Source organism: Neoroseomonas marina (assembly GCF_012927745.1).
Lineage (GTDB): Bacteria > Pseudomonadota > Alphaproteobacteria > Acetobacterales > Acetobacteraceae > Neoroseomonas > Neoroseomonas marina.
The window spans coordinates 54,716-276,830 of sequence record NZ_JABBKX010000003.1 but is presented as its reverse complement, the minus strand read 5'-3'; the positions used below and the strand labels follow the sequence as shown (position 1 = coordinate 276,830).

The 222,115-nt window shown below is 71.2% G+C and carries 225 protein-coding genes, 2 tRNA genes and 2 pseudogenes (2 of these 229 cut by a window edge); 114 read left to right on the top strand and 115 right to left on the bottom strand.

Annotated features, from left to right (window positions below; all coding sequences use genetic code 11):
- Positions 1-493 carry the end of an MFS transporter gene (locus tag GWK16_RS11405; RefSeq protein ID WP_170054085.1) on the top strand. 740 nt of this gene lie to the left of the window's left edge, so 493 of the gene's 1,233 nt are visible here — the last part of the coding sequence; the start codon falls outside the window, past its left edge; its stop codon occupies positions 491-493.
- A 247-nt stretch (positions 494-740) separates the two neighbouring features.
- Here the strand turns inward: GWK16_RS11405 and GWK16_RS11400 are convergent, their stop codons facing one another.
- Entirely contained in the window at positions 741-1,862 is a 1,122-nt protein-coding gene (locus tag GWK16_RS11400; protein WP_170054084.1) for a branched-chain amino acid ABC transporter substrate-binding protein, read from the bottom strand.
- 194 nt (positions 1,863-2,056) lie between these two features.
- Here GWK16_RS11400 and GWK16_RS11395 point away from each other — a divergent pair, with 194 nt between their 5' ends.
- Positions 2,057-3,058 carry an SH3 domain-containing protein gene (locus GWK16_RS11395; protein ID WP_170054083.1) on the top strand — a complete coding sequence of 334 codons (1,002 nt, stop codon included), beginning with the start codon at positions 2,057-2,059 and terminating at the stop codon, positions 3,056-3,058.
- 4 nt (positions 3,059-3,062) lie between these two features.
- Complete coding sequence (locus tag GWK16_RS11390) at positions 3,063-6,167, top strand: caspase family protein (protein WP_170054082.1); 3,105 nt, start codon at positions 3,063-3,065, stop codon at positions 6,165-6,167.
- 8 nt (positions 6,168-6,175) lie between these two features.
- Here the strand turns inward: GWK16_RS11390 and GWK16_RS11385 are convergent, their stop codons facing one another.
- From GWK16_RS11385 to GWK16_RS11350, 8 genes are all read right to left on the bottom strand, one after another.
- Positions 6,176-6,583 (bottom strand): hypothetical protein, encoded by a 408-nt coding sequence (locus tag GWK16_RS11385; RefSeq protein ID WP_170054081.1) that lies wholly within the window; start codon positions 6,581-6,583, stop codon positions 6,176-6,178.
- A gap of 62 nt (positions 6,584-6,645) precedes the next feature.
- On the bottom strand, positions 6,646-7,044 hold the full coding sequence (locus GWK16_RS11380; RefSeq protein ID WP_170054080.1) for a hypothetical protein: 399 nt from the start codon (positions 7,042-7,044) through the stop codon (positions 6,646-6,648).
- Positions 7,045-7,076: 32 nt separating this feature from the next.
- The gene (locus GWK16_RS11375) at positions 7,077-8,252 is read right to left on the bottom strand and encodes an aminoacetone oxidase family FAD-binding enzyme (protein WP_170054079.1); all 1,176 of its coding nucleotides are present in this window, start codon (positions 8,250-8,252) and stop codon (positions 7,077-7,079) included.
- Positions 8,249-9,892 carry an NAD(P)/FAD-dependent oxidoreductase gene (locus GWK16_RS11370; protein WP_170054078.1) on the bottom strand — a complete coding sequence of 548 codons (1,644 nt, stop codon included), beginning with the start codon at positions 9,890-9,892 and terminating at the stop codon, positions 8,249-8,251. The genes GWK16_RS11375 and GWK16_RS11370 overlap by 4 nt, the downstream gene beginning before the upstream one ends.
- A gap of 27 nt (positions 9,893-9,919) precedes the next feature.
- Positions 9,920-10,639, bottom strand: coding sequence for an ABC transporter ATP-binding protein (locus tag GWK16_RS11365; protein WP_248291314.1), 720 nt, complete (start codon positions 10,637-10,639; stop codon positions 9,920-9,922).
- Entirely contained in the window at positions 10,636-11,430 is a 795-nt protein-coding gene (locus GWK16_RS11360; RefSeq protein WP_170054077.1) for an ABC transporter ATP-binding protein, read from the bottom strand. Before GWK16_RS11360 ends, GWK16_RS11365 begins: the two co-directional genes overlap by 4 nt.
- Positions 11,430-12,743, bottom strand: a complete 1,314-nt coding sequence (gene livM / locus GWK16_RS11355) for a high-affinity branched-chain amino acid ABC transporter permease LivM (RefSeq protein ID WP_170054076.1) — start codon at positions 12,741-12,743, stop codon at positions 11,430-11,432. The genes GWK16_RS11360 and livM overlap by 1 nt, the downstream gene beginning before the upstream one ends.
- Entirely contained in the window at positions 12,740-13,654 is a 915-nt protein-coding gene (locus GWK16_RS11350) for an ABC transporter permease subunit (protein WP_170054075.1), read from the bottom strand. Before GWK16_RS11350 ends, livM begins: the two co-directional genes overlap by 4 nt.
- Before the next feature lie 174 nt (positions 13,655-13,828).
- On the opposite strand from GWK16_RS11350, the gene GWK16_RS11345 reads away from it, so the two are divergent.
- Positions 13,829-14,221: a hypothetical protein gene (locus GWK16_RS11345; RefSeq protein ID WP_170054074.1), complete on the top strand. Its 393-nt coding sequence runs from the start codon at positions 13,829-13,831 to the stop codon at positions 14,219-14,221.
- Positions 14,222-14,227: 6 nt separating this feature from the next.
- Here GWK16_RS11345 and GWK16_RS11340 read toward each other — a convergent pair whose 3' ends face one another.
- The 3 genes from GWK16_RS11340 to GWK16_RS11330 all read right to left on the bottom strand — a co-directional run bounded on the left by GWK16_RS11340 (position 14,228) and on the right by GWK16_RS11330 (position 16,763).
- Positions 14,228-15,226, bottom strand: coding sequence for a transglutaminase family protein (locus tag GWK16_RS11340; protein WP_170054073.1), 999 nt, complete (start codon positions 15,224-15,226; stop codon positions 14,228-14,230).
- A gap of 46 nt (positions 15,227-15,272) precedes the next feature.
- Complete coding sequence (locus GWK16_RS11335; protein ID WP_170054072.1) at positions 15,273-15,503, bottom strand: hypothetical protein; 231 nt, start codon at positions 15,501-15,503, stop codon at positions 15,273-15,275.
- 159 nt (positions 15,504-15,662) lie between these two features.
- Complete coding sequence (locus GWK16_RS11330) at positions 15,663-16,763, bottom strand: 2OG-Fe(II) oxygenase (protein ID WP_170054071.1); 1,101 nt, start codon at positions 16,761-16,763, stop codon at positions 15,663-15,665.
- A gap of 533 nt (positions 16,764-17,296) precedes the next feature.
- Here GWK16_RS11330 and GWK16_RS11325 point away from each other — a divergent pair.
- The 5 genes and pseudogenes from GWK16_RS11325 to GWK16_RS25860 form a co-directional block, all read left to right on the top strand.
- Positions 17,297-17,584 (top strand): hypothetical protein, encoded by a 288-nt coding sequence (locus GWK16_RS11325; RefSeq protein WP_170054070.1) that lies wholly within the window; start codon positions 17,297-17,299, stop codon positions 17,582-17,584.
- 95 nt (positions 17,585-17,679) lie between these two features.
- A complete protein-coding gene (locus GWK16_RS11320) occupies positions 17,680-17,841 on the top strand; it encodes a hypothetical protein (RefSeq protein ID WP_170054069.1) in 162 nt (53 codons plus the stop codon).
- Positions 17,842-17,863: 22 nt separating this feature from the next.
- Positions 17,864-18,421 (top strand): HNH endonuclease, encoded by a 558-nt coding sequence (locus GWK16_RS25865; RefSeq protein WP_408903916.1) that lies wholly within the window; start codon positions 17,864-17,866, stop codon positions 18,419-18,421.
- Positions 18,421-19,542 carry a terminase large subunit domain-containing protein gene (locus GWK16_RS11310; protein ID WP_170054067.1) on the top strand — a complete coding sequence of 374 codons (1,122 nt, stop codon included), beginning with the start codon at positions 18,421-18,423 and terminating at the stop codon, positions 19,540-19,542. Before GWK16_RS25865 ends, GWK16_RS11310 begins: the two co-directional genes overlap by 1 nt.
- A pseudogene (locus GWK16_RS25860) lies at positions 19,535-20,266 on the top strand (tyrosine-type recombinase/integrase); the annotation flags it as partial. The gene GWK16_RS11310 and the pseudogene GWK16_RS25860, both read left to right, overlap by 8 nt.
- Before the next feature lie 139 nt (positions 20,267-20,405).
- Here GWK16_RS25860 and GWK16_RS11305 read toward each other — a convergent pair.
- The 15 genes and pseudogenes from GWK16_RS11305 to GWK16_RS11235 form a co-directional block, all read right to left on the bottom strand.
- Positions 20,406-20,481, bottom strand: a tRNA-Phe gene (locus tag GWK16_RS11305).
- Positions 20,482-20,552: 71 nt separating this feature from the next.
- Positions 20,553-20,735: a DNA gyrase inhibitor YacG gene (locus GWK16_RS11300; protein ID WP_170054066.1), complete on the bottom strand. Its 183-nt coding sequence runs from the start codon at positions 20,733-20,735 to the stop codon at positions 20,553-20,555.
- Complete coding sequence (locus tag GWK16_RS11295) at positions 20,725-21,909, bottom strand: ribonuclease E/G (protein ID WP_170054065.1); 1,185 nt, start codon at positions 21,907-21,909, stop codon at positions 20,725-20,727. Before GWK16_RS11295 ends, GWK16_RS11300 begins: the two co-directional genes overlap by 11 nt.
- The gene (locus GWK16_RS11290; protein ID WP_170054064.1) at positions 21,894-22,481 is read right to left on the bottom strand and encodes a Maf family nucleotide pyrophosphatase; all 588 of its coding nucleotides are present in this window, start codon (positions 22,479-22,481) and stop codon (positions 21,894-21,896) included. The genes GWK16_RS11295 and GWK16_RS11290 overlap by 16 nt, the downstream gene beginning before the upstream one ends.
- Before the next feature lie 8 nt (positions 22,482-22,489).
- The gene (infA, locus tag GWK16_RS11285; protein WP_137128126.1) at positions 22,490-22,708 is read right to left on the bottom strand and encodes a translation initiation factor IF-1; all 219 of its coding nucleotides are present in this window, start codon (positions 22,706-22,708) and stop codon (positions 22,490-22,492) included.
- Positions 22,709-22,821: 113 nt separating this feature from the next.
- Positions 22,822-24,114: a histidinol dehydrogenase gene (hisD, locus tag GWK16_RS11280; RefSeq protein ID WP_170054063.1), complete on the bottom strand. Its 1,293-nt coding sequence runs from the start codon at positions 24,112-24,114 to the stop codon at positions 22,822-22,824.
- A gap of 80 nt (positions 24,115-24,194) precedes the next feature.
- Positions 24,195-25,130 carry a branched-chain amino acid ABC transporter permease gene (locus GWK16_RS11275; protein ID WP_170054062.1) on the bottom strand — a complete coding sequence of 312 codons (936 nt, stop codon included), beginning with the start codon at positions 25,128-25,130 and terminating at the stop codon, positions 24,195-24,197.
- Complete coding sequence (locus GWK16_RS11270) at positions 25,127-25,981, bottom strand: branched-chain amino acid ABC transporter permease (RefSeq protein ID WP_170054061.1); 855 nt, start codon at positions 25,979-25,981, stop codon at positions 25,127-25,129. The genes GWK16_RS11275 and GWK16_RS11270 overlap by 4 nt, the downstream gene beginning before the upstream one ends.
- A 1-nt stretch (position 25,982) precedes the next feature.
- Positions 25,983-26,627: pseudogene (locus tag GWK16_RS11265) on the bottom strand (ABC transporter ATP-binding protein); the annotation flags it as partial.
- 106 nt (positions 26,628-26,733) lie between these two features.
- A complete protein-coding gene (locus GWK16_RS11260) occupies positions 26,734-27,468 on the bottom strand; it encodes an ABC transporter ATP-binding protein (protein WP_170054420.1) in 735 nt (244 codons plus the stop codon).
- 57 nt (positions 27,469-27,525) lie between these two features.
- Positions 27,526-28,815, bottom strand: a complete 1,290-nt coding sequence (locus GWK16_RS11255) for an ABC transporter substrate-binding protein (RefSeq protein ID WP_248291313.1) — start codon at positions 28,813-28,815, stop codon at positions 27,526-27,528.
- 231 nt (positions 28,816-29,046) lie between these two features.
- Positions 29,047-29,754: an ATP phosphoribosyltransferase gene (gene hisG, locus GWK16_RS11250; protein ID WP_170054059.1), complete on the bottom strand. Its 708-nt coding sequence runs from the start codon at positions 29,752-29,754 to the stop codon at positions 29,047-29,049.
- Positions 29,755-29,804: 50 nt separating this feature from the next.
- Positions 29,805-31,064 (bottom strand): UDP-N-acetylglucosamine 1-carboxyvinyltransferase, encoded by a 1,260-nt coding sequence (gene murA, locus GWK16_RS11245; RefSeq protein WP_170054058.1) that lies wholly within the window; start codon positions 31,062-31,064, stop codon positions 29,805-29,807.
- Between the two features lie 4 nt (positions 31,065-31,068).
- A complete protein-coding gene (gene dcd, locus GWK16_RS11240; protein ID WP_170054057.1) occupies positions 31,069-31,623 on the bottom strand; it encodes a dCTP deaminase in 555 nt (184 codons plus the stop codon).
- Positions 31,624-31,706: 83 nt separating this feature from the next.
- Complete coding sequence (locus GWK16_RS11235) at positions 31,707-31,877, bottom strand: hypothetical protein (protein ID WP_170054056.1); 171 nt, start codon at positions 31,875-31,877, stop codon at positions 31,707-31,709.
- 115 nt (positions 31,878-31,992) lie between these two features.
- On the opposite strand from GWK16_RS11235, the gene GWK16_RS11230 reads away from it, so the two are divergent.
- The 5 genes from GWK16_RS11230 (at position 31,993) to GWK16_RS11210 (ending at position 36,610) form a co-directional block, all read left to right on the top strand.
- Positions 31,993-32,067, top strand: a tRNA-Thr gene (locus tag GWK16_RS11230).
- A gap of 92 nt (positions 32,068-32,159) precedes the next feature.
- Positions 32,160-33,716, top strand: coding sequence for a DUF6538 domain-containing protein (locus GWK16_RS11225; RefSeq protein ID WP_170054055.1), 1,557 nt, complete (start codon positions 32,160-32,162; stop codon positions 33,714-33,716).
- Between the two features lie 416 nt (positions 33,717-34,132).
- Positions 34,133-34,570: a hypothetical protein gene (locus GWK16_RS11220; RefSeq protein ID WP_170054054.1), complete on the top strand. Its 438-nt coding sequence runs from the start codon at positions 34,133-34,135 to the stop codon at positions 34,568-34,570.
- A 134-nt stretch (positions 34,571-34,704) separates the two neighbouring features.
- Positions 34,705-35,331 (top strand): hypothetical protein, encoded by a 627-nt coding sequence (locus GWK16_RS11215; protein WP_456306756.1) that lies wholly within the window; start codon positions 34,705-34,707, stop codon positions 35,329-35,331.
- Positions 35,332-35,875: 544 nt separating this feature from the next.
- Entirely contained in the window at positions 35,876-36,610 is a 735-nt protein-coding gene (locus tag GWK16_RS11210; protein WP_170054052.1) for a recombinase family protein, read from the top strand.
- 1,353 nt (positions 36,611-37,963) lie between these two features.
- On the opposite strand, the gene GWK16_RS11205 is transcribed toward GWK16_RS11210, so the two are convergent.
- The 3 genes from GWK16_RS11205 to GWK16_RS11195 form a co-directional block, all read right to left on the bottom strand.
- Entirely contained in the window at positions 37,964-38,743 is a 780-nt protein-coding gene (locus GWK16_RS11205; protein WP_170054051.1) for an enoyl-CoA hydratase/isomerase family protein, read from the bottom strand.
- A gap of 159 nt (positions 38,744-38,902) precedes the next feature.
- Positions 38,903-39,154 (bottom strand): hypothetical protein, encoded by a 252-nt coding sequence (locus tag GWK16_RS11200; protein ID WP_170054050.1) that lies wholly within the window; start codon positions 39,152-39,154, stop codon positions 38,903-38,905.
- The gene (locus GWK16_RS11195) at positions 39,151-39,822 is read right to left on the bottom strand and encodes a structural protein (RefSeq protein WP_170054049.1); all 672 of its coding nucleotides are present in this window, start codon (positions 39,820-39,822) and stop codon (positions 39,151-39,153) included. Before GWK16_RS11195 ends, GWK16_RS11200 begins: the two co-directional genes overlap by 4 nt.
- Positions 39,823-39,916: 94 nt before the next feature.
- Between GWK16_RS11195 and GWK16_RS11190 the strand changes: the two genes are divergently transcribed.
- Positions 39,917-40,300 carry a hypothetical protein gene (locus tag GWK16_RS11190; protein WP_168039086.1) on the top strand — a complete coding sequence of 128 codons (384 nt, stop codon included), beginning with the start codon at positions 39,917-39,919 and terminating at the stop codon, positions 40,298-40,300.
- A 5-nt stretch (positions 40,301-40,305) separates the two neighbouring features.
- Here the strand turns inward: GWK16_RS11190 and GWK16_RS11185 are convergent, their stop codons facing one another.
- The 3 genes from GWK16_RS11185 to GWK16_RS11175 are packed head-to-tail and all read right to left on the bottom strand — an operon-like array spanning position 40,306 to position 43,520.
- Positions 40,306-40,683, bottom strand: a complete 378-nt coding sequence (locus GWK16_RS11185) for a phage tail fiber protein (protein ID WP_170054048.1) — start codon at positions 40,681-40,683, stop codon at positions 40,306-40,308.
- A 31-nt stretch (positions 40,684-40,714) separates the two neighbouring features.
- Positions 40,715-42,820 carry a hypothetical protein gene (locus GWK16_RS11180; RefSeq protein WP_170054047.1) on the bottom strand — a complete coding sequence of 702 codons (2,106 nt, stop codon included), beginning with the start codon at positions 42,818-42,820 and terminating at the stop codon, positions 40,715-40,717.
- A gap of 49 nt (positions 42,821-42,869) precedes the next feature.
- Positions 42,870-43,520 (bottom strand): hypothetical protein, encoded by a 651-nt coding sequence (locus GWK16_RS11175; protein WP_170054046.1) that lies wholly within the window; start codon positions 43,518-43,520, stop codon positions 42,870-42,872.
- A gap of 237 nt (positions 43,521-43,757) precedes the next feature.
- On the opposite strand from GWK16_RS11175, the gene GWK16_RS11170 reads away from it, so the two are divergent.
- The 4 genes from GWK16_RS11170 to GWK16_RS11155 are packed head-to-tail and all read left to right on the top strand — an operon-like array spanning position 43,758 to position 47,507.
- Positions 43,758-44,849, top strand: a complete 1,092-nt coding sequence (locus GWK16_RS11170) for a polyamine ABC transporter substrate-binding protein (RefSeq protein WP_170054045.1) — start codon at positions 43,758-43,760, stop codon at positions 44,847-44,849.
- Positions 44,846-45,889: an ABC transporter ATP-binding protein gene (locus tag GWK16_RS11165; RefSeq protein ID WP_170054044.1), complete on the top strand. Its 1,044-nt coding sequence runs from the start codon at positions 44,846-44,848 to the stop codon at positions 45,887-45,889. The genes GWK16_RS11170 and GWK16_RS11165 overlap by 4 nt, the downstream gene beginning before the upstream one ends.
- A complete protein-coding gene (locus GWK16_RS11160; protein ID WP_170054043.1) occupies positions 45,886-46,716 on the top strand; it encodes an ABC transporter permease subunit in 831 nt (276 codons plus the stop codon). The genes GWK16_RS11165 and GWK16_RS11160 overlap by 4 nt, the downstream gene beginning before the upstream one ends.
- Entirely contained in the window at positions 46,713-47,507 is a 795-nt protein-coding gene (locus GWK16_RS11155) for an ABC transporter permease subunit (RefSeq protein WP_338144459.1), read from the top strand. The genes GWK16_RS11160 and GWK16_RS11155 overlap by 4 nt, the downstream gene beginning before the upstream one ends.
- On the opposite strand, the gene iolE is transcribed toward GWK16_RS11155, so the two are convergent.
- Complete coding sequence (gene iolE, locus GWK16_RS11150; RefSeq protein ID WP_170054042.1) at positions 47,488-48,396, bottom strand: myo-inosose-2 dehydratase; 909 nt, start codon at positions 48,394-48,396, stop codon at positions 47,488-47,490. The genes GWK16_RS11155 and iolE overlap by 20 nt on opposite strands.
- Position 48,397: 1 nt before the next feature.
- The gene (iolD, locus tag GWK16_RS11145; protein WP_170054041.1) at positions 48,398-50,230 is read right to left on the bottom strand and encodes a 3D-(3,5/4)-trihydroxycyclohexane-1,2-dione acylhydrolase (decyclizing); all 1,833 of its coding nucleotides are present in this window, start codon (positions 50,228-50,230) and stop codon (positions 48,398-48,400) included.
- An 83-nt stretch (positions 50,231-50,313) separates the two neighbouring features.
- Here iolD and iolG point away from each other — a divergent pair, with 83 nt between their 5' ends.
- The 6 genes from iolG (at position 50,314) to GWK16_RS11115 (ending at position 57,200) form a co-directional block, all read left to right on the top strand.
- Complete coding sequence (gene iolG / locus GWK16_RS11140) at positions 50,314-51,312, top strand: inositol 2-dehydrogenase (protein WP_170054040.1); 999 nt, start codon at positions 50,314-50,316, stop codon at positions 51,310-51,312.
- Positions 51,309-52,091 carry an SDR family oxidoreductase gene (locus GWK16_RS11135; RefSeq protein WP_170054039.1) on the top strand — a complete coding sequence of 261 codons (783 nt, stop codon included), beginning with the start codon at positions 51,309-51,311 and terminating at the stop codon, positions 52,089-52,091. The genes iolG and GWK16_RS11135 overlap by 4 nt, the downstream gene beginning before the upstream one ends.
- A complete protein-coding gene (locus tag GWK16_RS11130) occupies positions 52,088-52,864 on the top strand; it encodes an inositol monophosphatase family protein (RefSeq protein ID WP_170054038.1) in 777 nt (258 codons plus the stop codon). Before GWK16_RS11135 ends, GWK16_RS11130 begins: the two co-directional genes overlap by 4 nt.
- Before the next feature lie 80 nt (positions 52,865-52,944).
- Positions 52,945-53,979 (top strand): ABC transporter substrate-binding protein, encoded by a 1,035-nt coding sequence (locus tag GWK16_RS11125; protein ID WP_170054037.1) that lies wholly within the window; start codon positions 52,945-52,947, stop codon positions 53,977-53,979.
- A gap of 6 nt (positions 53,980-53,985) precedes the next feature.
- Positions 53,986-56,157, top strand: coding sequence for an ABC transporter permease subunit (locus tag GWK16_RS11120; protein WP_170054036.1), 2,172 nt, complete (start codon positions 53,986-53,988; stop codon positions 56,155-56,157).
- Positions 56,154-57,200, top strand: coding sequence for an ABC transporter ATP-binding protein (locus GWK16_RS11115; RefSeq protein ID WP_170054035.1), 1,047 nt, complete (start codon positions 56,154-56,156; stop codon positions 57,198-57,200). The genes GWK16_RS11120 and GWK16_RS11115 overlap by 4 nt, the downstream gene beginning before the upstream one ends.
- Before the next feature lie 3 nt (positions 57,201-57,203).
- On the opposite strand, the gene GWK16_RS11110 is transcribed toward GWK16_RS11115, so the two are convergent.
- Both GWK16_RS11110 and GWK16_RS11105 read right to left on the bottom strand, forming a co-directional pair.
- The gene (locus GWK16_RS11110; RefSeq protein WP_170054034.1) at positions 57,204-57,854 is read right to left on the bottom strand and encodes a hypothetical protein; all 651 of its coding nucleotides are present in this window, start codon (positions 57,852-57,854) and stop codon (positions 57,204-57,206) included.
- A 248-nt stretch (positions 57,855-58,102) separates the two neighbouring features.
- The gene (locus GWK16_RS11105) at positions 58,103-58,615 is read right to left on the bottom strand and encodes a YqhA family protein (protein WP_170054033.1); all 513 of its coding nucleotides are present in this window, start codon (positions 58,613-58,615) and stop codon (positions 58,103-58,105) included.
- A 56-nt stretch (positions 58,616-58,671) separates the two neighbouring features.
- On the opposite strand from GWK16_RS11105, the gene GWK16_RS11100 reads away from it, so the two are divergent.
- The 4 genes from GWK16_RS11100 to GWK16_RS11085 all read left to right on the top strand — a co-directional run bounded on the left by GWK16_RS11100 (position 58,672) and on the right by GWK16_RS11085 (position 62,307).
- On the top strand, positions 58,672-59,028 hold the full coding sequence (locus GWK16_RS11100; RefSeq protein WP_170054032.1) for a RidA family protein: 357 nt from the start codon (positions 58,672-58,674) through the stop codon (positions 59,026-59,028).
- Positions 59,025-59,981: an ion channel gene (locus tag GWK16_RS25705; RefSeq protein ID WP_211187323.1), complete on the top strand. Its 957-nt coding sequence runs from the start codon at positions 59,025-59,027 to the stop codon at positions 59,979-59,981. The genes GWK16_RS11100 and GWK16_RS25705 overlap by 4 nt, the downstream gene beginning before the upstream one ends.
- Before the next feature lie 183 nt (positions 59,982-60,164).
- Positions 60,165-61,157: an NAD-dependent epimerase/dehydratase family protein gene (locus GWK16_RS11090; protein WP_170054031.1), complete on the top strand. Its 993-nt coding sequence runs from the start codon at positions 60,165-60,167 to the stop codon at positions 61,155-61,157.
- A 13-nt stretch (positions 61,158-61,170) separates the two neighbouring features.
- Positions 61,171-62,307, top strand: a complete 1,137-nt coding sequence (locus tag GWK16_RS11085; protein ID WP_170054030.1) for a DegT/DnrJ/EryC1/StrS family aminotransferase — start codon at positions 61,171-61,173, stop codon at positions 62,305-62,307.
- A gap of 9 nt (positions 62,308-62,316) precedes the next feature.
- On the opposite strand, the gene GWK16_RS11080 is transcribed toward GWK16_RS11085, so the two are convergent.
- Both GWK16_RS11080 and GWK16_RS11075 read right to left on the bottom strand, forming a co-directional pair.
- Positions 62,317-63,426: a glycosyltransferase family 2 protein gene (locus tag GWK16_RS11080; protein ID WP_170054029.1), complete on the bottom strand. Its 1,110-nt coding sequence runs from the start codon at positions 63,424-63,426 to the stop codon at positions 62,317-62,319.
- Between the two features lie 48 nt (positions 63,427-63,474).
- On the bottom strand, positions 63,475-64,473 hold the full coding sequence (locus GWK16_RS11075; protein ID WP_170054028.1) for an NAD(P)H-dependent flavin oxidoreductase: 999 nt from the start codon (positions 64,471-64,473) through the stop codon (positions 63,475-63,477).
- A 124-nt stretch (positions 64,474-64,597) separates the two neighbouring features.
- On the opposite strand from GWK16_RS11075, the gene GWK16_RS11070 reads away from it, so the two are divergent.
- Both GWK16_RS11070 and GWK16_RS11065 read left to right on the top strand, forming a co-directional pair.
- Positions 64,598-67,378, top strand: a complete 2,781-nt coding sequence (locus tag GWK16_RS11070) for a phosphoenolpyruvate carboxylase (protein WP_170054027.1) — start codon at positions 64,598-64,600, stop codon at positions 67,376-67,378.
- A gap of 44 nt (positions 67,379-67,422) precedes the next feature.
- Positions 67,423-68,103 carry a hypothetical protein gene (locus GWK16_RS11065; protein WP_170054026.1) on the top strand — a complete coding sequence of 227 codons (681 nt, stop codon included), beginning with the start codon at positions 67,423-67,425 and terminating at the stop codon, positions 68,101-68,103.
- Here GWK16_RS11065 and GWK16_RS11060 read toward each other — a convergent pair whose 3' ends face one another.
- The 4 genes from GWK16_RS11060 to GWK16_RS11045 are packed head-to-tail and all read right to left on the bottom strand — an operon-like array spanning position 68,104 to position 70,563.
- A complete protein-coding gene (locus GWK16_RS11060) occupies positions 68,104-68,508 on the bottom strand; it encodes a DUF3574 domain-containing protein (protein WP_170054025.1) in 405 nt (134 codons plus the stop codon).
- Positions 68,505-68,852 (bottom strand): DMT family transporter, encoded by a 348-nt coding sequence (locus tag GWK16_RS11055; RefSeq protein WP_170054024.1) that lies wholly within the window; start codon positions 68,850-68,852, stop codon positions 68,505-68,507. The genes GWK16_RS11060 and GWK16_RS11055 overlap by 4 nt, the downstream gene beginning before the upstream one ends.
- Positions 68,852-69,817: a glycosyltransferase family 2 protein gene (locus tag GWK16_RS11050; RefSeq protein WP_170054023.1), complete on the bottom strand. Its 966-nt coding sequence runs from the start codon at positions 69,815-69,817 to the stop codon at positions 68,852-68,854. Before GWK16_RS11050 ends, GWK16_RS11055 begins: the two co-directional genes overlap by 1 nt.
- A 17-nt stretch (positions 69,818-69,834) precedes the next feature.
- Positions 69,835-70,563, bottom strand: a complete 729-nt coding sequence (locus GWK16_RS11045; protein WP_170054022.1) for a methyltransferase domain-containing protein — start codon at positions 70,561-70,563, stop codon at positions 69,835-69,837.
- Between the two features lie 113 nt (positions 70,564-70,676).
- On the opposite strand from GWK16_RS11045, the gene GWK16_RS11040 reads away from it, so the two are divergent.
- The 3 genes from GWK16_RS11040 (at position 70,677) to GWK16_RS11030 (ending at position 74,141) form a co-directional block, all read left to right on the top strand.
- Positions 70,677-72,284 carry a hypothetical protein gene (locus GWK16_RS11040; protein WP_170054021.1) on the top strand — a complete coding sequence of 536 codons (1,608 nt, stop codon included), beginning with the start codon at positions 70,677-70,679 and terminating at the stop codon, positions 72,282-72,284.
- A gap of 76 nt (positions 72,285-72,360) precedes the next feature.
- Positions 72,361-73,233 (top strand): DMT family transporter, encoded by an 873-nt coding sequence (locus GWK16_RS11035; RefSeq protein WP_170054020.1) that lies wholly within the window; start codon positions 72,361-72,363, stop codon positions 73,231-73,233.
- Complete coding sequence (locus GWK16_RS11030) at positions 73,233-74,141, top strand: EamA family transporter (RefSeq protein ID WP_170054019.1); 909 nt, start codon at positions 73,233-73,235, stop codon at positions 74,139-74,141. Before GWK16_RS11035 ends, GWK16_RS11030 begins: the two co-directional genes overlap by 1 nt.
- Here the strand turns inward: GWK16_RS11030 and GWK16_RS11025 are convergent.
- Complete coding sequence (locus GWK16_RS11025; RefSeq protein WP_170054018.1) at positions 74,071-75,309, bottom strand: glycosyltransferase family 87 protein; 1,239 nt, start codon at positions 75,307-75,309, stop codon at positions 74,071-74,073. The genes GWK16_RS11030 and GWK16_RS11025 overlap by 71 nt on opposite strands.
- A gap of 140 nt (positions 75,310-75,449) precedes the next feature.
- On the opposite strand from GWK16_RS11025, the gene GWK16_RS11020 reads away from it, so the two are divergent.
- The gene (locus tag GWK16_RS11020; RefSeq protein WP_170054017.1) at positions 75,450-76,331 is read left to right on the top strand and encodes an MBL fold metallo-hydrolase; all 882 of its coding nucleotides are present in this window, start codon (positions 75,450-75,452) and stop codon (positions 76,329-76,331) included.
- Positions 76,332-76,337: 6 nt separating this feature from the next.
- On the opposite strand, the gene GWK16_RS11015 is transcribed toward GWK16_RS11020, so the two are convergent.
- The 5 genes from GWK16_RS11015 to GWK16_RS10995 all read right to left on the bottom strand — a co-directional run bounded on the left by GWK16_RS11015 (position 76,338) and on the right by GWK16_RS10995 (position 81,194).
- On the bottom strand, positions 76,338-76,805 hold the full coding sequence (locus tag GWK16_RS11015; RefSeq protein WP_170054016.1) for a GNAT family N-acetyltransferase: 468 nt from the start codon (positions 76,803-76,805) through the stop codon (positions 76,338-76,340).
- Positions 76,806-76,880: 75 nt separating this feature from the next.
- The gene (locus GWK16_RS11010) at positions 76,881-77,414 is read right to left on the bottom strand and encodes a histone H1-like repetitive region-containing protein (protein WP_211187322.1); all 534 of its coding nucleotides are present in this window, start codon (positions 77,412-77,414) and stop codon (positions 76,881-76,883) included.
- A 612-nt stretch (positions 77,415-78,026) separates the two neighbouring features.
- Positions 78,027-79,160: a bifunctional 2-methylcitrate synthase/citrate synthase gene (locus GWK16_RS11005; protein ID WP_170054015.1), complete on the bottom strand. Its 1,134-nt coding sequence runs from the start codon at positions 79,158-79,160 to the stop codon at positions 78,027-78,029.
- Positions 79,144-79,662 carry a GNAT family N-acetyltransferase gene (locus tag GWK16_RS11000; RefSeq protein WP_211187321.1) on the bottom strand — a complete coding sequence of 173 codons (519 nt, stop codon included), beginning with the start codon at positions 79,660-79,662 and terminating at the stop codon, positions 79,144-79,146. Before GWK16_RS11000 ends, GWK16_RS11005 begins: the two co-directional genes overlap by 17 nt.
- A gap of 8 nt (positions 79,663-79,670) precedes the next feature.
- Positions 79,671-81,194 carry an MmgE/PrpD family protein gene (locus GWK16_RS10995; protein WP_170054014.1) on the bottom strand — a complete coding sequence of 508 codons (1,524 nt, stop codon included), beginning with the start codon at positions 81,192-81,194 and terminating at the stop codon, positions 79,671-79,673.
- Positions 81,195-81,482: 288 nt separating this feature from the next.
- Between GWK16_RS10995 and GWK16_RS10990 the strand changes: the two genes are divergently transcribed.
- Complete coding sequence (locus GWK16_RS10990) at positions 81,483-82,604, top strand: glycosyltransferase family 87 protein (RefSeq protein ID WP_170054013.1); 1,122 nt, start codon at positions 81,483-81,485, stop codon at positions 82,602-82,604.
- Between the two features lie 36 nt (positions 82,605-82,640).
- Here GWK16_RS10990 and GWK16_RS10985 read toward each other — a convergent pair whose 3' ends face one another.
- Positions 82,641-83,507, bottom strand: coding sequence for a phosphonopyruvate hydrolase (locus GWK16_RS10985; RefSeq protein ID WP_170054012.1), 867 nt, complete (start codon positions 83,505-83,507; stop codon positions 82,641-82,643).
- A gap of 109 nt (positions 83,508-83,616) precedes the next feature.
- On the opposite strand from GWK16_RS10985, the gene GWK16_RS10980 reads away from it, so the two are divergent.
- The 10 genes from GWK16_RS10980 (at position 83,617) to GWK16_RS10935 (ending at position 91,519) form a co-directional block, all read left to right on the top strand.
- A complete protein-coding gene (locus GWK16_RS10980) occupies positions 83,617-85,008 on the top strand; it encodes a dihydroorotase (RefSeq protein WP_170054011.1) in 1,392 nt (463 codons plus the stop codon).
- Complete coding sequence (locus GWK16_RS10975) at positions 84,992-85,282, top strand: hypothetical protein (RefSeq protein ID WP_170054010.1); 291 nt, start codon at positions 84,992-84,994, stop codon at positions 85,280-85,282. The genes GWK16_RS10980 and GWK16_RS10975 overlap by 17 nt, the downstream gene beginning before the upstream one ends.
- A gap of 52 nt (positions 85,283-85,334) precedes the next feature.
- Positions 85,335-85,625 carry a hypothetical protein gene (locus GWK16_RS10970; RefSeq protein WP_170054009.1) on the top strand — a complete coding sequence of 97 codons (291 nt, stop codon included), beginning with the start codon at positions 85,335-85,337 and terminating at the stop codon, positions 85,623-85,625.
- Positions 85,622-86,119 carry a GlcG/HbpS family heme-binding protein gene (locus GWK16_RS10965; protein WP_170054008.1) on the top strand — a complete coding sequence of 166 codons (498 nt, stop codon included), beginning with the start codon at positions 85,622-85,624 and terminating at the stop codon, positions 86,117-86,119. The genes GWK16_RS10970 and GWK16_RS10965 overlap by 4 nt, the downstream gene beginning before the upstream one ends.
- The gene (locus GWK16_RS10960) at positions 86,106-87,098 is read left to right on the top strand and encodes a Bug family tripartite tricarboxylate transporter substrate binding protein (RefSeq protein ID WP_170054007.1); all 993 of its coding nucleotides are present in this window, start codon (positions 86,106-86,108) and stop codon (positions 87,096-87,098) included. The genes GWK16_RS10965 and GWK16_RS10960 overlap by 14 nt, the downstream gene beginning before the upstream one ends.
- Positions 87,095-88,039 (top strand): N-carbamoyl-D-amino-acid hydrolase, encoded by a 945-nt coding sequence (locus GWK16_RS10955; protein WP_170054006.1) that lies wholly within the window; start codon positions 87,095-87,097, stop codon positions 88,037-88,039. Before GWK16_RS10960 ends, GWK16_RS10955 begins: the two co-directional genes overlap by 4 nt.
- 102 nt (positions 88,040-88,141) lie before the next feature.
- Positions 88,142-89,899 carry a flavin-containing monooxygenase gene (locus tag GWK16_RS10950; protein ID WP_170054005.1) on the top strand — a complete coding sequence of 586 codons (1,758 nt, stop codon included), beginning with the start codon at positions 88,142-88,144 and terminating at the stop codon, positions 89,897-89,899.
- A complete protein-coding gene (locus GWK16_RS10945) occupies positions 89,896-90,096 on the top strand; it encodes a hypothetical protein (protein ID WP_170054004.1) in 201 nt (66 codons plus the stop codon). Before GWK16_RS10950 ends, GWK16_RS10945 begins: the two co-directional genes overlap by 4 nt.
- Before the next feature lie 56 nt (positions 90,097-90,152).
- Positions 90,153-91,118 (top strand): N-carbamoyl-D-amino-acid hydrolase, encoded by a 966-nt coding sequence (locus GWK16_RS10940; RefSeq protein WP_170054003.1) that lies wholly within the window; start codon positions 90,153-90,155, stop codon positions 91,116-91,118.
- A gap of 77 nt (positions 91,119-91,195) precedes the next feature.
- Positions 91,196-91,519, top strand: a complete 324-nt coding sequence (locus tag GWK16_RS10935) for a hypothetical protein (RefSeq protein ID WP_170054002.1) — start codon at positions 91,196-91,198, stop codon at positions 91,517-91,519.
- Positions 91,520-91,691: 172 nt separating this feature from the next.
- Here GWK16_RS10935 and GWK16_RS10930 read toward each other — a convergent pair whose 3' ends face one another.
- Positions 91,692-93,479, bottom strand: coding sequence for an ABC transporter ATP-binding protein (locus tag GWK16_RS10930; RefSeq protein WP_170054001.1), 1,788 nt, complete (start codon positions 93,477-93,479; stop codon positions 91,692-91,694).
- 237 nt (positions 93,480-93,716) lie between these two features.
- Entirely contained in the window at positions 93,717-94,394 is a 678-nt protein-coding gene (locus tag GWK16_RS10925; protein ID WP_170054000.1) for an aspartate/glutamate racemase family protein, read from the bottom strand.
- 134 nt (positions 94,395-94,528) lie between these two features.
- Here GWK16_RS10925 and GWK16_RS10920 point away from each other — a divergent pair, with 134 nt between their 5' ends.
- From GWK16_RS10920 to GWK16_RS10900, 5 genes are read left to right on the top strand one after another with little or no spacing between them, the layout of a single operon-like run.
- Positions 94,529-94,975, top strand: a complete 447-nt coding sequence (locus tag GWK16_RS10920) for a DUF983 domain-containing protein (RefSeq protein ID WP_170053999.1) — start codon at positions 94,529-94,531, stop codon at positions 94,973-94,975.
- Positions 94,968-95,438 carry a UPF0262 family protein gene (locus tag GWK16_RS10915; RefSeq protein WP_170053998.1) on the top strand — a complete coding sequence of 157 codons (471 nt, stop codon included), beginning with the start codon at positions 94,968-94,970 and terminating at the stop codon, positions 95,436-95,438. Before GWK16_RS10920 ends, GWK16_RS10915 begins: the two co-directional genes overlap by 8 nt.
- Positions 95,439-95,451: 13 nt before the next feature.
- Positions 95,452-96,540 (top strand): S-methyl-5-thioribose-1-phosphate isomerase, encoded by a 1,089-nt coding sequence (mtnA, locus tag GWK16_RS10910; RefSeq protein ID WP_170053997.1) that lies wholly within the window; start codon positions 95,452-95,454, stop codon positions 96,538-96,540.
- Positions 96,540-97,238 carry a cysteine hydrolase family protein gene (locus tag GWK16_RS10905; RefSeq protein WP_170053996.1) on the top strand — a complete coding sequence of 233 codons (699 nt, stop codon included), beginning with the start codon at positions 96,540-96,542 and terminating at the stop codon, positions 97,236-97,238. Before mtnA ends, GWK16_RS10905 begins: the two co-directional genes overlap by 1 nt.
- Before the next feature lie 31 nt (positions 97,239-97,269).
- Positions 97,270-98,676 (top strand): FAD-binding oxidoreductase, encoded by a 1,407-nt coding sequence (locus tag GWK16_RS10900; protein ID WP_248291311.1) that lies wholly within the window; start codon positions 97,270-97,272, stop codon positions 98,674-98,676.
- Here the strand turns inward: GWK16_RS10900 and GWK16_RS10895 are convergent.
- Complete coding sequence (locus tag GWK16_RS10895; protein WP_170053994.1) at positions 98,673-99,494, bottom strand: hypothetical protein; 822 nt, start codon at positions 99,492-99,494, stop codon at positions 98,673-98,675. The genes GWK16_RS10900 and GWK16_RS10895 overlap by 4 nt on opposite strands.
- Positions 99,495-99,523: 29 nt before the next feature.
- Between GWK16_RS10895 and GWK16_RS10890 the strand changes: the two genes are divergently transcribed.
- A complete protein-coding gene (locus GWK16_RS10890; protein WP_170053993.1) occupies positions 99,524-100,204 on the top strand; it encodes a Fe2+-dependent dioxygenase in 681 nt (226 codons plus the stop codon).
- A gap of 87 nt (positions 100,205-100,291) precedes the next feature.
- The gene (locus GWK16_RS10885) at positions 100,292-101,002 is read left to right on the top strand and encodes an MgtC/SapB family protein (protein ID WP_170053992.1); all 711 of its coding nucleotides are present in this window, start codon (positions 100,292-100,294) and stop codon (positions 101,000-101,002) included.
- On the opposite strand, the gene GWK16_RS10880 is transcribed toward GWK16_RS10885, so the two are convergent.
- The 12 genes from GWK16_RS10880 to GWK16_RS10825 form a co-directional block, all read right to left on the bottom strand.
- Positions 100,959-101,327 (bottom strand): DUF1937 family protein, encoded by a 369-nt coding sequence (locus GWK16_RS10880; RefSeq protein WP_211187320.1) that lies wholly within the window; start codon positions 101,325-101,327, stop codon positions 100,959-100,961. The genes GWK16_RS10885 and GWK16_RS10880 overlap by 44 nt on opposite strands.
- 8 nt (positions 101,328-101,335) lie before the next feature.
- A complete protein-coding gene (gene otnC / locus GWK16_RS10875) occupies positions 101,336-101,968 on the bottom strand; it encodes a 3-oxo-tetronate 4-phosphate decarboxylase (protein WP_170053990.1) in 633 nt (210 codons plus the stop codon).
- Positions 101,961-103,220 (bottom strand): 3-oxo-tetronate kinase, encoded by a 1,260-nt coding sequence (otnK, locus tag GWK16_RS10870; protein ID WP_170053989.1) that lies wholly within the window; start codon positions 103,218-103,220, stop codon positions 101,961-101,963. The genes otnC and otnK overlap by 8 nt, the downstream gene beginning before the upstream one ends.
- 13 nt (positions 103,221-103,233) lie before the next feature.
- Positions 103,234-103,719, bottom strand: coding sequence for a cupin domain-containing protein (locus tag GWK16_RS10865; protein WP_170053988.1), 486 nt, complete (start codon positions 103,717-103,719; stop codon positions 103,234-103,236).
- 10 nt (positions 103,720-103,729) lie between these two features.
- Positions 103,730-104,605, bottom strand: coding sequence for a class I SAM-dependent methyltransferase (locus GWK16_RS10860; protein ID WP_170053987.1), 876 nt, complete (start codon positions 104,603-104,605; stop codon positions 103,730-103,732).
- On the bottom strand, positions 104,605-105,651 hold the full coding sequence (locus tag GWK16_RS10855) for a glycosyltransferase family 4 protein (RefSeq protein ID WP_170053986.1): 1,047 nt from the start codon (positions 105,649-105,651) through the stop codon (positions 104,605-104,607). Before GWK16_RS10855 ends, GWK16_RS10860 begins: the two co-directional genes overlap by 1 nt.
- Positions 105,648-106,052: a 6-pyruvoyl trahydropterin synthase family protein gene (locus tag GWK16_RS10850; RefSeq protein WP_170053985.1), complete on the bottom strand. Its 405-nt coding sequence runs from the start codon at positions 106,050-106,052 to the stop codon at positions 105,648-105,650. The genes GWK16_RS10855 and GWK16_RS10850 overlap by 4 nt, the downstream gene beginning before the upstream one ends.
- 61 nt (positions 106,053-106,113) lie before the next feature.
- On the bottom strand, positions 106,114-106,257 hold the full coding sequence (locus GWK16_RS10845) for a hypothetical protein (protein ID WP_170053984.1): 144 nt from the start codon (positions 106,255-106,257) through the stop codon (positions 106,114-106,116).
- Between the two features lie 118 nt (positions 106,258-106,375).
- A complete protein-coding gene (locus GWK16_RS10840) occupies positions 106,376-107,356 on the bottom strand; it encodes a zinc-dependent alcohol dehydrogenase (RefSeq protein ID WP_170053983.1) in 981 nt (326 codons plus the stop codon).
- Positions 107,353-108,132 carry a RibD family protein gene (locus GWK16_RS10835; protein ID WP_170053982.1) on the bottom strand — a complete coding sequence of 260 codons (780 nt, stop codon included), beginning with the start codon at positions 108,130-108,132 and terminating at the stop codon, positions 107,353-107,355. The genes GWK16_RS10840 and GWK16_RS10835 overlap by 4 nt, the downstream gene beginning before the upstream one ends.
- A 69-nt stretch (positions 108,133-108,201) precedes the next feature.
- Positions 108,202-108,717: a hypothetical protein gene (locus GWK16_RS10830; RefSeq protein WP_170053981.1), complete on the bottom strand. Its 516-nt coding sequence runs from the start codon at positions 108,715-108,717 to the stop codon at positions 108,202-108,204.
- Positions 108,714-109,241, bottom strand: coding sequence for a hypothetical protein (locus GWK16_RS10825; RefSeq protein ID WP_168038939.1), 528 nt, complete (start codon positions 109,239-109,241; stop codon positions 108,714-108,716). Before GWK16_RS10825 ends, GWK16_RS10830 begins: the two co-directional genes overlap by 4 nt.
- A 79-nt stretch (positions 109,242-109,320) precedes the next feature.
- On the opposite strand from GWK16_RS10825, the gene GWK16_RS10820 reads away from it, so the two are divergent.
- Positions 109,321-110,622, top strand: coding sequence for a hypothetical protein (locus GWK16_RS10820; protein WP_170053980.1), 1,302 nt, complete (start codon positions 109,321-109,323; stop codon positions 110,620-110,622).
- Positions 110,623-110,625: 3 nt separating this feature from the next.
- On the opposite strand, the gene GWK16_RS10815 is transcribed toward GWK16_RS10820, so the two are convergent.
- From GWK16_RS10815 to GWK16_RS10805, 3 genes are read right to left on the bottom strand one after another with little or no spacing between them, the layout of a single operon-like run.
- A complete protein-coding gene (locus GWK16_RS10815) occupies positions 110,626-111,024 on the bottom strand; it encodes a hypothetical protein (protein ID WP_168038935.1) in 399 nt (132 codons plus the stop codon).
- Complete coding sequence (locus GWK16_RS10810) at positions 111,021-111,353, bottom strand: rod-binding protein (RefSeq protein ID WP_170053979.1); 333 nt, start codon at positions 111,351-111,353, stop codon at positions 111,021-111,023. Before GWK16_RS10810 ends, GWK16_RS10815 begins: the two co-directional genes overlap by 4 nt.
- A complete protein-coding gene (locus GWK16_RS10805) occupies positions 111,353-112,441 on the bottom strand; it encodes a flagellar basal body P-ring protein FlgI (protein WP_170054414.1) in 1,089 nt (362 codons plus the stop codon). The genes GWK16_RS10810 and GWK16_RS10805 overlap by 1 nt, the downstream gene beginning before the upstream one ends.
- Positions 112,442-112,654: 213 nt before the next feature.
- On the opposite strand from GWK16_RS10805, the gene GWK16_RS10800 reads away from it, so the two are divergent.
- Positions 112,655-113,074 (top strand): flagellar assembly protein FliX, encoded by a 420-nt coding sequence (locus GWK16_RS10800; protein WP_170053978.1) that lies wholly within the window; start codon positions 112,655-112,657, stop codon positions 113,072-113,074.
- 147 nt (positions 113,075-113,221) lie between these two features.
- Positions 113,222-113,638, top strand: coding sequence for an RNA polymerase-binding protein DksA (gene dksA / locus GWK16_RS10795; protein WP_168038929.1), 417 nt, complete (start codon positions 113,222-113,224; stop codon positions 113,636-113,638).
- A gap of 2 nt (positions 113,639-113,640) precedes the next feature.
- On the opposite strand, the gene GWK16_RS10790 is transcribed toward dksA, so the two are convergent.
- From GWK16_RS10790 to flgF, 5 genes are all read right to left on the bottom strand, one after another.
- Positions 113,641-114,366, bottom strand: a complete 726-nt coding sequence (locus GWK16_RS10790; protein WP_170053977.1) for an SOS response-associated peptidase — start codon at positions 114,364-114,366, stop codon at positions 113,641-113,643.
- A gap of 73 nt (positions 114,367-114,439) precedes the next feature.
- Positions 114,440-115,174 carry a flagellar basal body L-ring protein FlgH gene (flgH, locus tag GWK16_RS10785; protein ID WP_168038925.1) on the bottom strand — a complete coding sequence of 245 codons (735 nt, stop codon included), beginning with the start codon at positions 115,172-115,174 and terminating at the stop codon, positions 114,440-114,442.
- 1 nt (position 115,175) lies between these two features.
- Complete coding sequence (flgA, locus tag GWK16_RS10780) at positions 115,176-116,129, bottom strand: flagellar basal body P-ring formation chaperone FlgA (RefSeq protein ID WP_170053976.1); 954 nt, start codon at positions 116,127-116,129, stop codon at positions 115,176-115,178.
- A complete protein-coding gene (flgG, locus tag GWK16_RS10775; RefSeq protein WP_170053975.1) occupies positions 116,129-116,914 on the bottom strand; it encodes a flagellar basal-body rod protein FlgG in 786 nt (261 codons plus the stop codon). The genes flgA and flgG overlap by 1 nt, the downstream gene beginning before the upstream one ends.
- A 13-nt stretch (positions 116,915-116,927) precedes the next feature.
- Positions 116,928-117,671: a flagellar basal-body rod protein FlgF gene (gene flgF, locus GWK16_RS10770; protein WP_170053974.1), complete on the bottom strand. Its 744-nt coding sequence runs from the start codon at positions 117,669-117,671 to the stop codon at positions 116,928-116,930.
- A gap of 179 nt (positions 117,672-117,850) precedes the next feature.
- Here flgF and GWK16_RS25230 point away from each other — a divergent pair, with 179 nt between their 5' ends.
- The 9 genes from GWK16_RS25230 (at position 117,851) to speE (ending at position 125,837) form a co-directional block, all read left to right on the top strand.
- Positions 117,851-118,387 (top strand): flagellar basal body-associated FliL family protein, encoded by a 537-nt coding sequence (locus GWK16_RS25230; protein ID WP_248291310.1) that lies wholly within the window; start codon positions 117,851-117,853, stop codon positions 118,385-118,387.
- The gene (gene fliM, locus GWK16_RS25225) at positions 118,384-119,439 is read left to right on the top strand and encodes a flagellar motor switch protein FliM (RefSeq protein WP_338144458.1); all 1,056 of its coding nucleotides are present in this window, start codon (positions 118,384-118,386) and stop codon (positions 119,437-119,439) included. The genes GWK16_RS25230 and fliM overlap by 4 nt, the downstream gene beginning before the upstream one ends.
- A 3-nt stretch (positions 119,440-119,442) precedes the next feature.
- On the top strand, positions 119,443-119,874 hold the full coding sequence (locus GWK16_RS10760) for a DUF6468 domain-containing protein (RefSeq protein ID WP_170053972.1): 432 nt from the start codon (positions 119,443-119,445) through the stop codon (positions 119,872-119,874).
- Positions 119,871-120,497: a MotE family protein gene (locus GWK16_RS10755; protein WP_170053971.1), complete on the top strand. Its 627-nt coding sequence runs from the start codon at positions 119,871-119,873 to the stop codon at positions 120,495-120,497. The genes GWK16_RS10760 and GWK16_RS10755 overlap by 4 nt, the downstream gene beginning before the upstream one ends.
- An 18-nt stretch (positions 120,498-120,515) precedes the next feature.
- Positions 120,516-120,896, top strand: coding sequence for a chemotaxis response regulator CheY (locus GWK16_RS10750; protein WP_170053970.1), 381 nt, complete (start codon positions 120,516-120,518; stop codon positions 120,894-120,896).
- On the top strand, positions 120,889-121,479 hold the full coding sequence (locus GWK16_RS10745; RefSeq protein ID WP_170053969.1) for a protein phosphatase CheZ: 591 nt from the start codon (positions 120,889-120,891) through the stop codon (positions 121,477-121,479). Before GWK16_RS10750 ends, GWK16_RS10745 begins: the two co-directional genes overlap by 8 nt.
- Positions 121,479-124,268, top strand: coding sequence for a hypothetical protein (locus GWK16_RS10740; protein ID WP_170053968.1), 2,790 nt, complete (start codon positions 121,479-121,481; stop codon positions 124,266-124,268). Before GWK16_RS10745 ends, GWK16_RS10740 begins: the two co-directional genes overlap by 1 nt.
- Before the next feature lie 162 nt (positions 124,269-124,430).
- Positions 124,431-124,889, top strand: coding sequence for an adenosylmethionine decarboxylase (gene speD / locus GWK16_RS10735; RefSeq protein WP_170053967.1), 459 nt, complete (start codon positions 124,431-124,433; stop codon positions 124,887-124,889).
- 78 nt (positions 124,890-124,967) lie between these two features.
- Positions 124,968-125,837, top strand: a complete 870-nt coding sequence (speE, locus tag GWK16_RS10730) for a polyamine aminopropyltransferase (protein ID WP_170053966.1) — start codon at positions 124,968-124,970, stop codon at positions 125,835-125,837.
- A gap of 139 nt (positions 125,838-125,976) precedes the next feature.
- Here the strand turns inward: speE and fliP are convergent, their stop codons facing one another.
- From fliP to GWK16_RS10715, 3 genes are read right to left on the bottom strand one after another with little or no spacing between them, the layout of a single operon-like run.
- Entirely contained in the window at positions 125,977-126,708 is a 732-nt protein-coding gene (gene fliP / locus GWK16_RS10725; RefSeq protein ID WP_170054413.1) for a flagellar type III secretion system pore protein FliP, read from the bottom strand.
- Positions 126,708-126,968, bottom strand: a complete 261-nt coding sequence (locus GWK16_RS10720) for a flagellar biosynthetic protein FliO (RefSeq protein ID WP_170053965.1) — start codon at positions 126,966-126,968, stop codon at positions 126,708-126,710. The genes fliP and GWK16_RS10720 overlap by 1 nt, the downstream gene beginning before the upstream one ends.
- Before the next feature lie 31 nt (positions 126,969-126,999).
- Positions 127,000-127,266 (bottom strand): hypothetical protein, encoded by a 267-nt coding sequence (locus tag GWK16_RS10715; protein WP_170053964.1) that lies wholly within the window; start codon positions 127,264-127,266, stop codon positions 127,000-127,002.
- A gap of 87 nt (positions 127,267-127,353) precedes the next feature.
- Here GWK16_RS10715 and GWK16_RS10710 point away from each other — a divergent pair, with 87 nt between their 5' ends.
- From GWK16_RS10710 to recA, 8 genes are all read left to right on the top strand, one after another.
- On the top strand, positions 127,354-127,746 hold the full coding sequence (locus GWK16_RS10710) for a flagellar basal body rod protein FlgB (RefSeq protein ID WP_170053963.1): 393 nt from the start codon (positions 127,354-127,356) through the stop codon (positions 127,744-127,746).
- 12 nt (positions 127,747-127,758) lie between these two features.
- Positions 127,759-128,169, top strand: coding sequence for a flagellar basal body rod protein FlgC (flgC, locus tag GWK16_RS10705; RefSeq protein ID WP_170053962.1), 411 nt, complete (start codon positions 127,759-127,761; stop codon positions 128,167-128,169).
- A complete protein-coding gene (locus GWK16_RS10700; protein ID WP_170053961.1) occupies positions 128,166-128,465 on the top strand; it encodes a flagellar hook-basal body complex protein FliE in 300 nt (99 codons plus the stop codon). Before flgC ends, GWK16_RS10700 begins: the two co-directional genes overlap by 4 nt.
- Positions 128,466-128,472: 7 nt before the next feature.
- Positions 128,473-128,742, top strand: a complete 270-nt coding sequence (locus GWK16_RS10695) for a flagellar biosynthetic protein FliQ (RefSeq protein ID WP_170053960.1) — start codon at positions 128,473-128,475, stop codon at positions 128,740-128,742.
- Positions 128,739-129,515, top strand: a complete 777-nt coding sequence (locus tag GWK16_RS10690; RefSeq protein ID WP_170053959.1) for a flagellar biosynthetic protein FliR — start codon at positions 128,739-128,741, stop codon at positions 129,513-129,515. The genes GWK16_RS10695 and GWK16_RS10690 overlap by 4 nt, the downstream gene beginning before the upstream one ends.
- Positions 129,516-129,518: 3 nt before the next feature.
- Entirely contained in the window at positions 129,519-130,583 is a 1,065-nt protein-coding gene (locus tag GWK16_RS10685; RefSeq protein ID WP_170053958.1) for an EscU/YscU/HrcU family type III secretion system export apparatus switch protein, read from the top strand.
- Entirely contained in the window at positions 130,580-132,100 is a 1,521-nt protein-coding gene (locus GWK16_RS10680) for an ATP-binding protein (protein ID WP_170053957.1), read from the top strand. Before GWK16_RS10685 ends, GWK16_RS10680 begins: the two co-directional genes overlap by 4 nt.
- A 192-nt stretch (positions 132,101-132,292) precedes the next feature.
- Entirely contained in the window at positions 132,293-133,339 is a 1,047-nt protein-coding gene (gene recA, locus GWK16_RS10675) for a recombinase RecA (protein WP_211187318.1), read from the top strand.
- Between the two features lie 79 nt (positions 133,340-133,418).
- Here the strand turns inward: recA and GWK16_RS10670 are convergent, their stop codons facing one another.
- From GWK16_RS10670 to GWK16_RS10655, 4 genes are all read right to left on the bottom strand, one after another.
- A complete protein-coding gene (locus GWK16_RS10670; protein ID WP_170053956.1) occupies positions 133,419-134,192 on the bottom strand; it encodes an enoyl-CoA hydratase in 774 nt (257 codons plus the stop codon).
- A gap of 66 nt (positions 134,193-134,258) precedes the next feature.
- Positions 134,259-134,468, bottom strand: a complete 210-nt coding sequence (locus tag GWK16_RS10665; RefSeq protein WP_170053955.1) for a DUF1127 domain-containing protein — start codon at positions 134,466-134,468, stop codon at positions 134,259-134,261.
- A 75-nt stretch (positions 134,469-134,543) separates the two neighbouring features.
- Entirely contained in the window at positions 134,544-135,755 is a 1,212-nt protein-coding gene (locus tag GWK16_RS10660; protein WP_170053954.1) for a flavin-dependent oxidoreductase, read from the bottom strand.
- Positions 135,755-135,934 carry a hypothetical protein gene (locus GWK16_RS10655; protein WP_170053953.1) on the bottom strand — a complete coding sequence of 60 codons (180 nt, stop codon included), beginning with the start codon at positions 135,932-135,934 and terminating at the stop codon, positions 135,755-135,757. The genes GWK16_RS10660 and GWK16_RS10655 overlap by 1 nt, the downstream gene beginning before the upstream one ends.
- Positions 135,935-136,069: 135 nt before the next feature.
- Here GWK16_RS10655 and GWK16_RS10650 point away from each other — a divergent pair, with 135 nt between their 5' ends.
- The gene (locus GWK16_RS10650) at positions 136,070-137,056 is read left to right on the top strand and encodes an MBL fold metallo-hydrolase (RefSeq protein WP_170053952.1); all 987 of its coding nucleotides are present in this window, start codon (positions 136,070-136,072) and stop codon (positions 137,054-137,056) included.
- 7 nt (positions 137,057-137,063) lie between these two features.
- Here GWK16_RS10650 and GWK16_RS10645 read toward each other — a convergent pair whose 3' ends face one another.
- Positions 137,064-137,261 carry a hypothetical protein gene (locus GWK16_RS10645; protein WP_170053951.1) on the bottom strand — a complete coding sequence of 66 codons (198 nt, stop codon included), beginning with the start codon at positions 137,259-137,261 and terminating at the stop codon, positions 137,064-137,066.
- Positions 137,262-137,398: 137 nt separating this feature from the next.
- Here GWK16_RS10645 and GWK16_RS10640 point away from each other — a divergent pair, with 137 nt between their 5' ends.
- The 4 genes from GWK16_RS10640 to GWK16_RS10625 all read left to right on the top strand — a co-directional run bounded on the left by GWK16_RS10640 (position 137,399) and on the right by GWK16_RS10625 (position 141,051).
- The gene (locus GWK16_RS10640; RefSeq protein WP_170053950.1) at positions 137,399-138,616 is read left to right on the top strand and encodes an NADP-dependent isocitrate dehydrogenase; all 1,218 of its coding nucleotides are present in this window, start codon (positions 137,399-137,401) and stop codon (positions 138,614-138,616) included.
- Positions 138,617-138,651: 35 nt separating this feature from the next.
- Positions 138,652-139,857: a glycosyltransferase 87 family protein gene (locus GWK16_RS10635; protein WP_170053949.1), complete on the top strand. Its 1,206-nt coding sequence runs from the start codon at positions 138,652-138,654 to the stop codon at positions 139,855-139,857.
- Positions 139,858-139,954: 97 nt separating this feature from the next.
- Complete coding sequence (locus tag GWK16_RS10630) at positions 139,955-140,371, top strand: hypothetical protein (RefSeq protein WP_170053948.1); 417 nt, start codon at positions 139,955-139,957, stop codon at positions 140,369-140,371.
- Positions 140,368-141,051: a DUF599 domain-containing protein gene (locus tag GWK16_RS10625; protein WP_170053947.1), complete on the top strand. Its 684-nt coding sequence runs from the start codon at positions 140,368-140,370 to the stop codon at positions 141,049-141,051. The genes GWK16_RS10630 and GWK16_RS10625 overlap by 4 nt, the downstream gene beginning before the upstream one ends.
- 3 nt (positions 141,052-141,054) lie before the next feature.
- On the opposite strand, the gene GWK16_RS10620 is transcribed toward GWK16_RS10625, so the two are convergent.
- The 10 genes from GWK16_RS10620 to GWK16_RS10575 form a co-directional block, all read right to left on the bottom strand.
- Positions 141,055-141,672, bottom strand: coding sequence for a hypothetical protein (locus GWK16_RS10620; RefSeq protein WP_170053946.1), 618 nt, complete (start codon positions 141,670-141,672; stop codon positions 141,055-141,057).
- The gene (locus GWK16_RS10615) at positions 141,669-142,760 is read right to left on the bottom strand and encodes a P1 family peptidase (RefSeq protein ID WP_170053945.1); all 1,092 of its coding nucleotides are present in this window, start codon (positions 142,758-142,760) and stop codon (positions 141,669-141,671) included. Before GWK16_RS10615 ends, GWK16_RS10620 begins: the two co-directional genes overlap by 4 nt.
- On the bottom strand, positions 142,757-145,417 hold the full coding sequence (alaS, locus tag GWK16_RS10610) for an alanine--tRNA ligase (RefSeq protein WP_170053944.1): 2,661 nt from the start codon (positions 145,415-145,417) through the stop codon (positions 142,757-142,759). Before alaS ends, GWK16_RS10615 begins: the two co-directional genes overlap by 4 nt.
- 144 nt (positions 145,418-145,561) lie before the next feature.
- Complete coding sequence (locus tag GWK16_RS10605; protein ID WP_170053943.1) at positions 145,562-146,005, bottom strand: cupin domain-containing protein; 444 nt, start codon at positions 146,003-146,005, stop codon at positions 145,562-145,564.
- A gap of 16 nt (positions 146,006-146,021) precedes the next feature.
- Positions 146,022-146,723 (bottom strand): ABC transporter ATP-binding protein, encoded by a 702-nt coding sequence (locus GWK16_RS10600; protein ID WP_170053942.1) that lies wholly within the window; start codon positions 146,721-146,723, stop codon positions 146,022-146,024.
- Entirely contained in the window at positions 146,723-147,475 is a 753-nt protein-coding gene (locus GWK16_RS10595) for an ABC transporter ATP-binding protein (protein ID WP_170053941.1), read from the bottom strand. The genes GWK16_RS10600 and GWK16_RS10595 overlap by 1 nt, the downstream gene beginning before the upstream one ends.
- Positions 147,468-148,391, bottom strand: coding sequence for a branched-chain amino acid ABC transporter permease (locus GWK16_RS10590; protein ID WP_170053940.1), 924 nt, complete (start codon positions 148,389-148,391; stop codon positions 147,468-147,470). The genes GWK16_RS10595 and GWK16_RS10590 overlap by 8 nt, the downstream gene beginning before the upstream one ends.
- Positions 148,392-148,394: 3 nt before the next feature.
- Positions 148,395-149,318, bottom strand: coding sequence for an ABC transporter permease subunit (locus GWK16_RS10585; protein WP_170053939.1), 924 nt, complete (start codon positions 149,316-149,318; stop codon positions 148,395-148,397).
- Positions 149,319-149,403: 85 nt separating this feature from the next.
- On the bottom strand, positions 149,404-150,585 hold the full coding sequence (locus GWK16_RS10580; protein ID WP_170053938.1) for an ABC transporter substrate-binding protein: 1,182 nt from the start codon (positions 150,583-150,585) through the stop codon (positions 149,404-149,406).
- Between the two features lie 48 nt (positions 150,586-150,633).
- A complete protein-coding gene (locus tag GWK16_RS10575; protein WP_170053937.1) occupies positions 150,634-151,443 on the bottom strand; it encodes an alpha/beta hydrolase in 810 nt (269 codons plus the stop codon).
- Between the two features lie 52 nt (positions 151,444-151,495).
- Between GWK16_RS10575 and GWK16_RS10570 the strand changes: the two genes are divergently transcribed.
- Entirely contained in the window at positions 151,496-152,068 is a 573-nt protein-coding gene (locus GWK16_RS10570) for a nucleoside 2-deoxyribosyltransferase (RefSeq protein WP_170053936.1), read from the top strand.
- Here the strand turns inward: GWK16_RS10570 and phoB are convergent.
- The 7 genes from phoB to GWK16_RS10535 all read right to left on the bottom strand — a co-directional run bounded on the left by phoB (position 152,041) and on the right by GWK16_RS10535 (position 158,265).
- Positions 152,041-152,757 (bottom strand): phosphate regulon transcriptional regulator PhoB, encoded by a 717-nt coding sequence (gene phoB / locus GWK16_RS10565; protein ID WP_170053935.1) that lies wholly within the window; start codon positions 152,755-152,757, stop codon positions 152,041-152,043. The genes GWK16_RS10570 and phoB overlap by 28 nt on opposite strands.
- 5 nt (positions 152,758-152,762) lie before the next feature.
- Positions 152,763-153,479 carry a phosphate signaling complex protein PhoU gene (gene phoU / locus GWK16_RS10560; RefSeq protein ID WP_170053934.1) on the bottom strand — a complete coding sequence of 239 codons (717 nt, stop codon included), beginning with the start codon at positions 153,477-153,479 and terminating at the stop codon, positions 152,763-152,765.
- 19 nt (positions 153,480-153,498) lie between these two features.
- Positions 153,499-154,332: a phosphate ABC transporter ATP-binding protein PstB gene (gene pstB / locus GWK16_RS10555; protein ID WP_170053933.1), complete on the bottom strand. Its 834-nt coding sequence runs from the start codon at positions 154,330-154,332 to the stop codon at positions 153,499-153,501.
- Between the two features lie 17 nt (positions 154,333-154,349).
- Complete coding sequence (pstA, locus tag GWK16_RS10550) at positions 154,350-155,243, bottom strand: phosphate ABC transporter permease PstA (RefSeq protein WP_170053932.1); 894 nt, start codon at positions 155,241-155,243, stop codon at positions 154,350-154,352.
- Between the two features lie 4 nt (positions 155,244-155,247).
- Positions 155,248-156,219: a phosphate ABC transporter permease subunit PstC gene (gene pstC / locus GWK16_RS10545; protein ID WP_170053931.1), complete on the bottom strand. Its 972-nt coding sequence runs from the start codon at positions 156,217-156,219 to the stop codon at positions 155,248-155,250.
- A 61-nt stretch (positions 156,220-156,280) separates the two neighbouring features.
- Positions 156,281-157,300: a phosphate ABC transporter substrate-binding protein PstS gene (pstS, locus tag GWK16_RS10540; RefSeq protein ID WP_338144457.1), complete on the bottom strand. Its 1,020-nt coding sequence runs from the start codon at positions 157,298-157,300 to the stop codon at positions 156,281-156,283.
- Between the two features lie 179 nt (positions 157,301-157,479).
- Positions 157,480-158,265, bottom strand: a complete 786-nt coding sequence (locus GWK16_RS10535; RefSeq protein WP_170053930.1) for an enoyl-CoA hydratase-related protein — start codon at positions 158,263-158,265, stop codon at positions 157,480-157,482.
- 118 nt (positions 158,266-158,383) lie between these two features.
- Here GWK16_RS10535 and GWK16_RS10530 point away from each other — a divergent pair, with 118 nt between their 5' ends.
- From GWK16_RS10530 to GWK16_RS10515, 4 genes are read left to right on the top strand one after another with little or no spacing between them, the layout of a single operon-like run.
- On the top strand, positions 158,384-160,087 hold the full coding sequence (locus GWK16_RS10530) for a gamma-glutamyltransferase family protein (RefSeq protein ID WP_170053929.1): 1,704 nt from the start codon (positions 158,384-158,386) through the stop codon (positions 160,085-160,087).
- A 38-nt stretch (positions 160,088-160,125) separates the two neighbouring features.
- Positions 160,126-160,827: a DUF1194 domain-containing protein gene (locus tag GWK16_RS10525; protein WP_248291308.1), complete on the top strand. Its 702-nt coding sequence runs from the start codon at positions 160,126-160,128 to the stop codon at positions 160,825-160,827.
- A 1-nt stretch (position 160,828) separates the two neighbouring features.
- Positions 160,829-161,419, top strand: coding sequence for a histidine phosphatase family protein (locus tag GWK16_RS10520; protein WP_170053928.1), 591 nt, complete (start codon positions 160,829-160,831; stop codon positions 161,417-161,419).
- A gap of 51 nt (positions 161,420-161,470) precedes the next feature.
- Complete coding sequence (locus tag GWK16_RS10515; protein ID WP_170053927.1) at positions 161,471-161,878, top strand: carboxymuconolactone decarboxylase family protein; 408 nt, start codon at positions 161,471-161,473, stop codon at positions 161,876-161,878.
- Here the strand turns inward: GWK16_RS10515 and GWK16_RS10510 are convergent.
- The 3 genes from GWK16_RS10510 to GWK16_RS10500 all read right to left on the bottom strand — a co-directional run bounded on the left by GWK16_RS10510 (position 161,869) and on the right by GWK16_RS10500 (position 165,447).
- Positions 161,869-163,005: a mandelate racemase/muconate lactonizing enzyme family protein gene (locus GWK16_RS10510; protein ID WP_170053926.1), complete on the bottom strand. Its 1,137-nt coding sequence runs from the start codon at positions 163,003-163,005 to the stop codon at positions 161,869-161,871. The genes GWK16_RS10515 and GWK16_RS10510 overlap by 10 nt on opposite strands.
- A 133-nt stretch (positions 163,006-163,138) precedes the next feature.
- Positions 163,139-163,828 (bottom strand): hypothetical protein, encoded by a 690-nt coding sequence (locus GWK16_RS10505; protein WP_170053925.1) that lies wholly within the window; start codon positions 163,826-163,828, stop codon positions 163,139-163,141.
- On the bottom strand, positions 163,825-165,447 hold the full coding sequence (locus GWK16_RS10500; RefSeq protein ID WP_170053924.1) for a thiamine pyrophosphate-dependent enzyme: 1,623 nt from the start codon (positions 165,445-165,447) through the stop codon (positions 163,825-163,827). Before GWK16_RS10500 ends, GWK16_RS10505 begins: the two co-directional genes overlap by 4 nt.
- Positions 165,448-165,622: 175 nt before the next feature.
- Here GWK16_RS10500 and GWK16_RS10495 point away from each other — a divergent pair, with 175 nt between their 5' ends.
- From GWK16_RS10495 to GWK16_RS10455, 9 genes are all read left to right on the top strand, one after another.
- Positions 165,623-167,083 carry a circularly permuted type 2 ATP-grasp protein gene (locus GWK16_RS10495; protein WP_456306755.1) on the top strand — a complete coding sequence of 487 codons (1,461 nt, stop codon included), beginning with the start codon at positions 165,623-165,625 and terminating at the stop codon, positions 167,081-167,083.
- The gene (locus GWK16_RS10490) at positions 167,083-168,024 is read left to right on the top strand and encodes an alpha-E domain-containing protein (RefSeq protein ID WP_170053923.1); all 942 of its coding nucleotides are present in this window, start codon (positions 167,083-167,085) and stop codon (positions 168,022-168,024) included. Before GWK16_RS10495 ends, GWK16_RS10490 begins: the two co-directional genes overlap by 1 nt.
- Before the next feature lie 38 nt (positions 168,025-168,062).
- A complete protein-coding gene (locus tag GWK16_RS10485) occupies positions 168,063-168,377 on the top strand; it encodes a hypothetical protein (protein ID WP_170053922.1) in 315 nt (104 codons plus the stop codon).
- Positions 168,378-168,477: 100 nt separating this feature from the next.
- Positions 168,478-169,215, top strand: a complete 738-nt coding sequence (locus tag GWK16_RS10480) for a proteasome-type protease (RefSeq protein ID WP_170053921.1) — start codon at positions 168,478-168,480, stop codon at positions 169,213-169,215.
- 58 nt (positions 169,216-169,273) lie between these two features.
- The gene (locus tag GWK16_RS10475; protein WP_170053920.1) at positions 169,274-170,242 is read left to right on the top strand and encodes a tripartite tricarboxylate transporter substrate binding protein; all 969 of its coding nucleotides are present in this window, start codon (positions 169,274-169,276) and stop codon (positions 170,240-170,242) included.
- A gap of 7 nt (positions 170,243-170,249) precedes the next feature.
- Complete coding sequence (locus GWK16_RS10470; RefSeq protein ID WP_170053919.1) at positions 170,250-170,711, top strand: (2Fe-2S)-binding protein; 462 nt, start codon at positions 170,250-170,252, stop codon at positions 170,709-170,711.
- Positions 170,708-172,831, top strand: a complete 2,124-nt coding sequence (locus GWK16_RS10465) for a molybdopterin cofactor-binding domain-containing protein (protein WP_170053918.1) — start codon at positions 170,708-170,710, stop codon at positions 172,829-172,831. Before GWK16_RS10470 ends, GWK16_RS10465 begins: the two co-directional genes overlap by 4 nt.
- Positions 172,828-173,790: an ABC transporter substrate-binding protein gene (locus tag GWK16_RS10460; RefSeq protein WP_170053917.1), complete on the top strand. Its 963-nt coding sequence runs from the start codon at positions 172,828-172,830 to the stop codon at positions 173,788-173,790. The genes GWK16_RS10465 and GWK16_RS10460 overlap by 4 nt, the downstream gene beginning before the upstream one ends.
- A 63-nt stretch (positions 173,791-173,853) precedes the next feature.
- On the top strand, positions 173,854-174,819 hold the full coding sequence (locus GWK16_RS10455; protein ID WP_211187317.1) for a tripartite tricarboxylate transporter substrate binding protein: 966 nt from the start codon (positions 173,854-173,856) through the stop codon (positions 174,817-174,819).
- A gap of 49 nt (positions 174,820-174,868) precedes the next feature.
- Here GWK16_RS10455 and GWK16_RS10450 read toward each other — a convergent pair whose 3' ends face one another.
- From GWK16_RS10450 to queG, 7 genes are all read right to left on the bottom strand, one after another.
- Positions 174,869-177,124, bottom strand: a complete 2,256-nt coding sequence (locus tag GWK16_RS10450) for a xanthine dehydrogenase family protein molybdopterin-binding subunit (RefSeq protein ID WP_170053916.1) — start codon at positions 177,122-177,124, stop codon at positions 174,869-174,871.
- On the bottom strand, positions 177,121-177,603 hold the full coding sequence (locus GWK16_RS10445; protein ID WP_170053915.1) for a (2Fe-2S)-binding protein: 483 nt from the start codon (positions 177,601-177,603) through the stop codon (positions 177,121-177,123). The genes GWK16_RS10450 and GWK16_RS10445 overlap by 4 nt, the downstream gene beginning before the upstream one ends.
- Before the next feature lie 4 nt (positions 177,604-177,607).
- Positions 177,608-178,477: an FAD binding domain-containing protein gene (locus tag GWK16_RS10440; protein ID WP_211187316.1), complete on the bottom strand. Its 870-nt coding sequence runs from the start codon at positions 178,475-178,477 to the stop codon at positions 177,608-177,610.
- Positions 178,478-178,638: 161 nt separating this feature from the next.
- Positions 178,639-179,148 carry a hypothetical protein gene (locus tag GWK16_RS10435; protein ID WP_170053914.1) on the bottom strand — a complete coding sequence of 170 codons (510 nt, stop codon included), beginning with the start codon at positions 179,146-179,148 and terminating at the stop codon, positions 178,639-178,641.
- Between the two features lie 58 nt (positions 179,149-179,206).
- Positions 179,207-179,764: a VUT family protein gene (locus GWK16_RS10430; RefSeq protein ID WP_168038797.1), complete on the bottom strand. Its 558-nt coding sequence runs from the start codon at positions 179,762-179,764 to the stop codon at positions 179,207-179,209.
- Positions 179,761-180,465 (bottom strand): 7-cyano-7-deazaguanine synthase QueC, encoded by a 705-nt coding sequence (gene queC / locus GWK16_RS10425; protein ID WP_170053913.1) that lies wholly within the window; start codon positions 180,463-180,465, stop codon positions 179,761-179,763. The genes GWK16_RS10430 and queC overlap by 4 nt, the downstream gene beginning before the upstream one ends.
- Positions 180,462-181,499 (bottom strand): tRNA epoxyqueuosine(34) reductase QueG, encoded by a 1,038-nt coding sequence (gene queG, locus GWK16_RS10420; RefSeq protein WP_211187315.1) that lies wholly within the window; start codon positions 181,497-181,499, stop codon positions 180,462-180,464. The genes queC and queG overlap by 4 nt, the downstream gene beginning before the upstream one ends.
- Before the next feature lie 103 nt (positions 181,500-181,602).
- Here queG and GWK16_RS10415 point away from each other — a divergent pair, with 103 nt between their 5' ends.
- Both GWK16_RS10415 and GWK16_RS10410 read left to right on the top strand, forming a co-directional pair.
- A complete protein-coding gene (locus GWK16_RS10415; RefSeq protein WP_170053911.1) occupies positions 181,603-182,235 on the top strand; it encodes a MarR family winged helix-turn-helix transcriptional regulator in 633 nt (210 codons plus the stop codon).
- Positions 182,127-183,104 (top strand): Bug family tripartite tricarboxylate transporter substrate binding protein, encoded by a 978-nt coding sequence (locus GWK16_RS10410; protein ID WP_170053910.1) that lies wholly within the window; start codon positions 182,127-182,129, stop codon positions 183,102-183,104. Before GWK16_RS10415 ends, GWK16_RS10410 begins: the two co-directional genes overlap by 109 nt.
- On the opposite strand, the gene GWK16_RS10405 is transcribed toward GWK16_RS10410, so the two are convergent.
- From GWK16_RS10405 to GWK16_RS10390, 4 genes are read right to left on the bottom strand one after another with little or no spacing between them, the layout of a single operon-like run.
- The gene (locus tag GWK16_RS10405; RefSeq protein ID WP_170053909.1) at positions 183,101-184,324 is read right to left on the bottom strand and encodes a M20/M25/M40 family metallo-hydrolase; all 1,224 of its coding nucleotides are present in this window, start codon (positions 184,322-184,324) and stop codon (positions 183,101-183,103) included. The genes GWK16_RS10410 and GWK16_RS10405 overlap by 4 nt on opposite strands.
- Positions 184,321-185,370, bottom strand: a complete 1,050-nt coding sequence (gene add, locus GWK16_RS10400) for an adenosine deaminase (protein ID WP_170053908.1) — start codon at positions 185,368-185,370, stop codon at positions 184,321-184,323. Before add ends, GWK16_RS10405 begins: the two co-directional genes overlap by 4 nt.
- Complete coding sequence (locus GWK16_RS10395) at positions 185,370-187,004, bottom strand: gamma-glutamyltransferase family protein (RefSeq protein WP_170053907.1); 1,635 nt, start codon at positions 187,002-187,004, stop codon at positions 185,370-185,372. The genes add and GWK16_RS10395 overlap by 1 nt, the downstream gene beginning before the upstream one ends.
- Before the next feature lie 2 nt (positions 187,005-187,006).
- The gene (locus GWK16_RS10390; protein WP_170053906.1) at positions 187,007-188,014 is read right to left on the bottom strand and encodes an MBL fold metallo-hydrolase; all 1,008 of its coding nucleotides are present in this window, start codon (positions 188,012-188,014) and stop codon (positions 187,007-187,009) included.
- A 272-nt stretch (positions 188,015-188,286) separates the two neighbouring features.
- Here GWK16_RS10390 and GWK16_RS10385 point away from each other — a divergent pair, with 272 nt between their 5' ends.
- From GWK16_RS10385 to GWK16_RS10360, 6 genes are all read left to right on the top strand, one after another.
- On the top strand, positions 188,287-189,462 hold the full coding sequence (locus tag GWK16_RS10385; protein ID WP_170053905.1) for an efflux RND transporter periplasmic adaptor subunit: 1,176 nt from the start codon (positions 188,287-188,289) through the stop codon (positions 189,460-189,462).
- Between the two features lie 12 nt (positions 189,463-189,474).
- The gene (locus GWK16_RS10380) at positions 189,475-192,558 is read left to right on the top strand and encodes an efflux RND transporter permease subunit (RefSeq protein WP_170053904.1); all 3,084 of its coding nucleotides are present in this window, start codon (positions 189,475-189,477) and stop codon (positions 192,556-192,558) included.
- Between the two features lie 85 nt (positions 192,559-192,643).
- Positions 192,644-193,705 carry an amidohydrolase family protein gene (locus GWK16_RS10375; protein WP_211187314.1) on the top strand — a complete coding sequence of 354 codons (1,062 nt, stop codon included), beginning with the start codon at positions 192,644-192,646 and terminating at the stop codon, positions 193,703-193,705.
- Positions 193,702-194,808 (top strand): amidohydrolase family protein, encoded by a 1,107-nt coding sequence (locus tag GWK16_RS10370; RefSeq protein WP_170053902.1) that lies wholly within the window; start codon positions 193,702-193,704, stop codon positions 194,806-194,808. Before GWK16_RS10375 ends, GWK16_RS10370 begins: the two co-directional genes overlap by 4 nt.
- Positions 194,808-195,221: a Rieske (2Fe-2S) protein gene (locus tag GWK16_RS10365; RefSeq protein ID WP_170053901.1), complete on the top strand. Its 414-nt coding sequence runs from the start codon at positions 194,808-194,810 to the stop codon at positions 195,219-195,221. The genes GWK16_RS10370 and GWK16_RS10365 overlap by 1 nt, the downstream gene beginning before the upstream one ends.
- 67 nt (positions 195,222-195,288) lie before the next feature.
- Entirely contained in the window at positions 195,289-196,710 is a 1,422-nt protein-coding gene (locus GWK16_RS10360; RefSeq protein WP_170053900.1) for an amidase, read from the top strand.
- Positions 196,711-196,718: 8 nt separating this feature from the next.
- Here GWK16_RS10360 and GWK16_RS10355 read toward each other — a convergent pair whose 3' ends face one another.
- Positions 196,719-197,033 carry a hypothetical protein gene (locus tag GWK16_RS10355; RefSeq protein WP_170053899.1) on the bottom strand — a complete coding sequence of 105 codons (315 nt, stop codon included), beginning with the start codon at positions 197,031-197,033 and terminating at the stop codon, positions 196,719-196,721.
- A gap of 240 nt (positions 197,034-197,273) precedes the next feature.
- On the opposite strand from GWK16_RS10355, the gene GWK16_RS10350 reads away from it, so the two are divergent.
- The 10 genes from GWK16_RS10350 (at position 197,274) to GWK16_RS10305 (ending at position 214,282) form a co-directional block, all read left to right on the top strand.
- Complete coding sequence (locus GWK16_RS10350; RefSeq protein ID WP_170053898.1) at positions 197,274-199,070, top strand: trypsin-like peptidase domain-containing protein; 1,797 nt, start codon at positions 197,274-197,276, stop codon at positions 199,068-199,070.
- A 22-nt stretch (positions 199,071-199,092) separates the two neighbouring features.
- Positions 199,093-200,385, top strand: coding sequence for a hypothetical protein (locus GWK16_RS10345; protein ID WP_170053836.1), 1,293 nt, complete (start codon positions 199,093-199,095; stop codon positions 200,383-200,385).
- 150 nt (positions 200,386-200,535) lie between these two features.
- On the top strand, positions 200,536-201,702 hold the full coding sequence (locus GWK16_RS10340; RefSeq protein WP_170053835.1) for a hypothetical protein: 1,167 nt from the start codon (positions 200,536-200,538) through the stop codon (positions 201,700-201,702).
- 109 nt (positions 201,703-201,811) lie between these two features.
- Entirely contained in the window at positions 201,812-204,775 is a 2,964-nt protein-coding gene (locus GWK16_RS10335) for a virulence factor SrfB (protein WP_170053897.1), read from the top strand.
- On the top strand, positions 204,772-207,369 hold the full coding sequence (locus GWK16_RS10330; RefSeq protein WP_170053896.1) for a virulence factor SrfC family protein: 2,598 nt from the start codon (positions 204,772-204,774) through the stop codon (positions 207,367-207,369). The genes GWK16_RS10335 and GWK16_RS10330 overlap by 4 nt, the downstream gene beginning before the upstream one ends.
- Entirely contained in the window at positions 207,366-208,451 is a 1,086-nt protein-coding gene (locus tag GWK16_RS25550) for a hypothetical protein (protein WP_170053895.1), read from the top strand. Before GWK16_RS10330 ends, GWK16_RS25550 begins: the two co-directional genes overlap by 4 nt.
- Positions 208,448-210,346 (top strand): vWA domain-containing protein, encoded by a 1,899-nt coding sequence (locus GWK16_RS10320; protein ID WP_170053894.1) that lies wholly within the window; start codon positions 208,448-208,450, stop codon positions 210,344-210,346. The genes GWK16_RS25550 and GWK16_RS10320 overlap by 4 nt, the downstream gene beginning before the upstream one ends.
- Before the next feature lie 139 nt (positions 210,347-210,485).
- Complete coding sequence (locus GWK16_RS10315; protein WP_338144456.1) at positions 210,486-211,220, top strand: ABC transporter ATP-binding protein; 735 nt, start codon at positions 210,486-210,488, stop codon at positions 211,218-211,220.
- Complete coding sequence (locus GWK16_RS10310; RefSeq protein ID WP_170053893.1) at positions 211,220-212,404, top strand: lipoprotein ABC transporter permease; 1,185 nt, start codon at positions 211,220-211,222, stop codon at positions 212,402-212,404. The genes GWK16_RS10315 and GWK16_RS10310 overlap by 1 nt, the downstream gene beginning before the upstream one ends.
- A gap of 3 nt (positions 212,405-212,407) precedes the next feature.
- Positions 212,408-214,282 (top strand): SUMF1/EgtB/PvdO family nonheme iron enzyme, encoded by a 1,875-nt coding sequence (locus GWK16_RS10305; protein WP_170053892.1) that lies wholly within the window; start codon positions 212,408-212,410, stop codon positions 214,280-214,282.
- Here GWK16_RS10305 and GWK16_RS10300 read toward each other — a convergent pair whose 3' ends face one another.
- Entirely contained in the window at positions 214,283-215,068 is a 786-nt protein-coding gene (locus tag GWK16_RS10300) for an SDR family NAD(P)-dependent oxidoreductase (protein ID WP_170053891.1), read from the bottom strand.
- Between the two features lie 160 nt (positions 215,069-215,228).
- Here GWK16_RS10300 and GWK16_RS25700 point away from each other — a divergent pair, with 160 nt between their 5' ends.
- From GWK16_RS25700 to GWK16_RS10280, 4 genes are read left to right on the top strand one after another with little or no spacing between them, the layout of a single operon-like run.
- A complete protein-coding gene (locus tag GWK16_RS25700) occupies positions 215,229-217,298 on the top strand; it encodes a 3-hydroxyacyl-CoA dehydrogenase NAD-binding domain-containing protein (RefSeq protein ID WP_170053890.1) in 2,070 nt (689 codons plus the stop codon).
- 25 nt (positions 217,299-217,323) lie between these two features.
- Positions 217,324-218,532, top strand: a complete 1,209-nt coding sequence (locus GWK16_RS10290; protein WP_170053889.1) for an acyl-CoA dehydrogenase family protein — start codon at positions 217,324-217,326, stop codon at positions 218,530-218,532.
- A gap of 5 nt (positions 218,533-218,537) precedes the next feature.
- Positions 218,538-219,680, top strand: coding sequence for an acyl-CoA dehydrogenase family protein (locus GWK16_RS10285; protein ID WP_170053888.1), 1,143 nt, complete (start codon positions 218,538-218,540; stop codon positions 219,678-219,680).
- A 54-nt stretch (positions 219,681-219,734) separates the two neighbouring features.
- A complete protein-coding gene (locus GWK16_RS10280; RefSeq protein ID WP_170053887.1) occupies positions 219,735-220,631 on the top strand; it encodes a ketopantoate reductase family protein in 897 nt (298 codons plus the stop codon).
- A gap of 39 nt (positions 220,632-220,670) precedes the next feature.
- On the opposite strand, the gene GWK16_RS10275 is transcribed toward GWK16_RS10280, so the two are convergent.
- A protein-coding gene (locus tag GWK16_RS10275) for a xanthine dehydrogenase family protein molybdopterin-binding subunit (protein WP_170053886.1) crosses the window boundary here: on the bottom strand, positions 220,671-222,115 show its 3' portion. Its footprint extends 892 nt past the window's final position; only the last 1,445 of its 2,337 coding nucleotides appear in the window; the start codon falls outside the window, past its right edge; it ends in the stop codon at positions 220,671-220,673.

Below are 222,115 nucleotides of genomic sequence, written 5' to 3'. Positions count from 1 at the left end.
CCTGGGCAGCATCGCCGGACGGTTCGTGATCGCGGCGGTGTCGGACAGCATCGGGCGCCGCCGCACCTTCCTGGGTTGCTGCGCGGGGATGGCCGGCAGCCTCGGGCTCTGGGCCGCGGCCGAAGGTGCCGCCACGCTGCAGGCCTTCGCGCTCATCTTCGGCGCGCTGCAGGGTGGTTTCGTCGCCCTCCTGCCGGCCTTCGGCGCGGACAGTTTCGGCGTGCGCGCCGCGGGGCGGGTGCTGGGCCTGCTCTACACGAGCCGCGGCGTCGCGCTGCTCCTGGCGCCGCCGGCGCTGGCGGCTGCGGCGGGGGTCGCCGGACATGCGGCGCCCGTGCTGGCAGCGGCGATCCTGGGTGGCCTCGGGACGCTGCTGGTGGCGCGGGCCGGGCGCCCGTCCGTCCCCGAGGCCGAAAACGCAGAAGGCCCTGGCGGTTGCCCGCCGGGGCCTTCCCATCGCGTGGCCGGAGCCCGGCCCGCGGAACCCTGGTGACCCGCAGCCTAGGCGGCTGCGGTGATCCGGGCCGCGGCCGCGGCTGACCGAGTTGAGCGATGAGACACCGGATCACCTCCTTTCGTTCGTTGACGACACCAGCATGCTGCGCCGCGGCAGCCATCCGATGCAATCACTTCGCATCGAGTCGGCGCCGGCGACCGAAGGCTGCGGCGCGGGGGTCACGCCCGGATACGCGAAGGGCCCCGGCGGTCGCCCGCCGAGGCCCCTGCGCGACGCGCCGCGACTACGACAGTTCGGCGTAGGTGCCGTTGCGCCAGACGTAGAAGACGTAGTCCGGCACCGTGACGTCGCCCTTGGCGTCGAAGGAGATCGGCCCGAGCACGGTCTGCCAGGGACCGTCGGCCTTGATCACCTGCGCGAGCCGGCGCGGATCCGTGGTGTTCGCCTTCTTCGCCGCCTCGGCGAAGATCTGGATGGCGGCGTAGGTGTAGAGGACGTAGCCCTCGGGATCGACGTTGCGGGCACGGAAGCGAGCCACGACCTCGGCCGCCGTGGGGCGGCGCCGCGGGTCGGAGGAGAAGGTCATCAGCGTGCCTTCGCCGGCATTGCCCGCGATCTGCCAGAACTCGTTCGTCACGAGCGAATCGCCGCCGATCAGGGTGACGTTCATCCCCTGCTCCTTGGCCTGGCGGATGATGAGGCCGCCCTCGGTGTGGTAGCCGCCGAGGTAGATGACCTCGATGCCCGCCGCCTTCATGCGGCTGACCAGGGCGTTGTAGTCACGCTCGCCCGGCGTGTAGGCGGCGTACATCGTCTCCTGCATGCCGCCGGCGTTCATCGCCTTCTTGGTCTCGTCCGCGAGGCCTTTGCCGTAGGCGGAGTTGTCGTGAAGGATCGCGACCTTCTTGCCGCGGAAGTTCTGCACGATGTAGCGGCCCGCCACGAGTCCCTGCTGGTCGTCGCGGCCGCAGGTGCGGAAGGTGTTCCACTTGCCTTCGTCGGTGAAGCGCGGGTTGGTCGAGGCCGGCGACATCTGCAGCACGCCTTCCTCGGCGTAGACGTCGCGCGCCGGGATCGAGGAGCCGGAGCAGAAATGCCCGGCAACGAACTGCACGCGGCGTGCCGCGAGCTGGTTCGCGACGGAGACGGCCTGGCGCGGGTCGCAGGCGTCGTCGCCGATCTCGAGCGCGAGCTGGCGGCCGAGCACGCCGCCCGCTGCGTTGATGTCCGTGACCGCCTGGGTCGCGCCCTCGCGCATCTGTGTTCCGAAGGCGGCGTATTGGCCGGTCATCGGGCCGGCGGTCGCGATGCGGATGGGGCCCGAGGCGCCCTGGGCGAATGCCTCCCGGCCGATGGTGAGCGCGCCAAGACCGGCGCCGAGCACGAGCCTGCGTGTCGTCTGCATTCGTGAACCCCTGTCGTTCCTGGCCGCCCGGGGCGCCGGGATGGCGCGGGCGCGGCCCCGGCGGCAGAGCGTAAGGGAGGCGCGGGCGCCTTGCCCAGCGTGACCTTGCGCACGGGCCACCCCGCCCCCTCTCTGGCACCGGGGGCTGTAGGCTGGTAGCGTAACGTGCGCCTGTCACACTGGGAGTTGTCTGGATGCGCTCCGCCTTTCGCCGCCCCATCGCCGCCGTCACCGCCGCCGCCATGCTGGCCGGCTGCGTTTCCACCCAGGCGAGCCGCATCGGCACCGATGACGGCCGCGACGTGTGCCGCACCTACGTCGTGCAGCTCGACAGCACCGGCGACTTCTACGGCGAGGACATCCTGCGCGGCGCGGCGATCGGCGCCGGCACCGGCGCGCTCGCGGGCGGCCTGATCGCCGCGGCGACAGGCCGGCGCGGCAGCGACATCCTGGCCGGTGCGGCGATCGGCGCGCTCGCCGGCGGCGTGATCGGCGGCACCGCCGGCTACATCCAGGCGCGGCAGCGCCAGGCCCAGGACCAGCAGCAGCTGCTGATGGCGGTCGGCGGCGACCTGCGCAACGAGAACGCGCAGCTCGACCGTACCCAGGTCGCCTTCGACCAGCTGGTGAACTGCCGCATGAACGCGGCGAACCAGATCCGCCGCGACGTGCGCGCCGGCCGTATGACCCGCGACCAGGGCATGGCGCTGATGTCCTACCAGCGGCAGCTGATGCAGCGCGACGTGGCGCTCGCGCAGCAGATCAACCAGAAGATCGGGACCCGCGGCAGCGAGTTCGACACCGCCATCGAGACCATCGCGCCGGGCACCAAGCAGGCCGCGACCGCGCGCCGCACCGCGACGCCGACGACCGCGCGCGTCTCGGCGCCGATCCGCATCCGCCCCGATGCCGGCGCCGCCGAGATCGGGCAGCTGAGCGCGCGCGACCGCGTCACGGTCACGCCCGCGCAGGGCAATTTCGCGATGGTCGAGACCTCCTCGGGCCTGCGCGGCTACGTGCCGGCGAGCGCCGTCGGCGTGCGCGGCCTCGGCACCGAGCCGTCGGCCGGGCGCGGGCAGGATGGCGAGTTCCGCCAGCTCGCTGCCTCGAACATCGCGCGGCGCGACAACTTCTCGGAGAGCGTGCAGAACGCCGATCGCCTGGCGCAGGGCCAGGGCTTCGAGCTGGCCGGCTGAACCGATGATCGGCCGCCGCCTGCTCGCGCGCTTCTGGCTCGCGGCGGCCCTTCTCGTCTCCGCCGGCGCCGCGCCGGCGCAGCAGGCGCAGCAGGACCCGCCGCAGCAACCCTTCCTGCGCGTCGAGGCGGAGGCGCACATCGCGCCCATCGCGCGCCTCGCGACCGATGCACAGGGGTCGGTGCTCGCGACGGTGTCGGACGACAAGACGCTGCGCCTGTGGAACCTGCCCGAAGGCTCACAGCGCCTCGTCATCCGGCCGCCCATGGGGCCGGACGCCGAGGGCGAACTCTATGCCGTGGCGATGACGCCCGACGGGGCGCGCGTCGCGGCGGCGGGCTTCACGGCGCGGTCCTGGGATCCGGGCTTCGCGCTCTACATCTTCGACGCCCGCACGGGTCGGCTCGCGGCGCGGCTGCCGGGACTGGCCGCCCCGATCCAGCACCTTGCCTTCTCGGCGGACGGAACGCGGCTGGCCGCAGCGCTCGGCGGGCGCGCGGGCCTCAAGGTGTGGGACGCCCGCAACGGCCGGTTGCTGTTCGAGGACACGGCCTTCACGGGCCCGACCCGCATGGTGGCCTTCGATGCGGCCGGACGGCTCGCGGCGAGTTCGGCCGATGGCGGCGTCCGCCTCTACGACGCGCAGGGGCAGCGCATTGCGCAGCGCGTGCCGGTGCAGGGCGCGCGGCCCTATGGCATCGCGTTCTCGCCGGATGGATCGCTCCTCGCCGTGGGCTTCGAGGACCGGCTGCGCGTGGAGGTCCTCGCCGCCTCCGACCTCCGCAGCGTCTTCGCGCCGGATGTTTCGGGGCTGGCCGGGGAGGGGCTGCCCGCGGTCGGTTGGGCGCATGACGGCAAGGGTGGCGTTCAGTTCCACGCCGCCGGCTATGCGCGGCTGAACCGCGCCCCCGGCGCGGCGCAGGCGCCCGCGGTGCGGCAGGCCGACCCCCCGCCCGCGGCGCCGGCCGGGGGCGGACGGCCCTCGGCGGGATCCTCGTCGCAGGGCTCGCGCGGCCTTGCGGTCCGCGAACAGCAACCGCCGCCGCCGGGCGCCACACCGCCGCCGCCGCCGCCGGCGCCGGCCGCCGCGGCCCCGGACGTGCGGCGCGAGTTCGTGATCCGGCGCTGGGCCGATTTCGGCCTGGGCCCCTACACCGATATTCCGGCGTCGCGCGACGCCATCTCCCACCTGCTGCCGCTGCCGCAGGGGGGGCTCGCCTATGCGGCGGCCGACCCCGGCTGGGGCTTGCTCGCGCCGGACGGGTCCGTGGCGATCGCGCCGCGGCCGCCGGGTGGCGATTACCGCAATACGGGCGTGACACTGGCGCTGTCGGCGGACGGAACCCAGGTGTTGTTCACCCTGCGCGCGGGTGGTCAGCCGCTGGTCTTCGACCCGCTGACGGGAACGCTGTCGGCCTGGCAGGGCGAGGCGGGCTTCGCCGCGGCGCGCGTCGAGACGCCGCGCCTGCGCGTGCTGGACTGGCGCAATTCGAACCGTCCGCGCCTGGGCAACACGCCGCTGCGGCTGGGGGAGGGCGAGTTCGCCCGCAGCCTGGCGATCCTGGTGCGGGACGACGGGTTTCTGCTCGGCACCGACAACCACCTGCGGCTGTTCGATGCGCAGGGGCGTCTGGTCGATTCCATCTCCACGCCCGGCGCGGTCTGGGGCGTGACGGTGGCGGGCGACATGGGTGTCGCCGCCCTCGGCGACGGCACCATCCGCTGGTACCGCTTCGAGGCCGGGGCGCTGCGGGAGATCGCCGCGTTGTTCGTGCAGGCGGAGACGCTGCGCTGGGTGCTCTGGACGCCCGAGGGCCTGTTCGACCACGCCGCCAATGGCGGGCAGGAACTGGTGGGCGTGCACCTCAATGGCGGGAGGAACCAGACGCCGGAATGGGCGTCCTTCCAGCAGGCCTATCGCGCGCTGTATGCGCCGCGCGCGGTGCGCGGACGCATCGCCGGCGACTTCGCGCCCGCGCAGGAACGCCTGGCGCAGCTTGGCGAGGTGCGCAGCCGCATCGGCCGGCTGCCGACCTTCACCCCCGGGACGCTCTGCGCCGTGGTGGGGGATGACTGCCAGCCACTCGCCTGGGATGCGCGTGTGCTGCCCGAGGGCGCGCGGTCGCTGCGGATGAGCTTCACCGCGACGGACCGAGGCATGGGCTTCGGGCCCTTCGACGTGCTGGTGAACGACCGCATCGCGGCGCGCGCCGAGCCCGCCGCGGGCGAGACCGGCGTCGAGGTGCTGCTCGATCCCGGCAACAACCGCATCGCCACGCGGCTCTATGCCGCCGATGGGGAGTTGTTCGCCGAAGGACCGGTCCTGACGCTGCGCCGCCCCGGCGAACCCGAGGCGCCGCCGGGCGCAGGCCGCCTGATCGTTCTCGCGATCGGCGTGAACCAGTACGCGCAGGCGGATCTGAACCTGCGCTTCGCCTCACCCGACGCGCGGTCGGTCGCCGAGACGCTGCGGACGAGCGGCAATGGCTTGTTCACCGATGTCGATCTGCGCGTGGTGCCCGATTCACGCGCGACGCGGCGGGGGGTGCTCGACGCGCTGGCGGCGGCGGCACGGGATGTGCGGCCGGAGGATACCTTCATCCTCTATCTCGCCGGGCACGGCATCGTCTCGCAGCCGGGCAACCGCTTCCTTTTCCTGCCGTCGGACGTGCACGACACCTCCTCCATGGGGGCGCTGAGGCCGCAGACGATCGACGACACGACGCTGGTGGCGGCGCTCGCGCGCATCCGGTCGCGCGATGCCTTCATCCTGATCGACACCTGCTATGCGGGGCAGATCGACATCGACCAGCTGGCGGCGATCGGCAACGACACGGGGCGGTTCCTACTCGCGGCGTCGTCGAGCGTGCAGGAAGCGCTCGATTCCTACGACGACCGCAACGGCGTCTTCGCCTACGCCCTGATGGAAGGGTTGCGGGGACGCGCGGCGGTCGATGCTGACGGGCGCGTGACGGCGCTCGCCCTCGGCGAATGGGTGACGCGGCGCGTGCCGCAATTGGCGCGCGAGAAGGGCCACCAGCAGAATGCGGTGTTCCGCGCGGCCCAGCGCGAATTGCGGTCCTTCCCGATCGGCGTGGTCCAGCGCTGACGCCAGGGTCAGCGCGGCGGGACCGCGTCGCAGCCCGCGCCTTCGGTCAGGAAGCCGACGGCGCGGTCGTCCATGATCTCGAACCGCACCGCGCAGGACGACATCGGCCGGCTGCCGGTCCGGTTCGGCATCAACGGGCCCGAGGCGATGCCCTGGCCGCTCAGCGGAGCACCGCCGAGGCCGAAGCCCGCACCGGGCCCGATCGTCGCCGGCGCCGGGGTGCCGAGATCGGTCCAGAGCAGGTAGCGACGGCCATCGGCCACGAAATCGGCGGTGGGTGGCCCGAGCCGTTCGGCCAGCACCGAGGTCGGCTGGCCGACCAGCGCCTGCATGCGGGCATCGAAGCCGGCTTGCGTCGCGCAGCCCGCTGCGCCGAGCGCAAGCAGCAACGCCATGCCGAAGATCCGCCTGGCCATGATCCTTCCCCTCCGGTCCTGGATGCCGGCACCGGAATGTTACCGGGTGGAGGGCCGCGCGCTCAATCGCCGGGTGGCTGCGCAATGCACCCATTGCCGGCGCGGGTGAAGGCGATGACGCGGTCGGCGCGGATCTCGAAGGTGACGCGGCAGGGTGGCGGCGGGGCGTAGGCGGTGTAGCCGGTGCCGAGCCCGAGGCCCCCGCCGTAGCCGCCGCGCCAGCCGAAGCCGCCGAAGCCGATGCCGAAGGCCGGCACGGCCGTGGGCGCCGAGGTGCCGAGCCGTTCGTATTGCAGGAAGCGCCGCCCATCCGGCGTGGTGTAGTCGCTGTCCGGCACGCCGACGGACTGCACCAGATCGCCGACCGGCAGGCCCACCAGCGCCTGCATGCGCTGGTCGAACCCCGCCTGGGTGGCGCAGCCCGCGAGGGCGAGGAGAAGGATGAGGATCCGGGCTCGCATCCCAGGAGGATGGGGAAGCAGGGCGGCGGATTCTAGGCAGCCTCGCCCGCGGCCCAGCCGCTCGACCACGCCCACTGGAAATTGTACCCGCCGAGCCAGCCGGTGACGTCCACCGCCTCCCCGATCACGAAAAGACCAGGGATGTCCTTCGCTTCCATGGTCTTGGAGGAGAGCGCGGCGGTATCGACGCCGCCGAGCGTGACCTCGGCCTTGGCATAGCCCTCGGTTCCGGCGGGCGTCAGGCGCCAGGCGTTCAGCAGCGCGCCGAACGCCTTGAGCGGCGCGTCGCCCATCTCTCCCATCACGCGCGGCGGCAGGTGCAGCGCGGCGAGCGCCTGTGCGAGGCGCTGCGGCAGCAGGTCCGACAGGATGGTGCGCGCCTCCGCCTTCGGCCGCGCGCGCTTGGCGGCGAGCAACTCGGCCGCCGCGTCGCGGCCGGGCAGGGCGTCGATGGTGATCGACGTGCCCTCGATCCAATAGGAGGAGGCCTGCAGGATCGCCGGGCCGGACAGGCCGCGATGCGTGAACAGCATCGCTTCCGGGAAGGCGGCCTTGCCGCAGCGCGCGACGACCGGCAGCGCGACGCCCGCGAGCGGGCGCATCAGCTCGAGGTCGGCGCTCGCGAAGGTCAGCGGCACCAGGCCCGGGCGCGGCGCGACGATGGGCAGGGCGAAGCGGCGCGCCACGTCATGCGCGAAGCCGGTCGCGCCCATCTTCGGGATCGACAGGCCGCCCGTCGCCAGCACCAGGCTGTCCGAGGTGAAGGCGCCGCGGTCGGTCGCGACGGCGAAGCGGTCGCTGCGCGTGACATCGGTGATGCGATGGCCGACCCGCAGGTCGACGCCAGCGGCCCGGCATTCATCCAGCAGCATCTGCACGATCTGGCGGGCCGATCCGTCGCAGAACAATTGCCCGAGGGTCTTCTCGTGGAAGGCGATGCGGTGCTTGCCCACCAGCGCGATGAAGTCGTGCTGCGTGTAGCGGGCGAGCGCCGAGCGCGCGAAGTGCCGATTGGCCGAGAGGAAGCGTTCCGGCACGCAGCCGAGATTGGTGAAGTTGCAGCGCCCGCCGCCGCTGATCAGGATCTTCTTGCCCGGTTCGTCCGCGTGGTCGAGCAGCAGCACGCGCCGGCCGCGCTGGCCCGCGCGCATGGCGGCGAACAGTCCCGCCGCGCCGGCGCCGAGGACGACGACATCGAAGTGGGTCACGCCGCGGCCGCCAGCCCCGCCATGGCGCGGCCCACCGCCTCGGCGACGCGGATGCCGTCCACGCCGGCCGAGAAGATGCCGCCGGCATAGCCCGCGCCCTCGCCGGCGGGGAACAGGCCGTGGGTGTTGATGGACTGGCAATCGGCACCCCGGCGGATGCGGATGGGGGAGGAGGTGCGCGTCTCCACCCCCGTCATCACCGCGTCGTTCATGTCGTAGCCGCGGATCTGGCGGCCGAAGGCGGGCAGCGCCTCGCGGATCGCGGCGACGACGAAGTCGGGCAGGCAGAGCGACAGGTCCGTCGGCGTCACGCCCGGCTTGTAGGATGGGACGACCGAACCCAGCGCCGTCGAAGGCCGCCCGGCGAGGAAGTCGCCGACCAGTTGCGCGGGCGCGCGGTAGTCGCCGCCGCCGGCGACGAAGGCGCGTTCCTCCCAATGCCGCTGGAAGGCGATGCCCGCGAGGGGATGGCCCGGATAGTCGTGCTCCGGCGTGATGCCGACGACGATGCCGGAATTGGCGTTCCGCTCGGCGCGCGAATACTGGCTCATCCCGTTGGTCACGACGCGGCCGGGTTCGGAGGTCGCGGCGACGACCGTACCGCCGGGGCACATGCAGAAGGAATAGACCGACCGCCCATTCCCGCAATGGTGCACCAGCTTGTAGTCCGCCGCGCCGAGGATCCTGTTGCCGGCGAAATCCCCGAAGCGCGCGCGGTCGATGATCGACTGCGGGTGCTCGATGCGCACACCGATGGAAAAGGGCTTCGCCTCGACGAAGACGCCGCGGTCGAACAGGGTCTGGAAGGTGTCGCGGGAGGAATGGCCGATGGCGAGCACGACGTGGTCGGTCTCGATCGTCTCGCCGGCCTCGGTGACGACGCCGCGCATGCGGCGCTGCCCGTCGCGCTCGGTCTCGATGATGAAGTCGGTCACCTTGGTCTGGAAGCGGTATTCGCCGCCGAGGGCGGTGATCTTCTCCCGCATGCTCTCGACCATCGTCACCAGGCGGAAGGTGCCGATATGGGGCTTCGCCACATACAGGATTTCCTCCGGCGCCCCGGCCGCGACGAATTCCGTCAGCACCTTGCGGGAGACGGATTCCGGCGCCTTGATCCCAGAATAGAGCTTGCCGTCGGAGAAGGTGCCGGCGCCGCCTTCGCCGAACTGGACGTTGCTTTCCGGCGTCAGGACCGATTTGCGCCACAGCGCCCAGGTGTCCTTGGTGCGTTCGCGCACCACCTTGCCGCGGTCGAGGATGATCGGCCGGAAGCCCATCTCGGCCAGGATCAGCCCGGCGAACAGGCCACAGGGGCCGGAGCCGATGACGACCGGGCGCCTCCACCCGCTCGCCGGGGCATGGGCGACGTGGCGGTAACTCGTGTCCGGTGTCGGGCCGAGGGTCCGCGCCAGCGCCTTGTCCCGCGCGACGCGGCGCAGCAGGGCGGCCTCGTCGGCGACCTCGATGTCGACCGAATAGACCAGGTGGATGTCCGACTTCTTCCGCGCGTCCCAGGCGCGGCGGGCGACCTGGACCGCGCGCAGTTCGTCGGCGCCCAGGGCCAGGCGCGCGCGCACCGCCGCCTCGATCGCCCCTTCGGGATGGTCGAGGGGCAGTTTCAGTTCCGTCAGTCGCAGCATGGGGCGCCTATAGCACGGCCCCGCCGGTCAGTGGCCCCCGCCGAGATAGGCGTCCCGGACCTCGGGCATGGCCAGCAGTTCCTGGCCCGATCCGCGCAGGGTGATCCGCCCGTTCACCAGGACATAGCCCCGGTGGGCGAGGCGCAGCGCCTGGTTCGCGTTCTGCTCGACCAGCAGGACGGTGAGGCCCTCCTTCTCGTTCAGGTCGCGGATCGCCGCGAAGATCTGCCGCACGATCAGCGGCGCGAGGCCGAGGGAAGGTTCGTCCAGCAGCAGCAACCGGGGCTTCGACATCATCGCCCGGCCGATGGCGAGCATCTGCTGCTCGCCGCCCGACAGGGTGCCCCCGCGCTGGGCCTGCCGTTCCTCGAGCCGGGGGAACAGCGCGAAGACCTGGTCGAGCAGCGGCTTCGGGTCGTGCCCGGCCACCTGCGCGCCCATCAGCAGGTTCTCCATCACCGACATGCGCGGGAAGACGCGCCGTCCTTCCGGCACCTGGGCAAGACCGAGGCGCATGATCTCGTGCGTCGGCATCCGGGTGATGTCGCGGCCCTCGAACAGGACACGGCCCTTCTGCGCCTGCGGGGCGCCGCAGATCGTCATCAGCAGGGTCGACTTGCCGGCGCCGTTGGCACCGACCAGCGTCACGATCTCCCGTTGGCCGACCTCGATGGAGACGTCGCGCAGGGCCTCGACGGCGCCGTAGCGGGTCCAGACGCCTTCGATGGCGAGCATGGGCGCGCTCATGCCTCGTCGCCCTCCCCGAGATAGGCGGCGATGACCTTGGGATCGGCGCGCACCTCGGCCGGGGTGCCGTCGGCGATCTTCTGGCCGTGGTCCAGCACCACCACGCGGTCGGAGATGCCCATCACCACGCCCATGTCGTGCTCGATCAGCAGCAGGGAACAGCCGCCGTCGCGGATGGCGCGCAGCAGCACGGCGAGTTCCTCGGATTCCTTCGGGTTGAGGCCCGCGGCGGGCTCGTCGAGGCAGAGCAGCACCGGGTCGGTGCACATGGCCCGCGCGATCTCGAGCCGGCGTTGCTGACCGTAGGGCAGGGCGGCGGCGGGGTCGTCGGCGCGGTCCATCAGGCCGGTCTTCCCGAGCCATTCGACCGCCTTGGCGATCGCCGCCTTCTCGGCCCGGCGATAGCCCGGCGCGCCGAGCAGCCCGCCGATGCCGAAGCCGCTCGCGGCCATCAGCGTGTTGTGCTGGGCGACGAGGAGGTTCTCGAGCGCCGTCATGCCGGGAAACAGCCGGATGTTCTGGAAGGTGCGGGCGACGCCGGCGCGCGCGATCCGAAAGCCCGCCAGGCGCTGCAGTTCCACCGGCGCCCCGTCCCGGTGCAGGCGCAGCGTGCCTTCCGTGGGGCGGTAGAAGCCGGTGATGCAGTTGAACATCGTCGTCTTGCCGGCGCCGTTCGGGCCGATGATGGCGGTGATGTCGCCCCGCATGGCGGTGAAGGAGACTGTGTCGACGGCGGTCAGGCCGCCGAACCGCATGGACAGGTTCTCGGCCTCGAGGATCGGGGCGGGCATCAGCCGTGCCCCTCGGCGACGTGCTCGGCCCCGATGCTGCGTCGTTCACGCAGCGCGACCGTCGGCGTGCGGTGGCCGACCAGGCCGCGCGGGCGGACCACCATGATCAGCACCATGGCACCGCCGAAGACCAGCATCCGCCATTCGTCGAGGTCGCGGAACACCTCGAAGCCGCCGATCATCACCAGGGCGGCGAGCGCGATGCCGATCTGGCTGCCCATGCCGCCCAGCACGACGATGGCGAGGATGATCGCGCTTTCGATGAAGGTGAAGGATTCCGGGCTGATGAAGCCCTGCCGCGTGGCGAAGAAGGATCCCGCGAAGCCGGCGAACATCGCGCCCAGCGCGAAGGCGGTCAGCTTCGTCGTGGTCACGTTGATGCCGAGCGCGCGGCAGGCGATCTCATCCTCCCGCAGCGCTTCCCAGGCACGCCCCAGGGGCTGGCGGCGCAGCCGGATGCTGATCCAGTTCGTCAGCAGGGCGAGGGCGAGGATCAGGTAGTAGAGGAAGACGACGCGATGCGTCGGCGATGGCTCGATGCCGAAGAAATCGGCGAAGGAGCCCGGCCCCCCGCCGGCCGAGAAGGTCAGGCCGAAGAAGGAGGGGCGGGGGATGCCGGTGATGCCGTTCGGTCCGCCGGTCAGGCTCGCCCAGTTGATCAGAACGACGCGGATGATCTCGCCGAAGGCGAGCGTCACGATGGCGAGGTAGTCGCCGCGCAGCCGCAGCACCGGAAAGCCCAGCAGGATGCCCCAGAAGGCCGCGAGGATGCCCGCGAGCGGCAGGCAGACCCAGAAGGACAGGCCGAAGGTCGTCGCCAGCAGGGCGTAGGAATAGGCCCCGACCGCATAGAAGGCGACGTAGCCGAGGTCGAGCAGCCCCGCGAGCCCGACCACGATGTTCAGCCCCCAGCCGAGCATCACGTAGGTCAGCACGAGGATGCCGAGGTCGAGCTCATAGCGCCCGGTGCCGGGGATGAAGGGCAGCACGATGGCGAGGCCGAGCAGGATCGGTGCGACGGTCCGCCCGGCCTTGCGCATGGTCTCGGCATGCGCCGCGGAGGCCGGCTTCGCGTCCCCGCGGAAGGCCCTCCAGGCGAGCAGGGCGAGGCGGCCGGCGAAGGCGATGGCCACGAGGATCGCGACATCGCCCCAGCGCTGGCGCAGCATCAGCGTTCCGCTCGGCGAGACGTCCGTGCGCAGCCCGACGATCGGGACAAAGAGGCCGAGGGCGACGAGGGCGGTGATCGCTGCATCCTTCAGCGCCGCGGCCATGGCACTGGGCCGCGCCCCGGCCTCCGTGGTGGCGCTCATACCTTCTCGACCTCGGCGCGGCCGAGCAGGCCGGTCGGCATGAAGATCAGCACGATGGCGAGGATCGAGAAGGCGGCGACGTCCTTGTACTGGACCGAGAAGTAGGCGGACCAGAAGGTCTCGATCAGCCCGATGAGCAGACCGCCCAGCACCGCGCCGGGCAACGATCCGATGCCCCCCAGCACGGCCGCGGTGAAGGCTTTCACGCCGGCGAGGAAGCCGATGTAGAAGTCGATCACGCCATAGCGCAGCAGGTACATCGTGCCCGCGACCGCGGCGAGCGCGGCGCCGATCACGAAGGTCAGGCTGATGGTGCGGTCGGTGTCGATGCCGAGGAGCGAGGCCATCCTGCGGTCCTGCTCACAGGCCCGCATGGCGCGCCCGAGTGGCGTTCGCGTCACCAGCCAGGTGAAGACCGCGAGCACGCCGAGCGTCACCGCGATGATCAGCATCTGCATGTAGGAGAACTGCACGACGAAGCTGTCGATATGCAGCACCGTCACGCCGCCGGGCAGCAGGGGTTCGATCGGCTTCACCCGCGCCCCTTGCGCCACCTGCACGTAGTTCTGCAGCACGATCGACATGCCGATGGCGGAGATCAGCGGCGCCAGGCGGAAAGATCCGCGCAGCGGCCGGTAGGCGACGCGTTCCACCGTCCAGCCGTACAACGCGGTGACCGCCATCGAGGCCAGGAGCACGATCAGGATGGCGGCCGGCCCATCCATGATGCCGCCCGAGACGAGCATCACCACCGAGATCAGGGCCACGAAAGCCCCGATCATGAAGATGTCGCCGTGGGCGAAGTTGATCATGCCGATGATGCCGTAGACCATGGTGTAACCCACGGCGATCAGGCCATAGATCATCCCGAGGCTGATGCCGTTGATCAGCTGCTGCAGCGCGTAGGCCACGTGCTCCCCCGACTTTGTCTCCCACCGGCAGGCTAGAGCAATATCGGGGCCGGCGGTATCGCCCGGGCGATTCTCCGGCCCGTGGAACCCGGGTCACATGTCGGGCTGCCCCATCCTTGCGCCGGAGGACGACCGAGGGCAGGAGAGCGCCCCTTCCTCCGGGAGTCGTTGCCCATGTTCCGCCGCCTGACCGTCGACGTGCCCCGCATCCTGCTCGGGCTGTTGTTCCTGTTCGCCGCCGTGGACGGCTTCGCCTGGATCCTGACCGGGCATCGGCTGGTCCACCCGCCGACCTCCGCGGCCGGCCTGCGCTTCGAGGATGCGCTGAAGGACAGCGGGTTCCTGTGGCCCCTGATGAAGTCGATCGACCTGATCGCGGCGCTGCTGCTGCTGACCAACCGGGCCCCGGCGCTCGGCCTGCTTCTGCTGCTGCCGATCATCACGGTGATCGTGCTGTTCCATCTCGTCCTGAATCCGGGGGGGACCCCGATTGCCGTCGCGCTCGCGGTGCTGACGGCGATGCTCGTCTTCGCCTATCGCGACCGGTACCAGGCGCTGCTACGCTGAACGGCGTCAGGCGCCGGCAGGCTCGTCCTTCGGCGCGTCCTCCACGGTCGCGGCGACCGCTGTTTCCGCCGCGGGGAGCGGGGGGAGGGGCGCCGGCGGCTCGAAGGGCGGCAGGGGTTCGTCGTTCGCGCCGACCATCACCGAGACGTCGACATGCAGCCGGGCGAAGTCCTCGGCCTTGCCGAAGAAGCCGCCGCCGACCGGCACCGCCTGTTCGGGCGTGCGCGTCGCACCGACGCGGACGAGATTCTCGCCCGCCACGAGACCGTTGGTGGGGTCGTATTCGACCCATCCCGCGCCCGGCACGTAGATCGCGCACCAGGCATGGGTCGCGCCGCCGCCGACCACGCCGACCCCCTTCGAATCATAGAGGTAGCCGCTGACGAACCGCGCCGCGAGGCCGAGGCTGCGCGCCGCCTCCATCATCAGCAGGGTGAAGTCGCGGCATGCGCCCCTGCCGGATTCCAGCGTCGCGACGGGACTGTTGGTGCCCTCCGAGTCGCGCGCCTCGTAGGTGAACTCGTCGCGGATGGCGCGCGTCATCGCCTCGAGCATCGGCAGGGTGCGCGTCGCGCCGCCCTGGGCCATGAAGCGCCGCGCCCAGGCATCGACGCGCCGCTGCGGGTCCGGCAGGTGACGCTCGCGCAGCCGGGCCAGGTCCGGCGCTTCTTCGGCGGCATAGGAGAAGGGGAAGAACTCCACCGTCGGATCCACCGTCGCGCGCGGCAGCTCGGCACCGGCGGGGTAATGGGTCAGGTCGAGCTCGGAGACGATCTCGAGATGATCGGTCCGCGATTCCGGCTCCCAATCCAGCAGGCAGACGGAATTGCCGAAGACGTCGTGCGCCCAGCGGATGACGCGCGGAGTGGGGGAGACGGCCAGCGTCGCTTCGTGCAGGCGCAGGTCATGGCTGTCGCGCGGGCGCACCATCAGGCGATGCTGCGTCAGCCCGACCGGCGCGCGGTAGTCGTAACGCGTCAGGTGGCGGATGCGGATGCGGGCCATGGGCGATCTCCTCGGGGCCGCGCAGATATAGCGACGCGACCCTGGATCAATGCAGGGCCTGGCTGCCCTGTGTCGTGCGGACGGCGAGGAAGGCGCGCACCGCAGCGTTGAAGCGCCGCGTCGCGGCGGCATACTCGGCCATCAGCCGCTTGGCGGCCTCGAGGGCCAGGGCGGCCTCGTCGCTTTCCGGACCCGCGGCCACGGCCTGCATCAGCAGGTTCACCTCGCGGATCAGGGCCATGTCGGCCTCGCGCTCTGGCCAGTCGATCTCGGTCACGTGACGTCCGTGGTGGGCGTGGAACGGGGTCTATCGCGATCTGGGCGACCTTATCGCGAAGGCAAGCAGGTGACGCCTTCGTGAGCGATTCGTCACCAGGAAAAGAACGCATGGGAATCGCGGGTGGCTGTCGCGGAACGCGACGCCCCAACGCCGTCGTCACGTCGCGTCGGTTGCGATGAACGCCTCGTTCTCGCGGCGGATGCGGGCGGCGTCGTCGTCATAGAGGAACGGCAACGTGGCGTAGCGAAGACCGCGCGTGACGCGTGTGGCCTCGTGCAGGAGGGAGCAGGAAAAGACCACCGCCCCGCCGACCGGCGGTCGATATCGCCGCGCACCGAATTCGGGGAACCAGAGATCGCCCCCGTCGAAATCGTCGTTGAGGTTGATCGAGACGGCGAAGCGGCGATGCGCGGTGCCTTTGGTCGTGTTGTCGCGATGGGCGCGGAAGTGCCCCCCATCCGCTGCGTCGTAGCGGGCGACGATGTAGCGTTCGATCCGCGTCGCGTGGAACTGAAAGGCCTTGCGGATCTCGGGCACGAGGCGGCGGCCGAGGCGGACGCGCAAGGCTGCGCGAACCGCTTCGTCCTCGATCTCGTGGTCCTTGCGACGCTTCCGGGCGGGATCCAGCGCGCCGACGGTGAGGCCGCCGACTTCGCGCATGAAGCCGCTCTCGCTGCCGCCATGCGTCTCGTACAGGGCGATCAGCTGGCGACAGAACTCCGCTTCGAGAATGCGCGGCAGGACCAGGACCGGGGCCGGGATCTCGGCGCCTGCATGCATCCCGGGGTCGGGCAGCGTGCCGAGCCGCGCGAGGAGGCCGTCGATGCCACCAATCGGCGTCACGGCCAGGACCCGCAACATCGGATCGAGCAACAGCGCGAAGGGCTGATAGGTCTGCGGCGCGGCTTCGGTCGTTGCGCCATAGAGCCGGCTCACGACGGCATCATGGTCGCGGAAGACCCGCAGGCCCGGAATGGTGTCGGCGAGGTGCGCATCGCCGCGCGAGACGGTCACCGCGAAGGCGCAGGCGCGTTCGTCGTCGAGCAGGCCGGTGGACTGGGCGCGTCGCAGGCTGTCCCAGGCGGCGGAGCAGGCCTGGTGTTGCGCCGACCCGAGAAAGGCGATCAGGACATATCGGCCGGCGACCGTGTCGAACGCGAAGCGCGGGTTGCTGTCCGTCGCCGCGTGGAAGACCGGCGCCGGATCGCCGGGCAGGAGGCGGCGCGGCGGGGTTGGCGCGCCTGGCGCATCGGACATCGGGCAGGGATCCTCGATTTGGCGGACATGGCGCCGCCTTCTTCCACCGCGGGGTTAGCATGCGGAATGGAACCGACCCAGCCAGGCGGCCGATGTCACGCGAGGATGACGGCCGCTCCGATGCGGGCCCGTGCGCCAGTGCAGCGATGTCGCTTAGAGGGGAATGGTGCCCAGGGGCGGGCGGAAGCCAACCCGCTGATTCAGCACAATAGTGCAGGTGGGACGATCGGGGAAGCCCAGGGATTCCCTCGGCCTCAGAATCCGAGTGTCCCACCGACCATCGGTTCGGGGGGCGCCGGCCATGGCTGACGGACGGTTCCCCATGCGGCCCGCACCGGCGACCAGGCAGGCGCGATTTGCCGAGCGCCAGCATCGGTGGCGCACGCTCGTGCAGGGCAAGTATCCCCGTCACGCCGAGCTCAACCCCCACCTGGATCTCATCGTCCCGGAGATGTTCGAGCGGGCGGTGCGGCTACTCGGGCCGATGCAGGAGTATGCCCTCGGCAATGCCGGTGAGCCGGCAGTCCGCATCAATGTGGAGCCTGACCGAAACGCAGCGGGGATGGCTGCGGGACATCAACGACCTGTTCGCGGCCCCTGGCTTGGCCGTCGAGCGGGTGCCGGTCGAGGGCATGAAGCCGTGGGTGACGCTGACCCGGGACCAGGTCCGCGACGGTCTCCGCTCCAAGGGCAGGTTTGGTGACGCGACGGGTGACGCGAAGCTAACGGGCGCCGAGCGCAATGCGCTCTACAAGATGCTCAACACCTTGAAAGACAAGGGGAAGATCGGCCTCACCGACCAGCTTGTGTGGCTGCTGTGAGCGCGCGTCACCCACGTCACCTTTCCGCGTCACCCATCGATGCCGCTTGCCGTCTGCGTCACCCACGTCACCCCCCTCCTTACAGGAGGGGTGACATGGGTGACGCGGCGCGGGTGACGGAGCCATTGGAGGCACTGGCCGCCCGCGTCGCCGGCCTGTTCTTCTCCTTCCGCGACCCCGAGGCCTTCCACGTCGAGAAGCACAGCATCGCCCGGGAGATGCAGCGCCTGGCCGAGGCCATGCGGGGGCAGGGATGAGCCTCTTCAAACTGACGGGCCAATGGAGCCGGACCAGCGTCTCGGTCGGGGCCGGATCCTGGCTCGACGCATGGCGCCGGACGTTCTGCTGGATCTGCAAGCGCACGGATCGGCCGCTTGCCGAGGACCCGCACCGAAAGGCCGAACGCCGGCGCACGGTCATGGTGTGCGAGGCGTGCTGGAAGAAGGCGAACGCGCCTCGCCCGGTTGGGAGCAAGATCAATTGACCCGCTTCTACGGCACCGCGGAATGGAAGGCCCTGCGCGCGGCATGCCTGCGCGCTCACCCCATCTGCGCCACGTCCGGGTGCGGTGCCCGCAGCGTCGTGGCCGACCACGTCATCCCGCGCCGGCAGGGCGGGACAGACAGCCTCGACAACCTGGTGGGCAGGTGCCTCGCCTGCCACAACGCGCGCCGCGGTACCGCCGAGCCTCGATTGAAGGGCTGCGGCGCCGACGGCACGCCGCGCGATCGCGCGCACTGGTGGAACGCAGGAAATCTCTCAGGGCCGGGGGCAGCGACCGTTTGGGGGGAGCCGAAACCAGTTAGTTCTCCGCCCGGCCGGCGGGGGCGCCGCTGATGGGCAGGCGCGGGCCCGGCGCGAAGCCGGCGCGAGCGGCCCCTATCCCCGCGGCAAAGCCTGTCAGGCGGCGCGCAGGCGGCGCCACGCGGGCGGAAAGGGTGATCCGCTGGTGCGAGGGCCTCACCATCACCAGCGGCGCCTACGCGGGCCGGAAGCTGCGCCTGAAGTCGTGGCAGAAGGACATCCTTCGGCGCATCTACGCGGAGGGCCCGGGCGGGCGCCGGCCGGTGCGCACTGCGCTGATCAGCATGGGCAGGAAGTCGGGTAAGACGACGCTTTGCGCGGCGCTGGCGCTCTGCCACCTGGTCGGCCCCGAGGCGGTGCCGCGCGGGCAGGTGGTGAGCGCCGCCGCGGACCGAGGGCAGGCCGGCATCCTGTATGCCGAGCTCCGCGCCTTCGCCCTGACCGATCCGGCGATTGCTGACCGCCTGGTGTTCCGCGACTTCAACAAGACGGTCGAGGACGTGGTGACGGGCTCGACCTTCGCCGCGCTGTCCGCGGATCACCGCAAGGCGCACGGCCTGTCGCCCACCGTCGCGATCTGCGACGAGGTGGCGCAGTGGCGGGGGCGCGAGCTCCTCGACGCGTTGCAGACGGGGCAGGGGGCGCATGCCGAACCCCTCTTGCTCGCGATCAGCACGCGGTCACCCGATCCGGACAATCCGCTCGAGGAGATGATCCGCTACGCCGCGCAGGTGGACGACGGGACGATCGAGGATCCGACCTTCACGGCGGCGATCTACTCCGCGCCGCTCGAGGCCGACCCGTGGGCCGAGGACACCTGGCGGGCGGCGAACCCGGACGCGGACGAAGTGCGGATCGCGGACATCCGCGTGCAGGCGATGCAGGCGCGGCGGCTACCGAGCCGGGAGCCTGCATTCCGCGCCTACTCCCTCAACCAGCCGGTCACCGCGGAGGAGCGTTTCATCGGTCCGGCGGATTGGGATGAAGGAGGAGCCGGGCACGGATGCCTTCGAGGCCGAGTACCGTGCCGCGCTGGCCGCCGAGCGGACGCCCAAGGCCCCGAGGCCGCAGCCGAAGGGGATCGTGCTACCGGGCAGCATCGACGCCCTCTGCGTCGCCTACTACGGCTCAGCCAAGTTCAAGGGCATGGATGAGCGGTCCCAGCGCGTGCGCCGGCTCATCCTCGACCGATTCCGCGTGGAGCACGGCACGAAGCGCGCGAGCCGGATGGATGCCGCGTTTCTCGAGCGCCGGCGCAATGCGATGGCCGAAACGCCCGAGGCCTTCAACTCGCTCCTGAAGGGGCTGCGCGCGGCATACGAGGCCGGCTTGAAATTGCGTCTGGTCAGCAGCAATCCAGCCTCCTCCGTCGCCTACCTTGCCTCACAGAACCCGGACGGGATCCACGCGTGGACGACGGAGGAGGTGGAGCAGTTCGAGGCGAAGTACCCGGTCGGCACGAAGCCCCGTCTGGCAATGGCTCTGCTGCTCTACACCGGCCAGCGGCGCAGCGACGTTGTGCGCCTCGGCCGGCAGCACGTCCGCGGCGACGTTCTGACCTTCACCCAGCAGAAAGGCCGCAAGCGGAAGCCGGTGCAGCTCACCCTACCGATCGTGCCGGAACTCGCGCGCATCATCGCGGCGACGCCTTCGGGCGGCCTGACGTTCCTCACGACGGAGCGCGGCACGCCCTACACGGTCGATTCGTTCGGCAATCGCTTCCGCGCCTGGTGCCGAGCCGCCGGCCTGCCGCATTGCTCGCCGCACGGGCTCCGTAAGGCCGCCGCGAGCCGGCTGGCCGAGCTCGGCGCGACCGCGCACCAGATCATGGCCGTGACCGGCCATCGCACGCTGAAGGAGGTGGACCGCTACACCCGCGCGGCCACGCAGAAGACCATGGCGGAAAGCGCGATGGCGCTCGTGAGCGCACAAGAAAAGTCCCACCAGGGCGCGGCAACGCCCGAGTGGGACGAAAACAACGCACAAGCTACTGAAAACATAGGGGAAAAAAGATGGATGGTGCCCAGGGGCGGAATCGAACCACCGACACTGCGATTTTCAGTCGCATGCTCTACCAACTGAGCTACCTGGGCCCATGAGGTTCCCGTGGGAACCCGGCGAGGCGGCGGGAAATAGCGGAGGGCGCGACGCCTGTCCAGACGGGTCAGGCATCATCCTCGTCGATGCGTTGCGCGTCCTCCGCCTCGCCCGGAATTGCGTAGCCGCCGGTCAGCCAGCGGCCGAGATCGACCTGCGCGCAGCGCGGGGAACAGAAGGGGCGGTTCTCCTCGGATGCGCGGCGGCGGCAGACGGGGCAGCGCGGCGGGGGCCTCGAATCAGCGGCCATGATGATCCTCCTCGATCTGGGGCAGCGGCGCCGCGGGATCGGGCAGCAGCCGCAACGGCCCGCCGCACGATTCTGCGGCCTCCTCCAACGCGCCGGGCAGGCCCTGCAGCGCCCCCAGGACGGCGGGCGTGGCGCGCAGGGCGAGGCGCTGCCCAGGGCGCGCCGCGGCCTCCCGCACGGCCGTTCGCAGGGCAGCGAGGCCACGGGTCAGCGACGATGGCGGCACGCCGATGACCTCGTGCAGCGGCGGATGAATGCGGTCGCGCACGATCTCCGCGAGGCCAAGATGCGTGAAGCCCAGCAGCCGCGCATGGCGGTCCGGCCGCAGCGCCTCGCGCAGGGGATCGGCGAGGGCCGCGCGGCGCTTCGGCGACAGACCGGCGAAGTCGATCAGGATCGCCCCCGCCAGGTTCCGCAGCCGGATCTGACGGGCAAGCTCGGGCAGCGCGGCGCGGTTCAGCGCGGCGACGGCATTCGGCCCGCGCTCCCCGGCGGCCGCGCCGGCATCCATGTCGATGGCGACGAGCGCGGGGGTGGGATGGATCAGCAGCCGCCCGCCGCCGGACAGAGGCGCTTCGGGACCGGCGAGGAGATCGAACGCCGCTTCGAGCGAATCGTCGAAGGCGGGCGCGGCAAGCCGCACCACGCGCTCGCCCAGCGTGCCGCGCAGCCGGGCGGCGAGGGCGGCGCCGTCCACCCGCAGGTCGGCCTGCGGTAAGCGTGCGGCCAGCCGCTCGGCGGCCGACGGGCCACGCGCGACGAGCACCGGCGCGCCCGGCGGTGCGGCAGCGATGCGGGCGGCGTCCACCGCGGCGAGGCGTGCCGTCATGCGGGGGCCCTTGCCGCCCTGGGCGGCGCGAGTGACGCGCAGCGGCAGGATCATGCCCTCGTTCACCGCCGCGGAGATCGGGCGCCGGTCGTCGCTCGCTTCCGATTCGGGCAGGAAGCCGGTCTCGCCGCCGGCAAGCGCAACGAAGGCGCCGGCCATGGCGGGCGCAACGGCCGAAATGCGGCCGCGATGCAGGTCGCCCACGCCATCGGGGCGGGCAGGGCGCTCGATCCAGGCCTCGGTGAGGACGCCATCCTCGATCAAGGCGGTGCGGACCTCCCCCGGGGAGGCGCTGACCAGGATCGTCGCGCCGCGGGACGCGCGGGGGTCTAGGGCCGCAGCCATCCGATGCCGCGCAGCAATTGCGCCGTCTCGAAGAGGGGCAGGCCCACCACGTTGGAATGACTGCCGGAGAGGAAGCGGATGTACTGCTCCGCCCGGCCCTGGATGGCATAGCCGCCGGCCTTGCCCTGCCATTCACCGGAGGCGAGGTAGTCCTCGACCTGCTGGCCGGTCAGGCGCTGGAAGGTCACGTCGCTCGCGACCACGCGCTTCAGCCGTCGCCCGTCGGGCAGCGCGAGGACCACGGCGGTGATGACGCGGTGCTTCCGGCCCGACATCAGCGCCAGGCAGTCGCGCGCCTGCGCCTCGGTCTCGGCCTTGGGCAGGATGCGGCGACCGACGCCGACCACCGTGTCCGCCGCGAGCACGATGCCGGCGGGCGCCAGGGCCGCCGCCGCCTCGGCCTTGGCGAGCGCGAGCCGCGCCGCATGGGGGCGCGGGATCTCGCCCTTGTAGGGCGTCTCGTCGATGTCGGTGGCGATCACCCGCTCTGGCACGATGCCGAGCCGGGCGAGGAGGTCGAGGCGCCGCGGGCTGGCGCTCGCCAGCACCAGCGGCGGGCGCGTGTCAGCCACGGGGCAGTTTACTTGAAGCGGAACGTGATGCGGCCCTTGGTCAGGTCGTAGGGCGTCATCTCGACGTTCACACGGTCGCCGGCGAGCACGCGGATGCGGTTCTTGCGCATCTTGCCGCTCGTGTGGGCGAGCACGATGTGGTCGTTGTCCAGCTTCACGCGGAACATGGCGTTGGGGAGAAGTTCAACGACCTGGCCGCTGAACTCGATCATGTCTTCCTTGGACATCGGGCCTCGTATCTGGGGCGCTGCGCGCGCGAAAAGGTTCGCGGCACGGCGCGCCGCGCGGAATCGGGCGGAAAATGGTCCTCAGGGCCGCGCGGGTCAAGCGCGGCGTCGCGTCAGCCGCCGAGGCGCAGGGCCACGCTGCGCGCATGGGCGGTCAGGCCCTCGGCCTCGCCCAGTGCCACGGCGGCCGGGCCGACCACGGCCAGCGCCGCGGCATCGGCCTCGACCCAGGTGGTACGCTTGAGGAAGTCGAAGACCGACAACCCCGAGGCGAAGCGCGCCGTCCGGCCGGTCGGCAGCACATGGTTCGGCCCGGCAACGTAATCGCCGACCGCCTCGGGGCAGTAACGGCCGAGGAAGGCGGCGCCGGCATGGCGGATCGACCCCAGCAGCGCGCGCGGATCGTCGACCATGAGCTGGAGGTGCTCGGGGGCGAGGCGGTTGGTCAGCTCGGCGGCCTCGGCCAGGTCCCGCACCAGGATGACGGCGCCGTGCCGCCGCCAGGATTCGCCGGCGATGGCGGCGCGGGGGAGGTGCCGCAGCTCCTCCTCGACCGCGCGCGCGACCGCCTCGGCCAGGGTCGCGTCGGGGGTGATGAGGATCGACTGCGCGCTCTCGTCGTGCTCGGCCTGGGCGAGGAGGTCCACCGCGACATGGCGCGGGTCGTTCGCGGCGTCGGCGATGACGACGACCTCGGACGGGCCGGCGATGGAATCGATGCCGACGCGGCCGAAGACCTGGCGCTTCGCCTCGGCGACATAGGCGTTGCCGGGGCCGCAGATGCGATCGACCGGGGCGATGGAGGCGGTGCCCCAGGCCATGGCCGCGACGGCCTGGGCGCCGCCGATGCGGAAGATCTCGGTCACGCCGGCGCGCTTGGCGGCGGCGAGGACCAGGGGGTTCATCTCGCCCTCGGGAGTGGGGACGCACATGGCGATGCGCCCGACGCCGGCTGCGCGGGCGGGGATGGCGTTCATCAGGACGGAGGACGGATAGGCCGCCTTGCCACCCGGGACGTAGATGCCGACGGCGTCGATCGCGCCCCAGCGCATCCCCAGCGTCAGGCCGGCCGTATCCTTCATCTCGAGGTCGCGCGGCAGTTGCGCGCGGTGGAAGGCCTCGATGCGCTCGGCGGCGAGGTTGAGGGCGGCGCGGCGCTCGGCGTCGATCCGGGCGTCGGCGGCCTCGATCTCCCCGGGCGTCACGCGCAGCGCGGCGGCGCCGGCCGGCGCCCAGCCGTCGAAGCGGGTGGTGAGGTCGATCAGCGCAGCATCCCCACGGGCCCGGACATCGGCGATGATGCCGGCGACCACGCCGTCGACGCGCGCGGTGGTGTCGCGCGCTTCGTCCAGCAGGGCGGCGAAGGCGGCGGGGAAGTCGGGCGAGGCGGTGCTGAGGCGTTTCATGGGCGGGCCGGTCTGCGCAGGATGCCGCCCCGCCTATACTCCTTCCGCCGACCCGTCGAGCCGTCCCGTGCGGGCGGCGGTCATCGCCTGCGTTCGAACCAGCCGACGATGCCGCGCGGCAGGAACAGGATGAACAGCACCAGCAGCACGCCATAGACCAGCGGCGCCGCCCCGATGAAGGCGGTGCCGAAGGATACGCGCAGCGTTTCCTCGAGCGCGATGGTGAAGGCCGCCCCCACGGTCGGGCCGAGCATGGAGTACATCCCGCCCGCCAGCGCCCCGAAGACGATCTGCAGCGAGATGCCGATGCCCGCGAGCGATTCCGGGTTCAGGTAGAGCCGGTACTGCGCCCCGAGCGCGCCGCCGAGTGCGGCGAAGCCGGCGGAGATGAGGGTGATCATCATCTTCTCGCGCGTGACGCGGATGCCGATCGAGGCGGCGGCGTCCTCGTCCTCGCTGATCGCCGTCAGGGCCCGGGCGGACATGCTGCGGTCGATCCACCACCAGGTGAGCAGCGCGAAGGCCCAGACCAGGACCGCGAGCCACCAGAAGCCATGCTTGCCGAGCTGCATCGCCGCCAGCGCGTTGTCCGGTGACAGCCTTGGCGTCATTCCGAGCGAGCCGCCGGTGATGTTGCGCAGCGCGACGATCAGGATGCGGACGATCTCGCCGGCCGCGAGGGTGACGAGCGCGAAGTAGTGCCCGACCACGCGCAACCGGAAGCAGGGATAGGCGAGCAGCGCGGCCGCCGCCATGCCGAGCGCGACGCCCGCCGGCAGGCCGATCCAGGGCGTCAGCCCGGCGTAGTTCCACAGCAGCGCCATGGTGTAGGCGGCGATGCCGATGAAGGCGCCATGGCCGAAGGAGACCAGGCCGAAGCGCCCCATCATCGCCCAGCCGGTGCAGGCCACGGCCGAGAGCATCGTCGCGATGCCGAGATGGAGGAAGTATTCGGGCAGGCCGAACAGCGGCAACGCCGCGAGGACGGCCAGGAGCGCGATGGCGGCGCGGATCATCGGGCGAAGAGCCCCCGCGGCCGGGCGAACATCACCACGATGAAGAAGACGAAGGCGACGACGTAGCTCATCTCGGTGTTCCACCAGAAGCCGCCGGTCGAGATGATGACGCCCATGAGGAAGGCCGCGAGGAAGCCGCCCAGCATGTTCCCCAGCCCGCCCATGACGCAGATCATGAAGGTGATCGGCCCGAAGGACAGGCCGATGAAGGGATGCACGTCGAGCTGCACGACCAGCAGGCAGGCCGCGAGCCCCGCCAGCCCGCCGCCGACCGCCGAGGCCACCAGGTAGATCCGCTGCGGGTCGACGCCCATCAGGGGCATCACCTCCCGGTCGCGGGCGATGGCGCGGATCGCGGTGCCGACATAGGTGAACTTCAGGAAGGCCCAGAGACCGGCCGCGCTGACCAGTGCCGCCACGAAGGCGACGAGCTTGGTGCCTGAGACGAAGATCTCGCCCACCTCCATCGGCGGCATCTCGACGCCGAGGGACCGGAAATCCGTCCCGAAGGTCAGCATCGCCCCGCCCTGGAGGATGAACAGCACGCCGCCCGTGGCCAGCACCTGGGTGATCGGCGGGCTGCCGAGCAGCGGCTTCACGACCAGCAGGTGCAGCAGCAGCCCGAGCATCGCGACGACCGGCAGGCAGGCGGCGAAGGCCAGGCTCAACGGCCATCCGGCCTGGGTGTGGAGGAACCACACGCAGTACATGCCGACCATCACCAGCTCGGCGTAGCAGAGCCAGACCACGTCGACGACGCCGAAGACCAGGTTCAGCCCGAGGACCGGCAGCGCGAAGACGCCGCCGAGCAGGATGCCGTTGACGATGGCTTCGAGCAGGAACGGATCCATCTCAGTGCCCCCCGAGGAAAGCGCTGCGGATCTTGGGGTCCGAGGCGAGCGCGGCCGAGGAGCCCTCGGCCACCACATGCCCGGCATCGAGGACATAGGCGCGGTCGACCACGCGCAGCACCTGCGCCACGTTCTGCTCCACGATCAGGACGGTGAGGCCCTCGGCGCGGATGCGCTGGACCAGGGCGAAGACCTGCGCGACGACGAGCGGCGCGAGGCCGGCGGAGGGCTCGTCGAGCAGCAGGATGCGCGGGCTCGACATCAGGGCGCGGCCGATCGCGCACATCTGCTGCTCGCCGCCGCTCATGGTCCCGGCGAGCTGGTGCCGGCGTTCCTTGAGACGCGGGAACATGTCGAACACATAGGCTTCCCGTTCGGCGTAGCGGCGCCGCGCTGCCGGGATGTAGGCGCCGACCTTGAGGTTCTCCTCCACCGTCAGGTGGGGAAACAGGCGGCGGTTCTCCGGCACATGCGCGATGCCGATGCCGGGCAGCATGTGGGCCGGCGTCGCGGCGATGTCCGTGGACCCGAAGCGGGCGGTGCCCGCCTTGGGCCGCAGCATGCCCGAGATCACGCGCAGCAGCGTCGTCTTGCCCGCGCCGTTCGGGCCGACGACGCCGACCGCCTCGCCTGGCGAGACCTTGAGGCCGACGTCGAACAGCGCCTGGAAGTCGCCATACCCCGCGCGGATCCCCTCGAGGCTGAGAGTCGCCCCCTCCATCAGACCTGCTTCCCTTCCCATGGAGCGACGTTCATGCGGCGCGGGTCTCGGGCGGGCCGAGATAGACCTCGGCGACCTTCTCGTCCTCCTGCGCCTCGCGCGGGGTGCCCTCGAAGATCACCGCGCCGTGGTCGAGGACCACCACGCGGTCCACCACGGACAGCAGCACGCCCATGATGTGCTCGACCCAGACGATGGTGATCCCGCGCTCGTCGCGGATGCGCTTCAGCATGTCGGCGGCCTGGCGCATCTCCGCCGCATCGAGCCCGCCCAGCGATTCATCGGCGAGCAGCAGCTTCGGCCGCGTCGCCAGCGCGCGGGCGAGTTCGAGCTTCTTGAGCCCCGCTGCGCCGAGGCCGCGGACCTGGGCGCCCGGATCGGTCGGCAATTGCGCGAGTTCCAGCGCGTCGCGCGCGACGGCCTCGGCCTCGTCGTGCCGGAGGTGGCCGTCGCTGCCGAAATGCGCCGCGAGCGTCGCGTTCTCGAGCAGCGAGAGCTCGCGGAAGGGGCGGGGGATCTGGAAGGTGCGGCCGATGCCGCGCCGGCAGGTCGCATCCGCGGTCAGGCCGGCGATCTCGTCGCCGTCCAGCTTCACGCTGCCCGCGGTCGGCTTCAGCATGCCGGCGATGCAGTTGAAGGTCGTGCTCTTGCCCGACCCGTTGGGGCCGAGAAGGCCGAGGATCTCGCCCTTCCCGACGCTGAAGCTGACGTTGTTCACGGCGATGAAGCCGCCGAAGGCCTTGGTCAGCCCCGAGACGGTCAGCATGCTCACGGCGCCCCGCCTGCGGCGGGGCGGCGATGTGTCACCAGCACGGACGGACCCCTAGCGCAGCGCGAAGGGGCTGCTGGCCGGCAGCGGCATGACGGGCGGGCCGGCGGCGATCGGCGTCGGCCAGCGCACGATGGACTTGGCGTTCTCGAACTGCATGACGACGGCGATGCTGCGTTCGTTCTGGCCGGCCATCTCGTCGCCCGGCGGACGGAACTTCACGCCGTAGCCCTGGATGGTCCCGCCGACCGGGATGTCGACGGCGAGGGCCGCGGTGCGCATCGCCTCGACCGAGCCGCCGCCCTGGCGCACCGCGGGCTTGAGCACGTGCTCGAGGAACACCCAGGTGTTGTTGAATCCCATCGAGGCATGGGTGGGCGGATCGTTGGACCGGGTGCGCGCGCGGAAGCGGTCGAGCAGGATCTGCTGCAGCTCGCGCGCCTGCGGCGTCAGGCGCTCGGGCGAGAGCATCTGCGTCGCGGCGGGGTCCACGTTGCAGAAATGGTCGATCTCGCGGCCGAAGGTCTCGGTCAGGCGGTCGATCTGCGAATAGCCGGCGCCGTGGCCGATCACCATGCGCGTGCGCAGGCCGCCGGACTTGGCCTGGCGGAGGAACAGCGTGATGTCCGGGTTGTAGCCGACCTGCAGGATGGCGTCGGGCCGTTCCCGCCGCAGCTTGGTCACCAGGGTCGAGAGGTCCGGCGCGGTCGCCGAATAGCCTTCCTTGAGCGCGATCGGCATGCCGACGCGGTTCGCGTTGGCCTCGAGCGCGGTGGCCACGCCGACGCCGTAGGGGCCGTCCTCATAGATGATGCCGAGCTTGAAGTTGCCCGGGGCGATGCGCGTGGTCCGCTCGCAATGCTCCGAGAGGAACATCACGCTGCCTTCGCCGTACTGGTCCGAATGGACGGTCGGGCGGAAGATGGTGGTGAAGTTCTTGCCCTTCAGCACGGCGGTGGCGATGGCGCTGTTGATCCAGAGGATCTTGCCCGCCGCCTGCATGCGCTGGGCGAGCGGCACCGCATGGGCCGAGCTGTAGACGCCGATGACGACGTCCACCCGTTCCTGGCCGATCAGCCGCTCGGCCTCGTTGATCGCGACCTCGGCGCGGCTCTGGCTGTCGGCGGAAACCGCCTGCACCAGGCGACCGTCCACGCCACCGCGTTCGTTGAACAGCTCGATGGCGATCTCGGCGCCCTGGAACAGCGGCACAGACCCGGCGCCGGCGAAGGGACCTGACAGGTCGTGCAGCAGGCCGATGCGGATCGGCGCCCCGGATCCCTGCGCGCTGGCCCGGCCGGCGGCCAGCGCGGCCGCCCCTGCCATGACCGTTCGACGATTCATCAACATGGCGCTCTCCCTCGGTTTCCAGCCCTGCCGACCGGCCAGGAATCGAGGAACGAGCCCTCTGACGGGGCTGCGCGGCCTCCCTGCCCATATTCAGCGACGACGGAAACCGGACCCGGCTCCGAGCCGCCCCTGTTGGTCGTGTGTTGGACACAACCTCAAAGGCGGGACGCCCGGGCGTCAAGAGCAAGTTTTTTCACGCACCCTGAGGCGCGGAGAGTCGGCGCGTCAGCGCGCGTCCCGTTCGGCCAGCGCGGCGCGGAAGCGCGCGATCCAGGTGCCGATCGCCTCGGGCCGCGTCTTCAGCGCCGTCCGGTTGACGATGAGGCGCGAGGTGACGTTCGCGATCACCTCGGTCTCGCGCAACCCGTTCGCCTTCAGCGTCGAGCCGGTCTGCACCAGGTCGACGATCAGCTTCGCGAGGCCCATCGACGGGGCCAGTTCCATCGCGCCGTTCAGGTGGACGATCTCCGCCTGCACGCCGCGGGCGGCGTAATGGCGCTGGGCGATGTTCGGGTACTTTGTCGCGACCGTGATGCGCGACCACCGGCTGGGATCCTCGCCCGTCGCCGCGACGGGTTCGGCCACCGACACACGGCACCGCCCGATGCCGAGGTCCAGCGGCGCATAGATCTCGGGGTAGTCGAATTCCATCAGCACGTCCGCGCCGCAGACCCCGATCTGCGCCGCGCCGTGCGCGACGAAGGTCGCGACGTCGAAGGACCGGACGCGGATGACGTCGAGTGCGGGGTCTTCGGTCGGGAAGCGCAGGCGCCGGCTGCTCTCGTCGGCGTAGTCGGCCGCGGGATGGATGCCCGCGCGGGCGAGGACAGGACCGAGTTCCGACAGGATCCGGCCCTTGGGCAGGGCCAGCACGATCGGGCCGGCATCCTCGGGCGTCGCGGGGGAGAGCGGGGTGGGAATCGGGTGGTCCATGGAAGAACTTACACCAGAAGCGCCGGAGTCGGTGTCATCGCAATTGCGTTTCAGCCCGGTAGCCGTTCGACGTCGGCGCCGACGGCCGCAAGCTTCGCCTCGACGCGCTCATAGCCGCGGTCGAGGTGGTAGACGCGGTTGACGATGGTCTCGCCCTCGGCGGCGAGGCCGGCGAGGATCAGCGACACCGAGGCGCGCAGGTCGGTCGCCATGACCGGCGCGCCGGCCAGGCGCGGCACGCCGCGCACGATCGCCGAATGGCCGTGGTAGTTGATGCGCGCGCCCATGCGCAGCAGCTCCGGCACATGCATGAAGCGGTTCTCGAAGATCGTCTCGGTGATCATCGAGGCGCCCTCGGCCACGCACATCAGCGCCATGAACTGCGCCTGCATGTCGGTGGCGAAGCCGGGGAAGGGCTCGGTCACGACGTCGGTGCCGCGAAGCCCGTTCAGGCGCGAGACCTTGAGCCCGCCATCCGCCTCGGCCACGTCCACGCCGGCGTCGCGCAGGATGCGCACCACGGCGCCGAGATGATCGAGCCGCGCGCCGCCGAGCAGGACCTGCCCGCCGGTGATGGCGGCCGCGCAGGCGAAGGTGCCGGCCTCGATGCGGTCGGGGATGATGGGATGGACGGCGGGGCCGAGCGTGGCGACGCCCTCGACGATCAGGCGGTCGGTGCCGATGCCCTCGATCCGCGCGCCCATGCGCATCAGGCAGGCGGCGAGGTCAGTGATCTCGGGTTCGCGCGCGGCGTTGACGATCTCGGAGGTACCGCGGGCCAGCGTCGCGGCCATCAGGATGTTCTCGGTGGCACCGACCGAGACCTGCGGGAAGATGATCCGCGCGGCCTTCAGGCCGCCGGGCGCCTTCGCCTCGATGTAGCCCGAGGTGATCTCGATCTCGGCGCCCATCTGCTCGAGCGCCTTGAGGTGGAGGTCCACCGGCCGCGTCCCGATGGCGCAGCCGCCGGGCAGGGACACCCGCGCCTGGCCGAAGCGCGCGACGAGCGGCCCGAGCACGAGCACCGAGGCGCGCATCTTGCGCACCAGGTCGTAGGGCGCCTCGAGATTGGTCGCCGCGCCGGAGATGGTGATGGTCCGCGCCGGCTTGTCCCACGCAACCGTGAGGCCATGCTGCGTCAGCAGCCCGGCCATGGTCGTGACGTCGGCGAGGTCCGGCGCATTGGTCAGCGTCAGCGGCCCGTCGCCGAGCAGTGCCGTCGCCATCAGCGGCAGGGCGGCGTTCTTGGCGCCCGAGATCGGGATGGTGCCCGACAGCGCGCGGCCGCCGCGGATGCGGATGCGGTCCATGCCCTTACAGCCTCGGCAGCGCGACGCCGCGCTGGCCCATGTACTTGCCCTTGCGGTCGGCGTAGCTCACTTCGGGTGCGCCTTCGCCCTTGAGGAAGAGGAACTGGCAGACGCCCTCATTCGCATAGACCTTGGCGGGCAGGGGCGTGGTGTTGCTGATCTCGATCGTCACCTGGCCTTCCCATTCCGGTTCGAGTGGCGTGACGTTCACGATCAGGCCGCAACGGGCATAGGTCGACTTGCCGAGGCAGATCACCAGTACGTCGCGCGGGATGCGGAAGTATTCGACGGTGTGGGTCAGCACGAAGGAATTGGGGGGGATGATGCAGACCGGGCCCTGGCGCGTGACGAAGCCGTCCTCACTGAAGGCCTTGGGGTCGACCACGGCGTTGTCGACATTGGTGAAGATCTTGAACTCGTCGGCCGCGCGCGCGTCGTAGCCGTAGGAGGACAGGCCGTAGGAGATCACGCCTTCGCGGCGCTGGGCCTCCACGAAGGGCTCGATCATGCCCTGTTCGGCCGCCATCCGGCGGATCCAGTGGTCGGGCATGATGGGCATGGTGGTGGCCGGCCTCGGCTTCTTGCGGGCGGGCGGGCGGGGCCAGGCGCGATGGCGGCCCCGGGCGCCCCGGGGCGGCCGGATTAGCCCATGGGCTTGGGCGGGGCAACCTTCGCGGGTGCAGCGGGGGCGGCCTCGGCGGAGTCGCGGGCGCGGGCCTGGGCCTTGCGGCGCTTGAGGTTCTCCCGCAGCGCGGCGGCCAGGCGGGCGGTGCGGTCCTCGGCGGCGGGCGGTTTCGCGGGCGGGCGGGTCATCGGCGGGGAAGGTGGCGGGGGCCGGGTCGGGCGGCAAGGGGGTGGAACCCCCGCGCGATGGGGTTGCGCGGCGCAAGCCATCCGCTTAGAGAGTGCGCCGCCCAGCGGCACCGGCGCTGTTGTAGCTCAGTGGTAGAGCACTCCCTTGGTAAGGGAGAGGTCGAGAGTTCAATCCTCTCCAACAGCACCATCTTAGGCCCTTGAAGGGCCTCGAAAATCAGGCGAAACAAGGGTTTGCGTGTCTCCGGTGATACATCCGGGTGATACATCTTGGCCCTTTCGATGACCCGACCGACGAAGCATCCGACGACCGGCGTGTATCGCATCCGCAAGGTGGTTCCGAAGGAGCTTCGGCCCATCATCGGGAGCGCCGAGCGCATCATCAGCCTGCGGACTAAGGACCCCACCGAGGCAGCGAAGCGGGCCCCTGCGGCGCTGCGGAAGATCGAGCATGAGTTCGCGGCTGCGCGTGCCGCTCTTGGCCCTGCGCGGCGCCTGACACACCGCGAGGTGGTTGCCCTCTGCGGTGCGCTCTATCGGGAGACCGTCGCGCACTGGGAGGATGATCCGGGAGCGCCGGAGGGATGGGAGCTATTCGCGGAGCAGCTTTACGCGGAGCTTGAACGGGACGCCGCGACGGACCAGCCCATAGGCCCCAGCGCGGCCGACCTCACCGATGCACAGCGGCTTGCGCGGCAGCACGGCATCGCGGCCGACGCGGACAGCATCAGGCGCATCGCAAGGGCCCTCTACGGGACCAAGCTTAAGGCCGCTGAAACGCTGCGACGCAGGGCGGAAGGCGACTACTCGCCGGATGCACACGTCGCGACGTTCCCGCCCATCGTCGTGCCTGAGGCCAGCGTGGCGCCAATACCCCCCATCACCCCATCAGCCGAACGCAAGGCCGTGCCATTGACTAGTGAGACCCTCCTTGAGGCGTGGGCAGCGGAGGCGACGCCATCGGCTGCGACGGCCAAGAAGTATCGCGGCACGTTTCGCAGCCTCGCCCGCATCCTCGGCTTCGATGACGTGCAGCGCATCACCGCCGATGACGTGGTGAGGTTCAAGGAAGCCCGCCTTGCGGAAGGCAAGGACGTGGGCACGGTCGCGGATGACGTGATTGCGGCCGGCACCGTGTTCAAATGGGCGACGAAGAACCGGAAGGTCGCGGGCAACCCGTTCGCTGGGATGGCACCCAAGGTGAAGCGCCGGGGCCCGGCATCACGCGATCCGTATTCCGATGATGACGCGAAGCGCATCCTCACCGCCGCACGGCTGGAGACGGGGGCGCTGCGTTGGCTGCCCTGGCTGCTGTGCTTCACCGGGGCCCGTCTGGGGGAGCTTGCGGAGCTTCGGCGTGGTGACGTGCGGCAGGAAGCGGGCGTGATGATCCTCGACATCCGACCGACCGAAGCGCGGGCCGGGAAGAACGAGACCATGCAACGGATGATCCCGCTGCATCCGGAGCTGATCGCTGAGGGCTTCCTTCGCTACGTCACGGAGCTTCCGGCCGATCCACTTGGCCCGCTGTTCCCGAGCATCGTCGCATCGAAGGACGGGACGCGCACGACCAACGCGCAAGCCGAGCATGGGCGATGGATGCGCGATGTGGTCGGCATCAAGGACCCGAAGAAGGCCCCGGCGCACTCGTGGCGGCACCGCATGGAGGACGAGCTTCGCAAGGCGCGGGTCTCGCACGAAGCGCAGGACGCCATCACCGGCCGGTTCAACCCGAGGAACGCAGGCGCAGGATACGGGAAGGGCTTTCGAGGGATGCCGGACGAGGTGTTGAAGGACCTTGCGCGGGTGCCCTCTCCGGTGCCGCCATCGGAGGGTTAGGGCTCACCTCCCAGGGCCCCAGGATTTGCGGTCCAGTCTGAGTGGACCGGAAGCGGCCCCGGGGGCCAATACGGCTCACCTCCCCATGGCCCAAGAATTTGCGGTCCAGTCAGTGGACCGGAAACGGAGCAGCCAGTCCCGGGCGCTGGGCAATAGGGTGCATCTCCCCACGCACCCAGCGGAACCCGCCGCGCGTGGACCAGTTTCGCCCCGGCAATGGCGATGGCGGGGGCGGATTGCGATGGCAGGCCGCTAGCCGGTCTCTCGCGGTCCGCCCCCAACGCCGGGGCGCCCGGCCTGACCAAGGCCGCCATCGCCAAACCCCTTCAACCCGATGCTGACCACCGTCTGCGCCCGCCACGCATCCGTGCGGGAGGACGGTCGGCGCATCACGCCATCCTCATTGCCGAGACCCCATGAACCACACCCAAGCCCCCAGCGCGGAGCAAGTCCGTGCTGCCGCCTACGCACGTCACCGCCATGGCACGCCGCCGCCTGACGTGACCACCATCCGCACGCGCTGCGGCCGGACCATCACGATGGACCGCAGCCGCTTTGAGCGAGTGAAGGCGGCGGTCGAGAAGCTGACCGACAAGCCCTTTCCGCCCCCGTATTTCAACGATGACGGGCACGGTCGCCGCTACCCCTGCATCAACCTCGATGTCCCCGGCGGGCGTCCCGGCGGGAGCAACGTCTACCTCCACCGTCTCCTCTTCGCGGAGGAGGCGCAGCGGGCGACCATGCGCTTCGCGAGCAAGGACCGCCTCAACCTCACCGAGGGCAACTTCCTCATCACTGAGGGGTGCGGTGGACGCCGCGAGGCGCGGCTTCTCGTTGCGGCCGAGGCGTTCTGAGCCGTGCATCGCACGACCCTCGCCGCCAAATGATCGAGAAGCATGACCGCCAGGTGGTGCCCATCTGGTTCCCCATCGCGGACCTTCACCGGGACCCACGGTTTCAGATCAGGACCCGGATGGAGCCCGGTGCGGTGGACCGCTACGCCAACGCGCTGCGGGCCGAGGTGGAGCTTCCGCCCGTGCGGGTCGCAATGGTGGCCGGGGTGCCGGTGCTGGTCGATGGCTGGCACCGCGTCGCGGCCCACCAGATCACCGGAGCGACCCACGTCCCGGCCCTCGTCACCGAGGCGACGGCGCAGGAAGCCCGATGGCTGGCCGCCGAAGCCAACCTCACCCACGGGCTACCGCTCAAGAAGGGCGAGCTTCGCAGCGCCTTCCGGGCCTTCATCACCGCCCGGCGCCACCGCGTCCCCGCAAGGGCAGGGCAGGGGCCGGGGAGGCTGTCCTACCGGGACATCGCCAAGGCCCTTGGCGGGCACGTCACCCACCAGACCGTGAGCAACTGGATGCACAAGGACTTCCCCGACATCGCCAAGGAATACGGCAGCGAGGCAACGCCGATGGCCGAGGCGCCAGCGCCGGAGGACCCCGAAGAGGGCTTCGCCAGGACGGCGCAGGAGGCCATCGCACAGGCCCTCTCAGCGGCCCGTGGCGTGCGCGATCCGGGGCGACGCGGGGCACTGGTAGCCGCAACTGAGGCAGCCCTTCGGGAGCTTCGGGAGGGCCGCGCCTGGGTCCCGCCAAGCCACGAGTTCTAGGCACGGCTGGGGCCTCTCGACGTTCCACCTTCCCGGGGGAGCCGGGAGGCCCCGGCCACATCCGAGGGCATCGGAAGGGGCACCCTCGGGGGCCTGTCAAAAATGGACACCTCTAGGCGACAGACCGGGGTTTTCAGCGGGGCACGACCAGCCGGAAGCCCAGGGAAAACCTAGCGTTGCCGGATCGGGACCAGAATGTGGCCGAGGGACCCCATTTCTCGGGGCCGTCCAGGGTCCGGGCATTTTGGGTCGTGACCCTGAGCGGCCATCCGCAAGCCCGGCCGTCGCGCTTTCCCCCCGGTGGGGGGCGTGGAAGCCCCCGGGCCCCGGCCAGCCCTCCCGGCCCCCTCGGCGCCACGCTATGCCCGCCCGTCGCTGCTTCGCGGTATGAAACCGCAAGGCGCCCGTAGTGGGCACCGCACCAGCCCCGAGGCGGGCCGCCATCGTGACATGAACAGGGCAACGCTCGTTGATCAGTTGTTGACACAGTGGGCACACCTCTCCATCTTCCGGCCCGTCGCCGCACGGGACCGGGAGCTAGCCCATGTCAGCCGCTACCAGCGCCACCGCACATGCCGCCGAGGGCCGGACCTTCGTCGCCTACCTCCGCGTCAGCACGGACCAGCAGGGGCGGTCGGGCCTGGGGCTTGAGGCGCAGCAGGCAGCCATCGGGGCGTTCCTGCGGCCGACCGACCGCCTTCTGGCCCCGCCATTCGTGGAGGTGGAGAGCGGCCGGAAGAGTGAGAGGCCGCAGCTAGCCGCAGCCATCGCCCGGTGCCGACAGACCGGTGCAACGCTCTTGGTCGCCAAGCTCGACCGGCTGGCCCGTGACGCTCACTTCCTTCTCGGCTTGCAGAAGGCGGGGGTGGAGTTCGTCGCCACCGACATGCCGACCGCGAACCGCCTCACGGTGGGCATCATGGCCCTGGTCGCGGAGGAGGAGGCCCGGATGATTTCCGCCCGGACCAAGGCCGCCCTGGCAGCCGCCAAGGCCCGTGGCGTGAAGCTCGGCGGGGACCGTGGCTATCGCCCGTCAGCGCCCCCGAACGCGACCGCAGGGGGCAAGGCATCGGGCGCCGCGCGAGCCCAGGCTGCTGACCATGCGGCGTTCCGCGTGATGGATGCCATCCGGGAGGCGCGGGAGGCGGGGGCAGGGTCCTTGCACCAGATCGCCGCAGCTTTGAGCGTCCGGGGTGTGCCGACCCCATCGGGCAACGGTCCGTGGACCGCCACGGCAGTTCGGCGGGTCATCGCACGGGCCGAGAGGATAGCGGTGTGAGGCCGGGGGTAGGCCACGGGGCTTCCGGTCAACCCACTACACTTGAAGGCAGCCTGATTTAGGACAATAATCTTTAATGCTTCTGGTATGGGATATGTTTTTTCGGCGTGCTCCGGGTCGGTAGGCGGTGCGTCCTTCGCATCCAGTATTCCCGGGATCGCTCCCGCTTCCGGGTCCATCGGGCCAAAGCGCGGCGTCGTCCCGGCCCTGCGTCACTCCCGATTAAGGGACTGATATTCCTGCGGATTATATTGCTTCCCCGGTTCCGCTATGGGCCCGCTACTGGCACCATTGGGCTGCCCTCGGGATGACCGAGGATAGGAACGGAGGCCAAGCCGCATGAGCACGACCACTGAGACCCACCGATGGCTAGCCGGGCACCGCGAAGCAGCCACGGACCGCATCGCCGCAGCACTCGGCGGGGACGTTGGGGCCGCCCGCCGTCTGGTCTCCCGTCTGTCTCCCCTTCAGCGGTGGGTGGCAGGGGACGGGGATTTGGAGGCACGGGCGGTGCTCGGGAGCTACGTCGCCCGCCATGGGAAGCCTCGGGTCCGCTTGAAGGCACAGCCCCGCTAGGCGCGACGGAGCCGCCGCTATGGGCCTGGAAGGGAGCGGCTGGGTTTGGGGGTGCGGGCGAGAACAGGGCCCGTCACTGCCCCGCCGCAGCGGCCGACAGCGGGAACCTCAGGAGACTATAGCCGCCAGCCGTAGCGCCGCCGACCGCCCCCTATGAGGAAGCATAGCGAAGCGACGCAGACCGCCAATGCCATGACGCCAAATGCGGCGGCGAACCCAGGCAGGCCAAGGCCGCCGACAGTGACCACGCGAGAGCTGTCGTCGGGGTCTACCATGACTTCCATGCGGTCACCCGGTTGGGGAACCCGCTTGGGAACGGTCCAAGACACACGCAATGGGTGCGGGCGGATCGTATTCCCGACGACAGCGCCGCCGTCTGGCAGCGACACTCGGAGCCGAAGATCAAAGCTCCTCCTGCCGCCACTACCCCTCGCCCCGGTCACTGCAACTACCTCTGCCTGTCCGCGCAGCCACAGATGCTCAATGACTTTTGTGTCGACCACCCAACGCAGAAGGAGGGCCGCAAACACCCCGAACGCGAGTGTGTTTCCGGCATAGAGGGCGAGCCACCAGGCGGAGGGGGCAGGGTCCCGTCGATCCATGCCTTACGCGGCTAGGTGCGTTGGACGCATCCTGTCAATGGTCTGCCGAGCGGCGTGGTTGCCCGCCGATCCATCCGAGTGATACATCTACCGCAGCGCAACCTTCCGGAAACCCGCAGAAAACCTAGCGTTCGCCCGTGCTGGGCCGAGTTCAATCCTCTCCAACAGCACCACCTCACATCCCCTTGAACACCGGTGCCCGCTTTTCCCGGAATGCCTTCAGGCCTTCCTGAATATCCGCGCTCTCCTTGCACGCCTTCGCCCGCGCCTCGCAGGCCGGGACGTCGAGGCGCCCGTGCCCGATCTCGTTGAGCGCCTGCTTCATCCCCTGCACCGCCATCGGCGCCATCGCCGCGAGCGTCGCCGCCAACCCGTCCACCGCCGCATCGAGCGCATCCGGCGCCACCAGATGCGTCAGGTAGCCGATCCGCAGCAGCTCCTCCCCGCCGAGCTTCTCCGCCGTCAGGAACAGGCGCTTCGCCGTATTCAGCCCCAGGCGCGAGACATATCGACGCAGCCCGCCCGGGTAGTAGTGCACGCCGAGCCGCGCGGCCGGCATGAACATCTCCATCCCCGTCACGCCCACGCGGAAATCCGCCGTCAGCGCGAAGTCGGTCGACCCGCCATAGACCCCGCCCTGCAGCCGGCAGATGGTCGGCACGCGGATCGCCTCAAAGCGGTCGACCATGGCGTCGAAGCCCGGGGCGCGGGCGGCGGCCGCCCGGTCCTCGGCGAAGCCGCCGAGGTGGAAGCCGGCGCTGAAGGCCGGCCCGCTCGCCGCGACGACCAGGACCCGCAGCGACGGGTTCGCATCCACCGTGTCGAAATGCTCCATCAGGCGGATGATGTCGCCGGGCTCCACGCGGTTGCGGTGGCGGGACCGGTGCAGGCGGATCGTCGCGCGCGCGCCCTCGATCTCGAGGCTCGGGGGATCCAGGCGGGTGTCTTCGGTCATGGCGTTCCTCTCTCGGCCCCCATGCTTCCCGAAACCCGCCCGCTTCACCAGCCGCAGAGGCGCCGCCCGGTCATGTTGTGGGCGAGGATCGCCCGCGCCGTGGCGTCCTCCAGCCGATCCGCGACCGAGACCAGGATCGGCCGCCAAGGCCCGCAGGCCTCAGCGCCGCTGCCAGTCCCGCCGCAGCCGGCCAGCAGCATCGCCAGACCGATCCAGATCGCGCTCGACCGCATCGCGTACCTCCCGCGCGCGCGCCGCGCGCCTCAGCGTTTCGGACTCCGCCGCGCCGCGCCCGTCGCGCCGCCCGGCGGCATAGGCGGCCAGCAACACGACGAGCGCCGCGCCCAACGCCGCGGCCCACCCCGCGACCCGTCCCCAGGCCGCGGACAGCAGGGCGACGATCGCGCTCATGCCGGCCGCCGCATGCGCTGGGCGACGAACCAGCCCGCGACGCCGAGGATCATCGCCCCCGCCAGCCAAGGCCCAAGGGCCCGCGCGAGTTCCGCTGCCGCGCCGAGATGCGGCGCCACTTGGCCGATCACCTCGACGGCCGCGACCGAGCCGACGCCCGCCGCGGCCGTGCCCGCCGCCGCCCGCGCCGTGCCGCTGCGCGCGACAGCGGTGCGTCCTTCCGGCACGACGCCCGCCAACCGCAGGCCCGCATCGATGGTCGCGCGGTCATACGGCATGCCGCCGAGCTCATGCTGGATCACCGCTTCCACGAGCGGCCGCAGATCGGCGTAGCTGTGCAGGTCCAGTCCCGCCCGCGGGTGGCGGTCCATTCGCCGCGCGACGGCGGCGATATAGGCCTCGGTGTCGTTCTCCCGCCCCGGGGCCCAGCGGGTGACGATGCCGCGAATGGTCCGGAGGCCGTGGCGGTCCTGGTAGGTCGTCAGCAGCATCGCGAGTGCGCGGATGCCGTATTCATGGCTGATGAAGCGCGCGAAGCGGGGCGCGCCGCCGCCGGCGGGTGGGGGCTCGATCGGTGGATCGGCAAGGCCCTGCCAGCGGTTCGCCGGCTGGTGCTCGATGTTGCCCGGGTTGCGGTTGCGGTAGCCGCGGGTCTGGCGGGGGTCCATGCGGGTCCTCGGGGCTGCGGGGGAATGGGTGGCGCTGGCCGCGCGGGCGCCTTCCGGGGCATCCTTCGGCCCTGGAGTACGGAGGGAGGCGGCGGTGAGGCGAGCCATCGCGGCGGCGCTGGCGATGACGATGGCGGCGGGCGCGGCGCAGGCGTCCTGCGTGCACGTCGTCCGCCACCAGGATGCGCGGGACGACGCCAATGCCTTCGCCGCCGGGCTGCAGCGCACGGTGCGGATGCCGATCGACCGCGGCGGATCCTGCACGCCGGAGCTGCTGGTCTCCTTCATGGTCGTCGAGCTCGCCGTGATCGCCGGCCGGTCCGGGCAGGGCTTCCTCGTGACCTATGCCGTGGTCGACGAACGCGAGGGCGATTTCCGCCCCCGCATGGGCGCCACCTGGGGCCGTGACCGGACCCAGGCGCTGATCGATGCCGGGCGCTCGGCGGGGGGCGTCATCCTCGCCGGCGCCCAGCAGTAGCTCCGTCAGTCCGCCACGACGGCCAGGCTGGCCGCCGGGATGGTTATGGTCCCGGCCGAGGTCAACGTCGCCGGCGAACCGAGCGTCGCCCAGGCAAGCGGGTTCCCGCCCGACACAGCGTCATACAGCCCGACATGGGTCAGCGTGCCGGTGGCCTGGCTGAAGCTGAAGCGCACCTGCGCCGCGTTGGTCTGCGTGCCGGTGCCGGTGAAGGACGCCGGCTGGCGGGCATAGCCCGTCGCCGCGGCCGGTTCCCCGGTCAGCCCGGCGGCATCCGTGCCCCCGGTGCCGAGGCCGACCCAGACGGCGACCGGCAGGCTCGGCTGCCGCCCGACCAGGGCGCGGGCGAGGACGTTCTTTGCGTAGTCGGTGAGGGCGGTCATGGGGCGTGTCTCCTCGGCTCTCGTGCTGTGCTCAGGACACCACCGCCCCGTCCGGCCAGCGCCAGGACGTGCCGTCGCTCACCGCGAAGCGCTTGTTCGTCGTGCCGTCCGAGACGTAGACGATGCCGCGCGGGTAGCTCGCCGCCGCCGGCAGCGTGGCGACCGTGTAGGTCGCGAGCTGCAGCGGACCCACGACGCTGACCATCCCGGTGCCCTTGCCCGAGAGCTGCAGCCCGACATTGGTATCCGACCCCTGCGAGATCAGCTGCGGCGCGCTGCCCGCGGCCGTGGCGTTGACGCGCAGGAAGTTGCCCGGCGTGCCGGTGGCGTTGACCTCGAGCGCCGTCGCACCGCGGGTCTGCAGCTGCACCGGGTTGGTGCCCTTGGCCGCGAGGGCGAGGGCGATGTTGGCATCCGACCCCTGCGCCACCACGCCGACCGCGGTCCCGGTGGCTGATCCGTTCACGCGCACCGAGTTCACCGGCGTCGCCGCCGCGCCGACCTCGAGCGCCGTGGCGCCGCGCGTCTGCGCCACCACCGTGCCCGTGCCCTTGGCCGCGACCGCCAGGTTGACGTTCGCATCGGACCCGGCGGCCGACAGGCTCGGGGCCTGGGCCGTGACGGCGGAGCGCGCCTCGACGACGTTCACCGAGCTTGCCGGCGTGACGACGCGGAAGCCGGGTGCGGAGGTCGGCCCGCCGACCGTGACCGTGCCGGCCGAGGTGGCGCGGAGCACCTCGGTCCCGCCGGCCACGGTCGCGATCTCGCCGCTCGCGGGCAGGTAGAGCCCGTTGTTCTCCCCGCCCACCATCACGCCCGGCCGGTCGATGCGGCCCGCCGGCCCGCCCGAGGCGACGAAGCCGTTGGTGCCGGTGTTCGCCAGCGGCCCGCCATTGCCGTTCGACAGCAGCGGCGGCGTGCCGACATAGACCGCGTTCGGCGTGCCTGAGGCGACATTGGCCACCTGGATCGCCGCCGAGCCGTCATTCAGCGTGTTGAACCGCTCGGCGCGGAAGGAGAAGACGTCGACCCGGTTGCCGCTGCCCGCCACCATGATCGCGTTGCTCTCGACGGCGTCGATGCGAAGGTTGCCGACATGCAGCCTGGTGTTGCTGCCGTCGATGCGGATGCCGTTGCTGCCCGGCAGGACGGCGCCCGGGGGCGTGATGGCCTCGCCCTGCGTCGTCGCATTGGCGATCTGCCCGTCGACGCCGCTGCCGTCGATCCAGACGCCGTACTTGGCGAAGTCGGTATAGAGGTTGCCAACGTAGAACTTGGTCGTGACGCCCGAGGCCGAGGCGGAGAAGCGCAGCACCGACCGCGCGCCGAGGGCGAAGATGTCGTCGAGGAAGATGCCGTCGTTGCGCCGCAGCAGGATCGCGTCGAGGTTCTGCTGCTGATACGCCAGCACGTCGTCGTCCGACGTCGCGAAGGTCCAGAAATGGACGTGATCGATGCGGCCGATGTCGTAGGACCGGTCGATCTCGATGCCGCCGGTGAAGACCTGGCCGCGCAGGCGCTGGATGTTGAAGCGGCCGGAATTGTCGATCCAGATGCCGCGGTTCACCGCGCAGAGGAAGACGTTCTCGAAGTCGATCGAACCGAGGCAGTCCTGCACGCGGAAGACGAAGTCGTAGGCCGTCGGCGTCCAGCCCGGGACCTGCGCCGCCCCATGGGTCTGGTGCACGGCGATGTCGCGCACCGCGCAGCCGCGGGTGTTGACGCCGGTGAAGGTGAAGGGCGTGAAGCCCGTGGTGTCGATGGTGAACCAGGTGCCGTCGCGCGGCGCCGGGCCCTCGGTGAAGCCAGCGCCCTGGAAGATGATCGATACGCCGTTCACCGTGACGGGGCTCGCCAGGCGATAGCGCCGCGGGCCGAACTGCAGCACGCCGCCGCCGCTCGCGGCCATGGCGTCGACGGCGGCCTGGATGGCCGGGGCGTCGTTGGCCACGCCGTCCCCGACCGCGCCGTATTCGCGCACATGGACGGGACGGTCGGCGAGCAGACCGGCGCGCAGCTGCGCGATGCTGGCGCGGCGCGTGGTGGCCGAGGGCCCGCTGCCCTGCACCACCGGCAGCAGGTCGGCGTCGGCGGCGGAGGCGATGGCGGGCAGGGCGCTGATCTTGGTGTCGGACATCGGGGTCTCTCTGTGGCGAAGGGGCGGGGGGAGCGGGGCGGGCGGGGCGCTAGAGGATCATCGTGCCGCCGGTCTCGAGCAGGAGCCGCCCGCCGCCTTCCGTCAGCAGGCGCGGCAGGGGCGAGACGACGAAGGGTGCGGAGAGGTTGAACAGCGTCGGGTCCGACGCGTCGGCGACGGAGAAGCGGTAGCCGCTGCCCGCACCGGGGATGACGAAGGTCGCGCTGGCACGCCCCGCGCTGACCGGCGCCGTCTGCGGCGGGCGCACATCGGCGCCGTTGGCGTCGCGCAGCGCGAAGGTCGCCTGCGCAATCGGGCCGGTGACGGTGGCGGCGACGGTCTGGCTCGATGCCTCGACCAGCACGCCGGGGATGGCGTCGAGCAGCACCGCCCGCGCGGTCGCGGCCGCCGAGACCATGACGTCCACCAGAAGCGTCGCCGACCGCAGCAGGTTCGGCGTCAGCCCCGCCAGGTCCACCGTGACCCCGCCGCCGGCCAGCGCGCTGCCGCGGATCGGCACCAGCGCGGTCGCGTCCGCAGCCTGGACGATGATGATGTCGCCCGGCAGCAGCGGCGGTTCCGCCCCGGCGAAATACCCCGGCGCCACCACTGAGGCGCGGGGGTCGGGCGTGCGGTAGTGCCAGAGCGTGAAGCCGTTCGCGGCCGTCAGGGCCGTGAGGTCGCTGGCATTGAAGGGCATGCATGGCTCCTCGCCCGCGCGGCGGGGCCGGGCGGGGCTTCGGGGGATCGGGCTGTCGGGGAGGACGGGGGGCGCTGCGGACGCAGTTCGCCCGTTGGTGCGGCGGAATTACAGGAACCGATACCGACTAGTCAAGCAAAAAATTCCTATTTCGCGAAGCGTCGCCCCGGGGCTTGCGTCCGCGCCACGCGTGGTAGTCTCGCCCATCCGCCGTTGCCGCCCCGAGGACCCGCGCCGATGCTCCGACGCCTGCTGCCCGTGCTCGCCCTGCTGCTCGCCGCCCTGCCGGCCGCGGCGCAGGAGCGCGTGCTGAACGTCTACAACTGGTCGGACTACATCGATCCCTACGCGGTGGCGCGCTTCACGCGGGAGACCGGCATTCGCGTCCGCTACGACGTCTATGACAGCCTCGAGACCCTGGAAGGCCGCCTGGCGGCCGGCCGCTCGGGCTACGACATCATCGTACCGACCAGCGAGCCGACCTTCGCGCGGCTGCTGCGCGCCGGCGCGCTGCGGGAGATCGATCGGGAACGTATTCCCAACTGGCGCAACCTCGACCCCGTGTTGATGGACCGCGTCGCGGCGATCGACCCGGGGAACCGGCACGGCGCGATCTACCTCTGGGGCACGGTCGGGCTCGGGCTGCGGCTCGACCGTGTGCGCGCCGCGCTGCCGGACGTGCCGCTCGATGGCCTGGACGTGCTGCTGAAGCCCGAGAACGCGCAGCGCCTGGCCCGCTGCGGCATCATGGTCATGGACAGCCCGACCGACGTGCTGCCTTCCGTGCTGCGCTGGCTCGGGCGCGATCCCAACGGCAACTCGGCCGAGGACCTCCGGGCCGCCGAACAGGCGCTGATGGGTATCCGCCGCCATGTCCGCGCCATCATCCCCTCCAGCGCGATCCTCGACGCGCTGGCAACGGGGGAGGTCTGCGCCGCGATGACCTATTCCGGCGACGTGATCCAGGCCGCGGCCCGCGCCCGCGAAGCGAACCGCGGCGTCGAGATCGGCTACGTCATGCCGCGCCAGGGCGCGCAGCTCTGGTTCGACATGATGGCGATCCCCGCCGACGCCCCGAACCCCGAGGCCGCGCACGCCTTCATCAACTTCCTGCTGCAGCCGGACGTCATGGCCGGCATCACCAACCAGGTCCGCTATCCCAACGCCGTGCCGGCCAGCCGCCCGCTGGTGGAGGAAGCCGTCCGTAACGACCCGAGCGTGTTCCCCCCGGCCGAGGCGCTGGCCGCGACCTTCGTCGCCGGCACGCCGTCGCGCGAGGTCGAGCGCTTGCGCACCCGCCTCTGGTCCCGCTTCAAGGCGGGGCGTTGACCGCGCTGCTGCGCGCCGAGGCGATCACCAAGCGCTTCGGCCCGACCCTCGCGCTCGACGCGCTGGACCTCGAGATCGGGCAGGGCGAGTTCTTCGCCCTGCTGGGCGGCTCGGGGTCTGGCAAGTCAACGCTGCTGCGCATCATCGCGGGCTTCGAGACGCCGGATTCCGGCCGCCTGCTGCTGGACGGGACGGACATCGCCGCGACGCCGCCCTGGGCGCGGCCGGTAAACATGATGTTCCAGTCCTACGCGCTGTTCCCGCACATGACCGTGGCGGACAACGTCGCCTATGGCCTGCGGCGCGCCGGGGTGAAGAAGGCCGAGGCGGCGTCGCGCATCGCTGCCGCGCTCGCCATGGTAGGCCTCGCGGGCTTCGAGCGACGCCGCCCGCACCAGCTCTCCGGCGGGCAGAAGCAACGCGTGGCGCTGGCCCGCAGCCTGGTGATGCGCCCGCGTCTGCTCCTGCTCGACGAGCCGCTTGGCGCGCTGGACGCGGGCCTGCGCGAACGCACCGGCTTCGAACTCCGCGCGCTGCAGCGCGAGACGGGCGCTGCCTTCGTCATGGTCACCCACGATCAGGAGGAAGCGCTGGCGCTCGCCGACCGCGTCGCGCTGCTGGACGGCGGCCGCATCGCCCAGGTCGGCCCCCCGCGCGAGATCTACGAACGTCCCGCCTCCCGCTTCGTCGCGCGCTTCCTCGGCGCGGCCAACGTGCTGGAAGGACGCGCCGCGCAGGACCGCTTCGACTGCCCCGACGCCGGGATCAGCTGCGCCGGCGCCATCCCGGCCGATACCGTCGCGATCGCGCTGCGTCCCGAGCGCATCCGCATCGCAGCGGCCGGGGAGGGACCCAATACCGCCCGTGGCATCGTCCAGGACGTTGCCTTCCGCGGCGATGATTCCCTCGTGCTTGTGGACCTCGGCGGTGGCGCCACGCTGCGCGTCGCGCACCCCGAAGAAGGCGGACCGCCGCCCGATCGCGGTGCCGACGTGACCCTGTGCTGGGAGGCGGCCGACGTGGTGCCGCTCCCGTCGTGAGGAACCGTCTCGCCGTCCTGCTGCCGGCCTGGGCCTGGCTGCTGATCTTCGTCGCCGCGCCGGCCGGCATCCTCGGCGCCATCGCGCTGGCAGAGGCCGACCCCGGCGTGCCGCCCTTCCGACTCGCCTGGTCCACGGCCGGCTTCGCGATGCTGGTGGCGGACGACTACTACCTCGGCGCCTTCCTCACCGCGCTGCGCATCGCGGCGATGACGGCGGGGCTGTGCCTGGCGATCGCCTATCCGATGGCGATGGGCATCGCGCGGGCCCGGCCTGACCGGCGTTTGCTGCTGCTCGCGCTGCTGATGCTGCCCTTCTGGACCGGCTTCCTGCTGCGCGTCGGCGCCTGGATCGGCCTGCTGCGCGACGAAGGCTGGATCAATGGCCTGCTGCAGGGCCTCGGCATCACGGACGCGCCGCTGCCGATGCTCTACACCGAGGGGGCGATGCTGGTCGGGATGGTGCACGCCTACCTGCCCTTCGCGGTGCTGCCACTGTTCGCGGCGATGCTGCGGCTCGACCCGACATTGCTGGAAGCCGCTGCCGACCTCGGCGCGCGCCCGGCCGTCGCTTTCGCCACCGTCACGCTGCCCGCTACCGCGCCTGCCGCCGCCGCCGCCTTCCTGCTCGTCTTCATCCCGGCGGCGGGCGAGTTCGTCATCCCGGAACTGATGGGACCATCCGAGGCGAATCTTGTCGGCCGCGTGCTTTGGCAGGAATTCTTCCAGAACCGCGACTGGCCCGTCGCCGCGGCGCTGGCGGTTTCGCTGCTGGTGCTGCTGCTGGTGCCGATCCGCCTGTTCCAGCGTCTCGAGGCGCGGCCGTGACGCGCGGGCGCTTCGTGCGCGCCGCGCTGATGGCGGGGCTGCTCTTCCTCTGGCTGCCGATTCTGCTGCTCGTTGCCTACGCCTTCAGCGCCGACCGCATACCCTTCCAGTGGGGGGGCTTCTCGCTGCGCTGGTTCAGCGCGCTGGCCGCGAATGAGCGTCTGGTCGAGGCCGCGCTGCTGTCGCTGCGCATCGCAGCGGGGGCGGCGACACTTGCCGTGCTGATCGGCGGCGCGGCGGGCTGGGCGCTGGCGCGCTTCGGGCCCTTCCGCGGCCGCGGGGTCTTCGGTGCGCTGATCGGCGCACCGCTGGTGCTGCCCGAGGTCGTGACCGGCCTCTCGTTGCTGCTGCTGTTCGTCGCGCTGGAAACCGCGACCGGCTGGCCGCAGGGGCGCGACGTGCTGACCGTGCTGCTCGCCCATGCGACGCTCGGCGCCGCCTTCGTCGCGGTGGTGATCCAGGCGCGCCTGGCCGAAACCGACCGCAGCCTCGAGGAAGCGGCGATGGACCTCGGCGCGACCCCCTTCACCGCCTTCCGTACCGTGACGCTGCCATTGATCGCCCCGGCGCTGGCGGCGGGCTGGCTGCTCGCCTTCACACTCTCGCTGGACGACGTGGTGATCGCGTCCTTCGTCTCCGGCCCTTCCGGAACGACGCTGCCCATGGCGCTGTTTGCCATGCTGCGCCTCGGCCTGACGCCGGAGGTCAATGCGCTGGGCGCGGTGATCGTGCTCGGCGTCGGCGCGATGCTTGCCGTCGCGGCGCTGCTGCTCAGGCCGCGGCGGGGCTGAAGCGGGCGCCGAAGGACGCGGCGGCGAGGCGCTCCGCCGTGCCGTGCCCCAGCCGCGCATATGTCAGGGGATGCGCCTTGGCCGGGTCCTGCTCGGCCTCCACCACCAGCCAGCCATCGTAGCCAGCCTCGGCCAGCATGGCGAAGACCGCGGCGAAATCGACGCTGCCGTCGCCCGGCACGGTGAAGACGCCTTCCAGCACCGCGGCGAGGAAGGGCAGGTCGCGCGTCTTCACATCCGCCATCACCGGCGCTCGGACGTCCTTGCAATGCACATGCGCGATGCGCGCCGCATGCCGTCGCCCGGCCGCGACCGGATCCCCGCCGGCGAAGGTCAGGTGCCCGGTGTCCAGCAGCAGCCCGACCTCCGGCCCCGTGCTCGCCATCAGCCGGTCGATCTCCGCCTCGGTCTCGATCACCGTGCCCATGTGGTGGTGATAGGCCAGCCGCAGCCCGCGCGCGGCAAGGCGCCGCCCCATCTCCGTCATGCGCGGCGCCAGCACGGCCCAATCGGCATCCGACAGCACTGGCCGGCGCGACAGCGGCGTGCCGCGTTCCCCATGCACGGCGCGCGACACCTCCGCGAAGACGCAGGCCGTGCAGCCCATGGCGGTCAGCAGGGCGATGTGTGGTTCGGCCGCCGCCATTTCGGCATCTACGTCGCGTTCCAGGAGCCGCGACCCATACCAGCCTGACGCGAGCGCCAAGCCGTGCCGCGACAGGATCGGCTTCAGCGCCGCCGCCTCGCGCGGGAACTTGTTGCCCAGTTCCACCCCGGCGAAGCCCGACTGCCGTGCCTCCGCGAGGCAGGTCTCGAGCGGCGTCTCCGCGCCGAGCTCGGGCATGTCGTCATTGGTCCAGGTCAGCGGGTTGATGGCGAGGCGGATCATCTCAGGCTCCGAGGCGCTGGCGCGCGCGGTTGGTCTCGTAGTCGGCGCGGGCGCGTTCCTGCGCGGCGTCGCGGGGCAGGGCGGTGACCGGCACGTCCCACCAGGCCCCGCCCTCCTGCGTCGAGACCTGCGGATCGGTCGCGACCACCAGCACCGTGGTGCGCTTCGACCGGAAGGCGCGGGGCAGGGCGTCCTCGAGCCCCGCGATGCCGTCGACGGCGACGGCCTCCGCGCCGAGGCTCGCCGCATGGGCCGCGAAATCGACCGGTGGCGCGGCCTCGGCGAGAAGGTTGTTGAAGGGCGCGCCGCCCGTGCCGCGCTGCAGCCGGTTGATGCAGCCGAAGCCGCGATTGTCGAGCAGCACGATCGTTAGCTTCGCGCCCATGGCGACCGAGGTCGCGATCTCGCTGTTCATCATCAGGTAGGAGCCGTCGCCGACCAGCACGACCACCTCCCGCTGCGGCATGGCGAGCTTCGCCCCGAGCCCGCCGGCGATCTCGTACCCCATGCAGGAATAGCCATATTCGAGGTGGTAGGACGCCGCATCCGTCGCCCGCCACAGCTTGTGCAACTCGCCCGGCAACCCGCCTGCCGCGGAGACCACGATGCCGTCCTTCGGCATGGCGCGGTTCACGGCGCCGAGCACCTGCGCATCGGTCGGCAGGGTGCCCGCCTTCGGCGCTGCGGTGATGCGGTCGACCGCCTTCTGCCAGCGCGCCGTCGCGGTCGCACCCTTCTGCGTCCAGGCCGCCGGCGCCGACCATCCGGCCAGCGCCGCATCCAGCGCCACGAGCCCCCGCGCCGCATCGGCCACCAGCGGCAGCGCGCCATGCTTCGCCGCATCGAAAGCGCCGACATTCAGCCCGACCAGCCGCGCCTGCCCGAACAGGGCGCGCGATCCGCTGGTGAAGTCCTGGAGCCGAGTCCCGATCGCCAGCACGACGTCGGCCTTCGCCGCGAGCTCGTTCGCCGCCGCCGACCCGGTTACCCCGATCGCGCCGGCGTTGCGAGGATGATCCCAGGCCAGGCTCCCCTTGCCGGCCTGGGTCTCGGCCACCGGCACGCCATGCGCGCCGGCGAACTGCGCGAGCGCCTGCTCCGCCCCCGCATACTTCACGCCCCCGCCGGCGATGATCAGCGGCCGCTTCGCCCCGCGCAGCGCGGTAGCGGCCTCCGCGAGTTCCCGCGCATCCGGTTCCGGCGCGCGGGGATGATGCAGCCGCGGCCGGAAGAACTCCGCCGGCCAGTCGAAGGCTTCCGTCTGCACGTCCTGCGGAAAGGCGATGGTCGCCGGGCCGCATTCGACCGGATCGGTCAGCACGCGCAGCGCCGCGGGGAGGCTCACCAGAAGCTGCTCCGGCCGCATGATGCGGTCGAAGAAGCGCGACACCGGCCGGAAGCAGTCATTGGCCGAGACGGTCGGATCGCCGAAATGCTCGATCTGCTGCAGCACCGGGTCGGGCCTCCGGTCGGAGAAGATGTCGCCTGGCAGCAGCAGCACCGGCAGCCGGTTCACATGCGCGACCGCCGCGGCGGTGACCATGTTCGTCGCACCCGGTCCGATCGAGGTCGTGCACGCCATCATCCGCCGCCGCGCATGGGTCTTGGCATAGGCGATTGCGGCGTGCGCCATGGCCTGCTCGTTGTGCGCGCGAAAGGTCGGCAGCCGCTTGCCCGCGGCCCGCAGCGCGGGCCCGAGTCCCGCCACGTTGCCATGGCCGAAGATGGCGAAGACCCCGCCGAACAGCGGCATGCGACGGCCATCGACCTCGGTCTCCTGCGCCGCCAGGAAGCGTATGGTTGTCTCGGCCGCGGTGAGGCGGATGCTGGCCATGACGTTTCCCCCGCGTGCTGACGCCGGGGAAGTGTTACGGATGGACGGCGAGGGCCACAAGCACCGGCCCCGGAGGGAAGGACATGCTGGTCTTCGCGCAGTTCGGCGCCGGGCGCATCGGCGCCATCCATGCCGCCAATCTCGCCGCGAGCGGTGCCGCCCGGCTCGCCCATATCGTCGATGTTCACGAAGCTGCGGCTGCGACCCTCGCCGCACGCCACGGCGCGCAGGCATCCGATGCCGTGACGGCGCTTCGCGATCCCGCGGTGGCCGCCGTCATCATCGCCTCCTCCACGGACACCCATGCCGACCTGGTCATCGCCGCCGCCAAGGCCGGCAAGGCCATCTTCTGCGAGAAGCCGATCGACCTTTCCCTGACGCGCGTGGACGAGGCCCTGAACGTTGTCCGCGCCGCCGGCGTGCCGATGCTGGTCGGCTTCAACCGCCGCTTCGACCCGTCCTTCGCGGAGCTCCATCGTCGCATCGGCGCCGGCGCGATCGGCGCGGTCGAGCAGGTCGTCGTCACCAGCCGCGACCCCGGCCTGCCGCCGGTCGACTACCTGAAGGTCTCCGGCGGCCAGTTCCGCGACATGACCATCCACGACTTCGATATGGCGCGCTGGATGCTGGGCGAGGAGCCGACCGAGGTCTTCGCCTACGGCGCTGCCCTGGTCGATCCGGCGGTCGCGGCGGTGGGCGACATCGATTCCTGCATGGTGCTGCTGCGCACCGCTTCGGGCCGCATGGCGCACATCAACAATTCCCGCCGCGCTTCCTATGGCTACGACCAGCGCGTCGAGGTCCATGGCAGCAAGGGCCGCCTGATCGCCGGCAACCGGGTGCCGACCACGGTCGAGCAGGCCGACGCCGATGCGGTGACCACCGAGAAGCCGCTGCATTTCTTCCTCGAGCGCTATGCCGATGCCTACCGGATCGAGCTCGCCGCCTTCATCGCGGCCGTGACGCAGCGGACGCCGATGCCGGTCGGCGCCGAGGATGGCCGCCAGGCCCTGGTCCTGGCCGAGGCGGCGCTGCGCTCCCTGCGCGAGAACCGCCCGGTGAAGGTGAGCGAGATCGGATGAACGCCCTGCCGGAGGTCTCGCTGCAGGGCCGCGTCGTCCTCGTCACCGGCGGCACCCAGGGCATCGGGGAGGGCATCGCCCGCGCCGCTGCGGAAGCGGGCGCGTCGCGCATCGCCATCACCGGCCGCGACGTGGCGCGCGGGCGGGCCGTCGCCGACTCGCTGGGCGTGCCCGCGGCCTTCATCCCGGCCGACCTCGCCGACGCCGAGGCCACCGCGCGCATCGTGGACCAGGCCGAAGCCGCCCTCGGCCCGGTCGACGCCCTGGTCAATGCGGCCGGCCTGACCGACCGCGGCACCATCATCGACACCAGCGTCGAACTCTGGGACCGCTTGTTCGCCGTCAACGCCCGCGCGCCCTTCATCCTGACCCAGGCGATGGTGCGCCGGCTGAAGGCGCTGAAGCGCCCGGGCGCCATCGTCAACGTCATCACCATGTCGAGCCATGGCGGCCAGCCCTTCCTGACGGCCTATGCGGCCTCGAAGGGTGCGCTCGCGACGCTGACGAAGAACACGGCGCATGCCCTCCGCGCCGACTGCATCCGGGTGAACGGCATCAACCTCGGCTGGGCCGACACGCCGGGCGAGCACGCCATCCAGGCCCGCGACGGCCATCCGCCCGACTGGCTCGCCCGCGCATCGCCTGCCCAACCCTTCGGCCGGCTCATCGAACCGCGGGACGTCGCGGGCCTCGCCGTCTACCTGCTCTCCGATGCCGCCGCGATGATGACCGGCGCGCTGATCGACTTCGACCAGAACGTGATGGGAGCCTATGGATGAGTGACCTCGCCCGCCGCCGCGACGCGGCCGCCGCCATCGCCGTGGAGGCGGCTGCCCTCGCGTCGCGCATGCGGGCCGAGGGCGGCGGCGTCGCCAGCCTCAAGGGGGCGCAGGACTTCGTCACCGAGGCCGACGGCGCCACCGAGCGCTTCATCCGCGACCGCCTGGCGCAGGACTTCCCCGGCGAGGCGATCCTCGGCGAGGAGATGGGCGGCGCGGCGGACGGCACCGGTCCGCTCTGGGTGCTCGACCCGATCGACGGCACCTCGAACTTCGCGCGCGGCAGCGACCGCTGGTGCGTCTCGATCGGCCTGGTCATGGGTGGCCGTGCCGTCGCCGGCGCCATCGCCCGCCACGCGCCGGCCGAGGTCTTCGCCGCCGCCGAGGGGCATGGCGCCACGCTCAACGGCGTCCCGATCCGCGCCGCGCCGACCACCGATATTGGCCGCGCCATCATTGAATGCGGCTGGTCGCTGCGCGTGCCCATGGCGCGCTTTCACGCCATGGCGCGGCGCGTCACGGATCTCGGCGCCGGGCTGCGCTCGGGCGGCTCCGGCGCGCTTGGCCTGGTCGAGGCCGCTGCCGGTCGGATCGACGCCTATCTCGAACTGCACATCAATGCCTGGGACGCCGCCGCGGCGATGGTCATCGCGCGGGAGGCCGGCTGCTGGACCAACGGCTTCGACAGCGGCGACTGGCTCGCCGCGGGCAATCTTGTCGGCGTCGGCGCGCCGGCGCTGGGCGCGACCCTCGCGGCACTGATGGAGGCTTGAACGCGGCGCGAAGTCGCGCGTTACTCGACACGACACGCCGAGCGGCCGGGACAGGCCGCCGGATGGGAGGATCCAACGTCATGGCGTCACGCCGTTCCGCCGCCTTCGCCTTTGCCGCCGGCATCCTGGCCGCCGTCATGCCGGGTGCGGCGCGGGCCCAGGGCAGCCTGACGGTCTATTGCTCGGTGCAGGAGGAATGGTGCCGCCCGATGATGGCCGCCTTCGAGCGCGCCACCGGCGTCCGTGTCGCCATGACGCGCAAATCCTCCGGCGAGACCCTGACGCAGATCCGCGCCGAGGCGTCGAACCCCCGCGGCGACGTCTGGTGGGGCGGCACGGGCGATCCGCACATGCAGGCGGGGCAGGAGAACCTGACCGAGGAATATCGTTCCCCGCGCCTGCCCGAACTCCAGCCCTGGGCCGTCCGCCAGGCGGAGCAGGCCAATTTCCGCACCGTCGGCATCTATGCCGGCGCGCTCGGCTATTCCTACAACACGCGGGAACTGGAACGCCGTCGCATCGCCGCGCCGCGCTGCTGGTCCGACCTCGCCAAGCCCGAATTCCGCGGGGAGGTCCAGGTGGCCGACCCCAACACTTCCGGCACCGCCTACACGATGTTGGCGACGCTGGTGCAGGTGATGGGGGAGGAACCGGCCTTCACCTACCTCCGCGCGCTCCATCGCAACGTGAACCAGTACACCCGATCCGGTGCGGCGCCGGCCCGCGCGGCGGCGACCGGGGAAACGCTGGTCGGCATCACCTTCCTCCATGACGCGGTGACGCAGAAGATCGCCGGGGCACCGGTGAACATCGTCGCCCCCTGCGAGGGCACGGGCTACGAGATCGGGTCCATGTCCATCGTACGCGGCGCGCGGAACATGGAGAACGCCCGCCGCTTCTACGACTGGGCGCTGAGCCCCGAGGCCCAGGCCATCGCCGGCACGGCCAATTCCTTCCAGTTGCCCTCGAACCGCGCCTCGCCCATCCCGCCCCAGGCCCCGCGCTTCGAGGATGTCCGCCTGATCGACTACGACTTCGCCCGCTGGGGCAGCGCGGAGGAACGCACCCGCCTGCTGACACGCTGGGAACGGGAGGTCCGCGCCGGCGCGCGCTGACCCCGCGTGGGGGCGCTGGCGCTCGGGCGCCTGGCGCTGGCGGCGGGCCTGATCGGCCTGCTGCTGGCGCCCTGGCATGGCGTGGAAGGCGGGGTGGACGCCCTCTCTGCCTGGCCGGGCGGCGACGCGGCGCCGCTGCTCGCCCTGCTGCTCGACGGGTCGCGCTGGTGGCTCTGGCCGGTGGTCGGGTTGCTCGGCTTTGCGGCGATCCCGCTTTTGCCGGGCCGCGCATCGGGCGGCCTCCTGGCCGCTGTGGGCTTCGCGCTGCTCGCCTTTGTGCTGCTCCAGGGCCATGCGATCGGGTTGCGCGGCCTGCGCTGGGGCTGGCTCGCGCCGCTGCTCGGCGCACCGCCTGCGCAACAGGCGCTCGGCTGGGGCGGGGCGCTGGTTCTGGCGGCGGCGATCGGGCTGATCGCTGCGGGCCTCGCACAGCGCGGGCGTTTCGGCGGCGATGCCTTCATCGCCTTCCTGGTGGTGGGCAGCGGCGCGCTGCTGCTGCTGTTCGTCTTCGTGCCGCTGCTCGTCATCCTGTCCGCGGCGGCGGTGGAGGACGGGCACCTCGCCCCGAGCGCGCTCGCCGCGCGGCTCGCGGCGCCCGAGGCCTGGAGCCTCGCCTGCGTCACCAGCCACCAGGGTTGCGGCGTGGTGTGGAACACGCTGCTGCTGGCCATCCTCGCGGCGGTCTCCTCGACCCTGATCGGCCTCGCCTTCGCGCTGCTCTCCGCCCGCGGGGGCGTGCGGGCGCAGCCAGCCTTCCGCGCGATGACGATGCTGCCGCTGATCACGCCGCCTTTCGTCGTATCCCTGGCGCTGATCGTGCTGTTCGGGCGCACCGGGTTGGTCACGACGGCGTTGTGGGAATGGTTCGACATCCCACGCAGCCGATGGATCTACGGTCTGCCCGGGGTGCTGCTGGCCCAGGTACTCTCCCAGGCGCCGATCGCCTTCGTGCTGCTGGAAGGTGCCGTGCGCGCTATCGGTCCCTCGCTCGAGGAAGCGGCCTTGACCATGGGTGCGCGCCGCTTCACCGTCTTCCGTACCGTCACCTGGCCGCTGCTGCGTCCCGCGGTCGCGGCCTGCCTGCTGCTCGGCTTCGTCGAGAGCCTCGCGGATTTCGGCAATCCCCTCGTGCTGGGGGGCGATTTCGACGTGCTCTCGACGCGCATCTTCTTCGCCATCGCCGGCGCGCGCCACGAACCGGGGCGGGCGGCCGCGCTCGCGATCCTGCTGCTCGCACTCACCTTCGGCGCCTTCGCGCTGCAATCCCTCTGGCTCGGGCGCCGCCGCTACACGACGGTGACGGGGAAGGGGGATGCTGGCGTCCCGGCGCCGCTGCCGCGCGGGCTGCGCCTCGCCTGCGGCAGCGTCGCCTGGCCCTGGATGGCCTTCACCGCCGCGGTCTACGGCATCATCCTCATCGGCGGTTTCGTCCATGACATCGGCCGCGGCGACATGGAATTCACCTGGCGCCACATCCTGACCGGCTTCGCCGTCGAATGGCAGGACGGCATGGCCTTCCGCGGTTCCGCCTGGGACAGCCTGTTCACCACCGTCGAGGTCGCGGCGATCTCTGCCCCGATCACCGCCGGGCTCGGGATCCTGCTCGCCTGGCTGCTGGCACGGCAATCCTTCCCCGGGCGCGGGACGCTCGAATTCCTGACCATGCTGTCCTTCGCCATTCCGGGCACGGTCGTCGGCGTCTCCTACATCATGGCCTTCAACGAACCGCCGATCGAACTGACCGGCACGGCGCTGATCCTCGTCCTCTGCTTCGTGTTCCGGAACCTCCCGGTCGGCGTGCGCGGCGGCATCGCCGCCCTCGCGCAGATCGACAAGTCGCTCGACGAGGCCTCGGCCACCATGGGTGCCGGGGCGTTGCAGACGCTGCGCCGCGTCGTGCTGCCGCTCCTGCGCCCGGCCATCGTCGCGGCCCTCGCCTATTCCTTCGTCCATGCCATGACAGCGGTCTCGGCAGTGATCTTCCTCGTCTCGGCGCGGCACAACCTCGCCACCGTCTACATCGTCGGGCGGGTGGAAGCCGGCGAGATGGCCCTCGCCATCGCCTATTCCACGGTGCTGATCGTGGTGATGCTCGCCGTGGTGCTCGGCATCGAGCGTCTGGTCGGCCGCGCCCAGATCGGCCGCCGCGCCGCCCCTGCCGGGAACCTCGTCGCATGACGGACGCTGCCATCCGCTTCGAACGCGTGACCAAGGCCTTCGGCGTGGTCCGCGCCGTCGACGACGTCTCCTTCGACCTGCCGCAGGGCGCGCTGGTGACGCTGCTGGGCCCCTCGGGCTGCGGCAAGACCACCACGCTGCGCCTGGTCGCCGGGCTCGAGCTGCCGACCGCCGGGCGGATCGAGATCGAGGGCAGGGACGTCTCGCGCCTCGCCGCGGCCGAGCGCCGCATCGCGATGGTGTTCCAGTCCTACGCGCTGTTCCCGCACATGAACGTGCTGGAGAACGTCGCCTACGGCCTCGTGGTCGGCGGCGCCCGGCGACAGGCGGCCGAGGCGGACGCCACCGCCATGCTGAAGACCCTTGGCCTCGAGGGCCTCGGCGCACGGCTGCCGGCGGAACTCTCGGGCGGCCAGCAGCAGCGTGTCGCCGTCGCCCGCGCCCTGGTGCTGCGCCCCAAGGTGCTGCTGTTCGACGAACCGCTGTCGAACCTCGACGCCCGCCTGCGCCGCCGCGTGCGGGAGGACATCCGCGACCTGCAGAAGCGTCTGGGCCTCTCGGTCGTCTACGTCACCCATGACCAGCAGGAGGCGCTCGCCGTCTCCGACCTGGTGGTGGTGATGAAGGACGGCCGCATCGCCCAGAAGGGCACGCCAATCGAGCTCTATGACGCGCCGGCCGACGCTTTCGTCGCCGACTTCATGGGCGAGGCGAACGTCCTCCAGGGCGAGGTGCTCTCCGCCGCGGACGGCCGGGGTTGTGTGGCCATCGGTGGCGTGGTGCTCGACGCCGCGATGCGCGACCATCCGCCGGGCACCGCGGCGCTCGCCGTGCGGCCCGAGGCGATCCGCCTCGCCCCACCGGAGGAGCCGGGTCTCCCCGGCCGTGTCCGCCGCGCTGCCTTCCTCGGCCAGACCCGCGAATACGAGGTCGACACCGACGCCGGCGCGCTGTTCGTCGTTACCCCCGCCTCGGCCGAGGCCTGGGCAGAAGGCGCCGCCGTCGCCTGCCGACTCGAGCGGATCATCCCGCTCCGCGCCTGATCGTCACGGCGGATCCATGAAGGCCGAGGCCGCCGAGGCCCGCGCCAGCAGCGACTGCATGGCCGGGTTCCGGTGGCCTTCATGCGCCGTCAGCGCCTCCATCGGGCAGAAGTATTCGTGCGGATGCGGCACCTGATGGCGGGCGAAGCCGTCATACTGATCTCGCTGCAACCCATAGAGCACCCGCAGATCGCGCACCGGCACGGTGATCGGCGCCGTCGGCTCGCTCGCGACGAAGGGGATGATGTGCCATCGCGGCGTCGCATCGCCTGCCTGCAGCGGCGCCAGCAGCCAGGCGAGCGGGCAATGCGCCAGCATCGCGATGGTCGAGGGCGCGAAGCGCGACCGCTTGTCCAGCAGGTTCTGGAAGGTCGAGCAGGCCTCGATGCAGAGGATGTCCGCATAGGGATCCTCCGGCGTGCCGCCGAAATGCAGCCACAGCCCGTCGGGTATCGTGCGCATCCGGTCGGAGCCAGGGATCTTCAGATAGGGCTGCGCGACGGGTTCGCCGTCACAGGGCCGCCCCCGCAGCCAGGCCCCGCCGCTGCCGAGGGTCGGCGCCCCCGGCGGCCGCTGGGGCCAGGCCTTCAGACGGTCGCGGACAATGTTGTCGAGCCGTGCGGGGCGTCGCTCGAAACGGCGGATCTCGCTCATGGCAGGAATTCATCACCCGTTAATCAACCTATGGGCGAATTAAGTTGTGTCCCACCGCACCCGGCAAGTGGAAACCATCCCCTCACGGGCCAACCAATGGTTTTTTGACGAAGGAAAAACGCGAATCATCCGGCCCTATTCGGGGCTTTTCTTCAACCAATTTCTGAGATCGGGATGGTAACGCGCTCTATTGAGTCCGGAATTGACGCACCTTTCTTCGCGCGGCCTTCACGCTGGCATGACGCGCGTCAATCCTTCCCGTCGCGCCCGACGGATGCCGCCGAGACCCGGTCGGTGATCGCGAGGATCAGGGCGCCCGCGAGGAAGACGCCGTGCAGCCCGACCGCCCAGGCCAGGGTCCGGTCCGAGTAGACATCCGCCCGCAGGAACATCTGCAGCAACTGGATGGACGAGATCGCGACGATCGAACCGGCGAGCTTCACCTTGAGGTTGCCCGGATCCAGCTTGCGCTCCCAGGCGATGCCCGAGGCCTTGCTCTCGGGGTCGAAGGGCGAGACGAGGCTGTCCCAGGACGCCAGGATCACCATGACCACCAGGGCGGAAACGAGCGTCCAGTCGAGGATATGGAGCAGGTCCAGCAGCGCCTGGTCCTGCGGCGAGCTGAAGACGGTCATGCCGAACTTCGCCACCTTGGCGACGTAGCGGACGGCGAAGAGCGCCAGCGCCGCGGTCAGGCCGAGCAGGAAGATCGCCGCGATCCAGCGGCTGGTTAGAATGAGGTTGGCGAGAATCGGCCGCATCGGGGGAACCTCCGCTGCGGCTTATGACGCATTCATATGGCAGGAGGAACATTCGCATGGCGATCCGGCGTATCGCGGAAGAACAGCGTCTCTCGGGCGCGGTGGTGGCGGGCGGCATGGTCTGGCTCGCCGGCCAGGTCGCCGATGACGCCACCCTCGACGCCGAGGGCCAGACCGCGGACATCCTCCGCCAGATCGACGCCCTGCTCGCCGAAGCCGGGACCGACAAGCGCGCCCTGGTCAGCATCCAGGTGGTGCTGGCCGACATCCGGGACGCCCCGGCGATGAACCGCGCCTGGGATGCCTGGCTCGATCCCGCCCACAAGCCGGCGCGCATGACGATCCAGGCGCCGCTGGTCGATCCGGCCTGGAAAGTCGAGATCACCGGCGTCGCGCTGGCCCCGGCGGCGTGACACCGACCGGCCTGCGCCGCCGGTTGCCCGAGGGGTGGTTCCGCTCGGTCATCATGACGCTGGGCTTCGGCCTGCTCGTCGCCGGCGGCGTGGCCGACCAGGGCACGCTCTTTCCCTTCCTCGTCATCGGTGTCGCGGCCCTCGGGCTCGGCACTCTCTATCTGCTGTTCCCGCACGGTCTGCATTTCGCGTTCGGGACCAGCGCCGGCCTGGCCGTCTATGCCTGCCTGTTCGCCGTCATGGGCCGGGCCGCCTTTCCGGACGCGCCCGGCCCGGCCCGGGCGGTGGCCTTCCTTCTGCCCGTCGTCGCCTTCCTGCTTGCGGTCTGGCGGCGCCGGCGATCCCTGCGCCTGGTCGCCGAAGCCGAGCATCCCTTCGACCTTGGCCACCTGCCGCGCATGGCGCGCTGGCTGATCCCGGTCTGGTCCGTCGGCGCCTTCTCGCTGGCCCTGCCGGTGAACCGCCTGCCGGTCTTCGAGCAGGGCACGGCCCTGATCCTCGCCATGGCCGTGATCGCGATCGTGGTCGCGGCCTCGGTGCGTGGCGTCGTGCTGCTGCTGACCGACATGGCGCTGATCACGGAGGAACTGGCCGGCCGCGCCTCCCGCATGCTCGTGCCGGTGGTCGCCTTCCTCGCGATGTACGCCATGCTGGTGATCGTCTTCGCCTGCCTCTACCGGATCGCGCAGGGCCTCTCGATGCATGCGCTGTTTCATGGACCGCAGGGGCCCGTGCCGCTGCCCTTCCCGGATGCGCTCTATTTCAGCCTCGTCACCCAGGCGACGGTGGGCTACGGCGACGTGACCCCGCATGACGACGGCATCCGATTGCTGGCCTCGCTTCAGGTGATCCTGGGCCAGGTGCTGCTGCTCTTCGGCTTCGCCGAGATCATGCGCAGCCGGCGCGTGCTGGCGGGCGAGCCGGTGCGTCGGCCCGGCCCGCCCGTCGACTAGGACCGCCGCCGTCGTGCACGGCGTCCGTCCGCATGGGCTTGACCGCCCGGTCCGGACACTGTGGAACCACTGCAGCCCGGACGGTCCGATGTCCGCCGGGCGCACTCAAGGCTGCCGCGGCGCCGGCCTCATTCCGCCGCAATCCGGGGCAGAATGTGTCCCTGTCTCCTGGAAGGCTGAAGCATGAGCGATGCGGGTTTCTGGCGCGGCCGACGGGTGCTTGTCACCGGTGGTGCAGGCTTCCTGGGCTCGAACCTGTGCCATGCGCTCGCCGCCCACGGCGCCCGCGTGACGGCGCTCGATGCGATGATGCCCGATGGCGGGGCGACCGCCCGCAACCTGGAAGGCGCGGGGGTGCTGCTGGTGCGCGGCGACATCCGGGACACCGAACTCCATTCGCTCTGCGAGGGCGTGGACGTCCTGTTCAACATGGCCGCCCAGACCAGCCACATGGGCGGGCAGAAGGACCCCGTGGCCGACATCGCCATCAACGCGGTGGCCCAGGTCCGCCTGATCGGCGTGATGCGGGACGTCGCGCCGAAGGCGACGGTCGTCCACGCCTCCACCCGCCAGTTCTATGGCCGCCCCCGGAGCCTGCCGGTCGACGAATTCCATCCCGTGAACCCCCCGGATGCCAACGGCGTCTCGAAATGGGCGGGCGAGCAGTATTGGTTGCTCGAACAGCGCGTGCATCACCGGCCGGTGGTCTCGCTGCGCCTGACGAATTGTTACGGGCCGCGCCTGCGCATCCGGGACGCGCGGCAGACCTTCCTCGGCATCTGGATCCGCCGCGTGCTGGAAGGCGAAGCCTTCGAAGTCTGGGGCGGCGAGCAACTCCGCGACCTGACCTATGTCGAGGACGTCACCGAGGCGTTCCTGATCGCCGCCGAAAAAGCTGCAGAACCAGCGCTTTCGGGGCAGGTCTTCAACATCGGCGGCAGTCCGCCGACCTCGCTGCTCGACCTCGCGCGACGCCTGATCGCCGCCAATGGCGGGCAGGGGGATTTCGTCACCAAGGAGTTCCCGGCCGATCGCGCACCGATCGACATCGGCTCCTACGCCGCCGACGACCGTGCCTTCCGAAATGCTTCAGGCTGGGCCCCGAAGGTCGACCTGGACGAGGGATTGCGCCGCTCGCTCGCGTGGTATCGTCCGCGCCTCGCCGACTACCTGTAAGGCATCACCCAAGATGAACGCGCCCACCATGACGATGATCCCCCAGGCCGACCCCGGCGCCGGCTATCGCGCGCAGAAGGCCGAGATCGACGCCGCCGTCGCCCGCGCCCTCGACAGCGGCTGGTACATCCTCGGCAAGGAGGGTGCGGCCTTCGAGCAGGAATACGCCGCCTGGCTCGGTGCCGGTCAGCACGCCGTCGGCTGCGCCAACGGCACGGACGCGATCGCGCTGGTCCTGCGGGGCCTCGGCATCGGGCCGGGCATGACGGTCGCGACCGTCTCCCACACCGCGGTCGCCACCGTCGCGGCGGTCGAGATGGTCGGCGCGACGCCGCTGCTGCTCGACATCGATCCCGACACCTACACCATGGATGCCGACGAGCTCGTCTCGGTGCTCGAGGACCCGCCGCCCGGCCTGCCGCCGATCAAGGCGGTGATCCCGGTGCACATCTACGGCCAGGCCTGCGACCTCGGTCCGATGCTGGACGCGACGAGCGCGGCCGGCATCCCGCTCATCGAGGATTGTGCCCAGTGCCATGGCGCGACGCTCGACGGGCGGAAGCTCGGCACCATCGGCACCGCCGCGGCGTACAGCCTCTACCCCACCAAGAACCTCGGCGCGCTCGGCGATGGCGGCGTGCTGTCGACTGCGGACGCCGAACTGGCCGAGCGGATCGCGGCCATCCGCCAGTATGGCTGGCGCGAGCGCTACGTCAGCAGCATGGTCGGCGTGAACTCGCGCCTCGACGAGGTGCAGGCCGCCATTCTGCGCGTGAAGCTCACGGCGCTCGACGCCGGCAATGCGCGCCGCCGCGCCATCGCCGCGGCCTATGACGAGGCCCTCGCCGGCGGCCCGATCGCGCCGCCCGCCCGCCGACCGGGCGCGGAACACGTCTTCCATCAATACGTGCTGCGGACCGAGAATCGCGCCGACGTGCAGGCGAAGCTGAAGGCGCAGGGGATCGGGACGGGCATCCACTACCCCGTGCCCGTGCATCTGCAGTCGGCCTACAAGGACCGCACGCCGCTCGGCCCGGCCGGCTGCGCCGAGACGGCCAAGGCCTCGCAGGAAGTGCTCAGCGTACCGATGTATCCTGAGCTCACGGATGCGCAGGTGGAGCGGATCTGCGCGGCGCTGAAGGCGCTCTGATCCGCCCGTTCAGGCGCCGACGCGCCCGCGCATCCGCGCGACGACGCGGCGCGCGGGCAGCAGGGCGTCCCAGGCGCGCCCGAACGGACCGGGCCGCATCGCCTCGGCCTGCCGCGCCGCGACATCGCGCAGCAGGGCGCCCTGGCACTCGACCAGATCCTGCGTCGCCGCGAGAAGGCGCGCCTGTTCCGCGCACAGCGCCTCGATCGCGGCGAGGCGTTCATCCAGCGCTTGTCGGTTTTCCTCGATGGCCATCAGGAGTGGCTGAAGCAGGCCCAGCCGTTCCGGCTCGCGCGTCAGCGCGCCGCGCAGCGTCGCGTTGCGCAGCATCAGCGCCTGTTCGGCGCGCTCCGACACCTGCTCGACGACCGAATTGCCCGCGGCGCCGTGCGTGCCGCGCTGCCGGAGGTGGTAATTGGCGAGGGGACGGTCGATGAACCCGATATCCCCCAGCAGCAGCAGCCGATGGAGGAATTCGAGGTCGGCGAGGTGCGTCAACGCCTCGCTCTGCCCGCCCGTGGCATCCAGGGCGGCGCGGCGGAAGGTCAGCGCGATCGGTGGCAATTGCAGGTCCACGACGGCGCGCCGGAGGTCGACGGTGCCGCGGGCATGCGGCCAGGCGTGGCGCCGCACCGTTTCGGGCCCGTCGTCCGTGATCCGTTCCTCGATCAGCGTGCAGCCGGTGGACACGCCGACGAAACGCGCCTGCGCCGGGTCCGCGAGGAAGGTGGCGGTCGCCGACAGATAGCCGGCCTCCCAGGAATCATCGTCGTCATGGACGACGACGAGATCCTCCACCGCTCGGTGCAGCGCCGCATTGGCCGCGCGCGCCATGCCGTGCCGATCGGGGAGATGAAGGGCTGTCGCGCGGCCCGGCGGCAGCGCCGTGGCGAGGATCGCATCGACCGGCCCGGGATCGCCCCCGTCGTTCACCACGTAGAGATGCCAGTGGGGCCAGTCCTGCGCCGCCACGCTCGCGATGGCGCGCGGCAGGAACAGGGGCCTGTCCCGCGTGCGCATGACGATGGCGACGCTCGGCTGCGGGACGATGGGCGCAAGATCGGCGATCGGCGCGCGGGGGCAGAGCGCGGGCCGCGGATTCAGGTCGGGAGCGGGCATGGCGCCAGTCTCGCGCGAAAGCGCGGCGCGGGACAGGTATCGGGCCGTTCAGGCCGCCGCGAGCCGCCCCCAATTCCCGTTGACCAGCGGTGACCCGGCCCCGAGCCGCTGCCGGGCCGTTGCGTACTCCGCCGCCAGCCGGTCGACCAGGGCCGCCGCGGGCACCACCGCTTGCACGCCGCCGACCGATTGCCCCGCGCCCCAGATGTCCTTCCACTTCCGCTTCCGGTCGGTGCCGAAGTTCATCTGCGACGCCTCATGCGCCGCGAGGTTGTCGGGATCGATCCCCGCCGCGCGCAGCGACGGCCTGAGGTAGTTCCCATGAACGCCCGTGATGAGGTTCGTGTAGATGATGTCGTCCGCCGCGCTGGCCACGATCATCTGCTTGTAGTCCTCGACCGCGCGGGCTTCCTGCGTCGCGATGAAGGCGCTGCCCATATAGGCGAAGTCGGCGCCCATGGCCTCGGCCGCCAGGATCGACCGGCCATGCGCAATGGCCCCCGACAGCGCGATCGGCCCGTCGAACCAGGCGCGCGTTTCCTGCAGCAGCGCGAAGGGGGATTGCGCCCCGGCGTGCCCGCCGGCGCCCGCCGCGACCAGAACCAGGCCGTCCGCTCCCTTGTCGATGGCGCTGTGCGCGAAGCGCTGGTTGATCACGTCGTGGATGACGTGCCCGCCATAGGAATGGATCGCCTGGTTCACCTCGGGCCGTGCGCCGAGGCTGGTAATGATGAGCGGCACCTTGTGCTTCACGCACAGGGCGAGGTCCTGCTCCAGCCGGTCGTTGGACCGATGGACGATCAGGTTGATCGCGAAGGGGGCCGAGGGCCGGTCCGGATGCGCCGCGTCATGGGCCGCCAGCCGTTCCGTGATCTCGGACAGCCATGCGTCGAGTTGTTCGACCGGGCGCGCGTTGAGCGAGGGCATCGACCCGATCACGCCGGAGGTGCATTGCGCCACGACGAGGTCGGGCACCGAGATGATGAAGAGCGGCGAGCCGATCAATGGCAGCCGCAACCGTCCCTTCAGGCTCTCGAGAAGGCTCATGGCAGGATCCTCCGGTTTCGCTTGCCGCGAGGCTCGCCGGACCCGCCCGGCTTGTCGAGGGGGAGCCCGCCGCGGCCGCGTTTCGGACTCGCCTTCCGCCTCTTCGCGGGTGCAGCATGGCGCCATGGACGACGCCGCCCCGCCCGACCTGCTCGCGGACCTGCTCGCCCGGCTGCGCGCGGCCCGGAAAGCCGCCGCGGCCGATCCCTTCGGCGACCCGGTACTGCTGGTCGCCCTCGACATCAGCCGCGCGCTCGACGAAGGCCGGCTGACCACCGATGCCCTGGCCGCCCTGATTGCCCGCATGGCGCGCGAGGCGGCGGACGAGCGCGCCAGCCGCATCGCGGCCTATACCGGCATGGGGGAGGACCGTGCGGTTCTCGCACGCCTCGCCGCGCGCCTGGTCCGCCCGGACCCCGAGGACAGTCCGGTCCCCTTCGCCGCCTATCGCGACGCGGTGGAACGCATCCGCTTCGCTGCCGTCTTCACGGCGCACCCGACCTTCTCGCTGCCCATCGCGACCGGAACGGCGCTTGCCGAAGCCGCCTGCGGCGCGATCCTGCCTGACGGCCTCGCCCATCGTCCCGCCCCGGTGACGCTCGAGGATGAGTTCGTCCAGGCCGCCGCCGCGATTGCCCGCGGCCGCGATGCGCTCGACGTGCTGTCGGATTCGCTGTTCGAGGCCGGGCGCGCCGTCTGGGGCGAGCGCGCCCTCGCGCTGCTGCCGCGGCCGGTGATCCTGTCCTCCTGGGTCGGCTACGACACCGACGGGCGCACCGACATCGGCTGGCAGGACACGCTGCGCCTGCGGCTGCGGATGAAGCGGCTGCAACTCGCGCGCCTCGCCGACCGTCTCGAACCGCTCGGCGACTGTGCCGCGCCGATCGTCGCCCGGGCCCGCGCTGCCGAGGCCGCCGTTGCCGCCCAGGAAGCCGCGGCCCCGGTGAAGCCGGACGCGCAGAACACCCGCGCCTTCGCCCTCGTCATGGTGGAGGGCCACGAAACCGCGCTGACCACTCCCGACCCGCTGCTGGCCCTGTTCGCCAGGGCGATGGAGGCCGCGCCGGACGCCGCGACGCGCCAGGCCCTCGCCGTGCAGCGCGCCGGGCTGGTCGCCCACGGCCTCGCGCTCGCCCATACCCATGTCCGGCTGAACGCGACCCAGGTGCACAATGCGCTGCGCCAGCGCCTCGGCATCGCCGCCTCGCCCGAGGATCGCGCGGCGCGGCGCGGCCTGCTCGCGCAGATCAACGCGGCGCTCGGCGAGGTCGTGCCGGTGCCGCTCGACTTCGGTGCCCTGCTGGCCGAACAGGCCTCGGCCGTGAAGCTGGTGATGACCGTCGCGCAGATGGTCAAGCACATCGACGGCAGCCACCCCGTCCGCTTCCTGATCGCGGAGACGGAGACCGGCTACACCCTGCTCTCCGCGCTCTGGCTCGCGCGCCGCTTCGGCATCGCGGACAAGGTCGAGATCTCGCCCCTCTTCGAGACCGCGGACGCGCTGGAACGCGGCGAGAGGGTGCTCGAGGAAGCGCTGCGCAGCCCGCATTTCCGCGACTACCTGCGCATGCATGGCCGGCTTTGCCTGCAGTTCGGCTATTCGGATTCCGGCCGCTATGTCGGCCAGCTCGCCGCCTCCTACCTGGCCGAGCGGCTCAAGATCCGCCTCGCCGAGCAGCTCCGCCGCCACGGCCTCGAGGGCGTCGAGCTCGTTCTTTTCGACACCCATGGCGAAAGCATCGGCCGTGGCGGGCATCCCTCGAGCCTCGCCGACCGCTTCGCCTATCTCTCCCCGCCCGCCGCACGCGCCGCGCTCGCGGGGGCCGGCCTGCCGTTGCGCGAGGAAGCCGCCTTCCAGGGCGGCGATGGCTACCTGCTGTTCGGCACCGAGCGCCTCGCCCTCGCGACCGTCGCGCGGATCGCCGAACATGCCTTCGCCCCGCAGGCCGAGGCCGAGGACCCGATCTACATCGAGGCCGACTGGGGCGCCGATTTCTTCGCCACCATTCGCCGCGAGATGGCGACGCTGGTCGAAGACCCAGGCTATGCCGCGCTGCTCGGCGCCTTCGGCCCCGGGCTGCTGGACAAGACCGGATCGCGCCCCGCGGCGCGGCAGGCCGATGGCGGCGGCGGGCCGGTGCGGATCACGCACCCCTCCCAACTGCGCGCCATCCCGAACAACGCCATCCTCCATCAGATGGGGTTCCTCGCGAATACGCTGCACGGCATCGGCACGGCGGCGGCGGCGAACCCGGAGGTCTTCGCCGACCTGGCCGCGCGCTCGCCGCGCTTCGCGCGCGCGCTGGCCATGGCGCGACGTGCCGCGGCCTGTTCGGACATCGGCGTGCTGCGCGCGGCGGTGGACATGCTCGATCCGTCGCCCTGGCTCGACCGCGCGGGCTTCACGAAGAGGCCCGGACGGCGGGAGACGCTGACCTCGGTCGCCATGGCGCTCGAACGCCTCGACCTGTCGCCCGCCACGCGGCGGATGTTCCGGCGGCTGCAGGCCGACCATCAGGCGCTCCGCGCGGCCTGGCCGGACCTGCCGGTGATGCCGGACCGCCTCGTGCTGGCCCACGCGCTCCGGCTGTGCCTGGTGCAGCGGCTCTGGCTGCTCGCCGCCGCGCTGCCGGAATTCAGCCCCCGCCATGGCCAGACGCGCGAGACCCTGATCGCGCGGCTGCTGCAGCTCGACGTGCCGCCGGTGCTCGACCTGCTCGGCCAGATCTTCCCCGCCGCGCCGGACCCGGCGACCGGCCTCGATTTCGGCGAGCCCTCCGCTCCGCGGGAAGGCGCCTCCTACGCGGCCGAGCATGCGACCATCTTCGGCCCCATGGCGGCCTTCTTCGCCCTGGTGAGGGAATGCTCGGCGGTCATTTCCCACGAGGTCGGCGCCTTCGGGTGAAAGCCTTCCTGGCGGCGGCGAGAGCTGTCCTCCACCATCGGAGGATGATCGCGCGCCTGCTTTGCCTCCTGCTGACCCTCGTCGTCGCCTCGCCTGTACTGGCGCAGGAACCCTGCCCGGCGCGACGCAACGTGGACTGCGCCGGCGCGGCGCGCGCGGTCGACGCGGCCATCGCGGCCGATCCGTGGCTCGCCGTCATGGATCAGGCGCAGCGCATGCGGCTCGAGGAACTCCTGCCGCTGCTCGGTGCCGAGAGTGCCGCGGAACTCGTCACCCAGCAGGCGGCCTGGCGACGCAGCCTGTCGGCCAACCTGTTCTTCCATGCCGACGGCACGCTTGACGCACCTAATCCCCGCGCGGCGCTGCGCAGCGCGCTGGAATACCGGCTGATGCAACTGATCCGCATCGAACATGACCCCTCGGCCAGCGTCGGCGGCATCTGGGCTGGCGTTCAGGGAGAGGTGATGGTCGAAGTCCTCAACGCCGGCAGATACCGCATCTCGGCCGGTACCTCCGACATCAACAACTTTGCGTGGACCTGCGGGTATGAAGGGGAGGGCGAGAGCACCCGCGTCGAATGGCTCCGAACGCGCGACGGCGCACTGGAACTGCGGCGGGTGGGCGTGATGCTGAGCGTGCGGATGAACATGCCGCAGGCGAACGGCTTCTGTGGCGCCGCGGGTAGCCTGTCGGGCCTGTTCTTCCGCATCGGCGATGTTCCTTGATCAGAAGCCCACGCAGGCGCTGCGATAGACGGTCATCACCGAATCCTGCCGGTGACGCGCGGTCCAGGCCTGTTCGACGGGCAGGAAACGGGCCCGCGCCTGGTCCGCCGTCGCGCCGGGGATGACGAGCGTCAGCACCTTGCTCGCCTCCCGCACGATTCGCGCATCGGGCCCGCGCCATTGCCCCGCGCCGTCCATCACGGTCAGCCCGTCCGGAAAGGCCGGCGTGACGACGCCGTCCAGGAAATCCTGCCATTGCGCGTCGCTGACCGGCATGCCGCCGCGGACGGCGCGGCCGAAATAGGCCTCGGCGACGATGGCGCGCTGCGTGCCGGCGGGGCAGGGCGGTTCGGCGCCGGCGCAGCCGGCGGCAAGGCCCGCCAGCAGCAGCGCCGCTGCCCTCACGCCGTCGTCGCCAGCAGCGCCACGCCGGCCGAGATCAGCCCGATCGCCGCAATCTTCGCGGGGCCGAGGGTTTCCCCGAACATCGTCCAGCCGATCACGGCGATGACGACGTAGGACGCGGCGGTGCAGGGCAGGGCGACGCTCATCGGGATCTTCCGCAGCGCGACGATGTAGAGCAGCGCCGCGCCGCCGTAGCAGACCAGCCCGACCATGGTGTGCGGGCGGAACAGCTGGTCGATGAAGCCGCCCTCGGCTTCCACCGCGCCGGAGGCCCCCGACTTCAGCAGTACCTGTCCGACCAGCGACGTGCTGATCGCCGCGACCAGCGCCAGCCAATAGGCCATCACGACGCGCTCTCCTCCGGCCGGATGACCTGCCGGACCACACCCTGCGGCTTGCCGTTGGCCGACATGAAGGCGCGGCCGACATATTCGCCCATCACGCCCATCACGAGGAACTGCACGCCGGCGACCAGCAGCACCACGGTCATCAGGGACGCCCAGCCGGACGGGGTCTCCCCGAACATGGCCTCGACGATGACCCAGGCCGCGGCCACGAGCCCCAGTATGCCCATCGCGACACCGGCGAAGATCGCCAGGCGCAGCGGCAGCACCGAGAAATTGGTCGCGAGGTTCAGCCACAGCCGCACCAGGCGCCGCACCGTGTAGTTCGATCGGCCCTCGACCCGGGCGAAGTGCTTCACCTCGATGCTGTCGAGCCGCTGTGTCACCTGCATCAGCAGCCCGTCCACATAGGGGTAGGGACCGCGATACTTGATGACCTCGCCGACCGCGAGGGCCGACATGCAGCGGAAGGAGGAGAGATAGAGCCCCTTCGGCTTGTCCATGAGCTGGTCCGCGACCCAGTTCGCGAAGCGCGACCCGAGGTTGCGCCAGCCCTCGTGCTCCTTCACCGCATAGCGGGTGTAGACCACGTCGAAGCCGCCCAGCCGGCAGTGGTCGTAGAGCTTGATGACCTCCTCCGGCGGGTTCTGCAGGTCGTCGTCCATGGTGATGACGTAGGCCCCGCGCGCATGGCGCAGGCCGGTCATGACCGCATTGTGCTCGCCGAAGTTCCGGGCGTGCTCGATGTAGGTCAGCGGCACGGTGGCCGCCCGCGCGAGGTCCCGGCAGACATCGCCCGAATTGTCGGGGCTGCCGTCATTGACCAGGACGATCTCGATCCCTCCCTCGGGCTGGAGCTTCGAGAGCTCGGCCACCAGTGTCCCGACGGTGGCCGCGCCCCTGTAGACCGGCACGACGATGGAAAGGCCGACCGGATGCGAGGTCCCGGCCGCAAGGGTGGACATGGAAAGGGTCTCCGACATCACGGTCGCGTGGCGACCAGCAGGATCGATCCACCGACCGGATAGCGCAGCCCGAGCCGGCCGAGAACGCGTTCCGCCGCGGTGGCAGCATAAAGACTTGCATCGAGCCAGGGTGGAAACGGTTCCACGTCGCTCTTCGCATCGGCATCGGACCGCAGCACCTTGCGCTGCAGGACCATCAACGGCAGCAGCACGGCATTCCAGTAGCGGGCCTCCACGGCCTCGAACCCGGCGGCGCGCAGCAGCGCGCCTGCGCCGCCGGCCGTGAAGCGCCGCGTGTTGTGGACGCGCTCGTCATGCGCGGAATGCAGCCAGTCATAGGCCGGCAGGTTGAGCACCAGCGTGCCGCCCGGCGCGAGGACCCGCCGGAACTCGGCGAGGGCCGCGGCCGGTTCCACGGCACGATGGCACAGCACGTCGCAGGAGGTGAGCGCCGCGAAGACCCCGTCGGCGAAGGGAAGGCGGTTCGCATCGCCGGCCGTGGTGATCGCGCCTGACTTCGCATGGGCGCGCGCGGCCGCGGCCGGATTGTAGTCGAGCCCCGCCAGCGGTCGCCCGAGCGCCGCAAGCCGCCGGAGCAATCCGCCCGTGCCGCAGCCGGCATCGAGAACGCAGCCGGCCGGCCCCGGACGGCGAGCGAGCGCATCCATCACGCGGCCATGGAGGGCGCGGTACCACCACATGCGCTCCTCCGCCGCATCCATGAGGTCGTATTCGGCGGGTTCCACGGCTTCGTTACATCGCATCGCAGCAAGGCCGGAACATGGCAGCCCTGCGGACCGGATGAATCGCTTTATGGTTGCATGCATCGACGCACGCCCTAAGGATGGGCGTCGTTTCCATGATGCCTTTCCGCCGCAACGCAGAATCCGCCCCGGCGGCCACGTACCGGGATGCGGACGCCGCCCTCGTCTCCTCCAGGGACCGCGGCACGCGGGCGCGACGGCTTCGGCTGGCCGCCTTCGCGCCGGCGATCTTCTTCCTGGTCGCGATCCTGCTGCCGCCGCTGAACCACGATGTCGCGGCGGTGCTCGACTTTTCCCGCCGCTGGCTCGCCGGTGAGGCGCTCTATACCGACCTGATCGACGTCAACCCGCCCCTCATCTTCGTCCTGAACCTTCTGCCCGCGGCGATCGCGCGGTGGACGGTGCTGACTCAGGGGCAGGCCATCCTCATCTGCCTGCTCGCCTTCGCCTTCGCGCTGTGGCGAATGACGGAGGCCCTGCGGCGCGACCGCGAGGAGGGCCCGGTCGAGTCGGCGGTCCTGACCGCGGTGCTGCCGCTGCTCCTGCTCGCCGCCGGCTCGGATTTCGGCCAGCGGGACGTGCTGATGGCCATGGCGGCGCTTCCCTATTGCCTCCTGGCTGCGCGCCGGATCGAGGGACTGCCGACGAACCGGCGGCTGGTCGTGGCCGTCGCGGTCGTCGCCGCGCTGGCCTTTGCCTTGAAGCCCTACTTCCTGGCCGTGCCCCTGTTGGTCGAGGGCCTCGTGTGGCTGCGGCGCGGCACGGGCAAGGCCAGGCGCGATCCGGTCCCGTGGCTCATGCTGGGCGTCTGGGTCGCCTACCTTGCCGCCATCCCGGTCTTCTTCCCGGCCTATGTCTGGCAGATCCTGCCGCTGGCCTGGGAATTCTACGGCGATATCCATGGTCCCGGCCCGTGGCGAGTCCTCGTCGCGGATGTGATGGGCGCGGCGGAGGTGCTGCTGCTGTTCACGGTTCCGCTGGCTTTCCGGCGGGAATCCGGGGCCTTCGGCCAGGCGCTCGCGATCGCGGCGCTCGGCGCCTTCCTGGCGGCCTGGGCGCAGCACAAGGGCTGGACCTACCATGTGCTGCCGATCACGCTGCTGGGCTGCGGGGCCCTGGCGGTCGCGGCGGCGCGCTGGGCCGACCGTGCCCTGCCCGAGGCCCGGGCCCGCGGCTCGGCACCCGCGCTCGCGCTGGTCGCGGCGACGGCGATCCTCGTCTACCAGCTGCGCGGCGGAGAAACGCCGTGGCGCGAAGCCGCCTATTACGGCGAGACACCGGGTCGGCTGGCCGAGTGGTTCGATCGCAATGCGCATGGCCAGTCCGTGCTGGTGCTCAGCCCGGACATCTTCCCGGTGTATCCCGCGCTGACCTACGCGGATGCGCGGCAGATGCTCCATACGATGAGCACCTGGACCCTGCAGGGCTTCTACCGGTCCTGCCCCGGCGGGGACGATCCCTATCGCGACCCGGCCGTGATGCGGCGGTCCGAATACGCTGTCTTCCACACGGTCGCGGAAGCCTTCGCACGGCATCCGCCGGTGGCCCTGGTGGTCGCGCGCCCCGCCAACATCCCGGCCTGTGGCGGGCGTTTCGACCTGCTGGCCTACTTCGCGCGTCATCCCCTGTTCGGCGACACGCTGGAACGATACGTGCCGGCCGGAGAGATCGACGGCTACCGCCTCTTCCTGCGGCGCCACTGAGATGGCGAGCGACATTACGGAGGTTGCGCGCAAACAGGATTCCCGCGGACTGACGACGCCGACAGCGGCGGAATCGATGCGTGGCATCCTGCTGATCCTGGGCGCCTATGCGGTGGTCACCAGCGCCGATGTCGCGGTGAAGTGGGCGCTGCCCCAGGTCGGCGTCGCGGTTTCCATGCTTGTGCGCGGCGTCGTGGGTTCCATCGCCATCCTGGTGATGACCCGGGGGCACGGCCTGGCGCCGGTCAACCGCCGCCTGCTGACCTTCCGCGGGACGATGCACTGCGTCGTCTCGGCGACGTGGTACTGGGCATGGCTGTCGGGCATGGCGCTGGTCAACTCCTACGCCATCGCCGCCGTGGCGCCGCTGGTGATGACCATGCTCGCCATCCCGATCCTGGGCGAACGGGTCGGCTGGCGGCGCTGGACCTCGACGGCGGTCGGGTTTGCGGGCGTGATGATCATGCTGCAGCCGTCGGGTGGCCTCTGGATGCTCCAGACGCCCTTCCTGCTCGGCGCCGTGATCCTTATGGCGGTCACGCGCATCTGGACGCGGCTGCTCTCGGCGACCGACGGGCCGGCGGCGGTCGCCTTCTGGCTGATGATGGCCCACATCCCGATGGGCCTGCTGTTCCTGCCGATATTCCCGCCGCCCGGGGGCTTCCCGACGACACCGATCATCATCGCCCTGATCTTCTTCGGCATTGCGAACGCCGTGGCCCACATGCTCTTCGCCCGGGCCTTCGCGCTGGCCCCGGTTTCGGCGCTCGCGCCCTATGAATATTCGCCGCTGCTGATCGGCGGGGTCCTCGGCTTCCTGATCTGGTCCGAGGTGCCGACCTGGACGACCATCGGCGGCGCCCTCGTCGTGATCGCCGCGGGGCTCTACAACCTTCACAGGGAGCGGGTACGCCGCGCCCAGGAACGCCGGGATACGGGAACAGCCTAGTGCCGCTCCGACACGACATCCGCCGCGGCGCCCTGCTCATGCTTGGCGCCACGGCGCTGTTCACCGTGATGTCGGCGATCATCAAGGGCGTCTCGCCCGAGATCCATTTCATCGAGACGATGTTCTTCCGCTCCGCCTTCGCCCTGCCGGTGATGGTGGTGATCGCCGCCCGCGGGCGGGACTGGGGCCTGCTGCGGACGAAGCGATTTCCCCAGCACATCGTCCGCGCCTTCACCGGCACGATGGCCCAGGGTTGTTCCTTCTATGCCCTGACGGTGCTTCCGCTCGCCGAGCAGACGGCGCTGACCTACACCACGCCGCTTTTCGTCACCCTGCTCTCGATCCCCTTCCTCGGGGAGAAGGTGGGCATCCATCGCTGGTCGGCGGTGCTGGTCGGCTTCGGGGGCATCCTGGTCATCGCCCTGGGGGAGGGCGCCTTCCAGAGCGGCGCCATGCCGGATCGGACCATGGCGATCGGCATGGTGGTCGCGGTCATCCAGGGCGTCTGGTCGGCGATGACGACGCTGCTGGTCCGCAGCCTGTCGGCCACCGAATCCTCGGCGACGATCGTGCTGTGGCAGTCGCTGCTGATGACCGCCTTCAGCCTGGTGGCGCTGCCGTTCGTCTGGACCACCCCGAGCCTGTGGCAGTTCTGCCTGCTCGTCCTGGTGGGCCTCATCGGCGGCGTGGCGCAGGTGATGCTGACGGAAGCCTATGCCTCCGCCCAGGTCTCGGCCCTTGGGCCGTATTCCTACACCTCGATCCTGTGGTCGGTGGCGATCGGGTGGATCGTGTTCTCGGATGCGCCTGGCTGGAGCACGGTTGCCGGCGCCGCCCTCATCGTCGTGTCGGGTCTCTATATCCTGCATCGGGAACTGGTGCGGTCCCGGCAGCGGCGCTCGTCCTGACGGCGGCCATCGCCAGCGCGAGCGCCGGCAGCACCAGAACCCAGCCGATCCCGATCCCCAGGGCGGTCGCGACGAAAAGGCCGAGCGCCGGCGCGATGAGAAGGAGCGTCGCCGGCAAGGTCGACCCCTGCCGCAGGTTCGGCCAAAGCCAGAGTGGCACCAGCGCTGCCACGACGTGGTCGTAGACGTGCACGTAGGGCGTTGCGACCAGGGTGCACAGCACGAGAACGGCGTTCCGGACCGGCGCGGGGCCGCGGCGTCGCCACACGATCACGACCGTCGTCAGCGAGAGAAGGGCGATGGCACCCTGAACGACATATGCCGGCAGGATCGGAACTCCGAGCAGCCGCAGCCCGACGAAGGGCGAGATCATCCAACGCCAGACGCCGCTGCTGTTCTCCAGGATCACCGTCCGGAGCAACCCGGTGTGGGAGGCGTAGGACATCCAGGGCTCGGACCCGAGAATGACCGCGCTCGCGATCGTCAGGCCAAAGGACGACAGCAGGAAGGCGCCCAGCGCCTGCCACTGCCGGCCGGCCAGAAGAGCGAACGGAACGAGCAGGCCGAGTTGCGGCTTGATGGCCAGGAGGCCGAGAACGGCGCCGCCGAGCCAGGGCCGGCGTTCCACCAGCATGAGGCCACCGCCGAGGATGCCGGCCATCCACGTCCCGTTCTGGCCCGACATGTTGTTCAGGAAGATCGCGGGCACCGCCAGGGCGTAGAGCGCCGCGTCGCGGAGCGACCGCTCGCCCGGCCACGCAAGCCACGCGGTGCAGATCCAGATGAGCCAGCCGCCCAGCATCCATCCGGACCAGGCGGGCAGATACGGCACGAGGCCCAGCGGCAGGGACAACAGGATGCCCGAGGGCGGATAGCTGTAGTGGTACAGGTCCAGGCTGCCGCCGAGGGCCGCCTCCTGGAACTGATGGAAGCGGTCGAGGTCGTAGATGTCGGGGATCCGGCCCAGCAGTGCCAGCCGTGCGGCCGACCAGAAATTGACGAAGTCGCTTCCGAACGCCTGGCCTGTCGGGGTTGTCAGCCCGTGCTGCGTCTCCTTGTAGAGAAAGGCGGCGAAGGTCAGGGCGCTCACGATCAGGAGAATGAGGCCGACGCTGCGCAGCATGGCGGCCGAAGGCGGCGCGTTCGGATCGGTCGGCAGGGGACGCATTCCTCGCTGCAGTCGTCCCGACGTCGTTACCACGATCCAGGCGGGAGGCACGATGCCGCCGATCGACGGGCGGACCGCACTGGTGCGATGCGGCCATTCTGCTACGGAGTGTGGAGCATCGACGTCGATCGGGGTGGCCTGTGAGCATTCCCTTCATCAAGCACGACGCAGCGTCGCCCGGCATCGTGGAGCGGGTCGCGCCGACGGTACGACGGCTCCTGTGCGGCAATCCCGGACCCTTCACCTGGCGCGGGACCAACACCTGGATCGTCGGCGGCGGCGGATCCGTCGCGGTGCTCGACCCGGGGCCCGAGGATGCCGGCCACCTCGCGGCGATCCTTCGCGCCACGGAAGGCGAACGGATCACGCATATCCTGGTGTCGCACACCCATCGCGACCACTCACCGGGCGTCGCCGCATTGCAGGCCGCAACCGGCGCGCGCACCTACGGCTTCGGACCGCACATGACGCCGCCGGACCAGGGTGGCGAGGGCGGCGACCACACCTTCCGGCCCGATGTGACGCTGCCCGACGAGGGCATGGTCGAAGGCGACGACTGGCGCCTGTCGGCGATCCATACGCCCGGGCATTGCGCCAATCACCTCTGCTTCGCGCTCGAGGGTACCGGCATCCTGTTCAGCGCCGACCACGTCATGTCGTGGTCCACCAGTGTCGTGAGCCCGCCTGATGGCGACATGCGGGCCTACATGCAGTCGCTCGCACGGCTCGCCGAACGCGACGACCGGCTCTACCTCCCCGGCCATGGCGCGCCGCTTCCCGAACCACGCCCCTTCGTCGCCGCCCTGACGGCGCACCGGCTGGAGCGGGAGGCGAAGGTGCTCGATGCGCTGCGCGCGGCGGGCCGCGCCACGGCCGCGGAGCTGGTGCCGCCGGTCTACGGACCCGCGCTCGATCCGCGACTGGCGCCGGCGGCCGCGCGCAGCCTGCTCGCCCACCTCGTGAAGCTCGGGCTCGAGGGCGCCGCTGCCCGCGACGGAGAACAGTACTGGGAAGCGCGCTGACCCCCGTCAGAGCGAGGCGGCTGGATCCAGCCGGATGACGTAGGATCGCCAATCCGCGCGTTCGGCGATGCGCTCGTACAGGGCGATCGCCCCTCGGTCGCCTTCGGGCACGATCCAGCGCAGATGCGACCAATGCCGGGCACGCCCGATGCCGACCAGCGCGTCGATCATCCGCCGGGCGATCCCGCGCCCGCGGTGGTCCGGACGCACGAAGAGGTCGTCCAGCGCGCCGCAGCGTCGTGCGAAGACAGCCTCCGGCAGGTCGAAGAAGATGGCGAAGGCGATGATGTCGTCCCCGGCGCAGGCGGTGAGCACCTCGGTGCGCGGATCCTTGGCGAGAAGCGCTGCGGCCTGCGCCCCGGGGGCGGGCTGCGATCCGGCGAGGGTTTCCCGCATCTCCGTGGCGTAGAGCTCCAGCAGCGGTGCGAGGCGGTGCCGCTGCTCCGGTGGCAGCGGCGCGATGGCGATGGTCATGGTGGTCCTGAAAGCGAAAGGGGCGCCGCCCGCCTCAGCGGACGGCGCCCCCGGACGCCGGGATCGGCGCTGGGATCAGCTCGCCGGGGTTTCCGGCGCGGGCGCGGCGGCCGCGGCCGCGGCCGCCGCGCGCTTCGCGGCGCGCGTGGCGGCTGCCTTCTTCGCCGCCTCGACGCGGGCGGCGGACTTCACGACGGCCTTCTTCGGAGCGGCCTTCTTGGCAGCCGGCTTCTTGGCGGCGGCCTTCTTCGGGGCAGCCTTCTTGGCGGCGGCCTTCTTCGGAGCGGCCTTCTTGGCAGCCGGCTTCTTCTTCGCGACGGCCTTCTTCGCGGCCGGCTTCTTGGCAGCGGCCTTCTTCGCGGCCGGCTTCTTGGCGGCGGCCTTCTTCGGGGCAGCCTTCTTGGCAGCGGCCTTCTTCGGCGCGGCCTTCTTGGCAGCCGGCTTCTTCTTGGCGGCGGCCTTCTTGGCGGCCGGCTTCTTGGCGGCGGCCTTCTTCGCGGCGGGCTTCTTGGCAGCCGGCTTGCGCTTCGCCGGCGCCTTCTTCTTCGCCGCGGCCATCGCCATCGGCTGGGCCCGCAGTTCCTCTTCAGTCTCGATGATGTCGGTCATGGTGAGTGGTGTCTCCGTGCGTTCCGGTGATTCGGAGGCGGTGCGCATCGGCGCCGCACCCGGGGGGACAGCAGATGGATCGGGCGGACCGTCGGCGCGCGGATCCCGTCGCGCGCCGTCGCGGCCATGGTGCAGGTGCCGGAACGGGCGAAGCGCGCGGTAATTCCCCGCCGCACGCCGCCTCCGACGTCTCTCCCGCCGAAGGTCAGCGCGTGGTCGGCGCTGTCGGGCGGTGCCGGAAGGAAAGCATCATGCGCCATCCTTCCCGTGAGCCTGCGGTCCATGGACCGTCCTTCCCTGCTGCGGCGATCCACCGCTGCCGATGCGCCGGTGTCGTCCTGCTGCTCGGTGCTCCGGACTCTGTCGTGCGGAGCGTCGTGCGTGAGAGCGTGTCCGACGAATCGCGCAAGATGATTCGCGCGGCGTCACGCTATCTGCACGCGCATATTGCATGTCAACAGAATCCGCACATGCACGCGCGCAAAATGCACGTCGACGTCGTGGTGCTGCGATGCGTGTGTCGTGTGTGTCGCGATTTGCGCGTCCGGCGCGCGCGTCGCGCGCCGTGCGAAGTGCTCCCGCCGCACGCGACTGCGGCGGGAGCGAGAGGCGTCAGCCGCGCTGCGCGAGCGGCACGACGGGCCGCTGCTCGAGCCCGGTGTACCAGGACAGCGGGCGGATCAGACGGTTGTCGGCCGCCTGCTCGAGCACATGCGCCGCCCAGCCGGTGATGCGGGAGCACACGAAGATCGGCGTGAAGAGCGGGATGTCGAAGCCCATCAGGTAGTAGGCAGGGCCGGCCGGGAAATCGAGGTTCGGGTGGATCTTCTTCTCGGCCAGCATCACCCGCGCCAGCACGGCGGAGGTGTTCATCCACCGCTTGTCGCCCACCACCTCGGCCATGATCTCGGCGTACTTCTTCATGGTCGGCACGCGGCTGTCGCCCGTCTTGTAGACCCGGTGGCCGAAGCCCATCACCAGCGCCTTGTGGTCGAAGCGCTCGCGCAGCCAGGCCTCGGCGACGTCGGGGGAGGGGATCTCCTTCAGCATGTGCATCACCGCCTCGTTGGCGCCGCCGTGCAGCGGGCCCTTGAGCGCGGCGATCGCCCCGGTGATCGCCCCGTGCATGTCCGCCATGGTCGAGCAGATGGTCCGGGCGGTGAAGGTCGAGGCGTTGAAGGTGTGCTCGGCGTACAGGATCATCGAGACGTCGAAGGCCTTCAGCACCTCCGCCTGCGGCACCTTCCCGAACACCATGTGGAAGAAGTTGGCGCCGAAGGACAGCGAGGGGTCGGGTGCGATCGGGTCCAGCCCCTTGGACAGCCGGTTGGACGCCGCCACCGCGGTCGGGATCTTGGCGAGCAGCCGCATCGCCTTGCGCCGCTGGGCGGCGTCCGAGATGTCGGCGGTCTCGGGATCCTCCATGCCCATGAAGGACACGGCGGACCGGATCGCGTCCATCGGATGCGCGTCCTTGGGGAACTCGCGCAGCACGCGCAGCAGTGCGGGGCTCAGTGCGCGGTTCGCCTTCTCCTCCGCCTGGAACGCCGCGAGCTCCGCCTTGGACGGCAGTTCCCCGTTCCACAGCAGGAAGGCCGTCTCGTCGAAGGAGGCGTTCTCGCACAGGTCCTGCACCGCATAGCCGCGGTAGGTCAGGGAGTTGGTCTCCGGCATGACCTTGGAGATCGAGGACTCGTCGGCATAGACGCCAACCAGCCCCTTCTTGATGTCAGGCGTTTCGCTCATCGGTTGCTCCCACTTTGTCGTCTCTGTCCGGTGAGCCGTCATCCCGCGCGAACAGGATGTCCGGCTCCCCTTCTTCCGTCCCCGCGCCGTCGCTGGTGGCGGCGACGCGGAAGCCATGGCGTTCATAGAAGGCTCGGGCTGCAGTGTTGCGCTTGATGCAGAACAAGGAAAGGCGGGGGCCCAGGGCGGCCTCTGCCTCGGTCAGCAGACGCGTGCCGATGCCACGGCGCCACCAGCCTGGCGCGATGTAGAGATGGAACACCATCGGCCCGCGCGCCGCGTCCAGGCCGAAACCGACATAGCCCACCGGAACGCCCGCGACCGTCGCCATGCGGACCCGCTGCCGCGCCATCAGCGCCGACGCGAGCCAGGCGGCGACCTCCTCCGCCGAATGGACCTCGCGCAGTCCGGGCAGCGCCGCCGCCCGCGCAGCCAGGAAGATGCGGGCGAGGGCGGGCGCATCGGCGTCGCCCGCCGCGCCGATCGCGGCCTGCCCGCCCACCGGCGCGCTCAGAAGATGCCCGGCTTGCCCTGGCGCAGCGCGCCGGCCGGCAGCGCCACGTTCAGCGCCCCGAGCGTACCGGCCTTCATCCGCGGCAGGTCCTGCACGGTTTCGAGGAACCGGTTCGCCTCCCGCGCGGTGATGATGCCCTCGGTCAGGCTGCGGAACTTCGCGACGTAGTCCGGCCGGGCGAAGGGGCGGGCGCCGTTCGGATGCGCGTTCGCGACGCCCAGCTCGTCGACCAGGCGCGCGCCGTCCTTGAACAGGATCTCGACCCGGCCGCCGAAGGCAAGCTCATCCGGATCCTTGGCATGATACCGGCGGGTCCACTCCGGATCCTCGCGGGTCTCGATCTTGTGCCACAGCCGCACGGTGTCGGCCCGGGCGACCCGCTTCGGCGCGTAGCTGTCGACGTGGTGCCAGCGGCCATCCTGCAGGGCGACGGCGAAGGCGAACATGATGGAATGGTCCAGCGTCTCCCGCGACGCCTTCGGGTCCATCTTCTGCGGATCCTTCGCCCCCGTCCCGATCACGTTGTGGGTGTGGTGGGAGGTGTGGATGACGATCCGCTCGATCGCCTCGACATCCGTGATCCGCTCCCGCATCCGGAAGGCGAGGTCGATCAGCGCCTGGGACTGGTACTCGGCCGAATGCTCCTTGGTGTAGGAGGCGAGGATGGCGCGCTTGGGCTCGCCCGGCGACGGCAACGGCACGTGGTAGTAGACGGGGCCGAAGACGTCCTGGCGGTTCGACCGCCCCGACAGGACCCAGGCGATCACGCTGTCCTCACCTTCATATATAGGTGAGGGCGCGCCCTCGCCGCGCATGCAGCGGTCCACCGCCTCGATGGCGAGCTTGCCGGCATGGGCGGGCGCATAGGCCTTCCAGGAGGAGATCTCCCCCTTGCGTGACTGGCGGAAGGTGATGGTGGTGTGCAGCGCCTGCTGGATCGCCTGGTAGACGACCTCCTGCTTCAGTCCGAGCAGCGTGCCGATCCCGGCTGCCGCCGAGGGCCCCAGATGGGCGATGTGGTCGACCTTGTGCTCGTGCAGGCAGACCGATCGGACCAGGTCGATCTGGATCTCGTAGCCGGTGGCGATGCCGCGGATCAGGTCGCGCCCCGAGCGCTCCATGGCCTGCGCGACAGCCAGGATGGGCGGGATGTTGTCGCCGGGGTGGGAATAGTCGGCGGCAAGGAAGGTGTCGTGCATGTCGAGCTCGCGCACCGCCGTCCCGTTCGCCCATGCCGCCCATTCGGGGGAGACCGTGGTGGCCGCCTTCACGCCCAGCACCTGTGCCCCGCCCGCCTTCCTCGGGTGCCCCAGCGCCATGTCGCGTGCCGAGACGACGGGGCGGCGGTTGATGGCGGCGATGGCCACGGCCGTGTTGTCGATGATCCGATTGATGATCATCGCCTGGACGTCTTTCTCGACCGCCACCCTGTCGGTGGCGACCGCCGCCATCTTCCAGGCGAGCTGTTCCTCGCGCGGGAGCAGCGCCCTGGAGGGATGGACCTTCACGGGGTGGATCATGGCAGGCGGCCTCGCGGATTCTAGCAGCCCGGGCGCTTGTGCACCGCGGGTCGACGTTTCGTCCAATCCGAATTCGGTGTGCGCGGGAAATACGCGATCACAACTGGAAGCCCGATGAAACCGATTCTGGCACGCCGCAACAGGACAGGAATCGGTATGCTGGCCACGGCATCATCGTCCTATGACATACGGCCGCGACGCTGGGGGAACCTACTGAGCCCGATATTTCGTTCAGCCGGCTTTGCGAGCGCGGTTCGACACGCGGGGACGGGCTTCTGCATTGGGAGCTTGGCTCTGCTCGTCGCGGTGCTGCCAGTTGCAATAGGTGAACTGGTTGCAGGCCGTGCTGGGGGGGAGGGCGTCGATTTCGCCGTCTTTTGGGTGGCAGGGCGCCTCGCGCTGACGGGCGACGCTCGCGGCATCTATGATTGGCCCTGGTTCCTGGAGTTCGCCGCAACCCACCTGCATCTTGATCTATCGCCGGGCCTGGTTTGGCGGAACCCACCGCATTTCCTGTTCGTCGCCATACCTATCTCGGTTCTGGCCATCGAGTGGTCCTGGGCCATCTGGAATTTCGCAACGCTCGGGTCCCTGCTTTGGATAGTGTGGAAGGTTGTACCGAGCGGCCGGCAGGCGCTTGTCGTAGCCCTCTCGCCCGCATCCATCCTGTGTGCGCTTTTGGGACAGAACGGCTTTCTAACAGCCGTCCTGGCTACGCTCGCCGTGCTATGGCTCGATCGGCGACCGACCGGGTCAGGCCTTTGCATCGCGCTTCTGACCTACAAGCCGCATTTCGGCGTTGTCCTTCCCGTCCTCCTCCTTTTCTCTCGGCGGTACCGGACTTTTCTCGCCGCCTGCGTTGGTAGCGTAGCCCTGGTGGGCCTGAGTGCGGCAGCCTTCGGTCCCGACTCTTGGGTCGCTTTTGCACAATCGCTGACGCGTGGCGCAGCTGACCTATCCGGCGACCGATCGGGCGGGGCGGATTTCTATTTCTATCATTCTGTTCATGCCGCCGTGGTGCTGTTCGGCGGCGGGAGTGCTCTCGCCTGGACTCTCCACCTCACTGTGGCGATCGCTGCGACCGTTATCGCGGCGCGCTTCTGGGTTCGGTCGGCTGGGGCGGACGGCGATCTCCGTGCCGTCGCCACTTTTGCCGCGATGATGTTGGCCACGCCGTACGTGTTCGCCTACGACCAGGTTCTTGTTGCGGTCGCGGCGAGCTTCATTGCCCGGACCGCTGCGCGCACTGGAGGATGGCTGAAGGGCGAGTTGTTGCTGACGGCAGTCGCATGGTTGTTGCCGGTGCTGGCGTTCTTTGGGCCAGCGCTATTCGCCGGTCCGCTCGCATGGATAATATTGCTGGGGCTTGTCCTGCGTCGCGATGCGGCAACGCGCCATTCCGAGCGCTAGGGTGCGGCGCCAGTCCAGGGGGTGCCGCTCGCCATCTCAGCGCAGGAACCGCTTCTCGATCTCCCGCATCGCGCCATCGCCCTGCAGCGCGAAGATCTCGGCGACCGAGGCGATGCGCCCTTCCACCCCCGCGATCCCGCCCTCGGCGAGGATCCGCGCGAAGGTCTCCCGCATCGCCGCGACGGCGGCGCGGATCGCGTGGTTGCCGCAGATGATCAGCCCGACCTTCTCCAGCGCCGCGACCTCCTTGAACGAAAGCTGCGGGTAGGAGGTCGGCACCAGCACCAGCGGCACGCGGCCCGGCCAGGCGCGGCAGAAGGCGAGGATCTCGTCCGGCGTCTTCTGCTTGGAATGGATCAGCACCGCGTCCGCGCCAGCTTCGGCATAGGCCTCGCCGCGCTTCAGCGCCTCATCCTGGCCGAGGCCGGCGATCAGCGCCTCGGTCCGCGCGATGACCAGCGGGCCGCCCGCGACCCGCGCCGCCTCGATCTTCCCTTGGAATTCCTCGACCGGGACGAGCTCCTGCCGCCCGCCGACGCGGAGCGAGGAATCCTTGGGGAAGGTCTTGTCCTCCATGACCATCGCAGCGACCCCGGCCGCGGCGTAGCGCGGCGCCAGGTAGGCGACGTTCACCGCATTACCGCTGCCGGTGTCGATGTCGGCGACCACCGGCGCCGATTGCACCTCCACCATCGCCCGCATGGCGGCGAGATGCGTCTCCCACGACAGGATCGAGGCATCGGGCACCGCATGGGCGGCCGAGAGCTCGAAGCCGCTGCCCCAGATGGCGTCGAACCCGGCCTCGGCGGCCAGCCTCGCCGAGAGCGCGTTGTGCGCCGACATCGCAATGGCGGGACGATCGGGGGTGAGGCGGGCGCGCAGGCGCGCAGCGGGCGTTTCCATGCCGCGATGGTCCCCCGGCGCGGGCGCGCCATCAAGCCGGGGCGGGGTGGGCAGGGCGGGGCAGTGGCGTTAGCCTCCGCCGCGATCTCTTCCGGGGAGTCTTCCGCCCATGTCCGACGCCACCCCCTTCGACCGCGTGATCCGCGGCGACCTGGTCCTGCCCGACCGCATCCTGCGCGACGGCTACGTCGCCATCCGCGGCGAGACCATCGCCGCCATCGGGGAGGGCGCGAGCCCGCCCGCCAAGGAGGTGATCGACCATTCCGGCCGCTACGTGCTGCCCGGCCTGGTGGACGGGCACATGCACACCTCCTCCTCCCGCGGCTGGCCCGGCATCAAGGGGGCGTCCATGTCGGCCGCGGCCGGCGGTGTCACCACCTGCGTCGACATGCCCTATGACGTGCCGCGCCCGGTCACCGACGCCTCGATCCTCGCCGAGAAGGTCGAGGTGGTGAACGCCACCTCCCATGTCGACATGGCGCTCTACGGCACCATCAAGAAGTCGGGCGGCGTGGACGCCATCGCGGGCCTCGCCGAGGCCGGCGTCTGCTCCTTCAAGCTCTCGACATATGAGTACGACCCGGTGCGCTTCCCGCGCATCGACCACCCGACCATGGTCGCCGCCTTCCGGGAGATCGCGAAGACCGGCCTGATGGTCGCGATCCACAACGAGGACCAGGAGATCGTCGTCCGCCTCACGGAGGAAGCGAAGGCCGCCGGCAACACCTCGCCCATCTGGCACTGCCGCACCCGACCGCCGCTCTGCGAGACCATGGCCGACCTCGAGATCTTCGAGATCGGCCTCGAGACCGGCGCCCACGTCCACATCGCCCATTCCTCGCTCGCCCGCGGCTTCGAGATCGCCGAGGTGTTCCGGCGGATGGGCGGCAAGGCCTCGGGCGAGGCCTGCATCCAGTATCTCTGCATGACCGAGGAGGACATCGTCCGCCTCGAGGGCTTCGGGAAATGCAACCCGCCCTTCCGCACGCAGGAGGAAGTGGCCCGGATGTGGGAGGCCTTCGCGGCGGGCAAGATCGCCTATGTCTCGACCGACCATGCCCCCTGGCCGAAGGACCGCAAGACCTACAGCGGGGACATCTTCGCCGTCGGCGCGGGCCTGACGGGCCTGCAGTCCTTCGCGCCGCTGATGTACACGCTGCTGTCGGAACGCTCGCTGCCGGTGACGCTGATGGCGAAATACTGCGCCGAGCGCCCTGCGAAGTTCCACGGGCTCTTCCCGAGGAAGGGCGCCATCCGCGTGGGCGCCGACGCCGACTTCCTGGTGCTCGAGACCGGCGAGTTCACCTTCGACGCCGCCGAGATCCAGGACGAGCCGGACGCGAAGTGGTCCCCCTATGACGGCCGTCGCATGGCCGCGCGCGTCGCCGCGACCTACCTGCGCGGCGCCTGCATCTGGAACGGCAAGGAGGTGCTGGCCAAGCCCGGCACCGGCCGCTTCGTCCCCCGCCAGCACAACGGGACCTATGTCGGGGAGGAATGAGCGGCCCAAGGGCCACTGGATCAAGCGCCCGCCGCGCCCCTCGCGTGCCGGCGAGACGCCGCCGCCGCGCCAGAAGCCTGGGTTCGCCCAGGCGGCGATGGCGGTCGGCGCGGGGCTGTTGCTTGGCTTGCTCGGCGCGAGCCTCGCGGCCCAGGCCGGCATGCGGGAGGGCCTGCCCGGCCTCCTGCTCGGCGGCGGCATCTGCCTCGGCACCGTGATCGTCTGGCGGGCCTTCGGCGGGACGCTTCAGGATTTCAGGGACTTGTTCCGGTGACGCCGCGCCGTCGGTTCCGTCGCGGCGCGATCGCAAAGGGCACGCGCGCGGCATGCTGATGATCTTCACCAACTGGAAGATGCTCGCCCTCATGGGCGGCGGGATGGTCCTCCTGCATTTGGCCATCAGCTGGGCCTGGGGTCGCCCTTGGGCTGGGTTGTCGGTCTATGCGCATTGGGGCGCTGCGGGCCTGATGGGCCTCGGCATCGGCCTGCTGCATTACGGCATCATCAGCCTTCTGCGGCCGGGCCATGGCTTCCTGGTCGTGGCGGTGCTGCTGTCGATCTGCATTGCCGCCGCCCTGTTCCTGATCGGGCGATCCTCGGGGAGGCCGTCACGATGAGTACGGGCGACTACTACGTGAAGCACCTGGCGGTGGACCTGCCGCTCGCCACCGCCGAGCGCATCGCCGATGCGACCCTGGCCGCCGGCCGCGCGGCGGGGCTGCTGCCGCTGACCGTGGTGGTGCTCGATGCCGGCGGCCACGCGGTGGTGCTGAAGCGGGAGGACGGGTCGGGCATCCTTCGCGCCGAGATTGCCACCGGGAAGGCCTATGGCGCGCTCGGCATGGGCATCGGCAGTCGCGTCATCCGCGACCGGCTGAAGGAACGGCCGGCCTTCCAATCGGCCATCGCCGCGGCTTCGGACGGGCGCTTCATTCCCGTCCCCGGCGGCGTGCTGATCTGCCGCGCGGACGGCGCCGTGATCGGCGCGGTGGGCGTCTCGGGCGACGCCTCGGACAAGGACGAATACGCCGCGATCGAAGGGGTGCGCGCGGCGGGCTTCATCCCGCACCCCGAGAACCCATCGGAGACATGGCGCGATGCCGGGTTGTGACGTGCTCTCCCGCCGCGGGCTGCTGGCCGCCGGCGGAACATTTCTGGCGGCGCCAGCCATCGGTCAGGACGCTTATCCCTCCCGCCCGCTGCGGCTGGTGATCCCGTTCCCCGCGGGCGGGCCGACCGACGTCTATGCGCGTTTCTATTCGGAACGCCTGTCGCGCGAACTCGGCCAGCCCGTGGTCACCGAGAACCGCGGCGGGGCAGGGGGCGCGATCGGCTCGCTCGAGGTCGCGCGTGCGCGGCCAGACGGGCTCACTTTGCTGTTCGGCACCGCCTCGACCCACGCGCTCTATCCCTTGGTGACGCGCCAGCCGCAATTCGACGTCGCGAAGGACTTCATCGCGGTGGCCGAGATCGGCGGTGGCCCGCTCGCCTGGGTCGCGAACCCGTCCCAGCCGGGGACGCTCGCCGCCTTCATGGCCGCGGCGCGGACGGCACAGCCGCATCTGTCCTACGGCTCGCCGGGCACCGGCACGCTGATGCACCTGGCGACGGAACTGATGAAGCAGCGCGCCGGTGGCGTGCCGCTGACCCATGTGCCCTACCGCGGCGCCGCCCCGGCGATGAACGACGTCGTCGGCGGCACCATCGCGCTCGGGGTGAACACCTTCGGCGCGGCGCTGCCGCTGCACCAGGGCGGGCGGGCGCGGATGCTCGGCCTCGCGACGCCGCAGCGCCATCCCCGCGCGCCGGACATCCCCACGGTGGCCGAGGCGCTGAACCTCCCCGGCTTCCAGGCCGTGCTCTGGCACGCCGTCTTCGTGCCGCCCGGCACCCCGCCGGCGATCGTCGCGCGCCTGTCCCAGGCGACCAACGCGATGCTCGCCGACCCCGCCCTCCGCGCCGCCCTCGACGGCGCGGGCATCGTCGCGTCGGAGCCTGGCACGCCAGCCTCCGCCGCTGCCTTCATCGCCGCCGAGACCGAGCGCTACCGCCCGATCGTCGAGGCCATCCGACCGGAACTCGAGTCATGACCCGCATCCTCCGCATTGCCGGCGCCCAGATGGGCGCCAACCAGAAGTCCGACAGCCGCAGGCAGATCCTCGACCGCATGATCGCGCTGCTCGAGGACGCGGCCGGGAAGGGGGCGAAGCTCGTCGTCTTCCCCGAACTGCCGTTCACCACCTTCTTCCCGCGCTGGCTCTTCACCGACCAGGCGGAGCTCGACAGCTATTTCGAGACCGAACTGCCCGGGCCCAACACCCAGGCGCTGTTCGACAAGGCCAAGGCGCTCGGCGTCGGCATGTATATCGGCTACGCGGAACTCACGCCGCAGGGCCGCCGATACAACACGGCGGTGACCACCGGGCCCGATGGCGGCATCCTCGGCAAGTACCGCAAGATCCACCTGCCCGGCACGGTCGAACCGCGCGTCGGGGACCGCTTCCAGCAGCTCGAGAAGCGCTACTTCGAGTATGGCGACATGGGCTTCCCGGCCTTTCGCGGCCCTGACGCCTGGGGTCGCCCCGTCCTCGGCATGCTGATCTGCAACGACCGCCGCTGGCCGGAAGGCTGGCGCGTCTACGGGCTGCAGGGCGTGGAACTCATGCTGATCGGCTACAACTCCGCCGCCTACGACCCGATGGGCGGTACGACCGAGAGCGCCGAGCTGCGCACCTTCCACTCGACGCTGGCGGTGCAGGCCAACGCCTACATGAACGCGACCTGGGCCGTCTCCGTCGCCAAGGCCGGCAACGAGGATGGCTCCGGCCTGATCGGCGGCTCGGTCATCGTCGACCCCAACGGCGTGGTGCAGGCCGAGGCGAAGAGCCTCGGCGACGAGGTCATCGTCGCCGATGTCGACTTCGACGCCTGCCGCCAGGGCAAGGAGAAGATGTTCAACTTCGCCGCCCATCGCCGCCCGCAATGGTACCGGGCGATCATCGACCAGGTCGGCGCCGTCCCGCCGCCCTGATGTGCACGGCGCGCGGGGCCGGCGGGCCGCCCCGCGCTTGCCCCGCCGCCGGCCGGCGCCCAAACTCCGCCTTAACTTAAGAAGACGGAGGAGAACGGCGCGATGGACGGCATCATGACCGGCACGACGGCGGAAGCGGCCGCGGAGGCATGGCTCGGCCGCTTCCAGGCGGCGCTGGATGCGCGGGATGCGGCCGCCATCGCGGCCCTTTTCGCCGCCGAATGCCACTGGCGCGACATTCTCGCCTTCACCTGGAACCTGCGCACCGCCTCCGGCGCCGATGCGATCGCCGAACGGCTCGCCGGGCGCCTCGCGACCGCGCAGCCACGCGGCATCGCGCTCGCCGCCCGCCGCACCCCGCCGCGGCGCGTCACCCGCGCCGGGACCGAGGCGATCGAGGCCATCTTCACCTTCGAGACCGCCGTCGGCCCCTGCAACGGCGTCGTCCGCCTCATCAACGAGGATGGCGAGCCCCGCGCCTGGACGCTGATGACCGCGCTCGACGAGATCCGCGGCCACGAGGACCCGGCCAACGGCACGCGCTGGCAGAACGTCGACTGGAAGCGGAACTTCGGCGGCGAGAACTGGCTCGACCGGCGCAAGAAGGCCGTCGCCTACGCCGACCGTGACCCGGCGGTCCTCGTCGTCGGCGCCTCTCAGTCCGGCATGACCATCGCGGCGCGGCTGTCGCTGCTGGGCGTCGATACGCTGGTGATCGACAAGGACGCCCGCATCGGGGATTCCTGGCGCAAGCGCTACCACGCCCTGACCCTGCACAACGAGACGCGGGTCAATCACCTCCCGTACATGCCGTTCCCGCGCTCCTGGCCGGTCTTCATCCCGAAGGACATGCTGGCGAACTGGTTCGAGCTCTACGCCGAGGCGATGGAGATCAACACCTGGACCGGCACGGAGCTCACCGGCGGCACCTGGGACGAGGCGGCGCAATGCTGGGAGGTGACGCTGAAGCGCGCCGACGGCACCGAGCGCCGCATGCGCCCGCGCCACATCGTCATGGCGAACGGCGTCAGCAGCATCCCGATCATGCCGGACCTTCCCGGCCTGAAGGACTTCAAGGGCGTGGTGCGGCATTCGGGGAGCGTGGGCAGCGGCCTCGACTGGGCGGGCAGGCGCGCGCTGGTACTCGGCACCGGCACCTCGGGGCATGACGTCGCGCAGGACCTGGCGGTGTCGGGCGCGGCGGAGGTGACGTTGATCCAGCGTCGCCCCACGCTGGTGGTCAGCCTCAAGGAAGCGCAGGCGCCCTACGCCCTGTACGACGAGGACATCCCCTTCGAGGACAAGGACCTCCTCGCCACCTCCTTTCCGTTCCCGATCTACCGGCGCGCCCACCAGCGCATGACGAGGATGAACGAGCATGCCGACAAGGCGCTGCTCGACGGGCTGAAGGAGAAGGGGTTCCGCCTGACCTCGGGCCCCGACGGCACGGGTTGGCAGATCATGTATCAGCAGCGCGGCGGCGGTTACTACTTCGACGCCGGCTGCTCGCAGATGATCATCGACGGCAAGGTCGGCCTGATCCAGTTCGACGACATCGACCGCTTCGGCCCCGAGGGCGCGATCATGAAGGACGGCACGACGAGGTCCGCGGACCTGATCGTGCTCGCCACCGGCTACGAGGGCCAGGCCGCGGCCGCGCGTCGCCTGTTCGGCGATGCGGTCGCCGACCGGGTCGGCAAGGTCTGGGGCTGGGACGAGGAAGGCGAACTCCACGGCATGTGGCGCCCGACCGGCCAGCCGGGGCTGTGGTTCCATGCCGGCGGCCTTGCGCAGTGCCGCATCTTCTCGAAGGTGCTGGCGCTGCAGATCAAGGCGCGGGAACTCGGCCTGCCCACGTGATCGAGGTCGTCGAGGATCCGCAGACCGGCCATTTCCGCCTCGTGACGCGTGATGGCGAGACGCTCGCCATCACCACGACGCGCGCGGCCGCGGGCGACCTGGTGGACCTGCTGATGGAGGCGTGGGAGGACGCGCTGGCCGCCGCGGTCGCGCGGGCCCGCATGAAGCATGGCGCGGCGATCATCGAGCCGCGCTGACCTCCCGCGGCGCAGCAATCCGCGATAGGGTCGCCGCGATCATCCGGAGACCGCTCATGACCCGCAGCCTCGTCCTCGCCGCCGCCCAGCTCGGCCCCATCCAGAAGGCCGAAGGCCGCGACGTCGCCGTGGGCCGCATGGTGCGCCTGATGGAAAAGGCGCATCAGCGGGGCGCCGAAGTGGTGGTCTTCCCCGAGCTCGCGCTGACCACCTTCTTCCCGCGCTGGTACGAGGACGACATCTCCGCCGCCGACCATTGGTACGAGACCGCGCTGCCCTCCAACGAGACCGCGCCGCTGTTCGAAGCCGCGCGCAAGTATGGCATCGCCTTCCACCTCGGCTATGCGGAGAAGACGCCGGACGGGCACCGCTACAACACCGCCGCCTTCGTCAGCCCGAACGGCGAGATCATGCTGAAGTACCGCAAGGTCCACCTGCCGGGTCACAAGGACTACGACCCGATCCGCAAGGTGCAGCACCTCGAGAAGCGCTATTTCGAGGTCGGCGACCTCGGCTTCCCCGTCATCCGCGCGCCGGTCGCGGGCCACGACGTCAATGTCGGCATGATGATCTGCAACGACCGCCGCTGGCCCGAGGCCTGGCGCGTGATGGGGCTGCAGCAGGTCGAACTCGTCATGCTCGGCTACAACACGCCGTCGCTGAACATGGACAACCGCGGCTTCGAGGCGCACCACCTGCGCGTCGAGCACAGCCATCTCTCGATCCGCGCGGGCTGCTACCAGAACGCCTGCTTCGCGGTGGCGACGGCCAAGGCCGGCACCGAGGACGGCCACGAGCTGTTCGGCCATTCCATCATCGTGAACCCGCAGGGGGAGATCATGGCCCAGGCGACCTCCTGGGGCGACGAGCTGATCGTCGCCGAGGCCGACCTCGGCATGTGCGAGCTCGGCCGCACCACGATCTTCAACTTCGCCAGGCACCGGCGGCCGGAGGCGTATGGCCGGATCACTGAACAGGTCGGCAGCGAGCCGCCGCCGGTCTGGTCCCCCGGCGCACGGTGACCTGCGCTGCGTCGCGGCCTGTCGGCGCGCGCGGTCCTGGGCTAGCGTCCGTGTGGAAGGGCAGCAGAGGTCCAGCGATGCGCATCCCACTCCTCGTGACGGCGGTCCTGCTTGCGGCATGCCAACACCAGGCGCCCTTGCCGGCGGGCTACACCGTGCCACCGCCCGCCGCGCCGACGGCCGCCGCGCCGTCCGCGGCCGGCGGCACGCCGGAACAGCAGGCCGCCCGGGTCCTGCGCCGCGACTTCAACCAGGATCGCCTGCGGCAACGCGAGAACGCCGCCGACGGCGAGGCTCCGGCGCCCACGGGCGAGCCCGGCTATGCGCCGTTCGACCAGGGCGGGGAGGGCCAGATGCCGGTGATCCCGGGAGAAGTCTCCCCCGCCTTCCGCGGCCTGTAGCCCGCGGGCCGGCGCGGTTCGCCGGCCCTGGCGGGGGATCGCCCGGCCCTCGACGGCGACCGTTGCCCGGATGCGCACGACCGGGCCGAAGGGCGACGCCCTCCATCTGCGGCGGCCCGCCCGGCCATGGCTGGCGGCAGGTCAGCCATAATGCAGGAAGGCCGCCGCGCCGTCAGGCGACTTCCGCCAGCCCCGTGGCCTGGCGGCGGAACAGGTCGGCATAGATGCCGCCCTCGCGCCGGAGCAGCGCCTCGTGCGGCCCGTCCTCGACAATGCGGCCACGCTCGAAGACCAGGATGCGGTCCATCGCGCGAACGGTGGACAGCCGGTGCGCGATGACGAGCGCCGTCCGCCCCTCCAGCAGCCGGCCCATCGCGTCCTGGATCATCGCCTCGCTCGCGGAATCGAGCGAGGCCGTCGCCTCGTCGAGCACCAGGATCGGCGCATCCGCGAGGAAGGCGCGGGCGAGGGCGACGCGCTGGCGCTCGCCGCCCGAGAGCTTGACGCCGCGTTCCCCGACCAGGGTCGCGAGCCCGCGCGGCAGCCGGGCGATGAAGCCGTCCGCGTGGGCCAGCGCCGCCGCTTTCAGGATCTCGGCCTCGGAGGCGCCGGGACGGCCATAGGCGATGTTCTCCGCGATGCTGCGGTGGAACAGCACCGGCTCCTGGGCCACCACGGCGATCGCGCGGCGCAGGCTCGCCTGCGTCACGTGCCGGATGTCCTGCCCGTCGATGCAGACGCGCCCGTCGGTCACGTCGTGCAGACGCTGCAGCAGCTTCACCAGCGTGGACTTGCCCGAGCCGGAATGCCCGACCAGCCCGATCCTCTCGCCGCCCCGGATGCGGATGTCGAGCCCGCGGTAGAGCGGGGTGGCGTGCCCGCTGTAGCGGAATCCGACCTGCTCGAAGCTGATCGCGCCCTGCGTGACCCGCAGCGGCCGGGCATCGGCCGCGTCGGCGATCGCCGGGCGCGTCGCCTCCAGCGCGACGGCATCCTCGAGTTCGTTCACGCTGCGCTGCAGGTTGCTGATGTGGTAGCCGACGTCGCGCAGATAGCCCTGTACCACCAGGTACATGGTCAGCGCCGCGACCACGTCGCCCGCGCTGGCCCGGCCGAGATGCCACAGCAGCAGCGCCGCACCCACGACGCCGCCGCGCAGGATCACGAGCGCGGCGTCCTGCGCCGCGTTCGCCGCCGTTCCCCGCAGCCAGGCCCGCCGGGTGCGCTGCCGCCAGCGGCCGAGCAGCCCGCCGAGCAGGGCATCCTCGCGCACCTCTGCCGCAAAGGACTTCACCACGGCATTGGACCCGATGCTGTCGGCAAGCGCGCCGCCCAGCCGGCTGTCCCATCGGTTGGAGAGCCGGGAGGCCGGCGCCACCCAGCGCATCGAGAGCACGGCCGTCAGCGCGACGTGGCCTGCGGCGCCGAGCAGCACGACCAGCCCCAGCCAAGGCGACACCGCCGCGAGCATCAGCGCCGCCGCGACCAGCACCGCCAGCGACGGCAGGAGCGCGATCAGCACCGTGTCGTTGAACAGATCGAGCGCCCACATGCCGCGCGAGATCTTCCGCACCGTGGAACCGGCGAAGGTTTCGGCATGCCAGTCGGCCGACAGGCGCTGGACGCGGCTGAAGGTGTCCTGGGCAAGGCTCGTCATGTTGCCCAGCGTCAGCCGGATGATGGCGCGGATCGCGCCGTAGCGCAGGGCCGCCATGGCGCCGCCGAGCCCGACCAGCCCGGCGAGCAGCGCCACGGCCTGCCGCACGGCGTCGGCGCCGCCCGAGGCGATCACGTCGGTCAGCCGACCGGCGAGCACCGGCGTCGCCACGTCGCAGAGGACAGCGGCGAGCATGAAGCCCGCCGACATCGGCGCGGCCGCGCCTTCGCGGCGCCAGCGGGCAAAGACGAAACGGAAGGTGGCGCGGAAGGAGTCCGCGCTGCGCAGAGGTGATTTGGACATGGATCCCACGCGGCCCGGCGCCGCGTTTCACTTCGAACGGTGATGGAGGTGCCGGCCTTCGGGCCGGCAGGACGACAGCGCGGCTAGCGACTGCCGCGCGGAGTGTCGGCGGGGATCAGCATTGGCATCCGACACTCCTTTCCGTTCGAGGTTGGGACCAGGGCCCCAGATAGCCGAGACCGCCCCGCGTCACAACGACCCGCTGCGACGGAAGGGCTTCACCATTCCGGCATCTCGTTATTCGGCGGCGATGCGCATGTCCTGCCCGCGCGCTGAAACCACTGCCAGCACCGCCTGCGCCACCGCCGCCTGGCATGGCTCGATCACCGGCGCGCCGCAGGCGTCCTCGGCGAAGGTCCGGTGGCCGGCCATGCCGGCGCAGCCGAGGATGACCGCTTCCGCCCCCTGCGCGACCAGCTCCTTCGCCGCCTCGGCCAGCCGGGCGCGTGGGGCCACGGGATCGGTCAGCACCTCCATGTCGAGGTTCAGCGGGATGGTGCCGGCGAGCCGTGCCTCGACGCCCATCGCCTGCAGCGCGCGGCGCTGCCGCGGCCTGGACTTGTCGGTGAAGGCGATGATGCCGAAGCGCTCGCCGCGCATCATCGCCGCGGCGACGGCGCAGCGCAGCGGGCCGAAGACCGGCTTGTCGGTCGCCGTCCGCACCGCCTCGAGCCCCGGATCGGACACGCAGGCGATGACGTAGGCGTCGGCCGCCTCGCTCTCGACCATCCTGCAGAGCGGTTCGGCCACGCCGTACCAGTCCCGCCAGGTCACGATGGCGTTGGGGCTGCCCGGCAGGCGGGTCACGTCGAGCCGCGGCAGGCCCGGCGCCGCGAAGGGCGCGATGGCGGCGGCGATCCCATCCGTGCAGGACAGGCTCGAGTTCGGGTTGATCACCAGGATGCGTTCGGCCATGACCCATCCTCGCGCCGGCCATCCGGGCCGTGCAAGCCTGTGCTGTGCGGAAAGGCTTGAACCGGCCGGCCCCGATGTGGTTTATGTTGCGTTGCACAATGGGCGCCGGAGAGTGCCCACCGAAAGGAACGCCGATGCCCTGGGAGACCCAGCGGGCCGAGCCTGCCGAAGTTCCGGCCCAACCGCCGATCGGCACGGCGCTCCTGCGCGGTGCCCGTGGGCGTTGCCCGGTCTGCGGCCAGGGGCATCTGTTCGATGGCTACCTGAAGCTGGTTCGCGAATGCAGCGTGTGCCACGCGCCGCTCGGGCGCATCCGCGCCGACGACGCGCCGCCCTATTTCACCATCCTGATCGCCGGCCACGTCCTGCTGCCCTTCGTCTTCATGATCGAGAAGGCGTGGCATCCGCCGATGTGGGTGCACATGACGATCTGGCTGCCGCTCTTCGCCATCGTCTGCACGCTGCTGCTGCGCCCGGTGAAGGGCGCCGTGGTGGCCTGGATGCTGCGCCTCGGACTGACGGGGGACGAGCAGGGCGCACCGATCGTCGTCCCGGTCCGTCGGGGCCCCGGCGATGCCTGACCAACGCCTGATCCGCGTCGAGTTGCCGGAGGAGCCCCCGGCACCGTCCGCCTTCGCGGAAGCCGACCGTCGCCAGGCGATCGCCGACCTCATTGCGGGCAACCGCTTCGATCCGCCGGGCCTCGCCCCCGGGCCGTACACCCTGGCCGTGTCGGTGCGGGAAGGGCGCCTCATCCTCGACATCCGGGACGTCGACAACCGGACGCTGCACGTCCTCGCCCTGGCCCTCGGCCCGTTCCGCCGGCTGATCAAGGACTACCACCTGGTGGTGGAGGCGCATGAGCGCGCGGTGGCCGAAAGCGGCCCGGAAAGCCGCGTGCAGGCGATCGACATGGGCCGTCGGGGCCTGCACAACGAAGGCGCGGAACTGCTGCAGCAGCGCCTGAAGGGCCGGATCGAGGTCGACTTCGAAACCGCCCGACGCCTGTTCACGCTGGTCTGCGCCCTCCACCAGCGCATCTGAGAGTCCCTCCGGCATGAAGATCGACGGCATCTGGCATCGCAGCGTGCGCGTGGATGCGCAGGACGGCTGGTCCATTCGCATCCTCGATCAGACGCGGTTGCCCTGGCAGGTGGAATGGCTGCGCCTGACCGACGAGAACGACGTCGCGCATGCCATCCGCGCCATGCAGACCCGCGGCGCGCCGTTGATCGGCGCCACCGCGGCCTATGGCGTCGCGCTCGCGATGCGGCGCGATCCGGCGGCGCTGGAACCGGTCTGCGCCATGCTCGCCGAAACCCGCCCCACGGCGATCAATCTGCGCTGGGCGATCGAGCGCATGCTGGCCGCGCTGCGCAACCTGCCGCCCGCGGACCGCGCCGCCGCCGCCTATGCCGAGGCCGCCGCCATCGCGGACGACGATGCGGCGACCTGCGAGGCGATCGGCCGCCATGGGCTGCCGCTGATCGAGGAGGTCGCGGCCCGCAAACCCGGCAAGCCGGTGAAGGTGCTGACGCATTGCAACGCCGGCTGGCTCGCGACGGTGGATTGGGGCACCGCCCTCGCGCCGATCTACATGGCGCATGACGCCGGCATCCCGGTCCATGTCTGGGTCGATGAGACGCGGCCGCGGAACCAGGGCGCCGCGCTCACCGCGTTCGAACTCGGCGCGCACGGCGTCCCGCACACCGTGGTCGCCGACAATGCCGGCGGGCATCTGATGCAGCATGGCGAGGTCGACCTCGTCATCGTCGGCACCGACCGCGTCACGCGCACCGGCGATGTCGCGAACAAGATCGGCACCTACCTCAAGGCGCTGGCGGCGGCCGACAACGGTGTCCCGTTCTGGGTGGCGCTGCCGCATTCGACGCTCGACATGCGCGTCGCCGACGGCGTGGCCGAGATCCCGATCGAGGAGCGCAGCCAGGCCGAGGTCACGGACCTCACGGGCCGCACCGCGGACGGCCGGATCGAGACGATCCGCGTCGTCGCCGGCGGCAGTCCCGCCGCCAACCCGGCCTTCGACGTGACGCCGGCCCGCCTCGTGACCGGCCTGATCACCGAACGCGGCCGCATTCCCGCGACGGCCGAGGCCATCGCCGCCATGTATCCGGAGAAGGCCTGATGGCCGGCTGGAAGACGGCCTGGCGATCCTTCTACTACGACGGCGCGCCCGAAGCGCCGGACCCGGTCCTGGTGAAGGGCAAGGTCGCGCTGCTCGTGATCGACGTGCAGAACACCTACCTGGCGCGGCCGCAGGACCGGGCGAGCCTGCCGCCGCTGGAACAGGCGCGCGAAGCAGCCTGGGACGGCTTCCATGATAGGATGCACGGCACGGTCATCCCCACCATCGCGCGGTTGATGGAACGGTTCCGGGCCGGCGCCGGTCCGGTCCTCTTCGCGCGCATCGCCTGCCTCACCCCGGATGGCGGCGACCGTTCGCTCAGCCAGAAGAAGCCGGGCTGGAACAACCTGTTCCTCCCGCATGACTCCGATGCCTCGCAGATCGTACCGCAACTCGCCCCGCAGCCGGGCGAGGTGGTGGTCACCAAGACGACGGATTCGGCGCTGACCGGGACCAACCTGCGCCTGCTGCTCGGCAACATGGGCATCACCCATGTCGTCTGCACCGGCATCTTCACCGACCAGTGCGTGTCCTCGACGGTGCGCAGCCTCGCCGACGAATCCTTCGACGTGATCGTCGTCGAGGATGGCTGCGCCGCCGGCACCATGGACCTGCATCTGCGCGAGCTCGAGATCATCAACCGGATCTATTGCGAGGTGATGCGGGCGGACGACCTGCTGGGCTACCTGCCGGTTTGATCGCCGCCGTGGCCAGCGCATGATCGCGGCCATGGAAACGCTCGAGACCTTGGCCGCAACGCTCGGCCCCAGGAACTGCCTGACCGAACCGGACGACCTCGCCCCCTACGCCGTCGATTGGCGTGGCACCTGGAAGGGCATGCCACGCGCAGTCCTGCGGCCCGGCAGCGTCGAGGAGGTCCAGGCGGCCGTTCGGGTCTGCGCCGCGCAGGGCCTCTCCATCGTCCCGGCGGGGGGACGCACGGGCCTCTGCGGCGGCGCGGTGGTGCCGGCGAACGGTCCGCCCTCGGTGGTGATGAGCCTCGAGCGGCTGAACCGCATCCGCGACGTCGATGCGCGGGACTTCTCCCTCGTCGCCGAGGCCGGCTGCATCATCCAGAACGTCCAGCAGGCGGCCGCCGCGGCGGACCGCTTCTTCCCGCTCTCCTGGGGCGCGCAGGGCTCGGCGATGGTGGGCGGGGCGCTGTCCACCAATGCCGGCGGCATCCGCACGCTGCGCTGGGGCAATGCGCGCGACCTGGTCCTGGGGCTCGAGGTGGTGCTACCGGACGGGCGCGTGCTCAACGACCTGCGTCGCGTGCGCAAGGACAATTCCGGCTACGCGCTGCGCCACCTGTTCCTGGGCGGGGAGGGGACGCTCGGCGTCATCACCGCGGCGGCGTTGCGCCTGGTGCCGGCGCTCAAGCGCGTGGAGACCGCCATGGTCGCGGTGCCCTCGCCGGACGCCGCGCTGACGCTGTTCTCCCGCGTCATGGAAAGCGGTGCGGAAGTCATCGCCTTCGAACTGCTGATCGGCCGCTGCATGGACATCGTGCAGAAGAACGGCATCGGCCTGCGCGTGCCGCTGCCGCTCGGCAGCCCCTGGTACGTAATGGTCGAACTCGCCGCCGCGCATCCCTCGGTGCCGCTGCGGGAGATGCTCGAGGACACCCTCGCCACCGCCGCCGAGGCCGGCGAGGTGACCGACGCCGTGCTGGTCGAGAACGAGCAGCAGCGGGCCAATCTCTGGCGCATCCGGGAGGACTGGCCCGATTGCGCCCGGCGCGAGGCGCCGGTGGTGAACACCGACACCTCGGTCCCGGTCTCCGCCGTGCCGCGCTTCCTCGCCGAGGTGGAGGCGGCGCTGTCCTCGCGCTGGCCTGAGGGCCGGCTGATCGCCATCGGCCATGCTGGGGACGGCAACATCCATGTCAGCCTGATGGCGCCCAACGGCACCTCGCGCGAGGACTGGGTCGCCCGCGCGCGGGAGGCCGAGCCGATCGTCAACGCGATCGCGGTCGACCTCGGCGGCTCCTTCTCGGCCGAGCACGGCATCGGCCAGTCCAAGCGCCACGCCATGGCGACGCACAAGGACCCGGTCGCGCTCGACCTGATGCGCGCCGTGAAGGCGGCGATCGACCCGGCCGGGCTGATGAACCCGGGCAAGGTGCTTCCCTAGTCGATCGCGAGGCGCAACCGCGAGCTGGCGGCCAGCAGCGCCGCCGGATCGACCGCCGGCGTATGGTCCGGCCGCGTCGAGGTCGGGTAGGCGGCACCGAGCAGGGCCAGCACCTCCTCGAGCCGTGCGGCGGCCTCGGCCTGGCCGGCGGCGCGCAACCCCGGCAGCAGCGCCGTCCCGCGCAGCGCCGCGACCCGCGCGAGGCCATAGCCGTCGAGATAGGGCTCGTCCTTGTCCGTGTCGCGCAGTGCCACGCCGTATTGCAGGGCGGCGCGGTCGGCCATCTCGACCGCGACGCGCAACTGCACGGCCGGCGTGGCGCCGGGCGAGGGGGCGTGCGTCTCGGCCTCCTGCAGCGCGGCGAGGATCGCTCCAGCCGCCTGCGTCAGGGTCTCCGCCGGTGCGCGGTCCTGCGCCAGCGTCGTCGCGCGGTCCATGCGATCCTGGAAGGGCGCGACGCCCCGCTGCGTCAGCACCTCCTCCATCAGCGCGTACACCTCGGCGATGGCGTGGGCGAACATCTCCGCCGCTGAATCCGGCGCAGCGCGATAGACGTCCCGCCCGGCGACGATGTGCGCTGCCATGACATCCAGCGCGACGGTGAAGGCCAGCGGATCGGTCAGGGCGCGGTCCGCATCGACCCCGCCTTCGCCACCCTCGCCGCCTTCCCCGCCTTCGCCGCCCTGCATCGCGGGCGGCAACGTGGCGGGCGGCGCGGCCGTGGCGCCCTGCGCCGCCGCAAGGCCGGCCTGGGTGGTCATCAGCGCCGCCGTCCCGAGGCCCAGCCAGAGCCGGAGCCGCCGCCGTCCGCTATCCATGATGCCTGCCCTGCGGTAAGTTGCGAACGATGATCATTTGCATTGCCAATGTGCTCGATGCGACCGCACTCGGCAAGGTCCGCGCGCTGGTCGACGCTGCCCGCTTCGAGGACGGCCGGGCCACGGCAGGCTGGCACGCCCGCCTGGTGAAGGAGAACCGCCAGGCCGCCCGGCGCGACCCCGCGTCGCGCGAGGCTGGCGAGATCGTCACCGCCGCGCTGATGGCGAACGAGGTCTTCCGTAGCGCCGTGCGGCCCCTGCGTATGCGGCCGCCGCTGCTCGTCCGTTATGGGGTGGGCGAGACCTACGGCACCCATGTCGACGACGCGCTGATGGGCCTCGGCGAACCCGGCGGCCCGGTGCGCACCGATGTCGCGGTGACCGTCTTCCTCGCCGATCCCGCGACCTATGAGGGCGGCGCCCTGGTGATCGAGGACCCGGCCGGCGAACAGGAGTTCCGCCTCGGCGCTGGGGATGCGATCGCCTATCCGGCGACGACGCTGCACCGCGTCGAAGCGGTCACGGCGGGCGAGCGCATCGTCGCCGTGACCTGGGTACAGAGCCTGGTGCGCGACCCGGCGAAGCGCGAGATCCTGTTCGATCTCGAGACCGCGAAGCGCCGCGTCTTCGCCGAGCAGGGCAAGGGGGAGACCTTCGACCTGCTCGCGAAGTCCCACGCCAACCTGCTGCGGCAATGGGTGGAGACCTAGCGCCCCGGCGCGGATCGATCGGGAACCCTTGCCCGCGACGCCGCGGACGGGGCACATCGCCGGGATCGGCAGGGACGAGGCCCGGGCATGCCCTTCGACGACACCGCGCTGCACCTGCTGATCGCCTTGTTGCTCGGCGCCGCGATCGGGGCCGAGCGCCAGTACCGCCAGCGGGCCGCCGGGCTTCGCACCAACGCCCTGGTCGCCCTGGGGGCCGCCGCCTTCGCGGCGATCGGCTTCACCATGCCCGGGGAGGCGAGTCCGTCGCGCATGGCTGCACAAGTCGTCTCGGGAATCGGCTTCCTCGGCGCCGGCGCGATCATGCGCGAGGGGCTGAACGTGAAGGGGCTGAACACCGCGGCGACGCTGTGGTGCTCGGCTGCCGTCGGGGTCGCCTGTGGGGCGGGGCTGGTGCCGCACGCGCTGCTGGCGGCCGGGCTGATCGTGATGGTGAACATCGTGATCCGCCCGCTCACCGCGCTGATCGACCGCACGCCGAAATCGGGGGCCGAGGTTGCGCACCGCTTCCGCATCACCGCGACCGGCGCGGCCGAAGGCGAGGCCGCGCTGCGCCTGCTGCTGCTGAAGCAGATCCTGGCGAGCGGCGCCCGGCTTCAGCGCCTGGAAAGCGAGGACCTGCCCGCGACCGACGGTGCTGCGGCGCGCGTCATGCTGACCGCGCATCTCTCGGCGGAGGGTGAGGTCCGGGAGGCGCTCGAGGCGATCGTCGGGCGGCTCAGCCTCGAGCCCACGATCACCCGCGTGGGCTGGGAGGAGCAGGAGGCCGAAGAGGCGTAGCCGCCGGCGGCACCTCCGCCAGGCTGCGGAACACCGGCTTGCCGGCCGCGGCGAAGCGCGCGAGTTCGGCATCGGCCCCCGCACTCGCCCCGCCGATGCGCAGCACCGCGTCGCATCGTTCGGCCAGCGCGAGCGACAGTGGCATCATCACGTCCTCGAAGGCGTCGCCCTCGGCCGCGGCGATGACCGGCAGGGCCATGTTCACCCCGATGACCGGCACATGACCCATGCGGAAAACCGCGAGCGCCGCGCGGTTCAGTTCCGCCAGCCTTGCCGCGCGCGTGGCCGCCTCGGCCCCGCCCGAGGTGTAGGGGCCGGCGACCATGATCCACATCAGCCGAAGGTGTTCAGCAGGTCGTCCACCTGCGCCGGCGTCAGCGTGCGCGCGGGCGCGCCGCGCAGCAGCAGGGCGAGCCGGGCGGATTCCTCGAGCTCCTCGGCCGCAGCCACGGCATCGGCGAGCGTCTTGCCGGACACCACCGGCCCGTGGTTCGCGAGCAGCACGGCCTTCGCGTCCTTCGCCGCCGCGTGGATGTCCGCCTCCATCGCCGCATCGCCGGGCCGGTAGTAGCGGATCACCGGCAGGGTGCGGCCGACGCGCATGACGAAATAGGGCGTCAGCGGCGGGATCGGCGCCGTCTCGCCAGGTTCCGCGAGGCAGCCGATGGCGGTCGCGCAAGTGGAATGCAGATGCACGACCGCGCCCGCATCCGGCCGCGCCGTCAGCACCGCGCGGTGCATGAAGACTTCCTTGGACGGCTTGTCGCCACCGACATGCGACCAATCCGGCCCCAGCTTGCTGATCCGCGCGGGATCCAGCCGCCCCAGGCAGGAATTGGTCGGCGTCATCAGGTAGCCGTCCGGCAGCCGCACCGAGATGTTGCCCGCCGTGCCCACCGAATAGCCCCGCTGGAACAGCGAGGCGCCGAGCATCGCGAGCTGCTCGCGCAGCGCCGCCTCATCCATGGTCGAAGGCCTTCAGGAAGAAATCGCGCGCGCCGAAATTGCCGGACTTCAAGGCAAGATGGATGCCCTTCGGCTCGGCGAAGGTCCACGGCACGCCGGGGTCGATCTCCGGCCCAATGCGCAGCGACGTGACGCCCAGGCGCGTCACCACCGCACCCGAGGTCTCACCGCCCGCCACCACCAGGCGACCGACGCCGCGCGCGACCAGGCCCTCGGCGATGGAGGCGACGGCGTCCTCGACGAGCGCGCCGGCCGCGTCGCGTCCGAGTTTCGCCTGCAGGGCGGCGACCTTCTCCGGCGTCGCGCTGGCGGCGATGACGACGGGACGCCCGTCCTCGAGCTTGCCGTCGACCCAGGCCAGCGCCTGCGCCGTCATGGCCTTCGCATCGGGCGTCGCCAGCGCATCGAGCTCCAGCACCGGCACGTGGTCGCGCGCGAGGCCGATCTGCCCGAGCGTTGCGCGCGAGCAGGACCCGGCGACGACGGCGGCAGCGCCCGTCATCGGCGGCAGGGCGCCGGCGTCGCTGCGTTCCGGCAGCAGTCCAGCGCGGCGGAAATTCTCCGGCAGGCCCATCGCCACGCCCGAACCGCCAGTCACCAGCGCCTGCGGCGCGACGGCCTCGCCGATCGCCATCAGATGCGCGTCGGAGACCGCATCGACGATCGCCCAGCGCGTGCCGCGGTCCATCATCCCCGTCATGGCGCGCCGGATCGCCGCCACGCCCTGCTCGACGACGGGGAAGGAGACGAGGCCGACGCTGCCATCCGTCTGCCGTGCCATCACGCGCACCAGGTTTGGGTCGGTCATGGGCGTGAGCGGATGGTTCTCCATCCCGCTCTCGTTCAGCAGCGCCCCGCCCACGAACAGGTGGCCGAGATAGATCGTCCGCCCATTGGTCGGGAAGGCCGGGCAGGCGATGGCGAAGCCCGAGCCGAGCCGCTTGAGCAGCGCATCGCCCACCGGGCCGATATTGCCCTGGTCCGTGCTGTCGAAGGTCGAGCAGTACTTCCAGAAGAGCTGCTTCGCCCCGGCCTTGGTCAGCGCATCGCAGGCCGCGAGGGACTGACCGACCGCCTCGGTGACCGGCGCGGTACGGATCTTGAGCGCGATGATCACCGCATCGGCCTCGGGCAGCGGCCCCGTCGGCACGCCGATCACCTGGACGGCGGACATGCCCGCCTTGACCAACGTGTTCGCGAGATCCGTGGCGCCGGTGAAATCGTCGGCGATGCAGCCAAGCAGCAGGGGCATTCGTGGCCCTCCTTCAGAAGACGCGCGTTCCGTCCTTGCGGAAATAGACCGACTTCCCGTCCGGTCCGGGGCGAACCATCAGGTCGTCATCGGGGTAGTCGACGCTCTCGAACAGCGTGCGGTCGCCGATCTCGAGGTAGACGCAATCCGCGCCGCCGCGATTGACCAGGTGATGGGCGTCGCCCGTGCCGGCGCGGAAGCCGGCGCACATGCCGGCCTTCATCGGCGTCTCGCCGGCATTCGTCACCAGGATGCATTCGCCTTCGAGGATGTAGACGAACTCGTCCTGCTTCTCGTGCGCGTGGCGCAATGCGGAGGCCGATCCGGCCGGCAGGCGCGTGATGTTCACGCCGAAATTCTTCAGCCCGAACAGGTCGCCGAGGACGGTCTTCTGGCGGTTGCCGATCTTCTCGACCAGGTCCTTCGGATAGCCCGAGAGCTTCGCGCGCGGCGGCACCTCGGCGGCGACGACGGCGATCGGGGGCTTGGCGTCGGACATGGCGGTCTCCTTACCGTTCGGGGGGAAGGGCGAGGATGTCCTGGTGGCCGATGCGGATCGAGAGAGCCCTGTTCACCGCCTGTGAGCGGCGCGCCGCGAGCCAGTCCTCGATCGCCGCGCCCGATCGCCGTTCCCAGGCGAGCGCTGCGGTGGCGTGACCGACCGCGATCGCTTCGGTGATCGCGCCGGCGCGGCGGTCGATCACCCAGTCGGACGGCGCGCGATGCACCGTGTAGCCCTGCGCGGCGAAGGCCTCGGCGATCGCGTCCGGCGCCGCAGCGCCGAGGGCGATGCCGCCGAAGCCCTTGTCGCGCCGCTGGTCGCGCCGGAAGCCGCGCATCACCACGGCATCGCCGCGGCGCGGCGGCGCGAAGCGCTCGTTCCCGGTCACGTTCAGCGCGGCATAGAAGGGCAGGCGGCGGGCGGCGCAGGCGGCGGCGATGCGCTCGACCCAGCCGCGCGAGACCAGGTCGCACAGCGCCGAGCACACCACCGCATCCACCTTGTCGAGCGGCAGGTTGTCCGGGGCTTCCGCGAGGTCCGCAATCAGCCCCTCGATCCGCCACGCACCTTCCGGCGAATGGACCAGCAGGGTCTTTTTCCCCGGCCAGGTCGCCGTCCAGCCCACGGCCTCGGCGCGGTCGGCGATGGTCTCGAAGGCCCGATCCGCGAGCTCGGGGTCGGCATCGACCAGCGTCCAGGCCTGGGCGCGCCCAATGAAATGGCCGAGCCAGCGCAACAGGCTGCCGGTCCCGGCGCCGAGGTCCATGATGCGCGGCCGCGCCGGCAGCGCCGCCGCCAGCCGCACCGCCAGGCCGAAATCGCGCGAGGCCGCGTCATAGGGCTCGCGCAGGTCCAGCCAGTCGCCGTCGAAGGCCTCCGTCATCAGGCGACCGCCTTGGCGAGCTCGGCGCGGAACGCCTCGGCGCGATCGGTCCAGCGCGGCAGGCGCTGCCCGCCCTGCCAGGACGCCTCGGCCATCTCGGCGCGGAGGTCCGCGTCGAAGATCGGCCGCCGCATGCCCTTGGACAGCGACATCACGTCATCGACCGGGGAGACGATGGCCGATCCCTCGGCCACCACCTCGGCGATCGCGCCGCCGGCGGTAATGGCGAGCGGCAGGCCGCGGGCCATCGCCTCCGCCGCGGCCATGCCGTAGCCCTCCCAGCGCGTCGCGAGCGCAAACAGGTCGGCCCCCGCGTAGAGCGCTTCGAGCTCCTCGCCCGTGACCTCGCCCGCGAAGGTGACGCGGGAGGCGATCCCGAGTTCCTCGGCGAGGGCGCGCAGTCCCTGGGCGTGCGTCGCATCGCGCCGCTCGTCCCCCGCGATGGTCAGCGTCCATTCGAGGTCGGTGAGGCGCGCCAGCGCCTTGAGCAGCACGTCATGCCCCTTGCGCGGCACCAGCGTGCCGACTGAGAGGATGGCGCAGCCCGGTCCGCCCGAACCCTTGGCGCGCGACGCCGGATCGGTGCCGGGCTCGACCACGCCGATCTGCGCCGGATCGGCGCCGAATTCCTCCGGCAGCCGCCGCGCCGTGAGCGGCGAGGTGCAGACGATCCGGGCGCAGGCGGCAAACAGCGCGCGTTCCTTCGCCTTCAGCACGGTGCGGGTAGATTCCGCCGTGCCGTGTTCGAGCGCCGTCGGGTGATGGATCAGCGCGGTGACGCGCCGGGCGGCGAGTTCCTGCGCCAGCGGCAGGAAGGCCGGCAGGCCGAGCCCGTCGATGACCACCCGCGCATCGGGCGGCAGGGCGTGCAGCGCGGCGCGCGCGCCCTCGGTCGCCGCTTCGTCCGGCGCGGGGTGGTGGCCGGGCAGTTCCACGACCTCGACCGTCTCGCCGAGGGCGCGAAGCCCTTCGACCATGCGCCGGTCGTAGATGTAGCCGCCCGAGATGGCGTCGAAGGGGCCGGGGACGAGGAGATGGACGCTCAAGCGGCGGGCGCTCCCTCATAGGCCGCCCAGGCGACATGGCTTTCGCGCAGCAGCACCTTCAGCCCCGTCACCGCGCGCCCGCCCTCGCCGAGCCGCCCTTCGGCCAGCGCGGCCGACAGCAGCTTGTGGACATGGGCGCAGAGGAATTCGGTGGTGGTGTTCTGCCCTGCGAACTGCGGTTCCGCATCGAGGTTCCGGTAATCGAAGCCGTCGAGGATCTTCCGCAGTTCCACCTTCGCCGCGGCGATGTCCACGAGCAGGTTCAGGTGGTCGAGTTTCGGCGCGCGGAATTCGGCTTCCACCACGAAGGTGGCGCCGTGCAGGCGTTGCGCCGGCCCGAATTCCTCCCCGCGGAAGGAATGGGCGATCATGACGTGGTCGACGACGGTCAGGCTGAACATGCCGTCCTTGTAGCGGCGGCATGCGCGCCCGTCATCCGCGGGGCGCCGAGCTTAGCCGTGGTTAGGCCAGCAGCCGCGCCACCACCAGACCGATGACCGCCGCCAGAAGCGAGGCGGCCAGGACCCAGCGCATGACGCCCAGCGTCACGCCCTGCCGGACGGCTGTCGTGATCGGGCCTGCGGGCCCGCGATGGGTTGCAGCCATGACGCCCTCCTGCCCGCAACCGCGCCGAAGGGCACGGGGATGGCGGCGCTGCCGGGCGGGCAGCCGGATGGGCACCGCCATCAGGGGAGGTGGGACGGGCGCAACCCACCCGCAAGCCTCAGCCGTAGGTGACGAGGGGGCAGAGGGGCGGGATCTCGCCCGGCGGCGGGTTCAGCAGCCGCGGCATGGCCTCGGGCAGATCGTCGAAGCGCGTCGCCGGCCCGACCAGGGCATCGAGCCGCGCATCGGCCAGCAGGGACAGGGCGAGCGCCATCCGTTCGCCATGCGTCCGCCGCCCGCGCATGGCGGGCGCGACAGCGCCGACCTGGGTCGAGACGATCTGCAGCCGCTTCGCGTGGAAGGTCTCGCCGAGCGGCAGCGTCGCCTCGCGGGTGCCGAACCAGGATGCCTCGACGATGCGTCCCTCGAAGCCGGCGAGGTCGAGGGCGCGGCGCAGCCCGGCAGGGTCCGCGCTGGCATGGACGATCAGGTCGCTCTCGCCGGGTGCGTCCTCCGGCTGGGCGAAGCGGGCGCCGAGTGCCTCGGCGATGACGCGGCGGCGCGGATCGACGTCGCAGACCACGACCTCCATCCCCGGCATGCGGGCGAGCAGCGCGGCGACCAGCAGCCCGACCACCCCGGCGCCGATGACGAGGGCGCGCTCCCCCGCGAGGGGCCGCGCATCCCAGGTGACGTTGACCGCGGTCTCCATGTTGGCGGCGAGGACCGCGCGCGTGTCCGGCACGTCATCCGGCACTGGGATGCACATGGCCGCGGGAGCCAGGAAGCGGTCCTGGTGCGGATGCAGGACGAAGACGCGCCGGCCGACCAAGGCCTGCGGCCCATCCTCCACCACGCCGACCGCCGCGTAGCCGTATTTCACCGGGAAGGGGAAATCGCCCGCCTGGAGCGGGCAGCGCATCGCCGCGCGCTGGTTCTCCGGCACGCGTCCCGCGAGGACCAGGCGTTCCGTGCCCCGCGAAATGCCGGTCGCGAGCGTGCGGACCAGCGCCTGGTCCGCGGCGCGCGGCGGCAGCCCGTCTGTGCGGATCTCGCAGCGCCCCGGGGCGACGGTCCAGAGCGCACGTGCCTCGCTCATGCCGCGCATCCCGGACGCACGCGGTCGAGCGGGATGTCGAGCAGGATATCCGGCGGAATCTCGTGTACCCGCCAGGTGAAGCGCAAGCCGTCCGCGATGCGCGCGACCTCGGGCAGGGTGAAGGCCGGGATGCCGGAGCCCAGCAGTACCGGCGCGACCGTGACGTGCAGCCGGTCGAGGCATCCCGCCGCGAGGAAGCGGGAGACGGTCAGCCCGCCGCCCTCGACGAAGATCCGCGTGAGGCCGCGGGCGGCCAGCGAGCAGAGCAGCGCTGCCGGCGCGATGCCGCCCGCCGGGTCGCGCGGCAGGCGCAGGACCTCGGCGGTGCCGTGCCGGTCGCTGCCCGCGGCATCCTCCGCGCAGGCGAGCAGCGTCGGCGGCCCCTCGCGGAACACACGGTAATCCGTGGACAGACGCCGCTCGGTGTCGATCACGATGCGCACCGGGTCGGGCCCGGGCACTTCCCGCGTCGTCAGGCGCGGATCGTCATGCCGTACCGTGCCGGCGCCAACCACGACGGCGTGGCACAGCGCGCGCAGCCGGTGGGTGTGCAGGATGTCGCCGTGTCCGCCGATCCATTGGCTCGATCCGGTGGCGGTCGCGATGCGCCCGTCCAGCGTCTGCGCCAGGCGCCCGACGACGCGGCAGCCATCCGCCGTGGCGGGCGCCGCGAGGATCGGCGCGAAGAGTGGCGCCAATGCGCCCCCCGGCGCGGCGCCGCCGTCGCGCGCGGCCAGCAGGGCAGTCCAGTCCGGGTCGGGAACAGGGTGATCCATCGAGGGGCGTCATGCCCGATGCGGGGCAGTGGCGGCTAGTGCCAACCCGCGGAACGGTCCGGGCCCGGCCTATCGCGACACCAGCGCGATCGGCACGACCTCGACGACCAGTTCGGCGATCAGGCCCGCCGCAACCGGCAGCAGCATGCTCGAGACCAGCCGCAACGCCACGAAACGCCAGCCGAGCACCGGATATTCCCAGGTGATGATCCGATGCACCGCGAACACGCACCATCCGCTGACCAGCGCGACCATCTGCGGCACGCCCGCTCCGGCCTTGGCGAAGGCCAGCACCAGCGGAAATGTGACGAAGGGTCCGCCCGGCATCAGCCCGCCCGCGACCGAGCCCAGCAACACGCCCGCGAAACCCGAATCCGGCCCGATCCAGGCGACCGCCGCATCGGCGGGGATCAGTTCCGCCAGGAACGCCGCCATCGGCAACGCGACAGCGAACATGGGCAGGATCTTGATCAGGTTCCTGCCCGTCTCGATCCCCGCCTTGTGGACGGTCCCCGGCCCGCGCCGCAGGCAGAAGCCCAGCGCGACGACGGCGAGTACCCACAGGAAGATCTGCCCCGGCGTCACTTCGGCGGCTCCCAGGCGATCGGCAGGCGGCGTGCGATCCACCCCGCCAGCAGCGGCATCGGCAGGGTGATGACCACCCGCAGGATGGCGAAGCCGGGCCCGAGCAGTGGTGCCTCGTAGACCAGCACGCGCTGGAAGCCGTTCAACGTCCAGGAGGTGATGTAGGCCACCAGCGCCCCGCGATCGGCGCCCGCGCCGGCCAGCACCAGCACCAGCGGAAAGGCCGCCATCGGCCCGCCCGGCGTCAGCATCCCCGCGAGCGTCGCGACGGCCAGGCCGAACCAGCCGCTCTCGGCCCCCATCCAGCGCGCCAGCGCGCCCGGCGACATCAATTGCCGCAGCGCCGCGGCCAGCAGCATCCCGGCCAGCAACGACGGCGCGATGAACAGGAAGAGTTCCCAGGCGTGGTACAGCGCCCGACCCACTGCCGGCCCGCCGTCGCGCTGCCACAGCGCGGCGGCCCCCAGCGAGGCGATGGCGCCGATCACCAGCAGGCTGGCATGGCGGCGGAGGAAGCTTGTCACGGCCGCACCCTGCTGCGCCGCAGCGAAGCGGGCAAGGTGCCCTGTGGACGGGACCAGCGTCGCGCGGCATGCATGGCGGATGCAGCCTCCGCGCCCGCCCGACCTGCCGACGGACCATCCCGGCCGGCCGCTGCTCGCGCGGCTGGAGGCGCTGGCCCGCTGCGAGATCGTCGCGCCGGAGGGCATCCGCCATGGCCTGCTGATCGGCCAGCTGCGGCAGATGATCGACCGGAACGTCGCGCCGGGACCGCGCGACGGGCCGCTGATCCTCTCGCCCTTCGCGCATCTGGCGCGGCTGCTCGACACGGCGGAGGCGTTGGCCATGCTCTCGCCCGCGCCGCCCGAGGCCCTGGACCGCATCCGGGCCGGGCAGGGGCAACTGGTGCTCGATGGCGCCAGCGAGGGCCGCGCCTTCCGCGGCGAGGAAGCCGCGATCCTGCATGCTGCGCTGGAGGCCGCGGGGCTCCCGGCGGAGCGCACCGCCTGGGTGCAGCAGAACCGCGCGCTCGGCACCGAGTATCGCGCCTGGTGCGCGGCGCGCGGGATCGAACCGGTGCGCATCGTGACCGGCGACGGCTACGCGCTCGGGCTGTGGCACCGTCTCTTTGCACCCGAGATCAAGCCGCTGCCGGGCGAGCCACCCGCACGTTGGCCCTTCGGCTTCGCGCTGGCCTCGGACGGGCCGCGCCGCAACCGCTGGATCTGCCTGAACTACGTGGTGCGCGCACATCGCGCCGTACTCGCCGCCTGGCTGCTGGCGCGCGAGGAACCCGGCCACCTGACCTTCTCGGTGAAGCGCATCGAGGAGGACGAGGCGGCCCGGGGCCGCTTCGCGCGCGACGCGACCTGGCTCGCCCGGGTCGAGCCGGGCCTCTATCCGCGGGTCGAGGCGCTGCTTGCCTCCGGCATGGACCGCACCGGCGACACCGAGGCCTTCGCGCACAGCCATTGGCGCGTCCATTCGCTGCCGATGGAGGAGGTCGCGGCCTCGGAGCTCTTCATCGTCACCGAAACGGAGATGGTCTGGCCCAACCTGCACCGCTGGACCGAGAAGACGCTGAAGGCGTTGGCGAGCGGCCTGCCCTTCATCGTCTTCGGCAATCACGGCACCGTCGCGGGGCTCGCCGAACTGGGCTTCGACACGCTGCCCGATCTGGTCGACCACGGCTACGACGCGGAACCCGCGCCCGATCGCCGCTTCGCCGCGGCACTCGCCTCGGTGGCGCGCTTCCTCGGCCGCGCGCCAGGCTTCACGCCGGCGGAGATGACGCGGCTGCGCCTCGCCGCGCGGCACAACCGGGAGGTCTTCGCCAGGCAGATCCTGCGTGTCGCGGCTCTGGATCCGATCGACGAGATCCTCGCCGCGGCGCGCGCGCCCTGAGGTTCAGGCCCGCGCCGACAGCGCGAGGGCAGGGGGTCGCGCCGGGGGCATCCGCCCGGCCGGGGCGTATCCCTGGACGTTCGCCTTGGGCAGCGCGGCGCCCGCGATCGTCTCGATGACGCGCGATTGCAGTGCGACCGCCTTCTCGAGCAGCCGGCGGTTCTCCCGCCCCAGTTCCTCGAGCCGCCGGGCGAGGATCGCCGCGGCCTCCCGCACCGGTCCGTCCGGCGCGGCGCCGTGCTTCGCCTGGGCGGCATAGGCGGCCGCGAAGGCATCCGAGGCGGCGATCTTGCCGTTGGCGAGGTTCGCCGCGCGCGACAGGTCGAGCGCGGCGAGCGCCTCGTTCTCCGCGCGCAGCGCCTCGGCCAGGCGCTGCCCGGCGAGGATCAGCGTGTCCATCATGGTGCGGTGTCTCCCGTGTTGGGGGTGGCGGCGGCGCGGAGACGGTTCATCTCCCGCAGCACGGTGTCCGAAAGGCCGAGGCCCGCGCCCGCGCGCACGGCGGCGGCGGCATAGGCCTCGACCAGGAAGGGCTGCCATTGCGCCTCCGCCGCGCCGCCGCCGAAGCGGGAGCGCGAGAGGTCGGCGGTCGTGAAGACCGGCTGCAGCAGGGTCGCGAAGGCCTGGGCCTCGAAGTCGCGGGCGGCGCGGCGCATCGCGGCCTCGTCCCCGGTCGCGGCGGGGGCGCGGAGCGGGCGCGGGGCGGCAGGCGGCAGGGCGGGGGCGTCCATCAGCGGACCTCCACCTCGGCCTGCAGGGCGCCGGCGGCCTTGATGGCCTGCAAGATGCTGATCAGGTCGCGGGGCCCGACGCCGAGGCTGTTCAGCCCGCGCACCAGTTCCTCGAGCGTCACGGAGCGCGGCAGGATGCCCATGCGCCGGTCGCTCTGGTCGTCCACCTGCACCTGGGTGCGCGGCACCACCACCGTCTCCCCGCCCGCGAAGGCGTTGGGCTGGCTGACCTGCGGTGTCTCGGTGACGCGGATGGTCAGGTTGCCCTGGGCGATCGCGACGGTCGACACGCGGACATTGGCGCCCATGACGATGGTGCCCGAGGCCTCATCGATGACGACGCGGGCAACCTGGTCCGGCTCGACGCGCAGCTGCTCGACCTGGCTGAGGAAGGCGACCGGGCTGCGGCCTCCGAGGGCGACGGTGACGGTGCGCGAATCGCTCGCCGTCGCGACCTCCCCGCGCATGGCGCGGTTGATCGCCGCGGCGATGCGCCGGGCGGTGGTCAGGTCGGGGTTACGCAGGGACAGCCGCACCGCGTCGCGGCTGGCGAGGCGGAAGGGGACTTCGCGTTCCACGATGGCGCCGTTGGCGATGCGCCCCGCGGTCGGCACGCCGCGCGTGACCGAGGCGCCGGCGCCGCGCGCGCTGATCGCCCCCGTCGCGATCGCGCCCTGCGCCACGGCGTAGACCTCCCCGTCCGCGCCGAGCAGCGGGGTGACCAGCAGCGTCCCGCCGGTCAGGTTGGTGGCATCGCCGAGCGCGGAGACCGCAATGTCGATCCGGCTGCCCGGCCGGGCGAAGGGCGGCAGGTTGGCCGTCACCATCACGGCGGCGACGTTGCGGGTGTCGAGTTGCCGTTCGTTGTCCCGCGTGTTCACGCCGAGACGTTCGAGCATGCCCACCAGCGACTGCCGCGTGAAGACGGAGGCGCGGAGCCGGTCCCCCGTGCCGTTCAGCCCCACCACCAGCCCGTAGCCGACGAGCTGGTTGTCACGGACGCCCTCGACATCCGCGATGTCCTTGATGCGGACCTCCTGCGCCGCGGCGGGCAGGACGAGGGCGACAAGCATCGCCAACGCGCCCATCAGCCTCTTCGCGGTCGCGTAATCCTTGGCGGCCAAGATGCCTCTCCCGCGCGCGCCGTCCGGCGCGCCCTTCCCAGGGTCCGATGCCGGCGCGGCCCAGCCGGCCGGCGGGGTTCCTGGCGCAAGGGGCATGCCAGGGCGGGCGGGGGGACGGCCCGGCAGGAAGTGCCGCCGGGCGGCGCCGAATGCCGGACGACCGGCAGAGGAGGATGCATGGTGGTGATCCGCGGTGTCGGCGGTGGGTCCCCCGTCCGGCCCGGCCGCGGCGGCCGCGGCGGTCCGGGCGGCTTCGCGCTGGGCGGCGCGGGGGAGGCGCAGGGTGCCGGCGCGGCCTCGGCCGTTGTTGCGCCGGCGGCGGTGGGGCTGCTCGCCCTGCAGGAAGGGGCGCCGGCGGCCGACCGTGATGCGCGGGGCGCGCGGCGCGCGCAGGCGCTGCTGCGGGAACTCGCGGGTCTGCAGGCGGACCTGCTGGCCGGCCGGCTGGAGGCATCGCGACTCGGCACCCTGGCTGCGCTGGCGGACGGCGAGACCCCGGCGGACCCGGCGCTTGCCGCGGCCCTCGCGGCCATTGCGCTGCGGGCGCGGATCGAGCTTGCGCGCCTCAGTCACGAACGATCTTCGTCACGAGACTGAAAACCGCGACGTATCAGGGATTTGCCTCGAAAGCCCCCCTTGGCTTTTCCCAGGGGCCGCGTCTATGTTCCGCCCGCTTTCGCGAGGGGGTGTCACGCCGCCGCCGGAGCAGGCGGGTGCGACGACACGCCGGGGGAAGGACTGAATATGCTTGTGACTCTGCCGCCCGACTACCGACCCTCGGATGCCGAGGAGTTCATGAACCCCCTGCAACTCGAGTATTTTCGCCAGAAGCTGCTCCGCTGGCGCCAGGATCTCCTCCGCGAAGCCGGCGAAACCCTCTCCTCACTCTCCGAAGGCGGCATCGCCGAGCCGGATCTCACCGACCGGGCCAGCGTCGAGACGGACCGGGCCCTCGAACTCCGCACCCGGGACCGGGCCCGCAAGCTGATCAGCAAGATCGACCAGGCCATCGACCGGATCGAGAACGGCACCTACGGCTACTGCGAGGAAAGCGGCGAGCCCATCGGCCTCCGCCGCCTGGAAGCCCGCCCCATCGCCACCATGAGCATCGAGGCGCAGGAGCGCCACGAGCGCATGGAGCGGGTCCACCGCGACGACTGACGCTAGGTCCGCCGAAGGACATCCGGCGGCGGATCGTCGAGTTCCGGCGGCGCGACCGCGAGAGGGTCCCGCTCGATCAGGCCCTCGTCGTTTTCCGCCACGCGTCCCACGCGCGCAGCCACGGGCCAGAAGGCCAGCAAGGCGTCCTCGGCTGGCCGCAGCATGCCGGACAGGGCTGGCTCGTCGTCCCCCGACAGCCACACGTCCCAGGTCTCCGGCGGCAGGATGACCGGCATCCGGTCGTGCAGCAGCGCCTGTCGCCCGGCGGAGGCGCAGGTCACGATCGTGTAGGTGCGGAGCCAGTCCCCGTCCGGCTGCTTCCACCCTTCCCACAGGCCGGCGCAGACCATCGGTGCGCCATTCCGCAGGGCGCAGGCGAAGGGTTGCTTGGCCTTGCCTTCGCCCCGCCATTCGAAGAACCCGTCCATCGGCACCAGGCAGCGGCGCTTGCGGAAGGCCTCGCGGAAGGCCGGCTTCTCCGCGACCGATTCGCCGCGCGCATTCATCATCCGCGCAGCGCCGGTCATGTCCTTGGCCCAGCGCGGCACCAGCCCCCAGCGCAGCACGTCGAGGTGCCGCTGCCCGGTTTCGGGGTGCCGCCGCAGCACCAGACCCTCCTGAGTCGGCGCCTTGTTGAAGGACGGCGGCAGGTTCGGGGTCGCGTTGCTGGCACCGACGAAGCGCGCGATCTCCCCCGAAGACCGCGCCTGGAAATACCTGCCGCACATGTCCGTTGTCCGCCTTGCACGTAGCCGCGACGCCAACCCTATGCGCAAGCCGGAAAGGCGGGCAGGGGGGCCTTCAGAACGGCAGGATGATGTCGAGCAGTTCCTGCCCGGTCCGTGGCCGTTGCACGTCGCTGATGGTCCCGCGCCCGCCATAGGCGATGCGCGCCTCGGCCAGCCGGTCGTGCCGCACCGTGTTGTCGCTCGCGATGTCCTGCGGCCGGATGACGCCGCCCACCGTCAGGTCCCGCAGCTCGCTGTTCACCCGCACCTGCTGCCGGCCCGTCAGCACCAGATTCCCGTTCGGCAGCACCTGCGTCACCGTCGCCGCGACGCGCAGGGTGACGCTTTCGTTGCGGCGGATCGAGCCGGTGCCGTTCACCCCGCTGGTCGAATTCGCCTCGACCAGCCGCGAGGGATCGATCCCGGTCGGGAACAGCCGAGCATAGGACGACTGCAGGCCGAGCATCTGCGGGATGCCCATCCCCTCGCTGTTGTCGCGCGACCGCACGGTGCGGTTCTGCAGTTCCGCCTCGTCGGCGATCGCGACCAGCACGGTGACGAGGTCGCCGACTGCCGCCGCGCGCTGGTCGCGCAGGAAGGTCCGGCTGCCCGGCCGCCACAGCGAATTGTTCGCGAGCGGCGGATCCTGCGGGTTCGGCATCGGCATCGACACCGGCCGCCAGCGCGGATCGGCCGTCGGGTTCACCACGCCGGCCATCTCCGGCGCGTCGCCCAGGCGCGACAGCCGCTCGGCCCCCGAACAGGCGGCGGCGATCAGCGGCAGCATCAGCAACAGGGCACGGCGCATCTCAGCCCCTCCGTCCTGGGGTCATCGGCATCGCGCCGGGGGTGACGCGCACCCGGCCCGGCCCGATCGCGATCGCCTCGACCACCGAGCGCGACATCAGGTTCATCACCGGCAGCCTCTCGCCCAGCGCCGCCGCGTCCAGCGCGCGGCCCTGCGCAGTCAGCGCGATGCCCGGCGCCTCCAGAACCATCACCACCGGCTGGTTCTTCGCGACCACCGTCGCGGCGATCAGGTCGACCAGCATGAAGGGCAGGTCGGCGCCGATCGGCCGGCGCATCTGCTTGCCGATCACCTCCTCGGCGCGCTGGGCCGTGCCGGGGCGGACGCGTTCGGCGCGCAGGCGGCGTTCCTCGACATCGCCGGGGCGCACCGCCTCGCCGACCGTGATGCGTCGCGCGGCGAGCACCACTGGCACGGTCGGCACGGCGCGGCCGGTGATGCGGGTGCGCTGCGTCGCCATGCCCTCGGCCGCGACGGCCAGCGTCGCGGCGAAGCGGCGCGTCGCACCGTCGTAGGAGGGCGTCTCGATCGCGATCTCGGGCAGCGCGGCGACCGGGACGACGGGCGGGGCGAAGCCCGGCAGTTCCAGTTCCGCCTCGCTATCGGCGCCGAGGCGCGTGATCTCGGCCCGCAGCAGCGCCTCGACCTCCTCGCGCGGCACCGGGCGGCCGGGGCGCTCGACGATGCTGCGCTCCTCGCCCGAGAGCGGTCGCCAGGCGAGCCCGTGCCGCCGCGCGATGGCGGCGAGGTTCGAGGCATCCAGCACCATCCGCCGCCCCGGCGGCGGTGCGGCGCCGATGGCCAGGCCCTCGAGCCGCCCGGCATTCTCGAAGATGTCGCCGAGGCGCAGCGTCGCTTCCTCGGCCATGACCACCGGGCGCGGCGCGGGCGGCAGCCCCTGCGCGCGTGCCGGTAGCGCGAGGCCCGCCAGAGCCAGGATCGACCGCCGGCGCATCAGCGCAGCCTCGTCAGCGTCGAGAGCATCTCGTCGGAGGCGGTGATGACGCGGGAATTCATCTCATAGGCGCGCTGGGCGGTGATCAGCGCCGTGATCTCCTGCACGACGTTGACGTTGGAGGTCTCGATGAAGCCCTGCATGGTCTGGCCGTAGCCGACCGCGCCGGGCGCGCCTTGCTGCGCCTCACCCGAGGCCGGGGTGGCGAGGAACAGGTTGTCGCCGATCGCCTCGAGCCCGCCTTCGTTGGCGAAGATCGCGAGCTGGATCTGGCCGACATTCTGCGGATTGGTCTGTCCGTCGATCTTGGCCAGCACTTCGCCGGTGGCGTTGATCGTCACGTCGCGCGCATTGGCCGGGATGGTGATGCCCGGCTGCACGACAAAGCCTTCCGCGGTGACGATGGTGCCTTCCGCCGACAGGCCGAAGGTGCCGTCGCGGGTATAGGCGGTCTCGCCCGAGGGCAGCTGGATCTGGAAATAGCCGTTGCCGCGGATGGCGAGGTCGAAGCGGTTTTCCGTCTGCTGCAGGTTGCCCTGCTCGCTGATCCGATAGACGGCCGCCGTGCGCACGCCGAGGCCGATCTGCGCGCCCGAGGGCAGCACCGTGCCGGTGTCGGCGGATTGAGATCCGGTGCGGCGGAGGTTCTGGTAGATCAGGTCCTGGAACTCGGCCCGGCGGCGCTTGAAGCCGGTGGTCGAGATGTTGGCGATGTTGTTGGAGATGACCTCGACATTGGTCTGCTGGGCCATCATGCCGGTGGCGGCGACGTGGAGGGATCGCATCTCGGTCTGACCCTTACGAGCGACGGCGCAGGATGCGCTCGACGGCGGTTGACAGGCGCTCGCCCTCGCGCTCGGCGAACTGGGCGGCGAACTGGAATTCGCGGAGCTCGGCGGTCAGGCGCGTCATCTCCTGGATCGGCTGGACGTTGCTGCCCTCGAGCACGCCCTGGCGGATGCCGGGGCGCTCGAGCGCCTCGGGCTGCGCGCCGGCGGCGTCGAAGTGGCGGTCGCCCTCGGCGCGCAGCGCCTGCGGGTTGTCGAAGCGCACCACGCGGATGCGGCCGAGCACGCCGTTCTCGCTGCGGATGGTACCGTCGCCCGTGACCTCGATGCGGGTGTCGTTGGGCGCGACGGCGATGGGCGCGCCGGCGGTGCTCAGCAGCGCCGCCCCTTCCATGTCCACGATCCGCCCGCCATCGCCGATGGTGAAGCGGCCGGCGCGGGTGAAGCGTTCCCCGCCCGGCGTCTCGACGGCGAAGAAGCCCTCGCCGGTCAGCGCCAGGTCGAGCGGATTGCCGGTCGACTGCATGCTGCCCGACTGCATCTCCCGCCAGGTGGCGCGGTCCTGGACGAAGGCGGTCTCGCGCATCCCCGGCGCCTGGCCGGCGGCGGATTGCCGCGCGACGAAGGCACCGAACACCTCCCGGTGCGCCCGGAAGCCCGGCGTGTCGGCATTGGCGACGTTGTTCGCCAGCACCTGCGTCGCCCGCGACTGCAGCGTGAGGCGGGAGAGGATGATGTAGCCCGGGCTGTCCATGCGGCGCGTCTCCGGTGGTGGCGGGGACGGAAAGGGCAATGCGCGTGCCAGCGCCGGCGGCGGGTCCGGCCGGCAGGACCTGCCGAGGGGCGGCAGGAGGTGCTGCGCGCCCGGCAAAGGCGCGGCGCAAGCCTTCCTTAACGGCGCCCGCCGATGCTGGCCCCGGACAGAGGTGCGGGATGTCGGCGGCGGCCCAGGCGGAACATGGCGAGGACGGCAAGGCCAAGGGTGGCGGGAAGAAGAAGATCCTGCTGCTCGCGCTGCCGCTCATCCTGGCCGGCGCCGGGGCAGGGCTGTGGTTCAGCGGCGTTCTGCCGTCGCTGCTCGGCATGGGCCGGCACACGGTGGCCGACGGCTATGCCGAGGCGCGCCCCGAAGCCCCGCGCCCGCCGACCTTCTTCGACATGCCGGAGATCGTCACGAACCTGAACGCACCGGGCCGGCGGCCGGTCTTCGTGAAGCTGCGCAGCAAGCTCGAGATCACGCGCGCCGAGGATGCCGCCGCGATCCAGCAGGCGATGCCGAGGCTTCTCGACCTGTTCCAGACCTACCTGCGGGAGACCCGACCGGAGGAACTGCGCGGATCCGCCGGCACCCACCGGCTGCGGGAGGAGCTGGTCGCGCGCGCCAACATCGCCGTCGCCCCGCCCGCCGGCAGCACCCAGCCCGCACCGCGCATCACCGACGTCCTGTTCACGGAGATCCTGATCCAGTGAGCGGCAGCCAGGAGGAGGACGATCTCGCCGCGGCCTGGGGCGCGGCACTCGAGGACGAAGGCGCCGCACCGGCGCCGGACGCGACGCGCGTGCTGAACCAGGCCGAGATCGACAGCCTGCTCGGCTTCGAGAGCGGACCCTCCGGCACCGCCGACGAAAGCGGCATCCAGAAGATCATCTCCTCGGGCCTCGTCTCCTACGAGCGCCTGCCGATGCTCGAGATCGTCTTCGACCGCCTGGTGCGGCTGATGTCGACGACGTTGCGCAACTTCACCTCGGACAATGTGGAAGTGTCCATCGACGGCATCGTCTCGCTGCGCTTCGCGGACTATCTGAATTCGATTCCGCTGCCGGCGATGCTTGGCGTCGCGCGAGCGGACCAATGGGACAATTACGGCCTGGTGGTGGTGGATTCCGCGCTGATCTACTCGGTGGTGGACGTGCTGCTGGGCGGGCGGCGGGGCACCGCGGCGATGCGCATCGAGGGCCGTCCCTACACCACCATCGAGCGCACCCTGGTCGAGCGCCTGATCGGCGTGGTGCTGGACGACCTGACCTCCGCCTTCGAACCGCTCTGCCCGGTCGAGTTCAAGTTCGACCGGCTCGAGGTGAACCCGCGCTTCGCCGCCATCTCCCGCCCGTCCAATGCCTGCGTGCTGGTGCGGCTGCGCGTCGACATGGAGGACCGCGGCGGGAAGCTCGAGCTGCTGCTGCCTTACGCCACGCTGGAACCGGTGCGCGAGCTGCTGCTGCAGCAGTTCATGGGCGAGAAGTTCGGCCGCGACAGTATCTGGGAAACCCACCTCGCCGACGAACTGCTGAGCACGGAGATCGCGCTCGACGTCGTGCTGGACGAGCAGGTGCTGCCGCTGTCGTCGGTGATCTCGCTGAAGGTGGGCGACCGGATCGCCCTCGGCGTCGCCCCTGGCGCGCCGGTGCGGCTGCGCTGCGGGGAGGTGCCGCTCTTCGAAGCGGAACTCGGCCGGCAGGAGCAGCGGCTCGCCGTGCGCATCGCCCGAGAATTCGCCCGTGGCCGCCGGGCGGAGGCCTGAGCCATGTCCCCTCTCGAATGGATCCTGCAACTGGTGCTGCTGGGCCTCCTCGGCGCCGCGATCCCCTTCGCCTTGCGCCTGGAACGCGCGCTGCGGGAGATCCGCCGCGACCGCGCCGCGATGGACGGCAGCGCCCAGGGGCTGAACGAGGCCGCCCGCATGGCCGAGGCCGCGATGGTCCGTCTGCGCGCCTCGGCGGAACTGTCCGGCCGCCAGGTCGCCGAACGCACGGCCGCCGCGGAACCGCTGCGCGACGACCTGCGCTACCTGGTCGAACGCGCCGAGGCGCTGGCCGACCGGCTGGAAGGTCTGGTGCGCAACGGCCGTCCGCTCGCCGCCGAGATGCCGCGCCCGGCCGAGGCCCCGCTGCAGAGCCAGGCCGAGCGGGACCTGATCCGCGCGCTCGCCGCCGGCCTGCCGAAGGCCGCGCGATGATGCCGCGACCGCGCCTGTTGCCGCTCGCGATCCTCGCCATGGCGGCACTGTTCCTGGTCAAGGCGGACGCCCTGGTCGGCGCGCTGTTCGGCCGGGCGGCGCCGGTCGCCCCGGCCCGCGCGGCCGATCCGCCGCCGCCGGTGCGCGCCGAGCGCCCGCCGCCGCCGCCGCCGGCGCAGCAGCCCACCGTCCCGCCGCCCACGCCCGCCGACCAGGCCGAACGTGCGCTGCTGGAACAACTCCGGGCCCGGCGCACCGAGATCGATGCGCGCGAGCAGACCGTCGCCGCGCAGGAGATCGTCCTGCAGGCCGCCGAGCGCCGCATCGCGCGGCGGGTCGAGGAGCTGACCGCGCTGCAGCAGCGCCTGGAGGCGCTGGAGCGCGTCCGCGTCGACCGCGAGGAGGCAGGATGGCGCGGCCTGGTCCGTACCTATGAGGCGATGCGCCCGCGCGACGCGGCGACGATCTTCAACGAGCTCGAGATGCCGGTGCTGGTCGAGATCCTCGACCGCATGGGCGAACGCAAGGCCGCGCCGGTGATCGGGGCCATGCGTCCCGACAAGGCGCGGGAGGTGACGGCCGAACTGGCGCGCCAGCGCGCCCGCCGCACCGCGATGGATTGACGGAGGGGACAGCCGCCCATGGATCGCAACATCAACGTCCTGATCGTGGACGACTACCGGACGATGCTCCGCATCATCCGCAACCTGTTGAAGCAGCTCGACTTCAACAACGTGGACGAGGCGACGGACGGGCAGGAGGCCCTGGCCAAGCTGCGCGCCGGGAATTTCGGCCTGGTCATCAGCGACTGGAACATGGCGCCGATGACGGGCCTCGACCTGCTGAAGGAGGTGCGGGCTGACGCCCGGCTCAAGCAGATCCCCTTCATCATGATCACCGCCGAGAGCAAGACGGAGAACGTCATCGCGGCCAAGCAGGCCGGCGTGTCGAACTACATCGTCAAGCCCTTCAACGCCGAGACGCTGCGCGAGAAGATCGAGAAGGTGATGGTCCATGCCTGACGGCACCCCCACCGGGCCGGAGGAGGACCGGATCGAGGCCGCGGTCCGCGCCGTGCTGATGAGCATGGCCGGCGACCTGACGGCCAAGGAGGCGGCGCTGCTCGCCGAATTCGAGGCGCTCGGCCGCACCATCGCGCGCGCCAAGGCGGAGATCGCGCAGCTCGCCGTCGATGACATCACCGGGGCGCACATCCCCTCGGCGACGGACGAGCTCGACGCCATCGTCGGCCACACGGCGCAGGCGACGAACGAGATCCTCGACTGCTGCGAGACGCTGGAGCGCCTGGAAGCCGAAGTGCCCGCCGCCGCGGCCGCGACGCTGCAGGGGGCGGTGACGCGCATCTACGAGGCCTGTTCCTTCCAGGACATCACCGGCCAGCGCATCGGCAAGGTGGTCGCGGCGCTGAAGGCGATCGAAAGCCGTGTCGCGGCCGCCGTCGCCAGTGCGAGCGGCCGTGCGGCGTCGGCCGAACCCGAAGCGCGCCCGCGCACCGAGGGCGAGGAGCTCGCCAACGGCCCACAATTGCCGGCAAGCGCGTCCTCCCAGGCGGAGATCGACCGGCTGCTCGCGAGCTTCGACTGATGCGCGGCGCGGCGGCCGGGATGGCGCTGCTGCTGGTCCTGGCCGCACCGGCCGGGGCGCAGGAGGCGCCGCGCGTGCCGCTGCGTGTCGGCACCCATGCCGATCACGGGCGCCTGGTCTTCGACTGGCCGCGCCGCGTCGGCTACTCCGTGGCCGAGGAACCGGACGGGCTCCGCCTGCGTTTCGAGGCGCCGGGGGAGATCGATCTCGGCGCGGCACGCCGGCCCACACGCAATCTCGTCGCCGTGGCCGAGGAGAACGGTGCGATCCTGATCCGCGCCGCGCCGGGCGCCCGCATCCGGCATTTCCGCCTCGGCAACCGTGTCGTGGTGGACCTGATGGATGCGGCGCCCGCCACGCCGCCGGCACCGCCGCGCCCGCCGCCCGAGCCCCTCGCACCGCCCCGGCCGCGCAGCGCGACGGCCGAGGTGCCGCCGCCACCCGAACCGGCGCGACCCGCGCCACCCGCCGCCGAGGCCCGCGCCGAGCCGCGTCCCGCGCCGGTCGCGGCGGCCGTTCCCGGACCGCTGTCCATCCGCCCGGCGCGCGACCGCGCGGCGATCGTGGTGCCGGCCGGGGAGGGCAGCGGCCTTGCGCTCCTGCGCCGCGGAGACAGCCTGATCGCCATCCTCGACCGTGCCCTGGACTTCGACCTGGGAATGTTGCGCGGCCATCCGGTCTTCGCGGGGATGGAGATGACGGTCACGCCGGACGCGACCATCCTGCGGCTGCCGGCCCCCGCACCGGCACGGCTCCAGGCCCGTCGGGAGGGGACGGCTTGGACCATCGAGGCGACGCGCGACACGCCCGCCGAAGCGCCGACCCTGCGCGCCGTGCCCGATCCCGGCCCGCCGCCGCGCCTCGCCCTGCAGGGCGCGGCCGACCCTGGCGGCATCGTCGCCGTCGCCGATGCCGAGACCGGCGAAACGATCATCGTCGCCACCTTGCGGGCACCGGGGCCCGGCATGGCGAGCGGCCGGCGCCTGCCGGAAATCGACCTGCTGCCGACCATGATGGGCGCGGCGGTGCTCGCGCGGTCCGACCGCGTGTCGCTGCGCGCCCTGCCGGACCGCATCGTGGTCGAGGCAGCAGGCGGCGCCCTGGCGTTCGGGCCCGCGGCGGGGCGGGAGCCGCCGCCGCGATCGGCGGCGCTGACGCGCCTGCTCGACCTGCCCGTCGCGCCCGTGCCTACGCTGCTGGAGCGGCTGCGGGTGCAGCTTCTCGCGGTGAACGAGGCCCCGCCGCTCTCGCGCGGCGCCCTGCGGCGCGACGCGGCCGAGACGCTGCTCGCCCTCGGCATGCCCCAGGAAGCCCAGGCCATGGCGGGCCTCGCGCTGCGGGAGGACCCGCGGGCGCGGGACGATGCGCGGCTGATCCTGGCGCAGGGCGCGGCGGCGCTGCTCGCCGGCCGGCCGGCGGAGGCGCGCGGCATCGCCGATCCACGCCTGCCGCCCGGCGACGAGGTCGATCTCTGGCGCGCCTTGTTGTCGGTGGCCCAAGGGGAACCGGCCTTCGCCGCCCTGGTCGCCGGGGCACCGCTCCTGCTTGCCTATCCGGAGGCGCTGCGCGACCGCCTGCTGCCGGTCGCGCTCGAGGCCATGGCGACGGGCGGGGAAGCCGCGCGCGCGGCGCGCCTCGTCACGGAAGCGGCTGACGTGCCGGGGCTCGACCTCGCCCGTGCACTGGTTGCCGAGGCCGAGGGCCGCGACGCCGAGGCGCTCGCCGCCTTCGACGCCATCGGCCGTGGGGCGGACCGGCGCCAGCGCGGCATTGCGCTGCGCCGCGCGGCGGAACGGCGCCTGGCGCGCGGCGATATCGACGCGGCCGGCGCCGCGCGGGCGCTGGAACAGTCGCTGTTCGCCTGGCGCGGCGGCGCGCAGGAAGTCGCGCTGCGCCGGCGCATCGCCGCCTTGCGGATCGCGGCCGGGGAGGGACCGGCCGCCTTCGCGATGGTCGAGGAAGCCGCGCGCTACTTCCCCGAGGACGCCGACGCGCTGCGCCCGGACCTGCGCGCGGCCTTCGCCGCCGCCCTGCAGACCGCGCCGCCGGCCGCCGCCACCATGATGTTCGACGCCCATCCCGATCTGCTGCCCGAGGGCGCGGCCGGTGAGGCTGCGGTGCTGCTGCTGGCCGACCGGCTTGCCGCGCTCGACCTCTCGGGCCGCGCGGCGGCCCTGCTCGACCAGGCGGCGGCGCGCGCGACGCCCGAGGCCCGCGCCGCGATCGGTGCGCGGCTGGCGTCGTTGCGCCTCCGGGATGGCGAGCCAGGCGCGGCGATCGCGGCGCTCGATCGCAGCGCGGCGGCGGGATTGCCCGAACCCCTCGCGCGCCAACGCATGCTGCTTCGCGCGCGTGCCATGGCGCGGCGCGGCGAACGGATCGCCGCCGATCAGATGTTGGCGGACCTTGGCCCCGCGGGCGCTGAACCACGCGCGGAATTGCGCGCCGAGGCGCAGGACTGGGCCGGTGCCGCGGCGGCCCAGATGGAACACCTCGCGGCCGCCATTCCGCCGCCGCCGGTGCCGCTCGGCCAGACGGAGCGCGTGGCGGTGGTGCGCGCGGCGGCCTATGCCGCGCTGGCGGGGGATGAGGCGCTGCTCGCCGGGCTGCGCGAATCGCATGGCATGCGCATGGACGGCGGTCCGCTGGCCGAGGCCTTCGCACTGATGACGTCCGATCCGCTGCGCGGCATCGCCGACCTTCCGCGCCTGCAACGGGAGATCGGAATGCTGCGTGTGCTGCCCGCCCGGCTGGAGGCCTTGCGGGGAGGCGTGCAGGTCGCGCGCTGAGATGCGCGTCCCCCGGGTGGGGGATCTGCAATTTTTCCGGTCCAGGGGGGAGAATTTCACTTGCACCCCCGGACCCCTTGCCTCATATCGCGCGGCCGTTGACCCAAATGATCGGACTTCCCCGATCGCCCTGGTCATCTGCTGGCTGGAAGGAGCCCTGACATGGAAGCTCTCGTCCAACCGGGGATGGTCTCGGATTTGCCGAGCGACACCCGGAACATTGACGAAGACCGCTCGGCGCAACCCGAGAAGGATTACTTCATCGCGCGCAACGGCATCCGTTACGCCGGCACGCACCTGATCATCGATCTGTGGGGCGCGACGAACCTCGACGACCCCGATCACATCGATGCGGTGTTGCGCGAGGCTGCGCTGGCGACCGGTGCGACGATCCTGCACGGGCATTTCCACCACTTCTCGCCGAACGGCGGGGTGTCGGGCGTGCTGGTGCTGGCCGAAAGCCACGTCTCCATTCATTCCTGGCCGGAGCGGGACTACGCCGCGCTCGACATCTTCGTCTGCGGCGATTGCGATCCGTATAAGGCGATCCCCGCCCTGAAGCGCGGCTTCCTGCCGGAGCGGGTGCAGCTCTCCGAGCACAAGCGCGGCCTGATCGGCTAAGTCGCCTTCCAGCGCCGACCTGAACGGGGGGCCGGACGGCAGCGTCCGGCCCCTTCGCGTGATAACGGGATCATCGCCATGGCCTACGACTTCTGGGTGAACGAGACGCTTTACGACGCCTGGGGCCAGCGCTTCCGGGTGAAGCGCGAGCTCGCGCGCGTGCAGTCCGGATTCCAGGACATCATGATCTTCGAGAGCGAGACGCATGGCCGCGTCATGATGCTCGACGGCGTGGTGCAGATTACGGAAGCGGACGAATTCTCCTACCAGGAGATGATCGCCCACGTGCCGCTGCTGGCCCATGGCGCGGCGAAGAACGTGCTCATCATCGGCGCCGGCGACGGCGGCGTGCTGCGCCGCGTGCTGCAGCACAAGGGCGTCGAGCGCGCCGTGATGGTCGAGATCGACGGCGAGGTGATCCGCCTGGCGAAGGAGTTCCTGCCCGGCATCGCCGGCGATGCCTGGAATGATCCGCGCGCGCAGGTGCTGGTCGCCGACGGCATCGACTACGTCCGCCAGGCCCCGGATGCGTCCTTCGACGTCGTGATCGTCGACAGCACCGACCCGATCGGCGTGGGCGAGGTGCTCTTCACCGACGAGTTCTACGCCAACTGCGCCCGTCTGCTGACGCCGCGCGGCCTGGTGGTGAACCAGTGCGGCGTGCCGCAGATGCAGGCGGACGAACTGCGCGAGACCTCGATCCGGCGCGGCAAGGCGTTCGCGGACATCTGGGCTTATGTCGCTGCGGTGCCGACCTATGTCGGCGGCTTCATGACGCTGGGCTGGGCGGGCAAGGACGCATCCTGCCGCGCCGTGCCGGTCGAGGAGATCCGCCGGCGTGCCGAAGCCGCGGGCATCCTCGGCACCACGCGCTACTGGACGCCGGAGATCCATGTCGGCGCCTTCCACCTGCCGCCCTACATCGCGGAACACCTGCCGCAGACGTAACGTCGTTCCGGCCGCCACGTGCGCGGCCACGCTCGCGGCGCCGGTCGCTGGCAGCCCCCTCGCGGGGCGCGCCGGGCCGGATGCCTGGGATCGATCCCGCTGGCGTGGCATGCCCGTGGCGGCCGGCTTCCCCCGACGTTCACGGGGGCTGGACGAATCCCTGCACCAGGGATGCGGCAACCAGCCGCCAGCCGTCCACCAATACGAAGAAGATCAGCTTGAACGGCAGCGCCACCACCGATGGCGGCAGCATCATCATGCCCAGCGACATCAGGACGCTGGCCACGACCATGTCGATGACGAGGAAGGGCAGGAAGAGCAGGAAGCCGATCTCGAAGGCGCGCTTGAGCTCGCTGACCATGAAGGCCGGCACCAGGGCGCGCCAGGGCGCGGCCTCGGGAGTCGCGGGCGCGGGAAGGTTCGCGAGGTCGAGGAACTGAAGCAGGTCGTCCTCGCGCACCTGGGCCGCCATGAAGCGGCGGAAGGGCTCGGCTGCGGCCTCGAGGCCGGCGATCTCCCCGATCCGCCCCTCTGCCATGGGCTGCAGGCCCTGGACCCAGGCGGCGTCGAACACCGGCTGCATCACGAAGAGCGTGAGAAACAGCGCGAGCCCCACCAGCACCGGGTTGGGCGGGATGCCCTGGGCGCCGATCGCGCTGCGCAGCAGCGCCAGGACGATGACGATGCGCGCGAAGGCGGTCGCCATCACCAGCAGCGACGGCGCCAGCGACAGCATCCCGATCAGGGCCGTGAGCTGCACGAGCCGCGCCGTCGCCCCCGCTTGGCCGGACTGGCCGAGGTCGATCGAGACGGATTGCGCGATCGCCGCGCCCGGGACCAGCAGCAGCGCCGCGAACAGGGCCGCGCGCATCACGCGCCGGTCTCCGGCAGCCAGCCGACGACCTGGTCCTGCGGCCCGCCGGTCAGCAGCAGCAACGCCCGCCCGTCGCAGCGCACGATCAGCAGGCGTCGGCGCGCGTCGAGCGCCAGCGCCTCCTCCACCCGCAGCCGACCGGTGCCGGAGGGCGCGAAGCCCGCGCGGCGCGCCAGGCGCCCGGCCAGCAGCACCAGGCCGACGACGGCGGCCAGGGCACCCGCGGCCGTCATCCATGTGCCCGTGTCGATGATCATGCCGCGGCCTCCTGCCGGCGGGTCCGTGGCTTCACGGCGGCGCCAGCCCCGCCCTCAGCCGGTCGAGCGCCACCACCAGCGCCTCGAGCCGGACGCGCACCTCCGGTACGGCGACGCGCGGCGCGGCGAGGGCCGCGACGCAGAGCCGCCCCATCTCGGCATCGAGGCCACCGAGATCGATGCGGCGCCGTTCGCTCGCCAGCGCCTCGGCGACGGCGAGCGTCGCCTCCATCGCCTCGATCGCGGCGAGGAGGCCGGCGGTCTGGCGTGCATCGGTGGTCAGGTCGGCCTGCGTCATCCGCGCCAGTGAAGGCCAGGTCGGGTTACCGCGCGGTTGTCGGCCGCATTAACCGATCCTTGGGCGCCGACATGCGAGGCCTTGGTCATGGACCCGACCCGCACCGGACCCGTCGCTCTCGCGGAAGCGCGCCTGCGTTGGCTCGACGCGCGGCAGCGCGTGCTGGCGCAGAACGTCGCCAATGCCGACACACCGGGCTATCGACCCTCGGACGTGCGGCCCTTCGCCGAGAGCCTTGCCGCCGCGCAGCCGGCCGGCGCGCTGCGGCGGACCGACCCGCGCCACCTCGCGTCCGGCGAAGGCGATGCCCGCGTGCAGCGGGAACGCCGCCTGCCGGAGACGACGATGGACGGCAACGGCGTCGCCCTGGACCGGGAGGCGCTGCGCATCGCCGATACCGAAACCGCGCATGCCCTCGCGATCGGACTGCACCGCCGCTACCTCGGGCTGTTCCGCACCGCGCTCGGACGCAATTCGTAAGGGGACAGGACGATGGACCTCGACCGCGCGCTCCGCATCTCGGCGGCCGGCATGCAGGCGCAGGCGACACGCCTGCGCGTGGTGGCCGAGAACCTCGCCAACCGCGACAGCACCGGGGAGACGCCGGGTGCGGATCCCTACCGGCGCAAGACCGTCACCTTCCGCAACCAGATGGACCGGGAACTGGGTGTCTCGACGCTGCGCGTCGCGCGCGTCGGCACCGCGGCCGGGGATTTCCCGGTGCGGCACGATCCGTCCCACCCCGCGGCCGACGCGCGCGGCTATGTCCGCGTGCCCAACGTCGACAGCCTGGTCGAGACCATGGACATGCGGGAAGCGCAACGGACCTACGCTGCGAATCTCTCGGTGCTCGAGGTGACGCGCGGCATGCTGACCCGCACCATCGAGGCCCTGCGCACATGACGCTCGCGCTTGCTCCCGCCGGCGTCGCCGCGGCCTATCGCGCGGCGGATGCGTTGCCGCAGGCGCAGGCCGGCCCGGGCGGCGGCTTCGGGGCGGCGCTCGCTCGCGCCGTCGACCAGGCGGTGGAGGTCGGCCGCAACGCCGACGCCACGACCAGCCGCGCCCTGACCGGCGAGGGCAGCGTGACCGACGTCGTGCTCGCGGTCGGGCGCGCGGAGCTGACGCTGCAGACCGCCGTCGCGGTGCGCGACCGCGTCGTCGCCGCCTACCAGGACGTGATGCGGATGCCGATCTGAGGGCGCAGTGAACGAAGTCGCGCTCGCCGCGCGGGAGGCGCTGCTGGTCAGCCTGCAGGTCGGCGGGCCGATCCTGGTACTGATGCTCGGCGTCGGCCTCGTCATCGCCGTGCTGCAGGCGCTGACGCAGGTGAACGAGGCGACGCTCGCCTTCCTGCCGAAGCTGCTCGCGCTCGCGGCCGCGATGCTGATGCTGGGGCCCTTCATGGCCGGCGTGCTGCGCGGCTATGCGGCCAGCCTGTTCGACGCGGTGGTGCAGGTCGGGCTCAAGGGGTGAGCGAGGCGGAGCTCCTCGCCACCCTGCCGGTGCTGGCATTCCAGGCGGTGCTGGTCTTCGCGCGGCTCGGCGCGGCCGCGATGGTGCTGCCGGGCCTGGGGGAGGAGGAGGTGCCGGCGCCGGTGCGGCTCGGCCTCGGCCTTGGGCTGGTGCTGCTGATGCTGCCGGGCCTCGCGCCGGGGCTGCCGCAGGTGCCGGATGCGGCCACGGAAACCGTGCGGATGATCGGCATCGAGGTCGCGATCGGGCTCTGGCTGGGTGGGCTGGCGCGGCTGGTCGCCATGGCGATGGCGGTGGCGGGGCAGGCGATCGCGCTGCTGCTGGGCCTTGCCCAGGCGCTGGTACCGGATCCGTCGCTGGGGGGCGCGGGCACGGCGACGGGGCGGATGCTGTCGCTCGCGGCAACGGTCGTCGTCCTGGCGACGGGCCTCTACGTCGTTCCGCTGCGGGCGATCGTCGAGTCCTACGGCCTGTTCCCGGTCGGCGATCCCTTCCCGGCGGGGCCTGCGGCCGAAGCTCTCGCGGAGGCCGCGACCGCCAGCCTGGCCCTGGCACTGCGGCTCGCCGCGCCCTTCGTGCTGGCGGCGATCCTGGTGAATGTCGCGCTCGGCCTGCTGTCGCGCATCGCGCCGCAGGTCCAGGTCTATTTCGTCGCGGTGCCCGGGCAGGTGCTTCTGGGGCTGGCGCTGCTCGCCGCGGTCATGCCGGCGCTGCTCGGCGCCTTCGCCGAGGCGGCGCGCGCCGCCTTCCTCGACCTGCCTGGCCTGCGCTGATCCATGGCCGAGGAGGGCGGCGGCAGCGAAGCCGAAGACCGCACGGAAGCCGCAACCCCGCGGCGGCTCGAAAAGGCGCGGGAGGAGGGCGATGTCGCGCTCTCCCGCGAACTCGCCGGCTTCGGTGCGCTGGCCGGCGGCGTGCTGGGGCTGATGATCGGGCTGCCCTCGCTCGGGATGGACATGCTGCGCGGGTTGCGCGTGCTGATGGCCCGCGCGCAGGAGGTCGAGGCGCTGTCCGGCGCGATGGAGATGGGGCGCCTTGGCCTGCTCGCCCTGCTGCCCGTGGCGGGCTTGGCGGCGGTGGGTGCGATCGCGGCGACGCTGATCCAGACGCGGCTCGCCATCCATGCGAAGGCCATCGCGCCCCAGGCCGGCCGCATCAGCCCGCGTTCGGGACTCAAGCGCCTCATCGGCACGGATGCGGCGATCGAACTCGTGCGCACGCTGATCAAGCTTGGTCTCGTGGGGGCTGCGCTAGGGTGGGCCATCGGCGATCCGGGGCACGCGGTGGCGCTGATGAGCCAGCCCGCCGCGGCGTTGCTCGCCGCCGGCGGCCGCGCGGCGCTTGACTTGGCTCTCGCCGCGCTCGGCGCCTTCGCGGCGATCGCGATGCTCGACTGGCTCTGGGTCCGCTGGCGGCACCTGCATCGGCTGCGCATGTCGCGCCAGGACCTGCGCGAGGAAATGCGCGAGAGCGAAGGCGATCCCCAGGTGAAGGGCCGGCTGCGGCAGCTGCGCCAGCAGCGTGCCCGCGGCCGCATGATGGCGGCCGTTCCGAAGGCGGCGGTCGTCATCACCAACCCGACGCATTTCGCCGTGGCGTTGGCCTATGAGAAGGGATCGAGCGCCGCCCCGCGCGTCGTCGCCAAGGGGGCGGATGCCGTCGCGGCGCGCATACGTGCGCTCGCGGAGGACTCGGGCGTGCCCATCGTGTCCAACCCGCCGCTCGCCCGCGCCCTGTTCCGCGTGGACCTGGATGCGGAGATCGCGCCCGAGCATTATCAACTCGTGGCTGAGATCATCGCCTATGCCTGGCGTCTGGGGTCGCGGGAAGGATCGGGGTGAACGAAGCGGATCGCATTGCGGCGGATTTCGGCCGGCTGTTCGAAGCGGAGGAGGAGGCCGGGCTCGCCGTGCTGGACACGGAAGGGCGCATCCGGCTGGCCAATCCGGCGCTCTGGGCGTTGTGCGGCGCGGGCCCGACGCCGGTGACGGGCGGCACAGTGGTCGCCCTGTTCGCGGAGGAGACGCAGGCGGCCGTCGCCGGCGCCGTCAGCGCGGCCATAGCCGGTCCGCCCGCCCCGCCGGCCGTCGCGGCCCGGCTTGCCGACCCGACGTTGCCACCCGATGCGGCGGTGGAAGTGCATTGCCGGCCGCTCCGGGGCGAACCGGGCGCATTGATGCGCGTGGTCGATGTCACCGCGCGGCGGCGCATGCAGCGGCAACTCGAGGAAGGCGCCCGCCTGCGGACGGTGGGCCAGCTCGCCGGCGGCGTTGCGCATGACTTCAACAATCTGCTCGCCGTCATCACGGGCGCGGCGGAAGCAGCGCTGGCGCGGGGCGGCGCCGGGACGGAGGAGGAACTCCGCGGCATCCTCGATGCCGCTGGCCGGGGGGCGCGCCTCGTGAAGCAACTGTTGGCCTTTGCGAGCCGTCAGACCCTCGCGCCGCAGGTGATCGCGCTCGGTGATGCCGTGGCGACGATGGAACCGCTGCTGATGCAGTTGCGGGGCGCGCGGCTGGCGCTGGAACTCGATCTGCCGCGGCCGGGGCCGCTGGTCCGGGTCGACCTTGCGCAACTCGACCAGGTGCTCGTGAACCTGGTGGTGAATGCGCGTGAGGCGATGGCCGATGCCGGCACGATCCGCATCGCGCTCGCTGCGCGGACGCTGACAGCCGAGGAGGTCGCGCAGGGATCCGTGATCCCGCCCGGGGACTGGGCGGTCCTCTCGGTGTCCGACGAGGGGCGCGGCATCGCGCCGGAGATCCTGCCGCGGGTCTTCGAGCCCTTCTTCACGACGCGGCGCGGGCAGGGCGGTACCGGGCTCGGGCTGTCGACCGTGCTCGGGATCATGCGGCAGTCGGGCGGGCATGTGTCGGTGGCACCGGGTCAGGGGCAGGGGACGGTGTTCCGGCTGTGGTTCCCCGCGGTGCACGGCGCCGCGCCGGCGGCGCGCGAGGAGGCCGCGACGGCCGAGCCCCCCGGGCCCGCGCGGCGCCGCGTGCTGTTGGTCGACGACGAGCCGGCGATTCGCCTGCTCGCCCGACGCGCGCTGGAAAGCGCTGGCCATGAGGTGCAGGTCGCCGAGGATGCAGAGACCGCGCTGGACGCCGTCGGCGCGGGCTTCGTGCCGGATGTGGTCGTCTCGGACGTGACGATGCCTGGCGAGATGGACGGGATCGGGCTCGCCCGCGCCCTGCGCGACGCGCGGCCGGGCCTGCCGGTGATCCTGGTGTCGGGCTATTCCGAGGGCACGGTGGGCGAGGGCGTCGCGGGCCTGGGCATCCGCTTCCTGGAAAAGCCGTTCCGCATGGCGGAGCTGGTCGCGGCAGTGGGCGAGGCCGCGCCGGCTCGGGATTGATGTTCTCAATCTGTTCTTGATGGCGCCCCGGCTTTGGCGCATCCTTCGCTTGCACCGAATCGCCCCGTCATGCGCGGGTGGAGCGGTCCGGGCATCACGGGCGACTCCCCGAGGCCCTGTATCCATTGGCGATAGACGCCCAGGGGAATTCTCGTTATGGTTGATAAATCTTCGCTGGAGCGGGGGAAGGGCATGGACAAGGGAAAGGCGCTGGACGCCGCGCTGAGCCAGATCGAGCGGGCCTTCGGCAAGGGCTCGATCATGCGGCTCGGCGCCAAGCAGTCCCAGCAGGGCGATATCGAGGTCGTCTCGACCGGTTCGCTCGGCCTCGACCTCGCACTCGGCATCGGTGGCCTGCCCAAGGGGCGCATCGTCGAGATCTACGGGCCTGAATCCTCGGGCAAGACGACGCTGGCGCTGCACGTGATCGCCGAGGCGCAGAAGCGCGGCGGCACCTGCGCCTTCGTGGATGCCGAGCATGCGCTCGACCCGGGCTATGCCAAGAAGCTCGGCGTCGATGTCGACAACCTTCTGATCAGCCAGCCGGACGCGGGCGAGCAGGCGCTCGAGATCGCGGACACGCTGGTGCGGTCGGGGGCGATCGACGTGCTGGTGGTCGACTCCGTCGCGGCGCTGGTGCCGCGCGCGGAACTCGAAGGCGAGATGGGCGACAGCCATGTCGGCCTGCATGCCCGCCTGATGTCCCAGGCGCTGCGCAAGCTGACGGGCTCGGTCGCCAAGTCGAACACGCTGATGATCTTCCTCAACCAGATCCGGTTGAAGATCGGCGTGATGTTCGGCAACCCGGAGACCACGACGGGCGGCAACGCGCTGAAGTTCTACGCCTCGGTCCGCATGGAGATCCGTCGCATCGGCGCGATCAAGGAACGCGACGAGGTCACCGGCAACCACACCCGCGTGAAGGTGGTGAAGAACAAGATGGCCCCGCCGTTCCGCGAGGTCGAGTTCGACATCATGTATGGCGAGGGCATCAGCAAGGTCGGCGAGCTGATCGACCTCGGCGTGAAGGCCAATGTGGTGGAGAAGTCGGGCGCCTGGTTCTCCTGCGACAGCCAGCGGATCGGCCAGGGGCGCGAGAACGCCAAGCAGTTCCTGCGCGATCATCCCGAGATGGCCAATTCGATCGAGCAGCGCATCCGTGGCCAGGCCGGGCTGCTGGCGGACCAGATGCTGGTCGGCGAAGGCGGCGAGGACGACGAGCCGCTGGCCGCCGAATAGTCCCGGTTTCCAAAGGCCTTTCGGCCTTTGGTGGGGAGAGGCGCGGAGAGGGGCAAAGCCCCTCTCCGTTTTTCATGCGCTACTTCCTCGCCTTGCGTTCCATGAACCCGCCGAGCATCCGGCGCGGTTCCTCGGTCTTCCACGACGCCGCGAAGGCCTCGACCCCGGCGGCGATGCCCTCGGTGACCGAGATGTCCTCCCACCGCCGGATCAGCGCCTTCTGCGACCGGATGGCGTGAGGACCTGCGTCGAGCAGCATCCCAATCCATTCCTCCACCGCGCTGTCGAGCGCATCCGGCGCGACGACGCGTTCCACCAGGCCCCAGTCCAGCGCCTCTGCCGCGCCGATCGTCTCGGCGAGCAGCAGCAGCCGCCGCGTGCGCCCCCAGCCGATCAGCCCCGGCAGCAGCGCGGCCTCGACGACCGAGGGGATGCCGACACGCACCTCCGGCATGCCGAACTTCGCGACGTCGGCGGCGATGCGCAGATCGCAGGCCGCGGCGATCTCGAGGCCCGCACCGAGGCACCAGCCATTCACCCGCGCGATCACCGGCACGGGGCAGTCGCGCACGGCGCGGCAGCAGCCATGGACCAGGCGGATGAAGGCCTCGCCCTGCGCTTCGCTGTCCACCGCGGCCATGACGGAGATGTCGGCGCCGCCGATGAAGGCGCGCGGGCCGGCGCCGGTCAGCACCACGGCGCGCAGCTCGTTATCCTGGCCGAGTGCGGCGAAGGTCGCCGCGAAGTCCTGCATCAGGTCGGGGTTCAAGGTGTTCAACTTGGCGTCGTGATCCACCGCCACATGCGCGACGCGACCGTCATGCGAGCGCCGCACATCCATCCGTCCTGCCATTCCGCTTCCTCCTTCGGGCGGCGCATGCTGCGCGCAGCAAGGCGCCGCGGAAAGGGCCGGGCCGGATCATCGCTGCCAGAAGGGCCGGCGCGCTTCCTGCCAGGCATCCTCGGCCGAGACCCCGATGTCGCGCAGCAGCCGCGGGTCGAGCTCGGCGAGGCGCTTGCGTTGCCGATGCCGTTCCAGCGCCGTGGCGATGGCGACGAGCACCTGCGTCAGCCGGTCACTGCGCGGCCGCGGCGATGCTGCGATCCAGGTTCCGCTCCGAGTGGTCATCCTGCGCTCCTTCAATCGGCGTCAGGATGGCGTGGTCGCCTCCGCCCATGGTGCGGAGGCGGCCGAAGCGTGGCGTCACCGAGGCGCGGCGAATCCCGCCATGCGCGCATAGCCGCCGGCGATGGCGGCGAGGTCCTCGCGTGCGATGACGTCCTCGAGCCGCGCGAAGCCGTCCGGCGCGCGTTCCGAGACCACGTCGACGACGCGCTCGGGGCCGCCCTTGCGGTTGCTGCGCACGATCTCGGCGGTCTTGGGCAGACGGTCCGCCTCATAGGCCGCCAGGGCGGCGACCGGATCGCCGCCTGCCAGCAGAGCCGCAAGGCACCGCGCGTCGAGCACCGCCTGCGACGCGCCGTTCGATCCCACCGGATACATCGGATGCGCCGCGTCGCCGAGCAGCGTCACGCGCCCCTGCGTCCACCAGGGCAGGGGATCGCGGTCGCACATCGGGTATTCCCAGAACTCGGGCGTCGCGCGCACCAACGCCGCGACGTCCAGGAAGGGGATGCGGAAGCGCGCGACATGCGGCAACACCTCCTCGAGCCGGCCGGGCCGGGACCAGTCCTCGCGCCGCGGCGGCGGCTTCGTCGCATCGCCGATCTGCGCGCAGACGACCCAGTTGGTCAGCCGCGTGCCGGGCGTCGACCCGGCGGCGATGGGGTAGAGGACCAGCTTCTCCGTCATGTCGCCGGCGACGATCATGGTGTCGCCGCCCTCGAACTCCGGCCAGTCGATCGCGCCGCGCCACATCTGGATGCCGTTCCAGCGGATGCCGCCATCCTCGGGGTGCAGCGTCGCGCGCAGGACAGAATGGATGCCGTCGGCGCCGATCAGGACCTCGCCGCGCACGGCGCGCCCATCGGCGAAGCGTGCCGTCACCCCGGCCCCGTCCTGCTCGAAGCCGGCGAAGCGGGCGCCGGTGACGAGCGCCTCCGGCCCGAGGCGCTCGAGCGCCGCCTGCCACAGCACGGCGTGCAGGTGGCCGCGATGGATGGAGAATTGCGGCACCTCGTGCCCGGCCCAGGTGCCGCGCGGCTCGACCCAGATCTCCTGCCCGAAGCGATTCAGGTAGCGCAGCTCCCGCGTCCGTACCGCCACCGCATCCAGCGCCGGCAGCAGCCCGAGCGCGGCGAGTTCCCGGATCGCGTGGGGCAGGGTGTTGATGCCCACGCCCAGGGGCTTCACCTCGGTCGCGGCCTCGAAGACCCGGCAGGGAATGCCGCGCTCGTGCAGGGACAGCGCCAGCGTCAGCCCGCCGACGCCGCCACCGACGACGAGGACGGTCATCACTCCCGACCGGTGGCCGGCGGGACTTCGTCGAGATCCTCGGCCGGCCAGGCGGTGCGCGCCTCGGCGCGGCGCCGGGCGGCGCAGGCGACCGCCGCGAGGCCGGCGCCCGCGACCAGCGTCGCCGCACCCGCCACCGTCAGGCCGGCCAGGCCGACCGCCACAATACGAAGGATCATCACGCCCTCCCATCCGTCACGCGGGAATGATTCGTCAAGGATGCACGCGACGCTGGAAAGTCGCCCCGCCGGAACGATAGCCTGCGGCGCCGGTGCCCTGCGTGCTCTAGCGCCGTCCTTTGGGAGGAACCAGTCATGACGTTCAATCGCCGCGCCCTGCTCGGTGCGGGCCTCGCCGCTGCGGCCTTGCCGTTGATGGGCGCACAGGCCGCCGCCCCCTTCGTCGGACGCGGCGCGCCCGCCTGGTACCGCTTCCGCTTCGGGGAATACGAGGCGACCGTGATCTCCGACGGCGCCCTGCCGCTGGGCAAGGCGGAGGATGCGTTCGTCGGCGCGCGGCCCGGCGAGATCAACGCCATGATGCAGTCGAACTTCCTCGACCCCGCGAATGCGCTGCTCGAACAGAATGCCCTGGTGCTCAACACCGGCCGCAACCTGATCCTGTTCGACACCGGGATGGGCGACAGCATGGGGGCCGACAGCCAGATGTTCGGGCCGACGACCGGCCGACTGCTGCGGAACATGCGTCAGGCCGGCATCGATCCGGCGCAGATCGACCTGGTCGTGCTGTCGCATGCCCATTGCGACCATTGCTGGGCCCTGGTGGACGCCCAGGGTAACCGCAACTTCCCCAACGCCCAGGTGGCGGTGTCGGAAACCGACCTGAAGTACTGGACGGACGAGGGCAACATCCGCGGTCCAGCCTTCATGGGCCCCTTCATCCGGGGCGCGACGAAGAACCTCAATGCCTACCGCGACCGGATGATCATGGTGCAGGACGGCCGGGAAGTGGTGCCGGGCGTGATCGCCATGTCCGCCCCGGGCCACACCGTCGGGCACACCATCTACGCCATCAACTCCGGCCCCAACGTCATGGTCTACACCGGCGACCTCGCCCATCATCACGTCCTGCTGCTGCGGCGCCCGCTGCTCGAATTCTCCTTCGACACGGATCCGAAGCAATCGGCCCAGACGCGCGCCCGTGCGCTCGATCGCTTCGCGAATGAGCGCGTCGCGCTCCTCTCCTACCACTTCCCGTGGCCGGGCCTCGGCCGCGTCGCGAAGGAAGGCGAAGGCTATGCGTGGATGCCCTCGCCCATGGATGTGACCAGCCTGGGCTGACCACCCGTCAGCCCTGCGGCTCCCGCCGGTCGGGCAGGGGCCGCAGGGCGCGGATGCGTTCGGCGATGTCCGGGCGCCCTGCCTCGATGGCGAGGAACGCCGCTTCGTCGCGGGCGATCTCGTAGCCGAGGCGGTACCCCTTGCCCGTCGCGGCATCCATGCTGCGAACGAAACGATCGGCAACGGTCCTACCGGGATCCTTCATTCGGCGTCTCCGAAGCGGTTTGCGCGGTGTCCGGCCTGTCGCGGGCTTGCCGCACCAGCCCCGGCGGTGCAATTTCCGCCCGCGCCGGCCGCCCCCGGGACAGGCCTGCTCATCGGACGCCCCGCAGAGGACAGCTCATGGCCAAGATCAAGGTGAAGACCCCCGTCGTCGAGATGGACGGGGACGAGATGACCCGCATCATCTGGGGGTTCATCAAGGACAGGCTGATCCTCCCGTATCTCGACATCGACCTGAAGTACTACGACCTCGGCATCCAGAAGCGCGACGAGACGGACGACCAGATCACCGTCGACGCGGCGAATGCGACGAAGCAGTACGGCGTCGCGGTGAAGTGCGCGACCATCACGCCCGACGAAGCCCGCGTCGCCGAGTTCGGCCTCAAGAAGATGTGGAAGTCGCCGAACGGCACGATCCGCAACATCCTCGACGGCACGATCTTCCGCGAGCCGATCATCTGCAAGAACGTGCCGCGCCTGGTGCCGCACTGGTCGAAGCCGATCGTCGTCGGCCGCCATGCCTATGGCGACATCTACCGCGCCGCGGAGACCAAGATCCCGGGTGCCGGCAAGGCGACGCTGACCTGGACGCCGGCCGATGGTGGCGCGCCGGTCGAGCTCGAAGTGACCAACTTCCCGGCCGGCGGCGGCGTGCTGATGGGCATGCACAACACCCGCAAGTCGATCGAGGGCTTCGCCCGCGCCAGCCTCAACTACGGCCTCGCGCGCGGCTATTCGGTCTACTTCAGCCACAAGAACACGATCCTCAAGGCCTATGACGGCGAGTTCAAGGACATCTTCCGTCGCATCTTCGACGAGGAGTTCGCGGACAAGTTCAAGGCGGCAGGCCTGACCTACGAGGACCGCCTGATCGACGACATGGTGGCATGCGCCCTGAAGTGGGAAGGCGGCTATGTCTGGGCCTGCAAGAACTACGACGGCGACGTGCAGTCCGACATCGTGGCGCAGGGCTTCGGCTCGCTCGGCCTGATGACCTCGGTGCTGCTCGCCCCGGACGGCAAGACGGTCGAGTCCGAGGCCGCCCACGGCACGGTGACGCGCCACTACCGCGAGCACCAGAAGGGCCGCGAGACCTCGACCAACCCGATCGCGTCGATCTTCGCCTGGACCCGTGGCCTCGCCTATCGCGGCAAGTTCGACGGCACGCCGGACGTGGTGGCCTTCGCCGAGGCGCTCGAGAAGGTCTGCGTCGAGACCGTCGAGAGCGGCTACATGACGAAGGACCTCGCGATCCTGATCAGCAAGGACCAGCCCTGGCTCAACACCCAGGCCTTCCTCGCGAAGCTGGACGAGAACCTGAAGAAGAAGATGGCCTGACGGCCTGACGGTCCGCGCGGCGGATGGGTGGGCGCGTGCTCCCTCCTCCGGCCGCGCGGATCATCCGGACCTTCCGGGAGCCGGTCTGGCTCACGGAAGACCGCGTCCGGGCGGTCTGCGGCCTCGGCGCATCGGCCTTCGCGGGCGCGGCCGCCGTCCTCCTCGCGATCGGCGGCGGCCGCGATCCCTGGATCGGCTTCGACTTCGCAAGCTTCTGGTCGGCCTCCGTCCTCCTGCTCGAGGGACGGCCGCTCGCGGTCTACGACACGCAGGCCCACTTCGCCGTCCAGCTGCGTCACTTCGACGGCGTCGTGCCGGGCTGGTCGGCCTTCTTCTATCCGCCGGTCTATCTCCTTGTCTGCGCGCCACTGGCGGTGCTTCCCTACGGCATCGCGCTCATCCTCTGGGTGGTCGCCACCACGGCCGCGCTTGCCGCGGGGGTGGTGCGCATGGCAGGCCGCGCCGCGATCGTGCCGGTGCTCGCCTTTCCCGCCATTTGGGTGAATGCCGGCTTTGGCCAGAACGGCGCGTTGAGCGCGGCCTTGCTCGCCTGGGGCGCCTGGTTGATCGACCGGCGGCCGGTCCTGGCGGGCATCTGCTTCGGAAGCCTCTGCTACAAGCCGCAGATCGCGCTGGCCGTGCCGGTGGCGTTGCTGGCCGCGCGGCGCTGGCGCGTCAGCGCGGCCGCCTGCACGACGGTCATCGCCTGGGCGGCAGTCGCGACCTTTGCGTTCGGCCGGGACATCTGGGCCGCCTTCCTTCGCCAGGCGCCCATCGCGCGGGAGGGACTGGAGGCCGGGGAGGCCGGCTTCGAGAAGATCGTCAGCATCTTCGCGGCAGCGCGCATGTTGGGGCTCCCGCCGGCGACCGCCTATGCCGTGCACGGCGCGATGGCCGCGCTGGCGGCAGCGGCCCTCATCGCCCTGACGTGGCGCCGTCCGGGTGGCCTGGCCGAAGGGGCGACCATCTGCGCTGCGACGCTGTTCCTCTCGCCCTTCCTGCTTGTCTATGACCTCGCCATCGTCGTCCTGCCGATGGCCTGGTTCGTCCTTCGCCTCCGTGCCGACGGCAAGACCCTGCCCTGGGAGGTGATCGGGTTGGTCCTGCTCGGCTTCACGCCGCTCCTCGCCTGGTCGCTGACGCGCCTGCTCGGCGTACAGGCGGCACCGCTTGTGGCGCTGCTGCTGTTCGTCCTGGTGGCCCGGCGACTTCACGTCGAAGCGCGGCGGAGGCTGGCCTAGAATGGCGGCATCCTGGATATCCGGTGCCATGACGTCAGTCTTCCATCGAGCACATGCCTGCGCTGGCCCTGCCGCCGCGGTGATGATTGCGCTCAGCGTGCCAGTCCCGGCGCTCGCGGATTGCCTCGACTGGCAATCCCCGGCGGTCGTGACCGAGCAGGGGTTGATCCGCGGCCTGCCCTCCGGTGCCCTTCGCTGGCGGATCGGCCGCAGGGCCGCCGACGGGGCACATCTGCAGACCGCGGTGGAGATCCGCTGGACCGGTCCGGATGGTCGCGAACGCCAGCAGGCCCTGTTCGGTGAGATCCAGGACGGGCGCGCGCTGCTCAGCGGGCGCAACGGCAGGCTCGACCTGCGGGTGACCTACTGCACCAGCGACAGCGCCTGCCGCGACACGACCCTGCCCTTCACCTGGGATCGCGCAGCGGGACATTTCGTCGGCGGTTCGCCGGCGGCGCGCGAGGTTCTGGCCCGCGCCTGCCAGCCCGAGCCCACGGAGCGCCCCACCCGATGACGCTTCCGCTGACCGTGCTGGACTGGATCGCGCTCGGCGTCTTCGTGCTGTGCTGGGTGGTCTATGCGCTGATCGTCGACCGCATTCCGTCGATCCGCGCGCGCAGCGTCATCGCGGCGATGGATGAACACCGCCGCCGCTGGATGCTCGCCGCGCTCGCGCGCGAGAACCGCATTGCGGACATCTCGGCCATCGGCAACCTGATGTCGTCGACCTCCTTCCTGGCGACGACCTCGATCCTGATCCTGGGCGGCCTGGTCGCGATGATGTCGGCGCCGGACCCGGCGCGGCGCATCGTCGCGATCCTGCCCTGGTCGCAGGTGCCGGACGAACTGATGTGGGAGATCAAGATCGGCCTGCTGCTCCTGATCTTCGTGAACACCTTCTTCGAGCTCACCTGGGCGCTGCGGCAGTTCAACTACACCTCGACCATCGTGGTCGGCATGCCCTGCGACCCGGCGGCGGTGCATCACGCGGAGGTGGCAGCCCGGCTGGCCAATCGCGGCGCGCGCCACTTCAACACCGGCTTGCGGTCCTACTACTTCGGACTGGCGGCGCTCGCCTGGATCGTCCACCCGCTGGCGCTGCTGGTCGCGAGCCTTCTGGTGCTGCGCGAACTGCATCGACGCGAATTCCGTTCAGCCGCGCGCGACGCTCTGGCGACCCGCGAGATCAGCTGACCTTCACGGAATGCGCAGCGGCGTGCCGGGCAACTGCCCGGGCGCCAGCGCGCAGGTCGCGCGCACTGCGGCGGGCGGCGCGTTCATGGCGATGGCGACGGGTTCGCAGGTGCCGCGGTTCAGCTCGTCGACCTGGCGCTCGATCGCGAACGCCTCGCGCAGCGCGCCCTCGGCCGTCACGTCGTGGAACGTGTAGACCACGCTGCAGCAGCCGTTGCGGCCGAGCGCGACGAGCCGCCCCGCGCTGTCGCGCGAGAAGCCGAGGCCGTTGACTTCCCCGCCGCGGCGGAAGCGCCCTTCGCCCGGCTGCATGAGCCAGACATCCCAGGCCGTATTGGCATTCCCACCGATCACCGGCACCCAGAGGTCCAGCGCGCCGTCGCCATTGGTCTCCGCAAGGCGTGGCAGGACGTCCGGCAGGTCGGTCTGCACCTCGATGCGCTGGCTTTCGACGCCGCCGTCCTGCACCTCGATGGTCCAGTATTCGGCGTTGGAGAGGGCGCGCAGCGTCAGCGGCGGCGCGCCCGGACGGGTGGCGCGGAGGGTGGTCCGCGCGGCCTCCGCCGCGGGAAGGGCGATCGCCAGCAGCGCCGCGGCAGTGAGCAGCATGCGACGGGTCATGCGGTCCTCCCGTGGCGGGCGAGCACGGCCCGCAGCGCGTCGAGGTCGATCGCCTCTCCCTTGGCGCGCCGTCCGGTGCGGCCGTCGCTGCCGACGACGGTGGTGGCCATGGTCAGCGCGTTCAGCACGGCCTCCTCGACCGCCTCGGCGGCCGCGACGAACAGCGGCGACATGCGGTCGTTGGGCCAATCCGCGACGATCGCCTGGTGGGCGCGGCGTTCCGCCGTGCGCCGCACGCCGGGATGGGTCGAGAAGGCGAGGGCATAGTCGCCCGACCCGTCGCTGAAGGCGGCCCCGGTGCGCGCGAGGCCCGCCATGGCCCGCGTCGCGAGCCGCGTCAGGTTGCGGTCGGACAATGGGGCGTCGGTCGCGATCACCACCATCACCGATCCGTCGGCATCGCCGCGGTCGGTGTGTTCCTTGAGGTACCACCTACCGAGCTCACGCCCGACCGGGATCCCGTCCATGGTCAGCACGCCGCCATAATTCGCCTGCACCAGCGCACCGAGCGTCCAGGCGCCAAGCGCCTCGGGCAGCACGCGCGATGACGTCCCGATGCCGCCCTTGAAGCCGAAGGCCATGGTGCCGGTGCCGGCGCCGACGCAGCCTTCCTCGACCGGGCCGTCCGTCGCGCCGTCCAGCGCATCCAGCACATGCGCGCCGGTCACGCCCCGCGCGTGGATGTCGTTCAGCCGGCCGTCATTGGTCTCGCCCACCACGGCATTGACGCTGACGGCCTCGGGGTTGCGGGCGAGGGTCCAGTCCACCAGCGCCTCGACCGCGCGGCCGACGGCCAGCGTGTTGGTCAGCACGATCGGCGTCTCGAGCTCGCCGAGTTCCGCGACCTGTGTCGCGCCGGCGAGCTTGCCGAAGCCGTTGATGACCGACAGCCCCGCCGGCACGCGGTCGGCGAACGGATTGCCGGGATGGGGCAGGATGGCGGTGACGCCGGTGCGGATGGCGTCGCCCTCGATCAGCGTGGTGTGGCCGACCGAAACGCCGGCCACGTCCGTGATCGCGTTGTGCGTGCCGGGGCGGAAAAGCCCCGGCGCCAGGCCGAGGTCGCGCGCCCGGCAGCGCGCGGTCACGCCGCCACGCCGTGGGCGAGCGTCTCCCGCACCGCCGCCAGCGCCTCGGCCGCCTTGGTCCCGTCCGGGCCGCCGGCCTGGGCCATGTCCGGCCGCCCGCCGCCGCCCTTGCCGCCGACCGCGGCCGAAGCCGCGCGCACCAGCGCGACCGCATCCGCCTTGCCCTTCGCCGCATCGCCGGTCGCGACGACGATGGACGCCTTGCCCTCGGCGGTGGAAACCAGCGCCACCACATCCGCCGTGCCGCCCTTCAGGATCGCTTCCGCCAGGCCCTTGAGGTCGCGCGGCGGCACCTCGCCCAGGTCGCGCAGCGCGACGCGCAGCCCGGCCACCTGCTCGACCTCCGCCCCGCCGCCGCCGGTCGCGAGCTTCTTGCGCAGCTCCGCCACCTCGCGCTCCAGCTTCCGGCGATCCTCGACCAGCGCCGCGATGCGGGAGGCGAGCTCGCCCGGCTGCGCCTTCAGCACCGCGGCCGCGGCCTGCAGGCTCTCCTCCATCTCGGCGATGTAGGCGAGGGCGGCGTCGCCGGTGACAGCCTCCACGCGACGGATGCCGGCCGAGACGGCGCCTTCGGACAGGATCTTGAACAGCCCGATATCGCCGGTGCGCCGGACATGCGTGCCGCCGCAGAGTTCGAGCGAATAGACGCCGTGCTTCTCGACCGCGGCCGCGTCATGGCCCATGCCAACGACGCGGACCTCGTCGCCGTACTTCTCGCCGAACAACGCCATCGCGCCGGCCTCGACGGCCGCCTCCGGCGTCATCAGCCGCGTCGTGACCTCGGCGTTCTCGCGGATGCGCGCATTCACCTCCGCTTCCACCCATTCGAGGTCCTCCTCGGTCATCGGCGTCGGCTGGGAGACGTCGAAGCGGAGGCGGTCCGGCGCGTTCAGCGAACCCTTCTGCGCGACATGCGTGCCGAGCCGGCGGCGCAGCGCCTCATGCAGCAGATGCGTCGCGGAATGGTGCGCGCGGATCTTCGAACGACGCTCATGCGCGACCTCGGCCTGGACCGCCAGCCCGACCTTGGCCTCGCCGGCGACGACCGTACCGATATGGACATAGAGCGCGCCGAGCTTCTTCTGGGTGTCGCGCACCTCGATCCGGCAGGCCTCGCCCGCCTGGATGATGCCGGTGTCGCCGACCTGGCCGCCGCTCTCGGCGTAGAAGGGGGTCTGGTTCAGCAGCACCGCGACCTCGGCGCCGACCGGCGCGGCGTCGACCGGCTTGCCGTCCTGCACGATGGCGACGATCTCGCCCTCGGCCGTCTCGGTCGTGTAGCCAAGGAACTCCGATGCCCCGACCTTTTCCTTGAGGTCGAACCACACGCCTTCCGTCGCGGCCTCGCCCGAGCCCGCCCAGGCGGCGCGGGCGCGCTTGCGCTGCTCGGTCATCGCCGCGTTGAAGCCCTCGACGTCGACGGCGCGGCCTTCGGCGCGCAGCGCGTCCTGCGTCAGGTCGAGCGGGAAGCCGTAGGTGTCATAGAGGCGGAAGGCGACCTCGCCCGGCAGGGTCTGGCCGGAGCCGAGCCGGCCGGTTTCCTCGGCCAGCAGGTGCAGCCCGCGCTCGAGCAGCGAGCGGAAGCGCGTTTCCTCCAGGCGCAGCGTCTCGCTGATCAACGCCTCGGCGCGGACCAGTTCCGGATAGGCCGCACCCATCTGGCGCACGAGGGAGGGCAGCAGCCGGTGCATCAGCGGCTCGCGCGAGCCCATCATGTGCGCGTGGCGCATCGCTCGGCGCAGGATGCGGCGCAGCACGTAGCCACGGCCTTCATTGGAGGGCAGCACGCCGTCCGCGATCAGGAAGGCGCCGGCGCGCAGGTGGTCCGCGACGACGCGGTGGCTCGACCGGAAGGGGCCGTCCGGCTCCTGACCGGTGGCTTCAGCGCTGGCGAGGATGATCGCCCGCAACGTGTCCGTGTCGTAGTTGTCGTGCTTGCCCTGCAGGATGGCGGCGAAGCGCTCGAGGCCCATGCCGGTGTCGATGGACGGCTTGGGCAGCGGCGCGCGCGTGCCGGGCGGGTCCTCGAGGAACTGCATGAAGACCAGGTTCCAGATCTCGATGAACCGGTCGCCGTCCTCGTCGGGGGACCCCGGCGGGCCGCCCGGGATCTTGTCCCCGTGATCGTAGAAGATCTCCGAGCACGGGCCGCAGGGGCCGGTGTCGCCCATGCGCCAGAAATTGTCGGAGGTCGAAATCCGGATGATGCGGCTGTCCGGCAGCCCCGCCACCTTCCGCCAGATCGCCGCGGCGTCCTCGTCCTCGGAATAGACGGTGACCAGCAGCTTGTCCTTCGGCAGGCCGAAGTCCTTGGTCAGCAGGTCCCAGGCGTAGGGGATCGCCTGGGTCTTGAAGTAGTCGCCGAAGGAGAAGTTCCCCAGCATCTCGAAGAAGGTGTGGTGGCGGGCGGTGTAGCCGACATTGTCGAGGTCGTTGTGCTTGCCGCCGGCGCGCACGCATTTCTGCGCCGTCGTGGCCCGCACATAGGGGCGCTTTTCCTGCCCGGTGAAGACGTTCTTGAACTGCACCATGCCCGAGTTCGCGAACATCAGCGTCGGGTCGTTCCGCGGGACCAGCGGGCTCGATTCCACCACCTCGTGCCCGTTGCGGCGGAAGTAGTCGAGGAAGGTGGCCCGGATGTCGTTGCTGCTCGTCATGTGCGATCCGTCGCGACGCCCGCGGAAAACCGGGCGGCGGCAAGATGTTGACCCAAGGGCGGGACAGGTAGCGCGCGGGGGGCGGGGCGTGAAGGGGCCGCTTGCCGGCCCGGCCCGGTGCCGCCCCCCCCGGCGGGGCCGGGATCAGCCCGGCGGGGGCAGGAACTCGACCTCGTGCTCCGAGGCGATGCGGATCACCTCGGCCGGGTCGGGAACGTTGTGGATGCGCTTGAACAGCGTCTCGAGGCTGCGGGCGGGGCTGACCCAGAACAGGGCCCGGACCGGCGAGCCGGACTTGTTCCAGATGCCGTGCATGATGCCCATGGGCATGCGGATCAGGTCGCCGGCGGTCGCGACCACGGGCTTGCCGTCCAGCACCAGGTCGAACCGGCCTTCCAGCACGCGGATGAACTCGTCCTGGGTGCTGTGGATGTGCGGGGGCACGAAGGTGCCGTCCGGGAACAGGGTGTCGAAGGCGAAGCAGGAATCGCAGGACGCGACCGGCTTGTAGGTCTGGCCCAGGATGTTCCAGACGACCCCGTCGATGCTGTCCCCCGCAGGGGTGATGCCGGCGGCCAAAGCGGACATGCGTGCCTCTCCTCTCCTAGACGTGAAGGTAGGTGTCGCGCACTTCCGGCGCTGCGGAAAGGGCCTCGCTGGTGCCGGTCCAGACCACCTGGCCCTTCTCGATCACGACGTGCCGGTCCGCGAGCTTGAGGATGGCCGCGAGGTTCTTGTCGATCAGCAGGATCGCCTGGCCCTCGGCGCGCAGCCGGGCCAGCACGGCCCAGATCTCGGCCCGGATCAGGGGGGCGAGGCCCTCGGTCGCCTCGTCGAGGATCAGCAGGCGAGGGTTCGTCATCAGCGCCCGACCGATGGCGAGCATTTGCTGCTCCCCGCCCGACAGCCGCGCCCCGAGGTTGCGGCGGCGTTCCGCGAGGCGGGGGAACAGCGCCAACACCTCCGGCAGGGTCCAGCGCGGCGCCCCGCCGGCGCGGTTGGCGGCGGTGGCGACCAGGTTCTCCTCGACCGTCAGGGTCGGGAAGACCTGGCGGCCCTCGGGCACCAGGCCGATGCCATGCTGGGCGATGCGGTGGGGTGGCTGGCCGGTGACATCCGCGCCGTCGAAGGCGATGCGGCCGGCGGTCGGGCGGATCAGGCCCATCACCGCGCGGACCGTCGTCGTCTTGCCCATGCCGTTGCGGCCGAGCAGCGTCACGACCTCCCCCGCGCCGACCGTGAAGGAGACGCCGTGCAGCACGCGGGCGGCGCCATATCCCGCGACGAGGTTCTCGACCGCCAGCATCACGCCTCGTCCTCGCCGAGATAGGCGGCGCGGACCTCGGGGTTGCCGCGGATATCGGCGACCGTGCCGGTGGCGATGACGCGGCCATAGACCAGCACCGAGACGCGGTCGGCGAGCGCGAAGACCGCCTGCATGTCGTGCTCGACCAGCAGGATCGTGTAGGCCGATTTCAGCCGGGTCAGCAGGGCGATGAGGCGCTCGGTCTCCTCCGGGCCGGCGCCGGCGAGCGGTTCGTCGAGCAGCAGCAGGCGAGGCTTCGTGGCGAGCGCGATGGCAAGTTCGAGGGCGCGCTTCTCGCCATGGCTGAGTGCACCCGCCGGGACCTCGGCGCGATCGGCAAGGCCGACCTCGGCCAGGGCGTCCATCGCCGCCGTGTTGGTCGCGGCTTCGGAGGCCGCCGGTCGGAGGAAACGGAAGGACGAGCCCGAGCGGGCCTGCACGGCCAGCGCGACATTCGCCAGCGCCGTGAAGCCCGGGACGACGCTGGTGATCTGGAAGGTCCGCGCCAGCCCGGCGCGCACCCGGCGCGGCAGGGACAGGCGCGTCACGTCCCGTCCTGCGAAGACGACCTGCCCCGCATCGGGGCGGACCACGCCGGTGATCTCGTGGATCAGCGTCGTCTTGCCCGCGCCGTTCGGGCCGATGACGGCGTGGATCTCGCCGGGCAGGACATCGAGCGAGACGCCATCCGTCACGGCCAGGCCGCCGTAATGCTTGCGCAGGTCGACCAGGCGCAGCAGCGGCTCAGCCATGGCGGCGCACCACCAGGCCGGACAGCCCGCCCTTGAGGAACAGCACGGCGAGGACCAGCAGCGGCCCGAACACCATCTTCCAGTGCGCCACGTGGTCGGCGAGCCAGGTCTCGAGCAGCACGAAGGCCACCGCGCCGAGGATTGCCCCCCAGAGCCGCCCGACGCCGCCCAGAATGACCATGAACAGCAATTCCCCCGAGCGCTGCCAGGAGATGCCGGCCGGGGAGACGAACTCGGTGGCGTTGGCCAGGAGGAAGCCTGCCGCCCCGCCGATCGCGCCCGCGATCACATAGGCGACGAGGCGGAACGGGTAAGGGGAGAGGCCTACCGCCTCGACCCGCTGGGCGTTCTCGCGCGCCGCGCGCAGCACGCGGCCGAAGCGGGAGGCGAGCAGCATGGCGCAGAGCGCCCAGGTCAGCGCCAGCGCACCGAGGCAGACGTAGTGGAAGGCCAGCCGGTCGCCGAGCAGCCGCGACCCCCAGACCTCGGTCCGGCTGTAGAGCGTGTAGCCGTCATCCCCGCCATAGGCCGCGAGCGAGGAGGCGGTGAAGAAGGCCATCTGCCCAAAGGCCAGGGTGATCATGATGAAGTGGACGCCGGAGGTGCGGATCGCGACCGCGCCCGTGACGAGCGAGAACAGCGCGGCCGCGCCGATCGCCGCCGGCAGGACGCGCGTGGCCTCGGTGACGTTGTGCGCGTCGAGGATCGCCACCGCATAGGCGCCGACCCCCACCGAGGCCGCATGCCCCAGGCTGACCAGACCCGCCCCTCCCACGAGGAAGGACAGCGAGACCGCCGCCATGGCGAGGATCATGACCCGCGCCATCAGCGTGGTCTCGTAGGATCCGCCGAAGCCCAGCAGCGGCGCGGCGCCGAGCGCAAGCAGCACCGCCAGCGGCAGCCAGGCTTCGCGCATGGATCAGCCTGCGCGGACGGGGAAGAGGCCCGCCGGGCGGAAGGCCAGGATCGCCGCCATGGCGACGTAGACGAGCATCGAGGCCAGTGCCGCCCCCGCCTGCCGCGCCGCGGAGGCATCGAGGAACAGCCGCATCAGGTCGGGCATCAGCGACTTGCCGAGCGTGTCGATCAGCCCGACCAGTAGCGCCGCGACGAAGGCGCCGCGGATCGAGCCGATGCCGCCGATGACGATCACCACGAAGGCGAGGATCAGCACCGTGTCGCCCATGCCGGGCTCGACCGAGAAGATCGGCCCCGCCAGCACCCCCGCGAAGCCCGCGAGCATCGCCCCGAAGGCGAAGACGAGGGTGAAGAGCCGGCCGATGTCGACGCCGAGCGCAGAGACCATCGGCGCGTTTGTCGCGCCCGCGCGAACCAGCATCCCGGCCCGGGTGCGCTCGACCAGCCACCAGAGCAGCCCCGCCGTCGCGAGGCCGGCGCCGAGCACCGCGACACGATACAGCGGGTATTGCAGCCCCGGCATGATCTGCACCCCGCCTTCGAGCAGAGGCGGCACCGCGACCTGCAGCGGTGCTGCGCCCCAGACCAGCTTCACGCCCTCGTTCAGGAACAGGATCACGCCGAAGGTCGCGAGCACCTGCGCGAGGTGGTCGCGATCGTACAGGTGCCGGAAGACCAGCACTTCCAGCACCAGCCCGGCGATCAGTGCCGCCGGCAGCGCCAGCAGCAGCCCGAGCCAGAAGGACCCGGTCGCCGCGGCCAGCGAGGCGCCGAGATAGGCGCCCAGCATGTACTGCACGCCGTGGGCGAGGTTGATGAAGTCCATCACCCCGAACACCAGCGTCAGCCCCGCCGCGACCAGGAAGAGCAGGATGCCGAGCTGCAGGCCGTTGAGGGCCTGCACCAGGAGCAGTTGCGTCGTCACGCCTGGTTCCTGACGTGCGCGTGCACGTCAGTCACCACCATCGTCCGGCGCGCGGTCGCCCCGCCAGCCCCGCGCGCGCGGGGCATCAGCGCATGCGGCATTCGGCGGCCCAGGGATCGACGGCGTTGGTGAACACCTTGCGGTCGGTCTGGGTCTCGAGCTTGCCGTCGGCGCGGCGGCCCACCTTGAGCAGCCAGAAATCCTGCACCGGGTAGTGGTTCGCCCCGAACGCGAAGGGCCCGCGCACCGAGCGGAAATCCGCCGCCCGGATCGCCGTGCGCAGCGCGTCCTTGTTGGCGAGGGTGCCGCCGACCTTGCGGATCGCGGAATCGAGCAGCATCGCCGCGTCATAGGCCTGCGCCGCATAGGTCGCCGGCACTGCGTTGTGGGCGGCGATGTAGTCGGTCACGAAGCGGTTGTTCTGCGGATTGTCCATGTTCGGCGCCCAGGAGGCGGCCGAGTAGAAGCCCAACGCCGCGTCGCCCTGCGCGGGCAGCGTCGCCTCATCGACCGTGAAGGTCGACAGGAACGGGATGTTCGCCAGGCCCGCCTGGCGATACTGCCGCACCAGGTTCACGCCGAGCCCGCCCGGCATGAAGGTGAAGATCGCATCGGGACGTGCGGCGGCGATCTTCGCGAGCTCGGCCGAGAAGTCGAGCTGGGTGAGGGGGACATAGACCTCGTCCACCACCTCGCCCTGGAACTTCGACTTGAAGCCTGCGACCGCGTCGCGGCCCGCCTGGTAGTTCGGCACCATGACGAAGACGCGGCGATAGCCGTTGTCCTGCGCCGCCTGGCCCATCACCGAATGGACCTGGTCGTTGTTGTAGGAGGTTGTGAAGAAGAACGGGTTGCAGCCGCGGCCGGCGAAGGTGGACGGGCCGGCATTCGTGCTGATGAGGAAGGTGTTGCTCTCCGTCACCGGGCGGATGATCGCCTGCAGGATGTTGGAGAACACCACGCCGACGATGAAGTCGACCTTGTCGCGTTCCAGCGCTGCGCGGACCTTGGTCACGGCGACGTCGGGCTTCAGCTCGTCGTCGATGATGACGGTCTCGGCGGTCAGGCCGCCGAGCTTGCCCTCGAGGTGACGCAGGCCGAGGGCGAAGCCGTCCTTCAGCTGGTTGCCCAGCGCCGCCTGCGGGCCGGTCTGCACGGCGACGACGCCGATCTTCACGCCGCCGGCGGGCTGCGCATGCAGGATGGCGGGCGCGGCCAGCAATGCCGTGGTGCCGCCCAGAAGCCCGCGCCGTCCGATCCCCGTCATGGAAGTCCCCCTGATTGCCCGGAAAGGACCTCTCTTAAGCGCGATCCGTCAGCCGCGCGCAAGACGCCCCGCCATGGCCGCGGCATGGGCGACCAGGGGGTGGGCGGGGTCGGGGAAGGGGTCGAGGACGGTGAAGTGGTTGGCGCCGGGCAGTTCCTCGGCCGTGCCGCCCCAGGCGGCGGCGAAGTCGCGGGTCTGGCGGCGGAACTCGTCGCTCTCGGCGCCCCCGACGACGCAATGGAGTTCCCCCGGCGCGGTGGCCTGCCAGCGGGGGGACAGGGCGCGCGCCTCCGCGGCCGTCAGGTTCAGCCCCCGCCCGATGGTGGTGGGCAGCAGGGGCTCGATCTCGAAGACACCCGAGATCGGCAGCGCCGCGCCGACCAGCCCGGCCGGCAGCGCAGGGTCGATCGCCTGCCAGTCGGTACCCATGAGCATCGCCGCGAGCTGCCCACCCGCGGAATGCCCGGCGACCAGCAGCCGCCGCCCCGTGCGCCGGTGCAGCATGACGCAGGCTGCCTGCATCTGCGTCACGATCCGCGCGAGCGGGACATGCGGACAGAGGTCGTAGGACGGCACCGCCACCGGCACGCCCCGCAGGACGAGCCCCCGCGCGCAATGGCTTGCGAAGGACTTGTCGAGCGCCTGCCAGTAGCCGCCATGGATGAAGACGGCGACCGGTCCGTCGCTGTCGGGCTCGAACAGGTCGAGCCTTTCGCGCGGCCCGGCGCCATAGGGCAAATCGAGGGTCTTGCGCGCCCAGGTTGCGCGAAAGGCCTCTGCTTCGCGCGCCCAACCGGCGATGATCTCCGCGCTGCCGGGCACCCGGGCGCGGTTGTTGTATTCGGATTCGATATCCATGGCGCGGCATTGAGCGTGGCGCGAGGGTGCCCGGCAAGGCAGGATCGCGGCCATGCGAGTCTACCTCGCCGGTCCGGAGGTCTTCCTGCCCGACGCCCTCGACGTGGCGGCGGCGAAGAAGCGCGTCTGCGCGGCGCACGGGCTCGAAGGCGTCTTTCCCCTCGATCCGCCGCCGATGCTGCCGCCCGGCGATCGCCCGTATTGGATGCGGATCTACCTCGGCAACGAGGGGCACATCCGGTCCTGCGACGGGTTGATCGCGAACCTGACCCCCTTCCGGGGGCCGTCCGCGGACGCCGGGACGGTCTTCGAGCTCGGCTTCATGCGGGCGCTCGGGCGCCCGGTGATGGGCTACAGCAACGTCGCGACCGATTTCCTCGGCCGCACCCGCGGCTTCCTGGGCGCGACGGCGACGCGGCGTACGGATGGCGGCTGGGAGGACGCGGACGCCATGGGCCTCGAGGATTTCGGCCTGGGCGACAACCTGATGATCGACGGCGGCATCGCCGCCGCCGGCGGGGCGTTCGAGCGCGAGGACGCGCCCGGCGACCGCTGGCGGGACCTTGCCGCCTTCGAACGCTGCGTGGTCCGCCTGGCTCAGTGGTCCTCGGCGTCCAGCGCGTAGCCCGCCGAACGCACGGTCCGGATCAGGTCCACGTCGCTCTCGCCATTGATCGCCTTGCGCAGGCGGCGGATGTGCACGTCGACCGTGCGCGGCTCGACATGGATGTCGCGGCCCCAGACGGCGTCGAGCAACTGCTCGCGCGAGAAGACGCGGCCCGGATGCTGCAGGAAGAACTCGAGCAGCCGGTACTCCGTCGGGCCCAGATGCAGCGGCCTGCCGCCGCGCGCGACCCGATGCGCGTCCTGATCCATGGCGAGGTCGCGGTAGGTCAGCATGCCCTTGGTCGCGACGCCGCCGGACCGGCGCAGCAGCGCGCGGATGCGGGCCAGCAGCGCGTCCATCACGAAGGGCTTCGCGATGTAGTCGTCGGCGCCGGTGTCGAGCGCCCGCACGGCATCCTGGTCCTCGGTGCGGGCCGTGACCATGATGATGGGCAGGTCCCGGGTATGCGGCCGCCGGCGCAGTTGCCGGCAGACCTCGATGCCGGACAGCGCCGGCAGCATCCAGTCCAGCAGCACCAGGTCGGGCCGTGCCTCGGAGACGCGCAGCAGCGCCTCCTGGCCGTCGGCGGCTTCCTCGACCTTGAAGCCCTGCTTCTCGAGGTTGTAGCGCAGCAGGGTCATCAGCGGCGCCTCGTCCTCGACGACGAGGATGGTCGGCTTGGCGAGGGTGGAATAGGCCTCGGCCATCGTGGCTAGCCTCCGGCCGGGCGCACCACCGCATAGGCCGACTGGTCGGCCTTGGGGCGCTCCTCGGTGATGTTGTCGCCCAGAACGGCGTAATAGATGCGTTCGGCGATGTTGGTCGTGTGGTCGCCGATCCGCTCGAGGTTCTTGGCGATGAACAGCATGTGCGTCGCCGCGGTGATGTTGCGCGGATCCTCCATCATGAAGGTCAGCAGTTCGCGGAAGATGCCGTTGTAGATGGCGTCGACCGGTTCGTCCGCTTCCCACACGCGCCGCGCGGCCTCGGCGTCGTTGTTCACGAAGGCGTCCATCGCGGCCTTCAGGTTCTCCTGCACCAGCTGCGCCATGCGCTCGAACCCCGCGAGGCTGCCGATGGCGGGCAGGGAGGCGAGCACCACGGCGCGCTTCGCGGCGTTCGAGGCGTAGTCCCCGATGCGCTCGAGGTCGTTCGACGCCTTCATCGCGGCGATGATGACGCGCAGATCCGCCGCCATCGGCTGCCGCAGGGCCAGCAGGCGTACGCAATAGGCCTCGACCTCGCGTTCCAGGGCATCGATCTGGGTGTCGCGGCCGATCACCGCCGTCGCCAGGTCGGTGTCCCGGCGGACCAGGGCGCGCGTCGCCTCGGCCACCTGGCGCTCGGCGAGGCCGCCCATCCGCGCGACCATGTCGCGCAGACGGCGGAGCTCCTCGTCATAGCTTCGGACGATGTGTTCGTTGGGCATGTCCTGTCCTTCCCGCCGCTCAGCCGAAGCGACCGGTGATGTATTCCTGGGTCTTCGCGTGCTTGGGCGCCGTGAACATCTGCACGGCGGGCGCGACCTCGATCAGCTCGCCGAGATAGAAGAAGGCGACCTGATCGGCGCAGCGCGCGGCCTGCTGCATGTTGTGCGTCACGATCACGAGGGTGAAGTCGCGCTTCAGCTCGTCGATCAGCTCCTCGATCTTCAGCGTGGAGATCGGGTCGAGCGCGGAGGTCGGCTCGTCGAACAGGATGACCTCGGGCCGCACCGCGATGGTGCGGGCGATGCAAAGGCGCTGCTGCTGACCGCCCGACAGGCCGAGGGCCGAGGCATCGAGCCGATCCTTCACCTCGTCCCAGATCGCCGCGCGGGTCAGGGCCCATTCGATCCGCTCGTCCATCTGGGACTTCGAGAGCTTCTCGTGCAGGCGGATCCCGAAGGCGATGTTCTCGTAGATCGTCATCGGAAAGGGGGTCGGCTTCTGGAAGACCATGCCGACCTTCGCGCGCAGCGCGTTGAGATCGGCGTCGGGAGCGATCACATTCTCCCCGTCCAGCAGAACCTCGCCCGTCGCGCGCTGGCCCGGGTAGAGGCTGTACATCCGGTTCAGGACCCGCAGCAGCGTCGACTTGCCGCAGCCGGACGGACCGATCATGCCGGTCACCTGGCGGTCCGGGATCTCGAAGTCGATGCCCTTCAGCGCGCGGTTGTCGCCGTAGAAGAACTCGAGGTTGCGAATGGAGATGCGCGACGCGTTGATCGCCGCCCCGGAGCGCGCCTGCACGCCGCCGAAGCCCTTGGTCGCGGTCTCGGTGGTCTCGGCCGTGGTGGACATGATGCCGTTCCTTCCGGTCACTTGCGGCCGCGCAGCACGCTGCGGGCGAGGATGTTGAGGCCGAGCACGCCGAGCGTGATCAGCAGCGCGCCGGCCCAGGCGAGCCCGATCCAGTCCTCGAAGGGCGAACCCGCATAGGCGTAGATCGTCACCGGCAGGCTCGCCATCGGCTTGGTGAGGTCGACCGACCAGGCGTTGTTGCCGAGCGAGGTGAAGAGCAGCGGCGCCGTCTCCCCGGCCACGCGGGCGACGGCGAGCAGGATGCCCGTGATGATCCCCGACATGGCCGACTTCCAGCAGACGAAGACGATCATCTTCCACTTCGGCGCGCCGAGGCCGATCACCGCTTCGCGCAGCGTGTTCGGGATCAGGGAGAGCATGTCCTCGGTGGTGCGGACGACCACCGGGATGACGATGATCGCAAGCGCCGCCACGCCCGCCCAGCCCGAGAAGCCGCCGAAGGGCATCACCAGGATGGTGTAGACGAACAGGCCGATCAGGATCGACGGCGCGGAGAGCAGGATGTCCGAGACGAAGCGGACCAGATTGCCGAACTTCGATCCGCGCGCATATTCCGCGAGGTAGGTGCCGACCAGCATGCCGACCGGCGTGCCGATCGCGGTGCCGAGCGCGGCCTGGATCAGGCTGCCGACGATCGGGTTCAGCAGCCCGCCCTCCGAGCCCGGCGGCGCCGTGACGCGGGTGAAGATCGACAGCCCCATCGCCTCGGAGCCCCGATAGGCGAGGGTCAGCAGGATCGAGGCGAGGAAGGCGAGGCCGACCAGCATCGCGACGAGGCCGAGGATGCGGACGATCGCGTCCATCCGTCGGCGCCGACGGCCGAGGGCGGCGGCGACCTTGAGGTCCTTGCGGGGGCCGGGATGGATGCCGGCGCCGATGGTGATGCTCATGGCGTCAGGCCTTCAGCCGCGAGCGCAGCAGGTAGCGCGAGGCGGCGAGCACGAGGAAGGAGAGCACGAAGAGGATGAAGCCGAGCGCGAGCAGCGAGGCGAACTTCAGGCTGCCGGCCTCGCTTTCCCCGAATTCCAGCGCGACGAGGGAGGCGATGGTGTTGCCGGGCCCGAACAGAGATGTGCTGATTCGGTTGGCGTTGCCGATGACGAAGGTGACCGCCATCGTCTCGCCCAGCGCGCGGCCGAGACCGAGCATGATGCCACCGACCACCGACACGCGGGTGTAGGGCAGGACCACGCTGCGCATCACCTCCCAGGTCGTCGCGCCCAGCCCGTAGGCACTTTCCTTGTAGACGGGGGGTACCTGCTCGAAGACGTCGCGCATCGTGGCCGCGATGAAGGGCAGGATCATGATCGCGAGGATGAAGGCCGCGGTGAAGATGCCGGTGCCGAAGGGCGCGCCCTGGAACAGAAAGCCGACCAGCGGCAGCTCGCCCACCGTGTCGATGATGGTCGGCTGGATGTATTGGGCGAAAGCGGGCGCGATCACGAAGAAGCCCCACATGCCGTAGATGATCGAAGGCACCGCGGCGAGCAGCTCGATCGCCGTGCCGACCGGCCGGCGCAGCCAGGGCGGCGCCAGTTCCGTCAGGTAGAAGGCGATGCCGAAGGCCAGCGGGACCGCCAGCACGATCGCCAGAACCGCCGTGACCACCGTGCCGTAGATCGACACGCCCGCGCCGAACACTTCCTGCACCGGGTCCCAGTCCGTGGACCAGACGAAGGGCAGGCCGAAGGCACGGAAGGCCGGCAGGCCGGCGAGGAACAGCTCGACGATGATGGCGCCGAGCAGGATCAGGACCAGGACAGCCGCGCCGCGGCAGGCCCCTTCGAAGACGATGTCGCCGACATTGCCGCGGCTGCGGCGGGTGGCGGCGGGGTGGGGTGTGTCGGCGGTTGCGGCCTGGCTCACGGCGTCTGCCTGTCGTCAAGGTGGGGCAGGGCCCGGCCGAAGCCGGGCCCTGCGATGCGGATCAGGCGCCGAACTGCGTCCGCCAGGCGGCGCGGACAGCGGTCTTGGTCGCCTCCGGCAGCGGGATGTACTCGAGCTCGCGGGCCATCGCATCGCCATTGGCATAGGCCCAGTCGAAGAACTTGCGCACATTGGCGTTGCGTGCGGCGTTCGCCGGGTTGGTCGGCAGCAGGATGAAGGTCGGCGCGACGATCGGCCAGGAGGCGTCGCCGCCCTGGTCGATGATGTTCGCGGCGAAACCCGGCACCGACCAGTCCGCATTGGAAGCGGCGGCGATGAAGGCCTCCATGGTCGGCTTCACGAAGTGGCCGGCCTTGTTCTTCAGCTGCGTGGTGACGAGGTTGTTGCGGCTGGCATAGGCGTTCTCGACATAGCCGATGCCGCCGCGCGTGTTGCGCACGCCGCCCGCGACACCCTCGTTGCCGCGCGCGCCGTTGCCGACCGGCCAGCGGACCGAGGTCGCCGCGCCGGGGCCCGAGCGCCAATTCGCCGACGCCGCCGCGAGGTAGGACGTGAACACGAAGGTCGTGCCCGACCCATCGGCACGATAGACCGGCGCGATGGCCAGGCCCGGCAGAGTGACGCCCGCGTTGAGTTCCGCGATGCGCGGGTCGTTCCAGCGGGTGATGCGGCCGAGGAAGATGTCAGCCAGGACCTCGCCGGTCAGCTTCAGCTGCTCGTTCTCGATGCCGGGGACGTTGATGATCGGCACGACCGAGCCCATCACCGTCGGGAACTGCAGCAGGTTGCCCTCGGTGAGCTGCTGCTGGTTCAGCGGTGCGTCCGTCGCGCCGAAATCGACGGTCCGGTTGCGGATCTGGTTGATGCCGGCGCCGGAACCGACCGACTGGTAGTTCAGTTGCAGGCCGGTCGCCTCGCGGGCCGCTTCGGCCCACTTCTGGTAGATCGGGTTGGGGAAGGACGCGCCAGCGCCCGTGATCTGCGCGCCCTGGGCGCGGGCCTCGAGAACCGGAAGGCTCAGCGCCGCACCGGCGCCGAGAAGGAAGGACCGCCTATTCACAGCGTCTCACTCCGTCAGTGGTAGAAGCCGCGCCGCCCCGGACGGGACGACACGTGGGCGGCTTCTAGGCGGGGTGGAAGACCTCCCGATTGCAGTTTTATGAAAGAACGATGACAGAGGCTCCGACAAGCGCACTGCTTGTCGGAGATACTCGGGCGCAACTATAGGTTGAGATACCCTTACCTGTACCAGGCCGGGCGACGCTTCTCACGGAAGGCGGCGAGACCTTCCTTCCCCTCGGCCGAGGCCCGCTGCATCCAGGATTCGTGCGCCAGCAGCGACATCTCCCGGGCAGAGAGCTTCAGGCCGTTGGCGCCGAGGAACGAATCCTTGGTCATGGCGATGGCGGTCGGCGAGGAGAGCATCGTCTGGTCGATGATCTCGGCGAGTCGCGCATCCGCCTTGTCGGCCTCGACGACTTCATGGACCAGGCCGATACGCAGCGCCTCGGCTGCGTCGAAGCGCTCGCCCGTGATGGCATAGCGGCGGGTCTGTCGCAGGCCCATGGCATGGACCATGTGGGTGCTGATCGGGGTCGGCGCGACGCCGACGCGCACTTCCGTCAGGCCGAAGATCGCGGCCGGCGTGGCGATCGCGACGTCGACGCAGCAGACCACGCCGCAGCCGCCGCCGAAGCAGGCGCCATGCACCAAGGCGAATGTCGGCTTGGGAAACTCGTTCAGCTTCTGCATGGCGGTGGTGGTCGCCATCGACGCCGCATAGGCCTGCTCCGGCCCATAGGTCGCCGCCTTGGCCAGCCAGTCGAGGTCCGCCCCCGCCTGGAAATGCTTGCCGGCGCCGCGGATCACCAGTGCCCGGACCTTAGGGTCGTCGTGCAGCGCGTCGAGGCCCTCGATCAGCGCGGCGAGCAGGTCCTCGTCATAGGCATTGCCCTTGGCGGGCTTGTTGAGCGTGGCGGTGGCGATGCCGCGGTCGTCGATCGACAGCAGGACGGGTTTGGCCATGGCGGTTCTCCCTTCGAACGGGCGCATCCTTGCCGGGGGTGGCGCGCGCCGCCAAGCCGCCGTTGACGCATGGCCGAAGCGCGCCGAGGCTCTCCCCGCCTTTCGGGAGGAGCCTCCGATGACCTCGACGCGCCCCACGCTGTCCGGCCCGCGCCACGCCATCTCCGCCGGCCACTACCTTGCCGCGAGTGCCGGCATGGCGGTGCTGGAAGCGGGCGGCAATGCGGTGGATGCCGGCTGCGCGGCCGGCATCGCGCTCGGCGTCGTGCTGCCGGACCTGGTGAATGTCGCGGGCGTCGCGCCGATCATGATCCGCATGGCCGACGGGACGGTCGAGACCATCGCCGGCCTCGGCCACTGGCCGCGCGCCCTGCCGCCGGACGTCTTCATGCGCGAGCATGGCGGGAAGATCCCGAACGGCGTGCGGCGGACCGTGGTGCCGGCGGCGCCGGACGCCTGGATCACCGCGCTCGAGCGCCACGGCACGATGGGCTTCGGCGAGGTCGCGCAATACGCGATCCGCTACGCGGCCGAGGGCTTCGCGGTCTTCCCGCTGCTCGCCGAGACGGTGGCGCTGCATATCGAGGACTACGCGAAGTATCCCTCCAACGCCGCGATCTACCTGCCGGGCGGCAAGCCGCCGGTGGTGGGCGAGCGCTTCGTGCAGTCGGACCTCGCGCGCACGCTGACCTACATGGTCGACGAGGAACGCCGCGCGGCCGCCAAGGGCGGGCGGATGGCGGGCCTCGCCGCCGCGCATGCGGCCTTCTACCGCGGCGACATCGCGCGCGAGATCGTCCGCTTCATCCAGGCCGAGGGCGGCTTCCTGTCGATGGAGGACATGGAAGGGTTCCGTTCGCGCCTCGAACCCGCGGTCGCAAAGCCCTGGCGCGGCCATACGCTGCTGACCTGCGGGCCGTGGTGCCAGGGGCCGGCGCTCGCGCAGGCGCTGCTGCTGATGGAACGCGCCGGCTTCTCGGACATGGCGCACAATTCCGCCGACTACCTGCACCTGCTGACCGAATGCGTGAAGGCGGCGATGGCCGACCGCGAGTACCATTTCGGCGATCCGCTGTTCACCCAGGTGCCGGTGGAAGGGCTGCTCGCGCCGGATCACCTCGATGCGCGGCTGCGCCAGATCGACCCGCAGCGGGCGCATCCGACGATGTACGAGCCGCTGCTCGGCCGCGGCACGCCGGCCGTGGGGCCGCAGCGCGCGGACCTGCCGAAGGTCGAGGCCGATACCTCCTACGTCGCCGTGGTCGATCGCTGGGGTAATGCGTTCAGCGCGACGCCGTCCGACGGGTCGTGGAATTCGCCGGTTGTCCCGGGGCTCGGCATCGTGCCGTCGAACCGTGGCAGCCAGTCGCGCCCCGATCCGGCGCATCCCTCGGGCGTCGCGCCGGGCAAGCGGCCGCGCCTGACGCCCAACCCGGCGATGCTGGTCACCGAGGATGGTGGCGTCATGCCCTTCGGCACGCCGGGCGGGGACGTGCAGATCCAGGCCATGCTGCAGGTCATGCTGAACGTCTTCCACTTCGGCATGGAATTGCAGGAAGCGATCGAGGCGCCGCGCCTCGCCTCCTATGCCTTCCCGTCCTCCTTCGCGCCCTTCGACTACTTCCCCGCGCGTATCGCGGTGGAAGCGCGCGTACCGCAATCGGTGCGGGACGACCTCGCCGCGCGGGGGCACGAGGTGAAGGAATGGCCGGAGATGACCTGGCTCGCCGGCAGCGTGGAGGCGGTGATGTCCGACCCCAAGGCGGGGCTGGTGCGCGCCGGGGCCGATCCGCGCCGCCCGGCCTACGCCATCGCCGGATGAGGCTTGCCGGGCGCGCGGCGCGCGCCATGTGACCGCGGATGAAACGACACGCCATGCCGCGCCGGGCGATGCTGGGCCTGCCGGGGGTGCTCGCGCCCGGCCTTGCCGCCGCGCAGGCGGCGCCCGAGGTCGACCTCCTGCTGGTGCTCGCGATGGATGCCTCGGGCTCTATCGATTCAGACGAGTTCCGGCTCCAGCGGGAGGGCCTCGCGGAATCCGTCACGCACCCGGCCGTGCTGGCGGCCATCGCCTCCCAGCCGCGGCAGGCCATCGCGGTGGCGGTGGTCGAATGGGGCAGCCCTGGCGGCGCGGCGACGGTGGTGGACTGGATCGCGGTACGCGACGCGGCCTCGGCGGCGATGCTGGCCGTGGCGCTCCGTGACGCGCCGCGATCCCGCCAGTCCTACAACGCCATCGGGGACGCCATCGCGCATGCCACGGCCCTGATCGCCGCAGCACCCTTCCGCGCCGAGGAGAAGGTGATCGACGTCGCCGGCGACGGGCCGGACATGCGCTCCATACTTCCCGCGCCCGAGGCACGCGACCGCGCCGTCGCCGCCGGCATCACGGTCAATGGCCTTGCCATCGAGGTGGCGCCCGTCACGCGCCGCGGCGAAGCCCTGCGCGCGACCTATGAGCGCGAGGTGATCGGCGGCCCAGGCGCCTTCGTCATCGCCGCCGAAACGCGGCAGGATTTCGCGCGGGCGATGCGGGCCAAGCTGATCCGGGAAATCGCCTGAGATGCGCCTGCCGCGACGCGCACTTGCGCTGCTGGTGGCCACGCCGGCCGCGGCCGCCGTCCCCGATTGGGTGGCGGAGCTGCGGCGCGGTGGCTTCGTGCTCTACATGCGCCACGGCGTCACCGACCGCAGCCAGCTGGACACCGGTCGGCTCGGGGACCGGGCTGGGCAGCGGAACCTCTCCGCCGCCGGGGTGCGGCTGGCGGGGGAAGTATCGGACGCCATCGCGCGCCTCGGCATCCCGATCGGTCTGGTGCGGTCGAGCCCGGTGTTCCGTGCTTCCGACACCGCCGCGATCATCGCGCGCGGACAGCCGGTCGAGGTCACGATGGACCTGGTCGCGGACGACTACACCGCCGACATCCCGGCCGCCGTCGCGGGACTGCGGCGGGCGCTGGCGATCGCACCCGCGCCGGGCACCAACACGCTGCTCGTCGGGCACATCCAGAAGCTGGCCATGGTGCTCGGCCGGTCGGTCGCGCAGCAGGAGTTCCGCGAGAACGGCGTCGCGGTCTTCCGGCCGGAACCGCCTGCCAGCTTCGCGCTCCGCCGCATCCTGTCGCCGCAGGACATCCTCGCCGCCGCCGGTTGACCCGGCGCCGGCGCCGCGCCCAGGCTTGTGGCCGGATCAGGGGGACCAGCCATGGCCGATGAGGTACTGGAGGCCGCGGTCGCGCGCGGCATCGCGAATTTCGAGGCGACGACCGGGCGCGTCCCCGATGCTTTCCGCCTGCTGCTGCAGCACGCGCCGGGCGCCTTCGCCGGCTACGGCCTGCTGCGCGAGGCCGCGATGCGCGCGCCGGACCAGGGCGGGGCGCTCGACATCAAGACCAAGGAACTGATCCTCGTCCTGCTCGACGTGCTGGTGGGCGCGGTGGACGGGGCGAAGGTCCACGCCGGCAACGCGCTCCGCCAGGGGCTGACGCTGCCGGAACTCGCCGAGGGCCTGGTCCAGTGCATCCTGGTGGGCGGCATCACCACCTGGAACCGCGCCGGGCGCCAGGTGATGGAACACGCCGCCGCGCTGGCCGAGGCCAGGCCTCAGACGTAGCCCGGCCCCTCGATGGGCGGATGCGCCTCGAGGAAGGCCTCGTCGATCTCCACGCCGATGCCCGGCGTCCGGTTCGGCAGGACGTTGCCGTCGGCGCCGATCGTCCAGGGCGTGCTGCCGAGCTCGTCGCGGAACTTGTTGGCCTTGGAGATGTCGGCCTCGAAGTAGCCGGCATTCTCGATGGCGGCGAGGAAGTGGATCGAGGCCGCCTGGTTCACCCCGGTCATCGAGGAATGCGGGTTGACCGGGATCTTGAAGGCGGAGGCCATGCCGGCGATGCGCAGCGCTTCCGTGATGCCGCCGCATTTCGAGAGGTCGGGCTGCCAGATGGTGATCACGCCGTCCTCGAGCACGCGGGTGAATTCGAAGCGGGTGAAGTGGTTCTCCCCGGCGGCGAGCGGCGTCGCGCCGTAGCCGCGCGCCTGGGCGTAGAGATGATGGTCGTGGGCGGGGAAGGGTTCCTCCAGCCAGCCGATGTTGAGCCGATCCATCTCCGGCATCACCTGGCGGACCTGGTCGATCGAGTAGCCGATATTCGCGTCGGTCAGGATGGCGAGGCCGTGGCCGAAGGCATCGCGCACCGCCTCCATGCGCGCCACGTCGTCCTTCACCGTGTCGCCGACGCGCAGCTTCACCGCCCTGTAGCCGGCCTCGATATGCGGCGCGGCCTCATCGATCAGCGCAGCGGGGTCCTGGTAGCCGAGCGCCACGCCACCGGCATAGGCGGCCACGGGCCGCGCCGCGCCGCCGAGCAGCTTGTACAGCGGCAGGTTCAGCGCCTTCCCCTTGGCGTCCCACAGCGCCATGTCGATGCCCGACATCGCCATGGCGCAGGCCGCACCCATGCCGTGGCTCGCCAGCTGGTACTTGTAGATGCGCGCGTTGATGCCCGTGGTGTCGAAGGCATCCATGCCGAGGATGAGGCTGCGCAGCGTCGTCTCGATCAGCTTCGCGATGGCGGTGTGCGCGCGGCCGTGATGGCTTTCGCCCCAGCCGACGATGCCGTCCTCCGTGATGACCTTCACCATCACCGCGTCGCGCTTGATCGCCTGGCCGATACCGAGGCGCGGCCCGCCCTGCGGCAGCGGGAAGGAGGTCGGGAAGGCCCGGATGTCGACGATCTTCATGGTGGCGTTTCCTGTTTCGTTCGGTCGAGGCTGCCAGCCGGGGAGGGCGTTTGCAAACCTGGCCGCCGGCGCCTTCGACGGGGAGGTGAACGGCGTCGTCCGCCACGCGCGGAAGCCCGCGCGGTACCGCGCTTCAGCCCGGGCCGAGCGGCGGCGTGCGGTCGAAGACCGGCGGGGCATAGGCCTCGCCGGTCCAGCGATGGCGGCTGACGGGCGCGTTGTTGCGCACGTCCCGTACGACCAGGTCGGGCATGCCACCAGGTCGGCTGCCGACCGGCACGACGCGCCAGCGCCGTTCCCATCCCGTGCGCTGGCCGCGCGGTCCGGTTTCGCTGTGCGCGGCGCGGAGCAGGCTCGCGAAGATCGGCCGCAGCGCCGTGCCGTCGCGGACCAGCAGGTGCAGCGCCTCGGTCGAGGTGCTGCGGCCGGTCGAGGTGTAGGAATTGGAAAGGCGCACCGCGATCACCCGCTGCCCGCCGAGCGGCGCGAGGTCGTCGATGTCGATCAGGCAGGACCAGAGCGGGTCGATGGTGAGGGGCTCGACGGCGACAGGCCCGGCCACGACCTGCGGCGCGCCGTCCTCGCCGGCGCGCATCAGCGCGACCCGGATGTCCTGCCCGTCCGGCACGACCACGACGAAGATGCCATCGGCGTCCGGCCCCCAGGCCTTGAAGGCGGAGCAGGCCATCTCGCCGCGCCCGCCATCCGCCGTCTGGCCGAAGAGGAACTGCGTCGCCGCCCGCTCCTCCAGCGCCTGCGCCGCCCGGGCGGGCAGGGCGAGCGCGGCGAGCAGCGGCAGCCGACGACGCAGCAGGGCGGTCATCCCCGCAGCGCCTTGATCTGCGCCGGATAGCCGGACGGGTCGACGGCGACGTCGATCAGCACGGGGCCCTTGGCGGTGCAGGCCTCGGCGAGGGCGGCGGCATACTCGGCCTCCGTCGTCGCGCTGAGCCCGATGCCGCCCAGCGAGCGCATCACCCCCGCCAGGTCCGCCCGCGGCCAGCCCAGCGCGCCGTCATGCAGGTCCCGCGCATCCTTCTTGATGTCGATCAGCGAGAGCGTCGCATCGTTGAAGGCGATGACGACGACGGGCGCGCCCTGCACCGCGGCCGTCGCGAGTTCGCCGAGCCCCATCAGCAGCCCGCCATCGCCGGTGAAGGCGAGCGCCCCGCGCGCCGGGTCGTACAGCGCGGCGGCGAGGGCCGCCGGCAGCGCGAAGCCCATGGTGGCGAGGCCGTTCGAGATCAGCAGGTCCCCTGGACGCGAACACTGCCAATAGGTTGTTGCGGGGAACATGTGCGCGCCGGCATCGACCGCGACGCGCGGATCGAAGCCGGCCTTGCGGCAGGCCTCCTGTGCGATCTCGACGACGCGCTGCGGGCCGATGCCCGCCCCGCGCCGGGGGTCGTTGGCAAGCGCGGCGAGCCAGGCCTGGCGCAGCGCCGCGATCTCGGCCGCCGTCCAGTCCGAGCGCGGCGCGCCCTCGGCCAGGGCCGCGACGGCCGGAGCGAGCGCGCCCGACAGCGCCGCCGCCGGCGGGGTGTAGGGCAGGGCGCGCGGGGCGGTGGCGAGCTCGATCACCGGCACGGACCAGCGCCAGGGCTTGGAGATGAACTCCACCGGATCGGCGCCGATCAGCAGGATGGCATCCGCCCGATCCATCACCGGGCCTTCCGCGGCGCCGCAGGTGAAGACGCCGGCGAAATGCGGATCGGCATCCGCGACCACGCCCTTCGCCTTGTAGGTGACGAGCGCCGGGCATCCGAGCGCGGCGATGAGGGCGCGGATCTCCGGTGCCGCCTCGACCGCCTCGAGCCCCGCGACGATCACGGGCCGCCGCGCGCCGGCGAGCACCTTGCGCGCCTCGCCGATGGCGGCGGCATCGGGCCGCGGCGCGACGGGGCGGGAGAGGGCGGCCGGCAGGGCCGCCGGCTGGCGGGCGGCGCGGCCCGTCAGTTCGATCAGCGCCGCACCGCGTGGCGCGGCGAGGGCAGCCTCGATCGCGCGATGCGCGGCCTCGTCCGCCGCCATCTGGCCGACCGACAGCTGCGCCTTGGTCACCGGGGCCAGCATGGCCGACTGGTCGAAATACTGGTGCGTCGCATAGGCGCGTTCCGGTGCCGCGAAGCCGTCCGCGAGCAGCACCACCGGCGCGCGGTCGAGCGCGGCATGCGCCATCCCGTTCGCCGCATTGCCCACGCCCGGGCCACGGGTGCAGAGCGCGAAGCCCGGCGTGCCGGACAACTCGGCCTCGGTCGCCGCCATGATGACCGCGGAGGATTCGTGGCGGGCGAGGACGAAGTCGAGCCCTTGCGCCTTGGCCGCTGCGATGAGGTCAAGGCTCGACCCGCCTCCCGGCACGCCGTACAGCCGCTTCGTTCCCGCGCCCGCGAAGGCGGCGGCAATGGCATCGGCGGCGGTGGTCACGGCTGCGTCGTTCATGCGGATCCTCCAATGTGTCGGGGCAAGGATAGGCGGGCCGGACGCTGCCCATAAGGGGGCACGCCGCGCCCGATTCCTGGGCAGCTGCCGTCTGCGCGGCCAATCCGGTACCCTTGCCGGGCTTGCGCTGAGGTGCCCCGCCCGGCGAGGCTCGCATCCGGAGGACCTCGCGCTGGTGACCACGACGACCCCCGCCTTCGATGAGATGTCGGCCGACGGCCTGGTCCGCGGCCCCTATGCCGAGATTGCCCGCTGGCTCGCGGCCACGCCCCAGGAGGCGCTGGAACGACGACGGCGAGAGGCCGAGCTTCTGTTCAAGCGGATCGGCATCACCTTCGCGGTGTACGGCGAAGGTGGCGATCCGGAGCGGCTGATACCCTTCGACATCATCCCCCGCATCCTCGCGCGCGCCGAATGGGATGCGCTGTCGCGGGGCCTGGTGCAGCGGGTGAAGGCGCTGAACCTCTTTCTCCTCGACGTCTATGGCGGGCAGGAGATCGTGAAGGCCGGCAAGATCCCCGCCGCCCTGGTGCGGGAGAACGAGGCCTTCCGCCCCGAGATGCAGGGCTTCGTCCCGCCCGGCGGCGTCTACACCCACATCGCCGGCATCGACGTGGTGCGCACGGGGCCGGGCGATTTCTGGGTGCTCGAGGACAATTGCCGCACGCCCTCGGGCGTGTCCTACATGCTGGAGGGGCGGGAGGCGATGCTGCGCCTCTTCCCGGACCTGTTCGCGCGGCATCGCATCGCGCCGGTCGGGCATTACCCCGAGGAACTGCTCGAGACGCTGAAATCGGTCGCCCCGCCCAACTGCCGCGGCCTGCCGCGCGTCGCGATCCTCACGCCGGGGTCCTATAACAGCGCCTATTACGAGCACTGCTTCCTCGCCGACGAGATGGGCGTGGAGGTGGTCGAGGGCCCGGACCTTTTCGTCGAGGAGGACGTGGTCTACATGCGGACCACGACGGGATCGCAGCGCGTCGACGTCATCTACCGCCGCATCGACGACGACTACCTGGACCCCAAGGTGTTCCGGGCGGAAAGCGTGCTTGGCGTGCCGGGGCTCATGGCGGCCTACAAGAAGGGCAACGTGACGCTGGCGAACGCGCCGGGCGGCGGCATCGCGGACGACAAGGCGATCTACCCCTACGTGCCGGAGATGGTGCGCTTCTACCTCGGCGAGGAGCCGATGCTGTCCAACGTGCCGACCTACCTGTGCGAGCGGGACGAGGATCGGGCCTATGTGCTCGACCACCTCGACGAGCTGGTGGTGAAGCTGACGCATGGGTCGGGCGGCTACGGCATGCTGGTGGGCCCGCACAGCACCGCCGAGCAGCGCGCCGAATTCGCCGCCCGCATCAGGGCGAAGCCCGCCGAGTACATCGCCCAGCCGACGCTGGCGCTGTCCACCGTGCCGACGCTGGTCGACAAGGGGATCGCGCCCCGCCATGTCGATCTGCGCCCCTTCGTGCTCTGCGGCAAGGAAGTGCGGATCGTCCCCGGCGGCCTGACCCGCGTCGCGCTGCGCGAGGGCTCGCTGGTGGTGAATTCCTCCCAGGGTGGCGGGACCAAGGACACCTGGGTGCTCGAGGACGACCCCGCCGACATCACGACGCCGGTTGGGGAGGCGGGCTGATGCTGAGCCGCACCGCTGACAGCCTCTACTGGCTCGGCCGCTACATCGAACGCGCCGGCAACAACGCGCGCGGGCTGCAGGTGGCGCTCCGCATGGCGAGCCTCACCCGCGACGTCGCCCAGCGCGACAGCGCCTGGCGGGCGCTGCTGATCGCCTCCGGCTGTGAACCGGGTTTCCGCGAGACGGGGCAGGTCGCGACGCAGGAGACCGTCGTCCGCTACCTTGCGGCCGATCCGTCCAACCCGTCCTCGATCATCTCTTGCATCGAGGCGGCGCGGCGCAACGGCCGCCAGGTCCGCACCGCGCTGACCGTGGACATGTGGGAAGCGGTGAACGAGACCTGGTCCGAGGCCCGTCGCAGCACCCAACAGACCTTCGCGCCGGACAACCTGCCGGTCTTTCTCGACTGGGTGAAGAGCCGCACCGTCCTGTTCAACGGCGCTTATGCCGACACGATGCTGCGCGACGAGGCCTGGCGTTTCGTGCGCCTCGGCACGATGCTCGAACGCGCGGACAACACGGCACGCGTGCTCGACGTGCACCACCATGCGCTGGGCGGGACCGAGGAGGACGGCGCCGTCGGCTACCTGCAGTGGCAGGCCATCCTGCGTTCCGTCTCGGCGCTGCGGGCCTATCACTGGGTGTACCACTCGCGGCTCGAGCCGCGCCGCATCGCCGAACTTCTGATCCTGCGCCCGGAACTGCCGCGATCGATGGTCGCCTGCTATGGCCGCATCGAGGAGACGCTGGACGGCATCGCGGCGTCGCATGGCGGACGGAAGGGCGAATGCCATCGCCTCGCGGGCGAGATGCACGCCCGGCTGCGCTTCGGGCGGATCGCGGATGTCATGGCCGGTGGGTTGCACGACTTCCTGACCGCAACCATCGACCGGAACCTTGAACTCGGACGGCAGATCCAGGGCTTCTATCTGCAGGCCTGAGCGTGCCCGCGGAGCTCCTTCAATGGTGTGCCGCGGCGATGGCGATCCTCGTCATCGCTTGGGCGGCGGACATCCTGATTTGCCGCTATTACTGGAAAAGGCACCGGGCCGGGATCGGCTTCTCCGACTTCTGCCGGGGCATCGCCGGAACCTGGCATCTGCGCCTGTTCGCCGACCTTCGCCGGACCTTCGGGCTGCGCGTCCACTTGACCGACGACCAGATCGTCGCGATCGAGCGGGAGGTCAGGCGCAGCGAGTTCGCCGACGTCAATTTCTGGCGTTTCATGAGCGCCTGGTGCTGGCTGGTCATTCTGGTCCTGGTCTTCATCAGGCTTCTGGGACCGTCGTCATAGGCGGAGCGCCCCTGCGAGGGCGCTATCGAGGGATCGTCCGTCCCTGCATACTTGACGCGGCGCCGTCCCTGGTTGTCTCTCGGCGGCGGAGACACCTTCCATGACCTATTGCGTCGGGCTCTACCTGAACGAGGGCCTCGTCCTGCTGTCCGACACGCGCACCAATGCGGGCGTCGATCACATTTCCACCTTCGGCAAGATGCATGTCGAGGAAGCGCCTGGGGAACGCGTGGTCGCGCTGCTCTCGGCCGGCAACCTGGCCATCAGCCAGGCGGTGTGGAATCGCCTCCAGGAGGGCATCTGGCTGGACGGCCAGACCCATACGCTGCGCGATGTGCCGACCATGTTCCGCGCCGCGCAGCTGGTCGGCGCCGCGGTGCGGGCCGTCTTCGACACCGACGGGCCGACGTTGCGCGCCCAGGGGATCGCCTTCGACGTGGCGCTGTTGCTCGGCGGACAGATCGGCGGGCAGCCGCAGCGCCTGTTCATGATCTACGCCGCGGGCAACTTCATCGAGGCCACCGAGGACACGCCTTTCCTGCAGATCGGCGAACACAAATACGGCAAGCCGATCCTCGACCGGGCCGTCACGCCGCAGACGACGTTGGTCGACGGCGTGAAGCTCGCCCTGATCAGCATGGATTCGACGCTGCGGTCGAACCTGACGGTGGGGATGCCGCTGGACCTGCTGGTCTATCGGGCGGACACGCAGGCCGTCGCCTTGCGCAAGCGTATCACCGAGGACGAGCCGTACTTCCGGCTGGTGCGCGAAGGCTGGTCGAACAGCCTGCGGGAAGCCTACCGCGCCATGCCGGCGCCGGACTGGGTCCCGGGCTGACCCTTGCGCGCGCCCGCCGGCCGCCCACAATTGGCCGCGAGGGACGGAGGGTTCAGGGATGATCGGACGGCGGTCGGCGCTCGCGCTCGGGGCGCTTTCGGCAGGGGCCTTGGCGCCGGCCGCGATGGCGCAGGCGTGGCCGTCGCGGCCGATCCGCGTGATCGTGCCGTTCGGGCTCGGCGGTTCCGCCGATGTGGCGGGCCGCTTTCTGGCAGAGCCGCTGGCCCAGGCGCTCGGTCAGCCGGTTGTGATCGAGAACCGGCCCGGGGCCGGCGGGACGATCGGCGCGGATGCGGTCGCGAAGGCGGCGCCCGACGGGCACACGCTGCTGCTGATGTCCAATACCCACACGGCTAACGAGACGCTGCTGCCGAACCGTCCCTACGTCCTCATGCGGGACCTTTCGGCCGTCGCCTTCATCAACGTCGCGCACCATGTGCTGGCAGTGCATCCCGCGCTGCCCGCGCATTCGGTGCAGGAGCTCATCGCCTACGCCAAGGCGAATCCGGGGAAGGTCGACTACGCCTCTTCCGGCCCTGGCACCCCGTATCACGTCGCGGGCGAGGTGTTCCGCGCCATGGCCGGCATCGAGATCACCCACATCCCCTTCCGCGGGTCGAACGAGGCGCGCACCGCGTTGATCGCCGGCCAGGTGCCGATGATGTTCGACGCCATCCCGACCATGGCCGAGCAGGCGCGCGGCGGGCGCGTGCGTGCCCTCGCGACGACCGGCCCGCAGCGCAGCCCGCTGCTGCCGGACGTTCCAACGGTCGCCGAGGTCCTGCCGGGCTACGAGGCCAGCATCTGGCTCGGCCTGATGGCGCCGGCCGCGACGCCCATGCCGATCCGCGAACGGCTGAACGCCGAGGTCAACCGCATCATGGGCCTGCCCGCGACGCGGGAGGCGCAGCAGCGTGCCGGTGCCCTGGTCAACCCGATGGACGTCGCCGCCTTCGACCGCTTCCTGCGCCAGGACATCGCCCGCCAGGCCGAGGGCATCCGCATCGCCGGCATCCAGGCGAATTGAGGCCGCCATGGTCGCCTTCACCCTGAACGGACAGCCGGTGTCGGTGGAGGCGGCGGAGGACGAGGCGCTGCTGCATGTCCTGCGCGGCGCGCTCGACCTGTCGGGCCCACGCTATGGCTGCGGCGCGGAACAATGCGGCGCCTGCGCCGTGCTGGTCGACGGCGCGCCGGCCTATGCCTGCGCCATCGCGGCGTCGTCGGCTGCGGGACGCAGCGTCACGACGGTGGAGGGGCTCGGCTCGCCCGACACGCCGCATGCGCTGCAAACCGCGCTGTTGGCGGAACAGGCCGGGCAATGCGGCTTCTGCCTGTCGGGCATGATCGTCGCGGCGTCCGCGCTGCTGGCGCGCGAGCCTGATCCGGACGACGCGGCGATCCGCGCGGCGCTCGACCCGCATCTGTGCCGCTGCGGCAGCCACAACCGGATCATCCGCGCGGTGCAGCGCGCGGCGGCGGAGATGCGGGCATGAGCGACCTCGACCGCCGTGCGGCCCCGCCGGGGAAGCTGCCGGGGAACCTCGCGACCAATCCGCGGCTCGATCGCTGGCTGGCCTTCGACGCCGCCGGCCATGTCGTCGTCACGCCGGGCAAGGTCGAACTGGGGCAGGGGATCCTGACCGCGCTCGCGCAGATCGTGGCCGAGGAACTCGACGTCGCCATGGCGCGCGTGCGCCTGCAGGCCGCGGCGACGCCGGACAGCCCGAATGAAGGCGTCACCTCCGGCAGCCTATCGGTCCAGGACAGCGGCATGGCGCTGCGGCACGTGGCAGCGGCGGCGCGCGCGATCCATCTGCAGGTCGCCGCCCAGCGCAGCGGCGTGCCGGTCGAGGCTCTTCGCGTCGAGGACGGTGCTTTCCTCGCGCCGGACGGCCGCGCAATAGGGTCCTATTGGGCGCAGGCGGATGCGGCGCTGCTGGCCTGCGAGGCGCCGGTCGATGCGCGCCCAAAGCCGCCGGGTGAACGGCGCATCGCCGGGACCTCGGCGGCGCGGATCGACCTGCCGGACAAGGTGTTCGGCGCGCCACGCTTCGTGCACGACCTGCGCCTGCCGGGGATGCTGCATGCCCGCGTGGTGCGGCCGCCGGCCCGCCAGGCACGTCTTGTGGGCTTGCGCGAGGGAGCGCTGCCCGAAGGCGTGGTGATCGCGCGCGACGGGTCCTTCCTCGCGGTGGTCGCGGGCAGCGAACATGACGCGGAGCGCGCGGCCGAACGGCTCGCTGCACGCGCCACCTGGCAGGCGACCGACACGCTGCCCGACCCCGGCGCGCTGGCCGACTGGCTTCGCGCCGCGCCCGGTGATCACGCCGTCATCGCCGAGCGCGACGAAGCCGCCGGGGCGGCGACGCGGACGATCCGCGCGACCTTCTTCCGCCCCTACGTTACCCATGCCTCGGTCGGGACCTCCTGCGCCGTGGCGCGCTGGCAGGACGGGACGCTCGAGGTCTGGAGCCACACCCAGGGGGTCTACAACCTGCGTGCCGACCTCGCGAAGGCGCTGCGGATGAAGGAGGAGGCGATCCTCGTCCGCCACATGGAAGGGGCGGGCTGCTACGGGCACAACGGGGCGGACGACGTGGCGCTGGATGCAGCGCTCGCCGCGCACGCGGTGCCGGGGCGGCCCGTGCGGCTGCTGTGGTCGCGCGCCGAGGAACTCGGCTGGGGACCGGTCTCCTCGGCGATGGTCGTCGAGATCGAGGCAGGGCTCGATGCCGCCGGGAACATCGCGACCTGGCGGGAGGAGGTCGTCAGCCACGGCCATTCCTCGCGCCCCGGTCGCGATCCGAACCCGACGCTGCTCGCGGTCGAGTACATGGACCCGCCGCGGCGGATCCCGAACGCGATCAATCCGCCGCTGGCCTCGGGCGGTGGGGCGCAGCGCAACGCCATCCCGGCTTACCGCATCCCGCGCATGACGATCGGGCTGAAGCGGATTGCCGAGATGCCGCTGCGCTGTTCGGCGCTGCGGGGGCTTGGCGCGCCCGTGAATGTTCTCGCGATCGAATCCGTGATGGAGGACCTCGCCGCCGCGGCCGGCGAGGACCCGCTCGACTTCCGCCTGCGCCACCTGGACGATCCGCGCGGCCGCGACGTGCTGGCGCTGGCCGCGGAGATGTGCGGCTGGCGCGGGCGCGCGAAGCGGGAAGGGTTTGGCCTCGGCCTCGCCTATGCCCGCTACAAGCACACCGGCGCCTATTGCGCCGTCGCCGCCGAGATCGAGGCGCTGGACCGCGTCGTCTGCCGCCGGCTCTGGATCGCCGCCGATGTGGGGGAGGTCATCAACCCCGATGGTGTCATGAACCAGTATGAAGGCGGGGCGATCCACGGCGTCTCCATGGCGTTGAAGGAACAGGTCGCCTTCGACCGCCGGACGGTGACGGGCACGCGCTGGGAGGACTACCCGATCCTGCGCTTCTCCGAGGTGCCCACGGTCGAGACGCGGCTGATCCCGCGCCCCGAGGAGAAGCCGCTCGGCGCCGGGGAGGCCTCCCTCGCGCCCGCGGTCGCGGCCATCGCCAACGCCATCCACGACGCGCTCGGCATCCGGCCGCGCGCCATGCCCTTCACGCCGGACACTCTCGCCACAGCATGATCAGCCTGACCCTCGCCTGCACCTCTTCCGACCGCACGCGGCCGCTGATGGACGGCCGCTTCCGCGTCCCCGGCTGCGACATCACCTTCCTGCCCGGGGAGCCCGAGGACATCTTCCGCCGCGCCCTGCGCGACCGCGCCTTCGACATCTCCGAACTGTCGATGGGCAGCCACATCGTGACGACCGCGCGCGGCGACAGCCCCTATGTCGGCGTGCCTGTCTTCCTCTCGCGCGCCTTCCGCCATTCGGCGGTCTATGTCCGCACGGACCGCGGCATCCGCTCGGCCGCCGACCTCGCGGGCCGGACCATCGGCCTGCCGGAATACCAGCAGACGGCGGCGCTCTGGGTGCGAGGTTTCCTCCGCGAGCACTATGGCGTCGACACGAAATCCATCGCCTGGCGCACCGGCGGCGAGCGCGTCGCGATCACGCTGCCGGAGGGCTTCGATGTGAAGCCGCTGGGGCGCGACCTGGAAGCGGCGCTGGAAGCGGGCGAGATCGATGCGCTCATTGGCCCGCGCCCGCCGCGTTGCTACCTCGACCGCTCGGCGCCGGTCGATCGGCTCTGGCCCGATACGCGGGCCGAGGAACAGGCCTGGTTCAAGGCGACCGGCTTCTTCCCGATCATGCATTGCCTCGCCGTGCGGAAGGACATCGCGGAACGCCATCCCTGGCTGCCCGTCGAACTGTTCCGCGCCTTCGCCGCGGCGAAGAAGGCCTCGGTCGAGGAACTGCGCCTGGTCAACGTGCTGCGCGTCTCGCTGCCCTGGATCGCCGCCGAGGCCGAGGCGCAGATCGCCGCCATGGGCGGCAATCCCTGGCCCTACGGCTTCCGCCGCAACCGCGACGAGATCGCGGCGATGATCCGCTACGCGGTGGCCGATGGCCTCGCCGCGCAACAGATCGAGCCCGAGGCGCTGTTCCATCCGTCCGTGCTCGACCTGCCCGACCTCGCCTGAGGGGTTGCCCCGCGCCCCGGTCGGTCGCATCACTGCGGCAAGACCAACCGGGGAGACGATCCAATGTCCCACATCACCCGCCGCGTCCTGATGGGCGCCGCCGGCGCGGCACTCGCCGCGCCCGCCGTGCGCGCCCAGGGTGCCGCCATCCGCATCGTCGTGCCCTTCGCGCCGGGCGGATCGACCGACGCCGTCGCGCGCCTCGTCGCACCGGGCCTGACGCAGCGCCTCGGCGCGCCCGTCGTGGTGGACAACCGTGCCGGCGCGGCCGGATCCATCGGCACCGATGCGGTGGCGAAGGCGCGGCCCGACGGCCAGACCTGGCTGCTGACCTTCGACAGCCATGCGACGCTGAAGGCGCTGCTGCCGCAACTGCCCTTCGACCCGGATCGCGACCTCGATCCGGTCATGCTGATCGGCGGCGCGCCCTATGTGCTCGCCTGCAAGCCGGACAAGCCGTTCCGCTCGATCGCGGACGTGGTCAGCCGCGCCAAGGCGCAGCCGGACGGCGTGTCCTACGGGTCGACCGGCAACGGCACCATCGGGCACCTGACCATGGTGCTGCTGCAGGGCCGGACCGACACCCGCATGACTCATCTGCCCTATCGCAGCGGCGGCCTGGCCGTGAACGACACCGTGGCCGGCCATGTCGACATGATGATCGGCTCGGCGGCCGTGGTGCACCCGCATGCGCGCAGCGGCACGCTGCGGACCTTCGCGCAGTTCGGCCCGCAGCGCCTGCCCGCGCTGGCGGACCTGCCGACGGTTGCCGAAGCCGGCATCCCGGGGCTCGAGGCCGAGGCCTGGTGGGGTGTTTTCGCCCCGCACGGCACGCCGCAGGACGCGGTCGCGCGCATGAACGCCGCGCTGAAGGAATCCCTGCAGGAGCCGAACGTGCGGCGCACCATGGAGGACACGCAGCAGGCACGCCTCGTCATGTCCGACCCGGCGGGCCTGGCGACCTTCCTGCAGCGCGAAGTGGCGAAGTGGGGCGCGGTGGTCCGCGACAACAACATCCGCGCGGACTGACCGCGCGGGGGCCGGGGGAGGGGCTGCCTCCCCCGGCGAGCCGAGCGCCTTACGGCTGCTCGAGCCGCTCCGAGACGCGCGGCGGCGACATCGGCAGCGCGTAGAACCGCTTGCCGAGCGCGTCATGGACGGCGTTGGCGATGGCCGCGAGCGGCGGCACGATCGGTGCCTCGCCCACGCCGCGCACGCCCTGCGGGTGCTTCGGGTTCGGGATCTCAATCACCACCGGATCGATCATCGGGACGTCCGAGCAGACCGGCATGCGGTAGTCGAGGAAGGACGCGTTATCGACGCGGCCGTTCTTGTCGTAGAGGTATTCCTCCGACAGCGCCCAGCCGATGCCCTGCACGACGCCGCCCTGGATCTGCCCTTCGACATAGCCGGGGTGCAGCGCGCGGCCGACATCCTGCGCCGCCGTGTAGCGGAGCACGCGGACGATGCCGAGGTCGACGTCCACCTCGACATCCACGCAATGCGTGGCGAAGCCGGGGTCGGCGCCGGTGGTGTTGAGTTGGACCTGGGTGCCGATCGGCCCGCCCATCTCGTTCGCCTTGGCGGCGAGCTCCTTGAGCGAGAGCGGGGGGAACTTGCCAGCATTGTCACCGGCCGGCAGCGCCATGCCGTCCTCCCACTTGATGGCCTCGGCGTCGATGCCCCAGATCTTGCCGGCGCGCTCCTTGAGCTGGCCGATCACCTTCTCGGTGGACGCGGTCGCGACCATCGCCGAGGCGAAGGTGACGCGGCTGCCGCCGGTGAGGTTGGAGAAGCCGATCGTCATCGTGTCGCCGATCAGCACCGAGACGCGGGAATGATCGATCCCGAGCAGTTCGGCGACGACATTGGCGATGGAGGCGCGCGACCCGCCGACATCCGGATGGCCGGTGGTGACGACGACGTTGCCGTCCTCGGTGATGTTCACCTGGACCGAGGATTCACCGCCGGCGTTGTACCAGAAGCCCGACGCGACGCCGCGGCCGCGCTTCACGCCCGGCGAGGGGTTCTTGTCGAGCGGCGCCTTGTAGTGCGGGTGATGGAGGATGGACTCCACCGTCTCCTTGAAGGTGACCTCGCCGAAGACCGGGCCGTAGATCGCCTTGTCGCCGGCCTTGGCGCTGTTCTTCAGGCGCATCTCGAGTGGGTCGAGGCCGAGCTTTTCGGCGATTTCGTCCAGCACGCATTCGGTCGCGAAGGCGCCGAGCGGCGCGCCCGGGGCGCGGTAGGCCGCGACCTTGGAGCGGTTCGACACGACGTCGTAGCCGACCGACAGAACGTTCGGGATGGCATAGGCGGCGAAGGAGCAGCCCACCGGCCCGCGCAGCGGCGAACCGGGCAGCGCGCCGGCCTGCAGGTAGAAGGTGCCCTGGGCGGCGACGATGGTGCCGTCCTTCCTGGCGCCGATCTTGACGGTGGACAGCGAACCCGGCGCCGGACCCGTCGCGCGCTGCACCTCGTCGCGCGTCATCACCATCTTCACCGGGCGGCCCGACTTCTTCGACAGCAGGACCGCGATCGGCTCGAGGTAGACGATGGTCTTGGCGCCAAAGCCGCCGCCGATCTCGGCGGGGATCGCGCGGATGTTGCTCTGGGGCACGCCCGTGAGCAGCGAGGTCATCGCCCGGACCATGAACTGGCCCTGGGAGGACGACCAGATGGTCACGCGCCCGTCGGCGGCGTAGGACACCGTGCAGGCGTGGGGCTCGATGTAGCCCTGGTGCACGGGGCGCGAGGTGAAGGTCCGCTCGATGACGACGTCCGCCTCGGCGAAGCCCTTCTCCACGTCGCCGGTCTTCAGCACCATCGTGCCGGCGATGTTGGACGGCTTGCCCTCGAACTTGTTCCACTCATGCAGGATCGGCGCGTCGGGCTTGATCGCGTCCTCGATCTCGATGACGTGGGGCAGGACCTCGTAGTCGACCTCGATCAGCGCGCAGGCGGCGGCCGCCACCTCCTCGTTGATCGCGGCGACGGCGGCGACGGGGTGGCCGTGGAACAGCGCCTTCTCGCGCGCCATCACGTTGCGGCACATCCAGCGCATGTCCTGGATGCCGAGCATCACGGACTTGTCGAGCGGGAAGTCGACCACGTCCTTCGCCGTGACGACCGCCTTCACGCCGGGCAGGGCCTCGGCCTTGGAGGTGTCGATGCCGCGGATGCGCGCATGGGCATGCGGGCTGCGCAGCATCTTGGCGTGGATCATGCCGGGCATGGCGAAGTCCGCGCTGTACTGCGCGCGGCCGGTCACCTTGTCGGCGCCGTCGGGGCGGATCGTGCGCTGGCCGATCCACTTGTTCGTCATGTCATTCATCGCACGGTCTCCCGCATCTCAGCGGCCGTTTCCAGAACGGCGCGCACGATCTTGTCGTAGCCGGTGCAGCGGCAGAGGTTGCCGGCCAGGCCGAAGCGCACCTCCTCCTCCGTCGGGTCGGGGTTCTTCTCGAGCAGCGCGCGGGCCGAGATCAGCACCCCCGGCGTGCAGATGCCGCACTGCAGCGCCGCCATCTCGAGGAACTTGCGCTGCAGCGGGTGAAGCGTCTCGCCCTGGGCCATGCCTTCGATGGTGGCGATCTCATGCCCTTCGGCTTCGACCGCGAGCATCAGGCAGGAGCAGACCAGGCGGCCGTCGACGGTGATCGAGCAGGCACCGCAGTCACCCGTGCCGCAGCCTTCCTTCGTGCCGGTCAGGCCGAGCGGACCGCGCAGCGCGTCGAGCATCGAGGCGGAGGCGTCGCAGAGGAACTCGACCGGTTCCCCGTTGACGCTGGTGGAAACGTGGATCTTGGACATGGGCTCAGTTCCCTCCGGCGCGGCGCGCCGCGATCGCGGCGGTGCGCTTGAGCAGCACGCCGGCCACCTTGATGCGGTACGCGATGGTGCCGCGCTTGTCGTTGATGGGCTTGCAGGCGGCGCGGCAGGCGGCCGCCGCGGCTTCCAGCGCCGCGTCGTCGAGCTTGGTGCCGATCAGCGCCTTCGCCGCGTCCTCGACCAGCAGCACGGTCGGCGCCACGGCACCGAGACCGACGCGCGCGGCCTTCACCACGCCGCCTTCCATCGTGAGGTTCACGCCCATGCCCACCACCGCGATGTCCATCTCGGTCCGCGGGATCATGCGCAGATAGGCGTCGCCCGAGCCCTTCGGGCGCTGCGGCAGGGTGAAGGCGACGACGATCTCGCCCGGGGCGAGGGTGGTCCGGCCCGGACCGGCCGGGACCTTCTCGACCGGCAGATCGCGCCGGCCGTTCGGGCCCTGGATGGTCACGACGGCGCCGGCGGCGACCATGGCCGGCACGCTGTCGCCGGCGGGGGAGCCATTGCACAGGTTGCCCCCGGGCGAGGCGCGGCCCTGCACCTGCTTCGATCCGATCAGGTTCACCGCTTCCAGCACACCCGGCCACGCCTTGCGGAAGGTCGGGTGCTCGGCGAGCACGGCGCCGGAGACCGCGGCGCCGATGCGGTAGGCGCCGCCGCCGAGATCCTCGATCGCCGTCAGTTCCGGGATCTTCTTGATGTCGATGATGGTGCCGGGCTTGGCGATCCCGGCACGCATCTGCACCAGCAGGTCGGTCCCGCCGGCGAGGATGCGCGCGGCGCCCGAGGCCGCCGCGAAGGCGCGAACCGCCTCATCGAGCGTGCTCGGCGCCAGATAACGGATGTCTGTCATTCCTGCCTTCCATCCCTCCGCGGCATGCCGAACGGGCGTGCCGCCGCCCTTCCTCGGGCGTTGGTGTTGCATCGGATGGGGGAAGGCTACGGCTTCGGGCCTTCCCGGCAAAGCCCCCCCGGCGGGGCACGTGCGTCGGACGCGCCCATCCACATGCGTGGCTAGCGCTGGTCGAGCACCGTGATCGCGACCTCGTCGCCGGCTCGCAGGCGCGTCACGAAGGCCATCATGCTGCGATCCGGCACCTCGAAGATCTGCGTCGTGCCCTGGCTGCTGGCGAGGTCGATGTGCTGTCCGCCGCGCTGGATCTCCCGCACCGTGGCGCGGATGCGGTCCCGCGGACCGCGCCGGGCCGCGAGGGCGACATGGCCGACACCGCGCGAATCGTATTCGACGATGACGCGGGTGCCGGGCTGCAGGCTGCCCAGGCCGCGGTAATCGTCCGGCGGCGAGACATGGAGCGTGCCGCCGCTCGTCATGCGGACCAGCACCTGACGGGTGGCGGTGTCGACCAACTGCACGGTTCCGGCGGCCGCGATGCTGCCGAGGGCGGGCAGGGACGGCGGGGGCTCGGCCGCCGAGGGGGGCGGGGCCGGCGGCGTCGGGGGCACGCATCCGGCGAGCAGCGTCGCGAGGCCGACCATCGCCAGGGAACGACGCGCGATCCTCATGCCCGCCTGCTTCCGTCCATACCCCGCGGAGCCTAGCCGAGCATCGCGGGCGCCGTCATCAGGCCGGCATGACGCCCCGGCGTTCGTCGCGCCGGCGCAGCAGGTGCACGAAGGGCAGGGCGATCAGCACCATCCAGGCCTTGCCGATCACCTGGCCGGCGAGGAAGTCGAGGCTGCCGAAGGCGAGGTAGAGGAAGACCAGGCTGTCGACCACGAGCCCCACCACGCCGCTCGCCGCCACCGCCAGCACCAGGCCGCGCTTCTGCAGCGGGGTGTAGACGGCGAGGTCGGCGAATTCGCTCATCAGGAAGGCGACGGCCGAGGCGATCACCAGCGCCGGCGGCGCCAGCAGCGCCGAGAGCGCCGCGCCGGCCAGCACCGCGCCCGCCGCCCAGCCCACGCCGAGCCGGCGCTGCACCAGGTCCCGCAGCACCAGGGCGAGGCCGATCATCAGGACACCGGACGGCGCCATGACGCCCGGCGCGACGGGCACCAGGCAGGGACCGTTCGGCACGCAATAGGTGCCGGCATGGCCGATCAGCCAGTTGGCCGCCGGAATGCACAGGCCGAAGCCGATGAGCGCGAGGAAGCCCTCCGCGCGGGGGGACAGGGTCATAGCCGCTCCGAGGCGTAGTGATGCCAGCCCCGGGCACGCAATTCGCAGGCCGGGCAGGTGCCGCAGCCGTAGCCCCAGGGGTGGCGATGGGTTCGGTCACCGAGATAGCAGGTATGGGTGTGCTCGACCACCGCGGCCACCAGGTCCTGCCCGCCCAGGCTTTCGGCCAGTCGCCAGGTCTGCCCCTTGGACAGCCACATCAGCGGCGTCTCGAGCACGAAGCGCCGTTCCATGCCGAGGTTCAGCGCCACCTGCAGCGCCTTGATGGTGTCGTCGCGGCAGTCGGGGTAGCCGGAATAATCCGTCTCGCACATGCCGGCGACGATCCGGCGCAGGCCGCGGCGATAGGCGAGGGTGGCCGCAAACGTCAGGAACAGCAGGTTGCGGCCGGGGACGAAGGTGTTGGGCAGGCCTTCCGCGCCCATGGCGATCTCGGCCTCCCGCGTCAGCGCGGTCTCCGACACCTCACCGAGGGCGGCGAGGCGCAGCGTGTGGTCGGGGCCGAGGCGCCGTGTCCAATCGTCATTGATGGCCGGGATGGTGGCGCGAAAGGCCGCGCGGCATTCGAGTTCGACCGCGTGGCGCTGGCCGTAGTCGAAGCCGAGCGTCTCGACATGGCCGTAGCGGTCGAGCGCCCAGGCGAGGCAGGTGGCGGAATCCTGCCCGCCGGAGAACAGCACCAGCGCCGCGTCATCCCTCATGCCGTTGTCTCCAGCCTTTCCGCCGCCCAGCGCGCGGCCTCCACCACCACGGGATCGGCGTCCTCCGCGCGGGCCTGCGCGACGGGGCGCAGCGCGGGATCGCCCGAATTGCCGATCGCGATCATCACATTGCGCACGAAGCGGTCCCTCCCGATGCGCTTGATCGGGCTGCCCGAGAAGAGCGCGCGGAAGGCCGCGTCGTCCAGCGCCGCGAGGTCCGCCAGCAGCGGGGCGCGCAGCGCCGCCCGTGGCGCGAAGGCGGGTTCGCGGTGCGCTTGCGCGAACTTGTTCCACGGACAGACGGCGAGGCAGTCGTCGCAGCCATAGATGCGGTTGCCCATCAGCGGCCGCAGCGCGGGGTCGATCGGGCCGCGGTGTTCGATCGTCAGGTAGGAGATGCAGCGCCGCGCGTCGAGCTCATAGGGCGCGGGGAAGGCCGCGGTCGGGCAGACGTCGAGGCAGGCGCGGCAGGAGCCGCAGTGATCGGTCTCCGCATCCTCGGTCCCGAGGTCCAGGGTGGTGAAGACCTCGCCCAGGAACAGCCAGGAGCCGTGCGAGCGCGAGACGAGGTTGGTGTGCTTGCCCTGCCAGCCGAGGCCGGCGGCCTGGGCCAGCGGCTTCTCGGCGACCGGGGCGGTGTCGACGAAGACCTTGATGCCCGCGCCCGGCCAGCGTTCGGCCATCCACCGCCCGAGCACCTTGAGCCGCTTCTTCACCAGGTCGTGGTAGTCGCGGTTGCGGGCGTAGACGCTGACCGTGGCCCGGTCGCGATGATCGAGCGAAGCGAGGGGGTCCTCCTCCGGCCCGTAGTTCTGGCCGAGCACGACGACGGACAGGGCCTCGGGCCACAGGGCGCGGGGATGGGCGCGCTGCTCGGCGCGGTCCTCCATCCAGCCCATCGAGCCATGTCGCCCCGCGGCGAGGAAACGCATCAGGCGCTCGCGCACCTCCGGACCGAGATGCGCGCGCGCGAAGCCCACGGCATCGAAGCCGGTTTCGAGCGCCTTCCGGCGGATCTGCGTGCGCATGTCCATGACCGGGGGCGGTGATAGCGCAGATGCGGCAGCGCGGGATGGGGGCAGCGTAGTTGCGAAGAATTCTTCTTGAATGGCGGCAAATACGAAGTATTCTCCGTATATGGCAAAGCGGAACGACCCGGCCCCGAACCAACCTGTCCCGGCCCTTCACAGGCCCTTCCCGCAACACCTCGCCCGGCGGCTGTGGCAGATCGCGGCGACCTTCCAGAGCGAGGCCTTCGCCAGCCACGGCATCGCCCCCTGGCAGGTGGCCCTGCTGGCGCAACTCGCCGAGACGCCCGGTCGCGACCGCAACTGGCTCGCCGCGGCGATCGGGGTCGACGCAACCTCGGCCGGCCAGGCGCTGGCGGCCTTCGAGGCGCGGGGCCTCGTCCTGCGCGCTGCCAATCCACAGGACCGGCGCGCGAACGCCTATGCCCTGACGCCGGCCGGCGTCGCGCTGCGCGCCGAACTCGGCGGCCCGGCGCGCGCCGTCGCGCGGCGGATGCTCGCACCGCTGACCGAGGCCGACGGCGAGACGCTGCTCGCGCTCCTCGCCCGGCTTGTCGAGGCGCACGAAGCCCATGCCCGCCCCGGGGCCGGCCGCCTGCCGCCGCGGCGCAAGCGGACGGAGGAGGTCCCCCCATGCCCCACGCCTTCGGACGCCGCACCGCCTGCGGCCTCGGCTTCGCCGGCCTCCTCGCCCGTCGCGCCGCGGCGCAGGGCGCCTGGCCCGAACGCCCCGTCCGCCTGATCATCTCCGGTGCCCCGGGATCGGGCATCGACCTGGTCGCGCGCATCCTCGCCGAGGGCCTGGCGCCGCGCCTCGGCCACCCGGTGACGGTCGAGAACCGGCCCGGCGCGGGATCGGTGCTGGCGGTGCAGGCGCATGTCCAGGCGCGGCCGGGGGAGTCGCTGCTGCTCGCGGCGACCGGCGTTGCGTCCACGGTGCCCTACACCTTCGATGGCCGGCTGCCCTACGACCCCGCGACGGACATCCCGCCGGTCGCGATCGCGGGCAACGAGTTCCTGTGCCTTGCCGTTCCGGCGGCATTGCCCGTCCGGACGCTCGAGGATTTCGTCCGCCATGCCGAGGCTCGCGCCGGCGCGCTGAACTGGTTCTCCGTGCCTGGCTATGTCGAGCTCGACACGCGGATGATGTTCTTCCGCAACCAGCTCGACCTGACCTACGTGGCCTATCAGGGCTCGCCGGCGGCGGTGCTCGACCTGGTGGCGGGGCGCATCCAGTTCGCCGTGTTGCCGCTGACGCCGCTGCTCGGCGCGGTGCGCGAAGGGCGGGTGAGGGCGCTCGCGGTCACCTCCGGCGCACGTGCGCCGCAACTGCCCGATGTGCCGACCGTCGAGGAAGCGGGCTTCCCGGAACAGCGCTACGACCCCGTGACAGGCCTGTTCGGCTGGCGCGGCATGCCGGAGGCGATCAAGGCGCGGCTCGCGGGCTTCGTAGCCGAGATCCTCGGCGAGACGACGGCCAATGAGCGCCTGCGCCGTGCCGGGATGGTGGCGAGCACGGGCGATGCCGCCGCGCTCGCCGCCGTCATCCGGGTGCAGGCCGACCGCGTGCAGCTCGCGGTGCGGACGGTCGGCCTGAGGACGGGCGGCTAGCCCGGGATCCCTTCCATCCCCGCGACGGCGAGGATAGTCGCGAGGCTGGTCCGCATCCCGCGCAGCACTTCCGTCGGCTCGACGTCGAGCCACTCGTCCAGCGAATGCGCCCGCCCGCCGCGCCCGCCGGCGCCGATCTTCAGCGCCGGGATGCCGAGGCTCATCGGCACGTTCGCGTCGGTCGAGGAGAACTCGAAATGCGGCTTGTAGCCCTCCGCCGCGACGGCCGCGGCGGCGATGTCGCGGATCGGTGTCCCTGCGGGCGTCTCGCCGGCCGGGCGGTCGCCCACGCGGGCGAGCTCCGCGGTGATGACCCCGGCACGGGTGGACCGCGCGGCATTCTCGGCCGCCACGGCCTCGTCGACGATCTGCAGGAAGCGGCGGTCGAGCTTCTCGAGCTCCGCGGCCGAGGCGGAGCGGAGATCGACCTCGATCGTCACCGCATTGGCGATGGCGTTGATCGAGGTGCCGCCCGAGACGACGCTGACGCAATGCGTCGTCGGCGGCGACTTCGGCACGTCCACGGTGGCGAGGCCGCGCGCGCATTCCGCCATCGCATACATCGGGTTCACAAGGCCGAAGGCGGCATAGGAATGCCCGCCCGGACCGCGGAAGGTCACGCGATAACGGCGGGACCCGACGCCGCCCGAGACGATCTGTTCCACCTGCGGGCTGTCGACGGTCAGGAAGGCGCGGATGCGGCCGCGATGGCGGCCCTTGTCGAACAGGTGCCGCACGCCGCGCAGGTCGCCGAGGCCTTCCTCGCCCACATCGCCGACGAAGAGGATGTCATGCCGCGTGCGGATGCCCGCGGCATCGAGCGCGCGCAGATAGGCCAGGTTCACCGCCAGCGACCAGGTGTCGTCGCCGATGCCGGGCGCCATCAGCTTCGTCCCCTCGCGCTTCACGCGCACATCGGTGCCGGCGGGGAAGACCGTGTCGAGGTGGGCGGCGACCACCAGCATGTCGCCGTTACCGAAGCCGCGGCGGATGCCCATGACGTTGCCGATCTCGTCCTGCTCCACTTCCTCGAGCCCGTGGGCCCGGAGCATCTCGAGGTAGGCGGCGGCGCGCTTTTCCTCGTTGAAGGGGGGCGCCGGGATCTCGGTCAGGGTGATCAGGTCCTGCACCGTGCGGTCATGCTCGGCGGCCAGGGTCTCGGTGGCCTTGGCGAAGCGCGCGTCGGCGCGGATGGCGGCGATGGTTTCGGCGGCGGTCATGCGGGTGCTTCCAGTTCGGCGCGCAGGCGCTCATATTCGGCGGAGAAGGTCGCGGCGAGGCCGCGCTTGTCGGCTTCGGGGATGAAGGCGCCGACGATCCCGTTCAGCATGAAGCGGCGGAGGTCGTCCAGGTCGAAGCCGAAATCCTCGACCATCATGCGCCAGCACCGTTCCGGATCGACGCGGTGCAGCGGCGGGTCGTCGGTGTTGGGATGGATCAGCAGCCCGGCGGGCGGCATCCGGCGGATCGGGTGGTCGATCGCCCAGCGATCCGGGGCCAGCGTGCGGAGGTAATAGGAATTGGTCGGCACCACCGTGAAGACGATGCCGCGTTCCGCGCAGCGCCGCGCCAGCGCCGGGTTGTCCAGCACCGTGTAGCCATGGTCGATGCGCTCGACTTCGAGCAGGTCGATCGCCGTCTCGACATTACGCCAGTGGCAGCCGAACTCGCCGGCATGGGCGGTCAGGCGGAAGCCGGCGCGCTTGGCGGCGCGATAGGCCTTCCAGAAGAATTCGGGTGGGTGGTCGGTCTCGCGATAGTCGATGCCGAGACCGACGATGCGGTCCCGCCGGTGCGCGGCCATCCATTCCACCATCTGCACCGCGTCCTCGGGATCGGCCTCGCGATCGATGGACGGGATCAGCAGGGCGGAGATGCCGTGGTCGTGTTTGGCGTCGTCGAAGGCGGCGAGGATCGCGTCCGCCCCGGCGGCGTAGGGAATGCCGCTGTCGCGCGCCGTGCCGGTGGGGTTCCAGAAGATCTCGGCATGCCGCACGCCTTGGGATGCGGCGTGCTCCAGGTATTCATAGGCGATGCGGTGCAGGTCCTCGGGCCCGCGCAGGATGCGCTGTTCCAGCGCACGGAGGATGTGGAGCACGCCCTTCGGCTTGGCGTCGCGGCGCGCGAGTTCCGCAACTTCCTCCGGCGTGTAGCCTGCACCCTGGCGCTGGGCCATCTCGGCCAGCGTGTCGAGCCGGATCGCGCCGAGCAGGTGGACGTGCAGTTCCACCTTGGGAATGGCGCGGCAGAAGGCGGCCAGGTCCATCAGGCGACCCCGGCGGCATAGCCGTCGCGCTGCGGATCGGCGGCCCCTTCCAGCACGCCGTCCCACATGGCGATGCCGTGCACCCCGGCGAAGGCGTAGGTCGTCGGCACGCGCTTCACCTTGTAGCCCTGGGCGGTCAGCGCGGCCTCGGTGGCGCGCGGCACGCGCAGGGACAGGTCGAGCGTCTCGCTGGTCGCGCTGACGCGCGGGGCCATCACCGCTTCCTGGATGCCCATGCCGAAGTCGAGCAGATTTACCAGCACCTGCGACAGCGCGACGCCGATCCAGGCCCCGCCCGGCGCGCCGAGGGTCGCGACCGGCGCATCCCCCTCCATCACGATCAGCGGCGACATGGAGGAGAAACGCCGCTTGCCCGGCGCGATCGAGGTCGCGCGCCCGGGCCGCGGGTCATACCAGTTCATCGCCCCGTTCAGCATGAAGCCGAGCCCCGGCGGAATGACGCCCGAGGGCATGCCGAGGGTATGCGTGACGCTCACCACCAGCCCATCCGCATCGACGCAGGAGATGGTGGTGGTTCCCTTCGGCTCGGCGCCGACGCGGGCGAGGGAGGTCTTCTCCCCGGCCTTGATGCGCGCCGCGCAATCGGCGGCATATGCCTCGGAGAGTAGCCGCTCGACCGGGATGTCGACGAAATCGGGGTCGCCGACATGGCGATCCTTGTCGAGGCCGGCGATCTTCATCGCCTCGGCCAGCACGGCGACCATGGCCGCGCTGTTGTGCCCCATCGCCGGCAGGTCGAAGTTGGCGAGGATCCGCAGCACCTCGGCCACGAAGATGCCGCCGGCGGGCGGCGGCGGCAGCACCAGGGTGCGTCCGCGGAAGGGGACGCGGAGCGGTTCGACGCGGCGGCAGCGGATGGCGGCGAGGTCGGCCTCGGTGATCAGCCCGCCATGCGCGGCCATGTCGGCGGCGATGCGCCGGGCGATCTCGCCCGTGTAAAAGGCATCCGCCCCGTCGCGCGCGATGGTCGCGAGTGTCGCCGCCAGGTCCGGGTTCACCACCCGGTCGCCCGGGCGCTTCGGCGTGCCGTCGGGGCGAAGATACAGTCGTGCGCCATCCGGCGTGTGACCCAGCTTCTCGGCGATGTTCACCCGGCCATAGGCGCGCTCATCCGAGACGAACATCGCATGCACATGCGGGCGGACCATCCAGCCGTCGCGGGCGCAGGCGATGGCGCCGTCGAACAGGCTCGACCAGGGCATCCGCCCGAAGGCGGCATGGGCGTCGGCGAAGGCGCGCAGGATGGACGGCACGGTGACCGAGGCATGTCCGACCTCGTTCGGCGCGCCGGTCAGCACGAAGCCGTAGCCGTCGGTGCATTCGCGCTCGAACAGGTTCGACCACATCTCGGCATGCGCGCCGGCCGGGCAGGGGGACAGCCCGTCCAGCACCACCTGCGTCCCCGTCTTCGGGTCGTGGATGGTCAGCACGCCGAGGCCGCCGAGGCCGCACATCATCGGATCGACCACGCCCTGCGTGAAGGCGCAGGCGAGGGTCGCGTCGATCGCATTGCCGCCGGCGGCGAGCACGGCGGCGCCGGCTTCGACGGCCTCCGGCTGCGGCGCGACGATCATCGCGCGTGGGGTCGGGATGCGGCGGGAGGGGCGGGGCATCTCTATCTCCTGGCCCAGGCGATGACGCCGTCGGCGCCGGGCATCCGCTCGACGCGGCCCATGGCTTCGAGGCGACGCAGATGGGCGAGCGTCTCGCCGAGGCCGAAGCCGAGGCTGCGCTCGTCGAGCGGACGGCGGAACAGCGCCGGCAGCAGAGCATGCGCGGTCGCCGGCGCGGCGCAGGCGTCCTCGAGCGCCGCGAGCCTGGCGTCATGATGCGCATCGAGCGCGTCGAGCCGTGCGTGCAACCCTCGGAATGGATCGCCATGGGAGGGCAGCACCAGCACGTCCTCTGGCAGGTCGCGAAAGCGCCTGAGCGACGACAGGAAAGCGCCCAGCGGATCGGCCATCGGCTCCCCGGCATGGAGGCCGACATAGGGGGTGATGCGTGGCAGGATCTGGTCGGCGGCGATCAGGACGTTCGCCTCGGCGCAGTACAGGCAGGCCATGTCGGGCGCGTGGCCCTGGCCGGTGATGACGCGCCAGTCGCGCCCGCCGATGCGCAGCACCTGCCCGTCCGCGATGCAGGTGAAGGCCCGCGGCAATGGCGAGACGCTGCGCACGTAGAGCGGCCCTCGGGCGCGCAGGAAGGCGCCGTAGGAGTCCGGCGCGCCGGCGATCCGCGCGAATTCCGCCTGGTGGACCAGCATCTCCTCACCCGTGTCGAACCACAGCGAGCGCGCCTGCAGCCATTCGATGCGCGTCATCATCGGCGTCAGGCCGTGCTCGGCCGAAAGCCAGCCCATCAGCCCGGCATGGTCGGGGTGGAAATGCGTCACCAGCAGCCCGGTCAGGGGGCGGTTGCCGAAGGCCGCACCGGTCAGCGCCTTCTGCCAGCTGGTCCGAGTCTCGTCATTCGAGATGGCGGCGTCGATGGCGAGCCAGCCCGGACCATCCTCGATCAGCCAGACATTCACGTGGCTGGGCGGGAAGGGCAGCGGAAAGCGCATCCAGCGCAGGCCGGGCAAGAGGGGAACGGCTTCGCCGGGCGGGGGGATATCGATGTGCATGTCGGGACAGCGTGGCGCGGGTGGCCGCAGGGCTCAATCCCCCGGCGAAAGCAATGCACGTTCCGGTTGAAGGGGATTGCAAAGTGGTCATCTTGGGGCGCATCCAGTGCCCGGCCCTTGGCGCTGCGTCGCAGGGCACAATAATTGCGTCCGATCGGCTGCCGGCGCATGCCGCCGGCAAGCCGTCTGGGGGACTGCAATCGGTAGCCGAACCGGGGTTGGCGCGACCTGTTATCGTCGCCGGCCCGTTCCGGGCTGCCACGGAGGTCTGAATGGCGCGAGCCGGGCGCATTTTTCTTGCGTTGGTCGTGGCGGGTGCGGGCGCTGGCGGCTGGTACTGGTACCAGCAGCGCCTGGACGCGCAGGCCCCCGTGCAGCAGGCCCGCCCGGCCGGGCTGCCGCCGATCCCGGTGACGACGGAACTCGTCCAGCGGGGTCCGCTGCCGATCGAGATCATGGCGAACGGCCTCGTGGTGCCCGAAGCGGTGGTGACCGTCCGGCCTCGCGTCGACGGGCAGGTCGAGCAGGTGCTGGTCGAGGAAGGCCAGATGGTCGAACGGGGCGACCCCCTGTTCACCCTCGATTCCCGGATGAACCAGGCGCTGCTCGCCCAGCAGGAGGCGCAGTTGGCGCGCGACCGCGCGTTGCTGTCCCGCGCCCAGTCCGATCTGGTGCGCTACCAGTCGCTCCGCGGCGAGGGCTACGCGGCGCAGCAGCGCTTCGAGCAGGCCCAGGCGGACGCGGCCTCCGCCGCGGCGATCGTGCGCGCGGACGAAGCGATCGTCAGCCAGACCCGCCTGCAGATCGAATTCGCCTCCATCCGCGCGGAGATGAGCGGGCGGCTCGGCGCCTTGCCGTTGCGCCCGGGCAACTTCGTCCGCCAGGCCGAGAATGTCGGCATGGCGACCATCACCCGCATGGACCCGATCCTGGTGCAGTTCTCGGTGCCGGAACGTTGGCTGGGCGAGATCCGCGCGGCCATGGCGGCTGGCGGCGAGGGCCCGGTGGTGCGCGCCTTCCCCGCGGAATCCCCGGATGCGCCCGTCGAGGGGCGGCTGGTCTTCGTCGACAGCGCCGTCGACACCCAGACCGGCACCATCGCGCTCAAGGCGCGCTTCGCCAATGCGCCGGTCCGGCTTTGGCCCGGCCAGTACATCCGCGTCGCGCTGATCCCCCGGATCGAGCCCGACGCGCTGTCGGTGCCGGCCGCGGCGTTGCAGGTCGGTCAGGATGGCCGCTTCGTGTTCCTGCTGCAGGGCAACCAGGCCAAGCGCCGGCCCGTCGAGCTGGTGCGCATGACGGCCGGGCGGGCGGTGATCCGCGGCGATTTCGCGGCGACCGACCGGGTGATCGTGGAAGGCGCCCAGCGCGTCGCCGATGGCGGCCGCGCGGTCGAGCGCAGCGCACCCGCCCAGGGATCGCAGCGCATCTCCCAGGCCACGCGCTAGCGGGTCCGGGCCATGCACATCTCCGAACTCTGCATCCGACGCCCCGTGATGACGAGCCTGCTCGCCATCGCGGCGGTCATCGCCGGGACGGTCGCCTATCTGCGCCTGCCGGTCGCCGCCGTGCCGCGCGTGGACTTCCCCGTCATCACGGTGTTCGCGAACCTGCCGGGGGCGAGTCCGGAGACCATGGCGACATCCGTCGCCCTGCCGCTCGAACGCGAGTTCTCGACGATTGCCGGCATTGACCAGATCTCCTCGGTCAACGGCCAGGACACAACGCAAATCACGCTGCAGTTCGTGCTGAACCGCAACATCGACGCGGCGGCGCAGGACGTCCAGGCGGCGATGACGCGCGCCCAGCGGCGCCTGCCGCCGGAGATGACCACCCCGCCATCCTACCGGAAGGTCAACCCGGCGGATGCGCCGGTCCTGCTGCTGACCCTCGGGACGAATGGCGACGTGCCGCTCTACCGGCTGAACGACATCGCCAGCACCATCGTCGGGCCGGCGCTGTCGCGCGTGCCGGGTGTGGCGCAGGTCCAGGTCTATGGCGAGCAGCTCTATTCCGTGCGCGTCCAGCTCGACCCCGATCGCATCGCCGCGATGGGATTCGGCTTCGACCAGGTGCAGCAGGCCATCGCCGCGGCGAATTCGAACACCCCGGTCGGGCTGCTGCAGGGCGAACGCCAGCAATTGACGTTGCGCGCCAATGATCAGCCGCAGGATGCCGCGGATTTCTCGCGCCTCGTGGTCGGGGGGCGGCCGAACGCGCCGGTGCGGCTGGGCGACATCGCCCGGCTGAGCGACGGGGTCCAGAACCAGCGTGTGGCGGCCTGGCGGGACGGCCAGCGCGCCCTGGTGCTGGCCGTGCTGCGTCAGCCGGACGCCAACACGGTCGAGGTGGTGGACGGCGTGCGCGACGCGCTGCCCGCCCTGCGCGAGGCACTGCCCCCGGGCGGTGAACTTGGCGTCCTGCTCGACCGCTCGGCCTCGATCCGCGCCGCGGTGCATGACGTGCAGGAAAGCCTGCTGATCGCCATCGGCCTGGTGGTGCTGGTCTGCTTCCTGTTCCTGCGGCGCGTCAGCGCGACGCTGATCCCGACGGTGGCGGTGCCGATCAGCCTCTGCGTCACCTTCGGGCTGATGTATGCCCTGGGCTACGGCATCGACAACGTGACGCTGCTTGGCCTGACCATCGCGGTGGGCCTCGTGGTGGACGACGCCATCGTGGTCCTCGAGGCCGCGGTCCGCCACATGGAGAACGGGGTCGCGCCCCTCCAGGCAGCGATCCGCGGCGCGAAGGAGATCGGCTTCACCGTCATCTCCATCACCCTCTCCCTGATCGCCGTCTTCCTGCCGATCCTGCTCATGGGCGGCGTGGTCGGACGCGTGTTCAACGCCTTCGCGGCGACGGTCTCGCTGGCGGTGGTCGCCTCCTGCGTCGTGTCCCTGACGCTGACGCCGCTGATGGCCTCCCGCCTGCCGGCCCATCCCAAGCCCTCGCGGCTCGATACGATCCTCGAGAAGGGGTTCGTCGCGGTCGAGCACGGCTATGCGAAGATGCTGGACTTCGCGCTGCGCTGGCGGTCCCTCGTCTGGCTCGCCTTCGCGGCCTCCTTCGCGGCCGCGGTGTGGCTCGCCATCACCATCCCCAAGGGCTTCTTCCCCGTGGAGGACACCGGCCTGATGGTGGTCAGCACCGAAGGGCCGCGCGGCGCCTCCATCGAGGCCATGGCGGAGATGCAGAACCGCGCCGCCAGCATCGTGCAGAACTCGCCCTATGTCGTCTCCGTGGTGTCCAATATCGGCGCGGTGGGTGGCAGCGCCTCGATCAACCAGGGGCGCATCTTCGTCGAGTTGAAGCCGGCGGGCGAACGACCCCCGATGCCCGAGGTGGTGCAGCAGTTTCGCCGGCAGCTCGCCGGCATCCCGGGCATGCGCATCTTCGTGAACCCAATCCAGAACATCAATTTCGGCGCCCGGCAGTCGCGCACCCTCTACCTCTACACCCTGCAGGGGCTGCGGCTGGACGAGCTCTATGACTGGGCCCAGCGCATCGAGGCGCGGCTGCAACGCGTCCCTGAACTGCAGGACGTCAACACCGACCTCCAGCTCGACAGCCCCGTCGTCCAGGTGACGGTGGATCGCGACCGCGCGGTGGTGCTCGGCGTCAGCCAGGACCAGGTGCGCCAGGCGCTCTATTCCGCCTTCGGCAGCCGGCAGATCTCGACCATCTACGGACAGGCCAACGCTTATCCGGTGATCCTCGAGGCCCTGCCCGAGGACCAGCGGGACGAGACCGGCCTGTCGAAGCTGTATCTCCGCGCGCAGGGCGGGCGTCTGGTTCCGCTCTCGGCGGTGTCGCGGCTCGACCGCGGGACCGGCCCGCTGACGGTCGGCCACCAGGGGCAGCTGCCGGCGGTCACGATCGGCTTCAACACCGCCCCGGGCGTCTCGCTCGGCCAGGCGGTGGACGCCATCCGCACCGTCGAGCGCGAGATCGGCGTGCCGCCCACCATCGTGACCGGCTACACCGGGACGGCGCAGATCTTCCAGCAGGCGCTGGCCGGGCAGGGGATGCTGGTGCTGGCGGCGGTGCTGATCATGTATCTCGTGCTCGGCATCCTCTACGAGAGCCTGATCCATCCGCTGACCATCCTGTCGGGCCTGCCGGCGGCGGCGCTCGGCGCCTTCTGGACGCTGCGGCTGTTCGGGCTCGACCTGTCCGTCATCGCGGTGATCGGCGTGCTCCTGCTGGTCGGCCTCGTGAAGAAGAACGCCATCATGATCGTGGACGTGGCGCTGAACCGGCAGCGCGCCGGCGTGCCGGTCTTCGAGGCGGTGCGCGAGGCCTGCCTGCTGCGCTTCCGCCCGATCATGATGACGACGCTCGCCGCCGGCGCGGGCGCCCTGCCCATCGCGGCGGGCTGGGGCGCAGCGGCGGAACTGCGCCAGCCGCTCGGCCTCGCGGTGGTGGGTGGGCTCGTCGTGAGCCAGGCGCTCACGCTGTTCGTGACGCCGGTGCTGTACCTCGCCTTCGACGGACTTGCGCAGCGCTTCTCGCGCGGCCACGGGGCCGTCGCGCCGGCGGAATAGCAGCCTTGGGCCGGCGGGGGTTGCCCCCGCCGCCGACACGGAGGACCCTATGACGTCGCCCGGGCAGAGGGCAGGCGGAGGGACCGTGATCCAAGGCGTCATCGACTGCGACCTGCACCCCCATGTTCCGGGTGTCGCGGCACTGCTGCCCTACATGGACGACTACTGGCGCCATACGCTGGTCGAGCGCGGCATCCAGGTGCTCGAAAGCGCGTCCTATCCACCGAACGCACCCAGCACCGTCCGCGCCGACTGGCGCGGTGCCAATGGTCAGGCGCCGGCGACGGTCGATCGCGTGCAGGCCCAGGCGCTGGATCGCTGGGGCGCGGCGGCCGGAATCCTCAACCCGTTGTTCCCCGTCCAACTGCCCTTCAGCCGCGACATGTCGGCCGCCATGGCGCGCGCCGTGAACGATTGGGTGCGCGCCGAGTGGCTCGAGAAGGACGCCCGCCTGCGTGCCGCCATCCTGCTGCCCAACGGGGTGGAGGAGGCAGTCGCCGAGATCGAGCGCCTCGCCCCCGATCACCGTTTCGTGCAGGGCCTCGTGCTCTGCATGGGGGAGATCCCGCTCGGCCGTCGCGAATGGTGGCCGGTCCATGCGGCACTCGAGAAGCACGGCCTGCCGCTCGCCATCCATGCCGGCAGTGCCTGGCGGCATCCGCCGACCTCGGTCGGCTGGCCGTCCTGGTACGTCGAGGAATACGCGTCCAACTCGCTCGGCTTCCAGGCGAGCCTCGCCTCCCTGCTGACCGAGGGCGTCTTCGGCAAGTTCCCCAACCTCAAGGTGGTGCTGGCGGAATCGGGCGTTTCCTGGCTGCCGTCATTCCTTTGGCGGCTGACCAAGTCCTGGAAGGGCGTGCGCTTCGAGATCCCCTGGGTGGACCGCCCGCCGGCCGAGATCATCCGCGACCATGTCCGCCTGACCGTGCGACCCTTCGACGCGCCCGAGGATGCCGACACCGTGAGCCGCCTGCTCGATCACCTGCGTTCGGACGAGATGCTGCTCTGGGCCACCGACTGGCCGCACGCGCATTTCGAGGAGGACGCCACCGTGCCGCCCGGCCTGCCCGAGGGGCTGCTGCCGAAGATCATGGTCGACAACCCGCGCGCGACCTATGCTCGCCTGCGGGAGGGAGGAAGCGCATGAACCTCGTCCGGCCCATCGCCGCGCCAGGGCGGCCCGCCGCGGCCACGCTCGGCCTCATCGACTGCGACATCCATCCGCGGGTGCGCGACCTTGGGGAATTCCGGCCTTTCCTGTCGGATGCCGAATGGCACCGCCTCGCGACCTACGGCATCCATGCCCGGCACGGCTTCGCGAAGGGCTATCCCTTCCCGAAGGCGGCGCCGCTCGCCTGCCGGCGCGATGCCTGGCCGCCCGGCGGCGGGCCGCCGGCCTCGGACCTGCCCTTCCTCCAGCACCAGTTACTGGACCAGTACGGGCTCGATTTCGGCGTGCTGAACCCGCTGCAGCCCTCGGGGCAGGGGGATGTGAACGACGGGCTGTCGATCGCGCTCGCGCGGGCGGTGAACGAGTGGCAGCTGGCGCATTGGGTGGACCATGAGCCGCGCCTCAAGGCCTCGATCGTCGTGCCCTATGAGGACGGCGCCGCCTCGGCCGCCGAGATCCGCCGCTGGGCCGGCGACAAGCGCTTCTGCCAGGTGCTGCTGATGAGCCGCACCTGCGAGCCGCTCGGCCGCCAGCGCTACTGGCCGATCTGGGAAGCGGCCGCCGAGGCCGGATTGCCCGTCGGCATCCACGCCTTCGGCTATTCCGGCCATGCCATGACGAATGGCGGCTGGCCGTCCTTCTATGTCGAGGAAGTGCAGGAGCACGCGACCAGCGCCCAGGCGCAGGTCTCCTCCATGGTGGTGGAAGGCATCTTCGAGCGCTTCCCGACACTCAAGGTCATCCTGATCGAATGCGGCTTCGGCTGGCTGCCGTCGCTCGCCTGGCGGCTCGACGCCACCTGGAAGCGGCTGAAGGACGAGGTGCCGCACCTCAAGCGTGCGCCCAGCGAGTACATGCGCGAGCACGTCTTCGTCTCGACCCAGCCGATCGAGGAACCCGAGCGGCCCGAGCATCTGCTCGACACCATGGAATGGATCGGCTGGGACCGGATCCTGTTCGCCTCGGACTATCCGCACTGGGATTTCGACGATCCGCGCCTCGCCATCCCCTCCTTCATCCCGGAGGAGAAGCGCGCGGCGATCTATGGCGGCAATGCGCGGAGGCTGTTCGGGTTCTGATGGCACGGCATGTCGTCGCCCCGGTCGCGGAGATTCCGCCCGGAGGCCATAAGGTGGTCGAGGCCGCGGGCAAGCGGATCGTGGTGTTCAATCTCGACGGCGCGTTCTTCGCGCTGCTCGACCGGTGCCCGCACCAGGGCGGGCCGTTGTCCGGGGGCATCCTCTGCGGGCTGACCCAGTCGGAGGAGCCGGGGACCTATCGCTTTTCCCGCGCCGGCGAGTTCGTCCGTTGCCCCTGGCACCAGTGGGAATTCGACATCCGCACGGGCAAATCCTGGTTCGACCCGCGCCGCACCAAGGTCCGGCCCTTCCCGGCGCATGTCGAACCCGGCGCGACGCTGGTCGAAGGACCCTACACGGCCGAGACCTTCGAGGTCCGGGTCGAGGATTCCTACGTCGTCGTCGAGGCCTGAGCCGGTTTGCCCCGGCCGCCGTGACGTGCACCGATAGACGCAGAACTGCAGCAAGGGCCGCATCGCCGTGACATCCACGCCTCTCTGGCAACTCTCCGCCACCGAGCTCAGCGCGCTCACGCGCTCCGGCCAGGTCAGCGCCGTCGAGGCCGTTCGCGCCTCGGTCGATCGCATGCATGCGGTGAACCCGTCGCTCAACGCCGTCGTCACCGACCTGTCGGCATCGGCGCTGGGACGCGCCAAGGCGCTGGACGCCGCGAAGGGTCCCAAGGGCCCGCTGCACGGCGTGCCGATCACGATCAAGATCAACATCGACCAGAAGGGCGAGGCGTCCTCGAACGGCGTCGTCGCTTTCAAGGACATGGTCGCGCCCGGCGATGCGCCGCTGGTGAAGAACCTGCTCGATGCCGGCGCGGTGGTGATCGGACGGACCAACGTTCCCGAATTCTCCCGCCGGGCGGAGACGGACAACCCGATCTACGGCCAGACCTGGAACCCTTGGGGGCGGCATGTCAGCCCGGGCGGCTCCTCGGGTGGGGCGGGATCGGCGGTCGCGGCGGGAATCGGCGCGCTGGGTCACGGCAACGACATCGGCGGGTCGCTGCGCTTTCCGGCGGCCGGCAACGGCGTCGTCACGGTGAAGCCGGGCGTCGGGCGCGTGCCCGTCTACAACCCGTCCCAGACGGCCGAGCGCGGCATCCTTGCGCAGCAGATGTCGGCGCAGGGGCTGCTGGCGCGCTCGGCGCGCGACCTGCACCTCGCCATGCCGCCGATGATCGCCGCCGATCCCCGCGATCCCTTCCACGTCCCGCTGCCCTGGTTCGGGCCTGCTCTGGAGGGGCCGATCAAGGTCGGCTTCAGCCTTGAGGCGCCGGACCTGCCGCTGCATCCGCTGGTCGAAAAGGCGCTGCGCGCCGCCCGGGCCGCGCTGACCGATGCGGGCTATGTGGTCGAGGAGATCGCGCCGCCCTCGCTGCGCGAGATCGCCTTCGAAGGCCGCCAGGCGCTGATGACCGAGAGCTATCACCTGATGGCCGAGGACATCGAGAAGTACGGGTCGACCGCGATCCGCAACGTCTTCGAGCAGAACTACCGCCGCACCCCGCCCGTCGAGATGAAGGCGATGCTGCAACTGCTCGCCCGCCGCACCTTCTACGCACGGCAATGGTCGGAGCTGATGGCGAAGTACCCGCTGTTCCTCTCGCCCTTCCTGCCGGTGCCCTTCTATCCGCCGGGTCGCGACGCGGAAGGTGCCGAAGGCCTACGCGAGAGCATCGGCCAGGGGCATTGGTCGACGCTCGGCAACTACCTGGGGCTGCCGGCGGGCAATGTGCCGGCGGGCTTGGGCGATTTCCCCGAGGGCCCGAAGCCGATCGGGGTGCAGATCCTGGGCCAGCGCTGGCGCGAGGATCTCGTGGTCGATGCCATGATCGCCATCGAGGACCGGCTCGGCACGCTGTCGCAGCAACTCTGGGCACGGATGGGCTGACGCCCGGGTCAGCAGCCGTTGCGGCGGCGGCAGGCCAGGTAGTCGTTCATGCAGCGCTGCATGCAGCTGGCGCGGTCGGTCGGCGTGAAGGCCGGCGCGTTCGGGTTCATGCTCCACATGCCGGGGCAGGCGACCTGGCAGGCGGATTGCTGCGTCAGGCAGGCATTGGCGAGCGGGGCGGCGCAGATCAGCCCCCCGCCCGCACTCGGCGCCGGCGCTGCCTCGGCCGGCGCGCCGAGCGGTGGCGGCTTGGTCGTCGGCAACGGCTGGGCCAGCGCAGGGCCGGCAAGCAGCATGAGCAGCAGCATGGTGCGACGCAGCATGGGGGGCTTCCCGGGGGTGACGGATCGCGGGGCGGCGTGCTGCGCCTCGGCGCCTCTCCGGTCAACGAAGCCGGCTCACAGTCCGTGAAGCGCTTCAGGCGATAGTCGCTTGCGGCGGCGCAAGGCGATGGGCGCCACGGCGAAGCCATTCTCCGCGCCGAACATGATCCCTACAGTCCGGTTGGACGGCGCAGGATTCGCAGGCGCCGCCGACCACTCCCGTCCGGAGCCGACGAGACCATGGCGAGCCCGCGCTTCATCCTGAAGACCGACCTCCAGGGGCTCGAGCCCGTGGCGGTCGGCGGTGCGGCGGTGCTGGACGCCGATGCGCGGCTGCGGTCGCTGCTGGGCCCGGACCGCGCCGCGCTGTTCGCCGAACCCGTCGTCACCTGGGGCAATGGGCGCAATCCCGGCTCCGTTTCCTGGTATGCCGAGGCAGCGGGCGACCCGGTGCCGCTCGCCAGCCTGCCGCCGCAGCGCCGCGCGATGATCGAGGCGCGGCTGCAGCAGGACCTTTCCGCGCTGGCACCGCTGATGGGCGATCCGCTGCTGCGCGGCGCGCTGGTGCTGGCCGGGCCCGATTCGATCCTCGCGCTCGACGACCGGCCGGTGCTGACGGGGTGGGGCCTTGCCCCGCCGGGCGCGCTGCGCGACCCGGCTTCGCGCGCGGCGCATCTGCGCGCGGTCTATGGCGCGGCGCTGCCGCCGGCGCTGGCTGCCGAAGGTGCGCCGACGCCCGAGCCACCACGCCCCGCCGCGCCGCCGCCGCGCCCGGCTGCCGCGCCGGTGCCGCCGCCGGTCGCACCATTGGCCGCCGCAGCCGCGGCGCCGGTCGCCGCACGCGCAACGTCTTCAGCCTGGAACTGGTGGCTGCTGCCGGTCGGCGTGGTGGTGGCGCTGATTTTCCTCGGCCTCGGTTTCTGGCTCGGCTGGCGGCTGATCTCCGAACGCATCGCCGAGCAGCGCCTGGTCGCGCATGTCGCCGATTCCTCGCGCATCGACGAGCAGATCATCCGCCAGCGCCAGACCAACGAGGCGATCCAGCGCGAGATCGAGCAGGCCCGCCAGGCGCTGCAGGGCGATGTCTGCCGGCCCGGCGATTTCGGGCTCTCGCCACTGACGCCACCGCAGATCACGCCGATGCAGCCTTCGTCGCTGCCGCCGACGCCGCAGGGGCAGCAGGCCTTCCAGGGCACGCTGATCGAATTGCTCGACCAGGCGACGGTGCTGGTGCTCGGGCCGCTCGCGAACGGGCAGGGGGTTGGCACCGGCACGGGCTTCGTCGTCGCGCCGGGCGTCGTGGTGACCAACGCGCATGTGGTCGCACCACTCGATCCCGCGCGCGTCTATGTGGTGAACCGGCGGCTCGGGCGGCCGGTGACGGTGCAGGTGATGGCGCAGACGCCGGAACCCGCGCCGGGCAAGCCGGACTTCGCGCTGCTGCGCCTGCCGGCGGAGGCGACCGCGCTCTCGCCGCTCGGCCTGACGCGGGTCGCGAGCCGGCTCGATCCGGTCATCGCCGCAGGCTTCCCGCAGGCGATCATGCAGACGGATGCGAACTTCCAGGCGCTGCTCGACGGCAACATCCGCTCGGTGCCGGAACTCGCGGTGACGGACGGGCTGGTGAGCGCGGTGCAGAACCTGCCCTCCGGCCTCACGGTGCTGCCGCACACCGCGGCGATCAGCCGGGGCAATTCGGGCGGGCCGCTGGTCGATCGCTGCGGGCGCGTCGTCGGCGTCAACACCTTCGGCTTCTTCAACGCGGAACAGGGGGAGCGCGTCTCCTACGCGCAGAAGGTCGACAGCCTGATGACCTTCCTGCAGGCGAACAACGTCAACGTGGCGGACCTGACGGGCGCCTGCCAGCCTGCGCAGGTCGCGGCGCCGCCGACCGCGCCGGCCGTGCCGACCGCGCCGGCCGCGGCGGGCGCACCCGCGGCGCCAGCGCCGGCGGCGGCACCCGCTGCCGCCGCACCGGCTGTTTCTCCGCCCGCGCCACCGCCGGCCGCGCCGGCGGCCCCCGCCGCGCCGCGCTGAGCGAGGAAGGCAGGACGCCCCCGTGGACGACAGCCTGATCGCCACCACGCTGAACCGGGACCTGCTGGCGCAGGGCGTCGGCGGTCAGCTCTCGGTGCAGCATTGGGAACAGCTGACGCAGTATCTCCGGCGCGCGCTCTCCCCGCGTCACGCTGCGCTGTTCGCCGAGCCGAACCCGGATCCCGAGAAGGGCAGCATCGATTGGTACGCGCCGGGCGCCGGCCAGGCGGTGCCGTTGCCGCAGCTCGACCACGCGTCGCAGCAGGCCGTGATGGGCCTGCTCATGCCGATGGTCGCCGAGATCCAGGCAGCGGCGGAGAAGCTGCGCGCCTCGACCAATGATGGCGACCGGTTCCTCGGCGAGTTGCTGCGCCTGGCGCTCGAGATCCCGGACCAGACCGCGATCCGCGTGCGGGGTGGCGTGCCGGTGCTGGCCCCCTGGGGCCACACGGCCGCCGGCGCGGGGGCCGCGCGCGAACTGCTCGTGCGGATGGTGCCGACGCCGGTCGCGCCGATGGCGATCGTCGGGCCGCCGGTGGCCGCCGCGATCGCGGCGCGGCGCGTCTGGCCGTGGCTGCTGGCCTTCCTGCTCGTGCTGCTCGCGCTGCTGCTCGCGTTCTGGCTCCTGTGGAAGGACCCCTTCGGCTGGTTCGCCACACCCGAGGCGCAGTGCATCGCACCCGAGGGCCAGGTCTCGCGGCTGGATGCCCTGCGGGAGGAGGAGGCGCGGGAAGGCGCGCTGCGCGCCGAACTCGCCCGCATCGTCGCCGAGGCGGGCGAACGCCGCCTGCTCTGCCGCGCCCCCGAGCCGCCGCCGCGCCCGCCCGAGCCACCCCGTCCGCCGGAGCGGCCACAGCCGCCGCCGCGTCCACCTGAACCGCCTCAGCCCCCGCCCCAGCCCGAGCCGCAGCGCAATGCCGACGTCGAACGCGCCGACCGCCAGGGCGCGCGGCGTGGGCGGACGCAGGTGATCCTGGCCTGGGACGACCGCAACGACCTCGACCTCGCGGTGATCTGCCCGAGCGGGGAGCGTATCGACTTCCGCAACCGCGCGGCCTGCGGCGGGGCGCTCGACATCGACCGCAACGCGACGGGTGGGCCGACGACGCGCACACCGGTCGAGAACGTGGTCTTTGAGAACAATCCCGCACCCGGCCGCTACCGCGTCGTGGTCGACTATTTCGACCGCGCGGACGGCCCCACCACCCCCTACCGCGTCACGATCCGGCAGGAGGGGCAGCCCGACCGCGTCATTACCGGCACGGCGCGCCAGGGCGTGCGCGACCAGGTCGTCGGCGAGTTCACGGTGCCATGATCCGCTCCGACGACAGGAGGGCGCAGGCGGCGCGGCCGGCGAGCACCGGATGTCTGAATCGGAGCGGTCGGCCATGATCCGCTCCGATGACAGGAGGGCGCAGGCGGCGCGGCCGGCGAGCACCGGATGTCTGAATCGGAGCGGTCGGCCATGATTCGCCTCATCGCCACGCGCCAGCAGGATCTCCGCCCGCTGCTGCCGATGCCGCTGGCCGAGGCCTACGCTGCTCTCCAGGCTGAGGCCGGGCGGATCTCGCCCGCCCATGCCGCACTCTTCGCGCAGCCGGTGCCCGAGGATGGCGGCATCGCCTGGGGCGCCGAGGGCGCGCGCATGGCGCGCTATGCCGATATCGACGCTGCGTCCCGCGCCGCGCTGACGGCCGAGGCCGGGCGCATCCTGTCCGACCTGCGGCGCGAGGCCGAGCGCCAGGGCGCGAGCGGGGGCGGCGTTCTCGCGCGGCTGTGGCCGGCGATCGCGGAAATCCCCTCCTTCGACATGGTCTTTGCCGTCGACGGGCGGCCGGTGCTCGCGGGTTGGGGGCATGTCGGGGCGGCCTCGCCGGGCGCGCTCGGGCTGCTCGCGCGGTTCGATGACGGCGTGCACTGGGCGCCGGCGCCGCGGAAGCCCTGGGGGGTCTGGGCGCTGACGCTCGGGGCATTGGCGCTGCTGGCGCTGCTCGCCGGGCTGCTGGGGCCGTTGCTCGCCTGGCGCTTCCTGACGCCGCCGCAGGCCGCCTGCGTCGCGGCGCAGGGCGATCTCGAGGCCCTGGCCCGCCTCGTCGAGACCGAACGCGGCGAGCGCGACCTGCGGACCGAGCTCGCGCGGCTCGAGGAGGAACTCGGCCGCCGGCGCCTGGCCTGTCCGATCCCGCGCGCCCCCGAGCCCCCGCCGCCGCGTCCGCCGGAACCCCAGCCCCAGCCGCCGCCGCGGCCCGAGGAGCCCCTGCCGCCCCCGCCGCCGGAACCCCCGCCGCCGCCGCCCGAGCCGCCGCAGCCGCCGCCGACCCCGCCGCCGGGGACGGAGCCCTGCAACGTCGACACCCAGTCGGGCGGCGCCGGCGAGACGCGCACGCGGCACTTCCTCGGTCCCAACGCGGGCCCGGTCACGGTCGATTACGACACCCAGACCGTGCCCGACAGCATCGAGGTCCGCTATCGCGGCCGGGTGCTGGCGCGCACGCCGGGCATGGTCAGCGGCCGCGGGCGGATCGGCTTCAACTGGCAGCCCCAGGGCGGCGACTACGTGGTGGAGGTGGTCGTCATCGGCCCCTTCGCGAACACCCGCTGGCGGTATCGCCTGAACTGCCCGGTGCATTGATGCGGCACCGGAGCGAGAACGTTGGATTGGTGCGCGCAGGGGCGCGCAACGCCGGATTGGCGCGCTGCGCTGCGCTGCGGCACACTCCGCGGCAAGGATAGCCATGTCCATGAGCAGCACGACCACCGCCGGCCTGATCAGCCTGGTGCCTTCCTCGGGCATCCAGTTCCTCGACATCGACTTCGACATCGACCGGCTGCCGCGCGGGTCCCGCACCTTCTGGGAAGAACAGCTGCGCGAGCAGGTGGACCACGAGGGCAAGTCGCCCGCGATCCTGCGGGTGCTGGAACAGGACGAGGACGGCAACCTCGCCGATCCCGTGACGCGCCAGGTGCCGCCGCCGGAGGAGACCTACGCCATCTCCCGCGCCCAGGCGCTGGAGCCCTTCCTGAACAAATGGGTGCCGCTGCCCTATTTCCGCGTCCATGCCCGCGGCGCGGACGGGAAGGAAGTCTATGACCGCGGCCCGTCCAACTGGGCCCGCGCCTATGTCGCCGAGAAGCCGGTCCGCGACCCGGACGGGCGGTCGCACCGGCTCGTGTTGGCGATCGACACCGCGCTGATGCCGCGCACGCCGGAACGGCCCTATGTCGCCCCGGCGCCGGAGGACAGCGCGCGGCAGCAGGAATTCGCCCCAGTCTTCAGCCATGCCGAGAACGCCTGGTTCCTGAACGAGGCCTGGGTCGGGCAGTGGCTCGAGGAAGGCTTCCGCGAACTGCGCCAGGCGCAGCGCGGCGGGCGGCCGCTGCGGCCCGAGGACTTCCCCCATGCCTGCGAGCACTGGGCCCGTTACCTGGGCTTCCTGGGGCTGCTCGAGGGGATCGGCATCCTGCCGCGGGTGCGGCTGGTCGACGTCGTCTCGGACAACCGTGGCTATGCGCCGATCAATGTCGACCTGGTTCTCGACATCGGCAATTCGCGCACCTGTGGCGTGCTGGTGGAGGAGAGCCAGGACGCGCCGTCGCTGAACAATTCCCAGGTGCTGGCGCTGCGTGACCTGTCGCGGCCCGAGCAGACCTATGCGCGGCCCTTCGAGAGCCGGGTGGAATTCGCCGTCGGCTCCTTCGGGCGCGATGCGATTTCCCGCCGGTCGGGGCGCGCGAATGCCTTCCGCTGGCCGTCGCCGGTGCGCGTCGGGCCGGAGGCGATGCGCCTCGCCGCCGCGACGCAGGGCAATGAGGGCGCGACGGGGATTTCGAGCCCTAAGCGGTACCTGTGGGACCGGCGCCCGAATGTGCAGGGCTGGCGGTTCAATGGGCGGGCGTCCGACGGCGTGACGACGGAACCGCCGGTGTCGGGCCCCTTCATGGCGCATGTGACCGAGACGGGCGAGGCGCTGCGCATGCTGCGCGGCCGCGGGCAGCCGGCGGTGCGGGCGCGCTTCTCGCGGTCATCCATGTTCACCTTCCTGCTGACCGAGTTGCTGATGCAGGCGGTGAGCCAGATCAACGCGCCGGCGACGCGCGCCGCGCGCCGCTTCGCCGACGTACCGCGGCGGTTGCGCCGCGTGATCCTCACCCTGCCGCCGGCCATGCCGCTCGCCGAGCAGAAGATCCTGCGCGAACGGGCCGAGGGCGCGATCAAGCTCGCTTGGGACCTGCTCGGCTGGACCGAGGCCGGGCCAACCGCGCCGCCCGAACCGCGCGTGCTGCTGAACCTCGACGAGGCGACCGCGACGCAGGTGGTCTGGCTCTATACCGAGATCACCCAGCGCCTGCAGGGCGATGCGCAGGGCATGTTCGAGCTTGCCGGTCGCGTCCGGCCGGAGCGCGGGCCGAACCCGTGCCTGCGCGTCGCGTCGATCGACATCGGCGGCGGCACCACGGACCTGATGGTCGTGACCTGGTCGGTCGAGAACCGCGACACCATCGTCCCGCGCCAGGAATTCCGCGAAGGCTTCAAGATCGCGGGCGACGAGGTGCTGGAAGGGCTCATCACGCACCTCGTGCTGCCGCAGGTCGCCGACACGCTGCGCGCGGCGGGGATGAGCGATCCGAACGCCTTCCTGCGCCAGACGTTGGGCGGGGATCGCGGCGGGCAGTCGGAGGTGGAACGCCACCTGCGCCGCCAATTCGTTGGCCAGGTGCTGGAACCCGTCGGCCTCGGCGTGCTGCACGCCTATGAGCGCATCGAAGGCCGCCAGATGGGCGAGGTGTTCCGCTCGACCATCCGCGCGGTTCTGGATGCGGAACCGCAGCCGGCCAATCCCCGCGCGGTCGCCTTCTTCGAGACCGCAGCGCGCCAGGCCGGGGCACATGGCTTCTCGATCGCTGACGTCGAGGTCTCGGCCGATGTGCGCCGCGTCGAGGCGGTGATCCAGGCGACGCTCGGCCCGGTGCTGGCCGACCTCTGCGAGGTCGTGTGGCACTACGATTGCGACGTGCTGCTGCTCTCGGGCCGGCCGTCGCGGTTGCGGGCGGTGACGGACATCGTGCTGGCGAAGTCCCCAGTGCCGCCGCACCGCATGATCGGCATGCATCGCTACGCCGTCGGCGGTTGGTATCCCTTCCGTGACGCCAATGCGCGGATCGAGGATCCCAAGACCAGTGCCGCGGTCGGCGCGATGCTCTGCGCGCTGGCGGAAGGGCGGCTTGAATCCTTCCTGATGCGGACCTCGCAACTGGCGATGAAATCCACCGCGCGCTTCATCGGGCGGATGGAGATCTCCGGCCAGATCCGCGAACAGGGCGTGCTGCTGTCGGAGGTGGACCTCGAGAAGCGGCCGAACCCCGGGGATGGCGTGGAGTTCACCATGACCTTCGCCGCGCCGACCTTCCTCGGCTTCCGGCAACTGCCGATCGAGCGCTGGCCGGCGACGCCGCTCTACGCCCTGGAATTCGCCAACCCTGAAAGCGTTCCTCGCATGGCCCTGCCGCTTCGGGTGAAGATCCGCCGTGCCGACATGGACCCGGACGCGCCGGGCCAGGAGGAGAAGCGCGAGGATTTCCGCGTCGAGGAGATCGAGGATTCGGAAGGCACCGCGCTGCGCCGCACCGATGTGGAGATCAGGCTGCAGACGATGAAGTCCGAGGCAGGCTACTGGCGCGACACCGGCGTGGTGGGGCTGGCATGAGGCTCGACGCCAGCAACGACGCGGCGCTCGCCGCTTCCGCCCGCGGCACCGCCGAGGCTGCTTCCGAGGCCGTCGCCTGGCTTGCCGACAACCGCGCCCAGGTGCGGGAGGAAGCGCAGGCCATCGCGCGCGACTTCCGCAAGTTCGCCCGTCGCGCCCGCAAGCTGGAAGCCGCGGCCGAACGGCCGATGTGCGTCGCGGTGTTCGGGCCGTCCCAGTCCGGCAAGTCCTACCTGATCTCGGCCCTGGCGCGGCGAGGGCAGGAGCCGGTGACGGCGATGTTCGAGGGCCGCGCGCTGGACTTCGTGCGCGACATCAACCCCGAGGGCGGGCAGGAGGCGACGGGCCTCGTCACCCGCTTCACGCTGCGCCCGCCGTCCACGCTGCCCGGCAATCCCGTCGCGCTGCGGCTGCTGTCGCAGACCGACGTCATCAAGATCCTCGGCAACACCTTCCTCGAGGATTTCGATCCGGCCGAGGTCGACATTCCCTCCCCGGAACTCGTGCAGTCGCACTGCGCGCGCTTCGCCGGGCGCGCGGGTGGGGAGGCGATCGACCGCCTGACCGAGGACGACGTCGACGACCTGCGCGAGTATTTCGAAGGCCTGTTCCGCGGCCATCCGCTGGTGCCCGGCCTGGGGTCCGCCTTCTGGGCGCAGGCGGCGTCCATCGCGCCGCGCCTGCCGGTCGCGGAGCGGGCGGCCTTCTTCTCGATCCTGTGGAACGGGCATGAGGCCTTCACCTCGGCTGCGCGCGAATTGCTGACGGCGCTTGCCGCCCTCGACTTCCCCGACGAGGCCTTTGCACCGCTGGAAGCCCTCTCGCCACGCGAGACCTCGATCATCGACGTCCGCACGCTCGGCATGCTCGGCGATCCGGCGGACGGGAAGCTCGCGGTGCGGACGCGGTCCGGCCGCCAGGCGATGCTGCCGCGTGCCGCGCTCGCCGCGCTGGTCGCCGAATTGACCATCGCGCTGCGCGACAAGCCCTGGGACTTCTTCGAGGTCACCGACCTGCTCGACTTCCCCGGCGCGCGGTCGCGCGAGAAGCTGACGCAGCCGGGGCGGTTCCTTGCGGACCGCGGCAAGCTGCCGGGGCTCTTCCTGCGCGGCAAGGTCGCCTACCTCTACCAGCGCTACTGCGCGGAGCAGGAGATCACCTCCATGCTCCTCTGCATCGGCCCGTCCAACCAGGAAGTCCGCACCCTGCCGCGGATGATCAAGGATTGGGTGGACGGCACGCTCGGCGTGACGCCGGAGGAGCGGGCGCGGCACCGCAATGCGCTGTTCCTGGTGCTGACGAAGTTCGACACGGAGTTCGAGGAAAAGAAGGGCGCAACGGAGGGCACCGGCAGCCGCTGGACCATCCGGCTCAACGCCTCGCTGCTCGACTTCTTCGGCAAGGAATACGACTGGCCGCGCAACTGGGCGGCCGGAAGGCCCTTCGACAATACCTACTGGCTGCGCAATCCCAACGTCGCGGCGAAGCACATCCTCGACTACGACGAGCATGGCCGTGAGGCCGCGCCGCGCGCGTCGGAGGCCGCGCGCATCGCCCGGCTGCGCGAGGAGTTCGTCTCCAACGACGATTGCCGCCGCCACTTCGCCGATGCCGAGCGTGCCTGGGATGCGGCGATGACGCTGAACGACGGCGGCATCTCCTTCCTTGCCGAAAGCCTCCGCCCGGTCTGCGATCCCGCCATCAAGCGCACCCAGATCGCCGCGCGGCTCGAGGCGCTGCGGACGGACATGGCCGGGCGTCTCGCGCCCTATTGGCATTCGGGGGACCTGCAGGCGGAACTCGCCAAGCGGCGGGAGGAGGCACGGGTGGTCAGCCGGGCCCTCGTCGCCTGCGCGACCGCTCAGGCCTTCGGGCGGCTGATCCGCAGCCTGCAGGTGACGCCGGAGGAACTGACCTCCGCCTGGTGGCGCATGCAGACCGAACCGGCCGAGGAGGCTCCCGTCGGCGCCCGCGCCGGGGAGGAGGACTACCTCGCCGAGCTCGGCGACCTGGTGGCGCCAGCCGCGCAGGGCGAGCACCGCGCGCGCGACGCCTTCGAACGCTATGCCGACATGGCCGTCGCGGAGTGGATGGAGAAGATGCACCGCGCCGCGGCGGAACCCGAGACGGCGGAGCAACTGAAGCTGCCGCGCGATGCCGCCACGGCGCTGGTCGCGCAGCTCGGCGCGGGCGCGCGGCGCACCGGTCTGTCGGCGCGCATCGCCCAGCGCCTGCGGGAAGCGGCCTCCTATCGCCAGAAGCTCAGCGAGAGCGCCTCCAAGCCCGTCATGGTCGCGGAGGGCCTGGTGAATCGCTACGTGCACACGCTGGGCTATGCGGACATGCCTGCGGACCAGCGCCCGCGTGCCGGGCGCACCGACCGCCCGATCTTCGCGCCGCGGCCGCCAGTGAACGGGATGCCGCATCTCGGTGCGCAGCCCGAACCCTACGACAAGCAGTTTCACGTCGACTGGATCAGCGCCTTCTCGCGCCTCGCGGAGGAGAACGTTACCGCGCCGGGCGGGCAGGAGGTCGACGTGGCGCAGAATGCGCGCCTCGGGAAGATCCTGGGCGCGCTCGGCCAGGCGGCATGACCAACGTCCTCGCCGCCGCGGATCCCGCCCATCCGGAGGGGGGGCACGCCATCCTCCTTCTCCAGGGGGTGATGGATCCGCCGGCGGATGCGCGCTTCCGCATCCTGCGCGAGGGCTGGTCCAAGGGGACGCTCGGCCCCGATGGGTGGCAGGTGGGCGATGCGCTGCTGAACCCGGATCGGGTGGAGGCGTCGCCGCAGGGCCTGCGGCTCTACCTCGGGCCGCGCGTCGTCGATTGGCTGGAAGCGGGGCCGGTGCAGTTCCGCCTGCCGGGCGCTGGGATCAGCGCGCCACTGTTCTGGCCGGACGTGCCGCCGCTGCATGGCGGCAGCGGGCATACCATCGCCGAGCCACCGCCGCCGCGTCCCGCAGCGCCGCCACCCCCACGCCCGGCGCCGGTGATCGAGGATGCGGACGCCACCATCGCCGTCGCGCCACGGCCCTTGGCACCGCCGCCTCCGCCGCCGCCTCTTTCGGTGCCGCAGCCCGCGGCAGCGTCGAAGGCGTCCGTTCTGCCTTGGGCGCTGCTCCTGCTGCTTCTCCTCGCTGCGGCAGGAGGCGGTGCCTATTGGTGGTTCGTGGTGCGCGAACAGCCCGCGCCGCCCGCACCTGTCGATCCGATCGAGGTCGCGCCCGAACCGCTGAACCGCGAGCCGCCCCCGCCATTGCCGCCGGTGCGTCCGCAGGCCGAGCCCGGGGGGCCGGAAAGCCTCGATGGCCTGGCGGTGCCCGAAGTGATCGCCCGCGCCACATCGCCCGCCGCGATCGCCGAGCAGGCGGCGCGACGCTACCAGGCCGGACAGTTCGACGACGCATTGCTGCTGTGGGAAGCGGCGGCGCGGGCGGGCAACGCGGCTTCGCTGGCGCGGCTGGCCGGTCTCTACGACCCGGTCGGCTTCCAGCCGGGCCGGCCCTTCCGCGACCCCGATCCGCGCCAGGCTGCCCGACTGTACCGCGATGCCGTGGCCGGCGGCGATGCGGCTGCGGCCGAACCGCGTGCGCGGCTGCGCCGCTGGCTCGACGACCGGGCGCGGGAAGGGGACCTCAACGCGCCGCTCACGATCAGGGATTTCTGGCAATGACGCCGCGCCGCCTGCTCCTGCTCGGTTCCGCTGCGCTGATGCCGATCCTGGCCCAGGCGCAACCGGCGCGCCGCCTGCCGCTGCTGATCCCGGGCAAGACGACGCTGTATCAGCGCGTGATCCTGCGCCCCGGCGCGACGCTGCATGCCCAGCCGAACGCGTCGCAGGGCCGGCCCGTCGCGGGTTTCTCGGTCGTGCATGTCTATGGGCGGCGCGACGGCTGGATCGAGATCGGCCGCGAGGCCGATGGCCGCATCGAGGGCTGGGTGCGCGAGGACCGCGCCATCGACTGGCGTCACACCATGGTCGGCGCCTTCACCAATCCGGCCGGCCGCGAGCGCACCATGTTCCTGCGCGACGGGAACACGCTGCGCGGGCTGCTGGCCGCGCCCGACATGACGCAGCAGGCGGTCGCGCTGCGTGCCGCGGCGGGGCAGCCCGGCAGTCCGGTCGTGGCGCTGGAGCCCGAGACCTACGTCGACATCCAGCGCAACTTCTACCTGCTGCCGATCCTCGAGGCCGAAACGGTGCAGCGTCGCGACGGCACGCAGATGCGGATGCTGGAGGTGATCTCGGCGCCGGCGGAACTGCGCCAGGCGCCGCAGCAGGCCGATCCGTCCCGCCTGCGGGACTTCCGCGGCGGCATCGTCTTCGTGATCGACACCACCGTGTCGATGCAGCCCTATATCGATCGCACGCGCGATGCGATCCGCCGCATCATGGCGCGCATCGGCGACACGGCGGTGCGCGACAATTTCCGCTTCGGCATGGTTGCCTATCGCGCCGACATCTCGCAGCGGCCGCAGCTGGAATACGTGACGCGCCTGGTGGCATCGCCCGACCTGTCGCAGCCGCCGCAGGCGATCCTGCCGGCGCTGGAAACGGTGCGCGCGGCGACGGCTTCGACCGAGCGCTTCGACGAGGATGCGATCGCCGGGCTGCGCGTCGCCATCGACCAGGTGGACTGGTCGGCCTTCGGCGGGCGCTACGTCATCCTCATCACCGATGCCGGCGCGCTCGATGCGACGGATCCGAAGTCGCAGACGCGGCTCGGCATCGCCGAGATCAAGGCGCTGGCCGATGCGCGCGGCGTCGCACTCTTCGCGATCCACCTGCAGACGCCGGAAGGGCGGTCCAATCACGCCCACGCCCGCGCGCAATACACGGAACTGACGCGCTACGGCGCGGCGGGGTCGCTGTATTTCCCGGTGGAAGGCGGCAGCCCGCAGGCCTTCGAGCGCGTGGTGAACGGCCTGACCAACGCGCTGTTCCGCCAGGTGGCGGATACGGTCGGCCGCCCGATCGGCGGTGTCGAGCCCGCGCGCACGCCCGAAGCCGAGCGCATCGCGCAGCAGGTCGAGATCGTCGGCACGGCGATGCGGCTTGCCTATCTCGGGCGGGAAGGGGGGACGACGGCGCCGGACGTGGTGCGATCCTTCACCACCGACCGCGACCTGCGCGACCCGACGCTCGCCGCGCTCGACGTGCGGGTGCTGCTGACGCGCAACCAGTTGTCCGACCTGTCGCAGGCGCTGACGCGCATCCTCGATGCGGGGCTCGCGGGGCGGACCGATCCGCGGTCCTTCTTCGGCCAGTTGCGGGCGGCTTTCGCGGCGACGGCGCGCGATCCGGCGCGGCTCGGCAACCTTGCGCGCGTCGGGCAGGCGCTGGGCGAGTATCTCGACGGGCTGCCCTATCAGAGTCAGGTCATGGAATTGACCGAGCAGGAATGGCTTTCGATGGGCGCAGCCGCGCAGCGCGAGCTCATCAACGGCATCGAAGCGAAGCTGCGCCTCTATCAGGAATTCGCTGCGCGGCCGGACCTGTGGGTGACGCTGGACGGGCGGCCGGGCGGGGAGGCCTTTTTTCCCGTGCCGCTCGAATCCCTGCCGTGACGCGATCTTGCGCGCCTCAGGCGCCGGCGCCGCCATTCGGCGGCTTGGTTGGCGCCCCGGACGCAGCAGGCGGTTGGGGCGCAGTCGCGCTTTGCGCTCCCGGCTCGCGGCAGGGTCGCGAGCCGCGGGGGACAGCCCCGTGACTTTGTTGCTCTCCCTGCGCGGCGTGCGGCGGGCCTATCGGGGGGATGCGGCGCCCTTCGCGCTCGAGGTCCCGGCCTTCGACCTGGCGGAAGGCGAGGTTCTGGCGCTCGCCGGCCCCTCGGGCAGCGGCAAGTCGACGCTGCTGATGATGCTGGCGCTCGCCGCGCCGCCCGATGCTGCGGAGCGCTTCGACTTCGCCGGGCAGGACATCGCGCGGCATTGGAAGTTGGGGCGCGGCGACGCGCTCGCCGACCTGCGCGCGCGCCGCATCGGCGTGGTGCCGCAGACCGGCGGGCTGCTGCCCTTCCTGACCGTCGAGGCGAATATCGGGCTGACGCAACGCATCGCCGGGCGAACCGATGCGGATCGCGTCCGGCTGCTGGCGGAGGAACTCGGCATCGCGGCGCAGCTGCGCAAGCGGCCGGCGGAACTCTCGGTCGGGCAGCGGCAGCGGGCGGCGATCGCCCGTGCGCTGGCGCATCGGCCGGCGCTGGTGCTGGCGGATGAGCCCACGGCCTCGGTGCATCCGGAACTCGCCGATGCCGTGCTGACCCTGCTGAAGCGCGAATGCGCGGCGGCGGGGGCGGCGCTGCTGGTGGCGACGCATGACCCGGCGCGGGCCGAGCGTCTCGGCTATCCGGTGCTGGCCTGCCGGACGCATGCGCCGGGGGCGGATGGCATCGCGCGGTCGGTGTTCGAACGCGTGCTCGACATCGCCGAGGCGGCGTGATGATCCTGCGCCTCGCGCTCGCCGACCTGCGGCACGAACGGGTGCTCTTCCTGTGCTCGGCGCTCGGTTGCGCGGCGGTGCTCGCGCCGCTCATCGTGCTGTTCGGGCTGCGCCAGGGCGTGGTGGCGGGGTTGCGGGCGGAACTGCTCGAGGACCCGCGCGCGCGGGAGATCGTCTCGGTCGTCAACCGCACGCTGGAACCCGAGGTGCTGGCGCGCATCGCCGCCGATCCGCGTGTCGCCTTCATGGTGCCGCGGACGCGCGCGCTCTCGGCCACGATCGTGCTGGAGAACCCGTCCCGTCCGGGCGGCGGACTGCGCGTGGAATTGCTGCCGACCGGGCAGGGCGACCCCCTGCTGCCGGGGCTGAGCGTGATCGACATGGATGAACTGGTGGTCTCGGCGACGGCGCTGCAGCGACTGGGGCTGAATGTGGGGGATGCGGTGCTCGCTTCCGTGGCACGCAGCCAGGGTGGGGTGCGGGAGGTGCTGACCCTGCCGATGCGCGTCGGCGGCGTCGCGCCGCTGACGGCGGCGACGCGTGATGCGGCTTTCGCGACCCTCCCGGTGCTGGTGCTGACGGAGGATTTCCTCGACGGCAGCGCGGCGACCGATGCTCGGCCCGATGCGAGCCTGCCGCCACGCCCCTTCGCGGGCTTCCGCCTGCATGCGGCGCGGCTGGACGACGTGCCTGCCTTGGACCGCGAACTCCGCCTGTCGGGCATCGAGGTCGCCTCGCGCGCCGAGGCGGTGGCGGGGCTGTTGCGGCTCGACCGCAACCTCGCGCTGCTGTTTCTCGCCATCGCGGGGGCAGGCGGCGCAGGATACCTGGTGAGCCTTGGCGTCGGGCTTTGGGCGCAGGTGGAACGCAAGCGGCGGGACCTAGCGCTCTTGTCGCTGCTGGGATTGCGGCGGCGTGGGCTGCTGATGATGCCGCTGCTGCAGGCGGCGGCGGTCGCGCTGGCGGGCGCGTTGCTCGCCTTCGCGATTGCCGCGTCCGTCGCGACCGTCCTCAATCGCGCCTTCGCCGGCACGGTCACGGGCGATCGACCGGTCTGCCTGCTGACCGCGCAGATGGGCGTGGCGGCGGCGGGCGTGACGCTGGCGGGCGCGCTGGTCGCGGCGATGCTCGCCGGGCTGCGCGCTGCCGCGGTGCCGCCCGCCGAAGGCCTGGCGGAGGGCTGAGGGATGCGCGTCACACTCGCTGCCCTGCTCGCGCTTCTTGCGACCCCGGCCGTGGCCCAGGCGCCCTGGCCGGACGACTTCACCAATCCCCGCGCGGCGGATGGCGACCTGGTGCTGCCGATGCCCTGCGGCGGCGCGATGGCCTTCCGCCCCGTTCAGACGCCGGCCGGGCCCGGCGCGCTCGACGATCGGCCGGTGACGCTCGGCACCACCGACCCTGCCGGCGGCATCGCTGAGTTCGCCCGACGCGAGTCCGTCGCCGGGCCCTTCCAGGGACAGGGGCAGCAGGGCGCGATCTACTGGCTCGGCAAATACGAGGTGACGCGCGACCAGTATGCGGCGGTGATGGAGCCCAACTGCCCGACGCCCTCGGCCACCGGTCGGCTGCCGGCGGCCACGCTGTCCTGGTTCGACGCCGTCGCCTTCACGCAGCGCTACACGACCTGGCTGATGGCCAATGCGCGGCCCCGGTTGCCGCAGGCGGACGGCACCCCCGCCTTCGTCCGCCTGCCGACCGAGGAGGAATGGGAATACGCCGCGCGCGGTGGTGCCGCGGTGAGCGAGCTCGACTTCCTCGCCCGCACCTTCCCGATGCCGGAGGGCAGCGGGCGCTATGCCTGGTTCCAGGGGCCGCGCTCGGCCTCGGGCCGCGCGCAACCCGTGGGCATGCTGGAACCCAATCCGCTCGGTCTGCACGACATGCTCGGCAATGTGGGGGAGATGGTGCTCGAGCCCTTCCGCGCCGTGCGCGTCGGGCGGCTGCACGGCCAGGCCGGCGGCGTGGTGGTGAAGGGCGGCGACTTCCGCACGCCGGAGGCCTCGCTGCGATCCTCCCTGCGGATCGAGATACCGCCCTTCGATGCGACGGACGGCCAGGCGACGCGGCTGGCTTCGGTCGGCTTCCGCGTCGTGCTCGCCTCCCACGTCACGACCAGCCTGCGCCGCGCCGAGGCGCTGAACCGCGCCTTCGAGGAAGAGAGCCGGGCCAGCGGAACCGAGGCGGAGAACGCCCGCCGCCAGATCGCCGCCCTGCGCGAAGGCGCCGATCCGCGCCTGCGCCAGGGCCTCGATCGTCTCGAGGCCGGGCTGATGGCGGCCGAGCGCGCGCGGCTCGAGCAGGAACGCGCAGGCATCCGGGCGCAGTTGGAAGGGGCTGCGGTGCTCGGGCGATCGGCCGTGCTGTCGCAGCGGAGGCTCGACGGATTCCAGGCGCTGCTGGATGGCGCCGACGTGGTCCAGGCCAGCCCCGAGATGCGCACCAACTGGGCCCGCGCGGCCGAGGGGCTGCGGGTCGAACGGGAACTTGCCATCGACGGCTATGCGCGGATCGTCGCGGACCTGGGCCGCACCGCCGACCGCGCGACGCTCGCGACCGAGGCCGCGGTGGTCGGGCGCGAGACCGAGGCGCGCGGCGTGCCCGAGCTCCGGCCCTACCTCGATATCGCCGCGCGCCATGCGGCGGATTCGCGCGACAGCGGATTGCCGCCGCGCGATCGGATGCGGGAGGAGGTGCTCGCCGCCGGCCGTGGCATTGCGCCGCCGCAAGCCAGCGCGCCCGCCCCGCCGGCGCAGCCCCAGCGCCCGGCGACCACGCCCGCGACGCCGCAGCGTCCTGCCACGCCCCCGGCGGCCCCGCCCGTCGCGGCCGTGCCGCCGCCGCCGCCCCCGCCGCCCGTCACCGCGGATCCGGAACCGCCCCTGAGCCGGCCGTCACAGGCCTCCCAGTCGCAGCGCCCGCCCGTGACGCCGCCGCGCCAGCCGGCGCAGCCCCCCGCGCCGCCGCGCGAGGGTCAGGGCATCAGCGTGAAGCCGCCGATCCAGCGCGGCGGCCCCTCGCAGACCTACGACCAGTCCGGCAAGCCGCTCGGCTTCCGCTGATCACTCGTCGTCGGAGCGCGAGGGCGGTCCGGCCAGCACGCCGCCGTCGATCACGATGGTCTGGCCGGTCATGAAGGACCCCGCTGCGGAGGCGAGGAAGACGGCCGCGCCCGCGATCTCGTCCGGTTCGCCGATGCGCTTCAGCGGCGTGTCCTTGGTGCGCTTCTTGTAGATGCCGGGATCCTCCCACAGCGCGCGGGCGAAGTCGGTGCGGATCAGGCCCGGCGCGATGGCATTCGCGCGCACGTTCCGCGGGCCCCATTCGACGGCGAGGTTGCGCACGAGCTGCATGTCGGCGGCCTTGGAGATGGCATAGGCACCGAGCACCGGCGAGCCGCGGAAGCCGCCGATCGACGAGACGATGATGATCGACCCGCCGCCACGCTCGGCCATGCCCGGCGCGGTCATGTGCGCGAGCCAGAGGTTCGACTTGATGTTGGACGCCATGATCTTGTCGAAGATCTCGTCCGGCATCGTCACGGCCGGGCCGAAATGCGGGTTGATCGCGGCGTTGCAGACCATGACGTCGACCTGGCCCCAGGCCGTGATGGTCTGGTCCACCAGCGCCTGGCATTCGTTCTTGCGGCCGATGTTGCAGGCGATGGCCATGGCGGTGCCGCCCTTGGCCTTGATGGCGTCCACGACTTCCTGGCAGGCCTCGACCTTGCGGGAGGAGACGACGACCTTCGCCCCCTGTTCGGCCATGCGTTCGCAGATGGCGCGGCCGATACCGCGGCTGCCGCCGGTGACGATGGCGACCTTGCCGGTCAGGTCAAAGAGGGACATGCATTTCGCTCCCGATGGTCTTGCGTGGGGCGCAGCGCAGCATGCGCGGGCCGCGTGGGCAACAGGCCGCGGCGTGCTTGCCGTCCGGCCGGTTCTGCCGGACACTTAACTTCAACAAGGGCCGGGCAGGCCCGCAGTCAGTTTCGAGGGAGTGACGCCCGTGTCCGATTTCGTCCAGCATGTGGCCCAGGGCGACGTGCATGTCCTGCGGCTGAACAATCCGCCGGTGAACACCCTGCGGACGGAGATCCGCGCGGGCCTTCTCGCCGGCGTGAACGCGGCGAAGGCGGCCGGCGCGAAGGCGGTGGTGCTGATCGGCACGGGCCGCATGTTCTGCGCCGGGGCCGAGATGACCGAATTCGGCAAGCCGCGGCAGCCTCCTTCGCTGACCGAGGTGTTCGACGCCATCGAGGGCTTTCCCGGCATCGTCGTCGCCGCGATCCACGGCTCGGCGCTGGGCGGGGGACTGGAACTCGCGCTCGCCTGCCATGCGCGCGTGGGGGTGGCGGGTGCCCAGGTCGGACTGCCGGAGGTGAAGCGCGGCTTCGTACCCGGCGCAGGCGGCACGCAGCGCCTGCCGCGCATGATCGGGCCCGAGGCGGCGGCGAAGATCATCGTCAGCGGCGACCCGATCAAGGCGACCGAGGCGCACAAGCTCGGCTTCATCGATGCGATCATCGAGGGCGACCTCGAGGCCGGCGCGTTGGCCTGGGCCAAGGCCAATGTCGGCAAGACATTCACCCTGGCGCGCAATCGGACCGACAAGATCAGCGGGCAGGACCCGGCGGCCTATGATGCGGTCGTCGCAGGGCTGCTCAAGCGCACGCGCGGGCAGGAAAGCCCGAAGGGCTGCGCGGAGGCCGTGCGCGCCTCCTTCACCATGCCCTTCGACCAGGGTCTGCAGAAGGAGCGGGACCTGTTCTCGACCCTGGTGGCAGGCGAGCAGTCCAAGGCGCTGCGCCACATCTTCTTCGGCGAGCGCGAGGTGCTGCGCATCCCGGGCATGCCGGAAGACGCGAAGTCGCTGCCGGTCGAGCGCCTGGTGGTGATCGGTGGCGGCACCATGGGCGGCGGCATCGCGATGAGCGCGGCCAACAACGGCGTGCCGGTGACCATCGTCGAGATGAGCGAGGAGGCGCTGCAGAAGGGGCTCGCGCGCTGCCACGCCAACTGGGAACGCACGGTGTCGAGCGGCCGCCTGTCGCAGGCGGAATACGAGAAGCGCAAGGCGCTGCTGACCGGCAGCACGGATTTCGAAGGCACCGTCGCGAAGGCCGACCTCGTGATCGAGGCGGTCTTCGAGAACATGGAGGTCAAGAAACAGGTCTTCGCGCGGCTCGACAAGGCAGCGCGGCCAGGCGTGGTGCTGGCGTCCAACACCTCCACGCTGTCGATCGACGAGATCGCGTCCGCGACGACGCGTCCCGAACTCGTCGTGGGGATGCACTTCTTCTCGCCGGCCAATGTGATGCGGCTGCTGGAGAACGTGCGCGGGGCGAAGTCGTCCTGGACGACGATCGCGACCGCGACGGAGTTCGGCAAGCGCATCGGCAAGCTGCCGGTGCTGGTGGGCAACTGCGACGGCTTCGTCGGCAACCGCATGACCGGCAAGCGCACGCCGCAGGTCGAGAAGCTGCTGCTGGAAGGCTGCCTGCCGCAGGACATCGACAAGGTGATGGAAGGCTACGGCATGGCGATGGGGCCGCTCGCGACGGGCGACCTCGCCGGCCTCGACATCGGGGCCGCGGTGCGCAAGGCGCGCGGGACGGTGGCGCCGGTCGCGGATGCCGTGGTGGCGCTGGGCCGCTTCGGGCAGAAGACCGGCAAGGGCTGGTACATGTACGACGAGAAGCGCAACCGCCTGCCGGACCCGGAGGTGGAGCGGATCATCCTCGAGGTCGCGGAGAAGATGCAGGTGCGCCGGCGCAAGATCTCCGACGAGGAGATCCTCGACCGCATGCTGCTGCCGATGGTGAACGAGGGCGCGCGCATCCTCGAGGAAGGCGTCGCCTACCGGCCGATCGATATCGACGTGATCTTCATCAACGGCTTCGGTTGGCCGGCCTTCCGCGGCGGGCCGATGTTCTGGGCCGATACGCAGGGGCTGAAGACGGTGCGCGACAAGCTCGCGAAGTACGCCGAGGCGACGAACGACGCCAACCTGAAGCCCACGGCGCTGATCGAGAAGCTGGCGGCCGAAGGCGGGACCTTCGCCGGCATGGGCCGCTGACAGAGTTCGAACGGGAGAGACGAGGATGGAACTCCGCTTCACCGAAGAGGAACGCGCCTTCCGCCAGGAAGTGCGCGACTGGATCGACGCCAACCTGCCGGCCGAGACGCGCGAGCGCATGGCCTCCGGCCGCACGCCCACCAAGGCGATGCAGGTGGACTGGCAGAAGCGGCTCTACGAGAAGGGCTGGGCGGTGCCGCACTGGCCCGTCGAGTGGGGCGGCCAGCCCTGGTCGGCGATCAAGCGCTTCATCCTGAGCGAGGAAATCCAGTCGACGCCGGCGCCATCGCCGCTGGGCTTCAACTGCAACATGCTCGGGCCGGTGCTGATCGCCTTCGGGACGGAGGAGCAGAAGAAGTTCTTCCTGCCGAAGCTCGCGAGCCTCGACCTGTGGTTCTGCCAGGGATTCTCGGAGCCCGGCGCGGGGTCGGACCTCGCCAGCCTCAAGACGCGCGCGGTGCGCGAAGGTGACCATTACGTCGTCAACGGCCAGAAGACCTGGACGACGCTCGCGCAGCACGCGGACTGGATCTTCCTGCTGGTGCGCTCCGATCCGGGGGCGGCGAAGCAGCAGGAAGGGATCTCCTTCCTCCTGGTGGACATGAAGACGCCCGGCATCACCGTGCGGCCGATCATCACCATCGACGGCGCGCATGAGGTGAACGAGGTCTTCTTCGACGACGTGAAGGTGCCGGTGGCGAACCTGGTCGGCACGGAGAATCGCGGCTGGGATTGCGCGAAGTTCCTGCTGTCCAACGAGCGCACCGGCCAGGCGCGCGTGGGTGCGTCCAAGGAACGCATCCGCCGTCTGAAGCTGATCGCCAAGGAAGCCCCGGGTGGTGCGCGGCCGGTGATGGAAGATCCGCGCTTCCGCTCGCGCCTGACGGATGTCGAGGTGCAGCTCAAGGCGCTGGAGATGACGACGCTGCGCGTGCTCGCGGACGAGAACCGCGCGCTCAGCCAGCGCAAGCCGAACCCGGCGTCCTCGGTGCTGAAGATCCGCGGGACGGAGCTGCAGCAGGCGATCTCGGAACTCTATGTGATGGCGGCCGGGCCCTATGGCCTCGCGGCCCCGAACGATCCGGAAGCCGATGGGCGCAACGAGCCCGACGTGGCGGCGGATTGGCAGACGCTCGCGCAGGCGACCTACTTCAACTGGCGCAAGCAGAGCATCTACGGCGGATCCACCGAGATCCAGAAGAACATCATGGCCAAAGCGTTCCTGGGGCTCTGAGACACATGGATTTCGATCTTTCCGACGACCAGCGCCTTCTGCAGGACAGCCTGGCGAAGCTGCTGAAGGACAAGTACGGCTTCGAGCAGCGCAAGGGCTACATCAAGTCCGAGACCGGCTGGTCGCGCGAGGTCTGGGCGGCCTATGCGGAGCTCGGCCTGCTCGGCATGCCCTTCGCCGAGGAGGATGGCGGCCTTGGCTATGGCACCGTCGAGACCATGATCGTCATGGAGCAGATGGGCCGGTCGCTGACGCTCGAGCCCTTCGTCTCGACCGTCGTCATGGGCGGCGGCTTCCTGCGCCATGGCGCGACCGCGGAGCAACGGGCGGCGATGGTGCCGCAGATCGCGGAGGGCAAGCTGCTGCTCGCCTTCGCGCATACCGAACCGCAGTCCCGCTTCGACCTGAACGACGTGGCGACCACGGCGAAGAAGGATGGCGCCGGCTGGGTGATCGACGGCCGCAAGGGCGTCGTCGTGCATGGCGATACGGCGGATCAGCTGATCGTCACCGCGCGCATCTCGGGCGGCCGGCGCGACCGCGACGGCATCGGCGTCTTCCTGGTGCCGGCGACGGCGCAGGGCGTGACGCGGCGGGGCTTCGGCACCTCGGATGGGCAGCGCGCGGCGGACATCACCTTCGACAACGTGAAGGTGGGTGCGGAGGCCGAACTCAAGGGCGGCCTCGCGCTGGTCGAGCAGGTGGCCGACGAGACCATGGCCGCGCTGGCGGCCGAGGCCGTGGGCTGCATGGAGGCCGCGAAGGACCTGACGGTCGACTACCTGAAGACGCGCAAGCAGTTCGGGCGTCCGATCGGCTCCTTCCAGTCGCTGCAGCACCGCGCGGCGGAGATGATGGTCTGCCTCGAGCAGGCGCGCTCCATGGCGATGCTGGCGGCGATGATGGCGGGCGAGAAGGATGCCGCCGAACGTCGTCGCCAGATGCGGGCCGTGAAGATCGAGGTGGGCCGCAATGCCCGTTTCGTCGGCCAGCAGACCGTGCAGATGCATGGCGGCATCGCCATGACGATGGAGTATGCCGGCGGCCACTACCTGAAGCGGCTGACGGTCATCGAGAACATGTTCGGCGACATGGACCACCACCTCGCGGCGCTGAGCGAGGAAGGTGGGGTGTTCCTCGCCGCCTGAGGACTGACGCGGGGGAGGGCAGCCTCCCCCGCATCTCCAAGAGAGGTATGGCCCATGAAGGTCGCCGTGATGGGCGCCGGCGCGATCGGCTGCTTCTATGGCGGCCTGCTGGCGCGGGCGGGCGCAGCGGTGACGCTGGTCGGGCGCGCGCAGCATGTCGATGCCGTCCGCGAGCGCGGGCTGCTGGTCGAGATGGGTGGCGAGACGCATGTCGTGCCGGTCGGCGCCACGACGTCGGCGAATGGCGTGGCCGGTGCCGAACTGGTGCTGTTCTGCGTGAAGTCCGGTGACACGGAGGTGGTGGGCGCGGAGATGGCCCCGCATCTCGCGCACGATGCGACGATCCTGAGTTTCCAGAACGGCGTCGACAATGCCGCGCGCCTTGGCGCGGTGCTGGGGCGCCTGGTCGTGCCGGTGGCCGTCTATGTCGCGACGGACATGGCGGGACCTGGCCATGTGCGGCACCACGGGCGCGGCGATCTGCTGATCGGTCCGTCCGCGCGTGGCGCGGAGATCCTGACGCTGTTCGCCGCGGCCGGAATTTCCGCGCGCGTGTCCGAGGATGCGATCGGCGCGCTGTGGGGGAAGCTTGTCGTCAATTGCGCCTACAACGCGCTCTCGGCGCTGACGCGGATGCCCTACGGCCGGATGATCCGGCAGGATGGGGTCGAGGCGGTGATGCGCGATGTCGTCGCGGAATGCCGCGCGGTCGCTGCGGCATCCGGCGTGGCGCTCGCGCCGGATATCCTGGATGCGGTGCTTGGGCTGGCGGCGATGATGCCCGATCAGTTCTCCTCCACGGCGCAGGATCTGCGCCGTGGCAAGCCGACCGAGATCGACCACCTCAACGGCTTCGTCGTCCGTAGGGGTGCGGAGCTCGGCGTCCCGACCCCCGCCAACCGCGTCCTGCTGACGCTGGTGAAGGCTGCCGAAAAAGCCAAAGAAGGTTGAGGGGGTGCGGGGGAGAAGTTCCCTTCTCCCCCGCCTCTCTCAGCGAAGCGCCTGCGCCGCCGCCCAGACCTTCTCGGGCGTCGCCGGCATGTCGATGTGCTGCCCGCCCAGCGCGTCCGAGATCGCGTTCATCACGGCGGGCAGCGACCCCGCGCAGCCCGCCTCGCCGCAACCCTTGGCGCCGAGGGGGTTGGTCTTGCAGGGATCGGGCGCGCTCTCGAAGCCGAAGGAGGGCAGATCGTCCGCGCGCGGCAGGCCGTAATCCATGTAGGAGCCGGTCAGGAGCTGCCCGTCCTCGGAATAGGCGACGCGTTCGATCAGGGCCTGACCGATGCCCTGGACGATGCCGCCATGCGCCTGGCCTTCGACCAGCAGGGGGTTCACGATCACGCCGAAGTCGTTGACCGAGAGGTAGCGGTCGATCTTCACGTGCCCGGTGTCGGGGTCGATCTCGACCTCGCAGATGTGGCAGCCATTCGGAAAGGCCATCGGCGCCTGGTCGTAGACGGTGCGGCTGTCGAGCTCGTTCGGAACGTCCTGGGGCAGGGGTCCGATCTCGCGGATCCTGGCAGCGAGTTCCATGATGCCGATGCCGCGGTCGGTGCCGGCGATGGTGAAGCGGCCCTGCGCGAATTCGATGTCCTCGGCGGCGGCTTCGAGGACGAAGCCCGCGGCCTTCCGCCCCTTCTCGATGACGATATCCGCGGCCTGCAGGATGGCGGCACCGGAGGCCATGAGAGACTTCGACCCGCCGGTACCGCCGCCGGCGATGAGCCGATCGGAATCACCCTGGACGAGGCGGATCTTGTCGAAGGGCACGCCGAGCTTCGCATGCAGCACCTGCGCGAAGGGTGTCCAGTGCCCCTGGCCGTAGTCGAGCGTACCGGTGACGATGGTGACGGTGCCGTCGGCCTCGAAGACCAGCTCGCCCTGTTCCTTCATCGGTGGGGCGGTGCATTCGAGGAAGTTGCCGAGGCCACGCCCGCGCAGCAGGCCACGCTTCGCACTTTCGGCCTTGCGCGCCGCGAAGCCGTTCCAGTCGGCTGCCTCCAGCGCGTGGTCGAGCAGGGCGGAGAAGGCGCCGGAATCGTAGACGGAACCGGACGCGGCGTTGAAGGGGAACTGCTCCGGCTTGATGTGGTTGAGCTTGCGCAGCGCGATCGGGTCGCGGCCGGTCTCGCGGGCCGCGGTCTCGATCAGCCTCTCCATGAAGTAGTTGCCCTCGGGGCGGCCGGCGCCGCGATAGGCGGAGATCGGGGTGGTGTTGGTGACGACGTTCTTCGTCTCCACCAGCAGCAGCGGCGTCGCGTAGTTGGACTGGATGTTCTTCGAGAAGTTGCCCGTGCCCATCAGGTTGCCGACGGTCGACAGGTAGCCGCCCATGTTGCCGTAGGAGACGAGCTTCACGGCGAGGAAGCGGCCCTCGGCATCGAGGGCGAGGGAGGCCTCGGTCTCGTGGTCGCGGCCGTGGCAGTCCGAGAGGA

Coding starts and splice junctions, on each gene's coding strand:
- GWK16_RS11400 (WP_170054084.1), bottom strand. CDS start 1,862: ATGCAGACGACACGCAGGCTCGTGCTCGGCGCCGGTCTTGGCGCGCTC.
- GWK16_RS11395 (WP_170054083.1), top strand. CDS start 2,057: ATGCGCTCCGCCTTTCGCCGCCCCATCGCCGCCGTCACCGCCGCCGCC.
- GWK16_RS11390 (WP_170054082.1), top strand. CDS start 3,063: ATGATCGGCCGCCGCCTGCTCGCGCGCTTCTGGCTCGCGGCGGCCCTT.
- GWK16_RS11385 (WP_170054081.1), bottom strand. CDS start 6,583: ATGGCCAGGCGGATCTTCGGCATGGCGTTGCTGCTTGCGCTCGGCGCA.
- GWK16_RS11380 (WP_170054080.1), bottom strand. CDS start 7,044: ATGCGAGCCCGGATCCTCATCCTTCTCCTCGCCCTCGCGGGCTGCGCC.
- GWK16_RS11370 (WP_170054078.1), bottom strand. CDS start 9,892: ATGCTGCGACTGACGGAACTGAAACTGCCCCTCGACCATCCCGAAGGG.
- GWK16_RS11365 (WP_248291314.1), bottom strand. CDS start 10,639: ATGAGCGCGCCCATGCTCGCCATCGAAGGCGTCTGGACCCGCTACGGC.
- GWK16_RS11360 (WP_170054077.1), bottom strand. CDS start 11,430: ATGCCCGCCCCGATCCTCGAGGCCGAGAACCTGTCCATGCGGTTCGGC.
- livM (WP_170054076.1), bottom strand. CDS start 12,743: ATGAGCGCCACCACGGAGGCCGGGGCGCGGCCCAGTGCCATGGCCGCG.
- GWK16_RS11345 (WP_170054074.1), top strand. CDS start 13,829: ATGTTCCGCCGCCTGACCGTCGACGTGCCCCGCATCCTGCTCGGGCTG.
- GWK16_RS11340 (WP_170054073.1), bottom strand. CDS start 15,226: ATGGCCCGCATCCGCATCCGCCACCTGACGCGTTACGACTACCGCGCG.
- GWK16_RS11330 (WP_170054071.1), bottom strand. CDS start 16,763: ATGTCCGATGCGCCAGGCGCGCCAACCCCGCCGCGCCGCCTCCTGCCC.
- GWK16_RS11325 (WP_170054070.1), top strand. CDS start 17,297: ATGTGGAGCCTGACCGAAACGCAGCGGGGATGGCTGCGGGACATCAAC.
- GWK16_RS11320 (WP_170054069.1), top strand. CDS start 17,680: ATGGGTGACGCGGCGCGGGTGACGGAGCCATTGGAGGCACTGGCCGCC.
- GWK16_RS25865 (WP_408903916.1), top strand. CDS start 17,864: ATGGAGCCGGACCAGCGTCTCGGTCGGGGCCGGATCCTGGCTCGACGC.
- GWK16_RS11310 (WP_170054067.1), top strand. CDS start 18,421: ATGGGCAGGCGCGGGCCCGGCGCGAAGCCGGCGCGAGCGGCCCCTATC.
- GWK16_RS11300 (WP_170054066.1), bottom strand. CDS start 20,735: ATGGCCGCTGATTCGAGGCCCCCGCCGCGCTGCCCCGTCTGCCGCCGC.
- GWK16_RS11295 (WP_170054065.1), bottom strand. CDS start 21,909: ATGGCTGCGGCCCTAGACCCCCGCGCGTCCCGCGGCGCGACGATCCTG.
- infA (WP_137128126.1), bottom strand. CDS start 22,708: ATGTCCAAGGAAGACATGATCGAGTTCAGCGGCCAGGTCGTTGAACTT.
- hisD (WP_170054063.1), bottom strand. CDS start 24,114: ATGAAACGCCTCAGCACCGCCTCGCCCGACTTCCCCGCCGCCTTCGCC.
- GWK16_RS11275 (WP_170054062.1), bottom strand. CDS start 25,130: ATGATCCGCGCCGCCATCGCGCTCCTGGCCGTCCTCGCGGCGTTGCCG.
- GWK16_RS11270 (WP_170054061.1), bottom strand. CDS start 25,981: ATGGATCCGTTCCTGCTCGAAGCCATCGTCAACGGCATCCTGCTCGGC.
- GWK16_RS11260 (WP_170054420.1), bottom strand. CDS start 27,468: ATGCTGACCGTCTCGGGGCTGACCAAGGCCTTCGGCGGCTTCATCGCC.
- GWK16_RS11255 (WP_248291313.1), bottom strand. CDS start 28,815: ATGAATCGTCGAACGGTCATGGCAGGGGCGGCCGCGCTGGCCGCCGGC.
- hisG (WP_170054059.1), bottom strand. CDS start 29,754: ATGGACCACCCGATTCCCACCCCGCTCTCCCCCGCGACGCCCGAGGAT.
- murA (WP_170054058.1), bottom strand. CDS start 31,064: ATGGACCGCATCCGCATCCGCGGCGGCCGCGCGCTGTCGGGCACCATC.
- dcd (WP_170054057.1), bottom strand. CDS start 31,623: ATGCCCATCATGCCCGACCACTGGATCCGCCGGATGGCGGCCGAACAG.
- GWK16_RS11235 (WP_170054056.1), bottom strand. CDS start 31,877: ATGACCCGCCCGCCCGCGAAACCGCCCGCCGCCGAGGACCGCACCGCC.
- GWK16_RS11225 (WP_170054055.1), top strand. CDS start 32,160: ATGACCCGACCGACGAAGCATCCGACGACCGGCGTGTATCGCATCCGC.
- GWK16_RS11220 (WP_170054054.1), top strand. CDS start 34,133: ATGAACCACACCCAAGCCCCCAGCGCGGAGCAAGTCCGTGCTGCCGCC.
- GWK16_RS11210 (WP_170054052.1), top strand. CDS start 35,876: ATGTCAGCCGCTACCAGCGCCACCGCACATGCCGCCGAGGGCCGGACC.
- GWK16_RS11205 (WP_170054051.1), bottom strand. CDS start 38,743: ATGACCGAAGACACCCGCCTGGATCCCCCGAGCCTCGAGATCGAGGGC.
- GWK16_RS11200 (WP_170054050.1), bottom strand. CDS start 39,154: ATGAGCGCGATCGTCGCCCTGCTGTCCGCGGCCTGGGGACGGGTCGCG.
- GWK16_RS11195 (WP_170054049.1), bottom strand. CDS start 39,822: ATGGACCCCCGCCAGACCCGCGGCTACCGCAACCGCAACCCGGGCAAC.
- GWK16_RS11185 (WP_170054048.1), bottom strand. CDS start 40,683: ATGACCGCCCTCACCGACTACGCAAAGAACGTCCTCGCCCGCGCCCTG.
- GWK16_RS11180 (WP_170054047.1), bottom strand. CDS start 42,820: ATGTCCGACACCAAGATCAGCGCCCTGCCCGCCATCGCCTCCGCCGCC.
- GWK16_RS11175 (WP_170054046.1), bottom strand. CDS start 43,520: ATGCCCTTCAATGCCAGCGACCTCACGGCCCTGACGGCCGCGAACGGC.
- GWK16_RS11170 (WP_170054045.1), top strand. CDS start 43,758: ATGCTCCGACGCCTGCTGCCCGTGCTCGCCCTGCTGCTCGCCGCCCTG.
- iolE (WP_170054042.1), bottom strand. CDS start 48,396: ATGATCCGCCTCGCCATCAACCCGCTGACCTGGACCAATGACGACATG.
- iolD (WP_170054041.1), bottom strand. CDS start 50,230: ATGGCCAGCATCCGCCTCACCGCGGCCGAGACAACCATACGCTTCCTG.
- iolG (WP_170054040.1), top strand. CDS start 50,314: ATGCTGGTCTTCGCGCAGTTCGGCGCCGGGCGCATCGGCGCCATCCAT.
- GWK16_RS11135 (WP_170054039.1), top strand. CDS start 51,309: ATGAACGCCCTGCCGGAGGTCTCGCTGCAGGGCCGCGTCGTCCTCGTC.
- GWK16_RS11130 (WP_170054038.1), top strand. CDS start 52,088: ATGAGTGACCTCGCCCGCCGCCGCGACGCGGCCGCCGCCATCGCCGTG.
- GWK16_RS11125 (WP_170054037.1), top strand. CDS start 52,945: ATGGCGTCACGCCGTTCCGCCGCCTTCGCCTTTGCCGCCGGCATCCTG.
- GWK16_RS11115 (WP_170054035.1), top strand. CDS start 56,154: ATGACGGACGCTGCCATCCGCTTCGAACGCGTGACCAAGGCCTTCGGC.
- GWK16_RS11110 (WP_170054034.1), bottom strand. CDS start 57,854: ATGAGCGAGATCCGCCGTTTCGAGCGACGCCCCGCACGGCTCGACAAC.
- GWK16_RS11105 (WP_170054033.1), bottom strand. CDS start 58,615: ATGCGGCCGATTCTCGCCAACCTCATTCTAACCAGCCGCTGGATCGCG.
- GWK16_RS11100 (WP_170054032.1), top strand. CDS start 58,672: ATGGCGATCCGGCGTATCGCGGAAGAACAGCGTCTCTCGGGCGCGGTG.
- GWK16_RS11090 (WP_170054031.1), top strand. CDS start 60,165: ATGAGCGATGCGGGTTTCTGGCGCGGCCGACGGGTGCTTGTCACCGGT.
- GWK16_RS11085 (WP_170054030.1), top strand. CDS start 61,171: ATGAACGCGCCCACCATGACGATGATCCCCCAGGCCGACCCCGGCGCC.
- GWK16_RS11080 (WP_170054029.1), bottom strand. CDS start 63,426: ATGCCCGCTCCCGACCTGAATCCGCGGCCCGCGCTCTGCCCCCGCGCG.
- GWK16_RS11075 (WP_170054028.1), bottom strand. CDS start 64,473: ATGAGCCTTCTCGAGAGCCTGAAGGGACGGTTGCGGCTGCCATTGATC.
- GWK16_RS11070 (WP_170054027.1), top strand. CDS start 64,598: ATGGACGACGCCGCCCCGCCCGACCTGCTCGCGGACCTGCTCGCCCGG.
- GWK16_RS11065 (WP_170054026.1), top strand. CDS start 67,423: ATGATCGCGCGCCTGCTTTGCCTCCTGCTGACCCTCGTCGTCGCCTCG.
- GWK16_RS11055 (WP_170054024.1), bottom strand. CDS start 68,852: ATGGCCTATTGGCTGGCGCTGGTCGCGGCGATCAGCACGTCGCTGGTC.
- GWK16_RS11050 (WP_170054023.1), bottom strand. CDS start 69,817: ATGTCCACCCTTGCGGCCGGGACCTCGCATCCGGTCGGCCTTTCCATC.
- GWK16_RS11040 (WP_170054021.1), top strand. CDS start 70,677: ATGATGCCTTTCCGCCGCAACGCAGAATCCGCCCCGGCGGCCACGTAC.
- GWK16_RS11035 (WP_170054020.1), top strand. CDS start 72,361: ATGCGTGGCATCCTGCTGATCCTGGGCGCCTATGCGGTGGTCACCAGC.
- GWK16_RS11025 (WP_170054018.1), bottom strand. CDS start 75,309: ATGCGTCCCCTGCCGACCGATCCGAACGCGCCGCCTTCGGCCGCCATG.
- GWK16_RS11015 (WP_170054016.1), bottom strand. CDS start 76,805: ATGACCATCGCCATCGCGCCGCTGCCACCGGAGCAGCGGCACCGCCTC.
- GWK16_RS11010 (WP_211187322.1), bottom strand. CDS start 77,414: ATGACCGACATCATCGAGACTGAAGAGGAACTGCGGGCCCAGCCGATG.
- GWK16_RS11005 (WP_170054015.1), bottom strand. CDS start 79,160: ATGAGCGAAACGCCTGACATCAAGAAGGGGCTGGTTGGCGTCTATGCC.
- GWK16_RS10995 (WP_170054014.1), bottom strand. CDS start 81,194: ATGATCCACCCCGTGAAGGTCCATCCCTCCAGGGCGCTGCTCCCGCGC.
- GWK16_RS10985 (WP_170054012.1), bottom strand. CDS start 83,507: ATGGAAACGCCCGCTGCGCGCCTGCGCGCCCGCCTCACCCCCGATCGT.
- GWK16_RS10980 (WP_170054011.1), top strand. CDS start 83,617: ATGTCCGACGCCACCCCCTTCGACCGCGTGATCCGCGGCGACCTGGTC.
- GWK16_RS10975 (WP_170054010.1), top strand. CDS start 84,992: ATGTCGGGGAGGAATGAGCGGCCCAAGGGCCACTGGATCAAGCGCCCG.
- GWK16_RS10970 (WP_170054009.1), top strand. CDS start 85,335: ATGCTGATGATCTTCACCAACTGGAAGATGCTCGCCCTCATGGGCGGC.
- GWK16_RS10965 (WP_170054008.1), top strand. CDS start 85,622: ATGAGTACGGGCGACTACTACGTGAAGCACCTGGCGGTGGACCTGCCG.
- GWK16_RS10960 (WP_170054007.1), top strand. CDS start 86,106: ATGCCGGGTTGTGACGTGCTCTCCCGCCGCGGGCTGCTGGCCGCCGGC.
- GWK16_RS10955 (WP_170054006.1), top strand. CDS start 87,095: ATGACCCGCATCCTCCGCATTGCCGGCGCCCAGATGGGCGCCAACCAG.
- GWK16_RS10950 (WP_170054005.1), top strand. CDS start 88,142: ATGGACGGCATCATGACCGGCACGACGGCGGAAGCGGCCGCGGAGGCA.
- GWK16_RS10940 (WP_170054003.1), top strand. CDS start 90,153: ATGACCCGCAGCCTCGTCCTCGCCGCCGCCCAGCTCGGCCCCATCCAG.
- GWK16_RS10935 (WP_170054002.1), top strand. CDS start 91,196: ATGCGCATCCCACTCCTCGTGACGGCGGTCCTGCTTGCGGCATGCCAA.
- GWK16_RS10930 (WP_170054001.1), bottom strand. CDS start 93,479: ATGTCCAAATCACCTCTGCGCAGCGCGGACTCCTTCCGCGCCACCTTC.
- GWK16_RS10925 (WP_170054000.1), bottom strand. CDS start 94,394: ATGGCCGAACGCATCCTGGTGATCAACCCGAACTCGAGCCTGTCCTGC.
- GWK16_RS10920 (WP_170053999.1), top strand. CDS start 94,529: ATGCCCTGGGAGACCCAGCGGGCCGAGCCTGCCGAAGTTCCGGCCCAA.
- GWK16_RS10915 (WP_170053998.1), top strand. CDS start 94,968: ATGCCTGACCAACGCCTGATCCGCGTCGAGTTGCCGGAGGAGCCCCCG.
- mtnA (WP_170053997.1), top strand. CDS start 95,452: ATGAAGATCGACGGCATCTGGCATCGCAGCGTGCGCGTGGATGCGCAG.
- GWK16_RS10905 (WP_170053996.1), top strand. CDS start 96,540: ATGGCCGGCTGGAAGACGGCCTGGCGATCCTTCTACTACGACGGCGCG.
- GWK16_RS10900 (WP_248291311.1), top strand. CDS start 97,270: ATGGAAACGCTCGAGACCTTGGCCGCAACGCTCGGCCCCAGGAACTGC.
- GWK16_RS10895 (WP_170053994.1), bottom strand. CDS start 99,494: ATGGATAGCGGACGGCGGCGGCTCCGGCTCTGGCTGGGCCTCGGGACG.
- GWK16_RS10890 (WP_170053993.1), top strand. CDS start 99,524: ATGATCATTTGCATTGCCAATGTGCTCGATGCGACCGCACTCGGCAAG.
- GWK16_RS10885 (WP_170053992.1), top strand. CDS start 100,292: ATGCCCTTCGACGACACCGCGCTGCACCTGCTGATCGCCTTGTTGCTC.
- GWK16_RS10880 (WP_211187320.1), bottom strand. CDS start 101,327: ATGGTCGCCGGCCCCTACACCTCGGGCGGGGCCGAGGCGGCCACGCGC.
- otnC (WP_170053990.1), bottom strand. CDS start 101,968: ATGGATGAGGCGGCGCTGCGCGAGCAGCTCGCGATGCTCGGCGCCTCG.
- otnK (WP_170053989.1), bottom strand. CDS start 103,220: ATGCCCCTGCTGCTTGGCTGCATCGCCGACGATTTCACCGGCGCCACG.
- GWK16_RS10865 (WP_170053988.1), bottom strand. CDS start 103,719: ATGTCCGACGCCAAGCCCCCGATCGCCGTCGTCGCCGCCGAGGTGCCG.
- GWK16_RS10860 (WP_170053987.1), bottom strand. CDS start 104,605: ATGACGGAGGCCTTCGACGGCGACTGGCTGGACCTGCGCGAGCCCTAT.
- GWK16_RS10850 (WP_170053985.1), bottom strand. CDS start 106,052: ATGTTCAGCCTGACCGTCGTCGACCACGTCATGATCGCCCATTCCTTC.
- GWK16_RS10845 (WP_170053984.1), bottom strand. CDS start 106,257: ATGGCTGCAACCCATCGCGGGCCCGCAGGCCCGATCACGACAGCCGTC.
- GWK16_RS10840 (WP_170053983.1), bottom strand. CDS start 107,356: ATGAGCGAGGCACGTGCGCTCTGGACCGTCGCCCCGGGGCGCTGCGAG.
- GWK16_RS10835 (WP_170053982.1), bottom strand. CDS start 108,132: ATGGATCACCCTGTTCCCGACCCGGACTGGACTGCCCTGCTGGCCGCG.
- GWK16_RS10820 (WP_170053980.1), top strand. CDS start 109,321: ATGCAGCCTCCGCGCCCGCCCGACCTGCCGACGGACCATCCCGGCCGG.
- GWK16_RS10815 (WP_168038935.1), bottom strand. CDS start 111,024: ATGATGGACACGCTGATCCTCGCCGGGCAGCGCCTGGCCGAGGCGCTG.
- GWK16_RS10810 (WP_170053979.1), bottom strand. CDS start 111,353: ATGGACGCCCCCGCCCTGCCGCCTGCCGCCCCGCGCCCGCTCCGCGCC.
- GWK16_RS10805 (WP_170054414.1), bottom strand. CDS start 112,441: ATGGGCGCGTTGGCGATGCTTGTCGCCCTCGTCCTGCCCGCCGCGGCG.
- GWK16_RS10800 (WP_170053978.1), top strand. CDS start 112,655: ATGGTGGTGATCCGCGGTGTCGGCGGTGGGTCCCCCGTCCGGCCCGGC.
- dksA (WP_168038929.1), top strand. CDS start 113,222: ATGCTTGTGACTCTGCCGCCCGACTACCGACCCTCGGATGCCGAGGAG.
- GWK16_RS10790 (WP_170053977.1), bottom strand. CDS start 114,366: ATGTGCGGCAGGTATTTCCAGGCGCGGTCTTCGGGGGAGATCGCGCGC.
- flgH (WP_168038925.1), bottom strand. CDS start 115,174: ATGCGCCGTGCCCTGTTGCTGATGCTGCCGCTGATCGCCGCCGCCTGT.
- flgA (WP_170053976.1), bottom strand. CDS start 116,129: ATGCGCCGGCGGTCGATCCTGGCTCTGGCGGGCCTCGCGCTACCGGCA.
- flgG (WP_170053975.1), bottom strand. CDS start 116,914: ATGCGATCCCTCCACGTCGCCGCCACCGGCATGATGGCCCAGCAGACC.
- flgF (WP_170053974.1), bottom strand. CDS start 117,671: ATGGACAGCCCGGGCTACATCATCCTCTCCCGCCTCACGCTGCAGTCG.
- GWK16_RS25230 (WP_248291310.1), top strand. CDS start 117,851: ATGTCGGCGGCGGCCCAGGCGGAACATGGCGAGGACGGCAAGGCCAAG.
- GWK16_RS10760 (WP_170053972.1), top strand. CDS start 119,443: ATGTCCCCTCTCGAATGGATCCTGCAACTGGTGCTGCTGGGCCTCCTC.
- GWK16_RS10755 (WP_170053971.1), top strand. CDS start 119,871: ATGATGCCGCGACCGCGCCTGTTGCCGCTCGCGATCCTCGCCATGGCG.
- GWK16_RS10750 (WP_170053970.1), top strand. CDS start 120,516: ATGGATCGCAACATCAACGTCCTGATCGTGGACGACTACCGGACGATG.
- GWK16_RS10745 (WP_170053969.1), top strand. CDS start 120,889: ATGCCTGACGGCACCCCCACCGGGCCGGAGGAGGACCGGATCGAGGCC.
- GWK16_RS10740 (WP_170053968.1), top strand. CDS start 121,479: ATGCGCGGCGCGGCGGCCGGGATGGCGCTGCTGCTGGTCCTGGCCGCA.
- speD (WP_170053967.1), top strand. CDS start 124,431: ATGGAAGCTCTCGTCCAACCGGGGATGGTCTCGGATTTGCCGAGCGAC.
- speE (WP_170053966.1), top strand. CDS start 124,968: ATGGCCTACGACTTCTGGGTGAACGAGACGCTTTACGACGCCTGGGGC.
- fliP (WP_170054413.1), bottom strand. CDS start 126,708: ATGCGCGCGGCCCTGTTCGCGGCGCTGCTGCTGGTCCCGGGCGCGGCG.
- GWK16_RS10720 (WP_170053965.1), bottom strand. CDS start 126,968: ATGATCATCGACACGGGCACATGGATGACGGCCGCGGGTGCCCTGGCC.
- GWK16_RS10715 (WP_170053964.1), bottom strand. CDS start 127,266: ATGACGCAGGCCGACCTGACCACCGATGCACGCCAGACCGCCGGCCTC.
- GWK16_RS10710 (WP_170053963.1), top strand. CDS start 127,354: ATGGACCCGACCCGCACCGGACCCGTCGCTCTCGCGGAAGCGCGCCTG.
- flgC (WP_170053962.1), top strand. CDS start 127,759: ATGGACCTCGACCGCGCGCTCCGCATCTCGGCGGCCGGCATGCAGGCG.
- GWK16_RS10700 (WP_170053961.1), top strand. CDS start 128,166: ATGACGCTCGCGCTTGCTCCCGCCGGCGTCGCCGCGGCCTATCGCGCG.
- GWK16_RS10685 (WP_170053958.1), top strand. CDS start 129,519: ATGGCCGAGGAGGGCGGCGGCAGCGAAGCCGAAGACCGCACGGAAGCC.
- recA (WP_211187318.1), top strand. CDS start 132,293: ATGGACAAGGGAAAGGCGCTGGACGCCGCGCTGAGCCAGATCGAGCGG.
- GWK16_RS10670 (WP_170053956.1), bottom strand. CDS start 134,192: ATGGCAGGACGGATGGATGTGCGGCGCTCGCATGACGGTCGCGTCGCG.
- GWK16_RS10665 (WP_170053955.1), bottom strand. CDS start 134,468: ATGACCACTCGGAGCGGAACCTGGATCGCAGCATCGCCGCGGCCGCGC.
- GWK16_RS10660 (WP_170053954.1), bottom strand. CDS start 135,755: ATGACCGTCCTCGTCGTCGGTGGCGGCGTCGGCGGGCTGACGCTGGCG.
- GWK16_RS10655 (WP_170053953.1), bottom strand. CDS start 135,934: ATGATCCTTCGTATTGTGGCGGTCGGCCTGGCCGGCCTGACGGTGGCG.
- GWK16_RS10650 (WP_170053952.1), top strand. CDS start 136,070: ATGACGTTCAATCGCCGCGCCCTGCTCGGTGCGGGCCTCGCCGCTGCG.
- GWK16_RS10645 (WP_170053951.1), bottom strand. CDS start 137,261: ATGAAGGATCCCGGTAGGACCGTTGCCGATCGTTTCGTTCGCAGCATG.
- GWK16_RS10640 (WP_170053950.1), top strand. CDS start 137,399: ATGGCCAAGATCAAGGTGAAGACCCCCGTCGTCGAGATGGACGGGGAC.
- GWK16_RS10625 (WP_170053947.1), top strand. CDS start 140,368: ATGACGCTTCCGCTGACCGTGCTGGACTGGATCGCGCTCGGCGTCTTC.
- GWK16_RS10620 (WP_170053946.1), bottom strand. CDS start 141,672: ATGACCCGTCGCATGCTGCTCACTGCCGCGGCGCTGCTGGCGATCGCC.
- alaS (WP_170053944.1), bottom strand. CDS start 145,417: ATGACGAGCAGCAACGACATCCGGGCCACCTTCCTCGACTACTTCCGC.
- GWK16_RS10605 (WP_170053943.1), bottom strand. CDS start 146,005: ATGTCCGCTTTGGCCGCCGGCATCACCCCTGCGGGGGACAGCATCGAC.
- GWK16_RS10600 (WP_170053942.1), bottom strand. CDS start 146,723: ATGCTGGCGGTCGAGAACCTCGTCGCGGGATATGGCGCCGCCCGCGTG.
- GWK16_RS10595 (WP_170053941.1), bottom strand. CDS start 147,475: ATGGCTGAGCCGCTGCTGCGCCTGGTCGACCTGCGCAAGCATTACGGC.
- GWK16_RS10590 (WP_170053940.1), bottom strand. CDS start 148,391: ATGCGCGAAGCCTGGCTGCCGCTGGCGGTGCTGCTTGCGCTCGGCGCC.
- GWK16_RS10580 (WP_170053938.1), bottom strand. CDS start 150,585: ATGACGGGGATCGGACGGCGCGGGCTTCTGGGCGGCACCACGGCATTG.
- GWK16_RS10575 (WP_170053937.1), bottom strand. CDS start 151,443: ATGGATATCGAATCCGAATACAACAACCGCGCCCGGGTGCCCGGCAGC.
- GWK16_RS10570 (WP_170053936.1), top strand. CDS start 151,496: ATGCGAGTCTACCTCGCCGGTCCGGAGGTCTTCCTGCCCGACGCCCTC.
- phoB (WP_170053935.1), bottom strand. CDS start 152,757: ATGGCCGAGGCCTATTCCACCCTCGCCAAGCCGACCATCCTCGTCGTC.
- phoU (WP_170053934.1), bottom strand. CDS start 153,479: ATGCCCAACGAACACATCGTCCGAAGCTATGACGAGGAGCTCCGCCGT.
- pstB (WP_170053933.1), bottom strand. CDS start 154,332: ATGTCCACCACGGCCGAGACCACCGAGACCGCGACCAAGGGCTTCGGC.
- pstA (WP_170053932.1), bottom strand. CDS start 155,243: ATGAGCATCACCATCGGCGCCGGCATCCATCCCGGCCCCCGCAAGGAC.
- GWK16_RS10535 (WP_170053930.1), bottom strand. CDS start 158,265: ATGGCCAAACCCGTCCTGCTGTCGATCGACGACCGCGGCATCGCCACC.
- GWK16_RS10530 (WP_170053929.1), top strand. CDS start 158,384: ATGACCTCGACGCGCCCCACGCTGTCCGGCCCGCGCCACGCCATCTCC.
- GWK16_RS10525 (WP_248291308.1), top strand. CDS start 160,126: ATGAAACGACACGCCATGCCGCGCCGGGCGATGCTGGGCCTGCCGGGG.
- GWK16_RS10520 (WP_170053928.1), top strand. CDS start 160,829: ATGCGCCTGCCGCGACGCGCACTTGCGCTGCTGGTGGCCACGCCGGCC.
- GWK16_RS10515 (WP_170053927.1), top strand. CDS start 161,471: ATGGCCGATGAGGTACTGGAGGCCGCGGTCGCGCGCGGCATCGCGAAT.
- GWK16_RS10510 (WP_170053926.1), bottom strand. CDS start 163,005: ATGAAGATCGTCGACATCCGGGCCTTCCCGACCTCCTTCCCGCTGCCG.
- GWK16_RS10505 (WP_170053925.1), bottom strand. CDS start 163,828: ATGACCGCCCTGCTGCGTCGTCGGCTGCCGCTGCTCGCCGCGCTCGCC.
- GWK16_RS10500 (WP_170053924.1), bottom strand. CDS start 165,447: ATGAACGACGCAGCCGTGACCACCGCCGCCGATGCCATTGCCGCCGCC.
- GWK16_RS10490 (WP_170053923.1), top strand. CDS start 167,083: ATGCTGAGCCGCACCGCTGACAGCCTCTACTGGCTCGGCCGCTACATC.
- GWK16_RS10485 (WP_170053922.1), top strand. CDS start 168,063: ATGGCGATCCTCGTCATCGCTTGGGCGGCGGACATCCTGATTTGCCGC.
- GWK16_RS10480 (WP_170053921.1), top strand. CDS start 168,478: ATGACCTATTGCGTCGGGCTCTACCTGAACGAGGGCCTCGTCCTGCTG.
- GWK16_RS10475 (WP_170053920.1), top strand. CDS start 169,274: ATGATCGGACGGCGGTCGGCGCTCGCGCTCGGGGCGCTTTCGGCAGGG.
- GWK16_RS10470 (WP_170053919.1), top strand. CDS start 170,250: ATGGTCGCCTTCACCCTGAACGGACAGCCGGTGTCGGTGGAGGCGGCG.
- GWK16_RS10465 (WP_170053918.1), top strand. CDS start 170,708: ATGAGCGACCTCGACCGCCGTGCGGCCCCGCCGGGGAAGCTGCCGGGG.
- GWK16_RS10460 (WP_170053917.1), top strand. CDS start 172,828: ATGATCAGCCTGACCCTCGCCTGCACCTCTTCCGACCGCACGCGGCCG.
- GWK16_RS10455 (WP_211187317.1), top strand. CDS start 173,854: ATGTCCCACATCACCCGCCGCGTCCTGATGGGCGCCGCCGGCGCGGCA.
- GWK16_RS10450 (WP_170053916.1), bottom strand. CDS start 177,124: ATGAATGACATGACGAACAAGTGGATCGGCCAGCGCACGATCCGCCCC.
- GWK16_RS10445 (WP_170053915.1), bottom strand. CDS start 177,603: ATGTCCAAGATCCACGTTTCCACCAGCGTCAACGGGGAACCGGTCGAG.
- GWK16_RS10440 (WP_211187316.1), bottom strand. CDS start 178,477: ATGACAGACATCCGTTATCTGGCGCCGAGCACGCTCGATGAGGCGGTT.
- GWK16_RS10435 (WP_170053914.1), bottom strand. CDS start 179,148: ATGAGGATCGCGCGTCGTTCCCTGGCGATGGTCGGCCTCGCGACGCTG.
- GWK16_RS10430 (WP_168038797.1), bottom strand. CDS start 179,764: ATGACCCTGTCCCCCCGCGCGGAGGGCTTCCTCGCGCTCATCGGCTTC.
- queC (WP_170053913.1), bottom strand. CDS start 180,465: ATGAGGGATGACGCGGCGCTGGTGCTGTTCTCCGGCGGGCAGGATTCC.
- queG (WP_211187315.1), bottom strand. CDS start 181,499: ATGGACATGCGCACGCAGATCCGCCGGAAGGCGCTCGAAACCGGCTTC.
- GWK16_RS10415 (WP_170053911.1), top strand. CDS start 181,603: ATGGCAAAGCGGAACGACCCGGCCCCGAACCAACCTGTCCCGGCCCTT.
- GWK16_RS10410 (WP_170053910.1), top strand. CDS start 182,127: ATGCCCCACGCCTTCGGACGCCGCACCGCCTGCGGCCTCGGCTTCGCC.
- GWK16_RS10405 (WP_170053909.1), bottom strand. CDS start 184,324: ATGACCGCCGCCGAAACCATCGCCGCCATCCGCGCCGACGCGCGCTTC.
- add (WP_170053908.1), bottom strand. CDS start 185,370: ATGGACCTGGCCGCCTTCTGCCGCGCCATTCCCAAGGTGGAACTGCAC.
- GWK16_RS10395 (WP_170053907.1), bottom strand. CDS start 187,004: ATGCCCCGCCCCTCCCGCCGCATCCCGACCCCACGCGCGATGATCGTC.
- GWK16_RS10390 (WP_170053906.1), bottom strand. CDS start 188,014: ATGCACATCGATATCCCCCCGCCCGGCGAAGCCGTTCCCCTCTTGCCC.
- GWK16_RS10385 (WP_170053905.1), top strand. CDS start 188,287: ATGGCGCGAGCCGGGCGCATTTTTCTTGCGTTGGTCGTGGCGGGTGCG.
- GWK16_RS10380 (WP_170053904.1), top strand. CDS start 189,475: ATGCACATCTCCGAACTCTGCATCCGACGCCCCGTGATGACGAGCCTG.
- GWK16_RS10370 (WP_170053902.1), top strand. CDS start 193,702: ATGAACCTCGTCCGGCCCATCGCCGCGCCAGGGCGGCCCGCCGCGGCC.
- GWK16_RS10365 (WP_170053901.1), top strand. CDS start 194,808: ATGGCACGGCATGTCGTCGCCCCGGTCGCGGAGATTCCGCCCGGAGGC.
- GWK16_RS10355 (WP_170053899.1), bottom strand. CDS start 197,033: ATGCTGCGTCGCACCATGCTGCTGCTCATGCTGCTTGCCGGCCCTGCG.
- GWK16_RS10350 (WP_170053898.1), top strand. CDS start 197,274: ATGGCGAGCCCGCGCTTCATCCTGAAGACCGACCTCCAGGGGCTCGAG.
- GWK16_RS10340 (WP_170053835.1), top strand. CDS start 200,536: ATGATTCGCCTCATCGCCACGCGCCAGCAGGATCTCCGCCCGCTGCTG.
- GWK16_RS10335 (WP_170053897.1), top strand. CDS start 201,812: ATGAGCAGCACGACCACCGCCGGCCTGATCAGCCTGGTGCCTTCCTCG.
- GWK16_RS10330 (WP_170053896.1), top strand. CDS start 204,772: ATGAGGCTCGACGCCAGCAACGACGCGGCGCTCGCCGCTTCCGCCCGC.
- GWK16_RS25550 (WP_170053895.1), top strand. CDS start 207,366: ATGACCAACGTCCTCGCCGCCGCGGATCCCGCCCATCCGGAGGGGGGG.
- GWK16_RS10320 (WP_170053894.1), top strand. CDS start 208,448: ATGACGCCGCGCCGCCTGCTCCTGCTCGGTTCCGCTGCGCTGATGCCG.
- GWK16_RS10310 (WP_170053893.1), top strand. CDS start 211,220: ATGATCCTGCGCCTCGCGCTCGCCGACCTGCGGCACGAACGGGTGCTC.
- GWK16_RS10305 (WP_170053892.1), top strand. CDS start 212,408: ATGCGCGTCACACTCGCTGCCCTGCTCGCGCTTCTTGCGACCCCGGCC.
- GWK16_RS10300 (WP_170053891.1), bottom strand. CDS start 215,068: ATGTCCCTCTTTGACCTGACCGGCAAGGTCGCCATCGTCACCGGCGGC.
- GWK16_RS10290 (WP_170053889.1), top strand. CDS start 217,324: ATGGAACTCCGCTTCACCGAAGAGGAACGCGCCTTCCGCCAGGAAGTG.
- GWK16_RS10285 (WP_170053888.1), top strand. CDS start 218,538: ATGGATTTCGATCTTTCCGACGACCAGCGCCTTCTGCAGGACAGCCTG.
- GWK16_RS10280 (WP_170053887.1), top strand. CDS start 219,735: ATGAAGGTCGCCGTGATGGGCGCCGGCGCGATCGGCTGCTTCTATGGC.